The organism is Vibrio nigripulchritudo (genome assembly GCF_027924785.1).
GTDB classification, from domain to species: Bacteria; Pseudomonadota; Gammaproteobacteria; order Enterobacterales; family Vibrionaceae; genus Vibrio; species Vibrio nigripulchritudo.
Window position 1 is genome coordinate 2362218 of sequence record NZ_AP027049.1, and the last position, 230686, is coordinate 2592903.

The 230686-nt window shown below is 45.2% G+C and carries 190 protein-coding genes (2 of these 190 only partly in view); 95 read left to right on the forward strand and 95 right to left on the reverse strand.

Annotated elements, in window-relative coordinates; genetic code table 11:
• Positions 1–25: the start of a mannonate dehydratase gene (uxuA, locus tag QMG91_RS10855; protein ID WP_022550308.1), read on the reverse strand. The gene continues 1163 nt to the left of window position 1, outside the view; 25 of the gene's 1188 nt are visible here — the first part of the coding sequence; its start codon is at positions 23–25; the stop codon falls past the left edge of the window.
• Between the two features lie 340 nt (positions 26–365).
• The gene (locus QMG91_RS10860) at positions 366–788 is read right to left on the reverse strand and encodes a GFA family protein (protein ID WP_022593582.1); all 423 of its coding nucleotides are present in this window, start codon (positions 786–788) and stop codon (positions 366–368) included.
• Between the two features lie 239 nt (positions 789–1027).
• Between QMG91_RS10860 and QMG91_RS10865 the strand changes: the two genes are divergently transcribed.
• Entirely contained in the window at positions 1028–2779 is a 1752-nt protein-coding gene (locus QMG91_RS10865) for a hypothetical protein (protein WP_281826420.1), read from the forward strand.
• 163 nt (positions 2780–2942) lie between these two features.
• On the opposite strand, the gene QMG91_RS10870 is transcribed toward QMG91_RS10865, so the two are convergent.
• From QMG91_RS10870 to QMG91_RS10925, 12 genes are all read right to left on the reverse strand, one after another.
• Positions 2943–3260: a hypothetical protein gene (locus QMG91_RS10870; RefSeq protein ID WP_281826422.1), complete on the reverse strand. Its 318-nt coding sequence runs from the start codon at positions 3258–3260 to the stop codon at positions 2943–2945.
• A gap of 970 nt (positions 3261–4230) precedes the next feature.
• Positions 4231–4566 (reverse strand): hypothetical protein, encoded by a 336-nt coding sequence (locus QMG91_RS10875; RefSeq protein WP_281826423.1) that lies wholly within the window; start codon positions 4564–4566, stop codon positions 4231–4233.
• Between the two features lie 162 nt (positions 4567–4728).
• Complete coding sequence (locus tag QMG91_RS10880) at positions 4729–4962, reverse strand: PnuC protein (protein WP_281826425.1); 234 nt, start codon at positions 4960–4962, stop codon at positions 4729–4731.
• A gap of 45 nt (positions 4963–5007) precedes the next feature.
• Positions 5008–5643 (reverse strand): LysE family translocator, encoded by a 636-nt coding sequence (locus tag QMG91_RS10885; RefSeq protein WP_004400737.1) that lies wholly within the window; start codon positions 5641–5643, stop codon positions 5008–5010.
• A 144-nt stretch (positions 5644–5787) separates the two neighbouring features.
• Positions 5788–6144, reverse strand: a complete 357-nt coding sequence (locus QMG91_RS10890) for a hypothetical protein (protein ID WP_281826428.1) — start codon at positions 6142–6144, stop codon at positions 5788–5790.
• Positions 6145–6460: 316 nt separating this feature from the next.
• On the reverse strand, positions 6461–7000 hold the full coding sequence (locus QMG91_RS10895) for an MOSC domain-containing protein (protein WP_281826430.1): 540 nt from the start codon (positions 6998–7000) through the stop codon (positions 6461–6463).
• 77 nt (positions 7001–7077) lie between these two features.
• Positions 7078–8109 (reverse strand): LacI family DNA-binding transcriptional regulator, encoded by a 1032-nt coding sequence (locus tag QMG91_RS10900; protein ID WP_281826431.1) that lies wholly within the window; start codon positions 8107–8109, stop codon positions 7078–7080.
• 65 nt (positions 8110–8174) lie between these two features.
• Complete coding sequence (locus QMG91_RS10905) at positions 8175–9272, reverse strand: ABC transporter ATP-binding protein (RefSeq protein ID WP_022550299.1); 1098 nt, start codon at positions 9270–9272, stop codon at positions 8175–8177.
• Positions 9273–9275: 3 nt separating this feature from the next.
• The gene (locus QMG91_RS10910; RefSeq protein WP_281826433.1) at positions 9276–10928 is read right to left on the reverse strand and encodes an alpha-glucosidase; all 1653 of its coding nucleotides are present in this window, start codon (positions 10926–10928) and stop codon (positions 9276–9278) included.
• A gap of 2 nt (positions 10929–10930) precedes the next feature.
• Complete coding sequence (locus QMG91_RS10915) at positions 10931–12085, reverse strand: carbohydrate ABC transporter permease (RefSeq protein ID WP_281826435.1); 1155 nt, start codon at positions 12083–12085, stop codon at positions 10931–10933.
• A complete protein-coding gene (locus tag QMG91_RS10920; protein ID WP_022592251.1) occupies positions 12085–13086 on the reverse strand; it encodes a carbohydrate ABC transporter permease in 1002 nt (333 codons plus the stop codon). The genes QMG91_RS10915 and QMG91_RS10920 overlap by 1 nt, the downstream gene beginning before the upstream one ends.
• A gap of 70 nt (positions 13087–13156) precedes the next feature.
• Positions 13157–14512, reverse strand: a complete 1356-nt coding sequence (locus QMG91_RS10925; protein WP_004401459.1) for an ABC transporter substrate-binding protein — start codon at positions 14510–14512, stop codon at positions 13157–13159.
• 373 nt (positions 14513–14885) lie between these two features.
• On the opposite strand from QMG91_RS10925, the gene hutC reads away from it, so the two are divergent.
• The 8 genes from hutC to QMG91_RS10965 all read left to right on the forward strand — a co-directional run bounded on the left by hutC (position 14886) and on the right by QMG91_RS10965 (position 24836).
• Positions 14886–15596 carry a histidine utilization repressor gene (gene hutC, locus QMG91_RS10930; RefSeq protein ID WP_022592253.1) on the forward strand — a complete coding sequence of 237 codons (711 nt, stop codon included), beginning with the start codon at positions 14886–14888 and terminating at the stop codon, positions 15594–15596.
• 156 nt (positions 15597–15752) lie between these two features.
• Positions 15753–16964, forward strand: a complete 1212-nt coding sequence (gene hutI, locus QMG91_RS10935; RefSeq protein ID WP_281826439.1) for an imidazolonepropionase — start codon at positions 15753–15755, stop codon at positions 16962–16964.
• Complete coding sequence (gene hutG, locus QMG91_RS10940; RefSeq protein ID WP_281826441.1) at positions 16939–17979, forward strand: formimidoylglutamase; 1041 nt, start codon at positions 16939–16941, stop codon at positions 17977–17979. Before hutI ends, hutG begins: the two co-directional genes overlap by 26 nt.
• Before the next feature lie 22 nt (positions 17980–18001).
• Entirely contained in the window at positions 18002–19681 is a 1680-nt protein-coding gene (gene hutU, locus QMG91_RS10945; protein ID WP_223096559.1) for a urocanate hydratase, read from the forward strand.
• 14 nt (positions 19682–19695) lie between these two features.
• Complete coding sequence (gene hutH, locus QMG91_RS10950) at positions 19696–21228, forward strand: histidine ammonia-lyase (RefSeq protein ID WP_004402669.1); 1533 nt, start codon at positions 19696–19698, stop codon at positions 21226–21228.
• A gap of 146 nt (positions 21229–21374) precedes the next feature.
• Positions 21375–22100 (forward strand): DUF3581 domain-containing protein, encoded by a 726-nt coding sequence (locus QMG91_RS10955; RefSeq protein ID WP_022613982.1) that lies wholly within the window; start codon positions 21375–21377, stop codon positions 22098–22100.
• A 220-nt stretch (positions 22101–22320) separates the two neighbouring features.
• Positions 22321–23337, forward strand: coding sequence for a GGDEF domain-containing protein (locus QMG91_RS10960; RefSeq protein ID WP_022550289.1), 1017 nt, complete (start codon positions 22321–22323; stop codon positions 23335–23337).
• A gap of 197 nt (positions 23338–23534) precedes the next feature.
• Complete coding sequence (locus QMG91_RS10965) at positions 23535–24836, forward strand: esterase-like activity of phytase family protein (RefSeq protein WP_281826446.1); 1302 nt, start codon at positions 23535–23537, stop codon at positions 24834–24836.
• A 3-nt stretch (positions 24837–24839) separates the two neighbouring features.
• On the opposite strand, the gene QMG91_RS10970 is transcribed toward QMG91_RS10965, so the two are convergent.
• The gene (locus tag QMG91_RS10970) at positions 24840–25388 is read right to left on the reverse strand and encodes a GNAT family N-acetyltransferase (RefSeq protein WP_022593613.1); all 549 of its coding nucleotides are present in this window, start codon (positions 25386–25388) and stop codon (positions 24840–24842) included.
• A gap of 250 nt (positions 25389–25638) precedes the next feature.
• Between QMG91_RS10970 and QMG91_RS10975 the strand changes: the two genes are divergently transcribed.
• Complete coding sequence (locus tag QMG91_RS10975) at positions 25639–25863, forward strand: hypothetical protein (RefSeq protein WP_004398362.1); 225 nt, start codon at positions 25639–25641, stop codon at positions 25861–25863.
• 76 nt (positions 25864–25939) lie between these two features.
• Here the strand turns inward: QMG91_RS10975 and ydiJ are convergent, their stop codons facing one another.
• Positions 25940–28978: a D-2-hydroxyglutarate dehydrogenase YdiJ gene (gene ydiJ / locus QMG91_RS10980; protein WP_281826451.1), complete on the reverse strand. Its 3039-nt coding sequence runs from the start codon at positions 28976–28978 to the stop codon at positions 25940–25942.
• A gap of 220 nt (positions 28979–29198) precedes the next feature.
• On the opposite strand from ydiJ, the gene QMG91_RS10985 reads away from it, so the two are divergent.
• From QMG91_RS10985 to QMG91_RS11075, 19 genes are all read left to right on the forward strand, one after another.
• Positions 29199–29876: a DUF3334 family protein gene (locus QMG91_RS10985; protein WP_022550284.1), complete on the forward strand. Its 678-nt coding sequence runs from the start codon at positions 29199–29201 to the stop codon at positions 29874–29876.
• A 128-nt stretch (positions 29877–30004) separates the two neighbouring features.
• Complete coding sequence (locus QMG91_RS10990; protein WP_004398359.1) at positions 30005–30688, forward strand: DUF2786 domain-containing protein; 684 nt, start codon at positions 30005–30007, stop codon at positions 30686–30688.
• A gap of 126 nt (positions 30689–30814) precedes the next feature.
• Positions 30815–31480 (forward strand): OmpA family protein, encoded by a 666-nt coding sequence (locus QMG91_RS10995; RefSeq protein ID WP_022550283.1) that lies wholly within the window; start codon positions 30815–30817, stop codon positions 31478–31480.
• Positions 31481–31656: 176 nt separating this feature from the next.
• Positions 31657–32694 carry a J domain-containing protein gene (locus QMG91_RS11000; protein WP_022596305.1) on the forward strand — a complete coding sequence of 346 codons (1038 nt, stop codon included), beginning with the start codon at positions 31657–31659 and terminating at the stop codon, positions 32692–32694.
• 258 nt (positions 32695–32952) lie between these two features.
• On the forward strand, positions 32953–33135 hold the full coding sequence (locus QMG91_RS11005) for a hypothetical protein (RefSeq protein ID WP_004398356.1): 183 nt from the start codon (positions 32953–32955) through the stop codon (positions 33133–33135).
• A gap of 237 nt (positions 33136–33372) precedes the next feature.
• A complete protein-coding gene (locus QMG91_RS11010) occupies positions 33373–33798 on the forward strand; it encodes a hypothetical protein (protein ID WP_281826457.1) in 426 nt (141 codons plus the stop codon).
• Between the two features lie 261 nt (positions 33799–34059).
• Positions 34060–35166 carry a phosphoribosylaminoimidazolesuccinocarboxamide synthase gene (locus QMG91_RS11015; protein WP_281826459.1) on the forward strand — a complete coding sequence of 369 codons (1107 nt, stop codon included), beginning with the start codon at positions 34060–34062 and terminating at the stop codon, positions 35164–35166.
• Positions 35167–36389: 1223 nt separating this feature from the next.
• Positions 36390–36764 (forward strand): acyl carrier protein, encoded by a 375-nt coding sequence (locus QMG91_RS11020; protein WP_281826460.1) that lies wholly within the window; start codon positions 36390–36392, stop codon positions 36762–36764.
• A 1-nt stretch (position 36765) separates the two neighbouring features.
• Positions 36766–38004 (forward strand): beta-ketoacyl-[acyl-carrier-protein] synthase family protein, encoded by a 1239-nt coding sequence (locus tag QMG91_RS11025; protein WP_281826462.1) that lies wholly within the window; start codon positions 36766–36768, stop codon positions 38002–38004.
• Between the two features lie 53 nt (positions 38005–38057).
• Positions 38058–39293 (forward strand): beta-ketoacyl synthase N-terminal-like domain-containing protein, encoded by a 1236-nt coding sequence (locus QMG91_RS11030; protein WP_281826464.1) that lies wholly within the window; start codon positions 38058–38060, stop codon positions 39291–39293.
• Positions 39290–40582: a beta-ketoacyl-[acyl-carrier-protein] synthase family protein gene (locus QMG91_RS11035; RefSeq protein ID WP_281826466.1), complete on the forward strand. Its 1293-nt coding sequence runs from the start codon at positions 39290–39292 to the stop codon at positions 40580–40582. The genes QMG91_RS11030 and QMG91_RS11035 overlap by 4 nt, the downstream gene beginning before the upstream one ends.
• Entirely contained in the window at positions 40579–41457 is an 879-nt protein-coding gene (locus QMG91_RS11040) for a hypothetical protein (protein ID WP_281826468.1), read from the forward strand. The genes QMG91_RS11035 and QMG91_RS11040 overlap by 4 nt, the downstream gene beginning before the upstream one ends.
• Positions 41454–42428 (forward strand): polyketide synthase dehydratase domain-containing protein, encoded by a 975-nt coding sequence (locus QMG91_RS11045; RefSeq protein WP_022592270.1) that lies wholly within the window; start codon positions 41454–41456, stop codon positions 42426–42428. The genes QMG91_RS11040 and QMG91_RS11045 overlap by 4 nt, the downstream gene beginning before the upstream one ends.
• Entirely contained in the window at positions 42425–43231 is an 807-nt protein-coding gene (locus tag QMG91_RS11050; RefSeq protein WP_281826471.1) for an alpha/beta fold hydrolase, read from the forward strand. Before QMG91_RS11045 ends, QMG91_RS11050 begins: the two co-directional genes overlap by 4 nt.
• A complete protein-coding gene (locus QMG91_RS11055) occupies positions 43224–43682 on the forward strand; it encodes a hypothetical protein (protein ID WP_281826472.1) in 459 nt (152 codons plus the stop codon). Before QMG91_RS11050 ends, QMG91_RS11055 begins: the two co-directional genes overlap by 8 nt.
• Positions 43683–43691: 9 nt before the next feature.
• Positions 43692–44429, forward strand: a complete 738-nt coding sequence (locus tag QMG91_RS11060) for an SDR family NAD(P)-dependent oxidoreductase (RefSeq protein ID WP_281826474.1) — start codon at positions 43692–43694, stop codon at positions 44427–44429.
• A 36-nt stretch (positions 44430–44465) separates the two neighbouring features.
• Positions 44466–45134, forward strand: a complete 669-nt coding sequence (locus tag QMG91_RS11065) for a 4'-phosphopantetheinyl transferase family protein (protein WP_004401701.1) — start codon at positions 44466–44468, stop codon at positions 45132–45134.
• Between the two features lie 31 nt (positions 45135–45165).
• On the forward strand, positions 45166–45621 hold the full coding sequence (locus QMG91_RS11070) for a GNAT family N-acetyltransferase (protein ID WP_281826477.1): 456 nt from the start codon (positions 45166–45168) through the stop codon (positions 45619–45621).
• A gap of 30 nt (positions 45622–45651) precedes the next feature.
• The gene (locus QMG91_RS11075; protein WP_281826479.1) at positions 45652–46383 is read left to right on the forward strand and encodes an SDR family oxidoreductase; all 732 of its coding nucleotides are present in this window, start codon (positions 45652–45654) and stop codon (positions 46381–46383) included.
• Positions 46384–46439: 56 nt separating this feature from the next.
• Here the strand turns inward: QMG91_RS11075 and QMG91_RS11080 are convergent, their stop codons facing one another.
• Entirely contained in the window at positions 46440–46826 is a 387-nt protein-coding gene (locus tag QMG91_RS11080; protein WP_004403387.1) for a hypothetical protein, read from the reverse strand.
• Between the two features lie 347 nt (positions 46827–47173).
• Positions 47174–49504, reverse strand: a complete 2331-nt coding sequence (locus QMG91_RS11085; RefSeq protein ID WP_281826482.1) for a helicase-related protein — start codon at positions 49502–49504, stop codon at positions 47174–47176.
• Between the two features lie 276 nt (positions 49505–49780).
• Here QMG91_RS11085 and QMG91_RS11090 point away from each other — a divergent pair, with 276 nt between their 5' ends.
• The 3 genes from QMG91_RS11090 (at position 49781) to QMG91_RS11100 (ending at position 52663) form a co-directional block, all read left to right on the forward strand.
• Positions 49781–51469: an NAD-dependent malic enzyme gene (locus tag QMG91_RS11090; protein ID WP_022589510.1), complete on the forward strand. Its 1689-nt coding sequence runs from the start codon at positions 49781–49783 to the stop codon at positions 51467–51469.
• Between the two features lie 122 nt (positions 51470–51591).
• Entirely contained in the window at positions 51592–51915 is a 324-nt protein-coding gene (locus tag QMG91_RS11095) for a DUF3392 domain-containing protein (RefSeq protein ID WP_022589509.1), read from the forward strand.
• A 13-nt stretch (positions 51916–51928) separates the two neighbouring features.
• Positions 51929–52663 carry a SanA/YdcF family protein gene (locus QMG91_RS11100; protein ID WP_022550264.1) on the forward strand — a complete coding sequence of 245 codons (735 nt, stop codon included), beginning with the start codon at positions 51929–51931 and terminating at the stop codon, positions 52661–52663.
• Positions 52664–52702: 39 nt separating this feature from the next.
• On the opposite strand, the gene QMG91_RS11105 is transcribed toward QMG91_RS11100, so the two are convergent.
• On the reverse strand, positions 52703–53998 hold the full coding sequence (locus QMG91_RS11105) for a GGDEF domain-containing protein (RefSeq protein WP_281830463.1): 1296 nt from the start codon (positions 53996–53998) through the stop codon (positions 52703–52705).
• Positions 53999–54351: 353 nt separating this feature from the next.
• Between QMG91_RS11105 and QMG91_RS11110 the strand changes: the two genes are divergently transcribed.
• Complete coding sequence (locus QMG91_RS11110; protein WP_281826487.1) at positions 54352–55176, forward strand: DUF2797 domain-containing protein; 825 nt, start codon at positions 54352–54354, stop codon at positions 55174–55176.
• Between the two features lie 26 nt (positions 55177–55202).
• Here QMG91_RS11110 and QMG91_RS11115 read toward each other — a convergent pair whose 3' ends face one another.
• Positions 55203–56435: a cysteine desulfurase-like protein gene (locus QMG91_RS11115; protein WP_281826489.1), complete on the reverse strand. Its 1233-nt coding sequence runs from the start codon at positions 56433–56435 to the stop codon at positions 55203–55205.
• Complete coding sequence (locus QMG91_RS11120; protein ID WP_004408193.1) at positions 56425–57072, reverse strand: 2OG-Fe dioxygenase family protein; 648 nt, start codon at positions 57070–57072, stop codon at positions 56425–56427. The genes QMG91_RS11115 and QMG91_RS11120 overlap by 11 nt, the downstream gene beginning before the upstream one ends.
• Positions 57073–57436: 364 nt before the next feature.
• On the opposite strand from QMG91_RS11120, the gene QMG91_RS11125 reads away from it, so the two are divergent.
• The 4 genes from QMG91_RS11125 (at position 57437) to cydC (ending at position 63959) form a co-directional block, all read left to right on the forward strand.
• The gene (locus tag QMG91_RS11125) at positions 57437–59152 is read left to right on the forward strand and encodes a hypothetical protein (protein WP_281826492.1); all 1716 of its coding nucleotides are present in this window, start codon (positions 57437–57439) and stop codon (positions 59150–59152) included.
• 215 nt (positions 59153–59367) lie between these two features.
• The gene (gene trxB, locus QMG91_RS11130) at positions 59368–60324 is read left to right on the forward strand and encodes a thioredoxin-disulfide reductase (protein ID WP_004408195.1); all 957 of its coding nucleotides are present in this window, start codon (positions 59368–59370) and stop codon (positions 60322–60324) included.
• A 142-nt stretch (positions 60325–60466) separates the two neighbouring features.
• On the forward strand, positions 60467–62248 hold the full coding sequence (cydD, locus tag QMG91_RS11135) for a heme ABC transporter permease/ATP-binding protein CydD (protein ID WP_281826495.1): 1782 nt from the start codon (positions 60467–60469) through the stop codon (positions 62246–62248).
• Positions 62241–63959, forward strand: a complete 1719-nt coding sequence (gene cydC, locus QMG91_RS11140) for a heme ABC transporter ATP-binding protein/permease CydC (RefSeq protein WP_281826497.1) — start codon at positions 62241–62243, stop codon at positions 63957–63959. Before cydD ends, cydC begins: the two co-directional genes overlap by 8 nt.
• A gap of 51 nt (positions 63960–64010) precedes the next feature.
• On the opposite strand, the gene QMG91_RS11145 is transcribed toward cydC, so the two are convergent.
• The 8 genes from QMG91_RS11145 to QMG91_RS11180 form a co-directional block, all read right to left on the reverse strand.
• Entirely contained in the window at positions 64011–64931 is a 921-nt protein-coding gene (locus tag QMG91_RS11145; protein ID WP_281826499.1) for an ABC transporter substrate-binding protein, read from the reverse strand.
• 92 nt (positions 64932–65023) lie between these two features.
• Entirely contained in the window at positions 65024–65803 is a 780-nt protein-coding gene (locus tag QMG91_RS11150; RefSeq protein ID WP_004408201.1) for an ATP-binding cassette domain-containing protein, read from the reverse strand.
• Positions 65800–66876, reverse strand: a complete 1077-nt coding sequence (locus QMG91_RS11155) for an ABC transporter permease (protein WP_022596352.1) — start codon at positions 66874–66876, stop codon at positions 65800–65802. The genes QMG91_RS11150 and QMG91_RS11155 overlap by 4 nt, the downstream gene beginning before the upstream one ends.
• Before the next feature lie 74 nt (positions 66877–66950).
• Entirely contained in the window at positions 66951–67970 is a 1020-nt protein-coding gene (locus QMG91_RS11160; RefSeq protein WP_281826502.1) for a sugar ABC transporter substrate-binding protein, read from the reverse strand.
• 160 nt (positions 67971–68130) lie between these two features.
• The gene (locus QMG91_RS11165) at positions 68131–70599 is read right to left on the reverse strand and encodes a PAS-domain containing protein (protein ID WP_281826504.1); all 2469 of its coding nucleotides are present in this window, start codon (positions 70597–70599) and stop codon (positions 68131–68133) included.
• A 3-nt stretch (positions 70600–70602) separates the two neighbouring features.
• A complete protein-coding gene (locus QMG91_RS11170) occupies positions 70603–71343 on the reverse strand; it encodes a response regulator (protein WP_281826505.1) in 741 nt (246 codons plus the stop codon).
• 158 nt (positions 71344–71501) lie between these two features.
• Complete coding sequence (gene serC / locus QMG91_RS11175; protein WP_004408208.1) at positions 71502–72584, reverse strand: 3-phosphoserine/phosphohydroxythreonine transaminase; 1083 nt, start codon at positions 72582–72584, stop codon at positions 71502–71504.
• A gap of 146 nt (positions 72585–72730) precedes the next feature.
• Positions 72731–73993, reverse strand: a complete 1263-nt coding sequence (locus tag QMG91_RS11180; protein ID WP_281870028.1) for a DUF945 family protein — start codon at positions 73991–73993, stop codon at positions 72731–72733.
• 205 nt (positions 73994–74198) lie between these two features.
• On the opposite strand from QMG91_RS11180, the gene QMG91_RS11185 reads away from it, so the two are divergent.
• The 3 genes from QMG91_RS11185 (at position 74199) to QMG91_RS11195 (ending at position 77351) form a co-directional block, all read left to right on the forward strand.
• On the forward strand, positions 74199–76142 hold the full coding sequence (locus QMG91_RS11185) for an ATP-binding protein (protein WP_281826510.1): 1944 nt from the start codon (positions 74199–74201) through the stop codon (positions 76140–76142).
• On the forward strand, positions 76139–76636 hold the full coding sequence (locus QMG91_RS11190) for a response regulator (protein ID WP_281826512.1): 498 nt from the start codon (positions 76139–76141) through the stop codon (positions 76634–76636). Before QMG91_RS11185 ends, QMG91_RS11190 begins: the two co-directional genes overlap by 4 nt.
• Before the next feature lie 172 nt (positions 76637–76808).
• A complete protein-coding gene (locus QMG91_RS11195) occupies positions 76809–77351 on the forward strand; it encodes a hypothetical protein (protein ID WP_022599658.1) in 543 nt (180 codons plus the stop codon).
• 129 nt (positions 77352–77480) lie between these two features.
• Here QMG91_RS11195 and QMG91_RS11200 read toward each other — a convergent pair whose 3' ends face one another.
• The 9 genes from QMG91_RS11200 to QMG91_RS11240 all read right to left on the reverse strand — a co-directional run bounded on the left by QMG91_RS11200 (position 77481) and on the right by QMG91_RS11240 (position 92667).
• Complete coding sequence (locus QMG91_RS11200) at positions 77481–80078, reverse strand: hypothetical protein (RefSeq protein ID WP_281826514.1); 2598 nt, start codon at positions 80076–80078, stop codon at positions 77481–77483.
• Between the two features lie 48 nt (positions 80079–80126).
• Positions 80127–84194 (reverse strand): zinc-dependent metalloprotease, encoded by a 4068-nt coding sequence (locus QMG91_RS11205; protein ID WP_281826516.1) that lies wholly within the window; start codon positions 84192–84194, stop codon positions 80127–80129.
• 29 nt (positions 84195–84223) lie between these two features.
• The gene (locus QMG91_RS11210) at positions 84224–85039 is read right to left on the reverse strand and encodes a hypothetical protein (RefSeq protein ID WP_281870029.1); all 816 of its coding nucleotides are present in this window, start codon (positions 85037–85039) and stop codon (positions 84224–84226) included.
• 611 nt (positions 85040–85650) lie between these two features.
• Positions 85651–86508 (reverse strand): ABC transporter ATP-binding protein, encoded by an 858-nt coding sequence (locus QMG91_RS11215; protein ID WP_022594344.1) that lies wholly within the window; start codon positions 86506–86508, stop codon positions 85651–85653.
• A gap of 8 nt (positions 86509–86516) precedes the next feature.
• Positions 86517–87383: an ABC transporter ATP-binding protein gene (locus QMG91_RS11220; RefSeq protein WP_022550243.1), complete on the reverse strand. Its 867-nt coding sequence runs from the start codon at positions 87381–87383 to the stop codon at positions 86517–86519.
• A 23-nt stretch (positions 87384–87406) separates the two neighbouring features.
• Positions 87407–89233, reverse strand: a complete 1827-nt coding sequence (locus QMG91_RS11225; protein ID WP_281826522.1) for an extracellular solute-binding protein — start codon at positions 89231–89233, stop codon at positions 87407–87409.
• Positions 89234–89259: 26 nt separating this feature from the next.
• Positions 89260–90303: an ABC transporter permease gene (locus QMG91_RS11230; protein ID WP_281826524.1), complete on the reverse strand. Its 1044-nt coding sequence runs from the start codon at positions 90301–90303 to the stop codon at positions 89260–89262.
• A gap of 2 nt (positions 90304–90305) precedes the next feature.
• Positions 90306–91331, reverse strand: coding sequence for an ABC transporter permease subunit (locus QMG91_RS11235; protein WP_281826526.1), 1026 nt, complete (start codon positions 91329–91331; stop codon positions 90306–90308).
• 748 nt (positions 91332–92079) lie between these two features.
• Positions 92080–92667, reverse strand: a complete 588-nt coding sequence (locus QMG91_RS11240) for a TfoX/Sxy family DNA transformation protein (RefSeq protein ID WP_004402628.1) — start codon at positions 92665–92667, stop codon at positions 92080–92082.
• Between the two features lie 412 nt (positions 92668–93079).
• On the opposite strand from QMG91_RS11240, the gene QMG91_RS11245 reads away from it, so the two are divergent.
• From QMG91_RS11245 to QMG91_RS11260, 4 genes are all read left to right on the forward strand, one after another.
• A complete protein-coding gene (locus QMG91_RS11245; RefSeq protein WP_004402627.1) occupies positions 93080–94003 on the forward strand; it encodes an HDOD domain-containing protein in 924 nt (307 codons plus the stop codon).
• Between the two features lie 356 nt (positions 94004–94359).
• Positions 94360–94872: a hypothetical protein gene (locus tag QMG91_RS11250; protein ID WP_022594352.1), complete on the forward strand. Its 513-nt coding sequence runs from the start codon at positions 94360–94362 to the stop codon at positions 94870–94872.
• 125 nt (positions 94873–94997) lie between these two features.
• Entirely contained in the window at positions 94998–96653 is a 1656-nt protein-coding gene (panP, locus tag QMG91_RS11255; protein WP_281826529.1) for a pyridoxal-dependent aspartate 1-decarboxylase PanP, read from the forward strand.
• 351 nt (positions 96654–97004) lie between these two features.
• Positions 97005–97859 (forward strand): MurR/RpiR family transcriptional regulator, encoded by an 855-nt coding sequence (locus tag QMG91_RS11260; protein WP_004402620.1) that lies wholly within the window; start codon positions 97005–97007, stop codon positions 97857–97859.
• A 38-nt stretch (positions 97860–97897) separates the two neighbouring features.
• Here the strand turns inward: QMG91_RS11260 and QMG91_RS11265 are convergent, their stop codons facing one another.
• Positions 97898–99154 (reverse strand): iron-containing alcohol dehydrogenase, encoded by a 1257-nt coding sequence (locus tag QMG91_RS11265; RefSeq protein ID WP_281826531.1) that lies wholly within the window; start codon positions 99152–99154, stop codon positions 97898–97900.
• Positions 99155–99797: 643 nt separating this feature from the next.
• On the opposite strand from QMG91_RS11265, the gene QMG91_RS11270 reads away from it, so the two are divergent.
• A complete protein-coding gene (locus tag QMG91_RS11270) occupies positions 99798–100061 on the forward strand; it encodes a GrxA family glutaredoxin (protein WP_004402615.1) in 264 nt (87 codons plus the stop codon).
• 178 nt (positions 100062–100239) lie between these two features.
• Positions 100240–101922, forward strand: a complete 1683-nt coding sequence (locus tag QMG91_RS11275; RefSeq protein ID WP_022594355.1) for an aspartate:alanine antiporter — start codon at positions 100240–100242, stop codon at positions 101920–101922.
• Between the two features lie 68 nt (positions 101923–101990).
• On the opposite strand, the gene fabV is transcribed toward QMG91_RS11275, so the two are convergent.
• The 3 genes from fabV to QMG91_RS11290 form a co-directional block, all read right to left on the reverse strand.
• Positions 101991–103193, reverse strand: a complete 1203-nt coding sequence (gene fabV / locus QMG91_RS11280; RefSeq protein ID WP_022550236.1) for an enoyl-ACP reductase FabV — start codon at positions 103191–103193, stop codon at positions 101991–101993.
• A gap of 151 nt (positions 103194–103344) precedes the next feature.
• Positions 103345–105636: an acyl-CoA dehydrogenase gene (locus QMG91_RS11285; RefSeq protein WP_281826536.1), complete on the reverse strand. Its 2292-nt coding sequence runs from the start codon at positions 105634–105636 to the stop codon at positions 103345–103347.
• A gap of 65 nt (positions 105637–105701) precedes the next feature.
• Entirely contained in the window at positions 105702–106328 is a 627-nt protein-coding gene (locus QMG91_RS11290; RefSeq protein ID WP_004402609.1) for a TetR/AcrR family transcriptional regulator, read from the reverse strand.
• A gap of 514 nt (positions 106329–106842) precedes the next feature.
• Here QMG91_RS11290 and QMG91_RS11295 point away from each other — a divergent pair.
• Positions 106843–107001, forward strand: coding sequence for a hypothetical protein (locus QMG91_RS11295; protein ID WP_004402606.1), 159 nt, complete (start codon positions 106843–106845; stop codon positions 106999–107001).
• Positions 106988–109204 carry a hypothetical protein gene (locus QMG91_RS11300; RefSeq protein ID WP_281826539.1) on the forward strand — a complete coding sequence of 739 codons (2217 nt, stop codon included), beginning with the start codon at positions 106988–106990 and terminating at the stop codon, positions 109202–109204. Before QMG91_RS11295 ends, QMG91_RS11300 begins: the two co-directional genes overlap by 14 nt.
• Before the next feature lie 66 nt (positions 109205–109270).
• Here QMG91_RS11300 and QMG91_RS11305 read toward each other — a convergent pair whose 3' ends face one another.
• The 5 genes from QMG91_RS11305 to QMG91_RS11325 all read right to left on the reverse strand — a co-directional run bounded on the left by QMG91_RS11305 (position 109271) and on the right by QMG91_RS11325 (position 114193).
• Positions 109271–109948, reverse strand: coding sequence for an ABC transporter permease (locus tag QMG91_RS11305; protein ID WP_004402602.1), 678 nt, complete (start codon positions 109946–109948; stop codon positions 109271–109273).
• A 3-nt stretch (positions 109949–109951) separates the two neighbouring features.
• The gene (locus QMG91_RS11310; protein WP_045961605.1) at positions 109952–110692 is read right to left on the reverse strand and encodes an ABC transporter permease; all 741 of its coding nucleotides are present in this window, start codon (positions 110690–110692) and stop codon (positions 109952–109954) included.
• 125 nt (positions 110693–110817) lie between these two features.
• A complete protein-coding gene (locus QMG91_RS11315; protein WP_022550232.1) occupies positions 110818–111585 on the reverse strand; it encodes an ABC transporter substrate-binding protein in 768 nt (255 codons plus the stop codon).
• A 63-nt stretch (positions 111586–111648) separates the two neighbouring features.
• On the reverse strand, positions 111649–112419 hold the full coding sequence (locus QMG91_RS11320; protein WP_022550231.1) for an ABC transporter ATP-binding protein: 771 nt from the start codon (positions 112417–112419) through the stop codon (positions 111649–111651).
• Between the two features lie 259 nt (positions 112420–112678).
• Positions 112679–114193: a hypothetical protein gene (locus QMG91_RS11325; protein ID WP_281826543.1), complete on the reverse strand. Its 1515-nt coding sequence runs from the start codon at positions 114191–114193 to the stop codon at positions 112679–112681.
• Between the two features lie 545 nt (positions 114194–114738).
• Here QMG91_RS11325 and QMG91_RS11330 point away from each other — a divergent pair.
• Together QMG91_RS11330 and pflB are read left to right on the forward strand one after the other, a co-directional pair.
• On the forward strand, positions 114739–116283 hold the full coding sequence (locus QMG91_RS11330) for a DUF3360 family protein (RefSeq protein WP_022550229.1): 1545 nt from the start codon (positions 114739–114741) through the stop codon (positions 116281–116283).
• A 287-nt stretch (positions 116284–116570) separates the two neighbouring features.
• The gene (gene pflB / locus QMG91_RS11335; RefSeq protein ID WP_022550228.1) at positions 116571–118847 is read left to right on the forward strand and encodes a formate C-acetyltransferase; all 2277 of its coding nucleotides are present in this window, start codon (positions 116571–116573) and stop codon (positions 118845–118847) included.
• A gap of 68 nt (positions 118848–118915) precedes the next feature.
• On the opposite strand, the gene QMG91_RS11340 is transcribed toward pflB, so the two are convergent.
• Positions 118916–120796 carry a methyl-accepting chemotaxis protein gene (locus QMG91_RS11340; protein WP_281826546.1) on the reverse strand — a complete coding sequence of 627 codons (1881 nt, stop codon included), beginning with the start codon at positions 120794–120796 and terminating at the stop codon, positions 118916–118918.
• 224 nt (positions 120797–121020) lie between these two features.
• Between QMG91_RS11340 and QMG91_RS11345 the strand changes: the two genes are divergently transcribed.
• The 7 genes from QMG91_RS11345 (at position 121021) to QMG91_RS11375 (ending at position 129408) form a co-directional block, all read left to right on the forward strand.
• Positions 121021–121971 (forward strand): lipid A deacylase LpxR family protein, encoded by a 951-nt coding sequence (locus tag QMG91_RS11345; protein WP_022594363.1) that lies wholly within the window; start codon positions 121021–121023, stop codon positions 121969–121971.
• Positions 121972–122142: 171 nt separating this feature from the next.
• The gene (pflA, locus tag QMG91_RS11350; protein WP_004402578.1) at positions 122143–122883 is read left to right on the forward strand and encodes a pyruvate formate lyase 1-activating protein; all 741 of its coding nucleotides are present in this window, start codon (positions 122143–122145) and stop codon (positions 122881–122883) included.
• A 56-nt stretch (positions 122884–122939) separates the two neighbouring features.
• Entirely contained in the window at positions 122940–123599 is a 660-nt protein-coding gene (locus QMG91_RS11355; protein ID WP_022594364.1) for an energy-coupling factor ABC transporter permease, read from the forward strand.
• 162 nt (positions 123600–123761) lie between these two features.
• A complete protein-coding gene (locus QMG91_RS11360) occupies positions 123762–124262 on the forward strand; it encodes a YfbU family protein (protein WP_004402575.1) in 501 nt (166 codons plus the stop codon).
• 292 nt (positions 124263–124554) lie between these two features.
• The gene (locus tag QMG91_RS11365) at positions 124555–126489 is read left to right on the forward strand and encodes a PrkA family serine protein kinase (RefSeq protein ID WP_281826551.1); all 1935 of its coding nucleotides are present in this window, start codon (positions 124555–124557) and stop codon (positions 126487–126489) included.
• Between the two features lie 91 nt (positions 126490–126580).
• Positions 126581–127852, forward strand: a complete 1272-nt coding sequence (locus QMG91_RS11370) for a YeaH/YhbH family protein (RefSeq protein WP_281826553.1) — start codon at positions 126581–126583, stop codon at positions 127850–127852.
• 11 nt (positions 127853–127863) lie between these two features.
• Positions 127864–129408 (forward strand): SpoVR family protein, encoded by a 1545-nt coding sequence (locus QMG91_RS11375; protein ID WP_281826555.1) that lies wholly within the window; start codon positions 127864–127866, stop codon positions 129406–129408.
• A gap of 127 nt (positions 129409–129535) precedes the next feature.
• On the opposite strand, the gene QMG91_RS11380 is transcribed toward QMG91_RS11375, so the two are convergent.
• On the reverse strand, positions 129536–130945 hold the full coding sequence (locus tag QMG91_RS11380) for a hypothetical protein (RefSeq protein ID WP_281826557.1): 1410 nt from the start codon (positions 130943–130945) through the stop codon (positions 129536–129538).
• A gap of 21 nt (positions 130946–130966) precedes the next feature.
• A complete protein-coding gene (locus QMG91_RS11385) occupies positions 130967–131254 on the reverse strand; it encodes a hypothetical protein (RefSeq protein ID WP_022550221.1) in 288 nt (95 codons plus the stop codon).
• 389 nt (positions 131255–131643) lie between these two features.
• Here QMG91_RS11385 and QMG91_RS11390 point away from each other — a divergent pair, with 389 nt between their 5' ends.
• Together QMG91_RS11390 and QMG91_RS11395 are read left to right on the forward strand one after the other, a co-directional pair.
• Positions 131644–132672, forward strand: a complete 1029-nt coding sequence (locus QMG91_RS11390; protein WP_281826560.1) for a glycosyltransferase family 2 protein — start codon at positions 131644–131646, stop codon at positions 132670–132672.
• Positions 132669–133442 (forward strand): ChbG/HpnK family deacetylase, encoded by a 774-nt coding sequence (locus QMG91_RS11395; protein ID WP_281826562.1) that lies wholly within the window; start codon positions 132669–132671, stop codon positions 133440–133442. The genes QMG91_RS11390 and QMG91_RS11395 overlap by 4 nt, the downstream gene beginning before the upstream one ends.
• A gap of 64 nt (positions 133443–133506) precedes the next feature.
• Here QMG91_RS11395 and kdsB read toward each other — a convergent pair whose 3' ends face one another.
• The 5 genes from kdsB to QMG91_RS11420 are packed head-to-tail and all read right to left on the reverse strand — an operon-like array spanning position 133507 to position 139466.
• A complete protein-coding gene (kdsB, locus tag QMG91_RS11400; RefSeq protein ID WP_022589474.1) occupies positions 133507–134256 on the reverse strand; it encodes a 3-deoxy-manno-octulosonate cytidylyltransferase in 750 nt (249 codons plus the stop codon).
• Entirely contained in the window at positions 134257–134436 is a 180-nt protein-coding gene (locus QMG91_RS11405; RefSeq protein ID WP_004402555.1) for a Trm112 family protein, read from the reverse strand.
• Positions 134417–135424: a tetraacyldisaccharide 4'-kinase gene (lpxK, locus tag QMG91_RS11410; RefSeq protein WP_281826566.1), complete on the reverse strand. Its 1008-nt coding sequence runs from the start codon at positions 135422–135424 to the stop codon at positions 134417–134419. Before lpxK ends, QMG91_RS11405 begins: the two co-directional genes overlap by 20 nt.
• On the reverse strand, positions 135425–137179 hold the full coding sequence (msbA, locus tag QMG91_RS11415; RefSeq protein ID WP_281826568.1) for a lipid A ABC transporter ATP-binding protein/permease MsbA: 1755 nt from the start codon (positions 137177–137179) through the stop codon (positions 135425–135427).
• Positions 137180–137207: 28 nt separating this feature from the next.
• The gene (locus tag QMG91_RS11420) at positions 137208–139466 is read right to left on the reverse strand and encodes a DNA internalization-related competence protein ComEC/Rec2 (RefSeq protein WP_281826570.1); all 2259 of its coding nucleotides are present in this window, start codon (positions 139464–139466) and stop codon (positions 137208–137210) included.
• A 5-nt stretch (positions 139467–139471) separates the two neighbouring features.
• On the opposite strand from QMG91_RS11420, the gene QMG91_RS11425 reads away from it, so the two are divergent.
• Positions 139472–139996, forward strand: coding sequence for a DUF2062 domain-containing protein (locus QMG91_RS11425; protein WP_004400631.1), 525 nt, complete (start codon positions 139472–139474; stop codon positions 139994–139996).
• Between the two features lie 145 nt (positions 139997–140141).
• On the opposite strand, the gene lolE is transcribed toward QMG91_RS11425, so the two are convergent.
• The 3 genes from lolE to lolC are packed head-to-tail and all read right to left on the reverse strand — an operon-like array spanning position 140142 to position 143294.
• Positions 140142–141383 carry a lipoprotein-releasing ABC transporter permease subunit LolE gene (gene lolE / locus QMG91_RS11430; protein WP_281826572.1) on the reverse strand — a complete coding sequence of 414 codons (1242 nt, stop codon included), beginning with the start codon at positions 141381–141383 and terminating at the stop codon, positions 140142–140144.
• A gap of 11 nt (positions 141384–141394) precedes the next feature.
• A complete protein-coding gene (gene lolD, locus QMG91_RS11435; protein WP_281826574.1) occupies positions 141395–142093 on the reverse strand; it encodes a lipoprotein-releasing ABC transporter ATP-binding protein LolD in 699 nt (232 codons plus the stop codon).
• Positions 142086–143294: a lipoprotein-releasing ABC transporter permease subunit LolC gene (gene lolC, locus QMG91_RS11440; RefSeq protein ID WP_281826575.1), complete on the reverse strand. Its 1209-nt coding sequence runs from the start codon at positions 143292–143294 to the stop codon at positions 142086–142088. The genes lolD and lolC overlap by 8 nt, the downstream gene beginning before the upstream one ends.
• Before the next feature lie 178 nt (positions 143295–143472).
• Between lolC and QMG91_RS11445 the strand changes: the two genes are divergently transcribed.
• The 4 genes from QMG91_RS11445 (at position 143473) to QMG91_RS11460 (ending at position 148919) form a co-directional block, all read left to right on the forward strand.
• Complete coding sequence (locus QMG91_RS11445) at positions 143473–144042, forward strand: PilZ domain-containing protein (protein WP_004400627.1); 570 nt, start codon at positions 143473–143475, stop codon at positions 144040–144042.
• A 4-nt stretch (positions 144043–144046) separates the two neighbouring features.
• A complete protein-coding gene (mfd, locus tag QMG91_RS11450) occupies positions 144047–147505 on the forward strand; it encodes a transcription-repair coupling factor (protein ID WP_281826577.1) in 3459 nt (1152 codons plus the stop codon).
• Positions 147506–147585: 80 nt separating this feature from the next.
• Entirely contained in the window at positions 147586–148353 is a 768-nt protein-coding gene (locus QMG91_RS11455; RefSeq protein ID WP_022589466.1) for a peptidoglycan binding protein CsiV, read from the forward strand.
• A gap of 20 nt (positions 148354–148373) precedes the next feature.
• Entirely contained in the window at positions 148374–148919 is a 546-nt protein-coding gene (locus tag QMG91_RS11460) for a GNAT family N-acetyltransferase (protein ID WP_022550209.1), read from the forward strand.
• A 69-nt stretch (positions 148920–148988) separates the two neighbouring features.
• On the opposite strand, the gene QMG91_RS11465 is transcribed toward QMG91_RS11460, so the two are convergent.
• On the reverse strand, positions 148989–150278 hold the full coding sequence (locus QMG91_RS11465; RefSeq protein WP_022550208.1) for an NAD(P)/FAD-dependent oxidoreductase: 1290 nt from the start codon (positions 150276–150278) through the stop codon (positions 148989–148991).
• A 486-nt stretch (positions 150279–150764) separates the two neighbouring features.
• Between QMG91_RS11465 and QMG91_RS11470 the strand changes: the two genes are divergently transcribed.
• Positions 150765–151256 (forward strand): type IV pilin protein, encoded by a 492-nt coding sequence (locus QMG91_RS11470; protein ID WP_281826581.1) that lies wholly within the window; start codon positions 150765–150767, stop codon positions 151254–151256.
• 53 nt (positions 151257–151309) lie between these two features.
• Here the strand turns inward: QMG91_RS11470 and ycfP are convergent, their stop codons facing one another.
• From ycfP to hinT, 6 genes are all read right to left on the reverse strand, one after another.
• Positions 151310–151873 carry an alpha/beta hydrolase YcfP gene (gene ycfP, locus QMG91_RS11475; protein WP_004401638.1) on the reverse strand — a complete coding sequence of 188 codons (564 nt, stop codon included), beginning with the start codon at positions 151871–151873 and terminating at the stop codon, positions 151310–151312.
• A 112-nt stretch (positions 151874–151985) separates the two neighbouring features.
• Positions 151986–152843, reverse strand: a complete 858-nt coding sequence (locus QMG91_RS11480; RefSeq protein ID WP_281830464.1) for a phosphotransferase — start codon at positions 152841–152843, stop codon at positions 151986–151988.
• Between the two features lie 23 nt (positions 152844–152866).
• Positions 152867–153457 carry a penicillin-binding protein activator LpoB gene (gene lpoB, locus QMG91_RS11485; protein WP_004401636.1) on the reverse strand — a complete coding sequence of 197 codons (591 nt, stop codon included), beginning with the start codon at positions 153455–153457 and terminating at the stop codon, positions 152867–152869.
• Between the two features lie 9 nt (positions 153458–153466).
• A complete protein-coding gene (locus QMG91_RS11490) occupies positions 153467–153856 on the reverse strand; it encodes a YcfL family protein (protein ID WP_004401635.1) in 390 nt (129 codons plus the stop codon).
• Positions 153856–155184, reverse strand: a complete 1329-nt coding sequence (locus tag QMG91_RS11495) for a COG3014 family protein (protein ID WP_230690580.1) — start codon at positions 155182–155184, stop codon at positions 153856–153858. The genes QMG91_RS11490 and QMG91_RS11495 overlap by 1 nt, the downstream gene beginning before the upstream one ends.
• Positions 155185–155329: 145 nt before the next feature.
• Positions 155330–155680 (reverse strand): purine nucleoside phosphoramidase, encoded by a 351-nt coding sequence (gene hinT / locus QMG91_RS11500; RefSeq protein ID WP_022550204.1) that lies wholly within the window; start codon positions 155678–155680, stop codon positions 155330–155332.
• A gap of 359 nt (positions 155681–156039) precedes the next feature.
• On the opposite strand from hinT, the gene QMG91_RS11505 reads away from it, so the two are divergent.
• Both QMG91_RS11505 and QMG91_RS11510 read left to right on the forward strand, forming a co-directional pair.
• The gene (locus tag QMG91_RS11505) at positions 156040–158031 is read left to right on the forward strand and encodes a methyl-accepting chemotaxis protein (RefSeq protein ID WP_281826588.1); all 1992 of its coding nucleotides are present in this window, start codon (positions 156040–156042) and stop codon (positions 158029–158031) included.
• A gap of 233 nt (positions 158032–158264) precedes the next feature.
• Complete coding sequence (locus QMG91_RS11510; protein WP_022550202.1) at positions 158265–159428, forward strand: DUF1887 family protein; 1164 nt, start codon at positions 158265–158267, stop codon at positions 159426–159428.
• 75 nt (positions 159429–159503) lie between these two features.
• Here QMG91_RS11510 and udp read toward each other — a convergent pair whose 3' ends face one another.
• From udp to QMG91_RS11545, 7 genes are all read right to left on the reverse strand, one after another.
• A complete protein-coding gene (gene udp / locus QMG91_RS11515) occupies positions 159504–160262 on the reverse strand; it encodes a uridine phosphorylase (protein WP_004399241.1) in 759 nt (252 codons plus the stop codon).
• 396 nt (positions 160263–160658) lie between these two features.
• Positions 160659–162947, reverse strand: a complete 2289-nt coding sequence (locus QMG91_RS11520; RefSeq protein ID WP_281826591.1) for a zinc/cadmium/mercury/lead-transporting ATPase — start codon at positions 162945–162947, stop codon at positions 160659–160661.
• A 178-nt stretch (positions 162948–163125) separates the two neighbouring features.
• Positions 163126–163599, reverse strand: a complete 474-nt coding sequence (locus QMG91_RS11525) for a response regulator (protein ID WP_004399238.1) — start codon at positions 163597–163599, stop codon at positions 163126–163128.
• Complete coding sequence (locus QMG91_RS11530; protein ID WP_409351239.1) at positions 163586–164938, reverse strand: sensor histidine kinase; 1353 nt, start codon at positions 164936–164938, stop codon at positions 163586–163588. The genes QMG91_RS11525 and QMG91_RS11530 overlap by 14 nt, the downstream gene beginning before the upstream one ends.
• A 4-nt stretch (positions 164939–164942) precedes the next feature.
• On the reverse strand, positions 164943–166361 hold the full coding sequence (locus tag QMG91_RS11535; protein WP_281826592.1) for an SLC13 family permease: 1419 nt from the start codon (positions 166359–166361) through the stop codon (positions 164943–164945).
• Between the two features lie 95 nt (positions 166362–166456).
• The gene (locus tag QMG91_RS11540; RefSeq protein ID WP_281826594.1) at positions 166457–167962 is read right to left on the reverse strand and encodes an MATE family efflux transporter; all 1506 of its coding nucleotides are present in this window, start codon (positions 167960–167962) and stop codon (positions 166457–166459) included.
• A gap of 107 nt (positions 167963–168069) precedes the next feature.
• The gene (locus QMG91_RS11545; protein WP_004399234.1) at positions 168070–168489 is read right to left on the reverse strand and encodes a CBS domain-containing protein; all 420 of its coding nucleotides are present in this window, start codon (positions 168487–168489) and stop codon (positions 168070–168072) included.
• A 670-nt stretch (positions 168490–169159) separates the two neighbouring features.
• On the opposite strand from QMG91_RS11545, the gene QMG91_RS11550 reads away from it, so the two are divergent.
• Together QMG91_RS11550 and QMG91_RS11555 are read left to right on the forward strand one after the other, a co-directional pair.
• Positions 169160–171160 (forward strand): GGDEF domain-containing phosphodiesterase, encoded by a 2001-nt coding sequence (locus tag QMG91_RS11550; protein WP_038122887.1) that lies wholly within the window; start codon positions 169160–169162, stop codon positions 171158–171160.
• Between the two features lie 282 nt (positions 171161–171442).
• Complete coding sequence (locus QMG91_RS11555) at positions 171443–172420, forward strand: chemotaxis protein CheV (protein WP_004399232.1); 978 nt, start codon at positions 171443–171445, stop codon at positions 172418–172420.
• 163 nt (positions 172421–172583) lie between these two features.
• Here QMG91_RS11555 and QMG91_RS11560 read toward each other — a convergent pair whose 3' ends face one another.
• From QMG91_RS11560 to QMG91_RS11640, 17 genes are all read right to left on the reverse strand, one after another.
• Positions 172584–174227 (reverse strand): methyl-accepting chemotaxis protein, encoded by a 1644-nt coding sequence (locus QMG91_RS11560; protein WP_281826597.1) that lies wholly within the window; start codon positions 174225–174227, stop codon positions 172584–172586.
• A gap of 304 nt (positions 174228–174531) precedes the next feature.
• On the reverse strand, positions 174532–175842 hold the full coding sequence (locus tag QMG91_RS11565) for a HAMP domain-containing sensor histidine kinase (protein WP_281870030.1): 1311 nt from the start codon (positions 175840–175842) through the stop codon (positions 174532–174534).
• On the reverse strand, positions 175826–176500 hold the full coding sequence (locus QMG91_RS11570) for a response regulator transcription factor (protein WP_281826599.1): 675 nt from the start codon (positions 176498–176500) through the stop codon (positions 175826–175828). The genes QMG91_RS11565 and QMG91_RS11570 overlap by 17 nt, the downstream gene beginning before the upstream one ends.
• A gap of 223 nt (positions 176501–176723) precedes the next feature.
• Entirely contained in the window at positions 176724–176990 is a 267-nt protein-coding gene (locus tag QMG91_RS11575; RefSeq protein WP_022589451.1) for a Rho-binding antiterminator, read from the reverse strand.
• Positions 176991–177382: 392 nt separating this feature from the next.
• Entirely contained in the window at positions 177383–178687 is a 1305-nt protein-coding gene (locus QMG91_RS11580) for an inosine/guanosine kinase (protein ID WP_022550193.1), read from the reverse strand.
• A 183-nt stretch (positions 178688–178870) separates the two neighbouring features.
• Positions 178871–180205 (reverse strand): DUF1501 domain-containing protein, encoded by a 1335-nt coding sequence (locus tag QMG91_RS11585; protein ID WP_281826601.1) that lies wholly within the window; start codon positions 180203–180205, stop codon positions 178871–178873.
• Positions 180202–181737: a DUF1800 domain-containing protein gene (locus QMG91_RS11590; RefSeq protein ID WP_281826603.1), complete on the reverse strand. Its 1536-nt coding sequence runs from the start codon at positions 181735–181737 to the stop codon at positions 180202–180204. Before QMG91_RS11590 ends, QMG91_RS11585 begins: the two co-directional genes overlap by 4 nt.
• Before the next feature lie 136 nt (positions 181738–181873).
• Positions 181874–182848, reverse strand: a complete 975-nt coding sequence (locus QMG91_RS11595) for an ABC transporter permease (RefSeq protein ID WP_004399218.1) — start codon at positions 182846–182848, stop codon at positions 181874–181876.
• A gap of 11 nt (positions 182849–182859) precedes the next feature.
• Positions 182860–183957, reverse strand: coding sequence for an ABC transporter permease (locus QMG91_RS11600; protein ID WP_004399217.1), 1098 nt, complete (start codon positions 183955–183957; stop codon positions 182860–182862).
• The gene (locus QMG91_RS11605) at positions 183954–185498 is read right to left on the reverse strand and encodes an ABC transporter ATP-binding protein (protein WP_004399216.1); all 1545 of its coding nucleotides are present in this window, start codon (positions 185496–185498) and stop codon (positions 183954–183956) included. The genes QMG91_RS11600 and QMG91_RS11605 overlap by 4 nt, the downstream gene beginning before the upstream one ends.
• A gap of 392 nt (positions 185499–185890) precedes the next feature.
• Positions 185891–186889 (reverse strand): BMP family lipoprotein, encoded by a 999-nt coding sequence (locus QMG91_RS11610; protein ID WP_004399215.1) that lies wholly within the window; start codon positions 186887–186889, stop codon positions 185891–185893.
• A 220-nt stretch (positions 186890–187109) separates the two neighbouring features.
• Positions 187110–188306: a hybrid sensor histidine kinase/response regulator gene (locus tag QMG91_RS11615; protein ID WP_004399214.1), complete on the reverse strand. Its 1197-nt coding sequence runs from the start codon at positions 188304–188306 to the stop codon at positions 187110–187112.
• Positions 188293–190971, reverse strand: a complete 2679-nt coding sequence (locus QMG91_RS11620; protein WP_281826608.1) for an ATP-binding protein — start codon at positions 190969–190971, stop codon at positions 188293–188295. The genes QMG91_RS11615 and QMG91_RS11620 overlap by 14 nt, the downstream gene beginning before the upstream one ends.
• Positions 190968–191984 (reverse strand): substrate-binding domain-containing protein, encoded by a 1017-nt coding sequence (locus QMG91_RS11625; RefSeq protein WP_281826609.1) that lies wholly within the window; start codon positions 191982–191984, stop codon positions 190968–190970. Before QMG91_RS11625 ends, QMG91_RS11620 begins: the two co-directional genes overlap by 4 nt.
• A gap of 149 nt (positions 191985–192133) precedes the next feature.
• A complete protein-coding gene (locus tag QMG91_RS11630) occupies positions 192134–193078 on the reverse strand; it encodes a TAXI family TRAP transporter solute-binding subunit (RefSeq protein WP_045961621.1) in 945 nt (314 codons plus the stop codon).
• A gap of 171 nt (positions 193079–193249) precedes the next feature.
• A complete protein-coding gene (locus QMG91_RS11635; protein ID WP_281826611.1) occupies positions 193250–194068 on the reverse strand; it encodes a beta-keto acid cleavage family enzyme in 819 nt (272 codons plus the stop codon).
• Positions 194056–195399: an aspartate aminotransferase family protein gene (locus QMG91_RS11640; protein WP_281826613.1), complete on the reverse strand. Its 1344-nt coding sequence runs from the start codon at positions 195397–195399 to the stop codon at positions 194056–194058. The genes QMG91_RS11635 and QMG91_RS11640 overlap by 13 nt, the downstream gene beginning before the upstream one ends.
• A gap of 139 nt (positions 195400–195538) precedes the next feature.
• Here QMG91_RS11640 and QMG91_RS11645 point away from each other — a divergent pair, with 139 nt between their 5' ends.
• The 8 genes from QMG91_RS11645 to QMG91_RS11680 all read left to right on the forward strand — a co-directional run bounded on the left by QMG91_RS11645 (position 195539) and on the right by QMG91_RS11680 (position 205810).
• Entirely contained in the window at positions 195539–196426 is an 888-nt protein-coding gene (locus QMG91_RS11645; protein WP_022590327.1) for a LysR substrate-binding domain-containing protein, read from the forward strand.
• A gap of 272 nt (positions 196427–196698) precedes the next feature.
• Positions 196699–197958 (forward strand): cytochrome P450, encoded by a 1260-nt coding sequence (locus tag QMG91_RS11650; RefSeq protein ID WP_281826615.1) that lies wholly within the window; start codon positions 196699–196701, stop codon positions 197956–197958.
• A 108-nt stretch (positions 197959–198066) separates the two neighbouring features.
• Positions 198067–198723, forward strand: a complete 657-nt coding sequence (locus QMG91_RS11655; RefSeq protein ID WP_281826617.1) for a hypothetical protein — start codon at positions 198067–198069, stop codon at positions 198721–198723.
• Positions 198724–198738: 15 nt separating this feature from the next.
• Complete coding sequence (locus QMG91_RS11660; protein ID WP_022601361.1) at positions 198739–199428, forward strand: hypothetical protein; 690 nt, start codon at positions 198739–198741, stop codon at positions 199426–199428.
• The gene (locus QMG91_RS11665) at positions 199428–201029 is read left to right on the forward strand and encodes a Dyp-type peroxidase (protein ID WP_281826620.1); all 1602 of its coding nucleotides are present in this window, start codon (positions 199428–199430) and stop codon (positions 201027–201029) included. Before QMG91_RS11660 ends, QMG91_RS11665 begins: the two co-directional genes overlap by 1 nt.
• Positions 201030–201068: 39 nt before the next feature.
• On the forward strand, positions 201069–203372 hold the full coding sequence (locus tag QMG91_RS11670) for a patatin-like phospholipase family protein (protein WP_281826621.1): 2304 nt from the start codon (positions 201069–201071) through the stop codon (positions 203370–203372).
• 18 nt (positions 203373–203390) lie between these two features.
• On the forward strand, positions 203391–204752 hold the full coding sequence (locus QMG91_RS11675) for an OmpP1/FadL family transporter (RefSeq protein WP_281826623.1): 1362 nt from the start codon (positions 203391–203393) through the stop codon (positions 204750–204752).
• Between the two features lie 35 nt (positions 204753–204787).
• Positions 204788–205810 (forward strand): hypothetical protein, encoded by a 1023-nt coding sequence (locus tag QMG91_RS11680; RefSeq protein WP_004399201.1) that lies wholly within the window; start codon positions 204788–204790, stop codon positions 205808–205810.
• Between the two features lie 307 nt (positions 205811–206117).
• On the opposite strand, the gene QMG91_RS11685 is transcribed toward QMG91_RS11680, so the two are convergent.
• The gene (locus QMG91_RS11685; protein ID WP_022550177.1) at positions 206118–206507 is read right to left on the reverse strand and encodes a hypothetical protein; all 390 of its coding nucleotides are present in this window, start codon (positions 206505–206507) and stop codon (positions 206118–206120) included.
• 118 nt (positions 206508–206625) lie between these two features.
• A complete protein-coding gene (locus tag QMG91_RS11690; RefSeq protein ID WP_281826626.1) occupies positions 206626–207771 on the reverse strand; it encodes a glycosyltransferase in 1146 nt (381 codons plus the stop codon).
• Between the two features lie 343 nt (positions 207772–208114).
• Between QMG91_RS11690 and QMG91_RS11695 the strand changes: the two genes are divergently transcribed.
• The 5 genes from QMG91_RS11695 to QMG91_RS11715 all read left to right on the forward strand — a co-directional run bounded on the left by QMG91_RS11695 (position 208115) and on the right by QMG91_RS11715 (position 213705).
• Positions 208115–209557 (forward strand): lipopolysaccharide biosynthesis protein, encoded by a 1443-nt coding sequence (locus tag QMG91_RS11695; RefSeq protein ID WP_281826628.1) that lies wholly within the window; start codon positions 208115–208117, stop codon positions 209555–209557.
• 120 nt (positions 209558–209677) lie between these two features.
• On the forward strand, positions 209678–211564 hold the full coding sequence (locus tag QMG91_RS11700; protein ID WP_281826630.1) for an alkaline phosphatase D family protein: 1887 nt from the start codon (positions 209678–209680) through the stop codon (positions 211562–211564).
• Between the two features lie 401 nt (positions 211565–211965).
• On the forward strand, positions 211966–212568 hold the full coding sequence (locus tag QMG91_RS11705) for a ferritin-like domain-containing protein (RefSeq protein ID WP_004399196.1): 603 nt from the start codon (positions 211966–211968) through the stop codon (positions 212566–212568).
• Between the two features lie 83 nt (positions 212569–212651).
• Positions 212652–213053 carry a c-type cytochrome gene (locus QMG91_RS11710; RefSeq protein ID WP_281826633.1) on the forward strand — a complete coding sequence of 134 codons (402 nt, stop codon included), beginning with the start codon at positions 212652–212654 and terminating at the stop codon, positions 213051–213053.
• Complete coding sequence (locus QMG91_RS11715; protein WP_281826635.1) at positions 213043–213705, forward strand: sigma-70 family RNA polymerase sigma factor; 663 nt, start codon at positions 213043–213045, stop codon at positions 213703–213705. Before QMG91_RS11710 ends, QMG91_RS11715 begins: the two co-directional genes overlap by 11 nt.
• Positions 213706–213711: 6 nt before the next feature.
• On the opposite strand, the gene QMG91_RS11720 is transcribed toward QMG91_RS11715, so the two are convergent.
• Genes QMG91_RS11720 through QMG91_RS11730 form a run of 3 tightly spaced genes read right to left on the reverse strand, consistent with a single transcriptional unit; the run spans position 213712 to position 215625 of the window.
• Positions 213712–214557 (reverse strand): alpha/beta hydrolase, encoded by an 846-nt coding sequence (locus QMG91_RS11720; RefSeq protein WP_281826637.1) that lies wholly within the window; start codon positions 214555–214557, stop codon positions 213712–213714.
• Between the two features lie 53 nt (positions 214558–214610).
• Positions 214611–215078: a GNAT family N-acetyltransferase gene (locus QMG91_RS11725; RefSeq protein WP_022599162.1), complete on the reverse strand. Its 468-nt coding sequence runs from the start codon at positions 215076–215078 to the stop codon at positions 214611–214613.
• Position 215079: 1 nt separating this feature from the next.
• A complete protein-coding gene (locus QMG91_RS11730) occupies positions 215080–215625 on the reverse strand; it encodes a GNAT family N-acetyltransferase (protein WP_022599161.1) in 546 nt (181 codons plus the stop codon).
• A gap of 181 nt (positions 215626–215806) precedes the next feature.
• On the opposite strand from QMG91_RS11730, the gene QMG91_RS11735 reads away from it, so the two are divergent.
• Positions 215807–216586 carry a thioesterase II family protein gene (locus QMG91_RS11735; protein WP_022599160.1) on the forward strand — a complete coding sequence of 260 codons (780 nt, stop codon included), beginning with the start codon at positions 215807–215809 and terminating at the stop codon, positions 216584–216586.
• 19 nt (positions 216587–216605) lie between these two features.
• Here QMG91_RS11735 and QMG91_RS11740 read toward each other — a convergent pair whose 3' ends face one another.
• Positions 216606–217838 (reverse strand): acyltransferase domain-containing protein, encoded by a 1233-nt coding sequence (locus tag QMG91_RS11740; RefSeq protein ID WP_022599159.1) that lies wholly within the window; start codon positions 217836–217838, stop codon positions 216606–216608.
• Between the two features lie 332 nt (positions 217839–218170).
• Here QMG91_RS11740 and QMG91_RS11745 point away from each other — a divergent pair, with 332 nt between their 5' ends.
• From QMG91_RS11745 to QMG91_RS11800, 12 genes are all read left to right on the forward strand, one after another.
• Positions 218171–219091, forward strand: a complete 921-nt coding sequence (locus tag QMG91_RS11745) for a LysR family transcriptional regulator (RefSeq protein ID WP_022599158.1) — start codon at positions 218171–218173, stop codon at positions 219089–219091.
• A gap of 1102 nt (positions 219092–220193) precedes the next feature.
• Positions 220194–221081, forward strand: coding sequence for a ubiquinol oxidase subunit II (gene cyoA / locus QMG91_RS11750; RefSeq protein WP_022599157.1), 888 nt, complete (start codon positions 220194–220196; stop codon positions 221079–221081).
• A gap of 28 nt (positions 221082–221109) precedes the next feature.
• Positions 221110–223152, forward strand: a complete 2043-nt coding sequence (gene cyoB, locus QMG91_RS11755; RefSeq protein WP_049545018.1) for a cytochrome o ubiquinol oxidase subunit I — start codon at positions 221110–221112, stop codon at positions 223150–223152.
• A 16-nt stretch (positions 223153–223168) separates the two neighbouring features.
• Complete coding sequence (gene cyoC, locus QMG91_RS11760) at positions 223169–223816, forward strand: cytochrome o ubiquinol oxidase subunit III (RefSeq protein ID WP_004399185.1); 648 nt, start codon at positions 223169–223171, stop codon at positions 223814–223816.
• Positions 223816–224154, forward strand: a complete 339-nt coding sequence (gene cyoD, locus QMG91_RS11765) for a cytochrome o ubiquinol oxidase subunit IV (RefSeq protein ID WP_004399184.1) — start codon at positions 223816–223818, stop codon at positions 224152–224154. Before cyoC ends, cyoD begins: the two co-directional genes overlap by 1 nt.
• A gap of 12 nt (positions 224155–224166) precedes the next feature.
• Complete coding sequence (gene cyoE, locus QMG91_RS11770; RefSeq protein ID WP_004399183.1) at positions 224167–225081, forward strand: heme o synthase; 915 nt, start codon at positions 224167–224169, stop codon at positions 225079–225081.
• Complete coding sequence (locus QMG91_RS11775; protein WP_281826643.1) at positions 225081–225713, forward strand: SCO family protein; 633 nt, start codon at positions 225081–225083, stop codon at positions 225711–225713. Before cyoE ends, QMG91_RS11775 begins: the two co-directional genes overlap by 1 nt.
• Positions 225710–226216: a copper chaperone PCu(A)C gene (locus QMG91_RS11780; RefSeq protein ID WP_223096408.1), complete on the forward strand. Its 507-nt coding sequence runs from the start codon at positions 225710–225712 to the stop codon at positions 226214–226216. Before QMG91_RS11775 ends, QMG91_RS11780 begins: the two co-directional genes overlap by 4 nt.
• A gap of 22 nt (positions 226217–226238) precedes the next feature.
• On the forward strand, positions 226239–226745 hold the full coding sequence (locus tag QMG91_RS11785; RefSeq protein ID WP_004399180.1) for a hypothetical protein: 507 nt from the start codon (positions 226239–226241) through the stop codon (positions 226743–226745).
• Positions 226746–227809: 1064 nt separating this feature from the next.
• Positions 227810–228601, forward strand: a complete 792-nt coding sequence (locus tag QMG91_RS11790) for a hypothetical protein (protein ID WP_022550159.1) — start codon at positions 227810–227812, stop codon at positions 228599–228601.
• Between the two features lie 201 nt (positions 228602–228802).
• Positions 228803–229864, forward strand: a complete 1062-nt coding sequence (locus tag QMG91_RS11795; protein ID WP_281826648.1) for an ABC transporter substrate-binding protein — start codon at positions 228803–228805, stop codon at positions 229862–229864.
• Positions 229864–230686: the 5' portion of a FecCD family ABC transporter permease gene (locus QMG91_RS11800; protein WP_281826649.1), read on the forward strand. It continues 221 nt past the right edge of the window; the window shows 823 of its 1044 coding nt (coding positions 1–823); the start codon lies at positions 229864–229866; its stop codon lies off the right edge, out of view. Before QMG91_RS11795 ends, QMG91_RS11800 begins: the two co-directional genes overlap by 1 nt.

The following is a 230686-nucleotide window of genomic DNA, read 5'->3' on the forward strand; positions in this document are numbered from 1 at the left end:
CGTACCAACGCCATGCTTGCTCCATAATGCTCTCCGTGTGATTTTTCACTTGATTGGAATAATTAATAACATAACCCGTTATTAATTACTTTGTAAACTATGTGGTGAAGGCTTGCCTACCTCTTAACTTCAAGAAATTTTCAACAATAATGGATCGGACAAGCAGGTTTACACTCGTAACACAATGAAAATTAAAGGGTTGGAAATTGTTCTTAGTGAGGAAAAGGCAGAGAGGAAATCGGTAGAATAGCGGAGCGAATAAGCAGAAGTACCTCTATGTATAAATTGGATGAAGTGAAGCAAACTCTAGTTATGTGTCCGCGAACACACTTCATCCCAAATTACATAAAGTAAAAGAACCGGAATCAATTCCCACCATACTCGGCAAAAACTTCAGGACCAGTCATATCATGAGTTTGGTTGGCGAATTGGTAGTAATGCGGCCTTTCATCAGTAAATACTTGATGGTCAAAAACAAACTTAGACTGGTCGTCTATCAGACCTGCACCTACAATATGCTGTTGATTGTGTTTGATTCGATAGAAAAGATGACTACCACAGCGCTTACAAAACCCTCTTTCTGCCCAATCTGAAGAATCATAAACCTGGATATTGTCTTCTCCTTCGAACTGAATATTTGATCCACAATCTACTGACATTAGTGGACCACCACTCCAGCGCCGGCAAGTATGGCAATGGCATGTCCCAACACTCGGACTGACGGTTTTAGCATGAAATGTCACCGCGCCACAGACACAACTTCCACTCGATTCAAATGTTTCGTTCATCGCCTTATCCTTTATTTAAACTGCCTATTTGGTGTTTCATTATCCTCAATTAAATCAGGGGTTATATCTACGCATCTCACAAACAAAGAAAACGATAAACAAAAAGTTAAATTGGTCACAAAATATAAAATGAATAAAATTGCAAAGGATTACAAAAAGTTAAGTTAACACAAAATTAATACCCGGCTCCCTACTTTACCTGACAGCTCAACTTTCTATTAAAATGTCAGGAAACCATAATGAAAAACGCGTTGTTAGCTTCCGCTGCACTTGGCTTATGTGCCTGCGGAGGAGGATCCGATTCTGGAGGCACTTCGCCTACCGACCCAGTACCCACTCACCCAATTCAACCTGGCAACGCGTTGTCCTGGGCCTATGGCGCCCAAATCGATATTTCAAATGGCGACTCTGTAAGAGCAAGAACCGATAATAAAGTGCACAAGATTACTGTGTTCAAGCCCGAAACAAATGATGTCAATTCAATAACACTCAGAAATGCTCAACATCAATTACTTAAATCTGCACTTTGGACGGTGAAAAACCCAAGTGGCACAACAAATACGTATACAACATTAGACTTTATTGTCCTACCCATAAGCGAAGTTGGCACCTACCATGTCGAATCTTGTGTGTCGCGAAGCAACACCATTACAAAGGCGTATCCATTTTGTGCGAAGCTTGAAATTGAAAGCGTAGAACCTACGGTGATAACCCCACCACCTATCATCAAATCACAAACAAGGACATTTAGCGCTTCAGATTTTGTAAGTGGATCAAACGCGCGGTTCGAACAAGCAAACTTCAGCACATCCAGCTCCAGACTCAGCCAGAATTCAAATCGAGGCTTGGTCACGGTTAACGCATCCCGAACCCAATTCACCTATGAAATGTTCGATGAATACGATTATCTTGCTACGGATTCTTCTGAGAACGTTAAAATTGATGCAAAAGTTGTCAGTGATACTGAAACAAGGCTTGTTAGGTTCGACCTTGTTATTAGTGGTGCAGAGACTCAACCCACGTGCCATGCGGCGAATAGTACTCCTATTCCAGCAACGGCTCTTACAGACGAGACCTACACTTCTATAAATGTGGGAGATTGCATTGCTATTGGCGACCAAAACTTAAGTGAGACTTCTGGTTGGAAGGCATACAGTAAGGATACTAATGCGGTACAGTTAACAGGATTATTCCGTTACGCGGGCGTAGACTTTTCCGATAACGTGAAAGTGCTCTATTTGAGAACAACAGCGACTGGGAAGATCTCTTTTTCTAAGGAGCTTTATGGCGGTGGCAGCGATGGGAACAGGAGTTGGAAGGTTAATGTAACGCCAACCAATGTTGCGTCTCCAAGTGTCGACAATTGGCAAAACAAGCTATCCGCGCAAGTCCAGCAAATTCCAACCATTTCTGCAACTGAACCAGCTCAAGCTACAGAGTGGATATACCACTGGAGAGTGTTTGACGAGACATTCGGCAAATCTCTGATAACCGCTGTTTCGACCAAAACACCTGAGCTCAATCTCGATAAGTTCTTAACCAGTAAGAATGTGAGCGTTGAACTGTATGTAGACAATAGGAATTTTACGAAGTACGTTCCTTTCCCCCCCGGTTCAAAAGGTGAGCTGCAGAAATATGAACTGGACTTAACCGTAAGGGGAGATGAGCCTCAGCCGCCAAAAGCCGTCGTATTGTTCAATGGTAAACGCTATGAAGCTCAAGCGAGACCGCATTCAATTAGGCTCGACAAGTCTATGGAAGCAGTGTTTGACGGCAGCCAGTCCGTGTACAGCACGCAGGATCCATATTTAAGTTTCCACCACATACAAAACTCAAGCGACATTCACAATACCAATCGATTTAATGGCGTGGTTAAAATCTTTGATAACCTAGGAGATGTAAACCGATACTCTTTCTGCATCGCAGGTACTTTCCCTTGGAATAGCACAGAAAATCCGTGCGTGAATTTCATATTTTATTCGGCTAAGTAACAGAAATTAGCACTCAACAGAATCACCGTGGAGCAGAAAGCTTCACGGTGATTTTTGATTTAGTTTCAATAAAATGCGTGGTATCTAGCGTCCCTGAGGAGCAACGTTGGCAGCACTGGTACCGTATTGTGAGAGACACAATATGTGTTATGCATTTTCCTTATTAGTCCGTAACATAAAACCATGAAGGTGCAGGATGATTTTGGTGGCAGCCATTCAATGCAACTCTTAACTTTTTACCTCCCATGACAGCAGCCAAGGCAGCGGAATATTGCCCCTGACTCCCTTTTTTATTAGGGTTTAATCTTAATTGATTTTTTTGAGTACATTCTGAGTTAGATACATGTTCCTTCAAAATAACAAAGCATGTTCCATCTTCAGTGTCACAACCAACTCCAATTGGCGTAACTATTTGTGAAGCACTTACATTAAAACTAAAAGCTAAGCCCGCGGAAAATAATATATATCTTAAGATCTTCAATTTGTACCCCTCTTTCAATTAACAAATGACATGGTTTTCCCCTCCTGAGAATCAATCACACTTGAGTTGATTCGATTAACAGTGAAAGCACCATATCTAAGTATTCTTATTTTGCGGGATCGACTTAGTGAAAAAACACTCTAGTATCCACATCACCATGCCACGGAAAAGTCGCTTCCCATAAACCCCAAACCAACCATAACTTACTGACTATATTAACGAATATTCCACCTAAGCGTATAGAATTAGAAGCGTGCGGTGGCGCGCATTATTGAAAGGAACACATACGATTTAAACAGAACCAACAGGGTTAACCGATATCGCCAAAGAAACATTGTATAGGGGGAGGCTGAAGCAAAAAAAGTCACTATATGTGTTTGTCGCAGGCCATATTTAATGATCGAAATGATAAAAAGAAATCGTTAACTTTGTTGTTCGAGTTAAGTTGGCTGCTAACGCAGCCAAGCCATTGTTAATGTCTATATACAGGCGGAAGGCTCATATTATATTCGTCATCACTTTAGATATTGAACAGTATAAAGTTTACAGAAATGAGTAGCTGAGCCATTCCATTTGTTATGTGCTTCAGGGTGACCATACACACTTACTGATGTATTGGTTTGAAACGCTGCCAGTAAAATACTGAAAGTTGTTTGCTGTCCTGGAGAATCTTTCTTGAGCCAAAAACCTTTACAGATGGAGCCCTTGGTTTTCAACGTAAATATAACATCGCCTCCCCCATATTCTGGGTAAGATTGAAGTGTTTCAACCGTTGAAACTGTTTGTTCCAAGTTTTGAGCAATTTACGGGAAAGCAAAAAATGCAAACCCACATAATATAGCTTTGTAGAGTGTTTTTCTCACATTTACCTCTATATCGATTACGCCAGTTTCAACCGAAAACAGCATACCAAAATATTACGTGTTATCAGTCGGTTTAAAGACTTTTCTAGGTTGAAGTGTTCACCAAATTAATTGATGGTAATGTATTTTAATTTACACTCAGTACCACTACCTTCAACACCTATTCGAGCGGTAGTTCCTGATTTGTAAGCCTCCATAGCCGCTGAAAACTTTAAACTCGCAGGAATTGGGTCTGTGTATCCTCCCAAACTAACCAAGTTGCTAGTGCAATTCCATTGAGAGCCTCCAGGATTTGGATGCTTTGCTCCATGTACAAATACTTTTGCGGTATCATCACCAACGTACACTTTGTTGATCAAAACAGTCCAGTGCACGACACTAGCTGTCGCAGTAGAGGATGCAAATAGCAAAGCTGCCGACAGTAAAACACGGAATTTTTTCATATTAACTCCAAATATTATTAATTGAATCGCAACGCCACACCAAGTGGTGGACGACACTCCCACCTAATGTAACTCTTTGTGCTGTAAACACTTAATCTTGTTAAGCCGAAAATTCTACGCACTGAGAGTCCAACTTCAATACTTTTTATGAACGTGCAATTTTTAGCTTGTAGATGACTGCTCAGCCAAGCCAACTTTCAGCTCTTTTTCAGGTGTAGACCATTTAATGACTGCTCCAAGATTCATTGAGAAAAAGATGATATTTGCAATTATCATTACCACACGACCAAAAAGATAACCTACAACGACCCAACTAGTGTTGCCGCACATCATTAAAATAAAGCCCATCTTGGTCTTATTTTCGATTTGCCAAATAACAAGAAACGTAAGCACCATTGCTACCCAATCGATGTCAATGATCAGCTGTGCATCTTGTTATATTTAGGGCTTTGAACTCAAAAGAACTCCACCACCCATTCCTATGAACAAGCTACCTGAGACTTTTGCGAGCCTACCCTCAAACTTTTTGGCATTCAGCTTTTTTCCTATGCGACAAATAGCCAGTGCGTAGCTCAAGTGGACACCCGACACAATAACGCAAATTGACAAATACATTATGACAAATTGCGTTGCATGAGAGTGACTGGTATCTAAAAACTGGGGTAGGAATGCCGATAGAAAAATCATTGTTTTGGGATTGCTCACTGAAACAAAAAATGCCTCTCTGAAAAGGGATTTAGAGTTACTTTTCGGTCGTTCAAAATCTAGATTGGCTAGTGTAAGGCTATCTTTCTTCACTTGTTTGAAGCTTCTGATTCCAAGGTAAATTAAGTACAAACCACCCACACATTTCATGACAAAAAACCATGCAGGTAATCGAGCAAGGAATTCCCCTACCCCGATAGCAACCAAACCAACAATGAGAAGCTGGCAAAACAAATTACCTAAAACTGTAGTGAATGCAGACCAAATACCATATTGAACGCTATTTTTAACCACTAACAATACATTAGGACCTGGCGATAATGTTACGACTAAATATGCTAGAAAAAACATCATCCAAGTATCTAAACTCATTGAACACTCCTTTGCTTACAAAATATAACGCCCTAATAAAGGGGGAGAACCACGTAATACCGTATCTCCCATATACCACTTTAAACACCTAAATCAACGCGTAGTGAAAATGCTAAGTATTGCAAATCACTCTTGCACCATCTGCTATATACTTTGCTCAAGTTTTTCCTTTGTGTATAACAAAGAACTCCGGAACAAACTCTCTTCACCTTCACTTGCCGTTTGAGTGAGGTAATAGTTGATGATTGGCAAGGTCATCTCCTTGTATTCTGGAAACTCAGATAATTGGTATACTGCCATCGCTTGCTGCGTGTTTACCAATAGGCTTCCTTCAGCAGTTCTGCCCGCAACCCACTCAAATAATTTGTTGTATTGCTCAAATCTCTTATTTTTCGATATTTCTCTTTGGGAATGAAGATACTTGAATACAGTAAAGCTAAAAGCGACAACGCTACCCAAAACTGTCAAATATGGCAGTCCTTCTCTTAAAATTTCCTGCAACGTCAATTTCCTCGGATACGTATAACGAATGAAATGAATTTCTGTTTTGAAACTCTGCCATGCTGAGGTGGTATCGAGTTAGCAAAAATGGCTTTAGTATCTATGACATTAACTTCAACGGGAAAAGTCGTTACACACAAATCTGATACTTACCATGACATGTTGGTCACTACAGCGAATGTACCATATATGCATTCAGGATAATAATCACATTGCTACGCGCATTATTGAGCTAGAACACTCCATAATCTGATTGGTGATGGTCTCTATCACCACTAAATATGTCGTATCACGCGCGTTGGGCTTACGCTTTCTGCTAAACTCTTTTTAAGGGTTGAAATGGTTCGTCTGGTAACTCAACCACTATGCTGTCACCGGCCGACACTCGCCCACCTATTTTAACGATCCCCATTACTCCTGCCTTGCGGATTAATTTTCCTGAGTTGTCTTTGCCTAAAACGGCAGATAATAACCCAGTTTGGTACCCCTCAATTTGCGGGCAAGGGTTTCGTAGACCTGTAATTAGTACTTCCGCACCACTACTGAACCTAACTACTGTATCTTTTGGTAAGCCAAGTAAATCAATACCTGATGTTGTTATGTTCTCACCAAGTGATGCGGGCTCAACTTTGAACCCTTTAGCATCAAGCTCGGCGAATAACTCATTATGAAGAAGATGAACTTGTCTAAGATTTGGCTGAGTTGGATCAACTTTGACTCTGGAGCGATGTTTTACAGTTTTCCCCCTATGAGCATCTCCCTCAATACCTTCCCCCTCAATAAGCAATATGGAACCAACAACTGATTTAGAAAAATTATGCTCAGCACATTTACTGACTGAAACTACTTTTGGCATCCTTTCCTCCCGAGAGTTAGTAGACCTTAAGGGTTTATTTTTTTAAACCAAGATTAAGCTGCGAATACGACTCGAATCTACGCACTGGTTCGGACGCACAATTCACTGTCAATCACACAGCTCTTTAGAGGTTCTTTTCCTAAAATCATATGGGCGGCCAAGCGTCCTTTTTCTCTCTGAGCCTGATGAATGGTGGTTAACCCAGCGGTTTTGGCTTGGGGAATGTCATCAAAACCGGAGATTCTTACATCAGCAGGAACATTCAATCCTGCATCTTGGCAAGCTTGCATCGCCCCTAATGCAATTACATCACTCATACAGAGAATGACGTCTGGTCTGGTGGTTTCAATGGCTTTTTGGGCAGCGGCGTAGCCTTGCTCAAAGTTGTTGTCTGGCACATTCCAGATGAATTCATCCGACAGAAAATGACCTGTTTTGGCTTTGAGCACATTCTGCATGCCCAGCAAGCGGCGATTTGAAACCGACAGATTTGGTGCAAGCAGATCAGACGTTTTTATCTGTTCGACTTCTCGGGATGCGGTCAGGCGCAGCCCAAGAATACAGACTTGTTGGAACGGTTGACTCAGTGTGTGGGTGGCAATAAGCGAAGCGGCACCTTCATCATCGGTATTAATGTGGCAGACACCATCGATATCGACGTCGACGGAAACCATGGGTTTATGCTGGCGTATCAGCCTTGCCAGCATTTCGTCATCTTTTGGGGGACCGTACACAATAAAGCCGTCGGCATACGCATCGAAAGAGCGGCTTTCAGCGAATCCAACACGGCTGGGGAGCAGAAGAATATTGATATTTTCTTCATCAAACACTTCCGATACCCCCGTCAGAAACTGAGTGGCAATCGGGTCACTGAAGTTGTATTGCAGGTGCTCAGCCAGCGACACACCAATAATGCCTGACTTACCAATTTTCAGACTTCTAGCTGCCGCATTGGGACCGTAAAACCCCATTTTTTCGCACTCAGCGAGAATGTGTAAACGAAGTTTTTCGGATAACTGATTGGGGCGGTTGAACGCATTAGAAATGGTCGCCGTGGACACGCCCAAAGCGAGTGAAACGTCTTTTAGTGTCAGTTTTTTAGCGGTCATAATGCGTTCAACGTCCTGTTTTTGCAATCTATCAGCCCCAAAAGTGGGTCGGATAGACTAACAAATTATCTGCGTAATGTTTGTCCTTTTTCTGCGTCAAACAAGTGAATTGAATTCAAATCCAGATAGCCAGTGAAGAAATCTTCATCGGGCGAAAAATCGTCGTCAGCTGGCACTTCCAGTGACAAAGGCTGGTCGCCAATTTCCGCACGGATCAGCATGCTGGCTCCCAGCAATTCGTAATCCACCAGTTTGCATTTCACAGACACGTGATTGTCGTGCCCAACAAATTCAGGTTTAAGATGAATATCGGTTGGTCGAATTCCTAACGTCACTTGGTTACCAGCAGTTACCTGGTCAAACTGCTCGGGTATCTGAATACTGCCGCCATTCAGCGCAAGAGACGCTTTTCCTTCCGAGTCGGAAACCGATGTATCGATCATATTCATGCTGGGATTACCGATAAATCCTGCAACAAACTTGTTCACTGGCCGGTTGAACACCTCTTTTGGTGAGCCGATTTGGGCAATCACTCCCTTCTCCATAATCACGATGCGGTCCGCCAGTGTCATGGCTTCAACCTGATCGTGTGTGACGTAGATGGTGGTGGTTTCCAGCTCGCGATGAAGCCCTTTGATTTCCGCACGCATCTGAGCACGCAGCTTGGCATCGAGATTGGACAACGGTTCGTCAAACAAGAAGAGCTTAGGCGTTCGAACCATCGCCCGCCCCATCGCAACACGCTGGCGCTGACCACCCGATAACGCTTTAGGCTTTCGATCAAGAAGTGGCGTGAGTTCAAGCAAATCCGCCGCCCATTCGACTCGCTGGTCGATCTTATCCTTCGGCATCTTTTTCAGCTTGAGGGAAAACGCGATGTTGTCGTACACCGACATATGGGGATACAACGCATAGCTCTGGAATACCATGGCGAGGTCGCGATCTTTCGGGTCGACGTCGTTGATGCACACATCATCAAGGAATATTTCCCCACTGCTGATGTCTTCCAACCCTGCAACCATGCGCAAAGTTGTCGATTTACCGCACCCCGAAGAGCCCAGCAATACGACGAATTCACCATCCTGAATTTCCAAATCAAACCCTTTTACTACCTGGGTTCCGCTGTAGTCCTTTTTGACATTTTTAAAGGTTACTGATGCCATCTGTCACCCCTCACTGCTTTTCAGGTTTGCGATGAATCCACCCGCAGATGGAAGCGTAAACACACCATCGGACTGGCTGTAAGGCAAACCGATATCTTCTAATGATTCAATAGCCAGCCCATGCTCCCCAAGTTCTGGCAGAGCGATTTCTTCACCAGTCAGGTTCAGCACAATAAGCATTCTCTGATCCTCTAGGTATCGTTCAAAACTGATCAATTCAGGATGCAGCGAGTGCCACTTGAAGTCTCCACCTTTCAGCAGTGGTTTGGTCTTACGCCACGCCACAAACTGCTGCACAAAATTCAGCATTGAGCTTGCCTGTTGCTGTTGATCTTCCGGATTAAGTGGCTTATGCGCCTCTTCTACTGGCAGCCATGTCGACTCGGCTGTGCTAAAGCCGCCTTCTTGGTTCCAAATCATTGGGGTACGACATCCGTCACGACCTTTGAAGTCCGGCCAAAACTCGATTCCAAATGGATCTTGCAAGTCTTCGAAACGCACATTCGCTTCCGGCAACCCAAGCTCCTCCCCCTGATAAATGCATGCGCTGCCTTTTAGGGTAAGCAGGAACACCATGCTGGCTTTCGCCAGCGACTCTCGCTCTAACTTAATGCCATTGCTGTCGGTGCTCCAGCGAGTAGCGCTACGCACCACATCATGGTTGCTTAATGCGAAACATGGCCAGCCCGACCCCAGATTTTCTTCAATTCGCTCCAGCGTTCCCTGAATGTGAGAAGCGCCATGCTCGTCACCAAGCAGTTCGAAGGTGTAAGCCGAGTGGAGTTTATCGCTACCAGACGTATACTCCGCCATCACTTTAAGCCCTTCGGGTGCGCCAATTTCTCCTACAGTGAATCGATCGGGGTACTCATCCAGCACCGCTCGCAGTTTCTGCAAGAATTCAAGGTTTTCTGGCTGAGTCAGTTGGTGGCAGTGATATTGATAGCTGAATGGATTTTTCTTATCTGTACCCACAAACTGCTCTTCCGGTTTTCTCACTGGCGGGTTGTCTCTCAGCTCTTTATCTTGGAAGAACATGTTCACCACATCTAACCGGAAACCATCGACGCCCAAATCCATCCAGAACTTTGCGGTATCCAACGTGGCTTGTTGCACCTCTGGATTGTGGAAGTTCAGGTCTGGCTGCGAGGCTAAAAAGTTATGCTGGTAATACTGCTGACGACGGCTGTCCCATTGCCATGCTGAACCACCAAAAATACTGAGCCAGTTGTTTGGTGGTGTGCCGTCTTCTTTTGCGTCTGCCCAGACATACCAGTCCGCTTTCGGGTTGGTTCTGTCTTGTCGGCTTTCTTCAAACCATGCGTGTTGGTCACTGCTGTGACTGTAAACTTGGTCGACAATCACTTTCAGCCCGAGCTTATGCGCTTCATCCAGCAATGTTTTGAAATCGTCTAGTGTGCCGAACATAGGATCGATTTCGACGTAGTTAGCAATGTCATAGCCAAAATCATCCATAGGTGAAGCAAAGATTGGAGATAGCCAGATCGCATCGACACCCAATTTCGCGATGTAAGGCAGTTTGCTGGTAATGCCGTTTAAGTCGCCAATCCCATCGCCATTGCTGTCCATGTAACTGCGCGGGTAAATTTGATAAATCACTGCCCCACGCCACCATTCCGAATTTGAAATTGCCATTATTATCCTCCTTTAACCGAACCCGACAGCAAGCCGCGAACAAAGTATCGCTGCAACGATAAAAACACGACCAGCGGCACCACTATGGTAATAAACGCGCCACTGGTTAAAATTTCCCAGTTGTCTCCGCGAGACCCTAAAAGCTCACGAAGCTGGGCTGTTAATACAATTTTGTCTCCGCTGTTCCCCAGGTACACCATAGCCACCAGCAGATCGTTCCATACCCATAAGAACTGAAAGATGGCGAAAGACGCCAATGCTGGAAGCGACAGCGGGAGCACCACTTTTGTAAACGTCTGGAAATGATTTGCCCCATCCATTCGGGACGATTCCATGATCTCTTTTGGCAGCCCCGCCATGTAATTTCGCAGCAGATAGATCGCCAGAGGCAGACCAAATCCGGTATGTGCCAGCCACACTCCGGGGTAAGACTTGGTGGCAACGTCGAACAGGTTGCCGAACTCGTTATACAAGCGCAGCACGGGAATCAAAGACATTTGCAAAGGCACCACCAGCAAACCAACGATGATTGCCAACATGATGCTTTTCCCTCTGAAATCCATCCACGCCAGACCATAAGCCGCAAATGCCGCAATCATGATGGGAATAAAGGTCGCCGGAATCGTCACTGTTAAGGAGTTCACAAAGGCTTGCCCTACCCCTTCCGATGCCAGCACTTCCAGATAGTTTTCAAAGGTGAACCGAGGCGGAATGTTGGCAACATGAAAAATGCGTTTACCGCGTTTGTGGGTAAAAGGCTTGTCCGACTCCCATCGGTAGTCACCATTCTCCTGTACCGTCAGTACCGTACCGTTTTTCAGTTCAACAGAATCTCCGGGATTATGGGCGTCGATTTCTTTGGCGCGTTCCCCCCAGCTTTTTACTGTTCTTCCCGACTCTTCCTCAAATAAGTTGCCTTGAATAACAAACTGGTCGCCTTCACGAATTTCGCTGCCTTTTTTGCCCGTGCGAACCACCTCATTACGTTCAGTGGTGATCATGGCTGTCCACCAGCCACTCACCGCCAGTTGATCTTTGTCTCGCACCGAACTGACCAACAGCCCTAGAGTTGGTAAAGTCCAGGTCAGCACAAAAAACAGGATCAGCCCATGTTTGAATAGCATTCCGGCAGAGAGCTTTTTCTTATTTTTTTCCATTATTCTTCCCTTGCCTTTTTAATGTTCCACAACATCACCGGAATTACCGCAATCATCAGGACAACGGCAATCGCACTGCCTTTCCCGAAGTCGCCTCCTCCACGGAACATCCAGTCAAACATCAGGTTCGCCATGACTTCTGTATCCCATTGCCCGTTGGTCATGGTCAGAACAATGTCGAAGACTTTTAGCACCAGAATGGTAATGGTCGTCCACACCACCAAAATGGTCGGAATGATTTGAGGAACAAGAATTTTCAGGAAGATTTGAAAGTCATTCGCCCCATCCAGTTTGGCCGCTTCCAAGACTTCTTCAGAAACCCCACGCATAGCTGCGCCAAGCAGCACCATGGCAAAGCCAGTCTGAATCCAGATAAGAATGACCATCAATAGAAGGTTGTTCCAGAAAGGTAAGGCTATCCAGGCTTGTGGTTCGCCCCCCAGCGCCACCACAATGGCATTTAATAATCCGATTTGGTCACTGTCTGCACCTCGGTAGTCGTAAACAAAGCGCCAGATAACACTCGCCCCAACAAACGAAATCGCCATGGGTAGGAAAATGAGCGTTTTGGCTACTTGCCCCCACCAGATCCGGTCAGCAAGGTAGGCGATCACCAAACCCAACCCAGTGCTCAGTGTGGGTACAAATATCAGCCATAGAATGTTGTTAATAATGGCTTGTGAAAATTCTTCGTCGCCGAATGCCCATGAGTAGTTGCTGAAGCTGACAAATTCGGTCGCGGTTCTGTCATACATAGACAGACGAAATGTCTCGATGACGGGGTACACCAAAAAGATCGTCAGCAATATTAAGGCAGGACCGACAAAGATAAATGGCTGCACTTTCAGCCTGAGCTGATCACGCTTTCTTTTCTCTTCACCCTGCAAGTTCTTACTGGATAACGCTTTCTCTAAACCAAAATACGCAGCGTAGTAAAAGGCGATAGAAACCGTTACCGCGATAAGCATGGCAGACAGAGAATCCAGGAGTTGATCGATCACAATCTCTCTCCATCAAACAAATTGAGATAGGAGGGTGAGCAAAGCCCACCCTTGAATTCATTAAAACTGGTTACTTGTTGTCGTCCCAGCTTTTCTGAATAGACTGAGTGACCTTTTCAGCAGACTCACCACCGACGAAATCGACCATGCCAGTCCAGAAAGAACCAGCTCCGACCGCACCCGGCATCAGGTCAGAACCATCAAAGCGGAATGTAGTGGCATTCAGCAGAATTTCGCCCTGTTTTCTTTGTGCGTCGTTTTCATACGTCGCGACATTTACGCCTTTGTGAGCAGACAAGAATCCACCCTGCGCCATCCACAATTCGTTCGCGAGCGGTGTCAGTAAGTAATCCATAACTGCACGGGTAGCCGGAGAGTCTTTGGTTACCGCGTAAGCCACACCTGCGCCTAACACAGGGTTGCCCAAGTCTTTCGATTCATAAGATGGGAAGTAGAAGAAGTCGGCATCTTCACCAACAACGGTGCCTTTCGGGAAGAACGCAGGGATGAAGCTCGCCTGATGGTGCATAAAGCATTTAGCTGGCACCGTGAATAAACCTTTCGGGCTGTCGCGGAAGTCGGTGGTGCCCACAGATGCCGCGCCACCAGCTACGTATTTGTCGTTCAGTGCAAACACACCGAATTTCTCGATCGCATCAACAATTCGTGGGTCAGTAAACTTAATGCTGTTGTCCACCCAGCCGTCATACACTTCTGGCTTCTGAGTTCTCAGCAGAATGTCTTCCACCCAGTCTGTTGCTGGCCAGCCAGTTGCACCACCAGAACCTAAACCGATGCACCATGGTGTATTGCCGTCTTTTGCCATTTGTTCCGTCAGAGCTAGTAGGTCTTCCATGGAGTGTGGGACTTCGTAGCCTGCATCTTCAAAGTTGTCTGGCGAGTACCAGACCAATGATTTGATGTCTGTTTTGTAGAAGACACCGTAGAATTCTTTCTTACCTGACTTGTTTTTGTAGGTGCCAAGATCAACCCAGGAACTTCCCGCGGCATAGTTCTTTTTCACGTAGTCGGAATACTTGTCACCGAGAGGAACAAGCAGATCTTTAGAAGCGAGGTCGGCAGCTAAGCCAGGCTGAGGAAACGCTGCAATATTGGGTGGGCTACCTGCCTGGGTATCAATAACAATTTGTTGTTCGAATCCATCAGACCCTGAGTACTGAACATCAATGCCTGTGACTTTCTCGAAGTACGCAAAAACATTTCGGATTTTGGTGTCTTCCGGGGCAAGGAAAGGACCAGCAACCGTAACGGTTTGTCCTTTCAGATTCAGATTTTCAAAAGCTTTAAGATCTCCCCATGAGAAATATCCTTCTCCCTCTGGAAAAATCAGATCCTGCGACCATACACTTGTAGACAGAGACGCAGCAACAGCGGCTGTGAGTAACTGAACTTGGTAGCGTTTCATTTAATGTTCCCTCTTAACATGTTTTTTAGTGTTGTGAATGCTAAGAAACCCGGCTCGATACCTAAAAAGGGAAACATTAGAAGGCGAGGTAAAAAGCCACTTTCTCTTAACATTTAATTAACCTTAAACGTTTAAGAATATTTAAAGCGTGATAAAGATCGAATTTTGACCACCAAGATCTGTCTCAATTTCAATACAAAACTTTCCGGTTATCTGCTCCAATCCGCTTATGAATCCGGTTTAGCAGTGCAAACCAAATAGTCTGTTTTGTGACCTGTTCAATGACCGAACTAACGTTTTGTGAAACCAGTGTCTTGATATCGGGTTTCAAATTCCGCATCATTTGTATAGTCAATAAGCATTGGTACCAGTAATGGCAAGCACTCCGCTCTACATACAAATCAAACGTTATATTCTGGATAAAATTGAATCTAACGAATGGCCAGTAGGTCAACGTATCGCCACAGAACTCGAATTGACGGATCAGTTTGAGGTGAGCAGGATGACGGTAAACAAAGCGATTCGGGATTTGGTATCAGAAGGGAAATTAAAGCGAACTCCGAGATTAGGGACTTTCGTCTGTGCTCAGGAAGAAAAAGCAGAATCTCCCCTGCTCGATATTCGAAATATTGCGGACGAAGTGTCTTCCCGCGGAAAGCAATACCATAGCCAGGTGCTGAAGCAAAAATCACTCAAAGCGGACGATGCCATCGCCACCAAGCTTGGTGTCATGTTAGGCAGTGATATTTTCTACAGTGAGATCATACATTTTGAAGACAGCACACCCATCCAACTTGAAGTTCGGTGGGTCAACGCGGCTTATGCGCCAAAATACTTAAAGCAGGACTTTTCAACCATTACGCCCAACCAGTACCTGTCAGATAACTGCCCGTTAAGTGCCATTGAGCACACGGTAGAAGCGATTAACCCTGATGTTCGCATTCGCGATGCCTTAGAGCTAAAGACATACGAACCCTGCTTGCTGCTGAACAGAAGAACCTGGAGTGGCGATAAACTGGTGAGTTCTGCCCAGCTTTACCATCCGGGCTCCAGATATAAGTTAAGCTCTAAAATCGATATTTAGCCGCATAATATTCCACCCTCTTGCGAATACTCAGGCGATAGCGTCTGAGTACCCAATTTTCGACTCAATGATCACACTTTTATAACATCTGTCTTGCCCACTTTTCTGATTTCATCTATTTATTTGTATATACATTTGAACTTCGAAGAAGAAATCATGCTGCGGAAACTGATAAACGCAAAACTGGTGACCATGACAGAAGGCGAAGCTGGCTACAGAGTGTCGCGTCCGAAAAGTGTGCTGATTGAAAACGGGAAGATCGTTGCAATCGCTGATGAAATTGATGTTTCGCTGCCTGATTCTCAGGTTATCGACTATCAGGACAAGCTGGTCACACCGGGCTTAATCGACTGCCACACACATCTGGTTTTTGCTGGTAACCGCGCCAATGAATTCGAAATGCGCTTAACAGGCGTACCTTACGAAGAAATCGCCAGACAAGGTGGCGGCATTCTTTCAACGGTGAACGCCACGCGCCAGTCCAGCATTGAGGAACTGGTTGAGTTGTCTCGCCCTCGCCTTGAAGCGCTGATGAACACCGGTGTAACCAGCATTGAAATCAAATCAGGTTACGGGTTAACACTGGAAGACGAACTCAAGATGCTCCGTGCAGCAAAACGTCTGGCTGAGGAATACCCGATCCATCTTGAGACCACTCTCCTGGCTGCGCACGCAGTACCACCCGAATTTAAAGACCAACCAGATGCCTATATCAATCTGGTTTGTGAAGAAATCATACCCGCAGCTGCGAAAGAAAACCTCGCGGACGCCGTCGATGTGTTTTGTGAATCCATCGGTTTCAGTCTGGAGCAAACTCAGCGTGTATTCGAAGCCGCAAGAACACACGGATTGAAAATCAAAGGGCACACCGAACAGCTGTGTAATCTGGGCGGTAGCAGGCTAGCGGCTGAACACGGTGCGCTGTCGGTTGATCATATCGAATATTTGGATGAAGAAGGTGTAAAAGCGGTTGCTAAAGCAGGCTCGGTGGCGACCTTACTTCCAGGTGCTTTCTATTTCTTGAGGGAAACCCAGCAGCCGCCTATCGAACTGCTTCGTCAGCATAACGTCCCCATGGCGGTTTCGACCGATTTGAATCCGGGCACCTCCCCTTTCGCTAACTTACCTCTAATGATGAACATGGCGTGCACCCTTTTCCGCCTAACGCCTGAAGAAACGCTGCGTGGTGTGACCTGTCATGCTGCAAAAGCGCTCGGTTTAGAAGACCAAAAAGGTCAGATTGAAATCGGGTTTGATGCGGATTTTGCTATCTGGAACATCGCGCACCCCGCAGACCTGAGCTATCAGGTAGGCATTCAACACTTACACGCTCGAATCGTAAATGGAGAGATTCACCATGTCGGATAATCGCTTTCAATGGCAGGGTCGAAATGATGTGGAAGATGCAGAACTTGGGCATCGTGTTCATCACATAATTCAACACGGCACGCCAACCGATGCACAAGCAGGTGACGTGACGATTCTCGGTTTCGCTTGTGATGCTGGTGTTGCGCGTAACAAAGGTCGCGTTGGCGCACAGCAAGCGCCCGACAAAATTCGACAAGCACTGGCGAATATGGCGTGGCACCAAGACACGCGGCTGTTCGATGGCGGTACAGTAACATGTGAAGGCGACGAGCTGGAGCGAAGCCAGAGTGCCCTTGCAGATGTACTCTCTTCAACTCTTAAACACACTCCCGCAATTACTTTAGGCGGAGGACATGAGATCGCCTGGGCGTCTTTTTCTGGTCTGGCTCGCTACTTCAAGCAGCAGGCGTTAAAGAAAAAAGGGGCGTCAGAGAAAGAAATAAAGTCACCGCGTATTGGCATCATCAATTTTGATGCTCACTTCGACTTGCGCGCGTTTGAATCCACCAATCCGGAAGCCAATGCACAACCAAGTTCTGGCACACCATTCAACCAAATTCATCATTACTGCCAGCAGCAGGGTTGGGCGTTCAATTATGCTTGCTTGGGGATCAGTGCCGCCAGCAATACCAAAGCGTTATTTAAGCGCGCTGATGATTTGGGCGTCTGGTATGTCGAAGACACCCAAATGCACGCTGGCACCCTGACAAAGCAGCTCACTCAGCTGCAACGATTTATCGACCAGAACGATGTGATTTACCTGACCATCGATCTGGATGTATTTCCCGCTGCGACGGCACCTGGTGTCAGCGCGCCCGCAGCAAAAGGAGTAAGCCTAGATACCTTCTCGCCTTACTTCGCCTTAATTCTGAATAACTACAACAAACTCAAAATTGCAGACATTGCAGAGTACAACCCGAACTTCGACATCGACGGTCAAACCGCGAGGCTCGCAGCCCGGCTTTGTTGGGATATGGCGAACGCTATGTCTCGATCTGCTTCTTCTGCCCAATAACTGAATTCAAAAGGAGTATCCGATGACGGATCCAAGACTCGATACCACTCGCACTATTCGTGCACCACACGGCACAGAGCTTCGCGCCAAATCCTGGCTGACAGAAGCGCCACTGCGTATGCTGATGAACAATCTGGACCCGGATGTGGCTGAACACCCTCATTCACTGGTTGTGTACGGTGGCATTGGTCGCGCTGCTCGCAACTGGGAATGCTACGATAAAATCGTCGAAGTGCTGGAAAGGCTGGAAGACGATCAAACACTGCTAGTGCAATCGGGCAAACCTGTGGGCGTGTTCCCTACACACAAAAACGCACCTCGTGTTTTGATTGCTAACTCAAACCTTGTTCCTCACTGGGCGAACTGGGAACATTTCAACGAGCTCGATAAAGAGGGCTTGATGATGTACGGGCAGATGACGGCAGGATCTTGGATCTATATCGGCTCTCAAGGCATTGTTCAGGGTACTTACGAAACCTTCGTCGCTGTGGCGAAAAAGCACTTTGATGGAGAAGCAAAAGGTCGTTGGATTCTGACTGGCGGTCTTGGCGGCATGGGCGGTGCTCAGCCTCTCGCAGCAACCATGGCTGGCTTCTCAATGCTTGCCGTAGAGTGTGATGAAACTCGAATCGACTACCGTCTGCGTACCGGTTACGTTGACAAAAAAGCCACCAGCCTGGATGAAGCGCTACAAATTATCCAAGACTCCGACACCCCTGTTTCTGTTGGTTTACTTGGCAACGCAGCCGATGTGTTCCCAGAACTGGTTAAGCGCGGCATCACTCCTGATGTAGTGACAGACCAGACTTCTGCACACGATCCATTGAATGGTTACCTGCCTCAAGGCTGGTCGATGGAGGAAGCAAAAACTCGCCGCACCGAAGACGAAGCTGGCGTTGTCAAAGCGGCAAAAGAATCCATGGCGGTTCAGGTGAAGGCCATGTTAGAGCTGCAAACTCGTGGTGCAGCGACACTGGATTACGGTAACAACATTCGTCAAATGGCGCTGGAAGAAGGGGTTGAGAATGCCTTCGACTTCCCAGGCTTTGTTCCGGCTTATATCCGTCCACTTTTCTGCGAAGGTATCGGTCCTTTCCGTTGGGCAGCACTATCCGGTGACCCGGAAGATATCTACAAAACCGACCAGAAAGTGAAAGAACTGATCCCAGATAACCCACATCTGCATAACTGGCTAGACATGGCTCGCGAGCGTATTCACTTCCAGGGTTTACCAGCACGTATTTGCTGGGTTGGGCTTAAAGACCGTGAGCGTTTGGGTCAAGCTTTCAACGAAATGGTGAAAAATGGCGAACTGAAAGCGCCGGTTGTGATTGGTCGTGACCACTTAGATTCCGGTTCGGTCGCCAGCCCTAACCGTGAAACCGAAGGTATGATTGATGGCTCTGATGCCGTATCCGACTGGCCACTTCTAAATGCTTTATTGAATACTGCGGGTGGCGCGACATGGGTATCTCTGCATCACGGTGGTGGCGTAGGCATGGGCTTCTCCCAACATTCAGGTATGGTCATTTGCTGTGACGGCACCGATGACGCTTCTGAGCGCATTGCACGTGTGCTTCATAATGACCCGGCGACAGGGGTGATGCGTCACGCCGATGCGGGCTACGACATTGCCAAAACCTGTGCAAAAGAGCAGAAATTGGATCTGCCAATGCTAAACGAAGAACTAAGCCGTCTGTAATGAGTGAGGGAAACATGATCAATCTAACGCTGAATCCAGGACATATCAGCCTGCACCACCTACGTCAGGTCAGCCGCGCTCCGGTTAACCTGTCACTTGACCCGGAAGCCATTCCAGACATTGAAGCCAGCACAGAAGTGGTGAATCAGGTTATTGCAGAAGATCGCGTGGTGTATGGTATCAACACCGGATTTGGTCTGCTTGCCAATACTCGTATTGCACCAGAAGATCTGGAAGTGTTACAGAAGAGTATCGTTCTTTCTCACGCCGCCGGTATTGGCGAGTTTATGCACGATGAAACCGTCCGTCTGATGATGGTATTAAAAATCAACAGTCTGGCGCGCGGGTACTCGGGCATTCGCCTTGAAGTGATTGAAGCACTGATTAAGTTAGTCAACTCTCAGGTTTACCCATGTGTGCCGCAGAAAGGTTCAGTGGGTGCCTCAGGCGACTTAGCCCCACTTGCTCACATGAGCACAGTACTGCTGGGTGAAGGTCAGGCACGCCACAACGGTAAGATCATTTCAGGCATCGAAGCACTGAAAATTGCAGGGTTAGAACCCATCACGCTGGCACCGAAAGAAGGTCTGGCATTGCTGAATGGTACTCAGGCATCCACAGCATTTGCTTTAGAAGGGCTGTTTGCAGCAGAAGACCTATTCGCCTCTGCCACCGTTTGTGGTGCCATGTCGGTAGAAGCAGCATTAGGCAGTCGCCGTCCATTCGACCCACGCATTCATCGCGTTCGTGGTCATCGTGGTCAGATGGATGCAGCGGAAGCGTATCGCTTCCTGTTAGATGGTTCCAGTGAGATCGGTGAATCGCACACCGACTGTGAAAAAGTACAAGACCCGTACTCACTGCGTTGTCAGCCACAGGTAATGGGCGCGTGTTTGCAGCAGATTCGAAATGCCGCCGACATTCTGCAAGTGGAAGCTAACTCGGTTTCCGATAACCCACTGGTCTTTGCTGAAGACGGTGACATCATCTCTGGTGGTAACTTCCACGCAGAACCTGTTGCTATGGCTGCGGATAATCTTGCTCTGGCGATTGCGGAAATTGGTAGCTTGTCTGAGCGTCGAATGGCACTGCTTATCGACAGCGCGTTAAGTAAACTTCCTCCGTTTCTGGTGGACAACGGCGGTGTAAACTCCGGCTTTATGATTGCTCAGGTGACTTCCGCGGCCTTGGCGAGTGAAAACAAAACCCTCGCTCACCCAGCTTCCGTGGACAGCTTGCCAACGTCTGCGAATCAGGAAGACCACGTTTCTATGGCAACATTTGCGGGTCGCCGTCTGCGCGACATGGCGGAAAACACACGTGGTATTCTGGCTGTCGAATACCTTTCAGCAGCGCAGGGACTGGACTTCCGAGCACCACTTAAATCGTCACCGCGAGTAGAAGAAGCAAAGCACATTCTTCGTGAAAAAGTCTCGTTTTACGATAAGGACCGCTACTTCGCACCAGACATTGAAGAAGCGAATGCCTTGCTGAAACTTGCCGTCCATAACCATCTGGTACCGGAAAAAACACTTTGTTCTGTTTAACAGCAGATTTTGCAGCAACATAAAGTGCCTTTGCGCACATTAATTAACGCTAACCTCCCTTCGGGGAGGTTATTTTTCACTGGATAGACCATTTACCCATAAATGTCGGATATAATCGCCGCAGTTTTTGTAATTAACCGTGAATTATGTTCCTGACTCCTTACTTTTCAATCGAAGACAACCAATTCCAGTTCACTCGCCAGCAAGCAAGCCACTTTGCTAAGAAAGTTGCGGGCGACTACAACCCAATCCACGATGAAGATAACAAGCGTTTCTGCGTACCTGGCGACCTATTGTTCGCAGTACTTCTTAATCAAGAGGGCGTAAGCCAGAAAATGCGTTTTGACTTCTCTGGAATGGTGTCGGAAGGGATTGCCTTATCAGTAGCGGAAAAAGGTGAAACAGAAAGTGCGCTTGTGGATGCGAATGGCAAAGAATATTTGCACATGCATCACGAAGGTGAAGTATCGAAAGACGCTAAGTTCATTGAACACCTGACCAAGTCTTATGTTCAATTCTCAGGCATGAACTTCCCTCACATCATGGTTCCTCTGATGGAAGACAAACAGATGATGATCAACTGTCAGCGTCCGTTGGTCATGTACGAGAGCATGGAAGTAGAATTTGACCGACTGGATCTTTCAGAACCAAGCGTAGAATTTGCTGGCGCAACATTTGAAATTGAAGGCAAGCGTGGTCAAGTCACATTGAACTTCAGCTTTACTGACAACGGTGAAGTGGTCGGTAAAGGTGTGAAACGCATGGTCGCATCTGGATTGCGTCCATATGAAAAAGAAGCGGTTGACGATCTGGTTGAACGTTTTAATGCTCGAAAAGACGCCTTTATTGAATCCCAAGCTGTAGCAGCATAAGCCTGTAAAAAAAGATTCAAATCCCGGGTTATCGCCCGGGATTTTTGCTTTCTGCCCCCTTCCAATCCCCACTTAATTACAATCAACTCAGTTTCTGTGCACTCCTTTGAAACCATTTGTTACAGAGTTTGATATACTTTTATAAAAATAATATTGCTTGCTGGCATCGAAACCTTGCAATTAAAGGGGTGCGATGCTCCCTACTCCACGGGGAACCTGTATGCTAAGAAAAAGAACGCCAGAGTGGATGGCGTCACATTACGGGCTGCTGGAGCTTAACGAACATCATAAAGTCCTACGCTTTATTACCATTGTATCGTTGCTCGTGTTCGTACCATTTTCGATCAAAAATGTTGTATTGGGGGAATATATTTATGCTGGTCTGCTGATTGCTTTTCAATTGTCACTGCTTCTCGAAGTGTACTGGTTTTACACCCGACGCAGACCTTTGATTACTTACCTCCTACCCGTAATGCTACTCATAGCATGTGCGGTATTCGCGATCCCTGTTCTTGGCATTATCGGTTCGTACTGGGCATTCCCTATCGCGGTTTGCGTGGTATTCGTCGTCCCTACCCGAGTATCTTCAATCTGCAATGGAATCATGATCGTTGGTATCGCGGTGGTTGGGTATTACTACCTTGAGCACGCAACGCTTCTTCGATTAGTGGGTGCCCTAAGCATTACCGCAATTTGTGCGCAATTTATGATGAGCTCGCTGATCAAAACGCAGGATAAGCTGAAAGAACTTTCGATCACCGATGCGATGACAGGTGCACTGAACCGTTCGCAGCTAGAGGCTTATCTCGGTACGAGTCTGGAACTGCACCGCAAAACAGGAATGTCTTCCAGTATCGCTTTGATCGACATTGATAATTTCAAACAGGTTAATGACAGTTTCGGTCACGATGTTGGTGATCAGATGATTCAATCGGTAGTTAAGGTCATCAAAGAACACCTTAGGTCGAGTGATTTCATCTTTCGATTGGGTGGCGACGAGTTTCTGATTCTGTTTCGTAAATCAGGCTTAAAAGACAGTTACATCCTGATGGAGAAGCTGAAACAGAAAATTTCTGAACTTCACCACCACAACGAATTGGAAGCATCCATCAGTGTGGGAATGGCTCCTTCCTGTGTCGACATCAAGGTGAACGAATGGCTAAAACACGCTGACCTTTCACTCTATGACGCCAAAAAACAGGGTAGAAACCGGATCGTCATTCACCGCGACCATTGATTCATTCCTTTGATAAACAACTATGCCCATATATGGGTATAGTCTCTCCAGCTCATTCATCTCTACAGCCCATTCATATTGTGTCCCAGATTTGGGAAGTCACTGAGTGGAAACATAACTATCAATATAGATTCACAGATCTGACAAGCCCTGTCATTACTGTCTGTCGTTGAACCACTCAAACTAACCAGGATGTAATGATGAACAGCAAGTATCTCTGGGCAATGATGCCCCTACTCTCTTTATCTGCATTTGCAGAGACCCAGTTCGAAGCAAAATTAAAAGGTCATGTGATCATTCCGGCACAAAGCTTTATTGCGCCACCCAAGGATGCACCATACTCCTTCAGCCATTCAGGTCGCTTTACAGGAAAGGGCAACCAACGCGTTGAGCAGACGGGTGCCAATAAAAATAAAACCGAAATTGGTACTCCCTTCGCCGGGCAGCCGTTGCAAGGTTTCTCAGGCATTAAGACCTTGGGAAATGACCGATTTTTACTTCTTACCGATAACGGCTTCGGGCGAAAATCTAACTCTGCAGACGCTATGCTGTTTTTTCACATCGCTAAAATCGACTTTGAAAATGATGAGGCATTGATTGAGAAAACCCTATTCCTGAGCGACCCGAATAGAGTCGTTCCATTTCCCATCCAGACAGAACACTCCGAAACACGTTACCTGACAGGAGCAGATCTCGACCCAGAATCCATTCAACCTATCGAAGGCGGTTACATTATTGGCGAGGAGTTTGGTCCCTACATTCTGACAACCGATTCTAATGGTGTGGTGACATCATTTCACGAAACGCGAGTCAACGGTCATCTATATCGATCACCAGATAATCCAATGGCGGATTTCACTTCTGGTAAAGACAAGTTTGATGTTCCTCGCTCTGGCGGGTACGAAGGCATGGCTGCAAGCCCTGATGGCAGATTTGTCTATCCGATGCTTGAGAAGCCAACCATTGGTGACAAATCTGGACTTCGCTACTTAAAAGTTTTTGAATTCGATGTTGCTCAAAAAGCTTTCACAAGCAACGTGTACAAATACCCACTGCATGAAAACGCAGCGGCAATTGGTGATTTCAATTTGATTGATGACAGACGCGCACTGGTCATAGAAAGAGACAACGGGCAAGGCGATGAAGACAAATCGTGTAACGTCTCCGCTAAACCATGCTTTTCTAACCCCGCAAAGTTTAAACGTATCTATCTGGTGGATTTGAAAGCAAAAGACGCCAATGACTTAGCGAAAAAGTTAGGTTACATCGACCTGATGGACATTCAGGATCCTGATAAGCTTGCGAAACTGGGCGCCAGAAAGGATGGTCGATTTACTTTCCCTTTTGTCACTATTGAAGATGTTGACCGCTTTGATGACAACCACATCATTGTCGGAAACGACAATAACTTCCCATTCAGTCAGGGAAGACATCCGGTGAATGCCGATAACAATGAATTTGTTTTGTTAGAAGTAGGTCCATTCCTGAAACAGAAGTAACGGTCAGAGACGATTGATTTCAAGACAGAACTCGTAACAATCAATCATATTGCCGTTGATGCAGGTAAAGTCATTGACTTTGCCTGTCTGTTTAAACTGATTATTGAGCAGCACGCGCTGCGATGCGATGTTTCCAGTTGCCGCGTAAGCTCTGAGCTTAGTTAGCCCCCTGTAGGTGGTTGCATAACGAATCAGCTGTTGCGTCGCCAGAGTTGCCAAGCCTTGTCCGGTTGAACGCTCAGCGATTCGGTAACCTACCCAGGCCTCGCCTTTCTTAAGGTCAATGCCATGCAGGTTAGCTCGCCCTAATATCTCCCCACGTCCATTTTTGATGAGTGTGGGTAGCATGGTCATGCTTTCGTAGTCTCGTAGGCATTCTCGAATATGAAGGTTAACTCCTTTCAAGCAGTAGAAACTCTCTGGTCTGCCATCGATGTAAGACTCAAACCAGTGGCGATTAGCTCGTTCGAATCGAAGTAAATCTTCACAATCGTGGTAACTGAGAACAGGAAATGTGAACAGATTATCTTGCATCGCACCTATCTTTTTCATTGAGCTCAACGAATCCAAATATTGAACTCTATGCAATAAAACCACAAATTAAGAAATGGGATTTTTTCTAGATTGTTGAGACTGATAACAAAATTAAGAAACGATGGTCGGCAAGCGACAACCGATTCTCTTACCGCATTTCATTTTCTGAGCACGTGGTCATCCAAAGCAATATGGACACTTTCAATTAGCTAAATTGTTATGTTATAACATCATAAAATATTTAATCAGTAAAAAGGAAACCTGCTTCATGTCTAAATCCGCAATTCCAAGTACCTATCACGAATGGCGACATTGTATTACCGTTGATTGCGGCATCCCACTAACAACAGAATACGTTGAACAGCGTATCGAGGCACTTCAGTCCGACCGGGATGAGCACACTAAGCAGTTTGTGAAGCTGTATGGCGATCAGTACAGGCAGCAAGTGGTAAACTGGTTCAAAGAAGCACAAGCTGAATTAGCCAATGGATAATCAACTCATCTCCAAACCAAAAAAGCGAAGCTCAATGCTTCGCTTTTTAGATAACCGAACCCGGATGAGAACTTGGCTAAACCAATGTAAGTAGTGCCTGAAGCGGGTGCTTCAGTCTTTCATTAGCAAAACGTTTCACCTGACTTCGACAGGAATACCCGGTTGCCAAACAGTGGGACTTGTCCAGTTCTTCCATTTGAGGCTCCCAACTCAAACCATAAATGTCGCGAGACATTTCCAGTTTATCGACTTCATGACCAAACGTACCTGCCATTCCACAGCACCCGACTGGGATGGTATTCAGAGTTGCTCCAAACTTAGTGAAAATCGCTCCCCACTCTTTTTCTGCATTTGGCATTTTGGTTTTTTCTGTACAGTGTGAGAACAGATACCAGGGTTGATCGTAACGTTTGTCAGACAAGGTGATGTCATCAAGTTGCGGCGTCAGCCACTCGTGAACGGTAAGCACCTCAAAATCACCACGTTTGTCCCCCAGTACTTCTTTGTATTCGTCGCGATAACAAAGCACCAGAGCTGGATCGACCCCGACCAGTGGAATACCGGTATCCGCTACCATCGCCAGAAAATCAGATGTGTTCTTTGCCGAAGCCGCGAATTGCGATAAGAATCCTTTGATATGTTGCGCTTTGCCATTGGGTTTGAAAGGTAACAGGACGGGCTTTTTACCTAAACGCTGTGCCAGAAGTACAAAGTCTTCTACCACTTCTGCATCGTAGTAACTGGTGAAAGGGTCCTGAACAATCAGCACATAGTCTTGCTTCTCTGAATCCGACAAGGCGTTCAGTTTCTTTAGATCAAACTGAGTATCATGATGAGGTTTCAACCTCTGAATCAATGTTGGTACGCTCATGAGCGGCGCATCAACGTACCCTACAGTTTTCGCCGTGAGCGACTGAACCCAATTCTGGTTGAGCGCCAGGTTAACCGTTTTCGGAATCTTAGCCATAAAAGGCAAGAGGGTTTCGATGTTAGCAACCAGATAGTCTTTGGCTGGGCGCTGGTATCTTGAGTAATAGATGTTCAGGAAGCGCGAGCGGAAACTTGGCACGTCGACTTTGATCGGGCACTGGCTGGCGCACGCTTTACAGGCTAAGCATCCATTCATCGCTTCGTACACTTCATGGGAGAAGTCATACTCATGACGTTTATTGATGGTGTTTCTGACACGATCAACCAATGTCTTTATACTGGCGCTCCCTTTAAGGGTCTGCTTCTCCAGATCCAGAATATCGATGCCGTGATCAGTGAGCTGTCTTAGCCATTCACGCACCATGCCCGCTCGTCCTTTAGGCGAATGACGGCGATCAGCGGTCACCTTCATGGAAGGACACATTGGTGAACTGGTGTCGTAGTTAAAGCAGAGACCGTTGCCATTACATTCCATGGCTTGCTTAAAACTGTCTCTTACCTGAACCGGAATTTGACGATCAAAAGTACCGCGTTTAGCGTCTGTCACTTTAACCAGTTCAGCGTCGCTCCCCAAAGGCGTACAGATTTTGCCTGGGTTCATTTTGTTTAATGGATCAAAAGCCGCCTTTACCCGGCGAAGTTCCATGAATAGAGACTCACCGAAAAACTCTGGTCCGTACTCTGAACGAAACCCTTTACCGTGTTCGCCCCACATTAAACCGCCGTACTTGGCCACCAGCTTCACAACTTCATCCGAGATGCGATGCATCAGGGCTTCCTGCTCAGGGTCACAGAGATCCAGCGCAGGACGTACGTGCAGGACACCAGCATCGACATGACCGAACATTCCGTAGTTCAGTTCTTTCTCATCCAGGAGATCACGAAACTCCTGAATGAAGTCCGCCAAGTTCTCGGGAGGTACGCAGGTATCCTCGGCAAATGCCACAGGTTTTGCCTTCCCTTTGGCAGCACCAAGCAGACCAACAGCCTTTTTACGCATGGCGTAAATTCGCCCAATACTCGCGAGGTCGGTACACACCTGATAGCCAATGATGCCACCGTCTTCATTTTCCAGCATCTGATCCAACTTGCTCGTAAGCTGAGCAACCTGATTCTCTACTTTTTCATTGTCTTGCCCGGCAAACTCAACAATGTTAATGCCGAGCATTTCTTTGCCCGGGACATCGGTCAGAAGATCGCTAACCGTATGCCAGACGATGTCTTCTTTCGCAAGGTTGAGGACTTTTGAGTCGATGGTTTCTACTGAAAGCGCATTCGCTTCCACCATAAATGGGGCGTTACGGAGCGCGGAGTCGAACGTGTTGTACTTTACGTTCACCAGAGTTCGCGCTTTAGGGATCAGAGTAAGGTTGAGTTTTGCTTCGGTGATGAATGCCAGAGAACCTTCTGCACCACAAAGTACGCGAGTTAAATCGAAGGTATCATCCTCTTCATTCAGCGCATTTTTCAGATCGTAACCAGTCAGAAATCGGTTAAGTGGCGGAAACTTTTCTACAATCTCGGGGCGTTTCTGACGGCAAACCTGCTCAGTAACGGTCAAAGCCTGCTGTGCGTACGTCCCTTCTTCTGGGCTTTCACCACTTTGATCACTTTCAATTAATGAACCATCTGCAAAAACAGCTTGCAGAGACAACACATGATCCGACGTTTTTCCGTAAACCAGTGACCCCTGACCAGACGCATCAGTGTTAATCATGCCACCCAATGTGGCACGGTTACTGGTTGAGAGCTCTGGAGAGAAGAAGAAGCCATAAGGACGAATAACGTCATTAAGCTTATCTTTTACAATACCCGTCTGTACCCTGACCCACCCTTCTTTTTCGTTAATTTCCAACACTTTGTTCATATGACGAGAAAGGTCAACCACGATGCCTTTTGTCAAAGATTGCCCGTTTGTGCCCGTTCCGGCACCACGTGGGGAAAAAGTAATGGTTGAGTAATCAGGCTGGCTTCCGATTTGCCCGATTAACTGAACGTCTTGGGTAGTTTTGGGATGAACAACAGCCTGAGGTAGCTGCTGGTATACACTGTTGTCAGTGGCGACGGCTAAGCGGCTTGAGTACATGGACTCGATATCACCAGTAAAGCCTGCTTGTTGAAGTTCTTCGAGGTATTGTTTAACTAAAGGATCAACATCCGATTGGTGTTGTAGTCTTGGTAACATTATGCTTCCTGCTCCCTGATGGCTGTTCCGTTCAGCCGGGATAAAAATGGTTTAAACATTGCGATTTATTTTTTGATTTTCGTCACTTTACAACATTTCAGAGCTTGATAAAAACAGAAAGTACGCATGAAATTAAATCGTTTGCTTACATTTTTGAATTTTTCGTCCACACTTCAATACAAGCAAACATTTTCTCCTATCGTTGTTAAGCGAATTCCATATGAAAAAAAATAAGATAGTTACAACAGAAGATATCCTTTTAAAGCTGTGCCAATCGGTTTCTGGTGTGCTGCAGTCGGCAACGGATTCAAAGATTTCATACTCCGCAATGGTGCAAAAGATCAATAAAACTTGCTTAAAGCCAGACTTTGGCTGTTTCGTACTTTTCGATGGCGGGTTTTCGGGGCTAGTCGTTATTAACTTTACTGCGCAGTCTGCGCTAGAACTTTACCAAAACTACATGCGTAACATGGGAATGCCGGAAGATGAACTGGCTATTCTCCATACTTCAGATGAAGTGGGTGACGTACTGGGTGAACTGATGAACCAGTTGGTGGGTGACTTCACCAATAAGATCAGAAAAGAACTGCAAACCAATATCACACAAAACCAGCCGAAGATGCTGGCGATCAACAAGCAGGTCATGCTGTCTGTTGATACTAACCTTGACCGTCCTCAGGCAAGGCGTGTGACTTTCTCTACCGAGAAGAACAACATCTTTTATCTTGAGCTGGCAATGGATAAAACGGAGTTCATCCAGCTTGAAGAATTTGAAGCCGAAGATGACGCTAGCGTTGATGACATTTTCGAGCAGGCAAAGACAAGTGAAAAGAAAGTTGACGATATCCCACCTGCGGATGACGTGGCTGATGACCTATTGGACGAATTGGGCATCTAACTCTTTCTTTCATAAGAAAGCATTGAAAACGCCACGCTTGATAAGAGCGTGGCGTTTTTGCTTTATGCTTCCACTTGCGTTTCTAACACGTTAAAATGGTCGACTTTTCCAATTGAACAGCTGTGGACATGGATAAAAAGAAAGCCCTGAAAAAAATTGCCAAATGTTTAGAGCTAGGCAACTCTGCCAACGTAAACGAGGCCGCCAACGCCATCAAAATGGCGCATCGTTTGATGCTCAAATATGGACTTGATAAAGACGACATCGAATTTATCAAGATGGGGAAAACTCAGTCCAGCCACCTACTACCTTCGAGTGTCTCGTCTAACCTGCTGCGCATTATCCGCGGCATCAACACCAAGTTTGGTGTTGAAGCAGTGTTACTGAACCACAAAGGTCTTAAACGTCTTGAATTCATCGGCGAAGCAGACAGAGCCATCTTTGCTGCTTTTGCGTTTGACATCATCTATCGTGAAATGAACGAACAAACCGGACAATTCAGAAATAGCTTTGCTGGCTCAGGCACAAGCAGTGCTGAAGTCACGCGTCGAGTTTCTTCATTTTTATCAGGCTGGATTGAAGGTGCGTTAGAGAAACTACCAGAAATCACGCCAGACGATGAATCCAACAACAAGATCAACAATTACATCGACAAAGAATTTAAAAACATCGACCGCGAAACTTTTAAACAGCAGTTAAAAGAAGCAATGAAGAACATCACCGCAGATTATGAAGTGGGATTGAAAAAAGGCAGACGGGTTTCAGTGAACCGACCGATTGACGGAGGTCAGGCGCCTAAGCTCCTCAAGTAAAAAATATGCCAACTGATAAGCACCCTTATTAGGGTGCTTTTTTATTGTCATTGGACATTAATAGAATGACGTATTGTATAATTCAAATAATACGGTACGATACCTCTATATAACTTAGAGGTACTTATGAAATACATTCCAACCCTTCTTGCAACTGTGATTATTCTTTCCGGTTGCCAAGCCACTCAGAGACAAAACGCGACCACAGGTCAAAATGAAACTAATTCCGCAACCAAAGGCGTGATTTTAGGTGCTTTAGCCGGTGCAGCCGCTGGGGCAATCACCGGAGACGACAGCAAAGACAGACAGCGTCGCGCTTTATATGGCGCTCTTGGTGGTGCAGCTGTAGGAGGTGGGATTGGTTACTACTTCGACAAACAGGAAGAAGAACTGAGAACATCATTAGTTAACAGTGGCGTTCAAGTAGAACGTTTAGACGACAATCAGCTTCTACTGGTCATGGAAAACGGCATCGGGTTCCATTCTGGATCTTACGCTCTCGACCCTTCTATTCACCAAACGCTAAACAATGTTGCGAAAGTATTCAATCGTTACCCAGACACGAAATTAGTTGTTAATGGACACACGGACAGCTCTGGAAGTGATTCTCGGAATCAGGTACTGTCTGAACAGCGTGCGACGCAAGTTCAGTCTTACCTGATTGGTCAGAACATCCAACCCGGTCGCGTTGACGCAAAAGGTTTCGGAGAGCGTTATCCTGTCTGCGATAATGCGACGACTCAGGGACGAGCCTGCAACCGAAGAGTTGAAATACAAATCCTGCCACTTTAAGGAAAACAGCAAACTGCAATTACGCGTTGAAATTTCAGCACATTCGACGGTACTCAGCTAAGCTTAAATTGTCGTTGTTACTTCCTACAACGGAGAAAGTCAGGTCATTTGGGTATATTGAGTTTAATGTTAGAATCAGCCCCAAAGGGGCTGTTTTTATCTCTATCGAATTGTCTATGAAACGTTTTTTTATTCTTGCTGCCATTATTTACTCTATCGTGCTTACCAAAGCCTTCGCGGTTCCTATTGAAGAGCTCGAAGCGAAAGCTAATAATCAGGATCCGGTTGCCCAGTATTCTCTGGCTCAGGCATTCTTTCAGGGTAATGGTGTGCCCAAAGATCCACAGTCCGCAATTGTCTGGCTAAGAAACTCCGCTGAAAACGGGTATCCTCTTGCGCAGCTAAAACTGGCTAATGCGTATGATTCGGGCTTAGCGATAGAAGAAAACCGCGCGCTTGCTATCTACTGGTATACAAAATCTGCGGTTCAGGGCTTAGCAAGGGCACAGCTTAAACTTGGCGCCATCTATGAAAGAAGTTTTCGCGAAACGAAAAGCGTCGCAGCTCTGGATTCTGCCGAGATCTGGTATCGCGTTGCCATGGAAAACAACAGCCATCAGGCTGAGGCAGCCTATAACAGAGTATTAGAGTCCAAATTCAATTACCGCAAGGCTGCACAATTGGGGCAATTTGAGGAGTTGGACAAGGCTCATGAAGACTCACTCACGACACTAGATAACCCCATCCCCCCACCGCAGCCGGTAGTTAAAGACTTTCAATGGTATCTGAAGACTTATCAGCAAGAGCTGATCTATGGCGGTGCCGGCATTGTGGGTGTTCTACTTCTTCTCATTCTGTTTGTATTGATGCGGAAAGGTCGACAGAAAAACAAAAATGCGGAACTAGAAAGCAAGGTTTCAGAACAGAATCAGCAGTCGAAAAAATTAAGACGAGAGCTCGAAAGAGCTCATAAACAGATCTTAAAGCAGAATGGACTGATTGAAGAAATGAAGTCTGCATCCCAAGATCAGAAGTTCCACATCGCTTGTGCAGTCTTTGGTTTTAACCCCAAACGTTTGCCTAAAAAAGATGTGATCAAGAACCGTTACAAAAAGCTTTGTCGCGTATATCATCCTGACGCCAATGGCAGCGATGAAGAGATGAGAAGGCTAAATACTGCGCTAAAGCTCATTTTGCAACAAAATGTTAATTGAATGTAACTATTGCTTAACATTTTCTGCGTCGGCATGTCATAATTCATTGCTTATATGTACCCAGAGTCTTTGCTCACAGAACACACCGCTCCACCATAGCGCGTGACTTTGATTGGTTTAGGTAGCTGACTGACTCATATTGAAAGCGTAGGAATGGCAAAAGCCCGTTCCGCCTGTTAATTGAGACACACCACCTTTTCGACAAGCTCACCATGCATAGCACGAGTAAAGACCAAGCTGTTTAAAAAGGGGGAAATAGTGTTCGATATTGAAGGCATATGTGATTGGTGTAAAAGACCAAGTCTTCTTACTCGCCATGACTACATTGATGGCAAGTTTCATCACTCTTGTGAAAAGTGCAATGATCTCGCGAGACTGGATGTACGCCAGTTTAACATTGCCGAGCAACAGCTCATTGATAAACGCGAAGAACAACGTTGATTCAAAATCACGTAAAGAAGGCGCCTGTATAGGCGCTTTTTTAATGCCTAAAAAATGCCTACACAGTAAATAGGACGAAAACACTGTATAAGAAAACCAGTATTTATTATCTAATAATATCAGTCACTTAAACAAATTAGCTTATTATTTAATCAAAAAAATTAAAAATTTTGCTTGCTAAACGAGCAAAATATAATTACTGTTAATCCATACAGCATGTATAAGGAAACAGTAATCATGTATAACTTTCAGCTCACTAACCAAGTTCAAAACACATCGTCTGACCGTTTCGCTATCGCTGAATATCAGCGTAATACTGCTAGCAATGATTCGGATTGCTGCGTTGAAATCGCAAAGTTATCTCAAGGTTCTAAATGGGTACTGTTAACAAGCCAATGTCGTAAACCTAAGTCTTCCATGCTTAAACAGCATAAAGTCAACGCAGAGCACCTGCTGCAAATGATGCCTTCAAGAGTCATGTCTGAAAAAGAAGTCGTGCTGAAAGCTATGTTGTCTGGTAACGCAAGTGCAGTTATCGCCAGTAAGAGCATTTCGGCAATTGACCAAAAACACCTTCTTAGTCGTGCTGCCCAACTAAACTGCGCTCTATTCTTTACCAACGACGCATCTGAACTGTTTTCCCACAAAGAATCCATTCACTAAATACTAACTCTTACTACTGCTTCCACTGCCGAGCCCTTCAGCTTTAACCTGAAGGGCTTTGCTTTTAGTGCCAACTCTAGATTCCAACCTTCACAATCTGTACTGAAAATAAACGAGTAATACGCTTGCAAGGCAATCGTTTGCTTTTTATCTGGAAGAGAAAAAAAGTTCTGGTATCATGCGCATCATTCGCACACAGCAAGTTTTTACTCTTTACTTGCGTGCCCTCTTTGACGTTTGAACATAGATAGGAATGTCGTAATGAGCTTAGCTGATCAAGTACTCGCAGTTAATGATGATCTCCCAATCCGCACTAATAAACCCGTCCACAGCGGCAAAGTCCGTTCGGTGTACTGGTTAACTGAAGAAGACAGCAAAAGACTGATTAAAGAAAAAGGGTACGATGTCGCCCCTGATGCCCCACTTGCTATCATGGTCATCAGCGATCGAATCTCGGCATTCGACTGTATCTGGCATGCAGAAGGTGGATTGAAAGGCGTTCCTGGTAAAGGTGCTGCGCTAAACGCTATCTCCAATCACTGGTTTAAACTCTTCAAAGAGAATGGACTGGCTGACAGTCACATTCTTGACATCCCTCACCCATTTGTCTGGATCGTGCAAAAAGCCAAACCCGTTATGATTGAAGCCATTTGCCGCAAATACATTACTGGTTCTATGTGGCGTGCCTACGCAAACGGCGAACGCGAATTTTGTGGTATCGAACTTCCGGAAGGTCTGGAAAAAGATAAGGTGCTTCCAGAGCTACTGATGACACCTTCTACTAAAGGCATATTGAAAGACATACCTGGCGTGCCTGAAGCGGATGACGTCAACATTACTCGCGCAAACATTGAAGACAATTTCGCAGCATTTAACTTCTCTAAAGCCGAAGACATCCCTCACTACGAGAACCTTTTAAAAGAAGGATTCGAAGTCATCAGCAAAGCACTTGCAGATGTTGACCAGATTTTCGTAGACACAAAGTTTGAATTTGGCTACGTCACAGACGCGTCAGGAAAAGAAAAACTCATCTATATGGATGAAGTGGGTACACCCGACTCTTCACGAATCTGGGATGAAGCGGAATACAACAAAGGCAGCATTGTTGAAAACTCCAAAGAAGGGTTCCGTCAGTTTCTTCTGAATCACTTCCCAGACCCAGACATCCTGCTTAACAAAGAGCGTATGGACGAACGTTTTGCGCTTGCACAAGACAACGAACTGCCAGAGCAAGCCTTAATCGATATCTCTAATACTTACATCGGTATTGCTGAAAAGATCACTGGGAAAGAGATAACGCTTAGTGCCAATCCGAAGCAAGAAATCATTGATGTACTGCGCAAGGAATACGACCTCATTGCAGATTAGTGATTCAAAGTAATCAAATAGAAACCAGCCCTGATTCGGCTGGTTTTTTTATGTCTGCGTACTTCTCGCGCTTCCGGTAGAAGATTTAAGTCTCAGAAAAGTGTGACAATGATCCTCCATTTGAAACCTAACATACTGTAAACGGAACTAACATCTCTTTGTAATATCGACTTATTGCATATTTGCATATAACTTACGAATCAACAGCACAGCATTGATTTGTATTTGTAGATGAAGTCTTTCAACAAGAAGTTTCAGCAATGTCCTATCTCCGAATTAACACAACTCTGTTTCCAAGTGACCTCTATACACTTGGCTCAAAGCAAGACATCCGGCTCTATATTGAGGCGTCGAGCTAAAGGTCAATTGAGGCAAAATCCAGATTCGACCTCGAATCGTAAAAGCAGCTTAGACTGGCTCACGGGTGCATTCATCCTTCAGTTTACCTGACGCGTCGACAGATGGTTCAAGGTGTACTCGCTCAAGTAATACGAAAGGTCTTTACCCAAGTCCTACGGTATTGATAGAACACCACAAAACCCTGTAAAAAGCCGCGCATACACCTTTAGGCACTCTGTGTCTGGTTAACCTATTTCGTTCTATGAGTTGGTAAGTCTCAATGGTTATCTATCCAATTGTCTGGGTGTTGCTCATCCAAAAATCGCCATTAAACATAGAGTTACCTCTTTATTTCATTAAGAAAAAAGTAATAATCAAATTGAGAGCTTTATTACTTAAATATGAATGAAACATTAGGTCAATATAAAAACAAACACTTATAACACTTTATTATCAATTGGTTATCAGTGTTTTATAAATAAGAATAAATATTATTTTGTCGATTATTTAACAAACTTTTAAAAGTTTGTGTTCAATCGAATTTGAATCATACCTTCAATTCAATAACGCAGAGTTAGTAGATCATATCGATTTATTAATCATTTCTAATTAAAGCAATTGCTAATTAATTCTTTAGTCAATTTTAATAAATGCAAAATAACAACTAAATCAATAGAAGCCTTTAATATGAGGAGAACTATTAATGACATAATTAACATTTAAATATATCAAAAAAATGCGACGCACTACTAATTCTTCTAGCCAAAACCAAGAGGAAGGACCTGCTTCACCTAAAGAAAATGACAGTAACTTTTTGTTTTACAAGTAATTTTTATTTGTGATAGGGTTTTAAAAGTCGTCAAAAGCAAACTAAAAAGGAAACTATGATGTTATTAAATGAAGTAAGTGAAATCCTTGTCGAAGTATTAGGTGTGGAGCCAGAAGAAATCACAGAAAACGCAAACCTGGTTGATGACTTAGCTGCTGAATCAATTGACTTTGTCGATATCATTTATTCAATAGAACAGAAATATCAACTTAAAATATCAGCAGGAGATATTTTTCCAGCATTTTTGCAAGAAGAAAACTTTTTAAACCAAGACGGTAAGGTTTCTGAAGATTCAATTGAAAGACTTAAAAAGGAATATCCACATTATTCCGATGAAGTTATTCAGGAATTTATAGAGAAACAAACCGCTGATGTATTTTTCAATGTGAGCTCTCTGGTTAATTTCGTATCACACAAACAGGCTGCGTAACATGATTCCTTCAGATGTCGTCATTACTGGAATGGGCTTATTCACATCGCTTGGTACTTGCGTACCAGATGTATGGAATCAAGTTCTACTCAACCGTTCTGGAATTAAAGATATTCCTCGTAGCTCTTGGTTATCTGGTCATGGTGTTCATCTTTTGGCATCGGCTCCGTCTTCATCGGATTTTTCGTCTTTTACCACGAAATGGAATGTCAGTAGAAAGACCGTCCGAAACATGGGCAGAGCCAGCAACATGTTTTGCTATTCAACCTTAAGCGCCCTTGAATACGCGGGTTTTCATTCCCCTTCATCATTGCCGGAACATCGATCCGGCATAATTGTGGGGACTGGCACATCACTGTGTGATGAATACCATTCAACGGCGCTTTCGGAACGAAATCCTACATGGTTTCTTGATACCTATCCCAACATCGTTTTAGGCCAAGCTTCGCTGGTTACCGGAATCACAGGCTTTGGCAGCACCATTGTGAATGCCTGCACAAGCGCAAGTTTGGCTATTGGCCAGGCTTATCGAATGATTCAGTCAGGTGAAGCCGATGTCATGGTCGCAGGAGGCAGTGACAGCCGCCTGTCTCCGTCTTTTCTCTCTGGCTTTAGTCAGCTCAGTATGCACACCAACAGCGATGATGCTGAACGTGCCATGCGCCCCTTCGACAAACTACGCAGTGGCTTTGTGCTCGGGGAAGGTGCTGGCGCACTGGTACTGGAAAGAAAAGAGCACGCAATTCAACGCGGGGCCAAGATATTAGCTCGGGTCGCAGGATTTGCCTCCTCTATGGATGCATTTCGAATGACTGACCCCTGCCCTGTTGGCAAGCTGAAAGCCATGAGACGTGCTTTGTCGGATGCCCAGTTGCAACCGTCACAGATTGATTACGTCAATGCACATGGTACATCAACTCTCGCCAATGACCGGGAGGAAGCTAAAGCAACCGGAGATGTTTTCGGAACATCCCGACCTTTAGTTAACAGCAGCAAATACATGATTGGGCATACCCTGGCTGCAAGCGGCGCAATTGAATCCATTCTTTGTATTCAAAGTCTGCTTACCCAAACTGTCCATGGAAACCCCAATCTGGATCAGCCTGATCCAGCCTGCACCCTCAACTTTGTGGGCAAGGAAGCCGAGAAACACGCGCTTCGCTACTGCATGAATAACTCAAGTGGTATCGGGGGCACGAATACATCACTGATATTTGAACGTGAGCTCGTCGAGCCATAACTCACGGACTCACGCCATCTAAGCACTACCAACGGTTTAATAAGGAAATTTCAATGCCTAAACCTAACGCGGTTATTACCGGATTAGGCGGACTCACTTCGCTCGGAATAACCTCAGAACAACATTTAGCTGGTCATCAGCAAGGGGAATCGGGAATTCGTTTCAACGACGATTTCCCCTACCCGCTGGGAGCAGTGCCTGAATTTAATCCACGTGAATTCATCAAAGACAAAAAGTCCATTCGCATGATGACTTTGCAGGTAAAACTTGGGGTATCCAGCGCCTCCCTTGCATTTGATAACGCAGGGTTGGAGCAGGACTATTTCGAAAAATATCAGGAAACATGCGGAGTAATATACGGCTCTTTTCTGTGTCAGGGCTTCTATAACAGCACCAAACCTTACATGTCATGCCTTAAAGAGGATTTGACCGTCGACTACGACAACCTTGGCAAAGAACATTATCGCCAGTTTCCTCCATTGTGGATATTGCCACGCCTGCCAAATACGGCAGGTGGTCAGGTTTCTATTCAGTATGGATTACGCGGAATGAGTTACAGCGTAGTGAACGGTCCTGCCGGAGGCATGATTGCGGCAGGTGAAGCCATGGAAGCCATTGAAGATAAACGCGCAGATATGATCCTCGCCGGAGCAACAGAATCGGAAGCGATGCTCGACCATGTATTTCGTCTGGAGCAACGTTTGCCTGTCGCTAAATCCCTTGAAGACACTGGTTTGGTGACTGGTGAAGGTGGAATAAGTTACGTCATTGAAAACAGCGACATCGCGCTTCAAGACAATCGCGCCATCTACGCCAATGTCCTCAGCTATCAAAACAATTACCTGCCTAACTTGTTTTCAGATTCGGCGGAGTTATCCATCTCTTCCATTGAAGCCAACATGCGTAAAGCCATCAAAAAAGCTGGATTGACTCCCGAAGACATCGATGCCGTTCAGCTGACACTAGCAGGCATTCCAGATCTGGATGAATGGGAAGCAACCGCAGCACAGCGTGTATTTGGTAACCGCGCCGCCGTTGTGTCTTCCACTGATTACACCGGGTTTTCTTTTGGCGCAGCCGGAGCAAGCTCCCTTTTCTATGCCTGTTTGCAACTCAAGCACCAGTATCTTGCCCCTGTGTTAAATCTCAGTCGAAAACCTCTTCAAGGTGCTTTGAACTACGTTAAAGAACCCAAGCTGAACACACCAATCCAACGTGTTCTTTGCCATCACATTGATTACTTGGGTAATCAAGTCAGTTTGCTTCTCGCTAAGGAGTCAAAAGAATGAATCGAGTTGTAGTGACAGGAATGGGGGCCGTTAGCGCGTTTGGTACGGGAAGTGAGCGCCTTTGGCAATCCTTGCTGGCGGGGAAAAATGGCATTTCGCATATCGAACACTTTCCCATTCGCGGCGAGATTGTGTCGATTGCGGCATCAATGCCTGATTTGTCAGAAGACATTAAAGCGCACCCCAAATTGGCATCGATGACAACAGAAGACCCTTCCATTAAGAAGTTCTTCCTAGCGGTAGATGAAGCCGTAACGCAATCGGGGATTGACTTTGGCAACGCTGAACACAAAGACACGGCATGCATGATTGCCGATCGCCCTTATAGCCCCACACTTCACGTTGACACATACATTAAAGATTACGCGAAAGCCTGCCCAAATGGTGAACACGATTCGGCTAATTGGCTGGCTCATCTGCGTAAAAGTCCAGCCATGGCAAATCGCCCGTTTCTCGATGACGTGGACAGTATCAATCACTTTGTGGCTCGCTTTTATGGTCTGACAGGTCCAAGCCTAAGCATCGGAACGGCTTGCGCATCCGGAAATAATGCCATTGGCGAAGCCTTCGAGAAAATCCGTCGGGGTCGCTTGAATTCCGCCATCGTTGGCGGCGCGTACGATTTCGACATTAACGGCATGATTGGATTTACTCGTATCGGTGCTCTTACCACAAATCCAGATCCTGAAACTGCCTGTCGCCCGTTTGATGCACAGCGAAGCGGGTTTGTGATGGGGAGTGGCTGCGGCGTACTTGTTCTGGAAAGCCTGGAGTCTGCAACCAAACGAGGAGCCACCATACTGGCGGAAGTAACGGGTTACGGTTCATTCACCGACGGATACCGCGCCACAGACCCTGATCCAGAAGGCAGAGCGGCATTCCGAACACTCGCAGGCGCTCTGGAAACGTCAGGTCTTAAACCAGAGCAAATCAGCTATATCAATGCCCACGGTACATCCACCAAGATGAACGACAAAACCGAAACTAACGCAATCAGAAAGGTTTTCGGTAAATACGCAAATCAGGTTCCGGTGTCTTCAACCAAATCAATGATTGGTCACGGCATTATGGCGGCGGGTTCACTTGAGGCTGTGGCCTGTATCAACGCGATTCGTGATAACAAAATTCATGGTACGCGAAATTACCGGACAGCCGATCCAGAGCTGGATCTGGACTACGTGGGTGAAGGCGCGCGCGAGCTGCCAATTGAGCATGTCATGTCGAACAACTTTGGATTTGGTGGGCAGAATGCCACGGTCATCTTCTCTCGCTTCGGGGGTGAAAAATGAGCGTAGGTCTTTTAGACAACAGCGTTGTTTCCAAAGAGTTTAGTGAAACAGAGGCCAGCTTCGTTCTCAACCTAAACCTGATAGAACACCGCTACCTTTACTCTCACACTATCGATGGCAATGTGGTGATTCCAACAGTCTTTCTTTTGGAGTACGCCGTCGTTCTGCTGCAACAAAGCCCTTTGGTTGATCAGCTTGAACTTGATAGCTTTGCCGTTAAAAACATCGATTCGAAGCGCTTTATTCAGATCCAACCTGATATGGACAACCGCTTGTATTTGACGTTTTCAAGAGTGGGAGACGCTTTCAATATCGTCATAGGGTGCGACAAGCTGTCTAAAAGTGGAAAGGTCATCCGCACCAATGTCTCGGCCTTCTCTGCAACACTGGATTTTGAACGTACTGAAGGCACAGAAATCGTGCCTGTTGATGAACTGGAACCATTGCCACTCCCTACCGTCAATAGGTTTCGCAATAAAAGCTTAGCCGTCATGGGGCAGCTGTTTATCACCCCTAACGATGACTATCGCTGGTCGGAAGAGAAAAAGTGCCTGATCAGTTTCTCAGACATGCTTGATACCACCCGATATTACCTTGGTAGCTCGCCAGACGTGAAGCTGACCACACACGTTAACGCGACGATTTCCGGTATCCAGTATCTGGTGTTTTACGCTTTCCTCAGAGATCGCCCAGCCTGGCCATCCGATGTGGAGGAAATCTGCTTTCATGGTCCGCTTACTGGTCGCATTGTGGTCACGCAAATCATGCAAGGGAAAGACGAAAGTCACGTCAATCTCACCCTTCGAAATCAGGAAGACAACAGCCTGATTGCCGAATTCAAAAACTATCAACTACAGGAGCAAAGAGGTCGATGAGTCATTCGTCTCCTTTCTTTATTCATTGGGCAGATTCCATCGAGAAAAGCGACAACACATCGCTGCTCAGCCTGACTATAGATCCAAACAAAATGGTGGCGCTGAAACATCACGTATTTGGTGGTGTCTGCCTGTTCCCATTCGCCTACACGACCGAGCTAATGCTGCAAGCTGCGGTACATTGCTCTGGGCTGGATAACCCCTACCCGCTGTTCTTCAAAGAAGTGGAACAACTGCGCGGCATAGCTGTTCCATTCGGAAAAACCCAGAGTGTAAAAGTTGAATGCACCCGAACCGAAAGCGGTGAGTTTGAAGTTCGACTGATGATGGATTTGACTAACAAAAACGGTAAAGTCATCCGAAAAGACTGCACGGTCGCGACCGCGGTCATTGAGCTTAACAAGTCCTTGCCGGAATCGGATTTTACTACGCAGCCTAAAACGCTTAATCCTATTGAATTACCGCAATCTCTGTATTACCAAAAGATTCACCCTACCCATGGTCCGCTGTTTCAAACCATCACCGGTCACATCTTTCTGGATACAGAATTAGAAGGGATCGCCGGCAAATTCAACCTGAAACTGTTAGATAACTGGCAGTCAATTGATCAGGGGCTGGGCTTCTGGTTATCTCCACTGGCGTTTGATTCCGTCTTGCAACTTTCCGTTCTGAATTGCATTCAGATTGAAAGCACAACCAAACCCGATTTTCACGCCAAGCTACCCGTTAAGCTGGAAAATGCCTACTTCCCCGCTCCGTTTAACCCAGAAACAGAATACACAGCACGTGGCTATGTGAATGACATAGACGACAAAGATCAGCGTTCTCGATTCGTTGTTTCAGACGGCAGTGGTGAGCCTTCCGCTTTGATTTCACAAGTCACACTGCGAAGAGCGCCACACAAGCACTTTGAAGCATGTGACTTACTAAGAGATTTTGCAAAATATCGTAAGGAAGAGGTGGTTTTGTGAAGTACACCACGCCCCAGTTTGAGCTGAATTACACCGAGAAAGGCAATCAGAATGCAGACCGCACCCTAGTCTTCCTGAATGGTGTTTTTCATGGAGAACCGTCTTGGATTAAGCAGAGCCGTTATCCGTTTTTCAAAAAGCAGCACCGTCAGCTGTTCATTGATTATCCGGGTTGTGGAGAGTCAAAGACCTTCCAGCCTTTTACTTATGACGATCTTTGCCATGCCATCGCCGATCTTATCTCTGAGCTGAAGCTGCCAAACGTAACGATAGTCGGGTATTCCTTTGGCGGTATTTTAGCCTTGGAGTTGGCAAAGCGATTCCCTGCTCGTATTCAGCAACTCGTTTTGGTCAATTCCGGGCTGGATATCTCTGCCAGAGGTAAAAAGATGATGGCAAGTGTCCAGCATATGATGGAAACCGATGTTGCGCTGTCGACGATATTCTTGTCTATCTACCCTTGGTTTTTCAGCGATCAATATGTTCAGCAACTCAGTGAGTTTCAGCCTGTTGTGGTGCAACGATATGTCGAATACAACCACTCGAAGGAAGCGGTATTAGGATTTCTAGACACGATAAGTCGCCGAACCTTATCTGACGCCGACAGTCTCAAAGCACCTGCACTGCTGGTCGGAACAGAAGGCGACATCATCTGCCCGCCCGATCAGCAAAAAGCATTAGTGGATTCGCATTCCGGTTTTCAGTGGGAATGCCTGCCAATCCACACGCACGCTGCAAACATCGAATCTCACTCCACAGTGAATCAAATCATTCAAGGCTTTCTGGAGTCCCACTATGACTAATTCATTTGATCTTTATCTCAAACATCCAGACGGGCAGCTTCAAAGCTTTGCTGCTTCAGAAGAAAGCACTCTGGACGAAGAGGCAATCATTGCCATTGCACAGTCTAAAGATCCCATTGTTCTGGCATTTACCGGACACGCGACACCAGCTACCTTGGACAGTCTGTTTGCGTTGATGCAGCAACTCTATCGCCCATTAATGCGAAAACGTGGTTGCCAGTTTTGGGTCTACTGGAACAAAGGAACGGATCCCGTTATTCAAACTGGTGCTCAAACACTGTGTCAGATAGCTGCAATGGAGCTGGCAGGAAAAAAAGCACGCATCAACTTTCTTTACGGAGATACGCCTTTCACCGCTGAAAGTTATCCATCGCTGTCTCGGATACAGGGGATTGAATACCTTACCGCTCAATCTGTCGAGTGGTCACCGCAACCTTTGCAAATGGCATAAGGAGTTGAAATGAAAACCGTTTTAATCACAGGAGCTGGAAAAGGAATCGGTGCAGCCATCGCCGAGCATTTTGCTCAAAAGGACTTTGCGGTGTACCTGAACGTACGAACGCTAACACCAGAAGTGGAAGCCAAAGTGGCAAAGTTACAAGCCAATGGTGCCGTCATCATCCCGCTGGTTTTTGATATCAATAATCCAGAGCAAACAGAAAAGGCACTGGCGAGCATCAACCACCTAGATGTGCTTGTTAATAACGCGGGTATTTTGCGAGACAACCTTATTCCTCAGATATCTCAGGAAGACTGGCAAGCGGTTATCTCGACAAACTTTCACGCAGCTCAGGCAATGTTCCACCAATGCGTACCACTGATGGAAAAGTCCGCTTCGCCTTGTATTATCAACTTGGGCAGCATTTCAGGGGTTCGACCGCGAGCAGGGCAAGGCGCATATGCTGTCGCTAAAGCGATGATCATCGAATGGACTAAACAACTTGGATTGCAGCCACCAGCGAGTTTGCCAAATTTAGTCAGCTACGCGATCTCTCCAGGGCCCGTTGCCACAGAGATGATAAAGCAAGCTCCTTGGTATAAACAGAAAGGTGCGTTTGACCGGATCCCACTCAAAAGATTCGCCGAACCGGAAGAAGTCGCTCAGCTTGCGTTTACACTTGCAACACAGCGCCCTTTCAAAAGTGGTGACAATTTGGTTTTGGATGGCGGATTCATACAAACCACCAAAACGGCATAGTTGTTCAAATTCATGCCGAATTCCAAGACTATCGGAATGGAACAACCGCAACCAGATGAAGCTCATGTCTGGTTGTGGCTTCCTTCTCAGAGCTGGGTGTCTCAGCACTTAGATGACTTATCCGATTCAGAACGAACCCAATATGAGCTCAAACCAGATAAAAGCCGCTGGCAATTTGCATCCAGTAAGCTTTTCCAACGACATGTTCTGTCCTTATACACTGGGCTGTCACCCAAAGCGCACCAAATAAGTAAAAGCACTTATGGAAAACCTTTTCTGGAAGGCTATGACCTTAAATTTAACGCTTCTCACAGCCAGAAAATCATGGTTGTTGGGATTACCTGTCACTCTGAGATTGGTATAGATATCGCAGTCCATAACCATGCATCTCGCTGGAAAAAACGTGCAAATCATATCCTTCATAAAACAGAAGTGGCGAAGGATTCCACTGAGTTCTATAACTTATGGGCTTTAAAGGAATCGTTACTCAAGGCAACGGGAGACGGGTTGGTTCATGGTTGCCATCATTTAGCCCTTCAACCATGTACGGAGGAGAATTCGGTTCTGAAATCATTCCGAAGCTCGCTTGAAGGCTGGCACAGTTATCTTCTTGAGCCACCAACGCGACACGCGAGTCTGGCTTTGTCATCCAGTAAATCATTGACGCGAGTGCGTATTATGTGTTTTGTTACCAACTCAAATTAGATTTAATTTCGCTGTATAAGGATAGTAAAAAGTGGAAATCAAAATCGACCTTCTGGATGGACAAGAGATCGTCGCCCTGCTCAATGAACATTTGGAAGACATGTACGCCACTTCCCCACCAGAAAGCGTTCACGCACTGGATCTGGGCGCATTAAAAAAACCAGACATCACATTTTGGTCAGCATGGGATAAAGGTGTACTGCTCGGCTGCGCTGCACTTAAACAGCTAGATGATACTCATGCCGAAATAAAGTCCATGAGAACCGCACGTACCGCCAGAAATCGAGGTGTCGCGTCAAAACTCTTAAAGCATGTATTGAACGTGGCAAAAGAGAGAAACTATTCAAGGCTCAGTCTGGAAACAGGGTCAATGGAATTTTTCAAACCTGCACGTACTTTGTATGAAAAGCATGGATTTGAGTACTGCCCTCCCTTCGCAGATTACCAGCCAGATCCTAACAGTGAGTTTATGACCAAAAAGCTATAGTTCTGAACGCGTTCAACGTTAGGAGTAAATATGAACAACGTCGTGATTGTGACCGGAGGAAGCAGAGGAATTGGGAAAGCAACATCCCTACTGCTCGCCTCCAGAGGGTATAAAGTGTGTGTGAACTTCAGAACCCGTTCAGAAGAAGCAGAAGAGACCGTCCGGCTAATTGAAGATAAAGGTGGCACAGCCATCGCCTGCCAGGCAGATGTCTCCGTCGAAAGTGATGTGATTCGCCTGTTTGATACCACAGAGCAAGCACTCGGTAAGCTGACGCATTTGGTGAATAATGCGGGTGCGTTGTTTACTCAGTCCCGACTCGTCGATATGGAACTCGAACGATTTAACAAGGTGATGGCTGCCAACGCCACCAGTTGCTTTTTATGTTGTCGGGAAGCCGTTAAGCGCATGACCGATGGCGGGGCAATTGTTAACGTATCTTCTGCCGCTTCAAGGTTAGGCGCACCTTTTGAGTATGTCGATTACGCCGCATCAAAAGGCGCAGTAGATTCAATAACAAAAGGCTTATCTCTGGAAGTAGCGGCTCAGAACATTCGGGTTAATGCAGTGAGACCGGGGTTGATTTACACCGATATTCATACTGATGGTGGCGAACCGGGACGAGTTGACCGGGTGGCACCTTCATTACCTATGCAAAGAGGCGGAACACCGGAAGAAGTAGCAAATGCGATTGCTTGGTTACTCTCAGACGAAGCTTCCTACGTAACAGGCTCTTTCACCGAAATCGCGGGTGGACGCTAGGGTCTAACATCTACCTAAATTATCCAATAAAAAAGCGAGCCATTGGCTCGCTTTTTCTACACCGTTTCCAATTCAATCAGAAACTCATCTTCCTGTAGGTCTGTAATTTTAGCGTGACCTTTTTTTCCGATATTCACTTTCTGATCCGGTTCTAGCTCGTAAGGCATGATCAATGTAATTTTACCGATGCCCTCTGCTCTGGCGAGCTTCACCAATCGAATAAGGTTGGTTTCATCACTGTTCTGTGCAGATAAAGAAGTCAGCGCCTGATCCCAAATCCGGTCCTGAGGCGACTGAAGCTGATTCAGACTGTCTTTCCAGACCACTCCAAAAATGGGCGCAAAAGATTGCATGGCTTCGATAAAAGTCCATTTTCTCCGGCATACCACACCTAAGAATGTGGTGTAGTCAAACACAATATCTGCCGTTTCTTGTTTATCCATGATGCCCCCCGACACTCAGAATACTAAAACATGCAAATTGATTTCACGCTTCATGGGTCGATTTAACCATAGAAGCGGCTTATTACCCAAGTAACCTCAAGAGGCTTGGGTAGACAACAAAAGACGCTTACCAAGCGAAAACTAAGCATCTTTACCAACTGACATAGATCGAGTTGGCTCTAACATCACTATCAACCACAAATCTACATATATCAATATGATATAAAACAATCATCTGTTATAGCTATATTTCCTTAGAAAAGGCTATAAAAAAGTAGGGTTATTTACAACATATGAACATAGTTGAAATGATTGTGATACGGGGGTTCACCAGTTTTGAACCAAAGCTAGCTTTTAATATCCACTATCCGGCTGGCTTTGCGATACTGAACACGCCAGCCCCTCCATCTTGGCAATTCCCAGCGCTTGGGGTCGCCTTTTCGTAAGCCCTGTGCGTATACGACATGAACGAGTTTTCTTGCCGCAAAGTATTCAACTGTCAGCTGCAAATCGCCAATGTTCAACCAGGTTGGATATTCGCTGTCGAAATCTTCTCTTTCCCAATAAGGAATGCCTTCAAATGCTATGTCTTCCTCATCGAGCAATTCCATGTCTTCTAGTGATTCAACACCAAGATCAGACAGTTGTTCAGTTAGCCAGCTTTCCAGGCTTTCAACTTCAAATGGCGACTCTGCTCTTCCTAACGCTTTATAGAGATTCCAGGCATCAATATCCGCCTGCAGTTTGTTGGCGAATCCTTCCCAGATTTTTCCACTCAATATCGCATTCGTCACAGAGGTGATCCCTTGTGGAGCAGACAGCTTTTCGCAAATGGTTCTGCCCGCATATTGGTACTGAGAACGAATAAGAATTTCACCATCTTGCTCTAGGGTTTCGCCTTCTTCCCATTCTCCCAACTCTAGCTTTTCAATTTCTTTCAGCGCGAGCGGCAACATTATGGTCGCTAGGTTGAGTGTCTGTTTCACCCCTCTGCCGGGAATACTGTGTTGATCAAGTACTACTGCGGCTTCTTCTTTATCCGGGAAACGGGAATCGCGACCGACTGTCAGCTCACTGTAACCATTCCCCAACGCCTGACGTCGCTTTTCTCGCCTGACAAAAACAAGCTCTGGATGTAGGCTGGCGACCCCGGAAGTAAACTCGGCTATGTTGAACCGCGAAGCAACATCAAGTTCTGGAAGAGAAAGCGCCTCTCTCATCTGCCTAGCCAAGGCTTGTGCTTCGGAAAGTACTTGCTGATCCACAATTAAAGCATCGCATTGTTCTCCACGAATCAATTTAATTAGCGTTAGAGCATCGCATCCTCTTGGCTCCCATTGATCCAGCTTCTCTCTTTTTTCTTCACCATCTGGCAGTTTGACAAGCCTTGCTGGGGTACACAGGACAGCACTAAGATCGACCATGGCTTCCCTTAACGCCTTGGTTGGCAAACGAGTCAACAAATCGGCATACAAGGCATCAATGGGTAACGGATAGAGTATTTTTCCATGTTCTGTAATGGCGTTGCTTGCATCGATAGCGCCCATTTTCTGTAATCTTTCTGTAGCCTGATGCACGGATTTCTCTGGCAACTCATCCAGAAACTCAAGATTGGAAATGGGATAACCGCAACTGGCACTCGCAAGCATGGCTTCCGTCAGTTCTTCTCGATGAAGTTCTGGTGGGGTGACAATTTCCAGAGGTGCGTGCTCGCCATAAAGACGAATACAGATGCCATCCTGAACACGGCCCGCACGCCCCGCTCGCTGCTTGGTACTCGCTTTAGATATGTTCTTTAAGCTGAGTACGGTTCGACCGTTGCGCTGCATAGTCCGCCTTTCGAGCCCTGAGTCAATAACAGCAGCAATGTTTGGAATGGTCAGTGAGGTTTCAGCAACATTGGTTGCCAGCACCACCTTTTGCTTTGTTTGCTGATTCAGTGCAAGGCTGCGTTGAGCATCGGATACCGAAGCGTGAAGCGGAACGACCAGCACATTCTCTAGTTGAGACAAAGCTTGCTGGCACTGGGTAATTTCCTTTCTGCCTGGCAGAAATACCAGAATGTCTCCTGCAACGTCTTCAAGGCAATGTAGTACTTCATTTTTTACTTTTTGCTCCAGACCTCGAATGTCTGGCAAGTGTCGGCTATCCATTGCCCGATGACCAATCGCCACAGAGTAGACTCTGCCCTCAGCCTTTAACCGCTTTCCGCCGATGTAATCCACCAGCTTCTGCGATTCAAGTGTGGCCGATGTGATGATAAGGCGGTGCTGATCTTCTTTCTTTAAAATGGAAACCAGCAAGTCGGTGTCCCATCGACGTTCATGGAATTCATCGACCATTACGATATCAAAATCGCAAAGTTTGTTTTCTGAATACCACCTCAATGCCACTCCTGGCGTCACAAACACAACTTTGGTGGACTCGTTAAAGTGCGCCTGTAATTTGATGGCATAGCCAATTTTGTCTCCTAATGGACTGCCATCTTCACTCGCCAAAAATTCAGCTAGAGACGTGCAGGCAATACGACGAGGCTCAACCACCAAAACCCTGCCCTTCTCGGCACTCCAAAGAGGCAGACGCGTTGATTTACCAGAACCTGTTTCCGCCTCCACGACGAGATGATGATGAGAAACTAAAGCGTCAAATTCGTTTTTTATGGAATCAATTGGGAGCATCGGAGACATTTTTATGAAGGGCTAATAACTGACGCGAGAGTATATACCCAAATCAAACACGTCAATGGCTTATGCAAATCTACGCTCAGTCGTTTTAAACAAACCATTCACAAACTTGTCACAAAGCTCACTTTCGTCCTTAAAAAGGTCCTGAAGCAGTACAATGTTCAAAGTATGGGGAATTTCTTAGCGTTTTAAAGAAGTTCGGTTTACAACAATGTAACCTAACCGCTATCATTTCAGTCTATGCCCGACACTTGTCTTACCGAGTCATTAATGAATAACGATAAACGCCCTTTATATATCCCGTTAGCGGGACCAGCCCTACTCAGTACACCACTTTTAAACAAAGGCAGTGCCTTTACCGCAGAAGAAAGAAGCTCGTTCAACCTTGAAGGTTTGTTGCCAGAATCAACAGAAACCATTCAGGAACAAGTAGACCGCGCTTACCAGCAGTATAAAAATTTCGAAAGTGATATGGATAAGCACATATACCTGCGCAATATCCAGGACACCAACGAAACCCTATTCTACCGTCTGGTTCAGAACCACATCAGCGAGATGATGCCTATCATCTATACACCAACAGTTGGTGCGGCATGTGAAAACTTCTCAAACATTTACCGCCGTGGTCGCGGGATCTTTATTTCTTACCCAAACAGAGACCGAATTGACGACCTGATTAACAACGCCACCAACCACAATGTTAAAGTCATCGTAGTAACCGATGGCGAGCGAATTCTTGGCTTGGGCGATCAGGGCATCGGAGGCATGGGGATTCCTATCGGTAAGCTGGCTCTTTACACCGCGTGTGGTGGTATCAGCCCGGCTTATACTCTTCCAATCGTTCTGGATGTAGGCACCAACAACCCACAACGCCTTGCAGACCCAATGTACATGGGTTGGCGACACCCTCGTATTACTGGTGCGGAATACAACGCTTTTGTTGAAGAATTCATGCAGGCGGTTCAGCGCCGCTGGCCGGATGCACTTATCCAGTTTGAAGATTTTGCTCAGAAGAACGCAATGCCACTTCTGGAGCGTTATAAAGATCGCGTTTGCTGCTTTAATGATGATATTCAGGGCACCGCTGCGGTCACTGTAGGTTCTTTGATTGCTGCATGTCATGCAGCGGGCAGCAAGCTTTCCGAGCAGCGTATCACTTTCTTAGGTGCAGGTTCTGCGGGTTGCGGTATTGCCGAAGCCATTATTGCACAGATGGTATCCGAAGGGCTTTCAGACGAACAGGCGCGTTCTCAGGTATACATGGTTGACCGATGGGGTCTGTTGCAGGAAGGCATGCAGAACTTACTCGACTTCCAGAAGAAGCTGGTGCAGAAACACGAGAACACCAAAGGATGGGAATCGGATGATGCTGGTTTCTCACTGTTGGAAGTGGTTAAGAATGCTAAGCCAACTGTACTTATTGGTGTGTCTGGTGCGCCGGGGCTGTTTAGCAAAGAAGTGATTCAGGCAATGCACGCCAACTGCGAACGCCCAATTGTCTTCCCTCTTTCTAACCCAACCAGCCGTGTAGAAGCAACACCAAACGACATCATTCGCTGGACAGATGGCGCTGCGCTGGTAGCAACGGGAAGCCCGTTTGACCCAGTTATCCATGATGGTAAAACATTCGAAATTGCTCAGTGTAATAACAGCTACATCTTCCCAGGCATTGGTCTGGGCGTACTGGCCGTTTCTGCTTCACGCGTTACAGACGAAATGCTGATGGAATCCAGCCGTGCGCTTGCAGAATGTTCACCACTTGCTCAGCAAGGCACTGGTGCTCTGTTGCCACCATTGGAAGAAATCCATCGTGTCTCTAAACGCATTGCCTTTGCGGTTGGCAAAAAAGCAATCGAACAAGGTGTGGCACTGGAGATTACAGACGAGACGCTGGAGAAAGCCATTGACCAGCATTTCTGGCAACCAGTTTACCGTCGATACAAGCGAACTGCATTCTAAAGCAGGACTATCTGATCAGTTTGTGCGCGCTTTGCACAAACATTCGGTACAAATGCACGTTTCATTCAGAAAAGCCCTAAATGGGCTTTTCTTTTTAGGATGAAACCGTAAGATTAGTGGTTATGTTAGAGATACTTACACCACTTGGAACCAAGCTCGTTCCCTACCTGCCAGAAATTTCCACAGCCGTTGTTGCCTGTGGTCTGGTGGTATTTGGTTCAGACATCAATCGTACGTTAAGACGTGTTCTCGCCGGGCATCATTTCATCATTAGAACCTTTGCATTCATTCTAATCAATGCCTTTGGTTTCGGTCTGTTCATTGTAAAAGTCTCCCCCATGCTCTCTGACTGGTTGAAGCAGATTGACCGCAGTTGGCTGGTACTGGGTTTGCTCCTGTGGTTTACTTTGGTAGGCATCTGGGCTCAGCGAAATCGGCAGGTTTAATGTTGGAAGTAGTATGCTGAAATTGTCATCTTTTCCCAAAGTCTGGCTTTGGTTAAAAAAAGCATTATTGATTGCTTTCGTGTCTGCATTCACTCTATCGGTTGCGTTGATTCTGGTGGATCGCTGGGTCAGCTGGCAGACTCAGGACAAAATATATTACGAAGCCGAATCCCTTCCTAACCATGATGTAGCCATGGTACTTGGCACCAGCAAATACATCGGGAAAAAACTGAATGACTTTTATACCAACCGCATTTCAACCGCCATTCAGTTGTTTCAGGATAACAAAGTCACCTCCTACCTTCTGAGCGGAGACAATGCACATCGCTCTTATAATGAACCCTGGACAATGAAGCGAGATTTGCTCAAAGCAGGTGTACCGGAAGATGCTATCTATCTGGATTATGCGGGCTTTCGCACATTGGATTCAGTGGTGAGAGCCAAAGAAATTTTTGAAGCGGATGACTTCATCATTATCACTCAGGCTTTCCATTGTGAACGGGCACTCTACATCGCTGATTACCACGATATCAATGCCGTTTGTCTTGCGGTTCCCGGCCCTGAAGGAACATCGGGCTGGTTTGTTCGCCTACGAGAAGTACTGGCAAGAGCCAACGCACTGGTCGATCTTTACATCATTGATAAGCAGCCTAAATTCCTTGGACCTAAGGTGCCTATCGAGAACATTGAAGGTCCACAGAAACCCAGTGAGAGCATATCAGGTGCAACACCTACAGATACAGAATGAGCCAGCATTGCTGGCTCATATTTTAAGTTAACCTATCTGTCAGCGACAATGTACTTCCACCCTGTCTCTGCCTAAATGTTTCGCCTGATAAAGCGCTTCATCTGCTCTTGCCATGGTTTCCGTCATGCGCTCATCTCGCATTTCTGCCACTCCTGCACTGCATGTCAGTTCTTCCCCATGCAGCCAAGTGTGTTCCTTAACACTGACCCGGATACGCTCGGCAATTTCCTGTGCTTGTTCAAGCGAAGTATCACGACAAAACACAATGAACTCTTCCCCACCCCAGCGAACCAAATGGTCACCTGGGCGAATCATAGAGCTTACCACCAGAACGAATTCTTTGAGTATGTCGTCACCAATCTGATGCCCATAGGTATCGTTGATTTTCTTAAAGTGATCGATATCTAAGTAAATCATCGATAGAGCATCTAAACCATCTTCTGCTTGCTTGGCAGCGTCATCCAGCCAGTTTCGAACAGAATGGCGGTTTCTCGCACCGGTAAGTGCATCTACCTGTGCCATTTCTGCAAAGCGACTGTTTTGTTGACGCAAACGGTCGTTCACCGCTTTCAGGTGCAAGTGCCTCGAGTTGGCCTGGCTAATTACGTGACGACTGCGGTTGTGATCAAACACAAAGTAAACCCCACCCAACATCGCCCAGATCAGAACCAATGTCAGCATCAACAATTCGCCGTCAACAAAACGACCTTCAAATTCGATGCTATTTATGACAATGTCACGCGTACCCAATGAAGAACGTGACCCAGTCGCTATCTCAAACAGGACAACGTTACTGAACTCTGGAGCAGCATGAGGGATATCGATATCCAGATCTGCCAGCCACCAGGTCATTACCTGGAAGTTTTTCATCGGGATCACAACCTCACCCTGACCAATGCCGGGCGCATACTCAAGCCCGTTGTACTTTATCGAGTACTCATTGTCAGAGTTAGAATACGCTGAGTTAAAGTTGCGAAGATAAACTCTTAATCTGCCTTCTGGGTCGTCGGTATGGTAATCAATGTTAAGCCTAACTGTATGATAGTTAGATAAATTGATTCCCTTCGAAATATCATCAGAAAGCTGAATTGAAACAGAGCAGTACGGCCATGCGTACTCACTTTGCTTTAAATTACATTGAAGAGACGCGCGAGAGCCTTCAACCGACAGGTTTGTATCTGTTTTCCCGCCAGACTGCCTGTCATCTGCGGGTATAAACTCAAACTGTTGTGGCGAAATAACAAGGCGCTGTGTATCCCCAAATTGGTAATAAAGCGTTATTACCGTCAATGTACCAAACAACAACACCAAGAAAACCTTTTGTATCAAGCTCAATTGATGTTTTCTACTCATGCTATACCTCAATCTACAAACGTAGAAACTAGCAAAATGGAACTAAAATCACACTATCGTACATATGTGTAACATACCATAACCAAGCCATTTCGCACACTATTTGTATGTTCATTCAAGAGAAAATACGTAAAAAAAGATGACGGGCTTTATAAATCAGTCACAAAGAAGAAATGTTTACCAAATAGCTCAACTATGCCGGTGCGTAAAATTTGCTAAAATATCAATTACACTGATTTCCAAGCGATAAAATTGAGCCAGCAAGAGCTCTTTACACCGCTTGACGCAATAAAAACAACGAATACGCCATAAGTGCGTAGAAAACGAGTAATGTCATGTCTATAAAAACTACAGGCACTCTGAGAAAGCTTGCATCCGAGCTCTCAGAAGGTGTCGACTACTTCCTGCCAATTGGTAACGAGCGTGTGGGTCTAAACACCTTTATAGGTCAGCCGATCACCCTGACTCATACGGGCAACATCTTTTGCAGCTCCTGTGGCAAAAAAACCAAGAAAAGCTATTCGCAAGGTCACTGTTTTGTCTGCATGAAGAAACTGGCTAGTTGCGATATGTGCATTATGAAGCCGGAAACTTGTCATTATGAGCAAGGCACGTGCCGAGAGCCTGAATGGGCCGATGAAAACTGCATGGTTGACCACTATGTCTACTTATCTAACACCTCCAGTTTAAAGGTAGGCATCACCCGACACACTCAAATTCCAACTCGTTGGGTTGATCAGGGTGCGACTCAGGGGCTACCCATCTTTAAGGTGAAGAATCGTCATATTTCCGGGTTAATTGAAGTCGCTTTAGCAAAGCATGTGGCAGACAAAACCAACTGGCGAACTCTGCTGAAAGGAGATGGAGAGCCAATGGCATTAGAAGAGTTGGCGAAACAGCTAATGCCTCATGCAGAAGAAGTCATCTCTGAAATCAAAGCAAAATATGGTGAAGACTCAGTGACACCATTAGTTGAAGATATAACGGAGATCCAGTATCCCGTTACCGAGCACCCTACAAAAATTGTATCGCACAACTTTGATAAAAATCCCGAGGTGACAGGGGTGCTTAAAGGTATTAAAGGTCAGTATTTAATTCTGGATACAGGTGTTATTAACGTCAGAAAGTTCACTTCATATGAAGTAACGTTTGAAGGTTAAATGAAAGGAGAGCTAAGCTCTCCTTTTTAGTTGTTGACGAGGGATTCAAGAGCCTCAAACAAATGGTCGATTTCCTGAAAAGTGTTGTAATGCATCAATCCAATTCGCACTACGCCGCCACTTTCTTCCAGTCCCAACTGTCGAATCAGACCTAAAGCGTAAAAGTGCCCGTTCCAGACACAGATATTCTGCTCTCCCAACGCTGAAGCTACGACTTCAGGCGGAATCTCATCAAGACGAATAGCAAAGGTAGGCGTTCTGTCGTTCGAAGCACGGTTAATCCCATAGAGTGTAGCGCCGGATAAACCTGACAGTTTCTTCAGGAAGTACTCGGACAACGCCTGTTCATGGCGAGAATACTGTGAGTAACTTTCCTCCAATCTTTCTCTTAATGATTTCTCTTCCGAGCCCCACTGCGATAGGTATTCCAAGGTTTGGTTGAATCCGGCTATCGCTTCAAAGCTCTGAGTTCCTGTTTCAAACCGACCAGGGCCGAAATTCGTCGCAGGCTCTACTTTGTAAGGAACCAGAGTTTCCACCCACTTTGGCGATACATAGGCGATCCCGAGATGAGGACCGAAAAATTTGTACGCACTGCAAGCTAGGAAATCGCAACCCAGATCCTGAACATCAATCAGATGGTGGGGGGCATAGTGAACAGCGTCAATATACACCAATGCGTCAACCTGTTTAGCCAGTTCAATAACCGACTTCACATCCACAATAGATCCTGTCGTATTCGAGGCGTAAGTCACCGCAACAAGACGCGTTTTATCAGTCAAAAGTTCCTTAAAGTGAGCCATATCCAAGGTACAGTCTTCTTCATTTACCCGAACTTGCTTAACCGTTACGCCTTTATCCTGCGCAGCTTGTTGCCAGCTGGACACATTGGAGTAATGATCCAACGCCGTTACGATGATTTCATCCCCTGCTTGCCATTCTCGACTAATCGCTCGGCTGAGTTGGAAAGTCAGTGACGTCATGTTGGGACCAAAGACAATGTTGTTTCCAGATTCGGCATTCAGAAACTGCGCAGCCCCTTCCCTGCCTTGCTGCATCATCGAGGTGGTGATTTCGCTTGAAAAGAACTTTCCACCCAGATTGGAGTTGAAATGACCTAGATATCGGGTCATCTCATCCAATACAGATTGGGGAACCTGACTCCCTCCGGGACCATCCAGAAAGCTTACCGGTTTGTCATTGTGAAGCTGGCTCAGGGCTGGAAACTGGGCTCTCGCGCTTTCGACATTAAACGTCATGACTCGATTCCGTCGCGGTTAACACAAACACATCCATATGACCTTCGTTGTCTCTAATCACTGAACGAATTGGCTGAGCGTTATGCCAGAGTTTATGGTCATCCAGCATAGCGACCTCACCATTTTGCAGCACCTTTCTAAAAAACGGTGCTTCATGGTTGTCTTGGTACAGCATGATTTCGCCGCCAACAATGTTGTGACGGTCAATACCGACGATCGCAATATGGTCGAAGCCATCCTGATGCACGCCCTCTGGTGCTACCGGCGTCTCTTCGTAAACAGTCGCAATTCTGATCTGATGGATCTCTATCTCCTGTCCCTCTGGTAAGCTGTTGGCATCAACAAATACCTGACACAGCTCAAGCATCGCATCACTCTCTAGGATTCGGTTTTCAATCGGCTCAAACTGACGAATAACGTCACCTTGAAAATGATTAATGTCCTCAGATTGAACGAAGCTATGGCGATTTACTTCCGTTAATCTGTTTTGTTGGAACTGAACCACTGAGTAACGGCGCAATCTATATTTGCCGTCCGCGTGACTTGTGTTAGGGAGAGAATTAAAAGATGGAGATAATTGTGCTATCGCAGCATGGCTGAGCTGCGTTAACTGCAAAGTGCTTTCATGCGAAATCATTTCGGACTCCTGAGAATTACAGACACATATAATTTACATATTCATTACATTTAGATTTACCCACATATCCTGCAAGATCAACTTTTATTAATTATTTATATTGATATAACGTCAATTTCAGCATTTAAAGCCAATAATAAAACAATAATCAGTCTTTAAAGCTGGTTTTTCGATCTCACGAATGTTAAAACCAAAACTCTTCACTACCATAATTTGTAACATCATGATTTAAATAGGTTTAAACGTGAAATAGTGACCCAGTTCTTATCTGTAGGAACTGATTCGACTTTATGCAATCATCTGATTGTTATTTAGATCAATAAGTTCTATTCTCGAACGCTATATTTATAACAGGAGTAGGCTAGTGAATAAGTTAGTCATTGCTGCAGGTATTGTGGCAGTTGGAGCTGGTGGATATTTTTATACTCAGCAGCAGGCATCTCAAAGCGTTTCAATTCTCGATCAAATTCCAGCAGATTCTGCAATCGTAGGTGTTCCGCTGAAACCTGTACAGTTGGACAAGTTTCTTGGTTCTGTAGACACCTTCCCGACCATTGATGAGTTCATGGAACTGTCGCAAACCGATCCTGAGCGCATGACTAACCGCGAAACCTTCTTCTATGCGTTGGCTGAAACTTACATAAAATCGATTGAGAGCGTCGAGGCTTACAAAGCAGCTTTCGGCGCACCTGATATGATCAACAGCTACATCTACATGGTGGGTATTGCACCTGTCATGAAGTTTGATGTCGAAAACGAACAGGCTTTCTGGGCGACGTTCGACAAAGCTGAATCAAGCAGCAATTTCAAGCACACAGCCAAGAAAATCGGCGATGTTTCTTACCGCTCGTACAGTATTGCGGATGAAGATGGTCAGACTAAGCTGGAGCTGGTTGTAGCCGTTCATCAGGGAATGGCAACGCTAACTCTGGACTCAGCAGATTTCGGCGAACTTAGCCCGCTTAAAATTGCTCTAGGTATCGAAGCACCTACGCAATCTATCGCTCAGGCTGAAACCATCAAGCAACTTATTGCTAAACACCCGAACCTAAGTGACGAGTCTGTTGGTTACTTTGACCATCAGCAACTGGTTACTGGCTTCACTACAACGGATGGCAACCTGCTTGCTAAACATGTAGCGAAAATCAGTGAGTTGGTGAAAGCTGACGACCCATCTGCGATTAATCCGTTTGCAGAAATTCAGACTGAACAGTGTAAAACTGAGTTTGCTGGCATTGCGGCGAACTGGCCTCGCACCGTATTTGGAGCGACAGTGAATGATGGTGGTCTGACAATGGACGCTAAGTTTGTTGTCGAGAGCAACAACAAAGTCATTCTGGATGCACTGAAAACTATTCGTGGTTTCATCCCAAGCAGCGCACAAGATAGCGCACTATCATTCGGGTTAGGTATTGATGTAAACAACCTGACTCCTGCGCTGAATGCCATCTGGCAGGATAGCCTTTCCGTACAATACTCATGTGCACCACTGGCAGAAATGCAAACGGGTCTTAGTCAGGCAAACCCTGCAATGGTCGGTATGGCAACAGGTTTTGTTAATGGTCTGAAAGGCATCAGCTTTAACTTGTTCGACTACGGTTTCGGTGAAACTGAATACGGTGAAGAACTGAATAAGCTTGATGCATCAGTCTCTATTTCGGCAGACAACCCAGTCGCGCTTTTCCAAGCTGCGCAAATGATGGAACCGTCACTGGCTCAAGTTCAGATCCCAGCAGATGGCACACCAGTCGAGTTACCACCTCAGTTAGCAGCACAGTTTGCTGACATCGGTACTGTTTACGTTGCCTCTAAAGGTAGCCACCTGACGATTTACACTGGTGAAACAGCAACGAAAGAATCCACCAAACTGTTTGATCAAACGCTTGAAGCGAATGGTCTGTACAGCATCTACTTTGATTATGGCAAGTTGTTTAAGCCATTTGTCGATATGGTAGAGCGCAGCGGTGAACCTGTTCCTGCAGAGCTTGAACCATTCATTCAAGATGATGTAAAAGGCGACGTTAAGATGGACGTAACCGACAAAGGCATCGTTTTCGAAATGAACAATGTCACTTACTAACCGACATTTTTCTGAATAATGAACAAGAAACCACCAAATTTTGGTGGTTTCTTTTTTGGCTCTTATAAAACAACACCGCAGACCAGTCAGAAGCGGGATCTACGTTCTAAACTATAACCATTTAATTGCTTTAACTGCGTTGCATTTCCTTTCTTTCGTCCCCACTATTTTTTACAATCTAGCCAAAATATTATTATTCAAATTTCGGAGTCCAAATGAGCGACGTAAAGCACTGTAGTCTTCTAATTCTCGGTTCTGGTCCTGCGGGTTACACCGCGGCTGTATACGCTGCCCGAGCAAATCTAAATCCGGTTCTTGTTACTGGCATGCAGCAAGGTGGTCAGCTAACCACAACGACTGAAGTAGAGAACTGGCCAGGCGACGCAGAAGGCTTGACTGGACCAGGTTTGATGGAACGAATGAAAGAACATGCTGAACGTTTTGAGACCGAAATTTTGTTCGATCACATCAATGAAGTAGATTTCAGTAACCGTCCTTTCCGCCTGAAAGGTGATTCTGGCGAATACACCTGTGATTCACTCATCATCTCTACTGGCGCATCGGCAAAATACCTTGGTCTTGAATCTGAAGAAGCGTTTAAAGGTCGCGGTGTATCAGCATGTGCTACGTGTGACGGATTCTTCTATCGCAACCAGAAAGTAGCCGTAATCGGTGGTGGTAACACTGCGGTTGAAGAAGCACTTTACCTTTCTAATATTGCTTCTGAAGTACACCTGATTCACCGTCGTGATTCATTCCGCGCAGAAAAAATCCTGGTGAAGCGCCTGATGGATAAAGTCGAGAACGGCAATATTGTTCTTCACACGGATCGTACTCTGGACGAGGTACTCGGTGACGACATGGGTGTAACTGGTGTTCGCATCAAAGATACTCAGTCTGACAACACAGAAGAACTGAACGTAATGGGCGTATTCGTTGCTATCGGTCACCAGCCAAACACTGGCATGTTTGAAGGTCAGCTAGACATGAAAGACGGCTACATTGTCGTAAAATCAGGTCTTGAAGGTAATGCTACACAAACGAGTATTCCTGGCATTTTCGCTGCGGGTGACGTGATGGATAACAACTACCGTCAAGCCATCACTTCTGCTGGTACAGGCTGTATGGCAGCTTTGGATGCAGAAAAATTCCTAGATGGTCTGACAGACTAATGAATCTCTAGTTTTGATGAAAAATCCGGCACAAATGCCGGATTTTTTATTTTTATTTTTCCCACTTCACTCCGTAATCCTGCACAAGCTGATATAATCTCCCCCCACAAAACATAATGATTTGAATTTAAAGTCTTCTTCCATGGACAAACATAAGCAGCGCGCCTTAAATAAATGGCTCAAGCAGCAAAGCAAACTCGCCAAACGCTGGTTAATGATTACCGTCAGTCTGGGCGTCGTTTCCAGCCTGTTTCTTCTTGTTCAAGCCGCTTTACTGGCTTCGATTCTTCACCAATTAATTATTGAGAACGTCGACAAATACGACCTGATACCGCATTTCGCTGGTTTAGCAGGAGCCGTGGTTGGACGCGCCATTTGCAGCTGGGGGCGTGAACTCGCTGGTTACCGCTGCGGAGAGCAAATTCGTGTTTACGTACGCCAGCTGATCCTAGACCGCTTACGCGAGCTAGGTCCTGCGTATGTTAAAGGCAAGCCTGCCGGTACATGGGCAACATTGCTACTAGAGCAGGTAGAGAATCTTCAGGACTTTTTCGCTCGATACCTTCCTCAGGTGTCGCTGTCTGTACTTGTCCCATTTGTTATTCTCGCCGTGGTTTTCCCGACCAACTGGGCAGCAGGTTTAATTTTCCTGATTACTGCGCCGTTAGTGCCTTTATTTATGGCACTGGTTGGCATGAAAGCCGCCGATGCTAACCGCAAAAACTTCAAAGCATTGCAAAGACTTTCGGGGCATTTCTATGACCGTTTGCAGGCAATGACCACAATTCGTCTTTTTGACCGTGCAAAGTCAGAGACTGAAGTTATGCGAGGTGCTTCTGAGGTGCTTCGCTCCAGAACGATGGACGTGTTAAGAGTTGCGTTTCTGTCTTCCGCTGTTCTTGAGTTCTTTACGTCGCTCTCCATCGCCATCACCGCGGTATATTTTGGTTTCGCCTTTATTGGCGAACTGAACTTCGGCTATTACGGCGCGACCATTACCCTTTTCTCTGGTCTTTTCATCTTGATCCTGGCTCCGGAGTTTTATCAGCCTCTTCGCGACTTGGGTACCTTCTATCACGCAAAAGCACAAGCGATGGGCGCGGCTGAAAGCTTAGTAGAGTTTTTGGAAACCGATGTCGACAAAATTACATCAGGCAGTAAGCCTGTTGAGGCGAAAGCACCAATCTCCATAGCGGTGAAAGACCTGAAAGTGTTCAGCCCTGAAGGCAGCCAATTACTTGGTCCTGTTTCTTTCAATCTTGATACTAACCAGACCACAGCCATTGTGGGTCCTAGCGGTGCGGGTAAAACCAGCTTGATTAATGCGATTTTGGGCTTTTTGCCTTATGAAGGTCGCATCGAAATCAATGGGACTGACCTTAAAGAAGTCGATCTGGAAAGTTGGCGTAAAACCATCAGTTGGGTGGGTCAGAACCCGCTACTACTCAATGGTTCCATTCTGGAGAACGTGACATTCGGTCGAGATGTTTCCAACGACGCACTGGCTCACGCGCTAAAAGACAGCTATGCAGATGAATTTGTTGATCAGCACGGTCTAGAATACATGGTCAGTGACCGCTCTGGCGGCTTGTCTGTTGGTCAGGCACAACGCTTGGCTCTCGCACGTGCAATGTTGCAAAACGGTCAGTTCTGGATTCTCGACGAACCGACGGCAAGTCTGGATGCACGAAGTGGAAAACTCGTATTGGCAGGTTTAGAAAGCCGAATTGCCGAGAAAACAACGTTAATGATTACCCACCAGCTTTCTCCTTTGAAAGACGTAGACAACATTCTCGTTATGGAAAATGGGTTGATTGCCGAACAAGGAAACTTTGAACACTTGAAAGTGCAAAACGGGCTCTTTGCCGAGATGCTGAAGTCACACCAAGAATCACAAAATGATAAGGGGAATCTGGATGCGTGATTTACTGCCTTATCTAAAACTTTATAAGAAACACTGGTTTGGACTGTCTCTTGGCATGTTGCTGGCGTTTGCCACACTGTTCGCATCCATAGGTCTTCTGACTCTTTCAGGCTGGTTTATCGCTGCATCTGCTGTTGCAGGTTTAACCATTGCGCGTGAAACCTTCAATTACATGTTACCCGGAGCCTTTGTCCGCGGTTTTGCTATGAGCCGAACGGCAGGTCGCTGGGGAGAGCGTGTGGTCAGCCACAACGCGACATTCAAGTTACTGACTGATTTACGTATTTTCTTTTATGAAAAACTCACCCCTTTGATCCCGGGTAAAGTCGCTAACATTCGTGATGCAGACCTGCTAAATCGTTTGGTTGCCGATATCGACGCTATGGATCACGTCTACCTGAGACTGATCAGCCCGCTGGTTGTGAGTGTACTGGGTATTGCATCCCTCACTCTTTTCCTGTGCTGGTTTGACCCTGTATTGGGGCTGACGTTAGGTGGAATTCTTCTTGCTCTTGTTCTTATTTGGCCTGTGATCTTCTACAAGCTGGGCAAACTGAACGGACAGCAACTGACGCTGAATAAATCTGAACTTCGAATTGCAACGCTGGACTGGCTTCAAGGTCACTCTGAACTGGTGCTGTTTGGTGTGGAATCGCGCTACCGTGACAACATCGACAGCAAACAATCAGCGTTAATGGAAAATCAGGCTAAGCACGCACGCATTACTGGCCTGGCAAGCAGCCTGCTGATGTTAGCCAGTGGTTTAACCTTGGTTCTGATGCTCTGGATAGCAGCCGATGGTGTGGGCGGTCGAGCGCCAGATCCTTTCATCGCGATGATCGCTTTCGCCACCATGGCGAGTTTTGAAATTCTGATGCCTGTTGCGGGTGCATTCCAGTATCTGGGTCAGACGGTAACGTCTGCTCGTCGACTGAACGAAATCATTCACGCGGATCCTGAAGTTCAGTTTGTTACCAATGAAACACCTCAACCTGACAAGTTTGATATCCAGCTTTCTGACGTCACCTTTGGATACGAAGCGGATGCACCTGTTCTGAATAATCTGGATCTGCACGTCGGGCACGGGCAAAAAGTGGCGATTGTCGGTCAGACCGGTTCTGGAAAATCGACCCTTTTGCAGTTGGTAACGCGAATTTGGGATGCGCAGTCTGGTCAGGTTGCCATTGGTGGTCGCGACGTAAAGCAGTGGAGTGAAAGTGCTCTGCGTGCCTCTACTTCCGTCGTCAGCCAACGTGTCGACGTTCTCAACGGCTCACTTCGAGATAATCTCACCATTGCATTACCTGAAGCAGAAGATGCTCAGTTGATTGATGTTCTCGAGCAGGTTGGGTTATCCAAACTGAATGAAGACAAAGGGCTGGATACCTGGTTAGGTGAAGGCGGTCGTCAACTTTCTGGAGGAGAAAAGCGCCGAATCGGTATTGCACGTGCGGTGCTGCGTCAGTCGCCTATTGTATTGATGGATGAGCCGACAGAAGGCTTAGACAAGCAGACCGAACAGCAGATGATGCAGTTGTTTGATAAACATTTCAGCGACAAGACAGTTATCTTCATCACTCACCGCTTGGTTGGGCTGGAGAAAATGGACCTAGTTTGTCTGATGGAACAAGGTCAGTTTATTGAAACGGGCAGCCACGCGGATTTGATTCGCGAACAGGGTCGCTACTATCAACTCTGCCAGACACTTTAGTCAGTAAAACTGTACTGTAAAAGCCAGAGCCAACAAAGCTCTGGCTTTTTTCTACCAGCGCGAAAACTGATGGTAATTGGATACGTCGATGAATTCAGGCTTAATCAATACCAGCTCTCTTTCAACTTTTCCCCCGTTCAGCAACCCCAACCCAATTTGCACTGCTTCCCTACTCATTCGCTTAGGAAATTGCGCTGATGTACCCAACCAGTTGGGGCGCTTTTCCTCCAAAGCCTGAATAGCTGATGGCGCACCATCAACCGAAGCGATCCAGACTTGCTCACCGGACTGAAGCATTGCCTGTTCAGCGCCCAAAGCCGTCGGGTCATTAATCGCGAAAACGCCATCGATGTCCCTGTAAGCCTGAAGCGCGTATGCCATGGCTTCCAAGCCGCCGTTATAGCTGCCCGTTCCATTGATGTCTGCGTCCAGTAAATTGATGTCTGGGTAGTCATTTAGCACCGACTTACACCCCGCCACTCTGTCGAGACTGGCTGACACGGGTGGACCGTTAATGATGATCACCCTGCCCTTTTCATTCAGCTTCTTCACTAATTTCAGGCACGCCATTTCTCCAGCCTGAATGTTGTCGGTAGTAATAGTGACATCGGCACCCGTTGCCCTTACATCGACCGCAATCACTCGGATGCCAGCCCTTCTCGCCTTATTCACAGCCGGAGCGATTCCCTGCTCATCAGATGCTACCAGTAATATCAAATCCACCTTGCGCTCAATAAACAGGTCAATCTGCTGGTTCTGGCGATCTAAGTCGTACGCACTGGAGCGGACAATCACATCGATCTTTTTATCAGGTATCTGGTTGGCTTCCGCCTTAATGCTTTTCACCATAGTGACAAAAAACGGATTGGTCAGATCAGACACGGACACTCCGATTGAATAATCGGAACTCGCGGATGCGCGACCGTTAACCAGGAAAAGCAGTAAGACAAAACACAACACAGATTTGTACATAGAAGAAACCTTTTCCTTATATAGCTGGTTACCTATACAGAGTAATCGCTGTCCGATCTGGCTGCAAATTAGGCAACATTGAGCCCCGTTTATCAAGCGGCAGTACCTGCTGTTCCCGGTTCAACCGCCCCCGTCATGATCGCCACCGCATCCGACATTGTATGAGTCTTTGGTGTAATGATATCGGCTCGCTTACCCAATCGGTGAACGTGAATTCGATCAGCGACTTCAAACACATGGGGCATGTTGTGGCTAATCAATACCACAGGCAAACCTCTGTCCCTCACCTGTCGAATTAGGTCGAGTACTTTTCTTGATTCTTTCACACCCAATGCCGCTGTAGGCTCATCCATGATCACAACTTTACTGCCAAACAAAGCAGAGCGAGCCACTGCCACGCCCTGCCTTTGACCGCCAGATAGCGTTTCTACAGTTTGAGTAATGTTCTGAATGGTCATCAACCCGAGATCGGCAAGTTGCTGCTTTGCACGCTCATTCATGGCTTTTTTATCCAGCATTCGAAAAACCGAACCTAACACCCCTTCTCGGCGGATTTCACGACCGAGAAATAGGTTATCGGAGATATTCAAAGCGGGTGCGACAGCAAGGTTCTGATACACCGTCTCTATCCCCATGTCTCTTGCACTCATGGGAGTTTTGAAAGACACCGTTTTGCCGTCTAGTTTAATTTCTCCTGCATCCGGTATCAGCGCGCCTGAAAGCGCTTTAATCAAACTGGATTTGCCTGCACCGTTATCGCCGATAACAGCCAGAATTTCCCCTTTGTACAAATCAAAGTCTGCGCCATCTAAAGCGGTAACTCGACCGTAACGTTTAACCAGACCTCTTGCCTGCAATACTGGTTCACTCATACCGATACCTTCCTAATCCAGTGGTCGACACCTACAGCAACGATGATTAATAACCCGACGGTAAATTCCTGCCAAAGCACATCTACCCCCAAGAGTGCGAGTCCATTTCTGAATACTCCGACAATTAAAGCGCCAATTAGGGTGCCAAATATGGATCCTCGCCCTCCAAACAAACTTGTTCCACCAATGACAACGGCGGTAATGGAGTCCAGGTTAGCGGTGTAGCCTGCCTGCGGGCTGATGGAGCCAATTCGTCCGATCAATACCCAGGCTCCGATAGCACAGATGAAACCTGCAACGACATAGACCGACAGCAAGATCTTTTGCGTTCGTATGCCTGCTAACCTTGCGGCGTCTGGATCATCACCTGTGGCATAGACATGTCGTCCCCATGCCGTCCAGTTAAGGGCATACCAAATCACAGCAAACAGTAAAATCATCAAAATAGAGCCGTAGGTGATTCTGGCACCAAAGAACTCGATGGTTTCTCCCATCCACTGAAGCAACGGCGCATTTTTGGCGATGGCTTGAGAACGTATCGTCTGGCTATTGGAATACCAGAGATTCAGCGCAAAAAAGATGTTCCACGTACCAAGTGTTGCAATGAACGGGGGCAGTTTGAACCGAGACACCAGCAGACCGTTAATCAAACCTGCGAGCGTCCCGACCAGCATTCCAATGGCAAATGCAATAGAAGGCGGTAGCCCAAAATCCATTGCCATACGTCCCATGACAACAGAGCATAAAACCATAATGGCACCGACCGATAAGTCGATCCCTGCGGTCAGGATAATGAGAGTCTGTGCAATACCCAACACACCAATGATGGTGACCTGCTGGAGAATCAAAGACATGTTAAATGGATGAAGAAATCGCTCTCCGATGAGGAAGCTGAATATTGTGACCGCGAGAATAAGCACCAGAAAAGGCGCGGCAGTCGGCTGATTGTGCAAAAAGCGCTGCACAGACAAACCCACAGATGCCGATTCATTGAACTGGGCAAAACTTTTGTCTGCGTTACGTTCGGCGGCTTTTTCAAAATTGGGCTCGGTCGAAGAAGGGGGTTGGCTCATAGTGTTGTCCTTAACTCTAATCTGAGAGAGCCAAAGGCTCTCTCAGGTATTCACTTGGTTCTTTCCTTAGGCGATTAGCCCCAGCACTTACCAAGACCTTGCGCAGAAGTTGATGATTCAACACCGTTAACTGGCTCATCCGTGATCAGTTCAACCCCTGTGTCAAAGAAGCCTTTACCCGGAGTCGCGCCCGGTTTTACGCCCGATTTGGCATATTCAGCAATCGCTTCCACACCGAGCGAAGCCATTTTCAACGGGAACTGCATGGAAGTGGCACCAATGACTTTATCTTTGATGTTCTCGACACCCGGACAACCACCATCGACGGAAACCAATAGGACGTCTTTTTCTTTACCCACCGCTTTAAGTGCTTCATAAGCCCCTGCTGCCGCAGGTTCATTGATGGTATAAACCACGTTGATACCCGGATCTTTTTGCAGCAGGTTTTCCATCGCACGGCGACCGCCTTCCTCTGACCCCTGAGTAACATCGTTCCCTACGATACGCGGGTCATCTTCATCACGCATTTTGTTGACGTCTTTCACATCGACCCCAAATCCTTTCAGGAAGCCCTGATTACGTGCAACGTCAACCGTGATGCCTGCGGTGCTGAGATCCAGCAAAGCAATTTTGGCATCTTTGGCTTTTGCACCCATTTTTGCTTTTGCCCATTTACCGATCAGCTCGCCTGCTAAGAAGTTATCCGTTGCAAATGTTGCATCCGCGACATTAGCTGGAGAGAAAGGTGTATCAAGCGCAATAACCACAATACCCGCTTTACGTGCTCGCTCAATGGAAGGAGTTAATGCAACCGGATCACTCGCCACAATCAGAATGCCTTTTGCACCTGATGCAATCAGGTTTTCGACTGCCTGAATCTGTGAGTCGTTATCGCCATCGTAGCGCCCGGCAAAAGAACGTAACTCAAGACCAAGCTCATTCGCTTTCGATTCTGCCCCTTCTTTCATTTTTACAAAGAATGGGTTGGTGTTGGTTTTAGTGATAAGTCCGACGATGGTTTTGTCAGCAGACAGAGCGGATGGTGCGCTGAACATGGCAGCAGCCAGTGCTGCAACAGTGAACATCTTTTTCATGATTGATTCCCTTTATCGTTATGCCAAGGTGTTACCTTCCTTGGTCGGCTACCCAAAATTGAATTGGGAGAGACAAGAATCAAATGAAAAAACTAATGAATGATTTCAGAGTAAGGAAATCTCGTTAACAATTGTAATAAACCACTTAACTGATTGTTCTTTAAGTTACTTTTATAAGGGATTGAAGGATTTCAAATTGGAAAGGTTTCGGGATAAATGTCCATTCAGTATCAAACTGGTGATGTTTGATCAGTGCTTCGACAGGTAATCCGGAGGTGAGTATTACAGGAAGATCCGGATGCATTTTCATTAAATGCAGCTTTAAATTGACGCCGTCTTCCGGTGTACCCAAGTTCACATCAGAAACCACCAGGCTACATTCACTCTGTTGCAAAAATTCCAAGGCGGACTGAACTGTTGATACGGTGTAAACTCTCAGATTCAGGGATTGCAATTGTTCATGGATAACCTTCCCAACTTCTTCGTCATCTTCCACTACCAGTACTTGAGAGCCAGAAGATAGATTCACGACTGGTGAAAGCGATTTATCTTCCGGCTCTTGGTTATCTGGGGTAACACCAATCGGTAATATCAGGGAGATTGTCGTTCCCTTTTGCGGGACAGAATCTATTTCAATCTCTCCGCCACTTTGGGTGACAAAACCATAGACCATACTCAGTCCAAGACCACTTCCTTCACCCGTTTGTTTTGTTGTGAAAAATGGCTCCAGCGCACGCCGCTGGGTCTCCGAGCTCATTCCTACACCGGTATCCGACACTTTTAAGCAAACACTATCCTTGGTTGTCTGGGAGGTCGAAAGCGTGAGTGTTCCCCCTTCTGGCATTGCAGCTGCACTGTTCAGAACCAAATTCAGTAAGGCATTTTCCAACTGGGATGGATCTACATGAATGTGCGTGTCTTTGAGTTGTAGAGAGGTTTTTACCTGAATACTTGGTGTGACACAGTACGCAGACAGATCCAGTATGCCCGCCACCAAATCATCCACCGCAACCCACTCCGGATACAACTGTTGCTTGCGACTGAATGCCAGTAAGCGCTGCACGAGGTTAGTGCCTTTCTCAGATACCATTAGCGCGCGAGCCAGATACTTTGCCTGACGCTCATCTACACCTTCAGACATTTCCAGTAGCTGTAGATTACCAATCAATGATGCAAGCAAGTTATTAAAATCATGCGCGACACCACCGGTTAGCTGACCCAACATTTCCATTTTTTGCGATTGGTGCAGTTGTTGCTCTATGGCTTTACGTTCAGACAGATCGCTGTACAAAGTAACAAACCCGCCTTCTGGCATGGGCTGGCTGCGAAACTCAATGATTCGTCCATCATTAAAATAACGCTCAAACACCGCTGATTTGTCTTTACGTTCCCGATTCAGCCTTTGCATCTCCAGGTTTTCCTGCATCAGATTTCGTGTTCGAAAAGGAGTTCTGGCCATTAAATCCTGCAATTCATCAAGCGACATTCCAAAGGAGACTTCCCGCGCTTCAAGCTTAAACAACGTCAAGTAGCGATGGTTCCACGCCACCAGCCTGTCCTGGTCATCAAACACACTCAAGCCATCCTGAATGTTGTTAAATATGGCTTCCAGCAAATTCTTTTGAGCCTGAAGATCTTCCGTCATTCTTACCTTTTCGACCGCTTCAGACTGAAAAGCCCCAAAGGCTCTCGCCAATTCTCCAATTTCGTCATTACGCTGGATATTGGCGACCGCTACGTTGGTGTCACCTTTGGCAAGACTGGACATTTCATCGGTAACTGTTTTCAAATCACGAGTAAGTACAGAGTTAAACCGGTGAAGGTAGATACTGCTTACCAGCAACAAAACAATAATGATCGAGATAAACATGGTCGCCCGGTCAATGGCGCGCTCCGACTGTTTCTGCTGAAAGCGTAAATGTTGCTGCAGTGCGATAACGAATTCGTGTACAGATACCGTCATTTGATCTGACTGGGCGCGAATGGACGAGAGAAGATAAGCATTATTACGACGAATCTCCGCGACCTTTGATTGCTGAAGCCTTAGCTCAGCCAATATTTTTGAGATTTCTCCAAAAGAAAGCACCCGCGCGAAGTCTTCCATCTGCTTGATCAAAACCTCTGGCACTCTCATCGGGTTAGTCGTAAACGATTCTAAGAAAATATTGCCTTGTGAATGCGAGGATAGTGGTTGCAACTCAAATTGTAGAGCCAGTAAATCCTCTCGCGTAAAGAGCTCCTGAGTCACGTTAGACAGCAGCCCCTGTATCGATGCATCCAGCGTTTCTACCCGCTTCAGTAAGGTATTTCGGGCTTCGACGTTGTTTAAATGTCGGGCAACGGCATTAAGCTCGGCAATTTTTTCTTGCAGGCGCTGAGTTTCATTCTGCACATGAAAGGGACGAGCAAAATCTGCGGCATATGGCGCCATAGCGGCGACCTGAGCCACACTCTCTGAAAGGCTGAGCGCAGTATTAATGTCTTCCAGCGTAGCAGACGCGATGTCGTCGATCAGTGCTTGGTTTTGCTGTGTGGTATAGATAAAAACACTCGCCAGCGACAGAGTAAGAAGCAAAGTGCCGACAACGGAAAGCAATAACTTGGTGCGAATACTTTGCAAGTTAACCATGGGCTAGCCAAGCATTACGACTTTGCTATTAAAAACGTAACCCACCCCACGCTCAGTCTGGATGAAATTGGGAAGACGCGGGTTGGTTTCTATTTTCCGACGTAATCTCAGTATCAGAACATCAATAGTTCGATCCTGAGAGTCGGATGCGAAACCCTGTGTTTTATCGAGCAGTTGGTCACGGGACAAGACGCAGTTTGGCGAAGAAACGAAAGCTTGAAGCAGGGAGAACTCACCATAAGTGAGGCTGACTTCTTTCCCTGAGGCATGATGTAATTGACGAGTGGTGATATTGAGTGTCCAGGGTCCAAACTGATACTGGGTATGATCCGATACCACTTCAACAGGCTTAGGCTGGGTCAATTCTGAACGTCGTAGTAGCGCGTTCACGCGGGCAATCAGCTCACGAAGATTAAATGGCTTCATCATATAATCGTCTGCCGCCACTTCCAGCCCAATTATCCGATCCGTTTCGTCCCCCTTACCAGTCAACATCATGATGGGAACAGCACTTTCTTCGCGAATGGATTTGGCAACCTGTAAGCCGTCTTCTTGCTTTAGTCTAAGATCCAGTAAGATTAAATCTGCTGTATCAGCTTCTAGAGCCTGAAAAAGTTGGGCACTGCTTTCAGCCTGCACAACATTGTGTCCCTGTTGTGTCAGGGCATCATCCAGCACATCACGAATATCCTGATCATCATCGACCACTATGATTCTTCTTACACTCTGTTCCCTGAGTTGCAAAATTCGGCTTCCTTAATTAAAGGTTCAGAAGTTATTTAATTAACACTCAATAACAACATTTGGCTAACAAACACTCGAAATTTGTGATTTGTATTAAGTCTAGCCGAATATAAAAAACCCAGCGCAAGGCTGGGTTTCAAAGGAGTTAGGGCGAGAGATTAAGCGTATTCGATTTCGAACTGCTTCATAAATTCTACCAAGGCTTGTACGCCTTCAAGCGGCATTGCGTTGTAAATAGAAGCTCGCATACCACCTACTGCACGGTGTCCTTTTAGAGCTTGAAGGCCTGCCTCTTCCGCCAGTTCTAAGAACTTGCTATCCAATTCTGGTTTCGCCAGTTGGAATGGCACGTTCATGCGAGAACGGTTAGAAGGATGAACCTGATTTCGGTAAAACTCAGAGCCGTCGATATAGTTGTACAACAGCGCCGCTTTTTCTTCGTTCACCTTTTCAATAGCTTCTACACCACCTTGCTCTTTCAACCACTCAAAGACCAAGCCAGACAAATACCAGGCGTAGGTTGGTGGCGTGTTGAACATGGAGTCTTTTTCTGCCAGAACCTTGTAGTTCAGGATGCTTGGCAAGGCTTCCGACGCCAGTTCAAGCAAGTCATCTCTTACAATCACGATGCAGATACCAGCAGGACCGATATTTTTCTGCGCACCTGCGTAGATAACACCGTACTTCGACACATCGATTTTACGAGACAGAATGGTTGAAGACATGTCTGCAACAATCGGTTTGTCGGTAACAGGCAAATCTGTGATTTCTACACCGTCAATAGTTTCATTCGGACAAAAGTGCACATAAGCAGCGTTTTCATCGATTTTCCACTCCGAAGGTGGAATAACTGCAACTTTTCCGTCTACTTCGGTTTTAGCGTTAATCACGCGAGGAGTACAATACTTCTTCGCTTCTTTAACCGCACTTTCCGCCCAGTAACCTGCGTCTACATAATCTGCGGAAGGTTTGTCGCCTATCAGGTTCATAGGCACGGCTGCAAACTGAGCTCGCGCTCCACCATGGCAAAACAGTACTTTGTAGTTGTCTGGAATGGACAGAAGGTCGCGTAAGTCTTGCTCTGCCTTGTCAGCTACTGCAATAAACTCTTTGCTACGGTGGCTGATTTCCATTACCGATGTGCCAATACCGTTCCAGTTAACGTATTCGGCTTGTGCCTTTTCCATGACTGCTTTAGGTAGTCCGGCTGGACCAGCACTGAAATTGTAGATCGGTTCCATGATGAGGGATGCTCCTGCTAGGTAAAACGTTTCCCAAGTAATAACACTTTTTCACATATTGAAAAAGTAAAAATCTACAGTAAACACAAAAAAAGAAGTCTTTTGACTTCTTTTTTTCTTCAGTGAGCTATTTCCTGCAAATATCTCTATCTTTGCCCAGCCATTAACGGCATAAACAATGCAAGAAGAGGAACCTGTTTTCCACTTTCAAAGGTCACCTGGCCACCATTCAGGTTGGCATTCAGGTCGACTCCTTTGTCACCTTCGGTTGCAAACTCCATAATCAGCAGTTCATCAATGTTCTCGCGAACATATGGATATGCTTGCAACAATTCATTGGAGATATGAGCATCCAGCTTGCCTTCTACTACGTTCAGTAGAATGGAAGCATTTTGTGAGACATTTTTCTGCCCTGCTGGAACCACCAGTTTCCATGCAGACTGAAAATCGCCGCCATTGAGGTTAACAGCAAATTTATTCAGCTCTACTTCAAGCCCAGCCTCAACCAGTTGATCAAGCAGTGGCATGCTTTGCTCAACTTTTTCTGGAGTTAACTCTGCACCAGATTGGTAAATGGACAGTAGCTGCTCTAATGCATCACTGCGAATGCCGTTAAATGCAAAGTCCAGCTTCACTTTTTTAGCTACATTCTCACCCGAAGTCGCTTCTTCAATCGTTAGTACTTGCTGGTTATCAAACGTTTCCCCAGTTTCAGCTTTCACAGAGGTAATCATGTAATCCAGTTCACTTAGCTGGAATTCATTCTGGCCACCGGCAGTTTTTAGCGAAATACTCGCCAAATCCATCTTCTGTTCACCAATCCAGATCCCCTGCTCTTTTTGTCCATTGCCTTTTGCGGTGAACCCTGAAACCACAAGTTCATCACCATTGGCAAAGTTAACCGAAGAGAAAGGAATGGATGCTTGGTAGTCTAAAGCGCCAGAAATAGATGCACTGCCAGTGGCAGAATACTCGCCGACGATAAGCTCTGACCCACTTGAGTCAGTAAAGTTGAACTTACGACCCACTAGCTCGAAATCGGTATCACCATTAAGTTTGCTTTGGGTGGCTAATTCGAACTGCACTAACTTCGAATCTTTCACATAGGAATGCGCGTCTATTGATAACAATCCATGGCTGATGTCATGAACCACATCAATAGAGATTGGTAACCCATCTTTCTCAAGATTCTCTGCCAACAGTGGATCTGTGATGGTGTAACGTGTGATTGCCTGAGCATAGAAATAGCTTCGGTCGTACTCAACCACTTCGGCTTTCACGCCTTCACTGTTGAGCTGCTGAATACCATTTTCAACGATAGTTTGTGCAATTTGACCAACAGCCAAAGGCCAACAAGCAGTTAGCGCAATAGCACCACCAATGGCGCCAAGTTTCTTAAGAGAGTGCATGCGATAGGAAATTAACAATTAAAAATGGCAGTCTACCCTAATTTGTTCAGCAATGGGAAAGCCGAACAATGAATTTTTGTTAAGAATAATCTTTGAGTTACGTCAGCGTTTTGTCAGATAACCGCAGCTATCGCCTAGAATACTAACCACATCTCATATCGAACTGCATCTTCTTGGTAGATTTAATTTATCTCAAGGAGGTGCTGTGAAAGATTTTGCGATTTTATTTATCGATGATGACCAAGAAAGTGTTCGTCGCTTTGAATCGGTATTCGCCCCTTTTTACGATCATTTCGATGTTCGTTTCACGTGCTCTATTACAGAAGCGAGCAGCGTGGTTGAAAAGCTTTCTCAGGCTCAATCTGGGCTGGCAATGGTAATAGCAGCGAACAGACCAAACATTCTGGCTTCTGATTATCTCATTCAGATTGGACAAATTCCCGAAACAAAACATGCCCGTAAGGTGCTGCTAAGTGATGGAAATGACCTTGAAGACATTCTTACCGCAGTAAATAAAGGAAGATTGGATCACTGCATAACCGAGTCGTCTGATACGCAGTCCATTACCAAAAGCCTGGTGCAGGAACTGACTGACTTTATTCTGGAATACCCTGAACAGGACTGGCTGAAATACAGTAAAATCCTCGACCAGGGGAGGCTAGTTAGAGCGCACATTGAAAACCGTATCCATCGATTTCAGTCTGGCTTTCTTCATGATTGCCATAACCTCACTGATGAAGCGCTGGCTGAAAAAGTTATCGGCGCCCTAAGTGAGTTTTTCTCTTCCAATGACGAAACACAAGCGATACGAACGTATTCCGCAGATCACCTCCTCACAAGGGAAGGAACACCCAACCACTTTTTGTGGTTTATTACCTCTGGTCAAGTCGCGCTGTACAAGAAGGATGAACTCGGGATTAAGCGGGAGGTGGTTCGACACCAGAAGGGCAACTTAGTCGGCGGCATGTCTTTTGTTACAGGAGAGATGTCTTTTTCCACGGCGATTACTTTGAGCCAGACCCGCGTCATTAAGCTTAGCCGAGCCGAGTTCAATAAAGTGATGCATTCAGACTCCGAACTGCTTCCTCTCTTTACGAACCTTCTCTTGCGTCACTTTAATCGCCGCTTGCAGCGCAGTATTGATACCAAACTTGAACTGCAAAAGTCACTTGAGTCTTTGGAAACCGCGCAAACTCAGTTGATCGAGAAAGAGAAGATGGCGGTGCTTGGTCAGCTCGTTGCAGGTGTCGCGCATGAGCTAAACAACCCTGCCGCCGCTATTTTAAGAGGTGCGGAATCCCTGAGCCTCGCCATTCAGGCAATTGTTGAACCGGATCAGCCATTGGAAGATTCCGATCTTGCTCGGAAGTTGCTTTTGTCTTCATTAAACAATCACCCGGAATCTACCGCCACACAACGGGAACATGCTAAAGCGATAGAGAAACAGATTGGTGATAGAAGGATCGCAAAGAAACTGGTGAAACTAGGGCTACATAAAGATGAGTTAGTGCTAAACAAGCTTATGGCTTCAAACGAATTAGATAAGACACTGCCAAAGCTTGAGCACTATTACACGGTTGGAAATACCCTTCGTTCTTTGAATGTGTGTGCATCACGAATTACTGACATGGTTAAAAGCCTAAAAGGCTACGCCAGAGACGAAGGTGAGTCTATTCAGGACTGCAATATTCTTGAAGGGTTAGAGGATACTCTGACAATGTTTGAAAACCAGCTCAAGCGATACAAGCTCACAAAACACTATGAAGAGTTACCTGTGCTGCGATGCAACCCCAATGCTTTGCAGCAAGTATGGACGAACCTAATCTCTAACGCACTCGATGCTTTACCTGACAAAGGGGAGATCGTCATATCGGCAAAGCAGGAATATTCAGACCAAAGAAACTGGGTGGTGGTTGAGATACAAGACTCGGGGCATGGCATCCCTCACAACATTCTTCCAAAGATTTTTGACTTAAACTTCACAACAAAGAAAGAAGGTAACTTTGGGTTAGGCATCGGGCTGTCTGTTTGCCAACAAGTTGTTAAACAGCATGGAGGTAAGTTGATTGCAGAGTCAAAGCCAAACCAATACACCCGAATACGAGTGATGTTACCCACTCATTCTGAATCCAAGGAGCACACACAATGAATCAGTATCTAATACTCTGTGTAGACGATGAGCGCGAAGTTCTGGACAGTGTCATCCATGATTTAGAAGCGCTGGATGAATTTTTTGAGCTTGAGGCTGCAGAGTCCGTTTCAGAAGCAAAAGAGATCATCGAAGAGAGTGCGAACAACGGCATAAATCTGGCACTGATACTGTGTGACCATATTATGCCAGAGCACTCGGGTATCGATTTCCTCATTGAGCTCAATCATTCAGATGAAACTACCCATGCCCGAAAAGTCCTGTTAACAGGTCAGGCAGGGCTCGAAGACACAATCCAAGCGATAAACCAGGCTAATCTGGACTTTTATATTTCAAAACCCTGGCATGGTGAAGACCTTCTTAACACCATAACTCAGCAGCTCACTCAGTTCATTATTGAAAATGACACTGAACTTTTACCCTGGGTTCGCATTCTAAACGGAGAGAAAATCCTCGAAGCCATCGCGGCAAAACGCACTGAATTTGGTGAATAGTGGGCATTTTCCATCAAATAGAGCAGAAAACGCCCACAGAAATGGAATTTCTTTCAATTTTTTAATGAATCCTCGTTAGGATGCATTATCATAAACCGTAATAATTCAAGGAACTTCATGGTATTGCCATTAAGGCACTACCAGAACCAACTAAAGAAGGTTTGTCTAAATTATGCGTAAGACACTGTTAGCCATTGGTCTGATGGCAGTATCTGCTTCTTCATTTGCTGCGGACAAAGACGAAGTCGCGTCAATGAGCAACTTTAACTACGACTATGCTGAAGCGCGAATCGGTGCCAGCCCAATGACTTTTGGTGGTGGTTTCAGTAAGTCAATTCATCCTAACGCACATATGGTTGCGACGGTTGATTCCAAATTCAAAGGTGATTTCAACCTGTCTGCTGGTTTCGGCTTTCACGCTCCGGTAAATAACTGGGCAGATCTAACAGGTGAAATGCTGTTCCGCGCGGTTGATAACAAAGATCAGGACATCGACACAGGCATGCAGATCAACCTTGGTGTTCGCCAATGGTTGGGTCCACAGCTAGAAGTGGGTGGTAAAGTGGGTTACGTGTCCATTAAGCAAAAAGACGAGTGGACAGGTTCTGTATACGGTCGCTTCCACTCCACCGAACTATTCTCAATTGGTCTGGAGGGTCTACTTAATGACTTCTACGGCGACCAATTTATGATGACAGCAAGATTTAAGTTTTAATCTTTCTTCTTCCTGAATTTAGAAAGCCAGAGATTTTAGTCTCTGGCTTTTTTGTGCTCGTTTTTCGGTGATTGCTGGTTCAATTTGTCTAGATGTATAAAGCCCCAACTTATAGTTGGGGCTTTGAGCTTATAAGCTATTTTTTCTCGGTTTAAATTCCGCTCTTAACTTTTCAAGCCTATGGTAGTTATGACCATCAGAGGTCATCCATTGCATTCTATTAAAGTCCACAAAATCAATATAATCAGGCTTATGCTTAACGTGAATATCGAAAAAATCTCCTAGTATATAGTCAGAACCTAGTTGGGTTAAATCATAACTAATTCTGCATTTCCCATTAAAATCTAAGGCATTCACTGGGGGAATCACATCACCTGTAGATGAATATGCATATGACATACTAAGTTTTGGAGAATTACCACCAATATAGTCGTTTGTGATATCAAGAAGCTCACAGTTTTTTCCATACTCAAGATATAAAGCAGGTTCAGAAGAACTAGTGCCTTCTTCATACACTGCTCTTATAGATACACTGGAAGGGATTTGGAGCGGACTGAGATTTTTTTTCACAGTAAACAATTTCCTTCCTTCATCATATGTCAAATATAAAGGATTGGATTCTGCATCTTTTTGATGCTCTGTGACATCCAGAAATACTAGGTCTTGAAAGATCTTTTCTTCAATAACATGCGAATAATCTTGGGTTGACTCATTTACATCTTCAGTCAGAGGATCATCCGAGACCGGGGTATTAAAATAGCCAACCGATTTAGAACGTACACCATGGATATCAGTAAGTTCAATCTGAATTTGCCCCAAAGCTTCTACTTCTGTATTCACGACTGAAAAGTTCAACAGTGAAGTAGATTGATCACGGGTTACTTCAATTCCATATTCACCTATTGCGTAATTTCCAACCTTTATGTATGCCTCAGCGCTATTGCATCTCGTAAATACATTATTAGGAAGAGCAGTAATCAGTAATTCACCGTTTTCAAACTTTAGCTTACGACAGTACGTCAAATTTGAATCACTGACATCTATAGGGTTGGATTTAAAATAGTATTCTTGACTCTCCAATAAACTTAACTGATCTACATAAGTTTGCTGAATCACATTGATATCGGTAATTTTCTCAAGGCTTGTAGAAACAACAGCTAGAGCACTGCCATCATCGCCCATTACTTCGTGTTGGAATCTGATGCTTATAGGATATTGACCATTTGCATTATCAGATATGTTACCTAACAGGATCCATGCTGATGGGTTATCAAGTAACTCTAACTGTTCCTGACTCAACTCAAAACTAGTGTGTAATTGAGTTAAAAATTCGCTAGGAATGTCTTTTACTTCTATTAATAGGAAGCTTCCCAAGTCGCTAGAAGCCTCTATTTGGTATCTCTTTTCGCCTATAGCTCGCTCTTGCTCCATCACTTGGAACATTCTTTCTGGTTCTATCCCAACTAAAATTAATGATCCAGGAATAAACTGAGCGTCAAGCCTTTCTGACAAACTTTCAATTGCATTAGTCCCAAATTCAGTTAGGACTGGTAGAGCGTACTTTGGCTTTACCGGGACTTCAAAATCTAGATATGCGACTCTACCTTTTCCAGAAGAAACGCTCTCAGTAACTTTTAAAACAAACTTTGTTTCTAGTGGTTCATTAGGGAACCCTTGGATAATCAATTTAGCAGGTTCGTACGCTTGATGTACAACATCACTCTCCCCTAAAACTTCATCAACCGCAGCAATAGTTGTAATGCTTATTCCATTAATTACATCTACAGTATTTCCCGAAGTGTTAACGATTTCAAAAGTTACTTCATCCGAAAACAAATTATCCAACTCAAAAGTTTGCTCAGGAATTACATCACCAACTGTAACTCCTGCCTTTGAGATATTTTCGTATAAGCGACTAAATTCCTCTTGAATTGGAGTAAGTCTTACAACTGTATCAACATTTTCTACATAACCAAACCCGTCACCCAAATCAACATAATCAGCGGTGAAGAACAGCTTTTCATTACCCAACTGCGACGGTGTTAAAGCACTAGCTTCATCAACGAAATATGGTAGTAGCTCTATAAGAAACTGATTGTTACCATTCTTTTCCGCCTCAACAAGAGACTGAGCTACTTTATGCAGCTTTTGAGCGACATCAGCATTTTTACCACTCTTTTCCGCTATAAAATCAAAATGCCTTAGATCTATGTCCTTTCCATTTAGTATGGGAGATAGCTCGTTTAGTACACTTTGTGTAGCTTGCTCGACATATGCTTCTATGCTATCGGTACTACCAGCCTTTAGCTTTAGAGCCTCCTCATAAATTAATTCAGAAAGTGGAGATACTATAGTTGTTCCTTTTAAAGCAAACAATTTAAAGCCAGTCATATCGATATGCGCTGGAAGATCAAGATCTTTTGTTTGACCCGGGACTGATGTTGCTACAATAGGACCTGTAATATCAGAGTTTTTTATCTTAAACTCACCTCTTTCATTGGTATTACCAACGAACTCATCTGAATTAATCGCACCATCATTATTCTTATCAATATATATATTTGCGTTAGCTAAGTAGCCATCAACGACTTTAATATTCGTAAAGCTAGAAGCAGCGCTATTAGGCTTATTATTTTCAGAAGTTTCTGTTTTATCTGACTCGCTAGATTTATTACAAGCAGTCAAAAGTAAGGCAGGTAGAATACTAGCCAGTATTGTACGTTTCATATTTCACTCCATGAATAAGGCTAGGTATTACTACCCAGCCCATTTTAATTAGAACTGAGTAACGTCTTCGTTCTCTTCAATAATATTTAAGCTTCTCAAACCGACAGAATCAATTAGATCTATGAACTCTGATGTAGATGCAGGCTCATTGATTGCAGACTCAATAGCTGCTGTAGTAGCTGAATAAAGAGGGCTCAGTGTTTCCAAACCAGCGTAATAAACTTCTAAGTAAGCAAGGGCTGATGTGTAGCTTTGTTCATTTATTACTTTAGCTATTTGACTAGCACTATTAACTGAAGCATGAGATAGACCACTTTCAATTCGTTGATCAGTTCCGAACATACAACCAACTCGACCTAATACCCAACAATCACGGTCTTCGTTCCAAACCAGATCCTTAGAATTGATTAAAGTCTCACGCGCATCCCAAATAACTTCGTAACTTAAGAAAGTAGAGCCTCGCTTGTCAAACTCTGCATTTACACTAGCAACCCAAGGTAATATTTCTTTACCATATGTAGCCAATTCGCTTACATCCGCTGAACCAATAAGGTAATCTTTAACACTTACATCACTGGTTACAGCATTTGCCGATGATTCTTTTAGCTGACCCAATATGTTGTCGCGAGTCAGTAAATGAGAATCGAGTTCACTCCGGCCGTATTGAGTAGAAATAAACTCTTTCGAGTTTTGCACTTGAGTAATAAGTTCTGAAGCTATCGAGTTATCTTTACCTGCGACATATTCACTACCCAAAATATCGATGTATTTTGGCTCATGAGAAACATAACCGCCAACTTCACGAATACTTGTTTTTTCTAATAGATCGAAAGCTTCCGGCTTAAAGAGATCCGTCCTAGAGCTATCGTTTTTGGATATCGTGTATAGCATCGCTTTAGCAATAGGTGTAGACCCACTTCTATTCGTACCATACCAGTTGTTTAATCTCCAAGATAAGCTATTTGGAGTAGATCGGATAGATGTTCCAGCCCAATTCGGAACATACGCGACAGAATCTATTTCTCGCCCTTGCGAATCAACAAACGCATATGGATCGTGTAGGCTCGAGAAGCTTTTTGCAATAGGTGAAGCTTCTGGCAGCTTAGCATTTTTAGTCCAGTGCTCTACCAAATTGTTGAGCTCTTCTCTTACCCCTGGTAAATCCACTAAAGCAAAATCAACACCTTTTAGACCTGATGGCTCTAATAAGTACCCCATTGCTAATAATTTATCCATCCAAGTACCTAGATGCTCAACTTCATAACCAATATATGAAGCCCACTCAGAACTTGCACGATTATTGAAGGTAACTTTGTTTAAGTAACTTCCATGCTTTGTCTCGCCAATAACAGTATATTGAAGAGCATAGCTAACCCCGTTGGACACAATTTCCCTAGGGTAAGAATCTATCCGCGTTTTCATATCACTATCAAAGCAAGACACTGGCATTTTATTACGCCAATCGTATGAGTCAGATACAAGACCTGCTAGATAATTTGCGTTAACTAAAGACCAAACATGACGTTCCTTTAATGTGCCATTTGGAAGTGCTGGATCGAAATCAACTTCTAGCAAGCATTGCTTTTCAGGCGTTTTTAAAAGATCCAAATAGAAATATGCTTGTTTATAGGCAGCTTTTGTGATGTCACAACGTTCTTCAAGGCTACCAGTGGAAACATCACTACACGCCTGTTCTGGTGTTTTATAGTCACCTCTCCAATATGTTCTGTAATAGTCGTCAACAATCATATTTGAGCGTTGAAAATCGCGATGCAGTGAGAAGTATTTACTTCTTGCGCGATCATTTTCATTGAATTCGACACGATCTTTTCTTGAATTACGTGACTCAAACGTTCTATGGTATCGGGCAATTAAACTGTCTGTGATTTCTTCAAAACTCGACCCTTCATCAAAGACCAAACAACCAGACTCACTCGTTGCTCGACCTCTACCATCTGTACAAAACTTATACTCCTTTAATTCCTTGCCGCTATGAGTTAGATCTGAGTTATAGATAAGCTCTGATAATGCAGAACGTTTACTCAGGTCTTTGCGCTTTTGGTCATCGTATGATGCTAAATCTAGCAGTTCGTACTTCGCTGTACTTTTTGCATAATTCACTTCAGAGCGGGTTAGAATATTCTCATCTATTTCCGGGTGTACCTCCACTTTCCGTTGATAAGCGAATCGAAGAGCTGCTCGGTCATAAAGACCAAATGCAGGGTGCACGTTAATCTCGGAAGGGGTGTAGTCCATAATTGAAGACGTGGCTGAGATGCCTTTCAAATTAAGAGCACTAGCTTGATTCTTCGTGTAGAAATTATGGTGGTCAAACGAACCAGAGAAGTTATGCCTTAAACCAATGTTGTGACCAATCTCGTGTACAAGAGTAGTCAAATATTGGTGCACCGTGAAGGAGTGAGTAACAGCGTCGCGTTGAGCTGGGGATAAATCAGACCACAACTTCAAAGTTCTAAACTGCGCATCCGCTTGAGGGTTCGTAAAAAATCCATCTTCAAAGAAATCAAGTTCAGTTATATCAGTCTTATTTGCCACGATCTTAGAAGAAATAGATGAAAGCTCAGCCGGATACATGTTGTTTTCCATCATATATTGGAGGCGTTTGTTTTCTTTTTCCAGCTCAGCATCTAGATCTACTTGCTCATACTCAGGAAGATCTTCACTAGGCAGAACTTCAACTGGAGCAGGAGATTGTCTTGCCAACGATCTTACTGCTGTAACATCTTCACTCTCTATAGTAGCCAAATGAGAACCAATATAGCTTACATTGGATGTAGCTGCACCAGCACTCATACCTTCACTTTCGTAAGGTTGTGCTAGCTGATTTTTGTTATATAGTCTTGCTAATTCATCCCAACCACTGCTAACTCCCATCTTAGATACACCTGGATACATGATCGTATAAGCACTTACAATCTCTCCAGTTAGTGGGTTAGCTGTACTTGGTCCAAATCCAAGTAGTCCAGCTTGACTTGCTTCGGGTACAATATGAATGACGTTGGTTCGGATATCGCCTACTTTTGCTCCAACAGATTCATTTTGGTTTGTAATAACAAGTTCAGGAACTAATCTACCGTTAGCAGAAAAGCTATCTTTTAGACTGTTATTTATATAATCAAAACCTTTGATTGTAGCGTCTAGCCATACTTTGTTTACAAGGTTTCCATTCGCATCTTTACGGAAAAATTCATCACTTAATTGATACTCGATACGATCTTTTCGAGGATCAAAGCGATTTATAAAGTACCCCTTATGACCGTTTTGGTTTGGGATATAATTACCATCTAGCTTTTCATATGAAGTTTTGAATAGACCAAACTTACTGTGCTCCTCCAAATCATAGTGAACAGCTTGATATCCCGGAGTGGCCAACTTATCCAAACGAACTAACGAGTAAAAAACATCTGCTTTTTCTGGGTTACCAGCTTTAGAAACGATATTGTGTTCATGCTCAATGTTGATTACACCTGCGTTCTTAGGATCGAACTCAAGGTGAGTCAGAGATTTGCTTTGTTTATCACCTAGCCATTTCTCGAAGAAATATTGCTCATCATGCATATCTAAACTAACAAAATCAGGTGTGAAGTGAGTTTTTTGCCACCACCTTACGTTAGGATCAGATATTTTCTCTTCTGTGTTAGTGCAGTCACCATATGAATCTTCCTTACATTGGTAACCTTCATATGTTCCAGTAATAGTGAAGAGACGAGGTTCATTATGTTCTTGTGGGAATCGAGTTGTTTCCCCTTCAAAAGTAATATCACCTTCAACTAGCTCAGCAACAAGACCATCTTTTGTAAACTTAAGTTTTACTAAGCGCTCACCATTAATATAGTCGTAAGCATATGGGGTATTTGATGAAGTTCTAGATAAATCACCCATAGATTGTTGGAATAGCCACAGTCCTTCTACCGGAATCTCATAGCAATCGATACAATTCTCATCACTTACCTTTCGAGGAGTACCCGAAGTAAGACTCGAAAGAGCGTATTCATACACATCTCTGTCTACATATTCATATGCTTGATCATCAGCTCCACAGCCCACTAAAGCTGCTCCCACTGCTGTCACCAAGCTAAGTTTCTTAAAATTCATAAGTAACTACCTGTTGTTGTTTTTATTTCCTAAAAAGAGAACGTTGCTGTCGCAACATAAGTGGCATTCTCACTGTCAAAGAGATCGATATTGCCTAATGTGCCTCGTTCTGCATCGGCGTAAACACCACTTGAAGAAGCACTTAACGAAAGAGATAGGTAATCGGTAACCGTGTAGCTGCCAGATAAGCTTCCCGCATAGTTAAAACTGCTCCGGCGGGTACCTTGATAGCTTATGGAGTTACCACCAAGCAGTGAGGCATTGATTGAGAAGTCTCCAAATGTGTAACCCACACCAGCAGAAATAGAATAGATCCACTCACTCAACGACTTTCCAGCAGCTGTTTTATATGAATGAAAATTCTTTCTTAGCCGAGGGCTGACTGACAGGCTGACATCCGAGACTTTAAAACTGACAGGTAACGCCAGCCTTAAAGCAGTATTCAGGTTCTGTTTTCTAGATGTCTCTGATGTAGGTACCGTAAGCTGACCACTAATACCGAGATTGCCCGTCTCTCCAAATTTACCGATACTCGAATGCGAAAGTCCTACCGCTGTATCCGTGAAAAAGTCACCTGTCTTATCTTCTAGCACCCTATGGGCACCTGTTGTGATAAAGGTCGTCAACTTTCCATTTGTAGCAGAGAACTTTGCATTCCAGTTCAACTCTCGCTTTGAACGATGGTCGTCTGGGTGGTAGATGTTGGTTTGATAACCAAGCGACAAACTACCTCCGTATTTTGTTTCAACGACTTCTTCCTTAGCGACACTTTTCGCAGCGTCGTCCTGTTCTGAGTTAGCTGTTTCTTCAGCCATCGTATTAAACGAGGCTAGAGCTCCAGTCATCAGAACAAGTCCGTGCAACGAGGTTATTTTTGTGTGCTGCATAAACGTTTCCGTTTCGTTCCTGTTAAATTTCCTAAAATTTGAAGTGCAAGAGCCCTACCCTTAATTAACTAAAGGGTACAAAGGGTTATCCGAAAATATTCAGCCCTTAATCTTCAAAATATCAACAACATACTCAGAACGTAAAAGATCGCTTATTACTAAAATTTTAGTAATAAGGGTTAAGTACTTTGTATGTTTAAATAAATATTCAAATAGATTAAATAATTAAAAAAAGTAATTACATCTTAAAAACATAACAACCTGTTACTTATTTTCATTATTTTAAATATTTAAATAGATCTATGATTCGATTTGATTATTTTTCATAAGCTATCCTGTAATTCCTTTTACATGTATCAAACTACTGGTGTAGTTGGTTAGCCTAGCCAAGACTTATATTTATTAGATGTGTAAAATAAGATAAAGCAGATTCCATACGCTTTATTTATTCTTTATATTGAAGGTAATTTCTAGTCTTTAATATCTCTTAATTACTTTCAAATTTCACTCTGTATATTGTTTCTAAGTATTAATATTCGAGTTAGTTCATCTTTTAAATGTAAATATTTTCAACCATCGGTTAAAGAACGCTCGTTTTCTTCTTTTATTTTTTCTTTAGTATTCTTATGTTCTCTATATTTTGGATGAGTAATGGGTATTGCTGATAAAAGTTTCTTTGTGTAGTCCGCTTGAGGGTTATCGTAGATTTCTTTTACTCCACCCATTTCTACAATTTTTCCAAAATACATTACGGCAACTTTATCCGAAATATGGCGAACGACAGAAAGATCATGAGAAATAAAAATCATCGCCAAATTCATCTCTTTCTGAAGACGAAGCAACAAGTTCAAAATCTGAGCCTGAACAGACACATCCAATGCAGAAACAGATTCGTCACATATCAGAAGCTTAGGCTTAAGTGCGATAGCTCTCGCAATGCCAATTCGCTGCCTTTGCCCACCAGAAAACTCGTGAGGGTATCGCTCTGTTGAGTTGGCTGGAAGACCGACTTTTTCAAGCAAGTCCAGTACCCATTGTTTTCTCTCTTTAGGTGTACCGACGCCGTGTATGATATAAGGCTCTTCCAAGATCATTCCGATGGTGTGTCTCTGGTTAAGTGACTCCATTGGGTCTTGAAAGACAATCTGCATGTCTTTCCGAAGCGAGCGCATTTGTCTTGGTGAAAACTGAGTAATGTCTTCTCCTTCAAAGAAAATTCGTCCTTCCGTCGGTTCAAATAACTTGAGTATGGTACGGCCGAGGGTACTCTTTCCGCATCCCGATTCCCCGACTAAGCCGAGTGTTTGCCCCCTCTCGACTGAAAATGAAACGCCATCAACGGCTTTCACTGTGTAGCCTTTTTTAAACACACCTTTGCCAGAAACAAAGTGCTGTTTTAAATCAACAATTTTAAGTACTTCTTCCATTGCTGTGCTTACCCTTTGAACTCTGGAAACGCGGTAATATCGATAGGTTTTATCTCGATAGGCTGCTTGGGCTCGTTATCTAGGTTAGGCATAAGCCCCATCAATCGCTCGGTATATGGATGTTGAGGATTATCAAATAGATCAAAGACATCAGCGAATTCGACCACTTTGCCGCCATACATCACCGCCACGTCATCACAAATCTCCGCAACCACACCTAAATCATGAGTGATGAATATCATCGCCATTCCTGTTTCTTCCTGCAGTTCTCGCATAAGTTCAAGAATGGATGCCTGGACGGTTACGTCCAATGCCGTTGTAGGTTCATCACAAATCAAGATGTCTGGCTTACAAGCCAGTGCCATGGCAATCATGACTCGCTGGCGCATTCCACCAGATAAGTTATGTGGATATTCATTCATCCTCTTCTCTGGCATTGGAATGCGCACTTTTTTCAGCATTTCTAGCGAATAAGCGTTTCGCTCAGATTTTGATAAGTCTGGTCGGTGCAACTCCAACACTTCGTTAAGCTGTCGCCCAACGGTGTGAACAGGGTTTAACGCTGTCATCGGATCCTGAAAGATGATGGAGATATTATCTCCACGCATCTTATACATTTCCTCGGCGGGCAACGTCACCAAATCGGTCCCGCGATACAATATTTCGCCGTTAGTCACCCGACCGTAAGGCTTGGGAAGCAGCCCCATGATCGACATGGAGGTAACACTCTTTCCACAACCCGACTCTCCAACTAAACCAAGTGTACGCCCCGCTTTCACATCGAAGTTAACACCATGAAGAATCTTCACCACACCATCATCGGTGGTGAATTCGGTTTCCAGATTTCTTACGCTTAATATTGTTTCCGCAGACATACGACTTCTCCTGACTGACTCAATTACAGCTTGTAGCGCGTGTCCATAACCGTAACCGGCTCGAACGTCTTTCCACTTTTCACTGCTTTTTTGGTTTCTTTCTTCATTTCAGAATCAATCCAGAAAGTCTGAAGTCCAATTGTTCTAGAAATTGTAAACAAGCTCTTGGTTCGCTTGGTCATTGGCTGAGCTGGGTATTTCATGTAACGCCAGTAGGCTTCTCGAGTGTAAGGAACCATATAGCCAGGAACGATCACGTTTGCATCTACGATAATTTGCTGAATTTTTTGCGACAGGCTCTGTTTCACATCGAGATCGAATTCATTTCGATACTGTTCAATCAAAGCATCAAGCTCCTGAGAGCTGTAGTTTGTATGGTTGTTTGTTTGGGTTTTATTTGCATTCGATGAGTGGAAGTATTCCCAGTATGCAGGCACGTCTTTAGTCCCCATTCCTAACCACGCAATTTGATGCTTCTTCTCTAGCACATACTTGAATGCTGAGGAACCGTCGACAAGATTAAGCTTGAATTCGATACCCGACTTCTTACCTTGTTCTTTGAGATACGCAATTCTTGGCGTGTGAGTATTCCAGCCATAAGTAATAGAAAAGCTTAAACGCTCACCAGCTGAATTGACTCTGATTCCATCTGGTCCAACTTTGTCAAACCCAGCTTTAGCAAAATATTCACCTGCTAGTTCAGAATCAAACTTAGGCGGTACAGGGTTAGATAGGCTGTATTTGCCATGGCCATAACCCATAGAATTGGGCATTCTTGAGTAGTCACCACGAATGAGCTTTTCGATCATTCCATCGAAATCGGCTGCGTGTGTAATCCCTTTACGAACATTTATGTCACCAAGGTGAGACTTGGATGTGTTCATCCATAAACCAAAAGGACCTTGTGGCACTTGGTTGTAACCCCAGAAGCGGTGAATGTAACCCTTTTGATAGGGTTTGGTATCGGTTTTTTCGTGCCAAATACTAGGGAGGATAGTGAAGAACGCGTCTAGAGAACCCTTTTCAAAGTGCTTACGAGCAATATCGTTGTCTCTGATGACCGTCATGCGAATCTTGTCTACATTAAAACGATTTTGGTAGTATCGGTTACTGTAACCCCACCAATCATCACCAACATGCTTGAACGTAACACTCTTGCCTTTTTTGACTTTGTCTAAATAGTAAGCGTTAGTCGTCGGCTCGGGCTTGAAGTTGTATTTTCTGACAAAGTTATCGTCGACTCCATCTCCATTTTCATCTTTAGAAGGCTTATAAAAATGTTCTGGACGAGGTCGTAAGCTACCAAGATCATAAAGAAGATCTTCTTTGTTCTTTTCCACCCCAGAAACTGCAGCAATAGTATGCTCATCTATTTTGATGATGTCGGCTATCTGCTCGGAGTACTGAGTGTTATACCAAGGAGCCACAATATCTTTTGAGCGATAAAACTTAAGCATGAAAACAAAGTCATCAGCAGTCACTTTTTTGCCATCTGACCACTTAGCTTCCGGATTCAGCTTGAAATACACAGTTTTATTGTCATTTCCAAAAGCCCACTCGTTTGCAAGCTGAGGGATGTATTCTAATGTGTCTGGGTGTTTTCCAATCAAGGCAGGCACTTCATCTACAAAAAATGCTCTTAACCCGGAATTGGAGTCTGGTCCCACTACCCTTAAGGTCTGGGGAAAGCTTGGTAAAAAGGTTCGATAAGTTCCACCACGCTCCGCCTCTTCTGAAGCAAAAAGTGGCTCATCCCAATTCGTGATCCAGGTTAAATCTTCTGGTAGCGTCGTCGCTTGTGCTGTAAACCCGACAGCAGAAAGCAGCGTAACCATTACTAATTTTTTCATAAACATTCCCTATTTAATTATTCTAGTTATACGTAACGTGTAAATTTCTTAGGATCGAAGGCTGCACGTATCGCTTCACCGATAAATGTCACCATAACCAATACAAAAACCAACGCAGTTACAACAGACGTAACAATCCACGGCGAATCCAAGTTTGATTTACCTTGCTGGAGCAATTCTCCCCAGCTTGGCGTTGGTGGGCGAAGCCCCAGTCCCAAGTAATCCAGCGCAGTCAGAGCAGCAATATTTCCTGCAATCGTGAAAGGTGCCAGAGTCACTATCATCACCATGGTATTAGGCAGAATGTGCCTGAATATGATTCTGAAGGTACTCGCCCCCAATGCACGCGCCGCCATTACGTACTCGCGAGCAGATTCTTTGTAAGTCATGGTCCGCATATACCAGGTAATACCGATCCATCCGAACAATACGTTTATAGCAACGAAGAGAGTAAAAGTTGGCTGAGTGACTGAAACCAGAATCATGATCACATACAGGAACGGGACCAAAGACCAAACTTCTATCAGTCGTTGAGTGATCAAATCAAATTTGCCACCAAAGAAACCCATAGCACACCCCACAGCAGTCCCTATCGCGTAAGAGAATGCCATGGTGATCAGCGCAAACCCAATTGCTGTACGAAATCCGTATACCAGTCTCGCAAGAATGTCGCGACCGATAACGTCTGTCCCCAGATAATGCTTAGTTTCTGCGTCTGGTGCAGTAGGTGGGAAATCACCGCTAAAGTCCTGCTCATAAGGGTTCCAAGGAACTAACGGCATAACCACAAAGTTATCTGAGTTTGGATCTTCAAAGGTTTGCGCCAGAAGCCTGTAATCCGCTTCCCCTGAATGTGTCTGACCAAAGCGCTCAGCTAAATGCACATCGCTCACGACCGGGAAATACCAATCGCCTTGGTACTTAACGACTAACGCTTTGCTGTTCACAAAGAATTCTGCAAGCAACGACAGTAAGATCAATGCAGACAAAGTCAGAAATGACCAGTACCCGCGTTTAATCTCTTTGAAGCGTTTGATCTTTTTTCTTGTTAATGGAGTTAAGTTCAACATCTTTATTCTCCAAACTTCACACGAGGATCAACCAGTGCCACACAGATATCCGACACAATGTTTCCAATAAGTAATAAGGCGGCATTGATAGCCACAATGCCCATAACCACTGGGTAGTCCCGTTCGATAATTGATTCGTAACCCAATAAACCAATGCCATCGATGTTAAAAATAACTTCGATAAGGAAAGAGCCCGTCATAAAGAATAAGAGAGAATTACCAAAGTGACTTGCTATTGGTATTAAACTGTTTCTAAGCGCGTGCTTTTTAACAGCTTGACGAAATGGCAGACCTTTTGCGATGGCGGTACGGATGTAATCTGAAGAAAGATTTTCCATCAGGTTATTTTTCATCGTCATGGTTAGTGTTGCGAAATCACCGATGAGATAACAAATTAAAGGCAATACCGCATGCCACATGATGTCTTGTGCGCGCTCGAAGAAGGTTTCGTAGTCGTCATAATCATCCCCTACGAATCCCCCCATTGGGAACCACTCTAGGTTGTAACTAAACCAGGTAATGAGAAGCACACCGATAACGTAACCAGGCAATGCGTAACCTAGGAAAATAAGAATGGATGAGGTGGAGTCAAAAACACTGCCGTGTTTAAGCGCTTTAAAATAGCCGAGAGGAATAGAGATAAAGTAGCTAATAAAGAAAGTCATACCGCCGTAAAACAGAGATACGGGCAGCCTTTCTGCAATCATGTCACTGACTGGCTCGTAGTAGCGGGTTGACTCACCAAAGTCTAAAACCGCCAGCTTACTCAACCACTCAATATAAGCTTCAAAGACAGGCTTATCTAAGCCATAAAAAGCGTTGAGCTCCGCCATTTGCTCTTCAGAGAGTGCGGAGTTGTCTCCCGCTACTGGTGAAGATTGTGCAGCATCACCCTGAGGCTGCATGTTGGCAAGCATACGCTCGACTGGACCACCAGGGACAAATCGAGTAATGGCAAATATTAAAATTGTTACTCCCAAAAACGTTGGAATAACAAGCGCTAAACGGCGTAAAAAATAAGATAACACGTACCGACCTTCTCCGAGTCTTATGTCCGCTTCGTCATAAAAGTGTCATCCTTTCAGGTTAAGTTAGGATTCGTACACTTCTAGGGAAGCCTGGTTGAACATCAATGTCCCAGTACCTTTTCGAATTCATCACATGAACTTTTTCGAGTTCAATGGGTCAGACAAAATCGAGACTACCTTATTCCATTATATTTATACGTCTTATGGATGATACTTGGTATCACTTTTGAAATTATGCCAAACGTTTACGCCAAATTCACATCCATATCAGTCCTTAAATCTACAAACTGATGACTATTAAGACTTATTGACCAACTAATAGATAAAATAAAAGTCAATTTTACTGACTAACAAATCAATATCAGTTTTCTTATCTTTATAAAGATCCGTTCACATAAACTGTCATATTACTTCATACCTCTGTCTGAATGTTAATGGACAGTCAATAAAGCCTGAGTAAGCATTCCGTATAGAATAATTCTCCACAAATAAACACTTAAACAGCCTCTGAGTTTAAGGTTCACTAAGTGGTTCACTTATTAATACCCTATTGACATATTAAACATAAATAGGTAAATAGTCAGAAAAGTCTATTTTTCACACAATTTCTGTGTCACGCCTAAACCATCAAAATATTCCGGCTTTGTTATTCTCTTTCGGTTATTAGAAATATCCGTTTTCTTTTTATTTAGTTTTATAGAATTAAAAAAGGCTCGCATATGCGAGCCTTTATCAAACTAACTAAAATTTATACTTCCTGACACAAAGCGAGCAATTCTTCCTTTTGCTGCTCTTGAATCAGTTTCCAATGGCAACCTTTCACAGCACCAGCAAACTTCCAAAGTAAGCGAATATCAACTTCGCCACCGTAAGTCTGCTTCACGCGTCTAAACACATCAACAGGACCTAAACGCATGAAAGTACTGACATCATCAATACCAGACTTCTTAACCATACGTTCCAGAGTCAACTGCATATTTGGAAGATCACGCAGTCTCCTGCTGTCTTTAGACTTTTGAAAAGCCCTTTGCTGCTTTGAAAAGTTGATAGATGCACGGACGATGCTTTCAAGCTCTTCATGCTGTGAATCGAACAAATCAGTAATATCGTAATAATTAACGATAGCTGTTGTTTGCTTCTTCACATGCTTATATTTTTCGCATCCGAGATCTGTCAATTTTTTGTCTAGGTTACCACCGCCACGAATAAAGATTGTTTCATTAGTCAGTAGTGCGTACATCGCTCCTTCATTGAATAAGCCAATTCCACCAAACATTGATCGCTTTTGATAACTGCCAAACTGATCAACAAAATCATAGAACATAGATTCCTTCATGTTCCGTAACCTCCAACTTATGTGTTAACCCCCCGATCAATACACAAGCGCCGATCATGAAATATCGACTTCAGAGACGTAACCAATAATCGGTTACAAAAATATTTCCATACCGGAAAATATACGATGAAGTTTATGACGAATAAGATCTTTATGAAACCGCATACTTAGCCCAATGAAATAAGTTAAGATGTTGCTCACAGTAACCCCTCTGATCCGACCCAAAAAACGTATCAAAATCACAACTTAATGCAACAAGAAGTTAACCAATCAACAAAAATGATGTGAACGCTCTGTAATTTTGGGGTTTATTCACTGAATTACTGGACTTTTTTTCTAATGCGTTTTGTTGCGCGACCTTGCCATAGCACGTTAAACTGACCCTCAGAACAGATTGATCAAAGTACCCAAAATGAACCACTTATCATTTTACTGGTTACCTCATAACAACCAGTTACTTCTACAAGGACTAGAGTCCGAATTTGCTCAACTCGTTGAGCAATCCATAAACACTGGCAAGATCAGTCTTCCGCCTATTCCAGATGCTGTGCTTAAAATTCAGCAACTCTGTACGTCAGATACAACAGGGATTCCGGATATTGCAGAATGTCTGATGGAAGATCCTAGTCTCACTGCAGTGGTGATTCGTGTTGCTAACTCTGTTGTGTTCAACCGCAGAAACATCACCTGCACAGATCTCCAGACCGCAGTTTCGCGCTTAGGGATCCTAAGAGTGCGAGATATCGTGACAGCTCAGGCAATCGAGCAGCTTAAAAACTCGGTTAACCTGAATAAAGAATGCAACCATGTACTGACACACAGTGCGTCAGTTTCCCGACGCTTAGCAGCGACCATGGTGCTGGTCACACGCTCTTTCCTTGCAACTGAATCAGGTGAGAAATACGAATATTTGGAAGAAGAAAAAGCGCTTCTCAGTGGTTTACTTGCGGATATTGGTATTTTCTGTCTGGTCAACGAATACCACATGTATCTCGATAGAGGTAACTACCTGGACTACGACATTGCGCTTCAGATTTTCCAGTCTCGCTGTGCAGTCACCAGTCAGCTAGTGCTAAACAGTTGGGGATTCGATCAAGATTTCTTAGAAGTTGCCACCAACAAACGAACTGAAACTCAGGAAGTTCCTGTTAGTTATTTGGATGTCGCCAGAATCGCAAATCACCTACTGATGTTCAGAGACGACGACGATGCGATAGAAGAGCACGAAGTTGAGTTCGATGTGGATGGCGCCGAAGTGCTTTACGAATTGAGTAACCTATCTGATGCTGATTTCGAAAGCGAAATCAAAAAGATTATGAATTCTACTGGTTTTTAACCCTAAGTACTTTAGCTAGGGAGCTATATACTCCGAGTCGCTTTCTTCAAAGATCCCATACGCCTTTGGTTTTCCTTTTATAAAAAACCAAAGGTGATTGTTTCAATCTTTCCATTTCTCACCTTTTCTTATTTGCTTCCAAATCGAACATAGCAACGTTCAAGCGTATCGATTAGCACCGGGAAACTCCTGTTCTACTGATTTTTTAGGTATCTGTTTCGGGCGCGTAAGTTTTATATCTCAAAGAGTTAGAGCTATGACGTTTACCAAAGTTTAACCAACGATTAATATAGGGTTATTCGGGTATAGAAAGATCAACACAATTCACCCGACATAAATAACCAAAGGAACATGTGATGAAACGTCTTGCTTTAGCCCTAATACTCGCCAGCTCGTCCACTACTGTGTTGGCAGATCAGACTTTATGCCTGGAAAAAAAATACGATTCTTATGTAGATGCTTCACTTAACTGGTATGAAGATCTAGTTGGAATTACTACTCAGCTTAACCCAGAGCTTACCGATGTTGGTCAATGGTTCTTAAAAGGCAGAACCAATCACTTCGAATTAAATCGCGAAGCAGTTCATTACTATTTATCTAACGATCCGAGTAAAGTCGCGACAGAGCAACCCGTTGAGGCCTGGCTAAAGCTGGAACAAAAAGAAATTAAAGTACTGGCATCCAGAAGCGACAAATTAGGGCAGTTAGCGAAAAGAACGTTTGAAGATCGTCAGTCTAAACCTCACAATCAAAACTACGAACTGAGAACGGCATTCGCCGAACTGCTGAGCCATCCTAAAAAAATCGATAGCGCCCTGAACAAATACAACCAGTCTGTTACTAAACTGGAAGAACAGCGTTGCAATTAGCAGATTGCCACACAGCTCAAAAGTTCAACAAACATGCGGTTAACAAACAATAATAACGGGACTTTGCGCCCGTTTTCGTTTAGATTGACCCGCTCGCGAACGTAGAAATATAAGTAAATAAGGTTATGGTATCTGAGAATAAAACAGCAGATGTAAGCTTTGAAAGTTTGCTGAAAATCTTTACTGTGCCAGAAGCGCCAGATTCCACATTAGGTCATATCGAAAACAAACTCTCGCAAAACCTGAACCAGTTTTTGCGTGAACATATTGTTGCTGAAGAAAAACCGCTGGCAGATATTGAACAGCAGTTTTCAAACCCTTATTTGCCCGAGCAACCTCAGTTTGTATCTGAACATACGCAGAACTTGCTCGATAACCTCGTTTCGCAGTCCGTTCATACCTCGGCACCCAGCTTCATCGGTCATATGACTTCAGCCCTGCCCTACTTTTTGATGCCACTATCAAAAATTATGATCGCGCTGAACCAAAACTTGGTGAAGATCGAAACCTCAAAAGCTTTCACCCCATTGGAAAGACAAGTTCTTGGTATGCTTCATGGTCTTATCTACCATGAAAAGCCAGAGTTTTATCAGCAATGGATGCACAGTGCCAATCATTCACTTGGCGCATTCTGCTCTGGTGGCACCATTGCGAATATCACTGCTCTCTGGGTTGCAAGGAACAACACGCTAAAAGCAGATGGCGAATTCAAAGGGGTAGAAAAAGAAGGCTTATTCAAAGCCATGAAGCATTATGGCTACGAGGGGTTAGCTATTTTGGTTTCAGAACGCGGGCACTACTCTTTGAAAAAAGCGGCAGATGTTTTGGGATTAGGTCAGGAATGCCTCGTTTCAGTAAAAACAGACAGCAAAAACAAACTGTGCCCTGACGACCTTGAACAGAAAATTGCTTTGCTTAAAAGCCAGAACATCAAACCATTTGCTATCGTCGGTGTCGCAGGTACTACCGAAACAGGAAACATTGATCCGCTAGAACGTATCGCGGTGATCAGCCAGAAACACGGCTGCCATTTCCATGTGGATGCCGCCTGGGGTGGCGCAACCCTGATGTCGAACAACTATCGCCATTTACTTAAAGGGATTGAGCTGGCAGATTCGGTCACCATTGATGCCCACAAGCAACTATACATACCAATGGGTGCTGGCATGGTTCTGTTTAAAGATCCAAGCGCTATGACCGCCATTGAGCATCACGCACAGTACATCCTCCGTAAAGGATCGAAAGACCTAGGCAGCCATACACTGGAAGGCTCCCGTTCGGGAATGGCAATGCTGGTTTATTCGAGCATGCACATCATAAGTCGCCCAGGTTATGAACTCTTAATTGATCAGAGTATAGAAAAGGCAAAATACTTCGCCTCGTTGATTTCTGAACAAGATGATTTTGAGCTGGTGACGGAACCAGAGCTTTGTCTTCTTACGTATCGCTATGTTCCAGAAGTCGCGAAAAAAGCGTTGGTTAATGCGAATGAAGACGAGAAAGGTGCCCTTCACGAAGCTTTGAACAATTTGACGAAGCAAATTCAAAAGAAACAGAGGGAAACAGGTAAAACCTTTGTATCAAGAACCCGATTGAACCCGGCACAGTGGCAGCACAGAAATACCATTGTTTTCCGCGTAGTTCTGGCTAACCCACTTACTACACATGAAATATTGCAATCGGTATTATGTGAGCAAAGGGAAATTGCTGCCGGTTTTCCTAATCTGATGGCTCAAGTATCTGAGCTTTCTATGGAAATTTTGAATAAGAAGGCAAGCTAAGTTTTATAGCGCAACCCATCTCATATCTTTAGGTGGGTTACAGAAGTGAAATTTTCTTCCTAACATTGAAATTTGATCACACCAAATCGAGCGCAAATTTAGCGAATTGAGCGAAATCTCGATCAATAAGATTTCGGAACTGAAATTAAGTTTGAGGCTTGTCATATTATAGACATTTAATTCTCGTTTTGCGGGTCTTTTAGTCACTCAACGGACCTCGTTCGTTTATACTCGTTTGTATAAAAGCCACTGATCATACGAGATTATTCAGACTCGCTCTTTGCGAATCTCATCTTGTAAAAGATGACCAGATCCGGTCAGTGAAATGTTCTCTATGCCCTTGTGAACGTTATGAATACATTAGAAAAAATACAGAAAAATTTGGAGAACTTCAGTAAATCTGAGCGTAAAGTTGCTGAAGTAATTATGGCTTCTCCTCAAACTGCCATACACTCCAGCATTGCCACGCTTGCTAAGATGGCTGATGTCAGTGAGCCAACGGTTAACCGTTTCTGCCGTAGGTTAGACACCAAAGGATTTCCAGACTTCAAACTCCACTTAGCTCAGAGTTTGGCTAACGGTACACCTTATGTGAACCGTAATGTGGAAGAAGACGACGGTCCAGACGCTTACACACATAAGATTTTCGAATCGACTATGGCGTGTTTAGACGTTGCCAAAAACAGTATTGATGCAATGCAGGTTAACCGAGCGGTCGATTTGCTAACCCAAGCCAAGCGTATCTCGTTTTTTGGCTTGGGTGCTTCGTCTGCCGTTGCCAAAGATGCACAAAACAAGTTCATTCGCTTCAATATACCTATCAGCTGCTTTGAAGATATCGTCATGCAGCGCATGAGCTGTATAAACTGTACCGACAATGATGTGATCGTTCTTATCTCTCACACAGGTCGTACTAAAAGCTTGGTAGAGATTGCCAATCTGGCGCGTGAGAATGGCGCAACGGTTATTGCCGTAACAGCCAAAGATTCACCACTGGATAGAGCATCTTCACTTTCGATTTCTCTGGATGTTCCAGAAGACACCGATGTGTACATGCCAATGGCAAGTCGAGTTGTTCAGATGACAGTTATTGATGTCCTGGCAACAGGGTTTACATTGCGACGTGGAACAGGCTTCAGGGAAAACCTGAAACGAGTCAAAGACGCACTGAAAGACTCGCGATACGACAAAATCGCACAGTATTAAAAAACGGAGCCTTCAGGCTCCGTTTTTATTTTGTTGGTTCATTCTTCTGTTTCCAGATCATCATTAACGGATGTATGCGTTTTCCTGCGTTTCTTTAGGTAATGCTCAGAAAGGTTTGATATTGGGTGCGGAACAGAACCAGTCGCACAAGGACAAACCTGAGCTAAAATATAGATAAGGCGGTCGTAGTTCAGTGGAATAGGATTCCCCTTAATAGCGACAGAGAGCATGGCGTCTTCGGCAACTTGTTCAAATGAAGTGCTGCATACACCAAAGCTTTTCAGTTTTGGTAGCTTCAACTTATCTAACATCGCTTTTACCCAAACAACGCTATCTTCTATATGGGCATCTTCCTGTTTGAGTAGTATTGACGCTATTTTCTGGTAGCGTTCAAGAATGTCTTCCCTACCCAACTGCTTTGCGGCATGGATGTTTTCCGACATCACGTAAGGTGCTAGCTGAGCAGTAATCACGCTATGAGGCGCATCCAGTTTTCCACCAAGTGCAGATGCCAAACCATGTGCCGCTCCAAGTTTGGCATTGGTGATTGCCATTCCGCCTAGCATGGCTGCAAAGGAAAGATCGCCACGAGCCTCATGGTTGTCTTCTAAACACGCAGGAATAATCGCCCCAGAAAGCCGGCGTAAGCCCTCTTCGCAGATCATGTCTGTTAATGGATTGGGATCGCTACTTACGTACGCTTCCATCAAATGCGTAAATGCATCCATAGCTCCACGACCAGACGTGTATGCGTCGGTTCCATAAGTCAGCTCCGGATCGACAATAGCAATATCAGCCAACATGTCTGGGCTTCTTAAACTGACTTTGACCTGATCCTGCCCAGAGCGTAAGACGGCATTTCGCGTCACTTCTGCCCCTGTACTCGCTGTAGTTGGGATAGCAATGAAGGGTAAAGGCTTGGATTTTAGCGGGACATCGCGTCCGACGACTTCAACATAGTCATAGAGATCGCCTTGATTCGGAATAATGGCGGCAAGTGCTTTGGCGGTATCGATAACACTTCCTCCCCCAAAACCTATCACCATATCGGGTTGGAATTTACGACCTTGAGAAGCAATCTCTTCCACCATGGCGATAAACGGCTCACTGGAGATGGCAACCTGCTGAAAACGTATCGCCTGTGCGTTGAGGTATTCAATAACAGGCTGCGCACGGCTGATATCCTCACCTGTCACAAGTAGCGCACTGTAGCCATATTGCGAAATCGTAGACAAAGAAGACGCCAGCGCACCTTCACCGAATACAATTTTTGCGGATGTCATAAACTGGAACATGTTAACTCCTTTCAGCCCAGGTTAAGCTTTAAATCAATGAGTTAAGTTCTAAACAAAACAAATAAGATCGCGTTAATTTACACCGAAACAAAGTCCATTTTGCAGTATGGACACTAGGGTCTGTTGACCTTTCGCGGTTAAATTTTGTTCGAGTTCTATGTGGTTTAATCGCGGCGCAAGGTCTTTCGCTTAGTCATTCTAAGTAAATACCTTGCAACAAAGAGTAAAGCGCATAGAACCGAACCCTTCGGGCAGCATTTGTGGCTCCTTTCTACTGTGTTACCGCTTATTGATGTAGAGCGACTACACCGAATAAGCGCTGCCTTGTATAAAGAACCCACAAATTGCTGCAAAAATCATCTCGAAAGGTCAACAGACCCTAATGTTTTACGTTCAAATGCGTCTTCAGTCTATGTCTCAGAACAAATTCTGTCGCATCACGCCAAGAAGCAGATCGCAAATGTAGGTGCAACTTTACTCTTATAAAAAGACCGCTCCAACTGAGCCAAAATCTCAACGAATTTGACAAGAATTAACCAGACAAAGTTTGATAGGCAAAACCTATTGAAGCAAATGGTTTTTCGAGCTTTATTTCCCACGTTTGATCAGGCATAGTGGCACCATTAGAACAAAGGAGAAGAATATGTTTGTAGTGATTTTTGGTCGTCCTGGTTGCCCTTTCTGTGTGCGTGCGAAAGACCTTGCTGATAAATTGAAAGATGAACGTGACGATTTCAACTATCGCTACGTTGATATTCATGCTGAAGGCATCAGCAAAGCCGATTTGGAAAAGACGGTAGGTAAGCCTGTAGAAACCGTTCCTCAAATTTTTGTCGACCAAGACCACGTTGGTGGTTTCACAGAATTTGAAGCTTACGCGAAGGAAAACCTAGGTCTTTACGACTAATCTCAAGTCGCTGATTTTATTAAAATACAGCCCGCATTTGCGGGCTGTATTTTTTTATCTGAACAACGCGTAAAAATTTAGTCAAAAAAGCTAATAAATCACTTATTACAGCAGTAACTTTCGGTTACACTTCACCTTCCTTTTCTATTCCTTCACAGCGATTCCGAGTTAGAGAGCAGTGAACATCGATATCGTTATCTTACTTGAGCAAAACCCAATTTTGCTCATCTTCGTCGTCCTGGCCATGGGGCTGGGTATCGGCAAAATTCAATTTGGTCGAATGCAGCTAGGCAGTGCCATTGGTGTCCTCATTAGCGCCATATTTATGGGAAATTTGGGTTTCTCATTTAATGCCGATGCGTTAACCATTGGCTTTATGTTATTCATCTTTTGCGTCGGCATCGAAGCCGGACCGAACTTCTTTGGTATTTTCTTCAGAGACGGCAAGCACTATTTTATTCTCAGCCTGACCGTGCTTTCCTCTGCCTTGGGGTTAACCTACTTTATCAGCAGTTATTTGGAACTAGACTTTGGTTTCTCTGCTGGAATGATGGCAGGTTCGCTTACCTCTACCCCGATATTGGTTGGTGCTCAGGATGCTTTAAAAACCGGTCTTGCTTCTGTTCCTGCAGACATCACCATGGATAAGGTGAGAGAGAACTTGTCGGTAGGTTATGCGATTGCTTATTTGGTAGGTTTAACCAGCATGATCCTGCTTGCCAAGCTTTTACCAAAGCTACAAAAGCAAAACCTGCACGACTCAGCAACTCAAATTGCTCAAGAACGTGGGCTAGATACCTCCGCTCAGAGAAAAGTCTATCTGCCTATCATTCGTGCCTATCGCGTTGGTACTGAACTGGTCGACTGGACGGATGGTAAAAACCTCCGTGAGCTGGGTATCTATCGTCAAACAGGCTGTTATATTGAGCGTATTCGTCGAAACGGTATTCTTGCCCACCCAGATGGTGATGCCATTCTTCAGGAAGGTGACGAAATCGCCTTGGTTGGTTACCCCGACAGCCATGCCCGACTCGACCCTAGCTTTAGGAACGGCAAGGAGGTTTTCGACCGTAACCTGCTCGACCTCCGAATTGTTGAAGAAGAAATCGTTGTAAAAAGTGACAGCATCGCAGGCAAAAAGCTTTCTGATTTGAACCTCTCTGAATACGGTTGTTTCCTAAACCGAGTCGTAAGGGCGCAGATTGAAATGCCGATGGATCTTAATATCGTCCTCGCGAAGGGAGACATTCTTCAGGTCAGTGGTGAGAAAAGCCGTGTGATGGGACTTGCAGAACGAATCGGTTTCATCTCGATTCATAGCCAAATGGCCGACTTATTGGCATTCTGTAGCTTTTTCATTCTAGGTATTTTATTTGGCTTGATTACCATGACCTTTGGTCAGGTTACCTTTGGATTGGGTAATGCCGTGGGACTTTTACTTTCTGGAATTACACTTGGATTTTTGAGAGCCAACCACCCGACTTTCGGTTACGTCCCTCAGGGTGCATTGAATATGGTCAAAGACTTGGGATTGATGTTCTTTATGGTGGGTATTGGATTAAGTGCCGGTGACAGCATAGTGTCTTATATGACAAAAGTCGGTCCTCAGATATTAGGGGTAAGTTTACTGGTGAGTATTATTCCGGTAATGATTGCTTACCTGGTTGGTGCTTACGTTCTTAAGATGAACCGAGCGCTTCTGATTGGTGCGATAGTGGGGGCACGAACCTGTGGTCCGGCAATGGACGTGGTTAACGAACAAGCTAAATCAACCATTCCAGCACTGGGTTACGCAGGTACTTACGCTATCGCCAATATCCTGATGACCTTGGCAGGTACATTCTTGATCATCATTACCTAGAAATTGTTATTTAACGCAGTCACAAAAAAGGCGCTCACTGAGCGCCTTTCATATATCAAAGGTAATCGTTAGATGTCTTGAACATCAAACTCTACAGCAGGATTAACATCTGCTTCGTAGTCAACACCTTCACAACCAAAGCCAAACAGCTTCAAGAACTCTTCTTTGTATTCAACGTAGTCAGTCAGCTCTTTCAAGTTTTCGCTGGTAATCTGAGGCCATAGATCACGACAGTGTTGCTGAATGTCATCACGCAGTTCCCAGTCATCCAGACGCAGACGGTTCTTCTCGTCTACTTCAGGTGCTGAACCATCTTCTTTGTATAAACGCTGGCTGAACATACGGAAGATCTGTTCCATACAACCTTCGTGTACACCTTCTTCACGCATTTTCTTGAAGACCATAGCGATGTAAAGAGGCATGACTGGAATCGCAGAACTCGCCTGAGTGACAACCGACTTCAGTACCGCAACATTTGCACTACCGCCAGTCGCTGCAAGCTTGTCGTTAAGTGCAGAAGCCGCACGATCCAGATCCATCTTCGCCTGACCTAGAGCGCCATCCCAATAGATTGGCCAAGTCAGCTCGGTACCGATGTAGCTGTATGCTACTGTCTTACAACCTTCGGCCAGAACACCTGCTTCCGAAAGGGCTTGAATCCACAATTCCCAGTCTTCGCCACCCATCACGGTAACCGTGTCTTTGATTTCCTGCTCTGTCGCTGGTTCAACACTCGCTTCGATGATCACATCTTTGTTAGTGTCTACCGCAGTTGAAGTGTACGTGTCACCGATAGGCTTAAGAGACGAACGGATGAGTTCACCCGTTTCAGGAAGCTTACGCACTGGAGAAGCCAGAGAGTAAACTACCATATCAATCTGACCCAAGTCTTCTTTGATCAAATCGATGGTCTTTTGTTTCGCTTCGTTTGAGAATGCGTCGCCGTTTAAGCTTTTAGAGTACAAACCTTCTTCTTTTGCCAACTTGTCAAAAGCCGCTGAGTTGTACCAACCCGCTGTGCCAGGCTTTTTCTCTGTACCAGCTTTTTCGAAAAACACACCAATGGTTGATGCACCACCACCGAATGCAGCGGCAATACGAGAAGACAAGCCGTAACCGCTTGAAGAACCAACAACTAACACGCGCTTAGGAGCATTTTTGATAGGACCTTGCGCTTTGGTGTATTCGATTTGTTCTTTTACGTTTGCTTCACAGCCAACTGGGTGTGTCGTCGTACAAATGAAGCCACGAATTCTTGGTTTGATGATCATATTCATTTCCCTTAAAAAAACTTTGCTAGGATAAAAGTTTACAAAGCGTTTCGCACCTAATTTCTTGTGAAATGAGAAAGTGGTTGGAGCTGTTTGTACAAAAAAGCGCTGCATTACTGCAGCGCTTTTGAAGTGTATGCTTTGTCAGCGTTTAAGCGACGCTATTCAGCGATACCGAGTTGGTTTTATGAGTTCGGGTTTCAACCATATCGTGGCTGAAATGATCTACTTGAATTGCCTGATAACGCAGCTTGTCTGCACTCAAGATTTCGTCCACTTCAACTTTGTTCAGGATCTTGTGTTCCAATGCTTGCTCAAGCCTTTCTTGAAGCGGTGCTTTCTTATCAATCTTGCCGTCTTTGATGCCCTGAATCACTTTACGTTCATGACCACGCACTTTGTACATTGCCATGAATGCGTTTTCCATCAAGCCAACTGGGTCATCGTTGTCTTTTCCTACGTAACACAGGTGAGTCAGACGATCACGATGCGCCCCAGGGGTCATCAAACTATTGGCGATAGAAACCGCGTTATCATCGGTCGACTTGTTAAAATGATTACCCAACGGGAAGACGAGGAAGTTCAGGAACTTACCTGCCACCTTAGATGGGAAGTTCGCATACGCTTCCTGCAACGACTTCGCGGCGTTATGCAGACAATGATTCATGGCGTAGTGCACATAGTCGAGATCCGATTGCTGCCTGCCATCATCTTCATACTTTTTGAGTACTGCAGAGCCCATAAACAAGTAGCTAAGGCCGTCGCCTAAGCGCGCCGAAATCATTTCTTTACGCTTCAATTCACCACCGAGAGTCAGCATTGCGACATCTGAGCTTATTGCTAAAGCACGGCTCAAACGCGTCATGTGTTGGTAGTAAACTTTGGTCTCGCCGCTCATAGATGCAGAAACAAACTTTGACCCCGTAAGCGCCGCGCCAAATGCACCAAATGCATTCTTGGTGGCGTGCCCAATGTGCTTAAACAACAGCTCATCAAACTCTTTCGCGCCTTCTTTACTGTCTGGGTTGGCTGCCGCTTCCATTTCTTTCAAGACATATGGATGACAGCGAGTCGCTCCCTGACCAAAAATCATCAAGTTTCGTGTCAGGATATTCGCCCCTTCCACTGTAATCGCGACAGGGATTCCTGAGTAATGGTGCGCCAGGTAATTCATTGGTCCTGTCTGAATCGCACGCCCAGCATGAATGTCCATAGAATCGTTCAAAACCGTTCGTGCGATTTCCGTCATATGGTACTTAGCGATAGCGGTAACAATTCCCGGCTTCTCTTTCATATCCAAAGAGGTGGTTGTGAGTGTTCGGGTCGCTTCGAGCAGGTAAGTCAGACCACCGATGCGCCCCATTGCCTCTGCCACACCTTCAAATTTACCAATCGACATGCCAAATTGCTTACGCACATAGGCATACGCCCCAGTTGTACGTGAAGTGAGGTGTCCAATTGATGTACCTAAAGCGGGCAGTGAAATACCGCGCCCCGCAGACAAACATTCCACCAGCATGCGCCAGCCTTTACCCGCGTAATCTGCTCCACCGATTAGCCATTCCATAGGAATAAACACGTCGTTACCACGCGTAGGACCATTCATAAACGCTAACCCGAGTGGGTCGTGTCTTTCTCCCAGTTCCACCCCTTTGTGGTCGGCTGGAATCAAAGCACAAGTAATGCCTAAATCAGGATTGTCACCTAATAAACCGTCTGGATCTTTTAGCTTGAATGCCAGACCAAGTACGGTCGCAACAGGAGCTAACGTGATGTAGCGCTTGTTCCAGCTTAGACGAATACCCAGAACTTCTTCGCCCTCGTATTCCCCCATGCATACAACACCCTGATCAGGAATGCCTCCAGCATCAGAACCCGCTTCTGGACCGGTTAATGCGAAACAAGGAATATCACGACCATCAGCCAGACGCGGCAACCAGTAGTCTTTTTGTTCCTGTGTTCCATAGTGTGATAACAACTCACCAGGACCAAGAGAGTTTGGAACCATCACGCAAACCGCAGCACTGATACTCTTAGTAGCGATTTTGGTAACAATGGTTGAGTTTGCCAGCGCAGAAAATTCACGTCCGCCGTACTCTTTGGAAATGATGAGTGAGAAGAAGCGTTCTTTTTTCAGGTAATCCCATACTTCTTCTGGTAAATCGCGATCGTGCCTTACGATCTGGTCATCATTGAGCATACCCAGCAAGGTTTCGAGTTCGTTATCGACAAAGCTTTGCTCCTCGTCCGTCAGCTCTGGTTTCGGGTATTGATGAAGCATATGCCAGTTCGGAGAACCGCTGAACAGTTCACCATCCCACCATACGCTGCCGGCTTCCATTGCTTCGCGCTCTGTATCAGAGAGTGGTGGCAATACCTTCTTAAAGAATTTGAAGGCTGGGTCACTTACCCATTTCCTTCTTAGGTTTTGTAGAGAGCTCATGTTTCAGTCCTTTTGTTTCTTTATATAACTGATCTTTATTTTTGTTATGGTTGGTCATTGACCGATTATTTTGCTGCGACACCAGCCGCTAAATAGGGAATCAGTTGATCGATGATGGCTTCTGAGTCCACCTGTTTATCAAAGTCATTAAAGGCAATTTCTGCCAAAGCCTGGCTCGATGCCATTGTGAATACACAGGTTCCTAACGTGAAGTGTAGTCGCCAGAATAGAGTTTCAGGTGTCAGTGCTGGGTTCGCTTTACTCACAGATCCCGTGAATTGCCCCAGAACTTCTTCGTATCGAGTGGTGATAAACCAGCGAAGGTGACCTTGTACATCGGTATAACCTCTGCCAATCAAAGACATAAAACGGCTCGCCCCGTTCGGACGTAAAGAGTTAAGCGATAGCAAAGGTTGTTTCAGTGAGAGGAATACCTCTTCCATGGAGAACTCTGATTTTTTGTTCAGTTCAGTCAGCGCTTCACCAAGTGCTGGCATAAAGGCTTCCAGATAGCGATTGAGAACTGCGCGTACCAAAGTCTTTTTGTCTCCAAAGTGATAATTCACAGAAGCCAGGTTGACGTTTGCTTTACTTGTTATGGTTCTTAGAGAAGTATCGTTAAAACCATGCTCTGCAAAGAGCGCCTCAGCCACATCCAAAATTTTGTCTTTCGTTTTATTCTTCGCACTCATTTTAATCACTCGTATTAAACGCTTGTTTGAAAATATACCGCCACACAGTTTATTTAACAAGGTGATAACATCACAATTCCATAACCTTGTGGCTAAGCGCTTTATGAATAAGAAAAAAAATTTGAAAAAATTTTGAACTAACCGAATTTGGTCCGGTCATAAAATATGTAGCAAGCAGGGCATTCCGAGTCTGCGATCGTATTGGACTGATTTAGTTACTGCAACTTGTTACAAACGCTGCTTTTTTCTTATTAACTCCTATTTGTATCCGCCCAAACCCAAGTGGTTTGGGCTTTTTTTATCTCATCTATAACCAACATGAGGCATAAGCTCATTGTTTATTTAAAAGCTCATTAATGTATAAATATTAACTACCAAAAATCGAGCCAATCTCTCAACCCCACCCCTAATATTCTGTTTAAAAACAAATTTAAATAACATTATTTTTAATGATGATTTCCTAAATAAGCGTTCTATATTTTTATTGTATGGCTTACCAAAGGGAGACATTACAATGAAAAAAGCCCTCTACAGCAGCTTAGCTGCTTTGATCATGGTATTAGGCGTCAGTGGCTGTGACAGCAGTAGTTCAGCCGCTCAGTCCCAGGCAACACCAACGTCTCAGTTGGTTCTTCCAGAGCAGTTGGAGGTTGTGACCAATGAAAATAACTAAATCTTTGCTCGCATCGAGCATTTTTATTGCAACTTCAAGTTTCGCTGCCTTTAATGACACTGGAACCGATTATTCAAACGCCACTCAACGTTCTCATGTCTGGATAGAAGCACTGGAACCCATTGAGCTGGTTAACAGCATTTTGTGTTTTACCGCTCAATTCAAAGCAACAGACTTTGCAAACCAGGGACCTTATCTGGTACTCGCAGATGAAGCGGCGTGTTTCGATAATGAAGATGACGGTTCAACCGGTCAGTCTTCAGGGGCTGCCAATACCCCTTCCTATTTAAAAGCGGTTGCTAACGTGACACGTGAATCAGACAGTGATCCTTTAGTTATTAGCGTCTGGATTCCAGAAATGTCTGGCGGAGATAGCGATCAGGCCATTAAGTTCAAAGCGGAGGTCACATCGGGTGCCAGCGAGAGTAACCCTTTTGGTGCATTCACATTCAACTTCGAAATGTTTGACCAGTTAGAGGGCACACAGAATGGCGCTGGCGAAATTGTCGCTTCCGATTCCGTCGCTAACTCCATTGGTTTTACGCTCTACGAAACCAGTAATCGAGGCGCTGATACGTATGTCCAAAGTGCCAGTGTCGTGATGAGTGCTGATCGAGCTTCTGGTAACGCCATCACTTCTGCTGACAGAGGCAGCAATTCCGGAAACGCCTACGCATTAGCATTCGACGCAAACAATGTACTTATCCAGTCCGCAAATGATGTTGCCAGCCTACCTTTCAAAACTGGCAGTAATTCAGGTCAGTGTCTTGATAGAACTCAGTTCACAGATTCTGTTCATCGATACGACCTTTACAACGCATCCACTGGAGCCGCGGTTTCTTTGAATAGTGGTTTCTCTTTCCGTTACGATAGCGACAGCGATAACCAAGTCGATGCTTACGGACATGTAGGCTATTGGGGGGTCTGGACGGAAGGTGATTCCAGCCTGGCAAACGGTACCACTTTGGTTAGAGAAGATCAGGGTTCTACCGAGAATTACACGCTGGTTACCGCCCCAGGTCGACTGATAAAGAATGAAGTGAAAACACTCGCACTCAGCAATGTAAGAGGTGTATCGTTCTCCTATTGGGATTCCAACGTGTACAGCTCGGGTTACAATCAGTGGGTAGTGAAATACCTGACCGTTAATGACGACTCAGTGGGAACCGACGGCTTTTACATTACAGCAGGTCTGAACTGGGGAGACAGCGGTCAGCAGATTACTGATGTAACCGACCAGCTCATTTCGCTTAATGCTGGTGAGTCTTTGTATATGTGGTCTGAACAACTCGGTGGGGAAGTGAAGTATCTTTATGGTTCTTCCAGCCTGACCTACTATGAACAGACCTTCTTAAATGGCAGCGAGACTGGCACTGGCGAGCTACTGGAAAATGGTTCTGTAACCTTGAAGTGCTTCGACCGATGCCCTATTGGTACATTTGATCTCACCGATCTCGCTAACTTTGAAGGAAGCGGAAGCCCATTTTCGACTAGGGCGGCTAACGTGGCGTCAGCCATAGACTTTTCCTTCTCCAACTCAGGAAGCAATGCCCTGACTCTGGTCAGAGACAGCAATAGCGAACCTGTTAGATACAATTCCTCCATAACCAAGCAGCAACTGAACAGCTCACCTCACAGCTGGGGAGTTCGTTCTGGTCCTATGGTCACTAGTACGGTAGCGTCAAGCATGACAAACGTTTGGGATATTTACGACCCAAGTGTCGTGACTACTTACTACGTTTGGGAGACGGGAATCAGCAGTTGGAATCAGTTATCTGCCGTTCGTAATAGCCAGAACAACATTGTGACCTTTGATAAACCGATACAGTTCAGTTATTCGCACAGTAACGCGAATGACCGCTCTGGTAATGCAGGAAACTACGATGGTCAAACCTTCCTGCTCAATTACGGAGGAAATGGGGATCTGTGGGGTATTCCTTATGAGAAACAGGGTAATCAATACAGACCTAAATTCTCTATAGCAGATGGCACCTTAATGGGGTCCAGCAACCAATACGTGATTAAAGCAAAAGAGATAGAACAGCAGATGCAAAACGCAACAGGACAATGCACTGCACTCACTCTTCAGGATCCAGCAGTCGCTGTGCCAACATCGATTACAGGCAATGCCAATATCGGTGTCATGCCAACGGTCACGGGTGAGCCTTCTGTCATTGCAGGGGAAATCGTCTCTAATAATTAGGGTCTTATATCGATACAAAAAAGCTCAATGGTTTTCGCCATTGAGCTTTTCTTTTTTTGAAGGTATTTAAGAGAGCGGTCTTAAGTACGCCAGGAATTTCTTCTCTGCAACTTTGAAACATCCCAGAATGATAAAAGTCAGCGCCATATAGAATAGACCTGCAGTGAGGAAGGACTCAAAAGGCGCGTAGTATCGAGAGTTCACTAACCTTGCCGCACCAGTTAAATCAATAATGGTCACGATACCAGCCACTGCCGATCCGTGAAGCATAAAGATCACTTCATTACTGTATGCTGGGAGTGCCCTTCTTAATGCACTAGGTAAAATGATTCGACGGTACGTCTTCCAGGTACTCATGCCGTATGCTTTTGCCGCTTCCACTTCACCTTTAGGCAACCCATTAATCGCACCTCGGATGATTTCGGCAGTATACGCTGACGTATTCAACACAAAAGCCACCAGAGCACAGAACCACGCGTGTTCCCATAGGGTATCTTTCACCGGGAAAAACTGGTCCATACCATAATAGATAAGGTACAACTGCACCAGTAATGGTGTGCCTCGGAAGAAATAAATGAATGCCCACGAAGGCATACTGATCAGATAATTCGCGCTATTTCTTGCCACTCCTAATGGAATCGCAACCATCAAACCGATAACAAGCGCTAATCCAACTAACCAGACTGTGGTCCACAACCCTTCAAGATAAACAGGAAAGCTTTCTACAATTAAAGAAAAGTCCATGGTTTACCTCGCGTGAATACTGAATTTGCGCTCAACAAGCTTGAGTAAACCCGTTGATACACTGGTAAAGAAAAGAAAGATAACGGCAACCGTCATATAAAAAGTAAACGGCATTTTTGTCGAACCAGCGGCCAGTGAACTCACACGTACCATATCCTCAAGACCGATAATTGACACCAGTGCAGTGGTTTTTAGCAACACCAACCAGTTATTGCCAAAACCCGGTAATGCATGTCGAATCATTTGTGGAAGAAGAATACGACGGAAAGTTAAGAAACTACTCATCCCATATGCCTTCGCCGCTTCTAACTCTCCCTTATCCACGGCCATAATGGCGCCACGGAAAGTTTCAGCCATATAAGCGCCAAAGATAAAGCCTATCGTCAGTACCCCAGCAATGAACGGGCTGACATCAACATAATCTGGAAGGTAAGAAACCCACTCATGGTCTGGATTACTTGAGGTCATCCATTCATTTAGCCACTCATTCATTGAGTAGAGACTGTTGTTCAGTAGTATTTGTCCGCCGAAGAAAATCAGCATCATCAGCACGAGATCAGGTATACCTCGAATAACCGTGGTATAAAGCGTCGCGATTGCACGTGCCCAGCGGTAGGGAGCTAACTTCGCCAGTGCCCCTAACATTCCAAGGAACATGGCAAGAATAAGAGACAGAACCGCCACTTCAATGGTAAGTAGCGCTCCCTTAAGAATTGAGACTTCGTATCCTTGAAGATCCAGCATATTTACATCCAGTAATACTACGAGCTGCAGAAGGCGAAAATTGCTCAGGGCATTAAAGTTGCAGAGGCACACATTGCCTCTGCATTTATTATTGTTGCCTTCTGTTTAAGAAGAAAAGTCAGCGATTACTCGCCGTAAACATCGTACTTAAAGTACTTAGCTGCAATTTCCTGATAGATGCCCTTCTCACGCAGAGCAAGAATTGCCGCATCCAGCTTTTTGGTCAGATCTTTGTCTTGTTTACGAACGGCAATACCGAAACCGTCACCAAACCATTTAGGGTCTGTCAAAGATGGACCAACAAACTCATAAGCGTCGCCGCCATCTTTGTTAAGCACACCCTCTTCAAGTGCAGATGCATCACCTAACACAGAAGCGATTCGACCGTTTGCTAAGTCCAGGTAAGCTTCGTCAAACGAACCGTAACGCACAATTTCCACTTTCTTGTAGTTATCGGTTAGATATTTGTCATGCGTGGTTGCACGTTGTACACCAATCTTCACACCATCCAGGCTGCTAAAGTCAATGTCTGCACCTTTCTTAGCAATGAATTTGTTAGGAATAAGTGCGTACTTGCCTGTGAAATCGACTTTCTTCTTACGCTCTTCAGTAATCGACATTGCTGCGATAATAGCGTCGTATTTGCGCGCCAGAAGTGATGGGATAATGCCATCCCAGTCTTGTGGGACGATCTTACATTTCACTGCCATCTCTTTACAAAGCGCATTCGCCATGTCGACATCAAAACCTTTAAGCGAACCATCGGCTTCCGTCCAGCTAAATGGAGGGTATGCACCTTCAATCCCAAAGCGTACTGTTTTCCAATCCTTCGCCTGAACAGTACCTGCAACAGCTGTCGCTGCCAAAGTCGCAGCAAGTAACCATTTTTTCATATCCATACTCCTGTGAATGGTTTAAATGTTGTGTTTGTTTTAATTAGTCTTATCAGACTGGTTTTAATAAATAGAAGAGATAAACTGCTGAAGTCTTTCCGACTCAGGGTTTGTAAACAGTTTAGATGGATCTCCCTGTTCTTCCACCAAACCCTGATGCAAAAACATAACGTGGTTAGAAACATCCCGGGCAAATGCCATCTCATGAGTGACCACCAGCATGGTTCTTCCCTCTTCGGCGAGATCACGCATAACACCAAGCACTTCACCAACTAATTCTGGATCAAGCGCCGATGTAGGTTCATCGAAAAGCATAACTTCGGGATCAACCGCCAGTGCTCTAGCTATAGCGGCGCGTTGTTGCTGACCGCCAGACAGGTGCCCTGGGTAATAATCTTTGCGCTCGAAGAGACCGACTTTCTTTAGCAGTTCTTCTGCCTTGTCTCTGGCTTCTGCTTTAGGTACACCCAATACGTGAACTGGCGCTTCCATAACATTTTCTAAAACGGTCAAATGAGACCAAAGATTAAACCCCTGAAAAACCATTGCCAGACGAGAACGGATTCGTTGAACTTGTTTTTCGTTAGCGGGTAAAGATTCACCACGACGGTTAGTTTTCATCTGAATCAATTCACCATTGACCCAAATTTCACCAGCGGTTGGGGTTTCTAAAAGATTGATACATCTGAGAAAGGTACTCTTACCGGAACCGGAAGAGCCGATAATGGAAATGACATCCCCTTTGTGAGCTTCAAGCGAAATGCCTTTTAAAACTTCGTTCTGACCGAACGTTTTGTGCAGTTCTTTTATATCCAGCGCGATTACATCCTTCATGCGCTTAACTCCCTGTGTAATTCCGACTGCAAGGTACTCCGACCTCTAAGTGTGTTACAAGCTAGCATTCAAGAAACCTTCTTGCAACATATTATTAACTTTAAAGTTTTTATTATTCAGACAATATATCTGAATAAGTATGCATCCACCAGAGTTTATTTTCAGCTTTTCTGGATATTGATGTAAAAAGAGCCTCAATGATGAGGCTCTTAAAGGTTAATTTTTGTGAACTTGAAAAACCATCAGTTCACAATCTTCATCAGTTAACGCTATTTGATAGCGTGACACTTGTTTTGCCCATTAATGAAATATAGCGCGTCTTTTCAGATGAAGGCTGTATTACCGGACCATTTACGTCGAAGTTGTTGCTCGCCGTGCCTGATGCCAGATTTTGGACATCAATAAAGTTGGACATAAAGTGCTGAGTCATTGCTGAACTTGTCTCACTTAATGATCCCAACCCAATTTCTATTCTGTTGGAAGAAGATGGAGCTAGCGCTGAATACTTGCTCTCCATCAGTACCTGAGTACTACGGGGCATTGAGATAATCGTTTGGTAATAGTTGCTTCCATCCGACGTATTGGAACGGACATGAACACGCTGGATATTGTAATTTGAAGCGGTATACCCTTGGCTTTCTACACAGTGTGTACCACTGCAGTTTGCTGTCGTAACCGATGCGGCAAAATTAGTCAGAATCGGCGGAGTGATAGTCTTCGCGGTTGAATTAACAGGATACATTCCTTTATACGCCCAAGACCCATTCGTTGTTGTGCCGTTGATTTTCATCGCCCATGCACTGAAAGGACCGTTTCCATCAACAAATGAAAAGTTTGAGCTTGACTGATAGATTGGCTGCCACTGATAAAGATGCCCATTGTGAGACACTTCTACCTCGTTTCCACTGGATAAGGTTAAGTCCGTAAAGCTTAAACCTGGCTGGACTAAATTGGTGTCGGAAAGCGTAACCGTTTTGCTATCGGGGTGAGTGTTCTGATTATGTGCAAAGTCACCGCCAACAAACGCGTAGTTCCGTAAATCTAGCGCCTGAGAACTGGTGTAGGTTTCATACTGTGTGAGTAGGATTTTTTCTGTCGCCGGAATTGGCGCGATAACAGGAATTTTGTTTGGAAAATTTGCCACTGCTCCCGAAGTGCCTTTATCGATATAACTTGATTGCACATATTTCGTGGCAGGTGCATTTACTGTTACGCCAGCATTAGCATCAGGGGTGACGCTTGCCGGTAGCCCCTCACCAGTATAATAACAAGAGTAAGCGCCAGGCTTGCGTAAGTTGAAGACCATATTGTTCACAAATGGTTTTTCAACAGAATAAGAATACAGAGCTCTTCCTGAACCAATTAAGCCGTCCACTTCTTCTACAGTGACATATCCATTTGTTGGGATGTCATCATAGTTAATGCTTACCGTACCGTAAGCGTTGGGGGAGAGTTCTTTTACCAGTTTACCAACCGAGTTATGTATTGAAATCACCACATTTTGTGTCGCACGGTACGCATAGATGCGCTTTGAACTATCATTCGTGTCTACGGCGTAAACAGCACAATCGGCATTTACTGAACTAGGCACTTCTGAACGCAGGTTAACAAGCTGCCAGTTATAGATTGTTGGCGCTGGCGGCGGAGTCGGCGTCGGTGCAGGTGGTGTGGGTGGTTTACTGTTACTGCCTGTGCTGCTCTTACTTTCTGAACCGCACCCAGACAACATAACGGCTGTAGCCAAAGCAACAACACTGAATTTGAATTTTGTCATCTTTTCCCCTCATGAGCGGCAAGCCGTTGCCACCACTCTTTCATTTCTCTGTCTGAAAAATGAAAAAGCAAAAACCAAGCCAGAAAAGAGCGTCATCGTAAATTAGCGTAAAAACAGTGCGTTGCGCTGTTAGATAGCCTCAAACAGGCAAACCAGTTGCTGCTCATTTTCTCATCCCTTGCATCACGTTAATGATAAAGATCATATTTTTATTTCTCTGGCTGATAGATGCTTCGCATAACTTGTATTTTTTCGAAAATAACCGTAACCAATTTACATAATTTGATGCAGGTACACGCATTATTAGCATCATGTTGTAGTTTTATTTCAACAATAGCCTTTAAGTGATCAAGATCAATCATGCTAAATAGGCCCGTTGATACACTCGGAACGAATACAAAAAACAACAATTTAATCAACAAAAGAGTTTCATATTGTGCAACACTAGCCCATATAGCTCGTGCCACAGTTTAGCGAATGCAACCACTTATTTGCGGTTGTTTCAATGTTTAAAGAATTACTAACTTTAAGAAAACGAGGAATCTATGTCCGACGCCGTCAAAACAGACAACTCAGACGCTATGGATGAGAAAAGCTATAGCGAGCTGCACAGACCAGCTTCAGAGTTCAAGAGTCGTTCAGATTATCTAGACCATGAACTTCAAATAATGAAGCCTCGCCGCTATGGTCTGAACCTTCCCGGTCGCGACTTCCGCTTTGAATTGGAAGATTTAGTTCCAGCACTTGCTGGCACAATCGGTATCATTGCCATGTATTCAGCGGTAATGATGTCGTGGGCAGATGGTCTGTCCGCCGCTTGGGAACACGTCAATCTAGGTAAAGAATTTGCCATTGAAGTTGCTCGTGTTGAAATGCTAATCCCTGCTCTACTTTTCTGTGTACTCGCATCCGGTTTCATTAACCCTCGTGCAAACCTCGCAGGTAACCACGGACCAATGATCCCGCTCATCGGCACCATTGCTTTAGCCGGTGCTCACCCTCTTGCGCTTGCCATTCTTCTTGGGGTATTTGGTCTTCTTTTAAGTTACTTCAAGGGCGGATCTAAACTCGTTAACTTAACTTCCCAAGGCACCGCTGGTGGTCTCCTGATATTCCTCGGCTTTACCGGAACCATGAGCCAGATCGGTTCAATTCAAAGTTGGGCAACGGGTCTTGAATCTGCGGAAGTGGCTGCAGGCAGCATGGGCTATGTTGGGTTGGTTGTACTCGCAATTACCATCGTTATTTATGCGTTTCTAGCTAAAATCAACATGCGCTGGCTGGCGATTCCAGTGTGTGCGGCAGTTGGTCTTGTCGTTGCGTTAGCATTGGGCGCAAGCTTTGACCTGAAATTTGAAACTGAAATGGGCTTGCCTAACCTAAACCCTGTGTACTGGTGGGGCAGCACGGAAACAGGCTGGCAACTTGGCTTGCCAACACTTCAGCATTTCATTGCATCACTGCCATTTGCGATTCTGGCGGTAGCAATGTGGTCTCCTGACTTCCTTGGTCACCGTATTTTCCAAGAGCTTAACTACCCTAAACGTACTGAAAAAGTACTTATGGATGTCGATGACACAATGACCATGTGTTCAATTCGTCAAATGGTTGGTACAGCAGTCGGTGGCGGTAACATCACTTCTTCTTGGGGTACGTACATGATCCCAGCCGCTATCGCCAAGCGCCCTATTCCTGGTGGTGCAATCCTGCTTGGCTTAATTGTTATGGCTGTTGCGATTCTTGGTTTCCCAATGGATGTCGCTGTTTGGCCTCCTGTCATGCGTGTTGCTCTTCTGGTTGGTGTATTCCTTCCATTGCTTGAAGCGGGTATGCAGATGGTGAAAGACACGAAAGATTCACAAGCAGCTGGTATCTGTATCTTTGGTAGTGCCGTGGTTAACCCTGTTCTGGCATGGGCTATCACAATGCTTCTGGATAACAACGGCCTAATTGGTGACAAAGAGCGCGCGAAGAAGCTTTCTTTCGTCGACAAAGTTGTGATCCCAGGTGGTGTACTGGTTATCTGTCTGATTGCTATGCTAGCGGTAGGTATGCTTGAAAGCCAATATGGCATCAAAGCCTGGCTTTAAATTCAAATAAATTTGTGGGTGGCAACAATTGCCACCCAAATTTTATCGACTTTTTTTAGGATTTATTGATTTAGTTTAAGGTTTGCAACTTTTTTTTAGACTATCTTGGAACTGAAGAAAAGAGACAGAATCTTAAAACTAGTGACAATATGTATGGCTTTAAGACGAAAAAAGCGAAGCTATTCATATTGTTATTCATAAAGAGTGTACTGCCCTCCCCGTAGGAGGTAGCTGGCTCAACGGCTAAAAACAGTACGTGTTTTTTCTACTAAAAAGGTAGGTATGTCATGGCAGAGCAATTTGCTAAAGCTTGGGAAGGTTTTGCACAAGGCGATTGGCAAAACGAAGTTAACGTTCGTGATTTCATTCAAAAGAACTACACGCCGTATGAAGGTGACGAATCTTTCCTAGTTTCTGAAGGTACAGAAGCAACGAATACGCTTTGGGCTAAGGTAATGGAAGGTATCAAACAGGAAAACGCCACTCACGCACCTGTTGATTTCGATACTTCAGTTATCTCTACCATCACTTCTCATGATGCTGGCTACATCAACAAAGACCTAGAAACTATTGTTGGTCTTCAGACTGAAGCGCCTCTTAAGCGTGCAATCATGCCTAACGGCGGTGTTCGTATGATCGAAGGATCATGCAAAGCGTACGGTCGCACACTAGATCCACAAGTTTCTAAAATCTACTCAGAGTACAGAAAAACACACAACCAAGGTGTTTTCGATGTTTACTCTCCAGATATTCTAAAATGTCGTAAGTCTGGTGTTCTGACTGGTCTTCCTGATGCATACGGTCGTGGTCGTATCATTGGTGACTACCGTCGTGTCGCTCTATACGGCGTAGACTTCCTAATGAAGGATAAGGTCGCTCAGTTCCACTCTACTCAAGAAAAACTTGAAGGTGGTGACGATCTACAAATGACCATGCAATTGCGTGAAGAGCTTCAAGAGCAGCACCGTGCACTAGGTCAATTGAAAGAAATGGCAGCGTCTTACGGCTTCGACATTTCTGGTCCTGCAACAACAGCTCAAGAAGCAATCCAGTGGACTTACTTCGGTTACCTGGCTGCGGTTAAATCTCAAAACGGCGCGGCTATGTCTCTGGGTCGTACTTCGACTTTCCTAGACGTGTACGTTGAGCGTGATATTGCAGCGGGCATCATCACAGAAGAACAAGCTCAGGAAATGATCGACCACTTCGTAATGAAGCTGCGTATGGTTCGCTTCCTACGTACTCCTGAGTACGATGAGCTATTCTCTGGCGACCCAATCTGGGCAACAGAATCTATGGGTGGTATGGGTGTTGACGGTCGTACTCTTGTTACACGTACAAACTTCCGTTTCCTAAACACGCTATACACTATGGGTCCTTCTCCAGAGCCAAACATCACTGTACTTTGGTCTGAGCAGCTACCTGATGGCTTCAAGAAGTTCTGTGCGAAAGTATCTATCGATACTTCTTCTATCCAGTACGAGAACGATGACCTAATGCGTCCAGACTTCGACAACGATGACTACGCTATCGCTTGTTGTGTATCTCCAATGGTTATCGGTAAGCACATGCAGTTCTTCGGCGCTCGTGCAAACTTAGCTAAGACTCTACTTTACGTTATCAACGGCGGTGTAGATGAGAAGCTTAAGATGCAAGTTGGTCCTAAGACTGAACCAATGCTTGATGAAGTTCTGGACTTCGACAAAGTTTGGGCTGGTCTGGACAACTTCATGGACTGGCTGGCGAAGCAATATGTGACTGCGCTAAATGCTATCCACTACTCTCACGACAAGTACAGCTACGAAGCAGCTCTAATGGCACTTCATGACCGTGACGTTCGCCGTACAATGGCGTGTGGTATCGCTGGTCTTTCTGTTGCTGCTGACTCATTGTCTGCAATCAAGTACGGTCAAGTTAAGCCAATCCGTGACGAAGACGGCATTGCTATCGACTTCGACATCTCTGGCGACTACCCTAAATTTGGTAACAACGACGCACGTGTTGATGACATGGCTTGTGAACTTGTTTCTATCTTCATGGGTAAAATCCGTAAGCTTAAGACTTACCGTGATGCAGTTCCTACTCAGTCTATCCTTACTATCACTTCAAACGTGGTATACGGTAAGAAGACTGGTACAACACCAGATGGTCGTAAAGCAGGTGCACCATTTGCACCGGGTGCAAACCCAATGCACGGTCGTGATGAGAAAGGTGCAGTAGCATCTCTAACATCTGTCGGTAAACTGCCATTTGCTGATGCGAAAGACGGTATCTCTTACACATTCTCTATCGTGCCAAACGCACTGGGTAAAGAAGAGAACTCACAGCGCGCTAACCTGGCGGGTCTGATGGATGGTTACTTCCACCACGAGCAAGGTATCGAGGGTGGTCAGCACCTGAACGTGAACGTACTTAACCGCGAAACTCTAGAAGACGCAGTTAAGCACCCAGAGAACTACCCACAGCTGACAATCCGTGTATCTGGTTACGCTGTACGTTTTAACTCTCTGACTGTAGAGCAGCAAAAAGACGTAATCGCACGTACATTTACTGAGTCTCTATAAGATTCTTAGTAACCAATGACAAAGCCCCGCGAATGCGGGGCTTTTTGTTTTTCTGCAATTATATATGGCTACACTGAAAACTGGTTGCACTCCTGCATCAAAATGCCAGAACGTTCATCTACCCGACCACTGGTATGGCGCAATTGAGTGTTGTTGTCCTCAATAGTACTCATTGAACCGGAAATCTGCGACATGCTGTCTGCCATAGACTGGCTTGTAGCAGCCAGCTCCCGAATTGCCTGGAAAATACCTTCCGTCTGTTCACTTGCTTCACTAACCTGCTCGGTGATCAAACGTAATGCTTCCATGGCTTCGTGCCCTTTTTCACGTCCTTTTCGCATAGAAACTTCTGACTGCCCGATATACTGAATCACCTCGGCGCTCTCTTTTTTCATTGTCTCGATGGTTCCGGAAATTTCTGCCACCGCATCTACGGTTCTTACGGCCAGGCTTCGAACTTCATCGGCAACCACAGCAAAACCACGCCCTTGCTCCCCTGCTCTGGCAGCTTCAATCGCGGCATTCAACGCCAATAAGTTAGTTTGTTCTGCAATACCATTGATGATTTCCATAACAGAATCGACTTTTGATGACGCGTCTTCCAGTAACTTGATATGGCTTGCCGCGTTGCCAAGAATTTCCCCAATATCCTCTATTGAATCAATGGCGCCAGTGATCACCATTGCGCCTTTTTGTGCAGATTTACTGGATTCTTCGCTCACCTTAACCACAAGTTCCAGACTACCTGAAACATCCTGGGTCGTCGCATTCACTTCTTCGGTTGCCGAAGCAAGCACTTGCGTCTGTACAACAACGTCGTGCTGACTTGCAACCAAATCATCTAGACCGGAATTCAATTCCGTTGCATTAGACGAGAGTGCTGTACTGCTTTGTTGCACTCCTTTGACCAACTCACCAAGATGCTGACAAGCCAGATTGATGTTAATAGCCAGACGGTTAAATTCATCATTTTTGTTTGAAGAGACAGGCATTCTCTTTGAAAGATCACCTGAAGAAATTCGCTCCAGCATTTCTGTTACTTTCTTTAGAGAGCGAGAAATAGAGAGGTTTTGAGAAACAAAAATGAACAGCGTAAACAAGGCTAGAATCAGGCAGGCAATCAGCGTTGAAAATTGAACGGTTGAGGAAGTTTGCTGTGCCGCTTCACCAAACTGGGCGCTGATGATATTCATCTCTTTTGCTAGGTTAGAGACCGTTTTCTGAACATCTTGTTGACGTATGAATAAATTTTCTTCAACTGTTTTCAGTTCGACCGACAACTCACTCACCCGAGCAGAATGCTCCTTAAACAATTCGACTTCCTTCTCATAGAGGTCGAGCATGGCATACGAGTTAGACATATTGATAAACATCGCTAACGCACGGTTAAAAAACTTCAAATTCTCCTCGTTAGGTTGAAGTAAGTACGTTTGCTGCGTTTTGACCATATTTTGAAAGTCTGAATTGATGCTCACCATGCCTGTTTCTGCAATTTTTGCTTCAATGGTGTTGGCGAGTTGTTTAAGTTGTCCCAACTTGCCATCATCAACGTTAAATCCCATCTCTTCACGAATGGACAACCACGGAGACATGGCTGCTTTGTAAGCGGACACCGATTCCACAAACTCCACGGCTCCCTGATTTAGCCCAACGTCTGAAAGAATGTATTTCTTTGCTTCCGCTTTTTCAGAAATAGTGCTTAGCAAAGCTTTAATTTCAGGCACTTGGTCAACTGTTAAGTTATTTAGCCTAGCCGCCAGTTCCAGAAGTCCAATCTGAGTTTCGCTAATTTGAGAGACTCCTTCTTGAATGTCACTTTGTTTTTTATATTGTCCAGTAACCGCTCCAATTTTGACTGAAATAAACAAAGACAACCCGACGAAACCTGCCATCAAAGCCGCCAGATATATCCATACCTTTTGCTTTTGTGAGAGCGCAAAGCTTTTCATCACTCCCTCCTTTTCGGATAAAAAAACTTAGAACACAACAAAAGCCAAGCACTTTGGTTGTATTTACATTTTTCTAACATTTGACAATTGACATTTCCATCAATTAATTTTTAACACTTCCTTTTACGTGAGGATGTTCAAAACTGTTACTGGCTGAATTGCATAAAAAATGAAATCAGTTCACATTGCTATTATGAGCTCGATAGCTAAGGAATAGAATTGCTATGAAAACTGCGTCACTTCTCTTTGTTTCCTTGGCACTTGCGCCTCTTTTTTCTCACGCCAAAACGCTTTGGTCTCTGACCATGGATAACGACTCCATGGTAACCAGCGACAGGGATTACAGCAGCGGCATTACCCTCGGATTTTCCACTGAATTAGAAAGCGAACCCAGCTATCTAAGTTGGTTTGGTAAAAGTAGCGACCGTCTCTACTTTGGTATCGATTTCGGGCAAAAGCTCTGGACACCTGACGATATTGAATCCACCACCCAAAAACCAAATGAACGCCCTTATGCCGGTTTGAGCTACCTGGACTCACATCTGGCATCAGGAGACAGCAATACCTACCAAAATATTCATGTTCTCATGGGAGTGATGGGACGTAATGCTCAGGCAGACAGTACCCAAACTTTTGTCCATGACATTATCGGCTCCCCTAAACCGCGAGGATGGGAACATCAGATCGAAGAATCTTTTGTTTACCAATTGGGCTATTCACATCAAAAACTTCTTAGCCGCAGCTCAGGGCTTATTGGAGAAACAGAAATATCCTGGACGAATCGCCTGGAACTGGGAAACTTCCGCTCGGAATTAGGCAGTGGCGTGCTCTTTCGCTGGGGTGATGCGCTGGGCAATTCCTTTGGCTCCATTGCAATAAAATACGACAACCCCGCTCACCGGCTGAGGCTGGATGATGGACGTTCTGGGTGGTTTTTGTTTTCTGGATTAGAAGCAAGGTACCGACACAATGACATTACGATTACAGGTCAAAGACCAGATGAGAAATATCCTGTTTCTGTAACTCACTTTCAGTCTACAGCGATTTTAGGGGGATTAGCTCATTATAAAGACGTTGGTGCATCGCTGACTTTTTCGCTCAAGAGTCCCGATTTCAAAGAAGATCAGTTTGATTTCCACGGTACTGGCTCGCTTTCGCTTTTCTGGCTATTTTGATGTTTTATAAACAGTTATTACTCAGTTCATTTCAAATAAGAATCATTCACTAAGTCAAAATGGAAATTCGAAATTATTTCCTCTCTTGGTGAAAAATAACCTCAGTTTTTCCTAGGGTAAGCGTGCATTTTGTAATAAAATGACAATAAACAAATCCTAAGAGATGAGCTCATGTCTACTACTGGTCGTATTCATTCATTCGAATCTTGTGGCACTGTGGATGGTCCTGGAATCCGCTTCATCGTTTTCCTTCAGGGATGCCTGATGCGATGTAAGTATTGTCACAACCGGGACACATGGGATACCCATGACGGCAAGGAAGTTAGCGTCGAAGAAATCATCAATGAGGCAAAGTCCTACAAACACTTTATGCGTGCTTCTGGTGGTGGTGTTACCTGCTCTGGCGGTGAAGCCATGTTGCAACCAGAGTTTGTTCGAGATTTCTTCAGAGCAGCCAAAGAAGAAGGCATGCACACCTGCCTCGATACCAATGGCTATATAAGAAAACACACCGATGTGGTTGATGAGGTTCTGGAAGCCTCTGATCTGGTGATGCTGGATCTCAAACACATGAAGGATGAAATCCATCAGGATTTTATTGGTGTCTCCAATCGAAGAACACTGGATTTTGCTCGCTATCTACACAAGATTGGGCAAACCACCTGGATCCGTTATGTTGTTGTTCCCGGCTACACAGATGATGAAGAAGCAGCACATATGCTCGGTGACTTCATCAAGGATATGGACAATATTGAAAAGGTTGAGTTACTTCCCTACCACAAACTAGGCGCTCATAAGTGGGAAGCGTTGGGTCATGACTACCCGTTAGAAGGTGTAGAACCTCCTTCGAAAGAAGTCATGGACTCCATCAAAGGTATTCTTGAGCAATATACCGATAATGTGAAATACTAGTTAGACACTAAGCCAGCATTCTCCATGCTGGCTTTTTCTTTGTTGGGAAGGACAGGATGTCGGTTTTTCAATTTCTTTGTTTTTTAGCGTTAGTCTTCACATGTTATCGGTGCTGGCATGACGTGAAAGGCGTGTTCATCCCCAAGTTCGTACAGGAACGCAGTTTCCAGAACCTCACCATTATTTGTTGCGCAATTCTGTTTTTCCTTTGGCAAACTAAAGCCGGAGTGAAAAGCGGATTAGATATTCATTTCCTTGGCTTAACGGCTTTCACCATGATGTTTGGCTGGCGAATTGCGTGCGTTTTGCTAATCCCTATTTTTGCTTTGATAGCCATTTGGGATGGCTGGTTAATCGCCGACTTTTCTGTGCAGGTTTTAATATCAGGTCTAATCCCAGTGTTGGTCAGCTATGGCATTTTTTCTCTTAGCTATCATTACCTTCCTAAAAATGTATTTGTTTTTATTTTTGTCGCTGGCTTCTTCAATGCCATGTTTACGGGCAGTGTTCACTTATTGGTCAGAGGCACTTATTACCTTTGGCAAGGCACTTACGATCTCACTACCGTAGTGGATAATTTCTTTGTTCTCATTCCATTGATGGCTTTTCCCGAAGGGCTGTTAAATGGCATGACACTGGCCATTCTTTGCGTTTACAAACCCGAGTGGTTACGAGTTTTTTCTGACCGTCACTACCTCTATTCCAATAAGTCTTAAAAACTATTCCGGCAAGTCCTGAAAACTATTCATAGAAGCACGAAAAAATCGTTCAAACTCTCAACAAACCTTATTAAACATGTGTTGAGATCATGTTTCTGGTCGGATACTTACTGTTACTCTGGTTCGCAGATTAAGTAATAAATTTTGAGAGACCATGCTATGGAAATGACTAACGCTCAACGCCTGATCCTGTCGAACCAGTATTACCTGATGTCACAAATGGACCCTGACAATTCAGCGAAGTATCAGCGTTTACAAACCATCGTGGAACGCGGTTATGAATTGCAAATGCAGGAACTGAACAAAGAGTACGGCTGCCTGGACGAAACTCAGTGCCGTGAAGTTCTGGAAATCATGGAAATGTATCACGCGATGCAGGAGTCCAATAAGATGCTTGCCGACTTAGATCGAGAGCAAGTGGACCAGCGCCGTTTGAACTTCCTTGGATTTGACATTGCATCCGAAGCGCAACTGGTGAATTACGTTCGCTTTTTGGTTGATTCCGAAGGCTTGTACACCCAGTTTGATAAGGCTGACCACCACTTCAATGCTCAAATGCCGATGCTAGAAAAATATCGGCGAATGTTGAAGACTTGGAAAGCATGTCCAAGACAGTATCACTTGTCTGCTGCTGAATTTGCACAAATCTTTAATGCTTAGCGCATAAAATTAATGTAAGTCTTTCACATTATTTGAAAATATTTTTAAAGCACCACGTTCATGTGGTGCTTTTCTTTTGCCACGTTAGGCAGGACAACGCTTCACAGCGTTTGAAACACATAAATCCCACCAATACAAACCCTTACCGAGCTCATATTTTTTTAGTAAAAAATCGAAATAAATATCGAATTAATAAGCAGAATTCAAAATCTGGGTCTAACCTTAATCAGTGAAGGACGTGACATTTTCGCTGTTAATTAGTCGATTTGACAGGTTTAGAGGGGTATTCGCTATGAGCATTTTTGACCACTACCAGGCTCGCTATGAAGCAGCCAAGGATGAAGAACTATCACTGCAGGACTTTTTATCGTTATGTCGTGACGACAAAAGCGCTTATGCCAACGCTGCTGAGCGCCTCTTGTTAGCGATCGGAGAACCTGAGGTTATCGACACCGCACTCGACCCGAGACTGAGTCGTATTTTCTCCAATAGAGTGATTTCCCGATACAAAACATTCGAAGACTTTTATGGCATGGAAGACGCCATTGAGCAAATCGTGTCTTACCTAAAACACGCCGCTCAGGGTCTGGAAGAACGCAAACAGATTTTATACCTTCTGGGTCCGGTAGGTGGCGGTAAGTCATCGTTGGCCGAGAAACTGAAAGCGCTGATGGAAAAAATGCCAATCTATGTGCTTTCTGCAAACGGGGAGCGCAGCCCTGTTAACGATCACCCGTTCTGTTTATTTGACGTGAACGAAGACGGTGATTTGCTGCAAAGCGAATACGGCATCGAGAAGCGCTACCTACGCTCCATCATGTCACCTTGGGCGGCAAAACGCCTGACGGAATTCGGCGGCGACATTTCAAAATTCAAGGTGGTGAAAGTCAGACCATCCATTCTGGCGCAAACTGCGATCGCTAAAACCGAGCCAGGCGACGAAAACAACCAAGACATCTCTTCCCTTGTTGGTAAAGTGGACATCCGCCAACTTGAGCATTTCTCTCAGGACGATCCAGATGCATACAGTTACTCCGGTGCATTGTGTCGAGCTAACCAAGGTCTGATGGAATTCGTGGAGATGTTCAAAGCACCAATCAAGGTGTTGCACCCGCTACTAACGGCAACTCAAGAAGGCAACTACAACGGTACCGAAGGTCTGTCTGCTTTACCATTTGACGGCATGATTCTGGCACACTCGAATGAGTCTGAGTGGCAAACCTTCAGAAATAACAAGAACAATGAAGCGTTCTTAGACCGTGTGTACATTGTTAAAGTCCCTTACTGCTTGCGCGTGTCGGAAGAAGTCAAAATCTACCAGAAACTGCTTGACCACAGTGAGCTGTCCAAAGCTCCGTGTTCACCCAGCACCTTGGACATTCTGTCGCAGTTCAGTATCTTGTCTCGCCTGAAAGATCCTGAAAACTCCTCCATATTCTCTAAGATGCGCGTTTACGACGGTGAAACGCTCAAAGATACCGATCCAAAAGCGAAAAGCTACCAAGAGTACCGCGATTTTGCAGGCGTCGATGAAGGCATGTCAGGTCTCTCAACCCGCTTTGCGTTCAAGATTCTCTCTCGTGTGTTTAACTTCGATCAGTCTGAAGTGGCAGCAAACCCAGTTCATCTGTTCTATGTGATTGAGCAACAGGTAGAGCGCGAGCAGTTCCCACAAGATACTGCCGAGCGCTACCTTGAATTCTTGAAGGGCTACTTAGTACCTAAATACGTCGAGTTTATCGGTAAAGAGATCCAGACCGCTTACCTCGAATCCTACTCTGAGTACGGTCAGAACATTTTCGACCGCTACGTGACCTACGCTGATTTCTGGATTCAGGATCAGGAATATCGCGACCCAGAAACAGGGCAACTGTTTGACCGCGCGGCTCTGAACAACGAACTGGAAAAAATCGAGAAAACAGCTGGTATCAGTAATCCGAAAGACTTCCGAAACGAGATTGTGAACTTTGTATTGCGCGCTCGTGCCAACAACAAAGGTCAGAACCCAGTTTGGACCAGCTACGAAAAACTCAGAACCGTTATCGAGAAGAAAATGTTCTCGAACACAGAAGAGTTACTTCCTGTTATTTCCTTTAATGCGAAAACCTCAACCGACGATCAGAAAAAACACGACGACTTTGTCGCTCGTATGATGGAGAAAGGCTACACCAAGAAACAAGTCAGACTGCTGTCAGAGTGGTACCTACGAGTTCGTAAGTCCTCTTAATACTAAGTGTCTGAAAAATGGGGACTGGCATGCATTGCCAGTCACTCATGGCACACAGTTCGACACTTTGACGTTTCAGAGGGATTAACGTATGGCGCAATTTATCGACAGAAGGCTCAATGGCAAGAACAAAAGCACGGTCAACAGACAGCGCTTTTTGCGTCGCCATAAAGAGCAAATAAAGGAATCGGTAGCCGATGCCGTGAATCGCCGTTCAATCACCAATACCGAAACTGGTGAGGACATCTCGATTCCGCACAAAGACATCAAAGAGCCTATTTTTCATCAGGGACAAGGAGGAGTGAGAGAGCGTGTTCACCCAGGCAATGACCAGTTCATTACCGGTGACAAAATTGAACGTCCAAAAGGTGGCGGTCAAGGCGGAGGCTCTGGTGAAGGTGACGCAAGTGCAGACGGCGAAGGTCAGGACGATTTTGTGTTCCAGATCTCCAAAGATGAATATCTCGACATTCTGTTTGAAGATTTAGAACTACCCAACCTGCAAAAAAATCAAATCAACAAAATTACGGAATGGAAAACCCACAGAGCTGGTTTCCAGACAGCCGGTATTCCTGCCAACATCAGTGTTGTGCGCTCTCTCCAGCAATCGCTGGCTCGCAGAACGGCAATGACGGCAGGCAAGAAGCGTTTGCTTAATGAGTTGGAAGAAGAGCTTGAGCGTATAGAAAACAACGAACCTGCTCAGCCTTTGGAAGAAAAGCGTCTTCAACAGGAAATTGAAGGACTTCGTCAAAAAATCAGCAGTGTTCCGTTTATCGATACGTTCGATCTTCGCTTTAAAAATTATGAAAAGCGCCCTATCCCATCCAGCCAGGCAGTCATGTTTTGCTTAATGGATGTGTCCGGCTCTATGGATCAGGCGACCAAAGACATCGCAAAACGTTTTTATGTCCTGCTTTATCTGTTCCTGACTCGCACCTACGAGAATGTGGAAGTGGTCTTCATCCGCCATCACACTCAGGCAAAAGAAGTGGACGAGCACGAGTTTTTCTACTCGCAGGAAACGGGTGGCACCATTGTGTCCAGTGCACTGAAGCTAATGGATGAGATAGTGAAAGACAGGTATCCGACCAACGAGTGGAACATTTACGCCGCGCAGGCATCGGATGGCGATAACTGGGCAGATGACTCCCCACGATGTAAGGAACTGTTGGTCAACAACATATTGCCCGACTGCCAGTACTACTCCTATATAGAAATTACAAGAAGAACCCACCAAACCTTGTGGCATGAATATCAGAAACTGGAAGAAGCTTTCGACAACTTTGCCATGAAAAATATTCGTACTGTGGATGATATTTTCCCAGTATTCAGGGAACTGTTTCAGAAAGAAACAGCTTAGGGAGGCGCGCTATGGCTACTAAAACAGCTAAGAAAAAAGCTACCAACAGCAAGTGCTTGCCAGATGGTCCGGACTGGACGTTTGAACTTCTGGAGCGCTATCACACTGAAATTAAACGTGTTGCTGAACACTATCGACTGGACACTTACCCTAACCAAATCGAAGTGATCACAGCAGAGCAAATGATGGATGCTTATTCAAGTATCGGCATGCCCATCAACTATCATCACTGGTCATTCGGTAAAAAGTTCATACAAACCGAACAAAACTACAAGCACGGTCAGATGGGCTTGGCGTATGAAATAGTGATCAACTCAGACCCCTGTATTGCTTACCTTATGGAAGAAAACACGGTAACCATGCAAGCACTGGTTATGGCTCATGCCTGCTACGGTCACAACTCTTTCTTCAAAGGTAATTACCTTTTCCAAACCTGGACAGACGCAAGCTCAATCGTCGACTACCTGCTCTTCGCAAGAAACTACATTACCGAGTGCGAGGAAAAGCACGGTGTAGAAGAGGTCGAACAGCTTCTCGACTCTTGTCACGCACTAATGAACTTTGGTGTAGATCGATACAAACGCCCGGAGAAAATCTCCATTGTCGAAGAAAAGGCGAGGCAAGAAGCTCGCGAAGCGTATTTACAGTCTCAGGTAAATGAGCTTTGGAAAACCGTTCCAAAAAGTGAAGAAAAAGAAGCGTCTCAGAAGATTCGTTTTCCGAGTGAGCCTCAGGAAAACATCCTTTACTTCATTGAAAAACATGCGCCTTTATTAGAGCCTTGGCAGCGCGAAATCGTACGGATAGTAAGAAAGGTCAGCCAGTATTTCTACCCTCAGAAACAAACTCAGGTTATGAATGAAGGCTGGGCTACCTTCTGGCACTACACCATCTTGAATCACATGTACGATGAAGGCTTAGTGTCTGAGAAGTTTATGCTGGAATTTCTTCACAGCCACACAAATGTCGTCGCGCAGCCTCCATACAACAGCCCGTACTTTAGTGGCATCAACCCCTATGCCTTGGGCTTTGCAATGTTCCAGGACATTCGCAGAATGTGTGAAGATCCAACCGATGAAGACAAAGAGTGGTTCCCGGATATTGCTGGTGGCGACTGGTTAGAAACAGCGCACTTTGCCATGGAGAACTTTAAAGACGAAAGCTTTATTAGCCAGTATTTGTCTCCCAAAGTCATGCGTGACTTTAAGTTGTTTGCCATCAATGACGATGATCGTAAAAACCACATCGAAGTCAGTGCAATACATGATGAAGTTGGCTATCGCCAAATCCGGGAAAAACTGGCAGCACAATACAACCTAAGTAACCTAGAACCGAATATTCAGGTCTGGAATGTGGACGTGCGCGGCGATCGCTCACTGGTTCTTCAATATGTTCCACACGATCGAATTCCATTGGGCAAGAGCTACCCGGAAGTTCTCAAACATCTTTACCGCCTATGGGGTTTTGATGTGATTCTTGAGCAAAGAAACGAATCTGGTCGAAAAGAAATTCTAGGTACATGCCCAGAAAGAGAAGAGTACAACTCTGAGATTTAAACCTTAAATCGTCCTCCTATTTGCCCACGAAGTCTGTGGGCTTTTTTGTGCCAGAAGAAGAAAAGCCAGCTTAACAAAGCTGGCTTCAAAAAAGTGTAAACCTATTTTAAGACTAAGCAATCAGAACTTATTTAACGCCATTCCAAATAGTGACATCAACAGATCTTTCGTTGTGACTGATGCTACTTGGAGTAAGAGCTATAATGTTCTTTAGCGCTTCCAATTCATCTGCATCAGTAGCAGTGTATTGAAAATCTGTCTTACCATCAGTAATGGTAAACTGATTTGGTGATATTGCTCCTTTCACCGCAAGGCTTACCGAATTCACATCAACTCCTTGTTCTTCCATGTCTTCTTTAATGCCAAACTGCCCTACCAAGTTCAAAAATTTCAGGCTGTCCGAAGTTGCCAAATGAGGTGCTGAAAGTTGAGAATCGTAGCGTCCAACAACCAGCTCCTTTTCAAGGTCAAACTTATCTACCACCACTCTCAGAGTAGAGTTACCAGCGCTTGAGAAGTTTAATGTAGCATCAACCAGATATGCATCACTTAAGGATTCATCAATAAAGCCCGGAATCAGGTTTCCAGCTGAGTCTTCAGTAGCGGTTGCAGCGACAAATGCGTTGTCAATAACCCCATCGCGACTTCCTCTTCCTGCATAATCCGATTCATAGCGAGATTCCACTTTAAACTTCTCGTTTGCACCATTACACTCCTGACAGGAAATATTGCTGGAGTAGTAATATGCATTCTTAGTTAGCGCAGTCGGCACGGTTGCACGGTAGCGCCTGAAAACTCCTTCACTTGGCGTATCATCCGATGAAGACTGGTAAAAAGTGAAGGATTCGAACCTTTCTTCAAAGCCCACTTCTTCTTCGATGTCATTTTCAAGAATGTAGACTAACTCACCACCCGTGTTCCCAACATTGTCAGAGTATGCAATCAACTCAAATGGAATACTCTGGAAATCTGTCTTTGTCGCACCTTTGCGTAACTTCGAAGCCCAATCTGATGTTGGAGCACAGTTATCATTTTCATCTGGCATGTAGATGGTAGATACCAATACATTTGTAATACCATTTTGGGTGCCAAACTGGTTTTTTACATCATCAATGCCAGGCCAGTTTGTAGCATCAACATCATCGGCGCTACAGAATGTCATTTTCTGAGACTCGATACCTTTAGTGTTTCCATTACTTTTCAAGTAATCAATGACCATACCGACTTCATTTGAGGCATCAGCCAGTTCCTGACGTTGCTCATCTGTGTATTTCGGGTCTTTGTAGGCTTTTTCTAGCTGAGATTTAAGTTCACCCGGGCTCGCAGAATGTTTATCTACATTTAGAACATCCATGTAAAGCGCAGCTGAAGAGAAGAAAGATGCTTTTAGTTTCGCTGTAAGCATCTCATCAATGCTTTCTTCCATTGCGGTGCTAACCTGATAAGCGCCAACATATAAGTCTGTGCCATTTGCATGAGCAGCGTTCACACCGCATGCTGCAAGTGCAGCGACCAGTAAATTCTTTTTCATTGTCATATCGATATTCCTTATACGTTGTTATTTTTTGGATTTCTTAACAGAACTGAATTTACTTGGAACAGAAATAGATAGACTTGTTTTTCCAACAGGCAAATTCATTACTGATTCAATAGCGTCTGTACTTAAAGCCTTACCATTTGACTTCAATTTGCTTAACTGCTGAGAAAGTCCTTGATTTTTTGGCGCTATGGAACTGGAAGGTTTTGCCGGTGTTGTTTTACCAGCACTGTTTTCTTTAGAGCTAAAACAACCAGCTAAAAGAAATACAGAAAGTATTGGTACAATCGTAACTAGACTTCGTTTCATGCTCTCTCCTCGTACACACTAAACAATGAGCTTAATAAGAAAATAAAAAGCAAGGTGAACTGGAATAAACCATTAGTAACATCAAGCTTTAAACTCAATCTAATCGATTGCTTACTGCGAAGACATCTATGCTACTAAACAGATCAGCACTTACATTCAGAGCGGTCGAATTTAAAGGGGTGAAGGCATGTAGGAAATATCTGAACGGCACATTCCTGATGTTAAGCACTACCCTGAATGAGCTTTAAGTTAAAATCAGAAGATTTAGAGGATAGACGTGCATTGGAAGCAAATCTAAATATCACAGGTCCTTTATTTAATACTAAGGTCAAACCTGTATATAATGTCGCGTTATTGTCCTTCATGGTTTAAGTGAAGGTGAAGTCTACATGGGTGATAAAAATATGAGCGCTCCAAACGCCCCTCTTACTGAGAGCAAAAACCTTCGTGATCTGCCAAATATGATCACTTGTTTGTTGCCTGCCTATAACGAAGCTGAGAATCTTCCACAGGTAATTCCAGAAACCTACAACTACCTCAAACAGTTTTGTAATGAGGTGGAGATTCTTATTGTTGATGATGGCAGCCAAGATAACACTGTAGCCGTAGCTCAAGAGCTCTCTCAAAGCTACCCCATTTCTATCGTGAAGTTTTCTAGAAACTTCGGTAAAGAAATTGCGCTAAGTGCAGGTTTAGACAATGCTCGCGGCGATGTGGTCATCATTATGGATTCGGACGGTCAGCACCCTCTCCCAGTCATTGGTGATTTCATCAAGCATTGGCGCGACGGCTACGATATGGTTTACGGGGTTCGTGCTAACCGAGACGACGAATCCTTTGCCAAACGAGCCTTCACGAAAGTGTATTACGGGCTGCTAAAACGCATTTCCGATGTAGAAATTCACCCTGACGCCGGAGACTTCAGACTACTTGGTCGCAACGTTGTAGATGCACTGATTTCGCTTCCTGAACGTACGCGGATGATGAAAGGTCTTTACGCGTGGGTTGGATTTAAAAGCAAAGCGGTTTCATTTGAAGTTGTAGAACGTTTGAGTGGTGCCAGTACATTTAGATTTCGCGACCTGACTTCTCTGGCGATAACCGGACTCACCTCGTTCAGCAGCATCCCACTCAAAATATGGATGGTCGTAGGAGCTATTATTTCAGCCATGTCTTTTGGCTACGGTATGTTAGTTCTGCTTCGTACCCTCTTTTTTGGTACTGATGTTCCAGGTTGGCCATCACTGATTGTTTCCATCTTTTTCCTAGGAGGTATTCAGTTGCTTTCCATCGGAATCATGGGAGATTATCTTGCTCGTGTGTTTTCTGAAGTAAAAAGGCGTCCGTTGTACATCATTGAAGAGTACCAGAAGAGCGAAGACAAACGCGAATCAGGCAGTGAAGACGAGAGAGCATGAAGCAAGTAATTGTCTGTGCAGATGACTATGGCATGTCGGAAGAAGTCGACGCTGCCATTCTTGAGTTGATTGAAAACTCATGTATTTCCGCCACCAGTTGCATGACATTGATGCCTGACTGGTCGCAATCTGCTACACAGCTAAAACCTTTAGAAGGACAAGCCGCTTATGGTCTTCATTTTGACTTAGGCGAATTTGCCAGCCTTGGCAAATTAATGTTTGGAGCTGTTACTCGGACACTTAACGCGGAACAGCTTACCAGTACGCTAAAAAAACAGCTGGATCGATTCGAGGATGAAATGAATCGCCGTCCAGACTATCTGGATGGTCATCAGCACGTTCACGCTTTTCCTGTTGTTCGTGACGTCGTTGCCAAAGAACTAAGCCAGAGATACGACCAGGACATGCCTTGGGTCCGAAATCCTTGTGTCCCTCTAAGCGGTCACGACTCAGCATTGAAAGCAGTGGTGATTAAAGGAATGAATGCTGGATTTAAAAGTACGATTCAATCCGAAACTAAAGCGGCATTAAACTCGGATTTTGCGGGCTTGTATTCCATCAGTGAGAAAGCCGATTTTGCTGGCATGATGGAGGGCTGGCTAGACAAGATATCCGATAATGGGCTTATTATGTGTCACCCTGCGACCCAAGGAGCGACAGTGGAGCATGGGCTGGCAAGAGTCAATGAGTACGACTACCTAATGAGTGAGCGATATCAGGAATATCTCCAAGCCAACCAGATTTCATTAGCTAAATCACCTAGGCAATAAGGGTGATCAGTTTCTACAAAAAAGAGCAGCGAATTCGCTGCTCTTTTGCTATCAGTTGCGCTTTCTATTGAGCCAGAAGCTTTCTGACTACTTCTAAATCTTCCGGAGTATCAACGCCTGCTGCCGGGGTTTCTTTTGCCACCGCCACATGAATCTTCTCACCATACCAAAGCACTCTGAGTTGCTCTAGGCATTCGATTCTTTCAAGGGCACTTGGCTCCCATTCCACATAGGTTTTGATAAAGCCTGCGCGGTAAGCGTAAATGCCGATGTGACGCTGCAATGGCTGTCGAATGCTTGGCGATTCTTTAGAGAAGTCGTCTCTGTCCCATGGAATAGAGGCTCGGCTGAAGTAAAGTGCATAACCGTTTTGATCGGTAACAACTTTAACCGCATTAGGGTTGAATACCTCACTTTCGTCTTCGATCTCTACAGAAAGCGTTGCCATTGGCGCATCACTCATTTTCAGGTTTTCTGCCACTTGAGTGATGATAGATGGCGGAATTAAAGGCTCGTCACCCTGAACATTCACGACCACATGATCGGCAGGTATCTGCATTTTTTCAACCACTTCTGCCAGTCTTTCCGTCCCTGATTCATGCTTGTCTGAAGTCATGCAAACCTGCGCACCAAAGCGTTCAGCCGCACTTTTCACCCGTTCATCATCAGTGGCGATAATAACCTGATCAGCTCCAGCCTGAATGGCTTGCTGATACACCCATTCAATCATAGGTTTCCCGGCAATATCTGCCAGTGGTTTACCCGGAAGTCTGGTCGACTGATAGCGAGCTGGAATGACGACAGTAAATGCCATTTATTTTCCCTCGTCCATGGAAATACTACGAGCTTCTGATGCTAAAAGAACGGGAATACCATCTTTAATTGGGTACGCGAGGCGAGCAACCTTGCTAATAAGCTCTTGTCTGTCTTTATCGTAGGTCAATTTGCCTTTACAAACCGGGCACGCAACGATCTCAAGCAGTCGATGATCCATAATCTTTCATTACCTCTTTGATTCTCTGTAATATTCTTTCTGCATTTTGGTCTGCAAGCTCTGCAGACACAGGCAAATACCACCAATTGTCCTTCGCAAATGACAGACATTTCACCGCATCCTTTTCAGTCATAATAATAGGAGTGCTTGGCATTTCAATCTCAGTGATCTGCCCTTCTGTCATTTTTTGGTGGTCAGCAAAACCGTGTTCAGCTTTTAGCGACACGCCTAAACGTTTGAGTGTGTTGAAAAAACGAGGGGGATGACCGATTCCAGCCATTGCCACCACGCTCTCTAAATCCAAGACATTGAGGGTTTCACCAGTAACCAGGTTCTTGGCGAGAGCAGGCTCTAATGTCATGGCGATTTCCTGTGATTTGGGTTCGCCACCATTGGTTACGATGAAATCGACACTTTCCAATCTTGATACCGGTTCGCGCAGCGGTCCCATCGGAATCAGCTTTTCGTTGCCCATTCTTCTCTTACCATCGACCACTGCGATTTCAATATCACGCTCTAAAGCGTAGTGCTGCAACCCATCGTCGGTCACAACAACATCGACACCTTGCTCAACCAGAGCTTTTACCGCGTTGCTACGAACCGGGTCTACGGCAACAGGCGCATGAGTCCGTCTGTGAATCAACAAAGGCTCATCACCACAATGTTCAGGGTTGGAGTTTTCTGAAACTAGATAAGGGTATTTAGGCGCTTTGGCTCCATAACCACGAGAAACAACCCCTGGGTTTAGCCCCATTTGTTGTAGCTGTTCAACCAGCCAAACCACCATCGGCGTTTTTCCGTTTCCGCCCGCTGTAATATTTCCAACCACCACAACCGGAACCGGAGCGCGATATCTCGGTTTCGCGCCAGCCTCAAAATCTCGTTTTCTGCTTTCACTGATCTTCTGGTACAAACAGGATAGCGGCCAAAGAATCGGCCACAACACAACACCCAACCAGTGATTCTCGAACCAGATTTTTTCTACCATTTAATGCGACTCATCAAACTGAATAGAATAGAGCTGAGCATAAGATCCACCCAGTTCAATTAATGATTCATGGCTACCGCGTTCGATCACTTCACCGCTATCAACCACCAGAATTTCATCTGCATTTTCAATCGTAGACAGCCTGTGAGCGATCACCAGAACCGTTTTGTCCTTTTGAAGTTCATCCAGCGCAGACTGAATCGCTCTTTCCGATTCGGTATCCAGCGCAGATGTCGCTTCATCCAATATCAACACAGGCGCGTTACGTAGTAAAGCACGTGCGATGGCAAGGCGTTGGCGCTGTCCGCCAGACAAGTTCACACCGTTTTCACCTATTACTGTGTCGTAGCCATTATCGAGCTTCTCGATAAAATCATGAGCATAAGCCAGTTTTGCGGCTTCAACGATCTGCTCTCGGGAGTATTGCTCTTCTGCGGCGTACGCAATGTTGTTGGCGACGGTATCGTTGAACAGATGGACATGCTGAGAAACCAAGCCAAAGTGCTGGCGAAGGTTCTCTAGTTCAAAATCTCTTACATCAACGCCATCAAGGGAAATCGTACCTTCATCGAGTTCGTAAAAGCGAGTAAACAGGCTAGCGATGGTACTTTTGCCCGAACCAGAGCGACCAACCAATGCAACCGTTTTTCCCTGTGGAATTGAAAAACTCACATTTTTGAGGGCTGGTGTTTCTTTTGTCGGGTAGGTAAAGGTGACATTGCTTACTTCGATATCGCCTTTGACTGCGTCTTTCTTTACCTTGCCTAAATCCGTTTCTGTCGGCATATCTAGCAGACTAAACAAGGTTTGAGACGCCGCCATACCACGTTGGAAATCGGACATCACCGCGGTTAAACCACGAAGCGGTCGAAGCATGCTTAACAGAGAAGAGAAAACCACAGTAAAAGCACCTGCCGTCAGCTCAGCGCGAATTGAATCCATGGAAGCCAAGAAGAGAACGGTCACGAGAGCGGATGATCCAATCATCTGAACCACTGGGCTTGATATCTGCTGCACCACGACCATCTTCATGTTTTGCTGACGCATAGCATTGCTGACGTGATTAAAGCGCTGCTCTTCAACTTCCTGGCCACCACAACTGAGCACTACTTTGTGACCATTGAGCATTTGCTCGGAAGACGTGGTCAGGTTACCCATCTCTGTTTGCATGTTTTTGGAGATTTTTCTCAGCCTGCGAGAAACAGTACTGATGGCAACAGCAACAACAGGTCCCACCACCAGAACCACAAGAGAAAGCTGCCAGCTTGTGTAAATCATAAGACCAATAAAGCCCAGTAAGCTTGCGGTTTCACGGACAATATTCACCAAAGCCTGGCTGGTTGCACCAGCGACTTGTTCTGTATCGTAAGTAATTCGGGAAAGCAGGCGCCCTGTCGACTCTTTATCGAAGAATGAAACGGGCATCTTCATAAAGTGATTAAAAATTTCCCGACGTAGCTTCATCACAACGTGGTTGGATACCCAACTCATAAAATAAGCAGACAGAAACCCGCTACCACCACGCACCAGCATCAAGACAAGGATGATGATTGGCATTGTTTTCAGAAAGTCAGAATCTGCGCTGCCAAAGCCTTCGTCTAGCAAAGGTTTAAGCAGAGAAATCATATAAGTGTCACTTAGGGCGTTAACAACCAGTGCTATCGCCGCTATGACTAGGCCAATTTTGTAGTTTGAAATGTAAGGCCAAAGGCGCTTAAACGTCTGAAAGGTCGATTGATCGGATTCTTGCGACATAAGAAAATTGTTTTTCAAAAGATTCCGCTCATTCTACTCCTTTCCTTACGATCTGCCTATACCAGCGAGCGGATTGTTCTTGCCTAACTGATTGTACATACCAGTGGTTTTCATCAAACAGGATAGATATTTGCCCTTGCTCTCCCGTATCCAACCACTTTGCTCCAACCTCGTTATAAGCGTTCAGGACCGTAAGCGCAGGAAGATTCCAGCGATTTCCTTTGGCAAGAGAAGCAATAGCGAGGTCTGGGCTGACGTATTGGACAAACTTCGATTTGGATGAAGTAGAGGAACCATGATGAGGAACAATTATGACGTCCGACTTAAGCTTTGCCCCTTCATTCGCCAGCAAATATTCACTAATGGCATCAATGTCTCCGGTCAAAAGAACAGAATGGCTTCCATCACTCACTCTGATTACACAGGAATGGGGATTGTATGCCCGATTCACTATTTCGGGTGGCCAAAGTGCTTCAAATTTCAAACCCTGCCAGTTCCAGTTCTCCCCTATAATGCATGGTTGATAGTTAGGCAGGCTTTGGCTTGAACGCGACCATACGGGATGCAGGTGAGTTTCAACGAACTTCCTGCCACCAGCATGATCAGAGTCCAGATGACTGAGAATCAGCCCATCCAGTTTGGATATTCCACGATTAACAAGAATCGGATACACCACACTTTGCGCATAACTGCCGCCTTGCCAACCGACACCCGTGTCATAGAGTACAGCTTTGTTGTTTTTCTCAATCAAAATCGCTAGACCATGCCCCACATCCAATACGTCTAATTGCCAATTGGGCTCTGGTTTGCTGGGGAATAACCAGAGTAATGCGACAGGCAATAACAACATAGGATTTAAGCTTCTGAGTAGATAACTTATGAATGCTAGAACCAGACCAACAACGATTATCGCCGCATACATTGGGGAAACACTTATCCAACCCGCCGAGCCTATATCCAAAACCCAAAGAATAGGAGCGAGAGATTTATCAGCTAACCCCCAAAATAGAGAAGCAAAATGCTCGCTTATTGGCGTAAAAGCAAGCGCAATAGAAATTAAAGGCAGTGTGACAAAACCAACCAGAGGCACAAATACCAAGTTGTAGAGTGGCGACAAATAACTGAATCCGGAAAAGAACAGCATAGATATGGGAATGAGCGTCACCAACAACCAAATCTGCATTCCGATAAGCAGCCGCAGTTTTTGAACCCAAGAGTAAGCTCGGCGTTTCTGTAGCCCCAGAAACAAAAAGATCACGACCACAGCAGCAAAGGATAACCAGAAACTGGCGGTCAGCACCGAAAATGGATCTAGCGCGAGTATCACACTGCACACTATGAGCAGAATCTTCCAGCGTCCAAAATGCACGCCTAATGCTTGTATCAGAGAAACGCTCAGACAAGCCAAAAGCGCTCGTTGAGTTGGAAGTGAAAAGCCAGCGAGTGCCGCATATCCCACAGCAAGAAGCAGCGCCATACAGATAGGGCTCCAGGCTTTCGAACGTCCTGGAATAAAGATGGAGATGCAACGACCGACAACCCAGCCGAAACCGAAGACCAAACCAATATGAAGCCCTGAAATAGCCATCAAATGAAGCAAGCCGCTGCGTTGCAAATTGACCCAATCTGAAGCCTTCAGAAAACTACGTTCACCAAAACTTAATGCAATAAGAAACCGCTGTGATTCCAGTCCAGAGGTGTACATTAAGCTGTGGTCAAACAGATGCTGCCGCAAACTTGATATTTTTCGGTGCATGACAACCGCATTGATAACAGCCTTACCGTGCCAGCCTTCACTAACAAACTGTTTTTCCTGATCAAACCCCGCCTCATTGAGACGACCATAGACAGGTTTAATAACAACTTCGAGGGTCAGCTCATCATTAATTTCCGGTCGATTTTCTGTCTGAGACCACACAATTCGCACTTTAGGCTGAAGAAAATAGGGAATTTCCCGGTCGTTAATTTGATGGACGACAAAAGTCGCTACATAACCATGGCTAATTTGTTTAAAAAGGCTGTCAATTCGGCCAGTTATGGTACTATTCTGACCCTCAGAAAAAAGCACACGTTGCTGTGATTGATAGAGGGTGGAATGGACAACCACAATTATCAATCCTAGCAATACGCCTTTGAGGCAAGCAGTACCTGACCTGTTCCAGATAAGCAAGCATAGGATAATTGCGGGAACAAGCCAGAAAGCACCCGGCATGGTCGTCCAAAGTGCAGACGAAGCCACTGCTGCCGTGAATGAAATTAATGTCCAGTTAGAAAAGTGAGTCTTCATATCCTATGCCAAAAAAAATGATCCGACGCTTCTTACCCGATCACGATTTAATCAAGCGTCAAAAAGCACTTAAAATATTTGGCAACGTCCTTTATAACCCTAACTTATGGTGTCTCAACCGACGCTCTGCTGCTGGCGCATTTGCCGTTGGCTTATTCATGGCTTTTGTTCCTCTTCCCAGCCAGATGATCATGGCTGCGGGTTTAGCCATTGCGTGTGGGGTCAATCTTCCTCTTTCTGTTGCTCTGGTTTGGGTGAGCAACCCTATTACCATGCCCGTGTTGTTCTACTTTGCATATAAGGTCGGGGCACTGGTAATGTCTACGCCACCTCAGAAATTCCACTTCGAGCTGTCCTGGGACTTTATAGTGGAGCAGATGTCGACCATTGGTCCCCCGTTTCTGCTAGGCTGTGCCATCTGTGGCGTGGCAAGTGCCATGCTCGGTTATTTCGGCATTCGCGGTTTATGGCGCTATTCCGTGGTCAGAAGCTGGCAAAAACGTGGGCTTCGCCTTCGTTTGAGAAGATAAGAGAATTCAAATGGAATGAAAATGAGCGAACCGATAGCTTACGAGTGATATGGAATCACAATGTAACTGAGCTGTTTCTCATATTGATCAAAAAGACCCCAATCATGGGGTCTTTTACGTTTAAAGCAGTTTATTAGAAAAGAAGTTACTTACCACTTAATACACTTGCTGGGTGGATCTTGCTGGCTCGTGATGCTGGGTACAAAGTCGCGAGTAAGCTCAAGAATACGGCTGTACCGGACACAATGACAACGTCTTGCCAAATAATTTCGGATGGCAAGAAATCAATAAAGTAAATGTCGCCAGACAAGAATTGATGACCTACAAGCGATTCCAGACCTTTTATCAGAGTCGTCAGATTACTCGCTACAAACAACCCAAGCATGCTTCCTGCCAAACTTCCGGTGACACCAGAAAAGACGCCTTGCCATATGAACGTACGGCGAATCAGACCGTCGCTCGCTCCCATGGTTTTTAGAATAGCGATTTCCGACAACCTGTCTTTTACCGCCATCATCAAAGTCGACACAATGTTAAAGCAGGCCACACCTATTACCAGCACCATAACAAGGTACATAATGGTGCGAACCAACTGAATATCTCGATACAGAAATCCGAATTTATGCTGCCAGCTTCTTAGGAATACAGACACGGACAACGTATCCCCTACCTCTCGGACAATGGACTGAGCTTCAAACACGTTTGTGGTCTTGATGGAAACACCCGTGACACTTTCACCTATGTTGGCGTAGGTTTGAGCATCAGCTAGTGGCAAAAGCACCAAACCATGATCAATTTGACCGCCAAGGCTAAGGAAGCCAACCACATTCAATCGGACTCTTTTGGGCGCACGTACTTTCAGCGAATTGTTTGCCTGAGGAATAAGCAGAGTAATGCTCTCTCCTACTTTCGCGCCCAAGTGGTCGGCAATGCCTTTTCCGAGGATGACCTGGTTATTCCCAGGTTGAAACTCTTCCCAAGCATCCTGGTCGATAAATTCGACCAGATTAGACACGCGTTTTTCAAGCTCAGTATCAACGCCTCGAATTTCAACCGCTTTCAGAATGGCGCCTTTTTCAGCCAGCCCCGTCAATTTCACGTATGGTGCTGCAGCAATCACTTTGTCGCTTTTCTCAGCGTCGGTTACTACTCGCTCCCAATTTTTGATTGGTCCTCTTGCACCTTCAAATTCACCATGGGCAATGACTGAAAGCACACGATTTTCTAGTTCTCGCTCAAAGCCATTCATCGCTGAAAGCCCAATCAAGACTACAGCCACGCCGACCGCAATGCCTATGGTTGAAGAGAGAGAAATAAAGGACACCAGCTTGTTTCGTTTTTTTGCGCGGCTGAATCGGCTACCTAATAGTAAGGAAAGTGAAAACATGATTCTCTGCCCTATCTCCCTGAACGCACTTCATGTTCATCCACCAACAGACCATCTTGCATATGGAGTTTGCGATCCATCTTATCTGCCAGTTCGTTGTCGTGAGTCACCACCAAAAATGCCGTACCAGACTCCTTATTCAGCTCTCGCATCAAGTCGTAAATCGCCAAAGCAGAGGTGTGGTCCAGATTCCCCGTAGGCTCATCAGCTAACACTAGGGAAGGCTCATTCACCAACGCGCGCGCAATCGCCACTCTCTGTCTTTCACCGCCAGACAACTCCGCTGGTCGGTGTTCAAGCCGATGCTCTAACCCAACCTTGGCAAGTAATGTTTTTGCAGCACTCTTGGCTTTTGCAGGGCTTTGACCACCAATCATCAACGGCATTGCAACGTTTTCTAATGCGGTAAAGTCCGCCAGTAGGTGATGAAACTGATAAACAAACCCTATTTCCTGATTTCGCAGCTTGGCTTGCTGACTGCTATTCAGTGCCGCCAATTCCTTTGACTGAAAGGAAACCTTCCCCTGCGTCGGCTCATCGAGAGCACCCAATACATGCAAGAGCGTGCTCTTTCCTGAGCCGGAAGAACCAACAATGGAAACCAGTTCTCCTGCCTTCAGGGAAAAACTCACACCTTTTAACACTTCGGTTTCAAAATTGCCTTCGCGATAGGTTTTACAAACAGAATCACAAAGTAATAAATCACTCATATCGAAGCGCCTCAGCTGGTTTTACGGACGAAGCCCGGTAGGATGGATAAAGCGTTGCTAAGATACTTAAAGCAACCGCCAGAGAAATAATGATGAATACTTGCGTAGGGTCAATAAGCACAGGCAACTTCCCTCCTACTGCAAACAAGTTCAGGTTGAAAAGTTGCAGCAGGCTGTTGATGTTGGAAGCCAGCAACACGCCCACCAGACCACCCACAATCGAGCCAATCACTCCGCTACTTGCTCCCTGAACCACAAATACCGTCATAACCTGAGAATTGGTTAGCCCCTGAGTTTTCAAGATAGCGACTTCAGCCTGTTTCTCCATGACCACCATTATCAGCGCCGAAATAATATTAAACGCGGCGACGCCAACGATAAGCCCAAGCATAAGACCCATCATGTTTTTTTCCATTTTGACTGCCTGAAACAACTCACCTCGCTGTTCGCGCCAGTCGCTCCATTTCCAGTTTTCAGGAAGCGACTTTGTTGCCATTTCTGACACAACAAACGGGTCATCAAACGTCAAACGCCAGCCGGATACCGTCCCTTTCGGGTATCTAAGTAACCTTGAAGCATCTTGTATATTGGTCACCATTAGCTGTGAATCGATATCAGAACCAGTGTTAAACACACCTGCAACGGTAAAGTTACGCTGGCTTGGTATGCGACCTAATGGCGTGAATCGACTCGCGCCAGTTACCATAATCCGTACTTTGTCACCCACTCGCGCTTTAAGCTGTCTGGCGAGTGTATGACCCAGAACGACCCTGTACTTTCCTGCCTCCAAAGCTTGAAGGCTCCCACCCAGCAGATGTTTACCCACTGGATCATTTAGCGTAGGGTCGATGCCCAGTAGTATTCCGGCGTTTAATCGGACCGGGCTTTGAATAACCGCTTCAGACCGAACTATCGGGGTTGGCTTTGTGGAAGTAGGGTATTGAGAGAGAAACTCGGGGGGCTCAGCGCTAAGTTGGGTTTTACCCGAATCTTCACTGACGACTGCATTAGGCAACACCCCAAGGATGCGTCCTTTGAGTTGTCCTTCAAATCCGTTCATGACAGAAGTTACGGTTATCATAGCCATCACACCAATGGTGATGCCCGCCGTAGACATGAACGAGACAAACCGGCTAAAACGATCTCCTGACCTTCCGCGTAAATAGCGCAATCCGATATAAACCGATATGGGATGGAACATATAGAAAGAACCTTGATAAATCACTGGTCGGTAATGTAACGAGAAAGCCACTGATTTAGTAGTCTTTACTTAAGGCTGGGCTCTTAAAATGACGAAAAAAATACATATAACGGCAGATTTCTTGATTCATGCGCTTACATGACGATAATCAATAGAATAGAAAGAAGGGAATTGCAGTATGAGCCAACAAGAGTATTTTACCGTTCAACATGGACTGACCGTTAATATCGAGCCGCTTGAATCCGATTTTGAGCTGCCGGATAACGAGCAGTTTGTTACTGAAATCCCTGCCCCATTTTTAGTTGCTACCGAATTCAGTTCTCTGGATAGCGTGACTGAAAAAGCGATTGGGGAATTAAGAAGCAGCGACCTTTCGCACGTGGTCCAGTTGCTGGAAACCCAAAACAGCAAGTTGAACCTTTTGCTTACGTATATGCTCTCTCAGCAGAATGATCCGGCTTTTAGCAACACTACGTCTTCCTTTGGTGCCAGCCAGTTTACTTACACGGCGAAAAGCGCCCTTGCTATTGGTCAAACCGTTCGTACAAAAATCTTTCTCGAATTTCCAGCCGCAGCCATTTACTGTTACGGCAAAGTTTCTGAGTGTGAAGGGGATGACCAATCCTATAAAATCACGATATCATTTACTCTATTGCGCGAAGAAGATCAGGATTTGCTGATCAAAGCCGCGCTTCACCAACAACAAAAATTACTAAGACAACGTTCATTGGAACGCGATCGTAAATAACGTTATGCCTAATTCACATCTTCTTTCTCTGGCGCTGCCTGGCGGCGCGGGAGATAAAAAGCACGTCGGTAATCTAAAAGGCTCGGCTTTATCTGTTGCCATTGCTCAGTTGTCTGAGCAACACAGTGGGCACACACTCCTTGTTGTCCCCGATCCTCAGCTTGCGCTCAAGCTTACGGCTGAAGTCGAACAGTTTACCCAACAACCCGTTCATATGTTCCCAGATTGGGAAACTCTGCCTTACGATAACTTTTCTCCTCATCAGGACATCATATCTGATCGAATTTCGACACTGTATCAGCTGCCAACTCAAAGTAGCGGCATTACTGTGATACCGGTGAGCACCTTGCTCCAGCGTCAGTCACCACGTGACTTTTTGATGCAGCATACACTGATGGTTAAAAACGGAGACCGCTATTCACTGGAAGCACTTCGTCTGCAACTGGAGAAGTCGGGCTATCGACACGTTGATCAAGTGTTCGGACCGGGTGAATACGCCAGTCGGGGTTCCATCATTGATTTGTACCCGATGGGCAGCAGCGATCCTTATCGTATCGATTTCTTTGATGATGAAATTGACAGCATCCGCACTTTCGACCCTGAAAATCAGCGTTCCATCGACGACATTCCGGAAATTCGTCTGCTTCCTGCTCACGAGTTTCCAACAACAGATCAGGCGATTGAAGACTTCCGCGGACGTTGGAGACAAAAGTTCGAAGCAAGACGCGAACCCGAATCCATCTATATGCAGATCAGCAAAGGAACCTGGCCGGCAGGTATTGAATACTGGCAGCCTCTTTTCTTCGAGCACACAGAAACCTTGTTCGACTATCTGCCTGATAACACGTTGCTCATCTCTGTTGGCAATTTAGAAAATGCCATCGACACTTTCCTTGGCGACGTTGATTACCGATTCGACCAACGCAAGGTTGATCCACTGCGCCCGCTACTTGAGCCTGAACTTCTGTGGCTCAAGAAGGACGAACTCTTTTCACACTTCAAATCGCTCCCACAAAGCCTGTTAAGCGCAGAAGAAGTTGCTAATAAAGGCGGAAGAAGTAACGAAAAGATTGATGCTCTGCCAGATTTGCATGTTCAGCATCAGAACAAAGAGCCAATGGCAGCATTGAGGCAGTTTGTAGAGCAGTTCAGCGGGAAAATCGTATTCTCCGTTGAATCACAAGGTCGCCGAGAAGCGTTATTAGAGTTACTCCAGCGAATCAAACTCAAACCTGTAGAGTGCACGAGTTTGAATGATGCTCTCGCTGCCGATACAAAGATCAATCTGATTCTTGGCGCGGCGGAGCATGGTTTTATTTACGAACCATCCCAAATAGCACTGATCTGTGAGAGCGACTTGCTCGGCGATCGGGTGATTCAAAGACGTAAAAAAGATCGAAAAGCCGTTAATTCGGATACGGTGATTCGTCATCTGGCCGAGCTAAAACCCGGTCAGCCAGTCGTTCACCTTGATCATGGTATTGGGCGATACACTGGTCTTCAAACATTAGAAGCAGGTGGAATGCCCACCGAATACGTGACCTTGGAATATCAGGATGGTGCCAAACTTTATGTGCCCGTTTCTTCACTGAACCTTATCAGTCGCTATTCCGGAGGCGCAGAAGACAGCGCACCACTGCACAAACTCGGTGGTGAAGCTTGGGCAAAAGCAAGACGCAGAGCCGCAGAAAAAGTCCGTGACGTCGCAGCCGAGCTGCTCGATGTTTACGCCAAACGCGAACTCAAACCTGGTTTTAAATTCAAACTGGACCGAGAAGAGTACGCGACATTTAAATCTACCTTTCCTTTTGAAGAAACCGATGATCAAGCCACGGCGATCAACGCGGTGCTTTCAGACATGTGTCAGCCAAAAGCAATGGACCGACTGGTTTGTGGTGATGTGGGCTTTGGTAAAACAGAAGTGGCAATGCGTGCCGCGTTTGTTGCCACTGACAACAGCAAACAGGTCGCAGTTCTGGTTCCCACCACCCTACTGGCCCAGCAGCACTTTGAAAACTTTCGAGATCGCTTTGCCAACTTACCGATTCGGGTTGAGGTTCTTTCTCGATTTAAATCGGCAAAAGAACAGAAGCAAATTCTGGCGGATGTGGAAGAAGGCAAAGTCGACATCATCATCGGAACGCACAAACTGCTTCAGAATGACATCAAATTCAAAGATCTTGGTCTGCTCATCGTAGACGAGGAACACCGATTTGGCGTTCGTCAGAAAGAAAAAGTGAAAGCCATGCGTGCGGATGTGGATATCCTCACTCTTACCGCCACCCCGATTCCTCGAACCCTGAATATGGCAATGAGTGGAATGCGTGATTTGTCGATCATTGCGACTCCTCCAGCAAGGCGTTTAGCCATCAAAACCTTTGTTCGTCAGAGCGAAGACAGCGTCACCCGTGAAGCGGTGCTCCGTGAAATCATGCGTGGTGGACAGGTTTACTTCCTACATAATCAGGTTGAAACCATTGAAAAAGTGGCAGCGGATCTGGAAAAACTGATCCCGGAAGCCCGTGTAACAGTGGCACATGGTCAAATGCGCGAGCGAGAGCTTGAGCGCATCATGAACGACTTCTACCATCAACGTTTCAACCTGCTGGTGTGTACCACGATTATCGAAACAGGCATTGATGTCCCGACCGCCAATACCATCATTATGGACAGAGCCGACAACCTTGGTCTGGCTCAGTTACATCAGTTACGTGGGCGTGTGGGTCGTTCTCATCATCAGGCATACGCTTACCTGTTAACACCTCACCCGAAAGCGATGACTAAAGACGCCATCAAACGTTTAGATGCGATTGCATCACTGGAAGATCTGGGGGCTGGCTTCACGCTGGCAACTCACGATCTGGAAATTCGTGGTGCAGGTGAATTACTAGGTGATGAGCAAAGTGGTCAGATTCAGTCTGTTGGCTTTACGCTCTACATGGAAATGCTAGAACAAGCAGTTGAAGCGTTGAAAGAAGGGAAAGAGCCGTCTCTCGATGAACTGCTTCGTGACCAGACCGAAGTTGAGCTTAGATTGCCTGCTCTGCTCCCTGACGACTATATTCCAGACATCAATACGCGTCTTTCTATGTACAAGCGCATTGCCAGCGTCAGCAATGAAAACGAACTGGCAGAAATGAAAGTGGAACTTATTGATCGCTTTGGAACCTTACCTGATGCCGCTAAGAATTTACTAGCGGTCAGCGAGGTCAAACAAAAAGCCGGGACCATGCATATCAAGAAAATCGAGGCACATGCTAAAGGAGGATTTATAGAATTTTATCCTACCGCTGACATAAACCCTGCGTTTCTTGTTAAATTGCTGCAATCGGCGCCGCAAAAATATGGCATGGAAGGTCCAACCAAGTTGAAGTTTGCGCTACCATTAACCGATCGTCGGGAAAGAGTGCGTTTTATTAACGACTTACTTCAACAGTTTGCAGAGAATCGCCTGCCAAGTTAATCAGGAATTTGGTACGCTTACCGGACGCGTGTTTTAAGCAAAAGAGCGGTGAGTCGCCGCTCTTTCTATACGGAGCAACAATGAAAAAACTGATCCCCTTACTGCTATGCCTGTTTTCATTTGAATCACTGGCAGCCCGACAGTTTGATATAGAAGTCATTTTCTTCAAGCGAGCAGTGGATCCTGAAACCATTAACGAATCCTGGCCAAATCAAAACCCAGAAATTAATCTGGAACGTACGTTCTCTTTCCAGGACTCTGAGGGTATGAGACTAAAAGGAGCTGCATTACTACCACGCTCTAGCTACCAGTTGAATGCCCAGTACAACGCATTAAAAAAACACGCTGCGTTTACACCGCTTATGCATGTTGCATGGAGACAAGGTGACCGTGGTAGCCACAGTGCCCCAGTGTTTCGAATTAATGCTGGTAAAGACTACTCGAAGCAGTTTGATGAAACAGGCAGAGCACGCGCTGAAAATCAGCTAGTGGCGGATTTAGGTGACGGTATCACTGAAGAAACCACCTACAAGCCAAATTACGAACTGGAAGGCAAACTTCAGGTTTATGTGCAGCACTACCTCTTTGCCGATGTAAAACTGGATTTGAAAAAGCCGAGTGTCAGAGACATTACCTTTGAAGAGAAGTCTTTAGACTTGGCGGATACGGAAGGTGACGACACTATTCAGGTTGGTAATCTTGAGTCCGTTTCTCCAACACTTCAGGTGGAAGAATTCCTTAAGTCTTACCGTATGGATCAGAAACGTCGTATGCGAAGCAGTGAAACTCATTACCTTGATCACCCACTAATGGGAATGATCATTCAAGTTCGTCGAGTTCAAAGTTAAATCTGAGCAATATCACCTATATGCATTTTGCTCCAGATTTCTGCATCATCACCAAACGGCTCGAACTTCGACTGATTAAAAATGAAGAAGTCGGGTCGTTCACTCAAGCAATTAAAAACTCCCCTTCTCTGCATCAATGGCTCGATTGGTGTGACAGCGAATTTTCAACCGAAGACGGTTATGATTTTCTGATCGCCAACCGCCTAAACTGGCTAAAAGGGCTTGCGTATGGCTTTGGCATCTTTAGTCGGGAAACCAATGAATTTCTTGGAATGGTCGCTCTCACAGAACGTTATTTGTCATTCAATATGGGCAGTTTGGGGTATTGGATATCGGATGCTCACCAAAAGAAAGGCTACGGTACAGAAGCGTTAGACGCGCTCATCGAATGCTGTTTCAGCAAAATAAAACTTACGCGGTTGGAAATTGTCTGTGACCCAGAAAATTTTGCCAGTCATAAGATTGCTGAAAAATGCGGTGCCGTGTGTGAAGGGTTGGCTCGTAACCGATTCATTCACCACGGAAAGCCAAAAGATGGTATTGTCTATTCCGTAATACCTGAATAGACACCTGATTAGAATCCAGATAAACGAAAGGGCTCATATGAGCCCTTTTCTTTGTTTGGATGTTTCTTCTTAGTGCAGTTTCAGGTTTGGACGCAACACTCGGTTAATACGCCCTACCAGCATCATCAAACCCGTTTTGATCACACCGTGAAGCGCCATCTGGTGCATACGATACAGTGAAATGTACACAACACGAGCGATGCGACCTTCAACCATCATTGAACCTTTGGTCAGGTTACCCATCAGGCTACCTACTGTGGAGAAACGGCTTAGCGAAACCAAAGAACCGTGATCCTTGTAGATGTATGGCTTTAGATCGCGACCATTGATTTTTGCCACAATGTTAGAGAATGCCTGACTCGCCATCTGGTGTGCAGCTTGAGCACGAGGCGGAACAAACTTACCGTCTGCCTGAGTACATTGTGCTAGGTCGCCAATGACAAAGATGTCATCGTCGCGCGTCGTTTGCAGCGTATCTTTAACAACAAGCTGATTGATGCGGTTAGTTTCCAGCCCAGCGATGTCTTTAATAAAGTCCGGAGCTTTGATGCCTGCTGCCCAAACCATGATTTGCGCTTTGATTCGCTCGCCATCTTTGGTTGTCAAACCGTCTTCATCGGCTTGCGTCACCATAGTCGCAGTACGAACGTTTACACCTAGCTTTGTCAGCTCTTGATGCGCTGCTGCAGAAATACGAGGAGGAAGTGCAGGAAGAATTCGTTCACCCGCTTCAATCAGGTTAACGTTCAGTTTGCTTGAGTCTAGATCGCCGAAACCGTAGGTGCGCAATTCTTTCACTGCGTTGTGAAGCTCAGCAGAAAGCTCAACACCCGTTGCACCAGCACCGACAATAGCAATGTCTACAGAGCCCTGACCGCTTTTTGCGTGCAGCTTCAGGAATTCGTTGTTCATTTCAGTACGGAAGCGGTGTGCCTGTTCAGGGCTATCAAGGAAGATACAGTTGTCGCGAACACCTGGTGTATTGAAGTCGTTGGACGTTGAGCCGATCGCCATCACCAGAATGTCGTATTCCAGTTCACGCTCTGGCATCAAAAGCTCATCTTGCTCATCACGCAGTTCACTCAGGTAAATGACTTTGCGCTCACGGTCAATGTCTTTGAGGCTGCCCATTTGAAAATCAAAGTGGTGGTTTTTTGCATGAGCACGATAGCTTAGAGCATCCACACCCTCATCGAGAGAGCCGGTTGCCACTTCATGCAGAAGAGGTTTCCATAAATGGCTGGCTTTACGGTCAACTAAGGTTACGTTTGCACGTCCTTTTCGACCTAAAGTTCGTCCTAGCTTGGTCGCAAGTTCAAGTCCGCCTGCGCCACCGCCAACAACAATAATACGCGTCACAACGACACTCCTATGTAATATGAAAAATATTTGCTCTCGCTTTTATGCAAAGCCAAAGCATTGAATTCTTATGTGCTTTTTAAAAGCCTCATATCAACGAAGTGAAGGGGACCCTTTTTATACAATCACGGATAGGATCAAAGTGTGCTCTAGCACATAATACTTGGGCAAGTTATCTTCTTGCTCTCAAATTTTTTTGATATTTATCAAAAATATCTTCAAAAAGCATTTATAAAGACCCATATCATCTTGGCAACTTAAGTTTGTAAGAAATCACTGGTTTCCCGACTAACTGACGAGATTTTGCACCATTCGAACCCATCAATTTCTTTCTGCGGTATTTCACGTCCTTACCATTCAATTCTGTTTTATGTATGGTTGATTTCGTTTAACGGTTACCAAGCTTTCATATTGAGTGACTCTTCTTCAATGCCTACCATTTTACGTCTTACTAACTTAATGCTCGATTAAAGAACAGACCAAGAAATGAAGAAAACACAGAGCGGTTTTACCCTTTTAGAAATGATTGTTGTAATTGCCATTTTAGGGGTGCTCGCTTCGTTCGCGACCCCAAGATATGTGGACGTGGTAGACAAATCTAAGACCAGTATTATTGAGAGTGCTGGTAGTGCGGTAAGAAGTGCAAACACCTTTGCAAGAGGGGTGGCGCTAACTGAAAGTCTTCACAATCTGCCTGAAAGTTCGATCACCATAGAGGGAAAAGAAGTAAAGCTGACCCACGGCAACCTCATTACTTCTTCAGACAACTTAATCAACGCGATTGATACAGGGATAACCATGACAGATTATGTGCCGCGAGGTGATCTCAATGGTCAAAAAGGTGTGCTGTTCCATTTTGGCGGAAAGGATGACAATGTCGACAGTATTCGAGCTAAAGGTTGCTTTCTGGATGTGAGAAACAACAAGCTGGGTCTGATTGAATACGCTTCTGAAAGCTGCAAGGGTGATAACACATAAAAATATGTGACCCCAAAAAAATGCCACTTTCAAAAAGTGGCATTAGGGTCTGTTTATGATTGCAAGTCGTGAGCTGGCGGTATCTCTTTAAACACTTTCATTGCTTGCAGGTGTTGAGAAATCTTCTTGAACTTGTGAGTCTGTGTCTCATCCCAGATGATGCGATAGTATGGGGAAAGCTCATCAGCAGACAGTTGATTGTCGCGAATTTCGTCTTCTCTCGACAGCACAACTAAACAATTATCACGATTCTTATCTCTGAACTTCTCAACGCATTTTGTGGCAATGTCTTCGTACTCTTCAGGTCGGTCAATTCGACCTTGCATATTCTCTTCTGGGTGGAGATTAGGGTTAAAAATGACTTGCTTAATGCCACACAGAAACCCGATACGTTCAGACCAATAACCACCAAGCCCTACCCCACAGATTATCGGGTTAGGATCGTTTGAAAACTCCATGGTTTTATGGACTTCTTTGAGCAGATGTTGCATGTCGTGTTTGGGATGCAATGTGCTGTAGTTAATAAATCGCACATCATCATCGATAAACTGAAGCTGAAGCACTTTTTCATGATTTCCTGGGCTGGTGGAATCAAAACCGTGCAAATAAATGATCATGGGACCTCCCGCGGTACCAATGCTTTTGTTATTACTTCAATCTACCACGAAGACTAGGGTTTTAAAGAGGTGAGGTTTCAGGAATGTTGGGGAAAGTGATCGCACTAGCATTTTAAGAGCGTATTTTCATAAGCTGATCTTGCAGTTCCTCTGCTCTTTCCTTGTAAAGGCTTGTTCCCCAGAGCTGATGACCCAGAAGATACCAAAGCAAACCTAAGAGACGAATTTTTGGCAACCAGCCTTTCACCCCCTCTTGCCATTCTTCCATTGCATCAAACCCAATTCCTCGGAACTGACAATACATGGCGACCGCAACTTCCGGGTTCAAACCAGATACCTCGATGGTCATTGCCAGATCCATTCTTGGGTCGCCAATCGCAGAGTATTCCCAGTCAATCACACCCAACCCTTGGTCTGTACGGATCAAGTTATAAGCACCTAAATCAAAGTGACAAAGTGTTCTATCCGTCTCTGCCAGATAAAGTGGCTCACGGTGCTTTTTGTATAACTTTTCGAGAGACTCGGTTTTGAATTCCGGCTTAATCTGCATCCAATAATGGTCTACTTTCTCAGAAAAAAGTAGCTTCTGGATAGGCTTGTCGTTGATTTTAACTTTGTGGACTGACGCAAGAATGTGGAGCAATTCATCTTGTGAGATCTGATCCTGAACAGGTTCTCCCTCAATCCACTTAACCAGTAGTCCACTCTCATTAAGAAGGACAGGACCGGGTGAAAATGAGTAGTTATTCAGTGCATTCAGAAGATGGAATTCATTCGCACGTGAAATGCCAAAGGAAAGTGTGCTTTTAGATACTGGTCGCCAAACGTAATGGCATTCATCCTGTGAGATTTTCCAGCAACGGTTACTGAGACCGCCTGACAGAAGTTCCATCTGCTCAGGCGGTGAATCGAAATAATCGCTAAGTGAATTCAAGGAATTATCAAGCTGAAGCGCTTCTTGCCATCCCATTTTTGCCACTTAGCGCTACTCCTTTACAGACCTAAGAAACTCTTAGATTTTTGCTTACGAATTTCAGTTTCGTCAGCCCATTCGATCAGACCGGTTTCCAGATCCATCAGACGCATAGTCATTTTGTAGTATACGTCCTGATCGCTGCCTGCGTTTTTAACGATGCTCGCAAGGTTACCATAGAGCATGTATTGAGCACCCACCATTTTACCGAACTGGATAGCGCTGCTCTGATTAACAAGCTCATCGTTGTTTTGGAAATTCAGTTGGTCGCGAACAGCTTCAACGCGGTCCATATCAACAAAACGGAACTTGCCTGAATTCAGCATTTTCGTGCTGATGGAATCTGTGATGGATTCCGTATCAATGTGCTCACTGGTTTTGTTCTTGATGCTCTCAACAAACACAATCGGACGGCTGTCACGAGTGATTGCAGCAACAGACCCAGACATCAACATACTGTCTACCATCTGACCCGCAATGGTTTGCAAGTCGGTAGAACCAAAATCGATGGTGGTTGTTTCTACAGCCTGAGCGTCACCGTAAGACACCTGATTAGAACAACCACCCAGAATTGCGGCTAAACCAAGTAAGGCGATAGCACTTTTTTTCATAATGTTTCCTTAGTTATTAGCTTGGCGAATTTGAACACGGTATTGAGTCGCATTAGGGTTCACAGACACTTCGGATACCGAAATGGTCTCGAAACCACGAATGATGACCTTACGCCAAGGACCCGGTTTACTGTTTACTTCTAAGCCCTTGTCATCGTACCAATAGAAACGGTACTGAACATGCTGATCGCTTTTGTATTTACTAGCCAGGCTAACAATACCTCGAGCATGCCCATTGACTAGGTCAGTATCGATATTTTCGATATCCAAACGACCACCTAAAATGTTGTCGTTCATGATAACTCGTTGAGATTGTCCATCAATGCTAAGCCCCGCAGTGGGTGTCTGAGCACAGCCGAAAACGGCGGCGGACAATAGTACAATCCATAACTTTTTCATTAGATAGCCCCTAATTGTTTATGCCATACTGACGATCCAGTCCCTTGTCGAGAAACCCACACCAACGTGGTTTGTCCGGCTTTAACATTGAAAGTATAGTTTTGACCGTTAACAACAAGGGTATGTTCCCCTGGGTTCACCTGCTTACTGCTGCTAAATACTTCTGCAGGCAACGTTTGCCAGCTACGAGTGTCAGCTTGTTCAGTTAAGGCATTCCAGATACTGAATAGTGCGTTTCCTACGTCGTCACCTTTTGTCGCCTCTCTTCGAAGCTGATCTTTGGCAACCACTCTTAATGCCTGTCGGATAATAATACCCGGCATGCGTTCACTTAAATTGTTTTGCGCCATCAGATTCACATCTACCAATTCGGAACGGTTCAACGCCGTACCGTTTAACATCAAAGATGGCGATGGATAGGTTTCTGTATTCGGGTAATAAGGTAACGCAATACTGTAAATTGATGTCAGATTTTCTTTAGAGTTGTAGACAGGCAAGGAATAGTTAAATGAATCCATTGCCTTCACAACTCTTTGCTCATCCAGAACAATGACGCGACCTTTGCTTTTCGATGGCTTCTTGTACTTCCCATAACGCGCTTCAAAGGTTTTCAGATCCTGACGCATTCCAAGCTTATGACCAACACGCAATACCGCATCAATCACTTCCTTATTGTCAGGCATGACTGCCAGAGCTCGTTTGTAGTCAATGTAGGCGCTATTGAGGTCGCTGTCGGTCTCGTAAAGAAGTGCTGAAAGATAAAGTAGGTATCCATTCTGAACGGCTTTAAGTTTGTCACCAGCGTCTGGGTAATTCGCCATGATTGCCGCAATGTTTGGTGACACCCCTTCTCGCTCGGCGGAAACTTGCGCCGACTCCAGCTCAGACTGCCGACGCTTCTTTGCCTGCTCCTGAACTTGGTTTGCACGACGCATTTCAACCAATGCACCAGACAGATCATTTTTTTGCAGATAGTTCAGACCAAGGTATAAGTGTAGGAAGCCCAGCTCGTAGTCGGCGGGTTCATAGGTCGTCATGTTGTCGTTAGTCGCGAGCGCGCCAACGGTGTTCGCAGTTTCGCTGAGAGAGATGGTTGCTCTGTCATTCAGCACTTTGACTGCGTTGTCGCTCACCTTAAGGTAAGACATGCTTTGAGCGTAGTCCTGATTCAGCAGAGAAACGCGCCCTTTTTCCATGTTGTCCAGAATCGGACCTGCAATCTCCGTGTTGAGCTTTTCCTGAGCCTCGGCGTAGTTACCGTTACGGACAGCAAAATACGCCTCTTGTGTCTGAGCACTGTAGTGACTGAATAGATTGCCTGCAGACATAGTGGCACATGCACTTAATAACGCGCTTGTACCAGCTATAAAGAAACTGCGGACGGGTAATGATTTTCGAGCAAAAAACACTCTTGCCTCTAACGTTTAATTATTCTTTTTCTGATGATTTCCGATTCTACCAAACTGATATTAATCAGCTGATAAGCATAGGACCAAGCGGCTGACCACCAACCAGATGCATGTGAATGTGGTAAACCTCTTGTCCACCGTGTGCATTACAGTTCACGATCAAACGGTATCCGTCTTCTGCAATGCCCTCTTCTTCTGCAATTTTGCGAGCCGCTGTAAACATTCGTCCCATCATGGCTTCATCTTCAGCTTCAACATGGTTAGCAGTCGGGATCAGTTTATTTGGAATAATAAGGATATGCTTGGGAGCTCGAGGGTTGATGTCGCGAAAGGCTGTAACTAGCTCGTCCTGAAATACGATATCTGCTGGAATTTCTCGATTGATAATCTTTGTGAAAATGGTTTCTTCAGCCATGGTCTTGAGCTCCTGAGTGATTGACCGTAAAAATGAGCCTGTGCTCATTGATATATCGCGAATATCTTTTTGATATAGAACCAATAGTATGGCTGAACCCGTTTAAGAAGACAATAAAAAACACTGTACATAACCATATCAATATACAAGATAACGTAATAATAAAACTGTTAACTAGATACCTTTTGTGACCGTACTACGTCAGGAAAGTTTAAAGCTGGTCAAAGTAAAACTTTGAGACACGCCGTAAAATAAGGGCTTTGATTTAATTTATTTTTTGGCTCAGCCGTTACTTTGTATTGGAACGACCATCACAAGGTCCGGCACTTTTGAGCTTTTTTGATCTGGGAGAGAAACGTATGAAGGGATCAGTCATACGGCGCATGTATGCGGGCTTTGCGCTCATCGTAGTGCTATTCATTGCAACCATCACCATCATGATGGGAGGAATGGAAAAAATACACACCAACTTCGAGACGGTAACCAACACGTCTTTACCTTTAGTGTCCATGTCTAACCAAACCAGCGTTCGGCTGCTCTCTGCTGACAAAGCGTTTAAAGACTTTTTAACCACACAAAACCAAGAGCGCATGGAGAGCTCCAAAACAGCGTTTATTGAAGCTCAAAACAGTTTTCAGGATGCTTTGAATGCGTTAGAGAATGCGAGCCGCAATATTCCTGAAATTGCACCAAAAATTGAAGACTTACGTCAGATGGAAGCACAGTATTTTTCCGAAGCTCTGGAGGCAATGGACAACTACGCTGCCATGTTTTCTGCTCAGGAGGACGTACAAAAATCTTCTCGCAACTTCCAAAGGTTGCACACAGAGCTCAGTGTTCGCATGAAAGAGTACGTCGACAAGCAAGATAAAATTGCCGTCAAAGTGATGGCTGGCAGCTATTTCGACAAGTTAAAAGACTCTCAAACCGTCACTTCCGACGCGTTAGCAAGCAGCGACACCGAGTTTGTAAAAGCCGCAGTCAACAAAAATAAAAAGGCGGTAACGCACCTCAACTATGCCTACCGAGGACTGGTCAACCAGCTTCCAGCGTTAAAGGAAGTGTTCGATGAATCCGTTAAGCAGTTTACTCGCGACGTTGGTAAAGCCGGTGGCGTATTGGATCAACACTATACGTATCTGGTTGCCCGTCAAAAGCTGTACGACAATATCGCCAGCCTTGCAGTCAAGGTAGATGAGTCCATGTCTATATTGGGCTCCTTTAATGACACCGCTTCTGCTCAGCTCAATGTCTCACTTGAAGAAGCAGGGGTGGTTTATGAAGAAGGATACGTCAAAGCCATTGGGATTGGGATTGTGGTCTGCGCCATTGCATTGGGTATTGGTTATCATGTTGCTCACAGTGTAAGGGAGCCCTTGACGCGTATTCTTGCCACGCTTGAAGCTCTAACAGCCGGAGATATGACGAAAAGAATTGATATCCGCTATAACAATGAATTTAGCCGTGTCAGCCGCCATATCAACACCCTAGCCGACAGCCTGCATGACATATTGCAGGAGTTGAACGATGCAGCAGACGAACTCACCGAAGTTGCGAATACCAACCGTAAAACTTCAGTCGGCGCACAAGAACAGTTGAACGCTCAGCGTGAACAAACCGCAGGTGTCGCTACCGCTATGACCGAAATGGAGCACTCGGTGACCGAGGTTGCTCAAAGTGCACAAAGCTCATCTGATATGGTTCATCAGGTAGAAACGGCTTCAGAGTCTGGCAGAAAAGTCATGAATGCCAACATTTCTACCATCAATCAACTGGAAAGCCGCTTGAACGAATCGGTTGACGCTGTTTCTCAGCTTCAGAAAATGAGCAGTGAAATTGGCTCCATTCTGGACGTGATTCGCAATATTGCGGAGCAGACCAACCTTCTGGCACTGAATGCTGCTATCGAGGCTGCGCGAGCTGGTGAGCAAGGGCGTGGTTTTGCGGTGGTTGCCGATGAAGTTCGTGTACTTGCCCAAAAGACAACGCACTCCACCAGCGAAATTGAAAGCATGATCAGCAACCTGCAAACCAGTTCGCACGCTGCAAGCCAAGTCATTAAGAGCTGCATGACCGACATGGAACAATCTGTGGCACAGGCGTCTGACGCGAATAGCGCGATGGAAGAGATTCAGGCACTTATTCTGGAAATCAGCCATATGAGTAATCACATTTCTCAGGCAGCGGCTGAGCAGCAGTCAACCACCACCAGTATCGCAAGAAGCCTGAACGACATTAATAGCATTGCTAATCAAAGCTATGAAGCCATGTCTGAAATCGCTTCCGTCAGCCAGGATCTCAGTCGACTGTCATCTCAACAGGGCGACATTGTTCATCGATTCAAACTGTAATTCCCATCCTAATAGAAGCTCGCAAACGCGAGCTTCTTACTTTCTGTTACACCCGCTCACCACTTGTTTAATTTTTAAAGCAAAAAAATACCGTACAAGTGCAACTCATTGCTCTTGTTATTTAAAACGAGCATCCCCATAACTTAATTGCTTGCTGACTTTTATACCCATGAAATCTAATACTTGGGTTTACCCTCTCATTCTCCAGCAGGCCACTTTATTGAGGACATGAAATGGCCGTACATGTAGGTATTATTGACCAAGACCCGGTGCGCTTGGTGACACCGCTTTTGGACAACCGAACGATCAGCACCCATATCGTTTTCATTGGTGACAAACATCAGGAGCCAATGTATCAACGACTGTACTCTGTATTACAACTGCGTGGCATTACGTCGGAGTTCTACGAAATTCCCAGCGTCGTGAACACATCAAAAATCAAAGAGTCCATTCAAATCCTCGCCGAAGACCTCAAAACCAGAAATGTTGATGTCAAACTCAACGCCAGTTGTGGCTTGAGACACCGATTACTTTCTGTCTACGAGGTTTTCCGTACTTATCACTGGCCAATTTTTGTTGTTGAGCCATTTAGTGACAAGCTTTGCTGGCTATACCCTGATGGTCGTGAAGACGCTCAGGTTGAAGACCATATTAAGATTGAAGATTACCTGACCATATTTGGCGCGCGCAGTGAATTCACTGAGCAGGAACTGCCCGAACAACTGGATCAAAAACTTTACCAACTTGGCGAGCGCTGGGCGGGAAATGCTCTGGAATTAGGTCCAGGTCTAGCGACATTAAACTACCTGGCAACCACGTGTCGTAAAGAACAGAAACTGGATGTCGCTCTGACTGAAAAACAGCAAAGCTACAAAGAGCTGGATATGTTGATTTCGGATCTGGTTGAAACAGAGCTCGCGACCTATGAGAAAGGAATTCTGACGTTTGCCAACGAAGACGCAAGACGCTTCTCTAATGGTGAATGGCTTGAAAACTTAGTGCATAGCACCGTAAAACAAATTCAAGACGAACTCCCAACCATTCAGGACCGTTCTCTGAATGTTCAGGTTTATCGCCAATTGGGTGAAAAAGAAGTACGTAATGAACTGGACGTAGCGACCGTCGTCAATAACAAACTGCATATCATTGAGTGTAAAACCAAGGGTATGAGAGACGATGGCGACGATACGTTATACAAACTGGAATCGTTACGCGACCTCCTAGGAGGGCTTCAGGCGCGCGCTATGCTTGTTAGTTTCCGTCCTCTTCGTCACAACGACATCACTCGCGCAGAGGATCTAGGTCTGGCACTGATCGGTCCCGAAGAGTTGAAAGATCTGAAAGCCAACTTAACCGCTTGGTTTAAAGACGCTGGCGGTCACGAAGAGCTCGATTAATTTTGAGTGAGATTTAAGCATGAAAAAGGGCATCATCTGATGCCCTTTTCTCTATCTAAACTTTATATCAAAGCCTTACAGCATTTTACGTGCAGCTTCGACCACCACTTTAATGGAGCGAGCTTCCGTTTCTTTCAGCGTGGCATGATCAGGAATTTCTTTTTGTGTACGGTTAATGATAACCCCAGCAACACATCCTGCTTTCAGACCCGAACTTGCACACATAGTCAGGAGTGTGGCAGATTCCATTTCAAAGTTCAGCACACCCATGTCTTGCCACTCTTTCATTGAGCCCTGGAAGCGTCTTACAACACGACCTGAAAACGTATCGTAGCGTTCCTGACCTGGGTAGAAGGTATCACTTGATGCAGTAATACCAGTGTGAACCGTAGCGCCTTCTTCCAGAACCGCGTCTTTCATTGCGGTTGCGATATCAAAGTCGGCAACAGCTGGGAATTCCATAGGAGCAAAGTGTAGGCTCGCACCATCCAGACGAACAGAACCGGTAGTCACAATCATGTCGCCCACATTTACGTGAGGTTGGATAGCACCAGTAGTACCTACTCGCAAGAATGTTGTTACGCCAAGTTGAGCCAGCTCTTCCACCGCGATTGAGGTAGATGGACCACCGATACCAGTGGAACAAACGACAACCGGTTTACCATCCAGCTCAGCTTTGTAAAGCGTGTATTCTCGGTGGCTTGCCAAAAACTCTGGGTTATCCATTTCTTCAGCAATCTTCTGTACACGTGCCGGGTCTCCGGGAATGATTGCTAAAGTAGCACCAGCAAGATCTTCTTGGGTAACACCTAAGTGAAAAACAGCTTGAGACATAAAGGACTCCTTGGTTGTCGATTTGTTCTCTTTCACCCCAGTAAATTATATAAGGCTTTTACACCTTCATTTATATTTTCACCTTTTTCAGAAAAAAGGATAACAAGCCGAGGTCAGTTGAGCTCAGCTTGCAGAAAAAAGTGTTGGGGTATTTGATTGATTAATGGGTACCCGTTTACTCTATCGAACAAACCCCAAACAATTAGTGATCAGATTCACGATATCGTTTAAGTGTTAACATTGATTTTCAAAGGAAATCGATTTGCATCACACAAAAGTGCAACTTTGTGGCTAATTTACCATCAACGCTTCAGAAGTATTGCCCTTCACTTCAGCAAAATAAGAAAAGCCTTGCTACTTAGCAAGGCTTAAAATTCGAAAAGCTAATGTCAGTCATCAGTCCTTAGGTGTAAACCTTAGCAGGCGAAGCGCATTTAATGTTACCAGCGCAGTAGCACCGCTATCGGCTAGAACCGCCACCCATAGCCCGGTAATACCAAACAGACTTGTAAACAAAAAGACGCCTTTTAACCCCAATGCTAACGCAACGTTTTGCTGGATATTTCTCAGCGTTGCTTTGGAAAGCTCTATCATTGCAGGCAACTCTTCTAACCGGCTGTGGGTTAGAGCAGCATCGGCAGTTTCGAGTGCGACGTCTGTCCCACCACCCATTGCAATACCTACCGAAGCGGCTTTCATCGCTGGAGCATCATTGATGCCATCTCCCACCATTGCTACATGCTTATGCTGGGCAAGTTCATTGACGTAACTTACCTTATCTGCGGGTAACAAGCTGGCTTTGAAATCCATGGCGACTTTGCTCGCCATTTCTTTCGCTGCAAGTGAGTTGTCTCCTGTAAGCATAACGGAATCAATTCCGAGCTTTTTAAGCTTTTCTATTGCTGGAGCGGCATCGTCTCTCAGCGTATCCTGCCAGGCAATCAGGCCTTCCAATGCACCGGAAACAGACACTAGCACCACCGTTTTACCGCGCGATTCCAGCGATTCGATTTCAGTCTTCAGGTCAGACGAGACCTGACCCTGAAACTTAGAAGGTGAAATCAAGATAACGGGCTTGCCGTCTACCTCACCAGAAATACCACTTCCGATCTGTGCCTGTTTGTTTTTCGCCTCAGGCAGTACCAAACCGGAGGATTCTGCCTTCTGAACCAGAGACTTTGCCAGTGGATGAGACGAGCCTACTTCTATAGCAGCAGCCAATGTCAGCAATGTATTTGTATCCAACTCATTGACTGGTTTAACGTCTGTGACCTGCGGCTTACCCAACGTCAGAGTACCGGTTTTATCAAACGCTACTGCTTCAATTTTTCCTAGCTGCTCTAAAGCAGCTCCGCCTTTGATCAACGCACCACGTTTTGCCGCAGTCGCTAACCCAGACGTGATCGCCGCGGGTGTGGATATCACCAAAGCACACGGACAAGCAATCAGTAAAAGTGCCAGACCACGATATACCCAAGTCTCCCAAGGTTGTTCAAAAAATAATGGCGGGGTAATGATCACCAGCAGAGATACCACCATCATTAATGGCGTGTACCAGCGACTGAACTTGTCTAAGAATCGCTCCAAAGGAGCTTTGCGAGATTCCGCCTCTTCAATCAGATGAAGAATTCGATCGATGGCATTCTCACCTTGCTCAGAAGTAATGGACAGTCGCACAACTTTATCGACCACCACCGATCCAGCCATTACCTGATCACCAATATCTCGCCCGACAGGAACCGACTCCCCAGTGAGTGCGCTTTCATCAAAACTTGCATTGGTATCAACAAGCTTACCGTCTGCCGGTAATCTGTCCCCTGGAGCGACTTCAATTATGTCACCAACACTGAGTTCAGACGCAGCGACTTCAACCCGAATACCGTTTTCAATGCGAATGGTATTTTCAGGCACCAAAGCCATTAAAGACTGAACACCGCTTCGAGCCCTTGATGCCGCGTACGCTTCCAGCCTCTCTCCTAATAGAAACAGTAAAAGAACCATTGCGGCTTCAATGGTTTCACCCAGATAAAGCGCGCCAAGCGCTGCCACACTCATCAGAGTTTCAATAGCAAACGGAGTGCCGCTTTTCGCCAGCTGAATGGCTTTTTTGGCAACAGGATACAAGCCTGCAATGCACACAAAGGTGAACATCCAAGCACCAACTTGAGGAGACACTTGATTGATAATGGCGGAAATTGCCATCGCAGCGGAAAGCGAAATGATGTTCAGATTCGCTTTCAAAAATGTCAGCATTCGGTTTTCAGTGGTCTTGGATTCGACCTGTTTTTTTGGTTGTTCAAACTGAAACCCGGCTTTTCGTACCGCTTGTTCGATGAGAGGTAAGGTGGCCGCCTCTTGGTATTGCACAACCAGTTTTTCGGTGGCAAACAACACCTTGGTATGGGAAACATCCTTGATTGAAGAAACGGCATTTTCAACTTTTCGCGCGCAGGACGGACAGTCCATACCCAGAATTTTCCAACTGCCAGACAGCGTGTCACCGCCTGGCGACCGCTCACCCTCGTCTTCTATCGAAGCTGTTTCGCCTCCTCCCGAGCAGGAATCACTGTTACAACAATGACCCGATTCTGTATTGCTTTCGAGAGGGGCTATGGGTGTGCAGCTACTAATAGAAAGGGTTGGTCCAGTGTGTTTGCTTTTGCAACTTTCGTGTTTGATGCACATAGTCTTTATCCTTATAAGTATCGGAATGAAAGCTGGGAACCTGAGTTTTTTTGTGCCGATTCAAGTCCTGTGCATTTCACTCTCATATGAATCACAGATAATATTTGATTTTGACTATACACCTTGGAGTCGAGTCTAAGGTCAAGCAAATTTTAGAGAAAACCCTTTTTTGTGAAAATTACCTCAAACGACTGAATACAATTTGTTGATCAAGCTGAAGCTGATACGATTCGTATTCCAGACCTGCGTCAAAAATGTATTCAGTCACTAAGCGCCTTGCGCATTCAACCAGTTCTTTCCCAACCCATGGTTTTTCGAAGTAACTTTCAATACGTGCCTGATTGATGGCAGAAATCGTATCCTGATGTGTCGCCTGCCCTGTCAGAAGCACTTTCTTGGTATGAGTAAAACGACGGTCCTGAGAAATCTCGGTTAAGAGCTCAACGCCTGACTGCCCCGGCATAACATGATCCGAAATAACCAGTGCAATATGCTCACCTTGTGCATCCAAATCTTCGATAAGTTCCAGTGCTTCTTCTGCCGACTCGCAGTCCTCAATAGTCAGCCATTCTTCTAAAGGTGCGAGATCTTGCAGCACCGCACTCAATACTTCCCGCTGGTCATCCACACACACGATGTTAATTTTTTCCATAACCAACCTCCTTTGGGTTTGTCGATTTAGGTAACTTGATCCGAAAGACCGTTTTTTCGTCGTCGCTCTTCACGACAACACTTCCCTGATAGCGGCTAACCATTCTTTTCACGATGGATAACCCCAACCCAAGACCGAACGAAAGCCCACCCTTCTTGGTAGTAAAATTGGGTTGAAATATTTGCCTGCGAACGCTTTCTTTTATTTCTGGGCCATTATTGGCAATCGTCACTTTGATGTGGTTGTCGCTCTCTCGGGTTAGGATCTCAATACCGGGATTAGGCGTAGACGACAGAGCATCGCAGGCATTTTTGATGATGTTTGCCCATACCTGAACCAAGTCACTTTCACTGCCTTTTATCTTACTGGTACTTGCGGGGCTGAATCTTACATCGACTCGTCGGATATCGCTTTGCAACAAAGCTAGTGACTTATGAATGGTGTCGTTAACGTCTACCCATTCTTCGGCTTCGGTATCAGAGCGTCCCAACTGCTTCACCGATTTAACGATGCTAACGGAGTGCCTTGCTGCCACTCGCATGTCGTGTAAGTCTCGTCCTACGCTCCAGTATTTCACTGCGTCTTCAGGCGATTTAAGCCAGTCGTCTGATAATTCGGAGGGCGAAACGGCTCTCGCTAATGCTTTCGCCAGTTGCTTTTCAATTCCAAACTCACTGCTGATTTGTTTCGCTCGAGCACGAACTTCCTGAGAGCTGGCAGTCTGTCCTTTCAGAAGACCAGCATCAACAAACTGACTGGCTCCGGGGTGTAATTCTTCAAGCAACGCTAGAATGACTTCCTGCATACGTTCAGTTTTGCTACTGAGTACCCCAACTGCATTGTTCAGTTCATGCGCAATGCCTGCCGCTAGTTGCCCAAGAGTAGTCATCTGTTCTGCGGTGTGGAGCTGAGTCAGCACTTTTTCTTTCTCAATTGCTTCTTGCATGGCGCGCTTCTGACGCCGTGAAAGCTCGTTGAGAATTACAGGGGTAAACTGTTGAGTCAGTGAGCCCAACCGTTCTTCATCCACGGGAGGTGTTTCGTTATCTATCCAGGCAAGTACGCTTGGTGACTTGCTTACAACGCTGGAAGACGCCACAAAATCTCCAGAAAAGAAACTGTGGACTCCAATAAATGCCCCCTCAGACGCACTGAATACTTTGGCTACCGATGAAGAGTTTTCTGCTTTTACAAACCCTTCTAGCTCGCCCGAAACCACATAAAAAAGACGCCGGTTTTCTTCACCTTCCGTCAGGAGTGCTTCTTCAGCATCCAGTTCCAAGTGGCACATTGGGTTGGAAAAATAATGCTCAATCACCTTGGCTACACTGGTATTCATGTCGCTACCCTATAAAACTAGACAGGTTAAGAACCCAAACCAACACAAAGCTCAGAACTACCCCAACCAAACCGAGAATAACCCCGACTTTTGCCATCTGGTTCGTGGCGACATTTCCGGTGGCGTGGGCAAGCGCATTAGGAGGCGTACTAATAGGAAGCGACATCCCCAAAGAAGCTGCGAATGTCACAACCAGAATCAGCGTCACTTCTCCACCCAGAGGTGACAGCGTTGCCATAGACGTCCCCAACGCAGCCATGATTGGCATAAGTAAGTTGGCTGTAGCGGTGTGAGACATGAAATTAGCCATCAGCAGGCATAAGAAAGCTGCACCAAGCAACACAATATAAGGAGAGAATGAATCGAAAGGTATGCTGTGCACCACCAGACTTGCCAAGCCGGTTTTATCCAGCGCCAAGCCAAGGGCAATACCCCCCGATACTAACCACAATACGTCCCAGGAAATCTTTTTGAGATCTTCCTTGTTTATGATTCCGGTTAACGAAAATACCGCCACCGGAATTAACGCCACGGTATAAGAATTCATACCGTGGGCAGAGCCCATCAACCAAAGCAAAATGGTGAGTGCGAAGACAATGTAAACAGTGATGGCTTTGGGTGTTTTAAGGAACTTGCCTTTGATTTTGAGATTGATGTGCTGTTCGTCAGCGGGATAAAGCCTTCCTATCAGAACCCAAGCAAGCGCCATCATAACAATCACAAATGGCACACCAAAGGTCATCCATTCACCAAAGGAGATCATATTCTCACCCGAAAGGTATTTTAGTGCTATGGCGTTTGGTGGCGTTCCAATAGGAGTGCCAATTCCACCTATGTTAGCGGCAACTGGTATAGATAGTGCGAAGGCGATTCTTCCCGGATCGTTCAAACCAAACACGGCAATCACTGGCGCGAGTATCGAAAGCATCATTGCTGTAGTCGCGGTATTGGACATAAACATGGAGAAAACGCCGGTAATCAGCATTAAACCCAGCATCACATTTTTTGGATTGGAGCCAAATGGCTTGAGAAGCACTCTGGCCAGGTTGACATCAAGCCGGTATTTGGTGGCGGCCATCGCCAGAAAAAAACCGCCCAGAAACAACATGATGATGGGGCTGGCAAAGGTTGCCATGATGTCACTATATTTTAGAAGCTCCCCGAAATGCGGCTGCCCGACATCAAGCCGGAAGAAGATCAGACCTTTATCTGACAGCAGCAGTAACTCCAACACGATAATGACAACAGATGTGGCATAGATGGGAATTGGCTCCAATACCCAGCACAAAGCGGCAAGCAAAAAGATAGCAACCACCCGCTGTTGCAGTATGGTCATTCCCTCAAAAGGAAAAGCCGAGAGTGGCATGATGAGAACGATCAAAGGGACAATGATGGGGATGAGAAACTTGCTATATTGGCGCATATGACAACCGTGCTTCCTTATACTGCGAACGCACACATTATGTGCGATATAAGGAAGACGGTTTATGGCGTCAGATCAATGAATATGCAAACAGACTAAGTCTCTGAGAGTGGACGATCCCCCTGAGCCCGTGCCCTGGCCATTTCACACACGTGCTTTTGAGCTGTGACTTCTTCCATCATTACCGGATCACAGTTGCAAAACGGTGCCATATTCACGGTTGTCGTCGCGGGATCGATTTCATTTGGCACGATCTCGGGTTCAGACTGCTCGGTTTCCATCATGGAATGCACATGGCGCTGCAGAACACCGATACCAATAATACCGAATACTACTGCCCCCACCGCCTGTCCGTACAGCACACCTAATGCACCAAACCATTCTGCTCCCAGATAGACGAATGGCAGAGTACCGATAGTGGCTTTACCTAAATTCAATGCGGTTGAATAGACTGGCTTGCCCAGATTATTGAATGAAGTGTTCGCGACAAAAAGTGCGCCATTAAACACAAAGCTTAAGGATACAAAGGTACAGAATGCCGCAACCATGATTTGCGCATCGCCCGTCAAACTGAACCCGGAAATGATGTATCCCTGAACGAGATACAACAACACCGAGACCGCCAGACAATAAATAGTGACAAAGATAAGCGAGTTTTTAAGCGTATCTTTTACCCGATCAATTCTTTCGGCACCGTAGTTCTGACCGATGATAGGACCAACCGCACCGGAAAGCGCAAAGATCACGGCAAACGCAACGGGAATAACCCGCCCAATTACAGCAAAACCCGCAACGAAATCTTCGCCAAATTGAGCAATATTTGCCGTAACAATAGCGTTACCAATTGGGGTTGCTGTATTGGTAATAACCGCCGGGAAAGCGATGGTCAGAATGGTACGTAAATCTTCCAGCACTTCTCTTGGTACCGGTACTTTTACCAGCTTGTGGACTTTGAGAAGCGGCATAAATGAAACGTATAGAACAGTGAATCTAGCTACCACAGATGCTGCGGCCGCGCCTTCTACATTCCAGCCAAAACCAAAAATGAAAATCGGGTCCAGAATGGCATTCACAATACCACCAGACAACGTCGCCCACATGCTACGCTTGGCATCTCCCGATGCTCTCAATCCAGCACCACTTGCCATGGCTAATGCCAGAAAAGGGCTGCTGGGCAGTATGATTTCGAGGTAGGCTTTTGCACGTTCCAGTGCCATCCCTTTCGCACCTACCGCACTCAAAAGTTCATCAAGGTAGGCATACATAAACAGGGTGACACACAAAGTGATAACGAATGAGATGACCAAGGTGTTACTGGCAAGACGAATCGCTTTGTCGTGCTGTTTGGCACCCAAGGCTTTTGAAACCAGCGCACCCATTGCGATAGAAGAACCAATAGATACCGAAGTGGAAAAGAACAGTAGTGTTCCGGCAAATCCAACGGCCGCCGCCAGTTCGACTTGCCCCAACATACTGATGAATAACATGTCCAGTAAGTCGACCGCAAACAGTGCCAGCAAGCCGACAGAACCTGCGCCTGACATCGTCAGGATGTGCTTCATAGTCGAACCAGTGACAAATTTGGCTTCTTCTGTTGCCATATGAGAACCTTTGTTTTTAATTTTTGTTTATAGACAGTAACAAAAAAGGCGCTATGTGCGCCTTAATAAATTCATCAGAAACCAAATTGTCACAAACTCGCGAATGCTTAAACCGGATGTTGAAAACAGTCCTTAAGGTTAATCCCAATCGCCCTGAGCACTTCAGTTCGGGTCACAATCCCCAATAATTTCCCGTCTGAGTTCACGACTGGATACACTTTCGGCTTACCCACTTTCATCATGTCTGCCAGCTCAATAACGGACATTTCAGGAGAAACGGTTAACACATCTGTGCTCATGCAGTCGGCGACAATGTGCGTGTCTTGGCAGTAGTAGCTGACTTTTACCAGTTTATCGAGCAAATCCTGCTCCGATAAAAATCCTATCACCTGCTTTCGTTCGTCTAAAACCGGACCACCCATGTGCTTAGAGCTCATAACCTTATCCAGCGCAGCAGTCAGAGACATATCTTTAGTGAAGGTAACTGCATGGTGCACCATGTAATCTTTTACTTTTAATGATTCCATCTTTGCTCCTTAAATTGCCCTTTTGGCGCAGCCAACCAAACGAACAATGTTGCTCTTAGTTTTAATCCGATTCGTATACCCCAGACTTCATTAAGCAGAAATCAACGCATATTTGTGTGGGTATAAAGTAAGTGTTGCCTAATTTCTTGTTTTTACTAAATCGAATTGAACAATTTTATTAATAGGTGAGCCCTATCTCACTATTAATACCTTCTGCAACCCAGAGCTGAACCCTCTTATTAAACATTTACTTAAAAAAAACCGAGTTAACTTATTAAATTCTATTACACTTTTTAGGAGGGCTTTTGTAGGCGATAAACGATTGGAGAGAACTTGAGCTTTATTCCAATTTTTCACTTAAAACTCACGATTAGAACTGAATCGCCGAAATAATGATTTAAAGGACAATTATAAAGCTAAAAACATGGAAGCCGCCAAATAGATAGCAATATGCACGCAGATGCGCCAACTCTATGTTTTCACAAAATAAATAGAAAAACGACATCCGATGTATCACTATTGACTCTTACATCAAAAAAGAACTTCAATTGTTACTTTTCGGTTAGTTTTAGTCGTATAACAGGCTAGGATATTGAAAAATATATGTAACTAGGGTCAACGCACAATAACCTGAAGTTATGTAAGGAAATATCTCACGGACATGGGGTCTATGCGAAAAGAATTCGTCTCAATTGCCAGCAAGGTCGCGACTCAGGTTAGGCAACCACTTTTATGGTTGACACTGATGGCGTTGTTGCTGCTTTCTGTTGCCAGCTATTACCTTTCTCTTAGCGAGATGAAGAAAAATGCCTCTTCCCGAATTCACTCCGTCGAGCGTTCTACTGCGTCTGCCATCTATAATTTCGACTTCGAACAGCTCTCCGCCATTACCGCTACTTTTGACAATGACAGCCTTTTCGAGCATTTCTCCATTTGGTCAGAAGGCGAAATGCTGGCGCAAACCCGAGAGCTGGATGTTTCGCGAAAGGATCTGATTTGGAACGAATGGGAGCACCGTTTCCCCCTCACCTACATCAATAATTACGGCGAAGAGATGGTGGTGGGACATATAGAAGCCTATGTGAACCCGGAGTACCTGCTCAGTTTTTTCGCACTCTCTATATCGATTTTTCTAGCCTCTATTTTGTTTATTGCGCTGTGCATACTGATCATCGTAAGGCGTTCATTTCACAAAACTGTGGCACACCGCTTAACGCACCTCTCCTCTCAGTTCAATTTGCAGCGCGAACATAACGAATACGAACATCTGACCAAAATTGAGGATTACCCGCAAAAAGAACGAGATGAAATTTCTGATCTGGTTGACGCTTACAACCTGTCATCTTTGCATGCGGCAAGGTACATCGAGGCCATCAACAAGAACAATGAACTGCTTGCGACATTGGCGCAAAAAGACCCGCTAACGGGAAATCTCAATCGACAAGCTTTCTTAGAAAACATGAGCCAGACACTTGAACAGCCAGACGTGCACGGAACGCTAGTCAGGGTCAATATTCTCGATTTCTCGTCCATCAATCTGAAATACGGCCAACACCATGGCGACGATATTTTAAAGAAAACCAGCCAGGCCTTGGTTCAATGCAATCCATCCAATGCTTCTGTGTGCCGCTTAGGAGGCGATGATTTTTTTCTCTTTTTGCCAGCATCAGAACCGTCAGACAGCGAGACTATTTATCGCAATATCAAAGAGAGCATGAGTGCGCACGATCTCAATATCAACCTAGGTATCGCCCGCCACCCAACCAACGCCTCGGAAGCTGAACTTCTTATTCACTGTGCAGAAATAGCCCTGCTGGAAGCCACAGAGCTCAAACTGGATTACTGTGATTACCACGAACAATACGAGAGCGCGTTAAAACATAAGATCTATCTGGATTCCTTTATCGAAGAGCTGATTGCCACTCACAAATTCCATATGCATTATCAGCCACAAATGCATCTGGCGACGTTCGATATTTTCGGGGTGGAATCCTTGCTGCGACTGGATGAAAACGACCAGTCTTCCCCGTGGGAAGTCATCACTCGGGCTGAGAAAACCGGCACCATGCATGATTTAACGCTGGCCATCATTGAGAAGGTATTCAAAGATTGGCAGCATCACATCCATTCCTGCCCGAATAGCTTTACGCTCTCTATTAACATATCGCCTTTGTCTCTCAGCAAAGAGCGTTTTTGCCAGCAGGTTTTAAACTTGGCTACGCGCTATAACTTCCCGCTAAATAAACTGGTATTAGAACTGACCGAGCTTGCTAAGGTGCAACAACAAAAGGAAGTGAACGACAACCTACTGCAATTGAGAGCAAGTGGCGTTCGTTTCTCACTGGATGATTTCGGAACCGGATTTTCTTCGCTGGAATACCTGCTTAGCTACGGCTTTGATGAAATAAAAATCGACCGTAAGTTCGTGATGGATTTGGATTCACGGGAAGAATCGGTACAGATAATCAAAGTGATCAACTTCCTTTGTCAGACATTAGGAATGCAGGCAATAGCCGAAGGCATTGAAACACCAGAAGAAGAGCTGACATTGAAACGTCTTGGCGTGACTATTGGACAGGGATTCCGTTATTCTCGAGGGCTGCCTATTAACCAGTTAATGGACTACATTTCGCAGCGCAAACACGCTGAGTTAAAACGAACGTTGAACTAAATTCGCACCTCTGCCATCTGGTAAAAATATTTATCGTTGTCGGGTATAAAGTCCGCACTGTTTTTGCCGATAAATTACGAGTGCCAGGGATATGATTTAGCCTTTGCATCATGTTGCGCTTGTCTTCAGCGAACATTGACTATACTGTCATTACAACGCTAAACAAGCCCAGCTTTAGACTCAAGAATTTCGTTGTGACACTGCACCTTGAGGTTCCTTGGGTATATACTAAAATAAATATCAATTAACTGCCTGACAGTACTAACTTGAAATGTGGTATCTATGAGTAACAACCTTAACAGTACGGTTTTAACCGAAAGCGGTACAAATGAGCTGGAAATTATAGAATTTCATCTGCAGAAACTACTCCCGGACGGTACGACTAAAACCTGCTATTACGGTATTAACGTTGCGAAAGTACGTGAAGTAATTCAGGTTCCTGAAACGACAGATTACCCAAATGCACAGCCACATATGGTGGGTGTATTTTCCTCTCGCGAAAAGCTGACTCCCCTTGTTGATTTAGCAGGCTGGTTGGGTGTTCCTACCAAACAAGACATCGACAGAAAGTTCGTTATCGTTACCGATTTCAACCGCATGACTAATGGCTTCCTGATAGACAGCATCAGCCGTATCCATCGTATTTCCTGGGAAGATGTAGAATCGCCTAGCCAGTTCTTGGAAGCAGGTGAAAACGACTGTGTGGTTGCGGTAGTTCGCCAAGATGGCAACCTGATCATGATCCTGGATTTCGAGAAAATCATTGCTGATATCAACCCAGAGCTCAGCATGGAGAAATACGACGTTACCATCGATAAGAGCGTTGATCTTAACCAACGTATGGTTACAAAACGTCAGGCAAGAACCGTAATGGTTGTAGACGACTCAGCCTTCATTCGTAGCTTGATTGAGAACACGCTACGCTCCGCTGGTTACAACATCATCACCTGTAAAGATGGTGGCGAAGCTCTGGAGAAGCTCACCGAATTTGAAGGTCTATCGAAATCAGAAAACCTACCTATCTCTGAGTTTGTTGATGCTGTGGTAACAGACGTAGAAATGCCTAGAATGGATGGCATGCACTTGCTGAAGCGTTTACGTGACAGTGAAACCTTCGCGCAGATGCCAATTGTTATGTTCTCGTCTCTGATGAGTGACGATAACCGCCAGAAAGCACTGGACTTGGGTGCCAATGACACCATCACTAAACCGGAAATCGGTCGTATGATTACAATGATGGACCAGTACATTTTCGTGTAGTGAAATTCTAGGTATTAGAAAGGTCGCTCTATAGCGACCTTTTTTGATCTCATGACTTTTTTGATCACATGATAAATAACGTTTATCCCGAGTTTGGCTTAAATAAACAAAACCCCGAAACGAGCTCGGGGTTTTATTGAGTCTGACCTTCAAAGTCGTGTCACTACACGCGGAAACGACCCACTAAGTTGTCCAGACGCTCACACTGAACCGCCAGATTTTGTGAAGACTCATTGGCTTCTTCAACAACATGAACCATTTGCTGACTGTTGTCTGCAATGCGCTGAATGTTGCTGTTCACATCTTCACTTACTGTGGTCTGCTCAAACGCCGCAGTCGCAATCTGAGAGTTCATTTCATTAATGATGCCTATCGAACGACTGATTTCATTCAGAGAGTCAGATGCCGTATTTGCCTGCTCAATGGTGCGTTCACCACCCTGCTGGCTGGACTCCATTGCGGTCACCGCTTCTTTCGCACCAGCCTGAAGCTTTTCAATCATGATCTGAATTTCACCGGTGCTGTCCTGAGTCTTACTTGCCAAGGCACGCACTTCATCTGCTACCACCGCAAAGCCACGACCTTGCTCACCTGCTCGTGCCGCTTCAATCGCCGCATTAAGAGCAAGTAAGTTGGTTTGCTCTGCGATGCCACGAATAACATCCAGAATCGAAGCAATGTTTGAAACGTCAGAATCCAGTGTATGAATAACGGAGCCTGCATGTTCAAGCTCATTAGCCAGCCCCTGAATTGAAGTGACGGTCGCGCGAAGCACGTTCGCGGCTTGTTGAACTTCATCGTTGCCAGATTCACTGGCAGATGCCGCTTCCTGAGCATTCTGACTGACGCTCTCACTGGTGGCTCGCATTTCATTGATAGCAGCCGCTACCATTTCACTTTCTTGCTGCTGAGACGTAACGCCAGAGACCACATTTTCGGTCAGCTGGTTAAACTGATTCATCTCATTGCGAACCTGGTGAGTAGCATCCACAACTTCACCAATGGTCTTTTGCAGTGAAGACACAAAGGTATTGAAGTTTCGTCCCAGTTCGCCCACTTCATCAGTGGATTCAATATCGACACGTTTGGTCAAATCGCCCTGACCAGATGCGATTTCTGCCATGTTTTCGTTCAGGCGACGAATCGGACCAATGATCCAGCCGGACAGTAACCAAGTCATAGTAGCACCCAGTAATACTGCAAGACCACTGCCCAGCTCCAGAGCCAGTTCAGAGGTATGTGCCGCATCACTCGCCTGTGTACGCAAGTCGCCCTGTACTTTCTCAATATCTGAGCGTACAGATTTCAGTGCTTTACGCATGACGGAAAAGTCATTCATCATCGCGCTTTGGTTCTGATCAAACAGAGCTTTTGCGCGGTCTGGGTCTGCAAACATGGTTTCGTATTTGCCAATCCAGCTTTCTGTGGCTCTGATAAGCTTATCAACGGTTGGCTTGGAACTTGCTGGCAGTACATCGGCATCAAGTAGCTCGTAAAGGCTCTTTAAACGAGGGAGCGCTTTGTAAGCGTTGTCTTCAAATTCAAACTTCTGCTTTTTGATTTCTTCCTGATCACCGTTTGCCAGCATTAGCCCTTGCGCGGCCGAAATTACCTGATACAAATCGCGATACGCATCCTCAATTTTCTCAAGAACAGGTTGAATCGTATGGTTGAGCTTTTGGTTCGCTTGGTTTTGGGCACCAAAAAGAACGACGTTATAAATAGTGATTGAAGAGAACAAAACGATCATAACTCCAACCGGAAGTGCCATTTTCATTCTCAGAGAGAGGTTAGATAACCAATTCATACTTTACCTACAATAGAGCAATTACTCTAAAACATTGATATTACATACCCGCACAGGCATCGCTGTGAGCGGAGATAACAAAATTTTAATTCATAGAACTGTGTGTTTTCGTTATCTGAATCAAAGCAACATGCGGGCTAAAAATTCCCTTGAGTTACTTTTGACTCGTATAGCCTTTCCCCTAAATTTTCACCGCCAGCAAGCAGCTAATCGTTTGCGCAGCATTAAAATAAGGCTATATATAACAGTGGCTTATAATAAGCTTCGCTTCTTTCCGTATGGGTGCACTAAATACCATTTATTTCTAAATTAAACAATATTTTTTATGAGGAGAATTGCCGTTAACTGAAAAATATTCGTGACGAAGACCCGGCTGATTATCTTTGAAAATCAACTTAGCCTGATGCTGTTTCACCACAGCTTCAACTAACGCTAACCCAATTCCGTTACCCGTCTCACTCCGGCTTTTGTCTGCCCTGAACAGCGGTTGACACACTTTGTTTTTATCGGTGTCTGAAATGCCGATGCCGTTGTCACTGACCACGACACCGCACTGATCCGTCACCACTTCGATACAGCCTGATTCGGGTGTGTACTTCACCGCATTTTCAACCAGGTTAAACAATGCCCGGAACATCAGTGAGCGGTCACCTTGTATTTGGCAAGGTTCGTCTTCTCTTAAGGTCAGAGTTTGGTTTTTTTGCTCTGCCAGTGGCATTAAAAAATCCACCACATCTCGAGTAACCTGCCCCAGGTTGACTACCTCTTTTTTGATTGCCACCTGCCCACTATTTAGCCGTGCAATTTCAAGCATGCTATTGAAAAGAGAAAGGATAAGATCCAGTTCATCCTGACACGACATAAGCTCTTGGGCGTGACTTTCATCCAAATTTTCTGAAAGGGTTAGCTCCTCAAGTCTCAATTTTAAGCGAGCCATCGGCGTTCGCATATCGTGTGCCATACCAATTGAGAGAGATTTGAGAGTCTCTTCATTCTTTTCCATCTGCTCAATCATAAAATTGAGATGTATTGCCAAAATATCGAATTCATCATCATTGGCTGATACAGGCAATTTCACCTTTTTTTCACCACACAGGAAGCGATTCATGGCGTGATTGACCCGATGGAGCTTACGCAGTACGACAATGGCAAACCCTGCCACGCCGATAAACATGAAGGTGACAGGAATAAGAACACCGGACAGGATCATGGGTACGACTTTGGAGCGGTAGGATTTCAGCAGCTCAGGTTTGATTCCGATTTCCAGAGTTCGTCCGTCAAAAAGAATAAGCTGATTATCTCCGACGCTATTGCGCATTACCGGATAGGACTGGGGAATGGATACTCGAATGATGTTATAGGTGAAGGGGCTGTCGGATTCTCGCTTTCGGGTAACGAGTCGCTCTATCTCGTTGCCACCACGTAGATTAGCATCGCCAAACTCCTGGAGTTCATCCTGAAGTTGCTGGTTAAGTTGATCGCGGTGAAAGCGTTCTGAATGAAGAAAAACCTGATGAACAAACAGGGAGTACAAAATCCCTATCGCCAGCACCAACAACAGAAGTATTTTGAATACAGAGGAACGGGTAAGGTCGTGATTAACAGCGAAGGACATAACCGGCCCCACGAACCGTATGCAGCAGGTTAGTTCCCCCTACCTCATCGAGCTTTTTCCTTAAGTTGGCAATGTGAACATCAATCACATTGGTTCGGGGATCAAAATGATAGTTCCATATCGCCTCAAACAAGCGCATTCTGGAGATCACCTGCTCGTCATGCTCAAGGAAGTACTGCAAAAGCTGAAACTCTTTGGGCTGTAAGTGAAGTTCGGTCCCTTCGTAGCTGACCTTGTGTGCTTTCAAATCCAGTTTTAAGCCTGCGTACTCCAGACTACTGACTATCTGAGTTGTTGGTTTGTGGCGACGGACTATGATGTCTGTTCTTGCGATTAACTCGGCAAGGGCAAAAGGCTTGGTGAGGTAATCGTCACTCCCCGCCTGTAAGCCACTTACCCGATCTTCCACGCTATCCATTGCGCTTAAAATCAGCACAGGAACCTGTACTTCGGCGGCTCTTAAAGCGGCAAGTACTTTCATTCCATCCAGACCCGGTAACATTCTGTCTAAAATGATCATCTGATAGTCGCAGCTTACCGCCATCATCAAACCATCCTGACCGTCGGCGGCTTCATCAACGATGTAGCCATGCTCTTTCAGCCCTTTAGAAACAAATTCTCTTGTGGTGGCATCGTCCTCAATCACCAGAATTTTCATACAGTTACCCTTCAAGTACTCAACAAAGTGAATACTATCAAAGGGGTAACGATAAAACTTTGTATAAGGACAAAAATGCGGGGTTAATTGGTCATCTTAAATAGCCAAGGCGATGCAATATCTTGGAAGGGCGTACTTCTCACGGCAAAGACAATCTTAACTAATTGAATTTATTTGAATAAGTAGATCAAGGAGAGGTTAGCCAACTGCGATGAAGATAGGATTAATTATTGTTAATGTGGATTGTCGTGAAGTGCGGGTTGGGCGTTTTCGCAGTCATGGTTCGGATTTGGTCCATCTGAATGAAAGATTCGTCTTCGTCCAGATGGCTTAAAACAAGATACTCAATGCGGTCGGCGCCTATTTTTGTACTTGTAGCAACGCCTTCTTCTGTTTCTCCATTTAACATTTCCAAAGTCACTTTGAATTTGAACACACAAGCCAGTTCAATAAAGTCGTACTTGTCACAGCTGATCATAAGTTCTTCCATTTAACAACGTCCTTTTAATCATGGCATAGATTCCGCTGTTAGGGAGAAAATAAATCCGGTTTAAGCGCACAAAAAAGCCGCCTTTTCAGGCGGCTATCAAATCTGTCATACGACCATATATACCCAAGTGACCTCAAGATGCAGGATTCAGAGCCTCATATTCTGTTTCAGTTCAAGGAAACGAACGCAGCGGAATGACCCGTCCTTTCCAAGTTCTTTGACGATGAAATGAGACAGAATATGGGCTCCCAAGGGCGAGTTTAACTGGCTTTCATACTGCGTTACCGATTCTTGATTTAGAACCACTAGATCTTCAAATCGGTGTCTTGTCTGAAAAGCCAGTTAATTCTCGCTGAACTTAGCATCTTGAGGTTACTTGGGTATAAGATAAATTATCTTTCCCAGTACGCTTCTTCCAAGCTGTCTTCACGCTCTGGTAATCCTCGGGAAAGACGAGGTGAATGCTGAACCAACACTTCATAGCTGGCGCGGTTTGAATACTTGCACACTTGTGAGAACGAGGAATACGTCAGATAAGGATACTGGTGCTTGCTTGAATTAGGCACGTTCTCCTTGTGGTAACGGTTTGCGGCCATATCGTGCAGTAGCGCAGACAATGCCGCGTCTCCGGCACCATTGGTGTTCTTAATTTTCTCTGGACCACCCATGTAAGGAGCGATGTGAGAATAAACTTTGACTGGGTTATCAGTATTGGCTTTACGTACCGGGCGGCTGAATTCGTAACGGTTAAACTCCGCAATTGCACCAGGAAGAAGTGGCAATGAGGTTTCACGCTTTGCAGTATCTTCAGCAAATCCTGCCATGTAAAGACCAACGGGACCTGCGGTACACAGAACCAAATCCACCCACTCCAGAGTCTTGTCCGAAGCCAAAAGCGGGTCACTTTCCCCCGTCAGTGCTTCAGCTTCATCTTCATTCATGGCAACAACGCTAACATGATCCGCCAAGAATTCCTGCCAGAAAGTAGGATCATCCTGAATCACATATTTAGTGCCCAGGGTCAGAACGACTGGCACATCGTATTTCTTCGCATACTGGATAGCCTGCATTGTCGCTTCCGGCATTGGATCACCCGGTTTACAACGAACCAGATAAGCGGTAAGAACTAGCGCAGAAGCTTTCTGGAAAATGTTCTCGGGTATGCTTTCCGGTTTCAGTTGGTTCATGTGACCTTCACTGATTGCGAAAGTACGTTCGCCATCTTCACTAATAAGTGCAAAACAGCGACCGATAGCGCCGTCTACACCCTGCAGGTAGTTTAGGTCCATTCGGCTAGAAGTATTGCAAAGATAGCGGTAGCCGTAGCTGCCAATTTTGATGTCCTGACTCATCACCCCAAGAAGGATCGATTTATCGTCAGCTAAAACAGAATAGTTGTGCAGAGTGTTACCGATAGTACCACCGGCAAATTCATTGGTGACCAGCCCCTGATCTTTCAGTTCGTTATAGAGGTTTTCAGCCGTTTCATCATCGATAACCAGAGAGTGTCCCTTACTCAGTGCAAATTTCTCAATGAATTCATCGCTCACTTTCGCTTCAATATCCACCAGAGTCTGGTCGATACCAACGATGTGAGTACGAGCCATTTTCTTGCTTTCCTGTGCTTGAGTAACGAGTGGATCACGCGCGTGCACAGGGAAATAATGTTTGGATTTTCTTTGACCGGGAAACTTCATAGTAAATAAAACTTTTTAAGGGACAAGTCGGGAGCGCGATTGTAGCTCGCCTGTATATACGCGGCAATAAGCCCCCAAAAGGCAAACGTTTGCTTGTAGATATATAGCATAAACCCCTGTTTGTACTTCGTTTACATCGTTTGATTTAGTGGCTTTGACGGTTACAGACGCACAATTTGCGCATCAGGATTTAAAGAATTGTAGTTCATGTTGAGCAAAATTTTTGAGATTGGGAAAGACATAATCCAGCCCAGTTCCAGTAACGCCCATCCACTTAGCCAGAGTTGCTCCTACCTGATCGTTCGATAAAGTTGGGATGATACGTCCAACCCCTAGATCATCTGCACCTTTTAGGGAGATGTCCGGATATACTCCAATAGCATTCTCTGTTTGTACACTGCCACCCACTATTAGCTGATGACTTCCCCACCCGTGATCAGAACCTTTTCCATTTGCCGCTATTCTTCGCCCGAAATCAGACATAGTAAATGTCGTCACCTTCGAATCGAGTCCCAGTTTTTCTAACTCAGCATAAAACTGCGCAATACCCTGACTCAGCTCTCTAAGCAGTGCTGGATGCCTTTCTAGCTGGTCATCATGAGTATCGAAACCGTTCAGACGAACAAATATCGTCTGCCTTGAGTGGCTAAAATTTGGTGCGAGCCTTATCAACTTCAGAGCTGAGTTAAGTTGGGGACCCAACGTTCCTATGCTGAGCAGTGATTCTGAATCAGCAATTGGGGCAAGTTGATCAGATAGATACTCGCTTTTTTCCAGAGCCTGTCCTTTTACATCTGAAAGGTACTGATGAAAGGGACTTTCTGGTGACTTGTCATTCATGGCAATGAAGCTTTGCCGAGTACGTCTGTTTTTATCCAGCATTCTCAGCTTGGTGATTTTGCCGATCTTGATGACGTTTTGCTGAACTTGCTGTGCCCGAAGCCAGTACGTTTCTCTGCCCAAGCTGAAAGAAGGTTCTATCTTCCCGCCCAATTCAAGAACATCCAGCATACGACCTGCCCAGCCATAGGCATTACTTAGCCCGACAGCACCTTTCATCCATTCCCCCGCCTGTGAATTATGAGAAAACAGCTGCGGGGGCAGTGACTGGCCATTGTTGATACTTTGCTTGCTCAGAGGCTCTCGTAGAATCCCGGAATTAAGCACAACGTTACCTTTGCCCTGCTGGATAAGATTTTGAAGTTCAGGCATTGCTGGGTGTAATCCTAAACTGACGGCTTCTCCTTCTCTATCTTTCACCTTTAAATCAATCGGCAAAATTTCATTGCGTTCTAAAGCAAGATCGGAACGTGCCTTCTGGTATTGAGCATAATGTTTCTCGTCGGTTGGAATAACAGTGTTAAAACCATCGTTTCCACCGGCAAGATAGATGCAAACCAATGCTTTAAAGTCTTTGTTGTCGTCTCCATGTGCTCCCATTACCAAGGGAGAATTCAATAGCACAGGGAAAGATAAAGCGGATGCAGAGTGTAAAAACTGACGGCGGTTAATCTTCATTTCAAACCTCCCTGAACAAAATATTCATCACTGGTGATAGTCAGATAAAGCAACTCCTGAAGCAGACGCTTTTGCTTACGCGTGCCTTTCACATTCCCATATTTTGCAGAATGAATGACCAGAATATTTTTCATTTCCTTAGACATGGTTCCACCAAGTAACACGAAATCGAGCGCTGAAACCAGTGACTTCGGCTGGCTGGTCAGATCCAGCCAACCCTGCATGTTTGCGGTAGGAGCATTTTTGTTGGATTGCACAAGGTAAGACAACATGATGTTGACCATTTCGGTGTAACTGTTCCAGTTCATCAAAGCCAGTTCCGGCGCGACCAGATTATGCTGTGCCAAATCCCCTGTTGGCTGATAATCGGGAGAATAGAAATTGAATACCGAAGGCGAACGAAGCGGTCCTTGCTGCGTAACACGGTATACCCGTCGAACATCCACTTCCTGTTTGTTCTGGGGTGGGAATGCCCGGTATAACTGAGTCATGGCAAGTAAAGGCTCTTTAACTTTAATGGACTGTTCGCTATAGGCTTCCGGGTCCATAAGAATGGCTTTAAACACCGCCGACAAATCTCCTCGAATGCCCATGCCATTGTTAACAAATACGTTGGCTACGCGCTCAATGTACTGTGGTGAAGGGTTTGAAGACGTCAGTCTTTGAATCAACAAGCGGGATATATGGGGCGGAAGATTTGGGTGATGAAAGAGAATGTCCAGCGCCTGTTCGAGATCTTGTTTTGGGGTTTGCCAGGCTTTAAACGCATACCCCATAAACCGCTTAGTCTCGTAATCATGATGATTGCCATTGTTTTTCATAGGCTTAACTAGCGATTTTTCACTGCGGGTCCAGCCTGTCAGAATTCTCGCCAGCTCTTCAACATCATTCTGGCTATAAGCTGGGATCGGCTCTCCGGCATTTCTTTTCACGCTGCCATCAGGGTTAAGCTGATATAAACCGAGCGTAAAAAGCTGCATCACTTCTCTGGCGTAGTTTTCATCCGGAAAGCGCCCTTTTTCAGGGTTGGCTTTTTTACTTCCCATCATGGAAAGATATTTACCCATTGCGGGGTGTAATGTCACCTCTTGCAGTAAATCCCGGAAATTGCCGAAAGCGTGTTTTATCAGAACATCGTAATAGCTTGCGAGTGAGTCAGGATAACGCCCCAATCCCCCAAACCGAGAAACAACAAAAATCTGACTGAGAGCGAATGCGCTACGTTGACGCAATTGGTCTGGCGATTCGGTGACAACCTGCCACCATACGTACTCACGCCTCGCCTGTTTTTCAAAAGCTGTCGAGTTAGAAAACCGTGGGTAATGATAGGTGGGAGTCTGACTAATCTGCAGATCAATCCATTCTGACCGCCCCAGTTTTTTCAGTTCATTGAAATCACTCTGAGTGGGACCAAATGTTGCTGAAAGCAAGACCTGAAAATGGGTTTTGTCGTCATCACTGGCTTGTGCCGAATGGATGAGTGCACTTGCCAAAACAACAAGTAGCAGGGGCAGATTTCGTATTGTCCTCATACTTCGCCTCGGTCATTTCCCTTGAATTAGTTATAGGACAAATAACCGAAGAGCCGAGTACTTTTACTAAGATTTACATGTAAAAAAACCAGCAGGCGCGAACCTGCTGGCTTTTGAAAAGATTGATTTACTGTGATTAGCGCTCTTTAGTGTATGGCTTAGCAATCGCTTTAGGTGCGATAGCCTTGCCAATAAAGCCAGCAAGAAGAACCACGGTAAGTACGTATGGCAGAGCAGAGAACACCTGAGTTGGAAGAACACCAACTAACGGCACCTCGACACCTTGCATACGTGTTTCAAGGGCAGACAGGAATCCAAACAGCAGACAGGCAAAGAATGCCGCTTTCGGATGCCATTTACCGAAGATCACGGCTGCCAGTGCGATATAGCCCTGACCAGCGGTCATCTCTTTACCAAACCCTGCATTCTGAGCAGTAGAAAGGTACGCACCTGCAAGTCCACATAGGACACCGGTTACCATAACTGCACGAAAACGCAGAGAGTACACAGAGATACCTGCTGTATCTACAGCGTTCGGTTCTTCACCTACCGCACGGACACGAAGCCCAAATCGAGTTCTGAACAACACCCACCAAGTCGCAAACACAGCAACAAACGCAAGATAAACCAGAATGTTGTGGCCTGAAATCAGCTCTGAGTAAATAGGTCCAAGAACAGGAATGTTTTCCCCCAACCACTCTGCTCCTGGCAGGTCAATCGGCAGGAAACGCTGCTCATTTAACAAAGTCGGTGTCTGACCACCGCGTGAGAACCACGCATGCCCAAGCGTAATCGTCATACCGGAGGCAAAGAAGTTAATCGCCAGCCCTGAAATGATCTGGTCACCTTTCTGAACGATTGAAGCGTAGCCATGCACCAAAGACAGCAAAACGGATGCAGCAATACCTGCTAGCAAGCCTAACCAAGGAGAACCAACGGCATAGGCGGTTGCCGCTGCAACAAAGGCAGAAAACAGCATTTTGCCTTCAAGACCGATGTCGGCAATACCAGAACGTTCCGAGAATATCCCTGCCATCGCAGCAAAAATAAGTGGAATAGCCAAACGAATGGTTGAGTCGAAAGTGGACAATAGCCAGTTAAATATTTCCATCGTCGCACCTCCTATGCTTTCGCTTGACGAGTGAAGAGTTTTTCAACAGGTTCGCGAATTAACCTGTCCATCGCACCAGTGAAGAAGATCACCAAACCCTGAATAACCATGATCAGCTCTGGGTTGAGGCTCGGCATCTCAAACTGGAGTTCTGTTCCCCCCTGATACAGGGCGCCAAACAGAATCGCAGCGATAATGATTCCTACCGGGTGGTTGCGCCCCATCAAGGCAACGGCAATACCAATAAAGCCAAATCCACCAGTGAAGTTCAGAATCAGACGGTTGTGCGCACCAAACACTTCATTCACTGCCATCATGCCTGCCAGCGCGCCAGAAATGGTCATGGCAATAATGATGATCTTCTTGGCATTAATACCTGCGTATTCCGCAGCCGAAGCATTCTGCCCCACAACTCGAATGGCATATCCCAGACGAGAACGGAAAAGCAGCAACCAAACCAGCCAAGCCATTACCAGAGCAATAAGCAAAGACGGGTTAAGAAGAGAGAATGGCAGTTCAAACCCGTGAGCGGCTCCCCATTCGTGCAGTTTAGGGAATACGGCTTCTGGGTTGAAGTAGCGGGAATCCGTTGAGTTACCACCGTATTTGGCAATGTGTTCCACCAAAGCGTAACCCATGACAGAAAACGCAATAAAGTTGAACATGATCGTAGTTACAACAATGTGAGAACCGCGTTTTGCCTGCAGATAACCTGGTACCGCGCCCCATAGCGCACCGAATGCAGCAGCAACAATAATAGCCAGTGGCGCCATTAACCAAACCGACAAGATGCCGTCTAGTAGCAGCATCAAAATACCGATACCCAAACCAGCGATATACGCCTGACCTTCACCACCGATGTTGAACAGCCCGGCATGAAACGCAACTGCAACCGCCAAGCCAGTGAAGATAAAGTTCGTTGAGTAATACAAGGTATTGCTCAAACCACCGTATTCAAGGTTGGTTGCCCCCTGAATCATTACAGAGAAAGCCGCTACCGGGCTTTCACCGACCAGTAAAACCACAAGGCTTGATACCACTAACGCCAAAACAAGTTGGAGAAACGGGACTAAAGCCACATTTACCCATGCGGGTACGGTTTTGTTCATTGTACTTCTCCTTCTGCACTGGCATTGGCCATCAGCAGACCAAGTCCTTTCTCATCCGTTTCACTTGCTTTTACTTCACCGGAAATCTCGCCGTCTACCATCACGATAATGCGATCAGACAGAGACATAATTTCGTCCAGTTCAGTTGAAACGAGAAGTACCGCAGCGCCGTTGTCACGAGCTGCAATGATGTTTTTATGGATAAACTCAATCGCCCCGATGTCTACCCCACGGGTAGGCTGCCCAACCAGAATGACATCTGGGTGCTTCAGCATTTCGCGAGCAATGATCAGCTTCTGCTGGTTACCACCAGAGAAGTTAGCGCTTTTAAGATTCGGATCGACGGGTCTGACATCATACTGCTCCATCATGTCGCGCGTGGCACCATCAATGGCAGACAAATCAAGAAGCTTCGCTCCATATTCATCGTTATGATGGAAGCCCAAAATCGCGTTTTCTGAAGCAGGCATCGTTTTCACTAAGCCTTGTTTAATTCGGTCTTCAGGGATATGACCAATGCTCAGTTCACGCATCAGAGCGGCATCACGGGATGTCGACGCACTGAAGGTTTTAGAACCTTGAGAAGTGGTCACCTTAGTTTCACCTTCCTGCGGTACTAACGTACCAGCCAGAACGTGCAACAACTCGGACTGACCATTACCAGATACCCCAGCAACACCCAGTATTTCACCGGCTTTCACTTCAAAGTTCAGATTTTTGAGTCGTTTGACGCCTCGATCATCGAAGTAACTGACATTGTTCACTTCAATGCGTGTTTCCTGCGGCGCTGCTTCTGATTTGTCGACGTTAAGAAGCACTTTTCGACCAACCATCAGCTCTGCCAACTCTTGAGGGTTGGTTTCCGATGTTTGACGATGCGCGACCATTTCACCTGCTCGCATTACAGAAACACTGTCGGTTACTGACATGATTTCTTTCAGCTTATGGGTGATAAGGATAATGGTCACGCCCTGCTCTTTCAGGGTTTTCAGGATGTCGAATAACTGCTCCGTTTCTTGCGGAGTCAGTACCCCTGTGGGTTCATCCAAGATCAAGATTCTTGCCCCTCGATACAGGGCTTTCAGAATCTCTACACGCTGCTGTAAACCTACAGGTAAATCAGACACCAAAGCATGGTTGTCTACATCCAGACCATACTTGGTTTCAATTTCATGCAATGCTCTTTCAGCATCTTTTGTACTGTGAGAAATCAGGCTGTGACTTTCCGCCCCAAGCATAATATTTTCAAGCACGGTAAAGGTTTCCACTAACATAAAGTGCTGGTGGACCATACCGATACCCAAATCGATAGCATCTTGAGAGTTTTTGATGGCAACTTGCTTTCCATCCACGTGAATGGAACCGGAATCTGCTTCGTAAAAGCCATACAAGATCGACATTAGAGTCGACTTGCCTGCACCATTTTCCCCCACGATGCCGTGAATGGTGCCCGGCTGGACAGCAAAATTAATATCTTTGTTTGCCCAAACCGCGCCAAAGCGCTTATTAACGAGTTTTAACTCAATGGCAGGACTGCTCATTCTCTCTCCCTGAGTGACTGAATGAATCGGAAACTAACGTTGGCTCGTGACTCGATAAGCCAGATTCTGTTATCTACGGTTGTATAAACCCCAGCAATGACAAATTCGTGGATTTACCGGGCTAATACGCAATTCATTGAAACGGCTTGACGAAAATCTCTTATTTTGAATGCAGCCATTTAACGCGAATTAGCTTAGTCATCGGTATCTGTCAGACTACTGCTGAAATATAGTCAATGAACCTGATTTTGGGTAATACAGGTTATTGCTTGCTTCTAAGATCTGTCGTCCTAATCAATTCGATAGATCTCAGCTTTTATGCCCAATCTATTGGGTCTGAAAATAAAAAACCGGACACAGTTTAGCCATGTCCGGCATTACTACTTACGTAATTAGTATGTACAAGCGCTGTTTGAGAAGTAGTCGTGAACCACTACTTTACCCGCGATAATGTCATCACGGATTTTCTCGATCTTGTTTGCCATGTCTGGCGTGATAAGGGTTGCGTTGTGCTCATCAAGTGCCCAAGCAACACCTTCTTCTTTAAGACCTAGAGACTGAACGCCAGAAGTGAAAGTACCAGCTTTCGCATCCATGAATGCATCTTTCACCGCTACGTCTACACGCTTAACCATAGAAGTCAGCATTACGCCTGGGTGTAGGTAGTTCTGGTTTGAATCAACACCGATTGCGTATTTCTTTTCATCAACTGCTGCCTGGTATACACCGACACCAGTACCACCAGCTGCTGCGTATACAACGTCAACACCCTGGTCGAACTGAGACTTAGCCAGCTCTGCACCTTTTGTTGGGTTGTTCCATGCCGCAGGCGTAGAACCTGTCATGTTCTGAACAACTTTAGTGCTTTTATCGATGTACTTCGCGCCTTGCTCGTAACCACAAGCAAATTTACGAATCAGAGGAATGTCCATGCCGCCAACGAAGCCAACAGCATTTGAATCACTCTTCAGCGCCGCTAGTGCACCAACTAGGAAGGAACCTTCATGTTCTTTAAATACAACACTACGAACGTTAGGAAGATCTACAACTGAATCAATGATAACGAAGTTAGTTCTTGGGAACTGCTTCGCTACTTTTTCAACGATTGGCGCTTGCTGGAAACCAACAGCAACGATTGGGTCAAAGCCGCGCTGAGCCATGCGAAGCATCGCTTGCTCACGTTGAGCTTCGTTAGTGATTTCAAACTCACCGTACTCAATCCCCGTGTCCTTCTTAAATGCTTCCGCACCGTTGTAAGCCGCTTGGTTGAAAGATTTATCGAATTTACCACCCATATCAAAGATAACTGATGGTTTAAAATCATCTGCTTGTGCTGCAAAAGCTGCCAACCCAAGCGCTACACCTACCGCGACTGACTTAAAGGTCATCATCCAATTTCTCCATGTCATTTGGTATCAAAGTAGTAAAAGTTAGCACCTATCCCTCACGAGCAGTGTAATTATCGCTCGTTTTTTTACAGATTCTTGACATGATTCACGACTGTGATGAAGAACATATTCAATTCGAACAATAGTTAATCGTTTGCATCTTTAAATTGAGCACAATTCTTGTATACAAAGTGAACTTTTTGTTTAAATTTCGTATGCGAAGTTAAGAAATTTCACAAGGAAAACAGAAGTTAAACCGAGCTCCGTCCGGTGAGTTTATCAGTTCAATTCGACCTTTGAGATATTGAGTAACTAAAATATAGGCGACGTGTAATCCGAGCCCGACAAATCCCTGACCACGTTCAGTTGTGATAAAAGGCTCAAAAAGCGTGTGTTCAACTTCTGCAGAAACGCCTTTCCCGTCATCCGAGTATTCCACCTCTAATTCGCCATTTTGATGCCTTACTTTTAACCATACCTGCCCTGAATTACTGCCAGAAAACCCGTGATGGTACGTATTCAAAACAAGCTTTTGCAAAACGTCATGAACAATCCAGGTATTGAGCTTCACGGTGAGCGTCGGATCGCACTCGATATTGAACTTAGTTTCGATACTCTGTGTGGTGGAAACCGATTCAATCCCTTCCGAGAGAAAGCGACCAACATTCACAGGCTGAACCTTGGTTTCAGCACCTGCTGCATCCAGCTCTCGGAAAGAATCTATTAAACGGGTCTGTTTAGACGTGTTGTTGAGACCTATGGTGGTGAAATCGCGGATCGACTCTAGGGTAGAAATCATGTTGTTTTTTGAGAGCGCCCCACTCTCAATGCTATTTTCTAATGTTGCGACCGTGTCACGAATCGCAGAAAACGTACTGATGCAATTACCTATTGGCGTATTCATTTCATGAGCGACGCCAGATACAAGTTTCGCGAGCGACGCCATCTTCTCAGATTCCACCAGCATATTTTGAGTGTTGCGAAGCTGGTCCAGAGCATCTGACTTTTCCTGAACCAGACGTTCCAGCTCGCGCTTGGACTGACTGATGCTCAAGTGGTTTTGCACCCGAGCAATCAACTCTTTCTTCTGGAAAGGCTTGCTGATGTAATCCACAGCGCCGGAAGAAAATGCCTTTTCTTTCGCATCCTGATCCGTCAGTGCAGTGAGGAAAATGATAGGAATATCCACATACTCTGGGTTTCCGTTCAGAATTTGGCAAACCTCAAAGCCATTCATTTCCGGCATATTTACATCCAGAAGAATAAGAGAGGGCTTAATTCTTTCTACGCGACTCAATGCGGTTTTACCGTTGTTTGCCGTCGCGATTTTGTATCCTAGCTCACGAAGAAATCCGGACGCGACCCCGAGGTTAGAAGGGCTGTCATCCACGATAAGAATAGAGATTTCATGGTTGCTCATTGACGTAATCATCCACCATGTCGATTATTTTCTGATCGTCGAATTCATGTGCAAACTTGACGACACGCTCGGTAAATTCTGGAAAATCGGTTGAAAGGGGGTGCATCAGCTCTTGAATATCATCGATGTAGCCGTCAACCGCTAATGCACGGATTTTAGTTAGGATTTCCCCACCTGGTACTCGAATTTCCCCTTCTACTTCAGCAGGTTGTGACTGTAATGCAACTGCACTATTAGCAACTCCATTAACTCTAGTATAGGCAAGGAATTTCTTAAGCTCCTCCGTCAGGCTATCTTTATCTACGGGTTTTGTTATGTAGCCCTCACAGTGCTGGATATAAGTGTCCAGTGAATCCGACAAAGCCGATGCAGTCACAGCAATGATAGGAATATCTTTGAAGCGGGGATCATTCTTGAGCTTTTCAGATGCTTCACGCCCATCCATGTTGGGCATTTTAATGTCCATCAGAATGAGGTCGGGAACAAACCTTTCTACCCGCTCCAGTACCTGTAACCCATCGTCTGCGTAATCGAGAGAAAACGGAGAATCCGACAGGAATTGTGCCAGAATTTCCTGGTTGTAATCGACATCATCGGCAATCAGGATTTTCGCTGGTTCAAACGCCACTTTCTGGTTCGGGCTGTGTTCACCTGAATCCTGTTCAACTTCCTGAGCACTCTTAACAATAGGAAGCGTAACGCTAAAGGTGGTTCCAACTCCAAACTCACTCTTCACGCTGATTTGACCGCCCATCAGTTCAATAATCTGTCTGCTGATGGCAAGTCCAAGCCCTGTGCCTCCAAAGCGGCTTTCAGTGGCTTCCGCCTGCTCGAAGGAGCCGAAGATCTTACCTATCTGATCTTCTCTAATACCGATACCTGTATCTTCTACATCAAATTCGAGTCGGAAATCGTTATCCACAGATATGGCGCGGGACGTCACCTTAACGTACCCCTGCTCAGTGAATTTTACGGCATTACCGATAAGGTTAATGAATACCTGACGCAAGCGGTTTTCGTCTAGCAACAGGCTTTCTGGCATCCCTTTTTCTATTTCATAAATCAGTGCGAGGTTACTGCTGGTTGCCTTATGTTCAAACATGTCGTGCAGTTCTTCGAACATTTTGGGAACCGACGTCGCCGCCATGTGGAATTCCAGTTTGCCCGCTTCTACTTTCGATAGATCCAGCACGTCATTGATCAGATGAAGTAGCGCCTTACCGGACGTTCTGATTTTATTGATAAAGTTGAGTTTTTTCGGATTGGTCTCTTCTGAATAGAGAATTTCAGAAAACCCGAGAATCGCATTCATGGGCGTGCGAATTTCGTGGGACATGTTCGCCAGAAACTCCGACTTCGCCTGATTGGCTTTCTCTGCCCCTTCTTTGGCTTTTTCCATTTCACCCACGGCATGCCGAAGCTCTTCTGTGCGCTGCATAACGCGATCTTCCAGCTCTTCATTCAGTTTACGAACTTTCCGCTCTGCCACATCCCGTTCCTGAATTTTCAGGTTCAGTTCGGTAATGTTGTCTTTGATTGCGCTTTGCATGAAGTAGAAGTTTCGCGCCAGCTCGCCAAACTCATCACGGCGGCTAATGTTGATTTTATGATTGATGTTGCCGTTCGCAATGGCGCTGAAATCTTTGATGAGCTGCGAAATGGGTTCAATGAAAGAGCGCGCCATCAGAATGGCAATGGCTACGGCGAGTAATACCAGAACCAGACCAGATAAAATGAGCAGTACTGCAACCCGCTTAGTAGCGTCTTCAATCACCTGCTGAGAAATCGATGTCACCAGATAGCCAAGAATGACACCTTTATCCCGAATGGTGGATGCCAGCCCAGTGTGTATCTGACCATCCACGTCCTGAAGTTCCATTAACTTCTTTGGCGTTCCGACTGGCACCTCGTCAGTGAGCACCCGGAACAGCTTAGAGCCATCAATTCGCTGGCGGTCTTCATCGTATAGCGTTATCTCTACACCGAGGTCGACTTCCTGAATCGCCAAATCGAAATCCCAGCTTCTCTGAAGAACCAGAATTCCACCGTTGTCGAGTTCAAAGCTGTAACTGATACCGATACTGCCGTCAGATAAGGTGGCGAGTTCTGTTCCCGCTGAACCGACAAACTTTTTCGGAAAGTTGAGGACTGGCGTGATCTCTTTCTTGCGCAAAAAGTTTCTTGCATCCCAGCTTATCAGGGTACTTTCATTAAGAATGATGCCGTCTAGCTCGGCATTGTATTGGGCATAAAGATAATTTACGCCTTCATCAAATACGGGGGCTTTGGAATTTGGGTCTGCTGGCAAGTAAATGGCATAACTGGTGATGTCATAAAGACGGGCAAACTCCAGTAGATACTCCCGAACGTCTGGATAAAAGGTCAAGACTCCTAAAAAGTCTTCAGCCGTGAATACACTTCCTCTTTCCACTCCCATTAAAAACTGAGTGGAACCGCTGTTGCGAAATGCTTCATATTGGCGGTGTATATGAGGAAAGTCGTCCAGTATGCGACGCTGAAGTGAACTAGTGGCATTGTGAAGACGCGCCTCATTCTGCCGGTTAATCTCGCTACGCATCAGGACATTGGACGCGACAATAGACAAGACTATCGTCAGCGCCACGAGCAATGGAGTGAATACAAAGAGTTTGGTCTTAAACGTCATTTAGCCTTCCAGCTACTTACCAGATTCTTGCGTAAAAAATGAGTCACGTTTTCTTGGTTTACGACAACTGCGCCGATGTTGACCACTTCGGGTAATAGCGTAATCCCTATGGTTGCAATATCACTGGCGACCGGAATATCGTTCTCCACCCGGCTGTGATAATCCTCCAGTAAAGAAACGGAGAGATAACTCATCATTGCTGTTTTCGCGACAATGGTGGAGTCGATGACCCCACTTTCGATAAATTCAAGCACGGTATCTTCACGGTCATGAACGACAATCGCCAACTCTTTGTCCATCAAACCTAACTGCCCGATAGCATTTCCGATTCCTACACCAGAACTGGAGTTCAGACCAATCAGCCCCGTAATTTCGGGGTTGTCCCGCAGCAATTGCATGGTGACCTGACTTGCCTGATCCGTGTTGGTTTTGTCATCTACCTCGGCGACAATTTCCCACTCGCTTCCTTTCAGCCCATCCATAACACCCTGACGTTTCAATGCTGTGTTACTGGCTTGGTTTAATACCAGCCCGAGCTTGCCTTTGCTACCACCAATGCGAAGCAGCTCTTTGGCGGTAAGCAGACCGGCCTGATAATTGTCTAAACCGATGTAGGTATTCGCATTGTGATCATCAGGCGCAGCTTCTATCGCAATGACCTTTATCCCTTTCTTACGCGCCTCTACAATGAGCGGTACCACTTTGTCGACCCACAAGGGCACGATGATGCCATCTGGGTTTGCTGCAATGGCGGTTTCCATCGCTTTATATTGGGCATCCCAATCCGGACCTTGTGGTCCTAGAGTGGCAATATTGACGTCGAGTTTCTGGCTGGCGTACTTGAAACCAAGTTTGATATCACGCACGTAAGGATGAGCTAAAAACGCACCTACGAAGTAGTACGTTCTCTTTTCGGTTTTCTCGGCTATTGCACTGGGTACCAGACACAAAACCAGCAAAACCGGGGCTACAAAAAGGCGCACAATGACTCGCCTCAAGGTTGAAGTAAGCATAGGAAGTTCCATCTCAATCACACTTTTTATTGAGTATAGACAGTCCTTTTAACTTTTGTGGAACAGGTCAATAGATTGAATCAATGAGCTATTAAAGAAAAAGCCCACCTTGTTCAGGTGGGCTTTGAAATTGATATTACGAATCGAGGTTATTTAATAATACCCGCTTCTTTGTAGTATTTTTCTGCACCCGCATGAAGTGGTGCGGAAAGACCGTCTTTCGCCATTTCTTCTTTCTTCAGGTTGTTGAAAGCTGGGTGAAGACGCTTAAATGTGTCAAAGTTTTCAAACACTGATTTTACGATTTCGTACACCACTTTGTCTTTCACAGCAGTCGAGCTTACGAACGTTGCACCCACACCAAACGTAGTCACATCCTGGTCGTTACCGCGGTACATGCCACCTGGGATAGTTGCTACACGGTAGAAGCTGTTGTCTTGAATCAGCTTGTCTACAGCCGCGCCACTTACTTCTACAATCACACTGTCACAAGAAGTTGTCGCTTCTTTAATTGCACCACTTGGGTGACCAACGGTGTAAATCATCGCATCAATTTTGTTGTCACACAGTGCTTTAGACTGCTCAGACGCTTTCAGCTCCGAAGCCAGTTTAAAGTCTTTCATTGTCCAGCCAAGTTCGCCCATCAGCACTTCCATGGTTCCGCGCTGACCAGAGCCCGGGTTACCAATGTTGACACGCTTGCCTTTCAGGTCTTCAAACTTTTTGATACCACTGTCTGCACGAGCAACCACGGTAAACGGTTCTGGGTGAACAGAGAACACAGCACGAAGATCTTTAAATGGTCCTTTGTCTTCAAATTTGCTTGAACCGTTGTATGCATGGTATTGCCAGTCTGACTGAGCGATACCTAAATCCAGTTCACCAGCACGAATTGTGTTGATGTTGTACACCGAACCACCCGTACTCTCTACAGAACAGCGGATGCCATGATCTTTACGCCCTTTGTTTACCAGACGGCAAATAGCACCTCCAGTTGGGTAATAAACACCAGTAACACCACCCGTACCGATAGTTACGAAGTCGTCTGCAGCGTTAGCAGATGCCGCCATACCTAATGCGCCACTCAGCCCCATCACAACACAAGCCGTTTTAAAGAACGTCATATCCCTTTCCTTCTGTTGATTTGCATGCAACACACATGCGTCTTGTCTCTGGAAACATAGTTCCGTTTACGTCAGTTTTACAACTTTAACAAATACCACACTCTATATGAGGATGCGAAATTTTCATCTTAAAACATGAAGTTATTCGCTACTTCTCAATTTTGACTCAAACTGTTCAGAAGGTATCACGCTAAGGTTAAGCGCCTTTGCCTGACGAACAAGTTGAGTTACCTGATATTCGTTCCCCGGAGACATTTCTCCATTTGGTAAAAAATGGTTATTTTCAAATCCGACCCTAGCGTCCCCACCCAATAACATAGCAGACAAAAGGCATTGCTGTTCCATTGGACCAAACGCACAAGCCCCCCAACGAATACCTGAACTCATCAGTTCAGGAGTCAGGAGCGGGAGTAAATCTTTAGGGTGGGATTGTAAGCCTTTCGAATATCGCCCCAACACCAATAGCAAATGTTGATTGGTTGCAGGGATAACGCCGCTTTCAAGAAGCCGGAAATAACGGGCAAGATCATTCGGGTCATAGACAATCCACTGAACCAGAATGTTCTGACCATTCACAAGGCGGAAAAAGTCTCTGGCGGTTGGTTCGGCTTTGCTATCAGGAATAAGCTCTTTGACTGCGCAGGAAACCGCAGGAGGACGAACTTTTTCAATCAGCATCATCTGTTCATAGGGAGTGTATTGCCCTACAGCTTCTGTTGTCAGTTGAATCAGAATATCTTTGCCGGCTTCTGCTAACAGCTCTTCCAGCAAAGCAGCATTTTCCCGAATACCCAAGGTATATTGCCCATCAGAGGTTCTGGCGTGAACGTGCGCCATTGCAGCTCCGGCAGCCTGACAAGCTTTAACATCCTGAACAATTTCATCAATAGAAACGGGTAATGCTAAGTGGTCTTTCTTCTGTTTTCTGGCACCATTCGGAGCAACAATTATGGCTGGCATACCAGTTCCTCAGCAAAGAGGGCTTCTAACGTTGCCTCCAACCTATCTACCAGCTCAAATACCTGCTCATCCGACATGATAAAGTGAGGCGCGAGTAATACATGGTGCCCATTTTGTCCGTCTATGGTTCCTTTCATTGGGTAACACATCAACCCTTTTTCCATCGCTGTTGCTTTGACTTTTTTCTCTAGCTGGCTAGACGGCGAAAAAGGAGTCTTTGTGGCTTTTTCTTCCACCAGTTCAAGACCGATAAACAGCCCGCGCCCGCGGATATCTCCAACGTTAGGGTGATGGTCAAATCGGGTCCTCAACTCTTTGAACAGCTTTTCACTCAATGAATTTACCCGCTTGAGGTAATGACCATCAACGATCTCTGTAACGGTTGCCAATGCAGAGGCACAAGCCATGGGGTGCGCGTTAAAGGTGTGACCGTGCTGAAAGTACCCCGTCCCCAGTGCAATTGTCTGATATATTTTCGAACTCACTACAGTCGCACCAATCGGCTGGTAACCTCCCCCTAACCCTTTAGCAATCGTCACCATATCCGGCACAATGCCCTCTTGTTCGAATGCGTAAAAACTGCCTGTTCTTCCAACGCCACACATCACTTCATCTAAAATCAGCAGCACATCGTATTTGTCGCAGATTTCCCGAATTCGTTTGAAATAACCTTCAACCGGAGCAAGCGAACCTGCGGTGGCTCCCACGACGGTTTCAGCCACAAAAGCCATCACGTTATCAGCACCAACGCCCAACAGAGTCTGTTCCAGCTCGTTGGCAACTCGCTGACCATACTCAAATTCGGTTTCGTCCGTTTTTTTATCTCGATAAGGATAACAAGGCGAGATGTGATGAGTAGCTTTAAGTAAAGGTCTGAAAGGAGCACGTCTCCATTCGTTTCCACCAACCGACAATGCCCCCAGTGTGTTGCCGTGATAGCTTTGCCTGCGGGCAATAAACTGGGACTTGCTCTCTTTTCCTTGCTCAAGGAAATATTGGCGAGCCAGCTTAAGAGCAGACTCTACCGCCTCCGAACCTCCACTAACCAGATACACATGATTAAGAGGTTCAGGGCTCAGTTGGACCAGCTTCTCGGCGAGTTTTTCCGCCACTTCAGTGGTGAAAAAACCGCTGTGAACAAAAGGCAACGAGTCAAGCTGCTGAGAAATTGCCTGCTTAATGACTGGGTTGTTATGACCTAAATTAGACACCGCTGCACCTCCACAGGCGTCGAAGTAACGTTTACCTGCCTGATCGAACAGATAAACGCCTTCGCCTCGCTGCGCGACAGGCGGCTGGTGGTGACAGTGGCGATGGATAAGCTGAGTCATAACACTCGTCCTCTTGGGCGGTTAATATGTAACCAAGATATCGCTTTGTATTTTATCAACAAGCGAATTATTCTCAGAGGTATGAGCATATGGAATACCCTCCCGATATGGATTTGGGTAAAGAAAAGAGAGATCGTCAATGGAACTGACTAAGCACTTACCCTCAAGTCGATCGCTACAAGCCTTTATTGTTGCGGCGCGCTGCCTGAGCTTTTCTGAAGCTGCAAAGCAGCTTCACATCACTCAGGGAGCAATCAGTAAACAAATCCAATCTTTAGAATCTCAACTCGGACAGGCACTTTTCATCCGTAATGGAAACGGGTTACAGCTTACCGAAGCTGGTAATTTGTACCTGACTAAAGTAGTCCCTGGTCTCGAAGCCATTCAGGCTGCCAGTGCCGAAATTCAGCAGTCTCAGTCAGACACCAGTACCCTGCATTTGAATATCTCTCCCTCTGTCGCCAACCTTTGGCTTTTGCCGGAGATTCATGATTTTCTGACCGAAAACCCAACTATTCGGCTATCTGTAAATACTGGAGATGGTCGCTTGCCTAAGGGAGGAAACGATGCAGACATGTCAATCCGATGCTTACCGATTGCCAAGCATTATGAGCATTCGGAATGGCTATTTAGAGAAAAGCTCATACTGGTCGCTCACCCTTCGCTGAAAAATCTAAGATCAGTAGAGGAAGTTTTTCGTCAGCCGCTTTTACCTCAATCGACCCGTCCACAACTTTGGGAACTGATGTTCAGGCAATATCAAATTGAATTCACCCCGAATTACTACCCCGTCGCGTACGAGCACTTTTACATGTCGATTCCCCTGCTACAAAGAGGCTGTGGAGTCGCATTACTGCCTGAATTTATAGTGAAAAAAGAATTGGAGGCTGGAAGGTTGGTAAATCCGCTTGGACTGAATTTTGAGAGCCCGTATGGCTACTATCTGATATGCCCAAGCTACAAACTCAGCGAGCAAAATGTTTCAGCATTTGTTCGGTGGATTCATTCACTCATAGCTCACATCTGAGTGAAATAAAAATCATCCAGCGAATTTTTATGCCTGAATGTTCATTTTTTATGTAAAGATCAACATTGCGTACCATTTAGTTTCATATCAATTACAGTCATTGTTTCCAATGATCCAAGTATGTAAATAATTTCTCTTTACCGCATTACACGCCGATATAGTTAATTTAAGACTCACCGTAAATGAGTGGGTTGATTATAAAAACCAGTGTAAATCGGATGAAGCGAAGACTCTCACCGTTTACACGGCAACTACGTCTATTGGCAGAGATTATGAGCATAACAACACGGCTTAAAGAGTGGGCATCGAATAATGTCCCCTTGGTATTTTCCATCCTCAGATTCATTCAACCGAATGTCATTTATAAAAACAATGCGGTGATAACCCGCTTCAAAGACGTTCAGGAAGCCCTTTCACGGCCAAACGAGCTGGGCGTTACTTATGCCGAAAAAATGCGAATTATTACCGATGGAAAAAACTTCTTCCTCGGTATGGATGATATTCCTGATTACACCCGAGACGTATCCAACATGCGGCTCGTGGCAAGAAGAGACGATTTAGAGAAAATCGTTAACCCGATGGCCGAGAAAATGGCTCGCGTCATTATGGAAAAAAGTTCTGGGCGCATTGAACTGGTTTCGAAGCTCACCAGTGTTGTACCGAGTCAGTTCACAGCAGAATACCTTGGCGTATCTGGCTTAGAGCCTAAGACCCTGTTTGACTGGACCTGTAACCTTTTTCAATACCTCTTCTATCCGGATTGCCCTAAAGAAGTTGAGGACGCCGCCATTCGCGATGCCGCGGAGCTTAGGGCTCACATCGATGAACTGATCAAACAGCGAAAACAACAACCTGAAAAAGACGATGTTCTTGGCAGGTGCCTGAAGCTTCAGGAATCCGGTACGCCCGGGATGACGGACATCGATATCCGAAATAACCTGATTGGTATTATCATCGGGCTTGTGCCAACCACATCAAAATGCGTCATACAGGTATTGGACTATCTGTTAGACAGACCCGAGCTGTACAAACAGGCACAACGCGCAGCACATCTGGACGATATGCATACGTTGCAACAGTTTGTGCTTGAAACACTCAGATTTACTCCGTTCGGAGCGGGGCTGCTCAGAACCGCTAACTGTGATTACACCATTGCCAAAGGGACTTGGCGCGCTAAAAAAATCAAAAAAGGAAGTCAGGTATTCGTCGCTACTCAGTCTGCCATGATGGATGGTCGTGATGTGAGTTCACCCAAATCCTTTAAGCTCGACAGACCAAGGCATATTTACATGCATTTTGGCTATGGAATGCACACCTGCTTCGGTCAGTACATCAACCTGATTCAGATACCTAACATTCTTAAAGCCATATTGAAGTGTGAACACGTTCAGCGAGCGGCAGGCAAGGAAGGTCAGGTGACTTATCGCCAGCCCTATCCCATTAGCCTCACGGTTACCCATGAGATTATGACCCGTCCCGCTGTTAAGACGAAACAAGAAAGCAAGGAAGCAGAACCATCAAAGGTCGCATAATGATACTCAGCTCTCGTTCTGCATATCGAAACAGGCAACGCAGCAGTGCCAAACTGAACGATTAAGCTACCTTCTATCTGGATAAAAAACACATTACAGGAACAAAGCATGTCAAATATTGCAGGAAAGGCGTATGCGATGAATGTGGTCACGCCAATTAAGTGGTACTGGCGCTGGCTCAACAAATTCATATTCTGGGCAGTCAACTCAAATGCCATGAGCTTGGTTGGCGCTTCTCTGAACGGTCTCCTCACCCTTTCTCTGATCCATTACGCGCGTTGGGCAATCGTAAAACCCAGTGAATTCCCACGCCTGTCGGAAGATCAGCCCAAAGAGACCATCAAGTACAGCTACATGTTTTTCTTCAGTAACTTTAATGGAAGCTGGGCACAATATGTGGACTCATTCCACAGCTCCATACCTTCAGGGCTGAATCTGTTCTGGTACAAGAATGTGAAATACCCGGGTTCTGTTCCTCTGCAACCTTTTCATGACTACATCACCTACAACCAGGTCTGGACCAATCACTACTACAGCGCTTACCCAATGGCGGCTTCTAATGATGTGAAGTCCGGTCAGCAGGTTCGTGATTCTCTGTCTGATTTCATTAAAAGCACACCTGCCAATGAAACTGCTGATGACTTTAAGAAGCGATATGAAGCACTCACGCTCGATCTGCAAGATCACATTGGCATGATGGCACCAGCCCCGATTGTCAGCCTGTCGGCAGACGCGGTAGAAAAACGTCTGGCACAAGCCAGCTGACAGGAGGAAAGTTTAATGGCAAATAAAAGCGGCAATGCCTACGGCCTGACGGTGTTAAGCCCGATCATTAACGGCTGCAAAAACGATACATCTTACGGAGCGCTATTAAGAGATCATCTGAACTCTCTCCCTTTGAATCGGTTTAGCCCGATGGCAAAAGTACCCAATACATATCTCGCCCGATTCTATGTTCTAGCAGACGTGTTTTATCAGGGTTACCCGGCTCGTGAAGAACATTTGCAATCCCAGTATCTGGTATTCAGTACTAACTTCTATGGCGATTTGGATTCCTATCTACATGATATGTGGCGCTGTGCAGAAGCGGATGTAAAAGCTATCTGGCAACATTGCGTTGCGTTTGATCAGGTCGATAGCGCTGAAAAATTTGTCGAATACATTAAGAAATGTCAGATAGACAACCAGCTTTTCTTTAATGGTTCAAACGATCTGTCTCTTAAAGCTCAGCTAAAAAGCCTCTATCTCAAGCAGGAGTTTTCGCGCTTTGTCTACGCCAATCAAGGCAGGAGCGCGGAAGAGCTGCAACAAGCATTTCATCAGTTTGTTCGTGCTATCGACATCGACAATCTCTCATCCCCTAGCTGGAGTGCAGGCGCAAGCAGTCTGGAAGAAGTCGCAGACACCGTGCACATCTATACCCAGCCAAGTACAAGCAACGAAACGACACCATCACTGGAGATCGAATAATGTCTCAAGACTCAACACCTACAAAGCTCGATCTGCATGATATTCAGGGAAACATCGTCAAAGGCTATGGTCGATACGGCTATCCATATGCGCGTTACCTTTTCCTCACCGTACGTAAAGAATCTGACGCCAGGCGATTTCTGAGGCAACTGACTGATCGCATTACATCATCTGTGCCATGGGGTCACATCGCGCCCAATCATGAGCCAGTTAAAAAGCCGTTGGCGACGACCAATATCGGTTTCACGTTCGCAGGTTTAAAAGCATTGGGTGTGCCACAGAAGTCACTTCAGACATTTCCTCAGGCTTTCGCCATGGGCATGCCAGCGAGAAAAGACATTTTGGGTGATGACTTAACCAGCAGTCCAGAGCACTGGGATCCTGTATGGGAAGATCCGCAAAAAGTACATATCTGGATGTCCATCAACGGTCAGACGCCAGAAGACGTGGAAATCCGTTACAAAGAATTGCTGCGGCTAATTGAAATTTGTGACGCTGGCGTCGCCCTGCTAACAGGGCATCGGGCTGACGACGGTCAGTTACTCCCTTATCAGGACGCTGCGGCATTGATTGAAAATGGCGATCCTACGCCAAAAGAACACTTTGGCTATGTCGATGGCATTAGCGATCCTTTCTTCAAAGGAACTGGCGCACCGCCAGAAAGAGTGCTGGGTGCAGGAAAACCAACGGGTGAAGACCCCGCAACAATGGAAGGCTGGGAGCCACTAGAAACAGGAGAGTTCATTCTTGGTCACCGAGATGAAGCTTTCGAATACCCCAAAGCTCCGATGCCCCCCATGCTGGGCAAAAATGGCACCTTTATGGTGTACAGAAAACTCCATCAGAACGTAGCTTCCTTTCATCAATACTGCGAAGAAGTCGGTAAAGATTTTGAAGGCGGTAAAGAAGCTTTGTCTGCCAAATTTGTGGGTCGATGGAAAAACGGAGCGCCGGTTACTTCTTTCCCTACAGAGAAACAAGCCGAGGAATTCGGGCGCGCTTATGAGGAAGCAAAGCAAAACCGGAAAGATAACCCGACACCAGAGAATATTCAGAAATACAACGACTTGAAGCGACAGTTAACGGCTTACAACTACGAGGATGATCTTAAAGGTTCTGGCTGCCCGATGGGCGCGCACGTTCGTAGGGCAAATCCAAGAGGCTCACTGGAATTCGGAGTGAAAGGTGCATTCAATACACCGGGAGCATTGGTCAACCGTAGGCGTATGCTGCGCAGAGGGCTTCCATACGGCAAGCAAGAAACCACTGCTACCGATTCTGGTAATCACGGCATCATCTTTATGGCACTTAATGCAGACATCGAGCGTCAGTTTGAGTTTGTACAGCAACAGTGGATGAACTACGGCAACGACTTCAAACTTTCCAACGAGAAAGACCCGATTATCGGCAATATGTCTGACAAACCCGGTGTCTCGACCGACGGAACCATGTCGATACAGGGCGACAAAAATACCGGGAAGAAACCTTTCTTCTGCTCTCATATCCCTCGGTTTGTAGAGACTCGAGGTGGTGACTATTTCTTTATTCCAAGCCTTACAGCACTTCGAATGATTGCTGATGGCATTGTCGATCCAACTTAAGCGCTGTTGAAAATGTGCAAATGATGACAAGGACGTCAGATGGCTGACCAGAGAACAAAGCATAACCATTACCTTCACCAGGTTGTACTACCGGAAGAATTGAAACACGTCTTGCAGCGCAAGGTAATAAACAGAGATGGTCGGGCAACCGAGCGTTCCCCCCGTTCGCTGCCCGATTTTGAGCAGACGCTGACTCCTTGCGAGCAGCGCTCTGCTCCTCTGAACCACGTGTTGAATAATCTGAAAGCACCAGAGCAGGAAGCAAGGTGGCAAGAAGACTCTAACGTTCTTCACCCTGGCTTGGTTGGTTTGTGTTTTTCTGGTGGTGGGATTCGCTCTGCGACATTTAACCTAGGAGTAATTCAAGGGTTAAAGAAAAGTGGCTTACTCAATTGTGTCGACTATTTATCTACCGTATCTGGTGGTGGCTACATGGGTGCAGCATTAGCCAGCACCATGTCGGGCGCTTCGTCTGACTCTCAGAACGCCGACAAAAAAGAGGAAGCGGTCAGCCAGCTGTTTACTCATCAACAAGGCGATGTCGAACCCAGTGAATTTCGCCATCTTCGAAATAACTCCAACTATATGGCACCCAACGGCGGACTGGATACGATTCGCGTACCCGCGATATTTTTGCGCGGGATTGTTCTGAACGCTCTGGTCGTTATGCCCTATCTGTTGATGTTTGCCATGTTAACCGCGATGTTAGTCGCTTCTCCGCTTGGGATTTACAGCAGCTACTCTGCCTGGCTTGGTCAATTGGGAGTAGGAACACTTTACCCAATAACCAAAACACTGATATTTGCTCTGGTTATCAACTATATCGTGTCCTCAATCACCACCCGATTCAGTGAAGCTTTGCCAGCTGAAAACCAGTCATGGCGTTGGAGAAACACCATTACTTATGCCATTGCTATCAATGTCGCCGCTGTTTTTGGCTCAGCCGTGATTGAAACTCAGCCACTGGCGCTCAGCGCCTATCAGAGTGTAGTGACCTGGAGTGTATCGCTTCAGCAGATGGGGTTAAGTGGTGTTGTTATTGCTGCTCTGTGCAGCCTTGTCCTTGCCAAAATTGTCTCTAACCTTAGCAAGGTCAGCAACCAACTCGTTGTAGGAATCATTGGTCTCTCGGCTGTATTCGCATGCTGGCTGGTCGTGTTAGATGTTGGCAGTGATTTGCTCTCTGGTCACACTAGCTATCAAGGTGTGATGGTATTGTGTGCGGTGTTACTGTTACTCAACCATTTCACTGGAAGCGCCAACTTCACAGCAGTCAACCGCTTTTACCGAGACCGTTTAAGCAAAGCATACATCTTCAGAAAAAGTGGACCTTCCCCCCACGCGCCGGTCGAACAGACAGACAATATCAAGTTATCGGAACTCGACAGCGATTTCACACCTTTTTCCATCATTAACTGCACGGTCAATACTGAACAAACCAATGATGCCTACAGGAAGGATCGCCACGGAGATAACTTTGTCTTCACCAAGTGCCACAGCGGCAGCAATCAGACAGGTTATTGTAAAACTGAAGATTTAGAAGCCACTCAGCCAAGCATAAATCTGGGGACAGCAACCGCAATATCTGGAGCCGCTGTTGCGCCAAACATGGGAAGAAACACGGTCAAAGCACTGACGTTCCTTCTGGCTATGCTCAATATTCGCTACGACTTCTGGGTTAAACACCCAAGTAAAGTCCGTCAGGCAGCATCCCAGAACCCGCTTCCCTTCTGGAAAAAGCTTTTGCAGACCAATCGGGTCGGACCCAGTTACTTCCTTCGCGAACTGGTAGGAAAGGTTGATACCAATCACCCATATATCAATCTGTCCGATGGTGGGCATTTTGAAAACCTCGGGCTCTATGAGCTGGTAAGACGCGAGTGCAGACTGATCATTGTTTCAGATGCGGAAACCGACCCCAGTTTTTCATTTTCCGGTCTTATGGACGCCATTCGTATGGTGCAAACCGACTTTGGAATAAAAATTTCCATGTCTGGGTTAGACAAAATTCGAGCTAAAGAAACCGCCTACGCCGTAGGGGAGATCGACTATCAAAACGGTCGCAAGGGTCAGATCCTCTATATCAAGTCCACCATGATTCAGTTTAAGGATGATGAATCGGCTCACTACCGAGGCTACTTCGACCATTATCGTTACATCGCTAATTACCAATCGAAAAACCCAGAATTTCCTAACCAGTCTTCCGGCGATCAATTCTTTGATGAAGCTCAGTTTGAAGCCTACCGGGCACTTGGTTATGAAGTTGCCAGTCAGGTGTTATTTACGTCTGAGTCATCAATTCAAGTACAACAAGATTCGTTCTCTGGAAGGCGAAGCGCATAAACTTATGGATAAGTAAAAGTGAATAATAAAACTTCAAACAACGTCACATTAAAAGCTCTGGCTTTAACCACTTTGATTTCGCCTGCTTTACTGCTTGCGCCCGTCAAAGTTCACGCCAATGGCTATCACTTTTTGCACCAAAGTGCAGAAGGCTTAGGCAGCGCCTATTCGACCAATGGAACCGCGGCAAACGATATCAGTGCCATGTTCTCTAACCCTTCTTCTATCGCCCGGTTCGACGGCACGCGCTTTTCTATTGGTGGGGTATTGGATATGCCGACGTCCAAGTTAAAAAATCCCGTCGCGACCGCGCCATACAGCAGTGGAACCGTTAGCGTAACGGGTTACCCTGCCGAACCAGAGCAACCTATCGACACTGCATACGGCAGTGCCTTGTATTTCACCCATGAATACCAACCAGGATTGGTGTTGGGAATCAGTGTGGGTGCACCTTACGCATATGTATCGGATTATCCAGACACCGCAGTGTCACGTTACACCGCAACGAAAACCGCCCTGTTCGCGTACAACGTCAGCCCGACTGTTGCCTGGCAACTGAATGACCAATGGTCTGTCGGGGCTTCCATCAACATGCAATATTACACAGTTGAACTGGGCACTATGGTTGCGACTTCTGTCACCTCTCCCAGTATCAGCACCGATGTAACCAGTACCATAACGGGTAAAGATCTCGCGTTTGGGTTCTCTTTGGGTACTGAATATCAGATGACCGAAGATACACGCTTCGGTTTATCTTACCGCTCCAAGATCTCTCATTCATTTGATGGTGACGTCGAGCTATCAGGAAGCGATACGAACTACGCCGCACTGGTATCAGCCGCATCGGCTCTGGGCGTCACTATTACCGGCAGAACTGGTAGTGCTCAATTTGATATCGCTACACCCTCAATGCTTCAAATCGGTGTTTTGCATAAGCTGAACGACAAGTTTGAACTGTATGGCAACGCCAACCGATTTGGCTGGAGCGCCTTTACCGATACAACGGTGACCTATGGTAATGGGCTTGCAGATACCGTTGTCGATAATAACTGGCACGACAGTTGGTTTGTCGCTGTTGGCATGGGCTACCAGTACAGTCAGGACATCAAACTGAGAACGGGTTTTGCCTACGACTGGAACCCCACACCAGCGGATGCAGTAAGCCCTCGTGCACCTAACAATGATCGCTGGAATGTTGGCTTAGGCATGAGCTACCAATACAGCGAACAAGTGAAACTGGACTTCGGATACCAGTTCATCAAATTTACGCCTGTCACCATCGACCTAGAAGGTGGAAACAACATTCCACGTGGGACTTTGTCGGCAGATCTAGATCTATACGCTCATATATTTATGGCGCAGTTTAACTATGCGTTCTGATTGTAGAACGCCCTAACTGCCAGGAGGAGTCTGCTATGGACATGCCGCACACAGATGAATTGGATACACAGCAAAGAAAAGCGAATCATCCGGAACCACACATTGTCGACAGCGAGTTCCTTAACCAGTTGGAGAACGAGTGTGAAGTACTCGCACATTATGCGTTTTCTAAAGGGCTGACCGTTCCTGGCAAGCTGATGCGGTTACTCAACTCTGATTTGTCTGAGGAAACAGACATGAGAGCTCAGCAGATTACCGACATCTACAATCAACTCGCGGAACTGGTTGCACCAGCCAAACCGCAAACCATTTTATTGATGTACGAGGAAAATAAAGAAGCCTCTCCTTTTCTGTTTCTTGGTAGTGTCCCGCTGATTCGAAGAATGATGGCAGTTGCACTGATTTCACTGTTTTCTTTGATTGGACTTAGCCTGTCGGGTTCGATCAATAATGAAAACATGGTCAGCAGCATGTTTGATTTAGAAGGCACCGATCTGCTTTATGTTCAGGCAATGTTACTTGCATCCGCGGCTATCGGTGCTTCCTTTGCAGGTTTGTTCAAAGCCAATAGCTACGTTACTCAGGGCATCTATGACCCAAAACACGAAAGCTCTTATTGGGTAAGGTTCGTTGTCGGCTTGATATCGGGTATTACTCTGACGCAATTGATTCCGATTAACTTGGATTCCGTAGCGCAATCCAACGATCTGATTGCAGATTCCGAAGCGAACCATGCTGCAATTCGCATTACCACGGCACTGCTTGGGGGGTTCTCGGCAAACTTAGTTTACAACCTGCTGGATAGAATCGTCGAAACTCTAAAATCCTTTATTACTCCTAAGAAGGTACAAAATCCGGCGGTGCTCAGGCAGCAACTGGAAAACCAGTACCGAAAAGAGAAGCTTCAGTTTGTGACTCAACTGTCTCAGGAGTTGTTGCTCATCAAGCAGGAACTCGCCAGCGACGAAAACATGTGCAAAGAAAAAATGCAGGACAGGCTAACCCAATACCTGGAGATTCTAGTAAACGGAGAGAAAAGTTCTGCACCTAAAAAGTAGTTTTCTCTCAAAGAGTTATACGCAAAGCTAAATTAACTCGGCAAAGTGTTCAAAAAAAAGACAGGATTTTCTGCTTTTGGCATTTACATCTTGAAATAGAATGATGTATTGTGAAGGAAGATGAAAATCTAAAATTTAGAGCACCTTTGCTTGCGAAACTAACCGACAACAAGTCGGTCTCTGACATCGTCAGATAACTAAAAATAGAAATATCTAAAAAAAACCAAGATACATCTAAGTCAAATCCCCAGCATCAAACTGGGGATTTTTTTGTTTAGAGACATAAACTTATAGCTTATTCCCTATTTTACTCTGTGACTTTAGGCTGACTTGAGTAAGTCGCGCTACCATCTTTTCTTAGTTCAATGAAAGCTTCGCTTTCACCATTGTCACAAGCGTAGCGAGCGCTATCTTCCGTTTCGGTCATAAGATCGCAGTGTTCCTGAACAGATCCGGTGTCCTGTGGATCGTATTCAAACGTTGCCATCACGACATTAGTATCCATGTCGTGTTTTTCTTCAATATTCACTGCAGATTTTGGTAGATAAGGGGGTAACCAACCTTGCTCAAAAATACCGGAAGAAGCCATCTCCTGATAATTTTCAAATTTTGCTGAAGCACTGTCCCCGAAAATGCCTGCCCAGACAGGAGCAGACATTAGCAGTGCCAAAGACACCATTACGTTGCGAGTTTTCATGATGATTATCCTTTAGTAATTTTTCCAAATTTCCCGTACAGCAAGGATGTTTTATAAAATGAAAGTGCAACCTTTGTCATAATAAAGTCATAGGCAAGTAAACGTTTTTTGAGCGATTTTAAGCGGTATTTTCTATCCAGGTCGACAGTTGTTTTGCCTGTTTTAGTGCATTGAAGTGAGTAACCACTCGTTCTCTGGCGCTGTGCCCCATTCGCACTCTTTCCTCAATCGAAAGTTGAGCAAACGCCACCAATTTTTCGGTTAGCTCAGCAGCACTTTTCTCATTCACCAAGTATCCCGTCTCTGGAGAAACGATTTCTTTGCACCCCATGATGTTGGATGTAATCACAGGCGTACCAACTGCCATCGCCTCTTTCAAAACCAGCGGACCGGTATCGACACAACCGGTATCGGAAAAACAAAATGGAGCAACCAGACAGTCGTATTGCGACAGGTTATCTTTCACCCAGGAATGTGGTTGAGAACCCAGAAAGTTTACATGGTCGGTTAGCCCTAAAGACTCCGACTGCGCTTCTAACTGAGCTTTCATATTTCCGTCGCCCACTATATCGAGCTGAATATTGTAGCGTTCAACCACTGGAACCAGGGCTTCAAGTAAGTATTGAACGCCTTTTGAGACCACCAGCCTTCCCAGAAAAACCAATCTGAGTGTATCCGATGGCATTTTTTCCTGCAGGACAAAGCGTTCTGTTTTTACGCCACAATGCAGAAGCTTGATATTGCCTTTCGCCAAATCAGCGAAGTCTCGCATCATGTCTTTACAAACCGCGACAACGAAGTCGCTTGCCTGTATTTTCTTGTCGATATCGAATGCCGATTCATACACGTCATGTCCATGCCCGACAAACGAACAGCTGATACCCAGGATTTTGGCTGCAACAATGGCATGTGCCGCAGTATGCTGGCAGAAATGCGCGTGAACATGATCAACGTTCGCTTCTGCAAGCTGTAGCGCCAACTTCAAGCCATAATAGAAAAGTGATTTCTTAGGCATGCCTTCCTGTTCATTTACAAAGCCCATCGCCGCCATAATCCCCGTTAGCCTTATTCTGCGGTACATGGATTTGGAAGCATCCTCTCCAACTTTGAACACCTCGTAGCTAAACGCTTTGTCACTTGGAACTTTCTCAAAGGCAAAGACACATACTTCATGTCCGCACGCTTGAATGGAATCCACCTCGGTTTGAATAAAGGTTTCACTGAGCACTGGGTATTTCGGAGTGATGAAGGCTACTTTTTTCATAGTCGTTCTCTTAATGTCGATTTGTGCCTAGGTCTTGTTGATTTAGCTTGTTGGTTTAGCTCGTTGACCTCGCTTGTTAACTTGTTACTAGGCAAAATCCGAACCAACTCAAAATAGCCTTATTTTTCTGACACCTACGATATGACCATTGTGCTCTTGTCGTCGCGACCAGATGAATTTCTCATTCTGACAAGCAATCTGAATTCCGATGCGTCAAATGATTCAGCTGGCGCTTTAGTTTGCTTTTCGATCTGATTTAAATGCATAAAATCAATAGGTTACGAAATGGCATATTTTCTGCTCTGTACATTCAGTAACGAACCGACAAAAAGGTAACCTGTTTATGAGAGCATTGACTCAATCTGCCTATTACGCTGTTGGCATCATTATGATGAAAGGGGTATCGCTGATGATGATCCCTTACCTGACCCGTAAACTGTCGCTGAGTGAATACGGCTCTTTGGAAGCCTTATTACTGCTGGCAGACATAGGTACGATAGTGTTTAGCTTTGGGTTGGTTAATGCCATGTATCGCTATGTGGGCACCGCAAAGGGAGAAGAAAAACGTACCCTAATTTCAAATTGCTTCTCACTCAGTGCCATTTTTTGCGTCTTAGGCGCTTTGCTGTTAATCGCAACCATCCCGCTCTTCGTTACTCTGCTTCCTGTAGCGGTATCCGAATATCAGATCTTACTTTTAGCCGTACCAACCTTGTTGGATGGTCTCATTACCATTCCACTGACTTTGATGAGAATGAATGAACTGGCTAAGCGATTTTGCGTATTGAACGTAGGTAAAGCTCTCGGTCAGGCATTTTTAACGTTTGTTTTGTTGGAATTGGGATACGGCATAGATGCGGTCCTGATATCTGGTGCAGTATCGAGTAGCTTGCTCTTACTTTGCCTATTTGGGTATCAGTGGCAACAAATGGGGCGTTTTGGTTATCTTAAGCATTCAAAAATGCTGCTCCAATTCAGTTTGCCTACACTCGCTGGCTTCTTATCTATGTACATGATTACAGGTTTAGACCGATGGCTGCTCGCCAGCTATGTGGGTGTAGAAGAACTGGCGGTGTACGCGATTGCCGTAAAGTTTGCGTTGATCTTAGGTTTAGTGTTGCAACCATACTCGCTCTGGTGGTTCCCCAATCGAATCTCCTTGTTACAACAACCAGATGGCAAACAGATTTGCGCCGACAAAGCCATGCTTGGCACTAATTTGGGAATATTCTTTGGTTTGGGAATGATCCTGACCGTACCGGGTTTTATTGCTTTTGCTCTTCCCGAGAGCTATCAGCTATCCAGTACCATTGTGGTCGTCCTGCTCGCGATAAACGTGATTAAAAACGCGGGCGATTATCTGAACCTGGGTTGCTACAGCGGAGACTCCAGCCAAGCACAGATGTGGATTCAGGGGATATGCGCTGTTGTCGCCACTGCGGGGTATTTCATCTTTGTACCTATTTATGGATTGTGGGGAGTGGTTGCCGTACTCGGTAGCGCATACACAATGCGACTGTTACTGCTCTATTCTGTAAGCCAGTCAATGGAATACCTTCCGTACAATCATTCCAAATGGATATTAAGCACTATGCTTTCTGTTGTTGCTTGGGGAGTGTATCAATGGCTAGTTAAGCTCTTACCCGCAGTACCTGAAATAGTAATGGGAACAGGAGTTGGTCTGGCGATATCTGTTGCCTTCATTTATCTAAAGATTCTGCCTGTACCTGAGGCGCTGCTGTGCAAATTGAGCTTGAAGAAGCCATCTTCAAAATCAGTCGCGTAAGCACCACTCATAAACGTGAGTTCTCTCAGCGCTTTTTACATTTGTATACAGAAGCGGATACGAGGTTTAAGGTAATATAATCAAATAACCTTAAGATGCTTGCGTTCCTATAGAGAGTTTATGAATCAGCAAAAAGCGCTTCCTTTCTTAATATCTGGTCCCATTTTACGTAAAGCCACTGCGAGTGAGCTGGTCTTTTGGCTGGTTACCAGTGAGCCCGTAACCGGCACATTTGAGTTGTTTTTGGATAAAGCCGACATGCCTTGGCTAAGCCATGACATGGCCGATGTCTCGACCGTTAAGGCTGGAAAGAATGCTTACGTCACTTTGGTGCATCTGGAAAATGACTTTCCCGTCGACCAAACACTTTCCTATGACTTCGACACCCAATATGGAAGCCTCGCTGCTCAGTACCCTCATCTAACTTATGATCAAGAACAGCGAATTGAGTTTAAGATTTCTACATCCGCTGAATACATCCTTCATGGTTCCTGTCGCAATCCTCATCACAATGGCAAAGATGCATTGGTCGCGGCTGACAATAAAGTGCTTTCGCAAAAGGTGACAGAGCGACCAGACATGCTTTTGATGTCGGGTGATCAAATTTACGCCGATCACGTTGCCGGACCAATGCTGAATGCTATTTTACAGGTTATAGATTTGCTCGGTCTGCCAGAAGAAACCTTTGAGAGTGCTCCCTTTGGTACGGCTTCTGAACTCTACTCCCACCCTCAATGCTTTTATGGTCGGGAGTCGCTGCTTCCCACTTATATCGAAGAACGCAGTTGGTTGTGGTCGTTTTTGCCACAGTCCGAATCTCCGATATTCAGTTCTCGCGACTGCGGAAACCATCTGATCAGCTTTTCAGAATTTTTTGCCATGTACCTTTTGGTGTGGTCACCAACGCTATGGGAGCATCTTGGGTACACACAGGCACCGGATTCATTAAGCGACAGTAACAAGCAACGCTGGGCTAAAGAGGCAGAACAAATCGGTTTGTTTGTAGCTGGCTTATCTAACATCCAGAGGCTACTGGCACACATTCCGACCTATATGATTTTTGACGACCATGACATCACCGACGACTGGAACCTCACCGTAGGGTGGGAGCAAGCAATGTATGGTCACCCGTTCTCGGAACGAATCATTGGCAACGGGCTTATCAGTTACTGGCTCTGTCAGGGCTGGGGAAATGACCCTCATCAGTTCAATTCCGAATTTATGGCGCTGGCAAACGCTTATTTTGATTCGCCAGAATCAGAATCTCAGGATGCGTTTATACGATACCTGTACCAGTTCGAGAGGTGGCATTACACCATTCCAACCTCCCCTAAAGTCGTGGTATTAGACACCCGCACCCGACGCTGGCGTTCAGAATCGAAGATGAATAAACCTTCTGGCTTGATGGACTGGGAAGCCTTGATGGAGTTTCAACATGAGCTGATGCATCAGGATAAGGTAGTCGTTGTGTCTGCTGCACCAATGTTTGGGGTGAAATTTATTGAAGCGCTACAAAAGGCCATGACCATGCTGGGTCAGCCGCTGGTGATCGACGCCGAGAACTGGATGGCACACCCGGGAAGTGCCAATACACTCCTGAGCATATTTACGCACACCAAAACACCGACTAATTTTGTCATCCTGTCTGGGGATGTTCACTACTCGTTCGCCTACGACATTAAACTCAGGTTTAGAAAATGCAGCCCTAATATTCATCAGATCACGTGCAGTGGTATTAAGGCTCAGTTCCCAGAGCCTCTGTTGGGCTTTTGTGACCACGCGGACAGGTTACTCTATTCCCCTCGCTCTCCACTGAATTTCTTCACCAAACGTAAGCGGCTGAAAATCCAAAAGCGCGACCCAAGCATAGAAGGCATGCGCAGGTTGGTAAACTCCACCGCTATCGGTGAAGTAAGACTGGATTCAACAGGAAAACCCCAGCGAGTGTCCATTCTAAAAGGGGACGGGGATGAAGTGGACTTCACACCAACAAAGCAAAGTTCTTAGAGCTTATACCCAAGTAACCTCAAGATGCTAGGTTCAGCGACCTATTCATCTAGAAGAAAGGAACTGGCTTTCAGACAAGACACCGATTTGAAGATCTAGTGGTTCTAAATCAAGAATCGGTAACGCAGTATGAAAGTCAGTTAAACTCGCCCTTGGGAGCCCATATTCTGCTCCATTTCATCGTCAAAGAACTTGGAAAGGACTCGTCATTCCACTGCGTTCCTGATTTTGAAATTAGAGAGGCTTGAACTGAAACAGAATATGAGGCTCTGAATCCGGCATCTTGAGGTCACTTGGGTATATATTGACCTTTTGCGATTAAATTTTGTTCCCTTTCTGCCGCGAACTCATCTTTACCTTTAACACCCAGAAAATTGGCTGGGTGATAAAGGAGAAAAAGAATGAGTACCAAAGAAGCAATCAATGTCTATCACAAGGATATGTTTAATCGCCGAGGTTTTCTTAAAGGCTTTGGCGCAGCAACACTTTCTGCCACAGCACTAACCATGATGAGCGGTTGTTACACTGCTCGGGCAAACCATCATGGTGGTTATGCCTCCGATTCTACCGCTCAAAACGATATCGCCATTCTGAACACAGCTATCTCCGCGGAGCAGGAAGCCGTTGCGGCCTATCAGTTAGGAGCGGAAAGCCAGCTACTAAGCCCAGAATTACTTAAAGTTGCCGTACAGTTTCAGGGACATCACAAAGAGCACATCGAACTGCTCGCATCGGTTGTCACCCAGCTTGGTGGCACACCCAATACGCCCGAAGAACAGTATCAGTTTCCCGTCGAACAACTCAAACGCCCTTCAGACGTTTTAATGTTTGCTGCCCAGTTAGAGCGCGGAGCAGTCAGTGCCTATGCTGGTGCCATTCCATTATTCGATAACAGGGATTACTCCAAAGCAGCCGCCAGTATTCTGGCCGACGAAGCCATGCACTGGGCTATCCTCAGAAATGCACTCGGACTGGATCCAGTTCCAGGCGCATTCTTTTCTTAATAGCGTTTACTTTGCGCATCAGAGCAACGAAATCGGCTGAGTATACCTCTCAGCCCGTTTCACCAACGTTATCAGGAGAAGTTATGCGTTGCATTTTGTTATTACTGGTTTTAGCCCCATTTGCTCAGGCTAAAGCTCTTGAGCAGGGCGAAGTTCTTGAATTAGGTAAAGAGGTGTATCAAACCTGTCTTGGATGCCACTCCCCCACCTTTCATCGCACGGGTCCGAAGCACTGCTTTTTATTTGGCAAGGAGATTGGCAGTCAAAAAAACTACCGTTACAGCCAGGCAATGCTTGATTCTGAAAGCGTCTGGAACGCAGAAACTCTGGATCGTTTTTTAGAAAACCCAAGAAAAACCATTCCGGGGACTAAAATGACAGTAGCGGGTATCAAAGATAGCGGGCAGAGGGAGGCAGTGATCATTTACCTGAAATCCCTCAATCACGAATCAGAAGAATGTACAGGATTAGATAATGACGAATAACGATTTAACCTCTTATTCTGATATCGACCTTGTCGAGCGAGTATTAGAAAAAGACAGCCAAGCCGCAGAGGTATTGGTTCGTCGATATAATCAGTTGCTGTTTCGCATTGCCCGAGGGTTCACTCAAAGTAACGACGACGCAATGGATATTGTTCAGGAAGCCCACCTGCGTGCGCTTCAAAGTCTGTCCTCTTTTCGGGGACCAACAGGCTATTCCAGCTGGTTAACCGTGATCACTCGAAACGTTGCTCTGAACCGGCTACGTACCGATCAACGTTTAGAGTTTTTTGGTGATGACGAACCCGTTTCAAGCTGTCCCACTTTTTCTGTATCGGAGCCAGTGATGAACCAAAACATACTCCAGTTGTTAGAAAAAGAGATAGACCAGTTACCCGTCATGTATCGAACCGTATTTGTGATGCGTAGCGTACAGGGAATGACATCTCTGGAAACAGCAGACTCGCTCGGACTGGATGTAAATGTCATCAAAACTCGCTATCGACGTGCCAGACTTCAGCTTCAGTCTCAGTTGATTGCTCATATGGAACGAGAGTCGATGTCGCTCTACGAGTTTGCTGGCGAACGTTGTAATACAGTGACCCGAAACGTGTTGTCTGAGTGGCAGAAGTGTAGACCCAAAACTCTCAACTGATAAACACTATCGACTGGAAATCAATTGCTGGATAAACGTATCGACCTGGTCAGTGTAAGTGGACTTTGCTCCCAGAGACACATTCAGTTTTCGGTGGGACAGGTTCACAGACAACAGCTTTCCCTGCCCACCGAACTCACGGAGCTTCTCAATAAAATCTTGAGACTGGGAACACGAATCCAGCTTTCTGCTCGTAGAGCATACGGCTAAAAATGGAGGGATGGCGGTTCGGAGCTGACTAATTGGTGACGCCTGCTCCCAATAAATGGGATTATCGCCAAAGGCATTTCTATAAAACCAGCTTACATCATCCCCTTTCATTATCTTAGTCACGTCATAAGCCATAGTGTCTAGGGAGACTGTTCCAAGCCACGGCTCGATTTCCATTGATTCCGCAACGGCAGGTGTAGAAGAAACTAGCGACACCAAATGGGCACCGGCAGAGTGTCCCATTAGAATAAACTGGCTGGCATCCGCTCCCCACTCACCAGCTTGTTGCTGGGAAAAGCGCAGAGCTTTTCGAACATCCTGAGCCTGTTCTACTGGTCGAATATCAGGCAGCATCCGGTAGTTGATTGATACCACTACCATTCCCTGAGATACCCATTTCTCTATCTTATTTTTAACCTGTGATCCCGTGCCTTTGTCCCCAATTCGCCAGGCCCCACCATGGACAAAAAAGATCACCGGTGCACTGCGCGCAAACTTTGGAAAGTACACATCCAACTTCTGCTTTCGATGCTCTCCATAAGGAATATCTAAAAACTTATGGTGATCAACGGCAAAAGCGGGCTTTACCGCAAAAGCAATAAGAGAGACAAAGAAACTGATAACGAATTTAGATCTATTCATTTGTTACTTCCGAACCCGACCTAATCTAAGTATAGATAATGGCGTATCCTCAATCAGAGCGACATCACCATAATATGCTGTGGTCCGGCAGCGCCACCATGATAGAGCTCTTGGGTATCTTGAAAACCAGCAAGATCGTAGCAACGATATGCGCCGGGATTCTTGCAGTTCACGGTTAGATAGATGGAATGATGGTTCGGGTATTGATCATTGAGAAAAGGTTTTAGGCTCGCAACGGCTTGCTTCCCGTATCCATTTCCCTGATATCGACTATCAATGAAAAACGCTCGAAGCCCCAAAGAACCAGATTGGGCAAACTCGTAGCTTGCAGGGTAACTGGTATCTATTAGGAAAAAGCCAACAATTCTGTCACCTGAAAGCATCACATTCGGATGCACCTTGTCATCTACATTGACCAAAATTTCTTCCATGGTCCCTACAAACTTAAGTTGCGACTCTTCGACACGTAAATCGGAAACCTGCTCCAGATGCTTAGGTTCCATCGGTTGTAAGCTCAACATATTAACTGTCCTTTTTCACATTCCATTCTGATTTCAATATTGCGTAGATAACGGTGTCCCACCAACGTTCTTTAAAAAACCGATGTTCAACAAACTGAGCTTCTTTTCTCATTCCAAACTGGCGGCACATCGCAATTGCTGCTTTGTTCGCACCGATGGTTTCGGCATAGAGTCGATGCACATTCAATGTTTCAAAGCCAAAGGCAGCTATCGCTTCGACGGCTTCCTGAGCGTATCCAGCTCCTTGAAACTCACGAGCTACGCCACATCCCATCGATGCCTGATGATCGGTTTCTATCCGAATGCCGCAAGTACCGATAACCTGACTGGTATCTTTGAGCACAATGGCTAATTGATATTTGGAGCGAGGGATTTCTGATGCTTGCTCAACGAACAAGTTAACCAGAAACTCTGCTTTCTCGACAGAACAATCCTCTTCATCGTAAAAGCGCTGATACTTCTCATCTTGTGTTAAGCGAACATATGAGGATACGTCCTCAGGTATAAAGTCCCTTAAAATCAGCCGTTCTGTAACGATTTCAAACACTTTGAACTCCTTTTCTCTTTGCGCGGGAATATAATCAATCCGGTATTAATTAACTACTAATTTGTTTGTGTCAGCATGACCAAGCCGTTGATGACAGACATTGTAGTGAAATGAAACAAAGGTTTTAATTCTTATACAACATAGCTATCCTCTTCGTTCTCTTGTTTTGAAAGGAATGAAAATGCAAGGTAACACCTCTTTAAATCGTTGGTTTGCCATCCCAAACCCTAAACCCGACGCCGCTTTACGAATTTTCTGCCTTCCATATGCGGGAGGGAATGTCAGTTCTTTCCTTCCTTATGCATCTATAGAAGGGCTAGATGTAGAGCTTTGCGCAGTTCAATTGCCGGGTAAAGGCAGTCGATTAAGAGAAGCGCCGTACGAAAATATGAGTGCCTTGGTCAACGATCTTGCAACAGCTCTAATTCCACTGATGGATAAACCTTTCATTATTTGGGGACACAGCCTAGGTTCAAGAATCGGGTACGAACTGATTAAGCTACTAAAAAGTAAAGGGATGAGACTGCCCGTTCATTTCATTTTGGCCGCTTCACGTGCGCCGCATGAGTTTAACTCTGAGCGACCTATGCACGGATTGTCTGATGAAGAGTTTAAAGGAAGGTTGAAAGAGATGGGCGGGACACCTGATGAAGTCATCGAACATGATGAACTAATGGCTTTACTTCTTCCTGGCTTAAGGTCCGATTTTAAACTTGCCGAAACACACAAGGTCTCAGAAATCATTCCACTCAATATTCCAGCAACATTATTTGGTGGCACCAAAGATACCACCATTCCATCGCATACACTGCCAAGATGGGAAAACCACTTAACAGCGGGATTTGAGTTGGTGATGATTGAAGGGGATCACTTTTTTATCGACAAGCAATTTGACTCAGTGAGTAAAAAGCTTGTCGATATCGTTCAGCCAATTACAGAACAGCTACTTGCTGACGCTTAAACCTTTTCGGGGTTAAGGACTAAGCAGGTACGCGTTCCCAGCGGATATTGACGCCATATTGATTGAGTGTTTTGACTGAAGCGAGCACACACTGGCAGGCGAAGTTTTGCGGTAATGCGATGTCTTCAGCAAGCAACTCGGGAAGGAGCGGAAAGGCACATAAATCATCGTTGCCTTGCTGCTCAACCAACTTGGACATGCTTTCCCCAAGCCCAATTTCGACCAGCATACAATTCCCGAGCTCTTCAGATACGCACCTTAACCCTTCTTCCAGTTGCACGGTTTGCCGAATTTGATTTGCCCAGTAACCCGTGCTCTCTACCTCACTCTGTTGAGCCCACCTGCCTGTTACGGTGGACACGAAAGGGGTCTTAATTGGGTGGCTTGGGAGACCTTCTATATAAGACGCCAGGGTTTTGCACGCCTCCGACATCAAGTCTGAATGGAAAGCGTACCTTTGCGATACGTACTGACCCCTTATCGCTTCCTTTGCATGCTGTTCAAGCCAATGAGTTAAGGGGTCTGAACCGCCAGACACAACACATTCGTTTGGCGCATTAACGTAAGCAAGCGAGAGCTTTTGTTCCATTTCCGTATGCTCTTCATTCCACTCGTCCAGCCACTCGTTTACCTGCTCCTTGCTTTCTGGCACAGCAAACATCGCCCCGGATTGCGCACTTTCCATCAAGCGCTGGCGAGAACAGACCATCGACAACGCATCATCAATGTCCAGTAAACCGCTGATACAGGCGGCTACGCATTCCCCGAGGCTTTCACCAATCAGGGCATCGGGTTTGATTCCCCAGTGAATCAAAGTCGAAGCCAACGCGTACTCAAAAACAAATAGTTGAACCTGACTAACAGGTCTCCCCTCTTCGGTTTGGCACTCTCCAAAAAATCGCTCCGTCTCTCCGGCAAGATGTCCATCAATCTGAGTTAAATGCCATAAGCATTCCTCTACCCTTTCATGAAAGAAATCAAAGTTTTCATACAATGGTTTTGCGCAGCGATGAGGTTCAGATTCGTAACCACTGAACATGAAAACGACACTTGGTTTGCCATTGCTTATTGTGGCTCCATCTTGGGAATCTTCTTGATCTGTTTGAAGATAATTTGTGCCCTGTCCTCCCTGTGCTGACTCTGGTTTTAGACGCTGTGAAACCTCTGTATTTGTGTTGCCAAACTGTGCTGAAAAATGACTTGCTTCCTGGTTGCTCACCCCTGAAGCATGGGTCTTATCTAAATGGAACATTGTTTTCGCTCCTTGAATGGAACTTCAGGTCTGAAGGCGCTGAAAATCGGAGGGTTATCCTCAAAATACAGAACACCTGAAAGCGCACCCGAAAAATTCAGACCGTAATCCCAGATTTTTTATAGTGAATTGATTGATCGAGCAAATTGACGTCGAATCTACGAATATCATGCTCATTTGTAAAAATTTGAAAGATTTTCATGCATTAAGCTGGTCTTCTAGCTTCTATACACTTTTCTACCTGAGAATCTTGTCGATACTCAGATATCTTCAATTATTTATAAATTCACAATTATCACTAGGTGGTATAAAAGACATGGAGTGTTGCAATTTTGAATGCAAGTAACTTCGCCCATTTAAAGCGCATGGCAATGTTTGCTGCTATTGTCGAAGCTGGCAGCTTTTCTGCCGCGGCCAGAAGACTCAAAACTGACCGTTCAAAGCTGAGCAAACAGCTGTCCGAACTGGAAATTCAACTGGGCTCTCGACTCATTCACCGTTCTACCCGGAAACTGTCTGTCACCCTCGAAGGACAAAAGGTTTATAACGAGGTCAAGCAGTTACCCTACCTGTTAGCACATGTGGAATCTTTGATTGCACCAAAAGAAGTGTCTGGTCGCGTTTCTCTGACCATGACATACGACATCGCCATCAATCAGGTGCTACCCATCCTTGAAACGTTCAGAGAAGAATACCCAGATGTTGAGCTCGACTTAATCATGAATGACCACAAGTCAGACATTGTCGCTGAAAACATCGATCTTGCCTTACGTGTCGGCTCCCCTCAGGACAGTTCACTTATTGCCCGACAAATGTTCGAGCAAAGTGCTCACATATTTGCCAGCCCCGATTATATTGAAAAACACGGAATGCCATTATGTGCCGACGATCTCGAATCCCACTATTGGATCCTTCTTGAGCAGCAATCGGCGAGCAACAATCTGCAAAAACTCTTCTATGAGGGAAAACCCGTCACCGTCGCACCTAAGCATTATCACTGTTGTAATTCTCCATTGGTGATGCAGACACTCACTAAAATGGGCGTCGGAATAGGTCTGCTTATACCCTGCACCATTCAAAAGGAAATCGAAGCTGGAGAACTGGTTCAAGTGGCGTGTGGTGTTCGTAGTGAACCCAAAATATTCAACCTTGTTTACCCGTCCAGAAAACAAATGCCCGCCAGAATCAGACATTTAATTGATTTTTTAATGGGGGCAGACATCTTTTCAGGAATGAACTATACGAGCTGCTGACTCAATATAAATTTTAAGGTCTACCATATGTTAAATTATCGAGCTTAATATCTATAAAAAACCCAGGGGTATTTTGCTCGATCTTTTAACATTTGAATGCAAATTAAGCATCTTTATGAAATGTTGATAATATTAAACTGGTCAATAAACAACCCAAAAGGTTTATTAGCAACCCTTTAACCACATATTTTAAGTGGTTTATTTCATCTCTTAAATTGACAGAAATATCAAGTTACAGTTCTTTCGACATTAGGCTCCAGACAATATGAAAAAGCCAACCCACATATCCATATAAATAAAAAGGCTTTATTGGAACTATAATTATCTGGCTCATTAAATTACACGTAAGGAGCAGATTTAATATAGCAACGCTTTGGCAGAGTGCTGTTTAGTAGATTCACGGCTTATTTGATTAATTGTTTGATACACACAAGCAGCGAGATCGTTTTTCAGCACAATGAAGAACTTCTTACGCTCCCGAAACCCTCTGAATTACTAGTCAATACGCTGACCATGCTGATATGGTTTTATATAAAACGATAACCAGTATGTCATTAACTACTTCATCAGTTTTTCCTGGTTAAAGCGTATGCAAGTTGAATGAAATCGATTTGAACACAGATCTCAAAATTTACCACAACAAGAGAAAGGTTATATCAGAAATAATATGAGCATTAATACTAAGACCAGAAAAATGGCACACTAATATTATGGGAATGGTATTTTTCTTTATTTATTTCGCTCTGTAAAACAGATTGTTGCTAGGAAAACCACGCATTACCTCATTTTTTGAAAAAATGAAATTAATATTTTTGTAATTTATACATAGATTGAAATTTACAGTTCTGAACAAGTAAAAGCTTGCTAATTTAACAATTTGGTACTTTAATTCACCCTTTAGTATCTAAGTTCTAATATCACTGCATTTTGTAAGAGATTTGTTTCAAATGATAATGAATTGTTAACGAAAACTTAGGTTTTTGTTTGACGTCATTTCACGTGCAAATTTTTTCTAATTTCGCATCTGATCCGCGTATTTGGGTGCTTCGTATTTTAAGTATTGTCTTTGAATTTATTCTGGCGTGAGCTCCAGGGAGGACAAATGAAAATAAAATGTAACATAAAAGTTGCATTAATATTAACTTCAGTCGTGGGGCTGATTTTATTAGGCGTACTATTCTTCGGCAGTAACATGGTGTTATTCGATCCTAAGGGACCAATCGGTCAAGCTCAGGAATCGCTGATTATCACTTCCGTTTTGCTTATGGCAATCATCATCGTTCCGGTGTTGTTCCTATGTGTGTACTTCCCATACAAGTATCGTGCATCTAACAAAGATGCTGAATACAAACCTAACTGGGAACACTCAACAAAAATCGAAGTGATAGTTTGGACTGTACCATGTTTAATCATTCTGGCTTTGGGTTGGGTTACTTATGAAACCTCCCACTCTCTTGATCCACGCCGTGAGATTGAATCTGATAAAAAGCCCCTGACTATCCAAGTCGTTTCAATGAACTGGAAGTGGTTGTTCATTTACCCTGAACAGCAAATCGCAACGGTAAACGAACTGGCTTTCCCAGTTGATCGTCCTGTCGAATTCCTTGTTACCTCTGACACCACTATGAACTCGTTCTTCATTCCTCAATTGGGTAGTCAAATCTACGCAATGGCAGGCATGGAAAACCGTCTTCACCTGATGGCATCAGAAGAAGGTGTCTACCGCGGTCTGTCTGCAAACTACAGTGGGTTTGGCTTCTCTAACATGCACTTTAAAGCGCACGTAGTCGACGACTCAGAATTCAACGACTGGTTGAGCAAAGTTAAGACGTCTGAGCAAGCACTTAACGACGCCAGCTACCAAGTATTGATAGATAACGAGAAAGAACAAATCCGTACACCGCACCCGGTGACGTATTACTCGACCGTAGACCCTTTGAGATTCAAAGACATTATTGAGAAACATTCAGGAGTCCAAAATGGCCTATAAAGGCGACGTACATGCCGAACCTGATTTAATATTCGGGAAACTTAACTGGGATGTCATCCCTTATTATGACCCAGTAATTTTGCCCGTAATGGTTGCAGCTATTTTGGGTGGATTAGCACTGTGTGGCTTAATCACCTACCAGAAAAAATGGACATACCTGTGGAATGAGTGGTTTACCTCTGTCGACCACAAAAAGATAGGTATCATGTATATCATCGTGGCTTTAGTCATGATGTTCCGTGGCTTCTCGGACGCCGTTTTGATGCGTTCTCAGCAAGCCCTAGACACTATCGATGCAGGCTACTTGCCTCCTGAGCACTACGACCAGATCTTTACCGCCCACGGCGTAATCATGATCTTCTTCGTAGCAATGCCATTCATCGTTGGTCTGATGAACGTTATCGTTCCTTTGCAGATCGGTGCTCGAGACGTTGCTTTCCCATTCCTGAACTCTTTGAGCTTCTGGCTATTTGTTGTAGGCGCTATCTTGATTAACCTGTCTCTGTTCGTTGGTGAGTTCGCGGCAACAGGTTGGTTGGCATACCCACCACTTTCTGGGATGGAGTACAGCCCTTGGGTAGGGGTCGATTATTGGCTCTGGTCTCTCCAGATATCAGGTATTGGTACGCTTCTGACGGGTGTTAACTTTGTCGTAACTATTCTGCGTATGCGTGCGCCTGGCATGAAGCTAATGCAAATGCCTGTGTTCACATGGACATCTTTGTGTGCGAACGCCCTGATTGTTGTTGCTTTCCCAATCCTGACGGTAACACTGACCTTACTGACTCTTGACCGTTACATCGGTACTCATTTCTTCACGAACGACATGGGCGGCAACGTCATGATGTACGTGAACCTGATTTGGGCATGGGGTCACCCAGAAGTTTACATCCTGATTCTGCCTGCTTTCGGTATCTTCTCTGAAGTGTGTGCAACCTTCTCACGTAAACGTCTGTTTGGTTACACTTCACTAGTATGGGCAACCGCAGTAATCATGCTGATGTCGTTCATCGTATGGCTACACCACTTCTTTACCATGGGTGCCGGCGCAAGTGTTAACGCCTTCTTCGGTATAGCCACCATGATCATATCCATACCCACCGGGGTTAAGATATTTAACTGGCTGTTTACCATGTACAAAGGTCGTGTTGAGTTCACAGCAAGTATGTGGTGGACCTGTGCATTCCTAGTGACATTTACTATTGGCGGTATGACAGGTGTAATGCTGGCAGTTCCAGCAGCAAACTTCGTACTGCACAACAGCTTGTTCGTAATCGCTCACTTCCATAACGTAATCATTGGTGGTGCATTGTTCGGTTACTTCGCTGGCTTTACTTACTGGTTCCCGAAAGCAACTGGCTTCAAGCTCAACGAGAAGTGGGGCAAGATCTCATGTGTGCTTTGGACTGTAGGTTTCTTCGTTGCCTTCATGCCTGTATACGTACTTGGCTTCAACGGCATGACTCGCCGTCTTGCGACTATCGACAACCCAGAGTGGGCTCCATTGCTTTGGATCGCAGCTTGTGGCGTAGGTATCATCGCTCTTGGTGTTGCTGCTCAGGTATGGCAGATCTTCATCAGTATCCGTGACCGTAAGGACAACATGGACACAACAGGTGACCCGTGGAATGCGCGTACTCTTGAGTGGGCTACTTCTTCACCACCAGCGTTCTACAACTTCGCTACACTACCTAAGATCCACGATCGTGATGAGCACCAATACCGCAAAGAACACGGTATGGCTTACCAGAAACCTGATCGCTACAAGCGCATTCACATGCCTCGTAACACTTGGGCTGGCGTTGTTATCAGTGCATTCTCACTAGTATTTGGCTTTGCGTTTGTATGGCACATCTGGTGGATGGTAATTGCTAGCTTCCTGGGTATGGTTGTGTCTTGGATTGCCTACAGCTTCCAGCGCAATAAAGACTACTTCGTTGAAGTATCTGAAGTTGAGGCTATTGAAGGACCTCATCTAGCTCGAGTGTATCAGGATCACCCTGAATTCAACTCAGCGAATAATAAAGATGCTGATAACAATGACGTTAAATCTGGTTCCCCAGCGGTTTAAGGAGTGAGGAAATAAAATGACTGCACATGATAAATCAGTGCTGGATACCAATAGTTCGTTTGAGCATCACGGCTCGGATGGTGGTCATGATGATCATGACCACCACGACTACGCTGGCGATACTATCTTCGGTTTCTGGGTCTACATCCTAAGCGACTGTTTATTATTCGGTACTTTGTTTGCGGTATTTGCGGTGTTCTCTACCAGCTTTGCCGGCATCATTGAACCAACTGAACTGTTTAACCTGTGGTTCGTTGCAGGTGGTACTGCGCTTCTACTACTCAGTAGTTTCACTTTCGGTATGGGTATGCTGAAAGCGAAAGAGCGTGATGAAAAAGGCATGTGGTTCTGGTTATGGACCACCTTTGCCCTTGGTCTTGGCTTCTTGATTATGGAAATCTACGAGTTCCATCACTTCAGCGAAGCAGGTGCCACTTTCGACAGCAGCGCCTACTGGTCTTCATTCTATGCACTTGTTGCTACTCACGGTCTGCACGTATTTGCAGGTCTGATTTGGATGATCATTCTTTACTTCCACTTCAAACGTGATGGCTTCACAGAAGACAACCATGCACGTCTGTCTTGCCTGAGCTTGTTCTGGCACTTCCTGGACGTTATCTGGATCTGTGTGTTTAGTGTTGTTTACCTAATGGGAGTTATGTAATGGGACAATCTGCAGAACATGGTCACGGCGGCCAAGCTCATGGCAGCGTTAAAGAATACGTACTGGGTCTGATTTACTCTATCGTATTGACCGTTATCCCATTCGCTATGGTGATGATGGACGTAGGTTCTCCGCAGTTGAAAATTGGCGTAATCCTGATCTGTGCTGTTGCTCAGGTTTTGGTTCAGCTTGTTTTCTTCCTGCACATGAACACGTCTTCCGAGCAAATGTGGAACACCACCTCCGCTGTTTTTGTGGTGTTAATAGTCGCCATCGTATTGATTGGTTCGCTCTGGATCATGGAGCACCTGAACCACAACATGCTGATGGGTCACTAATCGGAATACATAATGATTTCGAATTATTTACAACTGACTAAACCTGGCATCATCCGCGGCAACCTAGTTGCCGCGGCTGGCGGATTCTTTCTGGCCTCTCAGGGCCAGATTGACTGGCAGCTTTTCCTTGCCGTGTGTTTAGGTACTACGTTCATAGTGGCATCTGGCTGCGTATTCAATAACTTCATCGATAAAGACATCGATGCAAAAATGAAGCGCACATGCCAACGTGAACTGGTACAAAAAGTCGTTCCCGTTTCGAACGCGCTTATTTGGGCGACGATTCTGGGTGTAGCAGGCTTTGTTACTCTATTTTTCTACACCTCTATTGTCGCCTTCTGGTTTGGTGTGCTTGGTTTTGTGGTCTATGTTGGTTTCTACAGCCTTTACTACAAGCGTCACTCCGTACATGGCACTTTGATTGGTGGTTTGTCTGGTGCATGCCCACCTGTTATCGGTTACTGTGCAGTCACTAATCAGTTTGATGTAGGTGCAGCCATTGTTTTCCTAACTTTCTGCATCTGGCAAATTCCGCACTCATACGCTATAGCGATTTATCGCTTCGAAGACTACAAAGCGGCATCTATCCCTGTTTTGCCTATCAAAGAAGGGATCGATAAAGCTCGTACGCATATTATGGCGTACATAGTTGCGTTTGCGATTGCTTCTCTAGCCCTAACCTATCTGGGTTACGCGGGAAGCTGGTACGCACTTGGAATGGGTTTGGTTAGCATGTACTGGTTGTATCTTGCGAAAGTAAGCTTCCAGAAGATGCCGACAGAACAATGGGGTAAGCAGCTTATGCTCTTCTCTATCGTCTGTATTATGGTTTTCTGCGTTCTAATCTCTATCGATTTTTCACCATCAGAAATCCATGAAACTCATCAAGCTTCTTTGAATGCTCTCCAACTTAAGGAGTTTATCTAATGTCTCGAAACCCAGTGAAGTTAGTTTTAGCATTGGGTGTCCTTGCTCTGGCAGGTCTTCTTGCACTTTACGTGGACAACTCAACGATTCCAATCGGTGAGAAGCCTCGCCAGTTCAAAGACTTAGGTGGTAAATTTCAACTTGATAGCGCAACTGGTGCGATCAATTCCGAAGAATTCAAAAACAATGTTGTTGTGATGTATTTCGGCTTCTTAAACTGCGCGGAAGTATGCCCTTCTTCAATGGGTGTGATGTCTGCGTCGTTCAAGTATTTATCGGAAGATGTGTACAACAAGACGCAAGGTTTCTTCGTAAGTGTTGACCCTAAACGAGACGATTTAGATTCTCTTCATGAATTTGCTCAGCACTTTGATAAGCGAATTCTTGGTCTGACAGGCACAGAAGAAGAAATTAAAACCATGACAAACCAATATGGTGTGTATTTCGATTTGGTTGACATGGAATCTTCAGAGCTCGCCTACACAGTAGACCATGCCTCGCGTTTCTACGTCATTGACCCAAGCGGTCAGTTGATTGATTCGATGAGTCACAGCACAACGCCAATTGAGCTTTCGGCTCGAATTGAGCGTGCATGGGAAGAGTACAATTCGAAAAAAGGTGACGCTTCATGAAACTAGCCAAAATAGGGCTAGTTTGTTTTGTCGCGTTTCTACTGGCTTTTTCAGTCGCTTACTACGAAAAAACCAAAAAGCCGTTCTATCAGCCTGATCCTCGCCCTTCAAGCAAAGTTCAAAAGCTCTCCGGCGAGGTCTACGTTGATTACGCACGAATGAAAGCCACCATTCCCGGTATTAAGGTGACATCAGGTTACTTTACGCTAACAAACAAAAGCTCTGAAACCATCAGATTTACAGGCGTTGAGACCAACGCAGCCAAACATACGGAATTTCACCGAATGTTTCTGCGTGACAGCAGAATGGCGATGCGCAAAATTGATGTTCTTGAAGTCGGTGCTAACGAATCTTTGGAGCTGAAGCCTGGTGGCTATCACTTGATGCTATTAGGTATTAAACAGCGATTTGTTGAAGGCGATACCGTCGAAGTCACGTTGATACAGGATACTGGCGAGCGTTATACTCTCAACTTCCCAGTCATGACCATTAAGGCAAAATAAGCCTTATTCTACGGAGCGTTACATGAAACCCGCTTTGATTTTACTTTCCGGTTTAGTGGTATTTTCCCCTACAGTTTTGGCAGAAGACGAAGCGCCCGTAAAAACATCGATGGACAGTATTGCTGAAAAGCAAACCATCCCCTGCTCTCAGGAACTTCGTCAACTGGCAAGAGCCAGCCTTAAGAAGAACCCCCATCGAATGCTGTCTTATAACAGCGAGCCCGATGATGTTCACTTATACAACGCATTAGCCGTCACAAATTATCGCGACCGCGATAGTCATGTCACTTTTCACGGTGTGAAAAATACAAGTGGTACCTGCGATACTTCGGTTACCGAAAGTTATGTTTTACAAACTTCATGTGCTGATGCTCGACACGAAGCGTTCAGTAAATGGGATTTCCAAGGCAAGTTAACCGACAGAACCTTTGTACTCACCAGTAAACGTATTGCTGGCAAACAGGCGTTTCTGACGGAGCAGTTTTCGACACTTTGTCTGGTGACTACCCGCCAGGTGGTTCGCAACTGATTTGAAACATCATGAACCTGAATCAAAACCATTGGTTCGGGTTCTTCTTTCTTTTCCCCCTCTATTCACCTCCTGTCTCCCATAAAAACAAGGTCACTTCTCGCAAAGCGTTGTGAGATATCATCTACTTATCGTCGTTACCTGTTGGTATTTTCAACCTCGCCAACCAAACAGCTATCACTAACACATCTCAATGTAACCATTTGTTTTTATTAAACTATCGAGGTAAATGGATTCGAAAGTTCAAATCTGAAGACACGCAAAACTGCACCAGTTTCAAACAAATGTAAATTTTTCACTCTCCAGCTCTCCCTTCCACTTCACACTGAATAAAAGGTAAGTAATTGTATTTGTTAATTAATAAGTTAAGAATTTGGACATCTTAGTTAAACGGGTCAATGTCCTACATATTTTGAAGCATTATCTGTCTTGTCGCTTCAATTCATTGAGCCGATAATGCCCTACATGGGAACATTCCCCAGTTGATGCAAGTGGAATTCAATCTACTGAACGTTCACCGGTATCTGTTGTTCCTTAATCAATCTGGGCTTATCGCCCTTTTAAAGCCAGACGCATGTCTGGCTTTTATTTTGACTTGCACACAACTCCCACTAAACAAATCAAGACATTTGTTTAAACCAAATACATAGAACACCGATAGAACTAAGAATTAAATGATTATTAATTAATGAGTTAACTCATTATAGAGTGAAAAACAACGCCATTTAATAACCCTTCTTGAATTCATAAAATCGCTGACATTTTATTCAAAATGGCGGACAATTCGCGACGTTAAATTTGATGATGATAAAGCACGATCTACCAGCATGTATGTTTCCATGTTGCCTGCGCATGTTATCGGTCAGTTAATAGAGATGATTTGAATGAACTCGAATATGGCTATGTATTTAGTCTCGGGTTTCCGCTACACTTCTCCGCTTTGCCATAGAACCTCAAAGGAAAGTGAATAGGTATTGTGTTGGATTCTGCTTGGCAGCTCAGCAACCAGGTTAAATAAATCAAACACCTTGGCGACACTTTAATCGCTTCAACAGAAGAAATGTATGACTAACAGCCCTTATTACCCACCACTCTCTTCGCTGCTTTTCCTGCTGTTTTGTCTGCTCTATGCACAAGGTTTTTACTCACTGGTAGAAAGCTCGGTTTGGGTAGGGTTCTTTCTCACTATTATATTGCCTGCTCTGTTGTGGCCTTTGGTTAAGCCTGTCGATAACGCACGCGAACTAAAACGAATCTTCTTCTTAGAAACAAGCTTTAACTTGCTTTGTTTCATGCTGCTGACTGAGCTCATCAGCCTTGAGAGCTTTGATAAAGGCATGATGGCTTTCATCATTGCGCATACCATTGGCTTTTTGTACGTGCAATGGAAAAAGCAAGCGCATGCCTCTTTCTTTCTATCGGCTTACCTCGCTATTTCTATTTACGTTTGGCTGGCGGGCAGCAAACAAACTTACTTAGACGACAGTGGTTCCATCATCTTATTTGGCACCAGTGTTCCATGGCAACTGATCGTGCTCTACTGCGCGTGGGTGCTTCAAATGCTGTTAGTGGAATATAAGTGGGTTCTTCCTAAGCTGACTCTGCTCATCACACAAACTGCGTCTATCGCCATTGCGATATTTGCTGACGATTTTTTTCATGCACGAATCGTAACCTCAAGCCATCTGATGTTTCTGAGCTTGTGTTTCCACATGAAAGACAGAGACTGGGGCGGCTCCAACTTTATGGTTGCCCCTAATTTAACCCGGCATATCATTACGCCTAATGCGCAGTACGGGATCACTGCCACTCTTGTCGTCATTTCTGGCGTTACTTCATTTAGCTTATTTTTCTGACAATTCTAAAGTCTGTAGGTCTTGCGCCTCAATCTATTTGGCTTCTGACAGCAAGTTCAGAAGCCAGCTTTACCATTTCTCTGTCTGAAAGCTCCTCCGTTGTCTCAATAAAAAAGATGAGCTCAACTCATTACTGATATTATTGATAATAATTATCATTTCTGATAGCGTAACGCGCAGTTATCACAACGGAATAAAATAATGACAAATTATAAAGTACTAGCTATTTCAGCTATTTTGCTTGCTTCAGGCACTGCCAATGCGGAAGTTACGTTTAAAGACAGCCGTGGCAAAGAGATTACCCTTAAAAACCACCCTGAGCGCGTGGTCGCCATCGCCAGCTCTGCGCCTATTATTTACAGTGCCGTGACTTTAAAGCCGGAAACCATTGTCAACATTACGGAAAAATCTCAAAAGAGCATCAACAACGGTCTCTATGCAGAATTTTTCCCTCATTTTAAAACCGTTCAAGCTAACGCCGCGAAGGACAAGTTTGTTCCTAACGTAGAGGCGATACTCAAGAACAACCCTGACATCATTTTCCAGTGGGAATACGATCCCAAACTCAGCGAACCACTAGAGCGTGTTGGTCTGACTGTCGCTACATGGGGATGCTGCAGCAATGAAGACAGAGAGAATACGGTCATCATGTCTGGCGAAATTTCGGGGCAATCTGAACGAGCTGAAATGATCGTAAACATTGCACGCGATGCCAATAACCAGCTAAAGGGTACGCTAAGCTCTGTCGCGAAAAGTGCTTATCCTAAGATGCTCGAAGTAGACAAGCTTGGTCAGGACATCCGCATTGTTGCCAATAACTCAACTGACCACAGTATTGCCGGTATCAATAACGTTGGTCAGGACGACAAAGCCGAATGGTGGAAAACCATCAACCTGGAACAGATGTACATCTGGAACCCTTCGGTGATCGTTATCCCTGCCTGGGCAGAAGAACTTACACCTAACGATTTTTACAGCAATGAATTGTTAGCAGACATCGATGCGGTGAAGAAAAAGCAAGTGTACAAAGTGCCTCTGTTTAACCGCTCTCCAGACGCGTCTGAAGCCTATCTGACCATGCAGTGGCTTGCTCAGATCGCGCACACAGATCAGTTCGAAAAAGCTCAGTTCTCATCAAAGGTTAAAGACGCCTACAAAACCATCTACGGCGTGGATATTACTGACAAGCAATACACGCAGATCATGCAGATGGATCAAAACGGTGTCAGCACTGGATACACTGAGAAGTTTGGCTTGAAATAATGACGGTTCACACCAATTATCGGGTGACCAAAGACAAAGCGATCTACGCACTACTGATCGCTTTGTTCTTTCTGACCCTCTATTCCGCCACTCTCGGGCGCTACGAAATAAGTCTTTCAAAAGTGATGTTCATTCTGCTGGATAATCTGGTTGCTTCAATCGATGTTGACTGGTCCCCTATTGAACAACGCATCGTCGAACTGATTCGCATGCCGAGAATTCTGGCTGCCATCCTGATTGGCGTTGGTCTGGCTGTTTCTGGCGTTGCCGCACAAGGCCTGTTCCGAAACCCACTCGTTGACTCCAGCATAATTGGGGTGACGTCAGGTGCGGCATTTGGCGGGACACTCGCTATCCTGTTATTTGAAAACACACTCATCACACTGCTTCTGGCATTCGTGTTCGGTATGTTAAGCGTTTTTGCGGTCATGCTTCTTGCCAGAGTCAATGGCAGAACTTCAGTGCTTTCGCTGGTTCTGGTTGGCGTGATCATATCGACTTTCTTTGGCGCAGCCATCTCCATCATCAAATTGCTGGCAGACCCGTTTTCAAAACTGCCCTCCATTACCTACTGGCTAATGGGTAGCATAGCCTCTGTCGGTTACGACTCGCTTGCCTTACTTGCTATTACCGTGATCCCAGCGTCCATCATGATTTATCTACTTCGTTACCAGATGAACATCATCTCAATGGGTGAAGAGAGAGCCAAAGCTCTGGGCTCGCCGTTCAACAAAATACGGTGGATCATTTTGGTTGCGATGGCGGTGATCTCATCCGGTGTGGTTGCCACCGCTGGCGCTATCGGTTGGGTCGGATTGATCA

What these genes read in the sequence shown, in the direction of transcription:
- QMG91_RS11010 (WP_281826457.1), top strand. Translation starts at nt 33,373, where the DNA reads ATGTATAACTTTCAGCTCACTAACCAAGTTCAAAACACATCGTCTGAC.
- lolC (WP_281826575.1), bottom strand. Translation starts at nt 143,294, where the DNA reads ATGTTCCATCCCATATCGGTTTATATCGGATTGCGCTATTTACGCGGA.
- QMG91_RS11590 (WP_281826603.1), bottom strand. Translation starts at nt 181,737, where the DNA reads ATGAGGACAATACGAAATCTGCCCCTGCTACTTGTTGTTTTGGCAAGT.
- lolE (WP_281826572.1), bottom strand. Translation starts at nt 141,383, where the DNA reads ATGTTTTCACTTTCCTTACTATTAGGTAGCCGATTCAGCCGCGCAAAA.
- QMG91_RS11150 (WP_004408201.1), bottom strand. Translation starts at nt 65,803, where the DNA reads ATGAGTGAACCAGTATTGCAGGCAAGAGGTCTGGTTAAACGTTACGGT.
- QMG91_RS11635 (WP_281826611.1), bottom strand. Translation starts at nt 194,068, where the DNA reads ATGCCAGCCATAATTGTTGCTCCGAATGGTGCCAGAAAACAGAAGAAA.
- QMG91_RS11085 (WP_281826482.1), bottom strand. Translation starts at nt 49,504, where the DNA reads ATGCTCCCAATTGATTCCATAAAAAACGAATTTGACGCTTTAGTTTCT.
- QMG91_RS11725 (WP_022599162.1), bottom strand. Translation starts at nt 215,078, where the DNA reads ATGTTGAGCTTACAACCGATGGAACCTAAGCATCTGGAGCAGGTTTCC.
- QMG91_RS11365 (WP_281826551.1), top strand. Translation starts at nt 124,555, where the DNA reads ATGAGCATTTTTGACCACTACCAGGCTCGCTATGAAGCAGCCAAGGAT.
- QMG91_RS11305 (WP_004402602.1), bottom strand. Translation starts at nt 109,948, where the DNA reads ATGGACTTTTCTTTAATTGTAGAAAGCTTTCCTGTTTATCTTGAAGGG.
- QMG91_RS11060 (WP_281826474.1), top strand. Translation starts at nt 43,692, where the DNA reads ATGAAAACCGTTTTAATCACAGGAGCTGGAAAAGGAATCGGTGCAGCC.
- QMG91_RS11460 (WP_022550209.1), top strand. Translation starts at nt 148,374, where the DNA reads ATGCATTTTGCTCCAGATTTCTGCATCATCACCAAACGGCTCGAACTT.
- cyoA (WP_022599157.1), top strand. Translation starts at nt 220,194, where the DNA reads ATGAAAATAAAATGTAACATAAAAGTTGCATTAATATTAACTTCAGTC.
- QMG91_RS10910 (WP_281826433.1), bottom strand. Translation starts at nt 10,928, where the DNA reads ATGGCAATTTCAAATTCGGAATGGTGGCGTGGGGCAGTGATTTATCAA.
- QMG91_RS11380 (WP_281826557.1), bottom strand. Translation starts at nt 130,945, where the DNA reads ATGACAATGAAAAAGAATTTACTGGTCGCTGCACTTGCAGCATGCGGT.
- QMG91_RS11395 (WP_281826562.1), top strand. Translation starts at nt 132,669, where the DNA reads ATGAAGCAAGTAATTGTCTGTGCAGATGACTATGGCATGTCGGAAGAA.
- QMG91_RS11095 (WP_022589509.1), top strand. Translation starts at nt 51,592, where the DNA reads ATGTTAGAGATACTTACACCACTTGGAACCAAGCTCGTTCCCTACCTG.
- ydiJ (WP_281826451.1), bottom strand. Translation starts at nt 28,978, where the DNA reads ATGTTACCAAGACTACAACACCAATCGGATGTTGATCCTTTAGTTAAA.
- QMG91_RS11425 (WP_004400631.1), top strand. Translation starts at nt 139,472, where the DNA reads ATGCCAAAAAAAATGATCCGACGCTTCTTACCCGATCACGATTTAATC.
- QMG91_RS10860 (WP_022593582.1), bottom strand. Translation starts at nt 788, where the DNA reads ATGAACGAAACATTTGAATCGAGTGGAAGTTGTGTCTGTGGCGCGGTG.
- hutC (WP_022592253.1), top strand. Translation starts at nt 14,886, where the DNA reads ATGGCAAGCACTCCGCTCTACATACAAATCAAACGTTATATTCTGGAT.
- QMG91_RS11605 (WP_004399216.1), bottom strand. Translation starts at nt 185,498, where the DNA reads ATGAGCAGTCCTGCCATTGAGTTAAAACTCGTTAATAAGCGCTTTGGC.
- QMG91_RS10925 (WP_004401459.1), bottom strand. Translation starts at nt 14,512, where the DNA reads ATGAAACGCTACCAAGTTCAGTTACTCACAGCCGCTGTTGCTGCGTCT.
- QMG91_RS11030 (WP_281826464.1), top strand. Translation starts at nt 38,058, where the DNA reads ATGCCTAAACCTAACGCGGTTATTACCGGATTAGGCGGACTCACTTCG.
- QMG91_RS10880 (WP_281826425.1), bottom strand. Translation starts at nt 4,962, where the DNA reads ATGGTGCTTACGTTTCTTGTTATTTGGCAAATCGAAAATAAGACCAAG.
- pflA (WP_004402578.1), top strand. Translation starts at nt 122,143, where the DNA reads ATGTCTACTACTGGTCGTATTCATTCATTCGAATCTTGTGGCACTGTG.
- QMG91_RS11645 (WP_022590327.1), top strand. Translation starts at nt 195,539, where the DNA reads ATGGAACTGACTAAGCACTTACCCTCAAGTCGATCGCTACAAGCCTTT.
- QMG91_RS11520 (WP_281826591.1), bottom strand. Translation starts at nt 162,947, where the DNA reads ATGTGCATCAAACACGAAAGTTGCAAAAGCAAACACACTGGACCAACC.
- QMG91_RS11370 (WP_281826553.1), top strand. Translation starts at nt 126,581, where the DNA reads ATGGCGCAATTTATCGACAGAAGGCTCAATGGCAAGAACAAAAGCACG.
- QMG91_RS11340 (WP_281826546.1), bottom strand. Translation starts at nt 120,796, where the DNA reads ATGAAAAGCTTTGCGCTCTCACAAAAGCAAAAGGTATGGATATATCTG.
- QMG91_RS11445 (WP_004400627.1), top strand. Translation starts at nt 143,473, where the DNA reads ATGAGCCAACAAGAGTATTTTACCGTTCAACATGGACTGACCGTTAAT.
- QMG91_RS11525 (WP_004399238.1), bottom strand. Translation starts at nt 163,599, where the DNA reads ATGGAAAAAATTAACATCGTGTGTGTGGATGACCAGCGGGAAGTATTG.
- QMG91_RS11780 (WP_223096408.1), top strand. Translation starts at nt 225,710, where the DNA reads ATGAAACTAGCCAAAATAGGGCTAGTTTGTTTTGTCGCGTTTCTACTG.
- QMG91_RS11080 (WP_004403387.1), bottom strand. Translation starts at nt 46,826, where the DNA reads ATGGATAAACAAGAAACGGCAGATATTGTGTTTGACTACACCACATTC.
- QMG91_RS11530 (WP_409351239.1), bottom strand. Translation starts at nt 164,938, where the DNA reads ATGAATACCAGTGTAGCCAAGGTGATTGAGCATTATTTTTCCAACCCA.
- cyoC (WP_004399185.1), top strand. Translation starts at nt 223,169, where the DNA reads ATGACTGCACATGATAAATCAGTGCTGGATACCAATAGTTCGTTTGAG.
- QMG91_RS11680 (WP_004399201.1), top strand. Translation starts at nt 204,788, where the DNA reads ATGGACATGCCGCACACAGATGAATTGGATACACAGCAAAGAAAAGCG.
- QMG91_RS11180 (WP_281870028.1), bottom strand. Translation starts at nt 73,993, where the DNA reads ATGCACTCTCTTAAGAAACTTGGCGCCATTGGTGGTGCTATTGCGCTA.
- QMG91_RS11495 (WP_230690580.1), bottom strand. Translation starts at nt 155,184, where the DNA reads ATGTCTGCAGGCAATCTATTCAGTCACTACAGTGCTCAGACACAAGAG.
- QMG91_RS11700 (WP_281826630.1), top strand. Translation starts at nt 209,678, where the DNA reads ATGAATCAGCAAAAAGCGCTTCCTTTCTTAATATCTGGTCCCATTTTA.
- cydC (WP_281826497.1), top strand. Translation starts at nt 62,241, where the DNA reads ATGCGTGATTTACTGCCTTATCTAAAACTTTATAAGAAACACTGGTTT.
- QMG91_RS11285 (WP_281826536.1), bottom strand. Translation starts at nt 105,636, where the DNA reads ATGAGCTCTCTACAAAACCTAAGAAGGAAATGGGTAAGTGACCCAGCC.
- panP (WP_281826529.1), top strand. Translation starts at nt 94,998, where the DNA reads ATGGTATCTGAGAATAAAACAGCAGATGTAAGCTTTGAAAGTTTGCTG.
- QMG91_RS11540 (WP_281826594.1), bottom strand. Translation starts at nt 167,962, where the DNA reads ATGGCAACAGAAGAAGCCAAATTTGTCACTGGTTCGACTATGAAGCAC.
- QMG91_RS11740 (WP_022599159.1), bottom strand. Translation starts at nt 217,838, where the DNA reads ATGTTCCATTTAGATAAGACCCATGCTTCAGGGGTGAGCAACCAGGAA.
- QMG91_RS11035 (WP_281826466.1), top strand. Translation starts at nt 39,290, where the DNA reads ATGAATCGAGTTGTAGTGACAGGAATGGGGGCCGTTAGCGCGTTTGGT.
- QMG91_RS11270 (WP_004402615.1), top strand. Translation starts at nt 99,798, where the DNA reads ATGTTTGTAGTGATTTTTGGTCGTCCTGGTTGCCCTTTCTGTGTGCGT.
- hutH (WP_004402669.1), top strand. Translation starts at nt 19,696, where the DNA reads ATGATCAATCTAACGCTGAATCCAGGACATATCAGCCTGCACCACCTA.
- hutU (WP_223096559.1), top strand. Translation starts at nt 18,002, where the DNA reads ATGACGGATCCAAGACTCGATACCACTCGCACTATTCGTGCACCACAC.
- QMG91_RS11695 (WP_281826628.1), top strand. Translation starts at nt 208,115, where the DNA reads ATGAGAGCATTGACTCAATCTGCCTATTACGCTGTTGGCATCATTATG.
- QMG91_RS11160 (WP_281826502.1), bottom strand. Translation starts at nt 67,970, where the DNA reads ATGAAAAAGATGTTCACTGTTGCAGCACTGGCTGCTGCCATGTTCAGC.
- QMG91_RS11595 (WP_004399218.1), bottom strand. Translation starts at nt 182,848, where the DNA reads ATGGAAATATTTAACTGGCTATTGTCCACTTTCGACTCAACCATTCGT.
- QMG91_RS11000 (WP_022596305.1), top strand. Translation starts at nt 31,657, where the DNA reads ATGAAACGTTTTTTTATTCTTGCTGCCATTATTTACTCTATCGTGCTT.
- QMG91_RS11660 (WP_022601361.1), top strand. Translation starts at nt 198,739, where the DNA reads ATGGCAAATAAAAGCGGCAATGCCTACGGCCTGACGGTGTTAAGCCCG.
- QMG91_RS10875 (WP_281826423.1), bottom strand. Translation starts at nt 4,566, where the DNA reads ATGAAAAAATTCCGTGTTTTACTGTCGGCAGCTTTGCTATTTGCATCC.
- QMG91_RS10915 (WP_281826435.1), bottom strand. Translation starts at nt 12,085, where the DNA reads ATGGAAAAAAATAAGAAAAAGCTCTCTGCCGGAATGCTATTCAAACAT.
- QMG91_RS11585 (WP_281826601.1), bottom strand. Translation starts at nt 180,205, where the DNA reads ATGAAGATTAACCGCCGTCAGTTTTTACACTCTGCATCCGCTTTATCT.
- QMG91_RS11020 (WP_281826460.1), top strand. Translation starts at nt 36,390, where the DNA reads ATGATGTTATTAAATGAAGTAAGTGAAATCCTTGTCGAAGTATTAGGT.
- QMG91_RS11405 (WP_004402555.1), bottom strand. Translation starts at nt 134,436, where the DNA reads ATGGATCATCGACTGCTTGAGATCGTTGCGTGCCCGGTTTGTAAAGGC.
- QMG91_RS10960 (WP_022550289.1), top strand. Translation starts at nt 22,321, where the DNA reads ATGCTAAGAAAAAGAACGCCAGAGTGGATGGCGTCACATTACGGGCTG.
- QMG91_RS11155 (WP_022596352.1), bottom strand. Translation starts at nt 66,876, where the DNA reads ATGAGCCAACCCCCTTCTTCGACCGAGCCCAATTTTGAAAAAGCCGCC.
- QMG91_RS11325 (WP_281826543.1), bottom strand. Translation starts at nt 114,193, where the DNA reads ATGACAAAATTCAAATTCAGTGTTGTTGCTTTGGCTACAGCCGTTATG.
- QMG91_RS11575 (WP_022589451.1), bottom strand. Translation starts at nt 176,990, where the DNA reads ATGGAAGAACTTATGATCAGCTGTGACAAGTACGACTTTATTGAACTG.
- QMG91_RS11545 (WP_004399234.1), bottom strand. Translation starts at nt 168,489, where the DNA reads ATGGAATCATTAAAAGTAAAAGATTACATGGTGCACCATGCAGTTACC.
- QMG91_RS11205 (WP_281826516.1), bottom strand. Translation starts at nt 84,194, where the DNA reads ATGAATTTTAAGAAACTTAGCTTGGTGACAGCAGTGGGAGCAGCTTTA.
- QMG91_RS11040 (WP_281826468.1), top strand. Translation starts at nt 40,579, where the DNA reads ATGAGCGTAGGTCTTTTAGACAACAGCGTTGTTTCCAAAGAGTTTAGT.
- udp (WP_004399241.1), bottom strand. Translation starts at nt 160,262, where the DNA reads ATGTCTCAAGCTGTTTTTCACTTAGGTGTTACCCAAGAAGATCTTGCT.
- QMG91_RS11250 (WP_022594352.1), top strand. Translation starts at nt 94,360, where the DNA reads ATGAAACGTCTTGCTTTAGCCCTAATACTCGCCAGCTCGTCCACTACT.
- QMG91_RS11600 (WP_004399217.1), bottom strand. Translation starts at nt 183,957, where the DNA reads ATGAACAAAACCGTACCCGCATGGGTAAATGTGGCTTTAGTCCCGTTT.
- QMG91_RS10900 (WP_281826431.1), bottom strand. Translation starts at nt 8,109, where the DNA reads ATGACCGCTAAAAAACTGACACTAAAAGACGTTTCACTCGCTTTGGGC.
- cyoE (WP_004399183.1), top strand. Translation starts at nt 224,167, where the DNA reads ATGATTTCGAATTATTTACAACTGACTAAACCTGGCATCATCCGCGGC.
- fabV (WP_022550236.1), bottom strand. Translation starts at nt 103,193, where the DNA reads ATGATCATCAAACCAAGAATTCGTGGCTTCATTTGTACGACGACACAC.
- QMG91_RS11100 (WP_022550264.1), top strand. Translation starts at nt 51,929, where the DNA reads ATGCTGAAATTGTCATCTTTTCCCAAAGTCTGGCTTTGGTTAAAAAAA.
- QMG91_RS11145 (WP_281826499.1), bottom strand. Translation starts at nt 64,931, where the DNA reads ATGTACAAATCTGTGTTGTGTTTTGTCTTACTGCTTTTCCTGGTTAAC.
- QMG91_RS11620 (WP_281826608.1), bottom strand. Translation starts at nt 190,971, where the DNA reads ATGACGTTTAAGACCAAACTCTTTGTATTCACTCCATTGCTCGTGGCG.
- QMG91_RS11455 (WP_022589466.1), top strand. Translation starts at nt 147,586, where the DNA reads ATGAAAAAACTGATCCCCTTACTGCTATGCCTGTTTTCATTTGAATCA.
- QMG91_RS11375 (WP_281826555.1), top strand. Translation starts at nt 127,864, where the DNA reads ATGGCTACTAAAACAGCTAAGAAAAAAGCTACCAACAGCAAGTGCTTG.
- QMG91_RS11265 (WP_281826531.1), bottom strand. Translation starts at nt 99,154, where the DNA reads ATGTTCCAGTTTATGACATCCGCAAAAATTGTATTCGGTGAAGGTGCG.
- QMG91_RS11015 (WP_281826459.1), top strand. Translation starts at nt 34,060, where the DNA reads ATGAGCTTAGCTGATCAAGTACTCGCAGTTAATGATGATCTCCCAATC.
- QMG91_RS11200 (WP_281826514.1), bottom strand. Translation starts at nt 80,078, where the DNA reads ATGAAACGTACAATACTGGCTAGTATTCTACCTGCCTTACTTTTGACT.
- QMG91_RS11090 (WP_022589510.1), top strand. Translation starts at nt 49,781, where the DNA reads ATGAATAACGATAAACGCCCTTTATATATCCCGTTAGCGGGACCAGCC.
- QMG91_RS11230 (WP_281826524.1), bottom strand. Translation starts at nt 90,303, where the DNA reads ATGTTGAACTTAACTCCATTAACAAGAAAAAAGATCAAACGCTTCAAA.
- QMG91_RS11685 (WP_022550177.1), bottom strand. Translation starts at nt 206,507, where the DNA reads ATGAAAACTCGCAACGTAATGGTGTCTTTGGCACTGCTAATGTCTGCT.
- QMG91_RS11665 (WP_281826620.1), top strand. Translation starts at nt 199,428, where the DNA reads ATGTCTCAAGACTCAACACCTACAAAGCTCGATCTGCATGATATTCAG.
- QMG91_RS11640 (WP_281826613.1), bottom strand. Translation starts at nt 195,399, where the DNA reads ATGACTCAGCTTATCCATCGCCACTGTCACCACCAGCCGCCTGTCGCG.
- lpxK (WP_281826566.1), bottom strand. Translation starts at nt 135,424, where the DNA reads ATGGTAGAAAAAATCTGGTTCGAGAATCACTGGTTGGGTGTTGTGTTG.
- QMG91_RS11210 (WP_281870029.1), bottom strand. Translation starts at nt 85,039, where the DNA reads ATGACTGGAGCTCTAGCCTCGTTTAATACGATGGCTGAAGAAACAGCT.
- trxB (WP_004408195.1), top strand. Translation starts at nt 59,368, where the DNA reads ATGAGCGACGTAAAGCACTGTAGTCTTCTAATTCTCGGTTCTGGTCCT.
- QMG91_RS11655 (WP_281826617.1), top strand. Translation starts at nt 198,067, where the DNA reads ATGTCAAATATTGCAGGAAAGGCGTATGCGATGAATGTGGTCACGCCA.
- cydD (WP_281826495.1), top strand. Translation starts at nt 60,467, where the DNA reads ATGGACAAACATAAGCAGCGCGCCTTAAATAAATGGCTCAAGCAGCAA.
- QMG91_RS11055 (WP_281826472.1), top strand. Translation starts at nt 43,224, where the DNA reads ATGACTAATTCATTTGATCTTTATCTCAAACATCCAGACGGGCAGCTT.
- QMG91_RS11345 (WP_022594363.1), top strand. Translation starts at nt 121,021, where the DNA reads ATGAAAACTGCGTCACTTCTCTTTGTTTCCTTGGCACTTGCGCCTCTT.
- QMG91_RS11715 (WP_281826635.1), top strand. Translation starts at nt 213,043, where the DNA reads ATGACGAATAACGATTTAACCTCTTATTCTGATATCGACCTTGTCGAG.
- QMG91_RS11795 (WP_281826648.1), top strand. Translation starts at nt 228,803, where the DNA reads ATGACAAATTATAAAGTACTAGCTATTTCAGCTATTTTGCTTGCTTCA.
- QMG91_RS11220 (WP_022550243.1), bottom strand. Translation starts at nt 87,383, where the DNA reads ATGTCTGCGGAAACAATATTAAGCGTAAGAAATCTGGAAACCGAATTC.
- QMG91_RS11355 (WP_022594364.1), top strand. Translation starts at nt 122,940, where the DNA reads ATGTCGGTTTTTCAATTTCTTTGTTTTTTAGCGTTAGTCTTCACATGT.
- QMG91_RS11735 (WP_022599160.1), top strand. Translation starts at nt 215,807, where the DNA reads ATGCAAGGTAACACCTCTTTAAATCGTTGGTTTGCCATCCCAAACCCT.
- QMG91_RS11535 (WP_281826592.1), bottom strand. Translation starts at nt 166,361, where the DNA reads ATGCGCCAATATAGCAAGTTTCTCATCCCCATCATTGTCCCTTTGATC.
- QMG91_RS10895 (WP_281826430.1), bottom strand. Translation starts at nt 7,000, where the DNA reads ATGCCAAAAGTAGTTTCAGTCAGTAAATGTGCTGAGCATAATTTTTCT.
- QMG91_RS10995 (WP_022550283.1), top strand. Translation starts at nt 30,815, where the DNA reads ATGAAATACATTCCAACCCTTCTTGCAACTGTGATTATTCTTTCCGGT.
- QMG91_RS10975 (WP_004398362.1), top strand. Translation starts at nt 25,639, where the DNA reads ATGTCTAAATCCGCAATTCCAAGTACCTATCACGAATGGCGACATTGT.
- QMG91_RS11630 (WP_045961621.1), bottom strand. Translation starts at nt 193,078, where the DNA reads ATGGGGCTGAGTGGCGCATTAGGTATGGCGGCATCTGCTAACGCTGCA.
- hutI (WP_281826439.1), top strand. Translation starts at nt 15,753, where the DNA reads ATGCTGCGGAAACTGATAAACGCAAAACTGGTGACCATGACAGAAGGC.
- QMG91_RS11650 (WP_281826615.1), top strand. Translation starts at nt 196,699, where the DNA reads ATGAGCATAACAACACGGCTTAAAGAGTGGGCATCGAATAATGTCCCC.
- QMG91_RS11775 (WP_281826643.1), top strand. Translation starts at nt 225,081, where the DNA reads ATGTCTCGAAACCCAGTGAAGTTAGTTTTAGCATTGGGTGTCCTTGCT.
- QMG91_RS11310 (WP_045961605.1), bottom strand. Translation starts at nt 110,692, where the DNA reads ATGCTGGATCTTCAAGGATACGAAGTCTCAATTCTTAAGGGAGCGCTA.
- ycfP (WP_004401638.1), bottom strand. Translation starts at nt 151,873, where the DNA reads ATGATCATTTATTTGCACGGTTTTGATTCCACCAGCCCAGGAAATCAT.
- QMG91_RS11570 (WP_281826599.1), bottom strand. Translation starts at nt 176,500, where the DNA reads ATGAAAATTCTGGTGATTGAGGACGATGCCACCACAAGAGAATTTGTT.
- QMG91_RS11330 (WP_022550229.1), top strand. Translation starts at nt 114,739, where the DNA reads ATGTCCGACGCCGTCAAAACAGACAACTCAGACGCTATGGATGAGAAA.
- QMG91_RS11490 (WP_004401635.1), bottom strand. Translation starts at nt 153,856, where the DNA reads ATGAAAAAGTTATGGATTGTACTATTGTCCGCCGCCGTTTTCGGCTGT.
- QMG91_RS11560 (WP_281826597.1), bottom strand. Translation starts at nt 174,227, where the DNA reads ATGAATTGGTTATCTAACCTCTCTCTGAGAATGAAAATGGCACTTCCG.
- pflB (WP_022550228.1), top strand. Translation starts at nt 116,571, where the DNA reads ATGGCAGAGCAATTTGCTAAAGCTTGGGAAGGTTTTGCACAAGGCGAT.
- QMG91_RS11720 (WP_281826637.1), bottom strand. Translation starts at nt 214,557, where the DNA reads ATGAATAGATCTAAATTCGTTATCAGTTTCTTTGTCTCTCTTATTGCT.
- hutG (WP_281826441.1), top strand. Translation starts at nt 16,939, where the DNA reads ATGGAGAGATTCACCATGTCGGATAATCGCTTTCAATGGCAGGGTCGA.
- QMG91_RS11550 (WP_038122887.1), top strand. Translation starts at nt 169,160, where the DNA reads ATGCGAAAAGAATTCGTCTCAATTGCCAGCAAGGTCGCGACTCAGGTT.
- QMG91_RS11565 (WP_281870030.1), bottom strand. Translation starts at nt 175,842, where the DNA reads ATGTCCTTCGCTGTTAATCACGACCTTACCCGTTCCTCTGTATTCAAA.
- QMG91_RS11120 (WP_004408193.1), bottom strand. Translation starts at nt 57,072, where the DNA reads ATGATTTCGCATGAAAGCACTTTGCAGTTAACGCAGCTCAGCCATGCT.
- QMG91_RS11025 (WP_281826462.1), top strand. Translation starts at nt 36,766, where the DNA reads ATGATTCCTTCAGATGTCGTCATTACTGGAATGGGCTTATTCACATCG.
- hinT (WP_022550204.1), bottom strand. Translation starts at nt 155,680, where the DNA reads ATGGCTGAAGAAACCATTTTCACAAAGATTATCAATCGAGAAATTCCA.
- QMG91_RS10955 (WP_022613982.1), top strand. Translation starts at nt 21,375, where the DNA reads ATGTTCCTGACTCCTTACTTTTCAATCGAAGACAACCAATTCCAGTTC.
- QMG91_RS11505 (WP_281826588.1), top strand. Translation starts at nt 156,040, where the DNA reads ATGAAGGGATCAGTCATACGGCGCATGTATGCGGGCTTTGCGCTCATC.
- QMG91_RS11190 (WP_281826512.1), top strand. Translation starts at nt 76,139, where the DNA reads ATGAATCAGTATCTAATACTCTGTGTAGACGATGAGCGCGAAGTTCTG.
- QMG91_RS11580 (WP_022550193.1), bottom strand. Translation starts at nt 178,687, where the DNA reads ATGAAGTTTCCCGGTCAAAGAAAATCCAAACATTATTTCCCTGTGCAC.
- cyoD (WP_004399184.1), top strand. Translation starts at nt 223,816, where the DNA reads ATGGGACAATCTGCAGAACATGGTCACGGCGGCCAAGCTCATGGCAGC.
- QMG91_RS11045 (WP_022592270.1), top strand. Translation starts at nt 41,454, where the DNA reads ATGAGTCATTCGTCTCCTTTCTTTATTCATTGGGCAGATTCCATCGAG.
- QMG91_RS10965 (WP_281826446.1), top strand. Translation starts at nt 23,535, where the DNA reads ATGATGAACAGCAAGTATCTCTGGGCAATGATGCCCCTACTCTCTTTA.
- QMG91_RS11790 (WP_022550159.1), top strand. Translation starts at nt 227,810, where the DNA reads ATGACTAACAGCCCTTATTACCCACCACTCTCTTCGCTGCTTTTCCTG.
- QMG91_RS11195 (WP_022599658.1), top strand. Translation starts at nt 76,809, where the DNA reads ATGCGTAAGACACTGTTAGCCATTGGTCTGATGGCAGTATCTGCTTCT.
- QMG91_RS11165 (WP_281826504.1), bottom strand. Translation starts at nt 70,599, where the DNA reads ATGGTTAACTTGCAAAGTATTCGCACCAAGTTATTGCTTTCCGTTGTC.
- QMG91_RS11555 (WP_004399232.1), top strand. Translation starts at nt 171,443, where the DNA reads ATGAGTAACAACCTTAACAGTACGGTTTTAACCGAAAGCGGTACAAAT.
- QMG91_RS11785 (WP_004399180.1), top strand. Translation starts at nt 226,239, where the DNA reads ATGAAACCCGCTTTGATTTTACTTTCCGGTTTAGTGGTATTTTCCCCT.
- QMG91_RS11115 (WP_281826489.1), bottom strand. Translation starts at nt 56,435, where the DNA reads ATGACGTTTAATGTCGAAAGCGCGAGAGCCCAGTTTCCAGCCCTGAGC.
- QMG91_RS11615 (WP_004399214.1), bottom strand. Translation starts at nt 188,306, where the DNA reads ATGAGCAACCATGAAATCTCTATTCTTATCGTGGATGACAGCCCTTCT.
- QMG91_RS11705 (WP_004399196.1), top strand. Translation starts at nt 211,966, where the DNA reads ATGAGTACCAAAGAAGCAATCAATGTCTATCACAAGGATATGTTTAAT.
- QMG91_RS11290 (WP_004402609.1), bottom strand. Translation starts at nt 106,328, where the DNA reads ATGAGTGCGAAGAATAAAACGAAAGACAAAATTTTGGATGTGGCTGAG.
- QMG91_RS11420 (WP_281826570.1), bottom strand. Translation starts at nt 139,466, where the DNA reads ATGAAGACTCACTTTTCTAACTGGACATTAATTTCATTCACGGCAGCA.
- QMG91_RS11075 (WP_281826479.1), top strand. Translation starts at nt 45,652, where the DNA reads ATGAACAACGTCGTGATTGTGACCGGAGGAAGCAGAGGAATTGGGAAA.
- serC (WP_004408208.1), bottom strand. Translation starts at nt 72,584, where the DNA reads ATGGAACCGATCTACAATTTCAGTGCTGGTCCAGCCGGACTACCTAAA.
- QMG91_RS11300 (WP_281826539.1), top strand. Translation starts at nt 106,988, where the DNA reads ATGAAAATAACTAAATCTTTGCTCGCATCGAGCATTTTTATTGCAACT.
- QMG91_RS11360 (WP_004402575.1), top strand. Translation starts at nt 123,762, where the DNA reads ATGGAAATGACTAACGCTCAACGCCTGATCCTGTCGAACCAGTATTAC.
- msbA (WP_281826568.1), bottom strand. Translation starts at nt 137,179, where the DNA reads ATGTCGCAAGAATCCGATCAATCGACCTTTCAGACGTTTAAGCGCCTT.
- QMG91_RS10885 (WP_004400737.1), bottom strand. Translation starts at nt 5,643, where the DNA reads ATGAGTTTAGATACTTGGATGATGTTTTTTCTAGCATATTTAGTCGTA.
- QMG91_RS10970 (WP_022593613.1), bottom strand. Translation starts at nt 25,388, where the DNA reads ATGAAAAAGATAGGTGCGATGCAAGATAATCTGTTCACATTTCCTGTT.
- QMG91_RS11245 (WP_004402627.1), top strand. Translation starts at nt 93,080, where the DNA reads ATGAACCACTTATCATTTTACTGGTTACCTCATAACAACCAGTTACTT.
- QMG91_RS10905 (WP_022550299.1), bottom strand. Translation starts at nt 9,272, where the DNA reads ATGGCATCAGTAACCTTTAAAAATGTCAAAAAGGACTACAGCGGAACC.
- lolD (WP_281826574.1), bottom strand. Translation starts at nt 142,093, where the DNA reads ATGAGTGATTTATTACTTTGTGATTCTGTTTGTAAAACCTATCGCGAA.
- QMG91_RS11480 (WP_281830464.1), bottom strand. Translation starts at nt 152,843, where the DNA reads ATGGGATGGCAAGAAGCGCTTCAGCTTGATAATTCCTTGAATTCACTT.
- QMG91_RS10985 (WP_022550284.1), top strand. Translation starts at nt 29,199, where the DNA reads ATGAAAAAAAATAAGATAGTTACAACAGAAGATATCCTTTTAAAGCTG.
- QMG91_RS11295 (WP_004402606.1), top strand. Translation starts at nt 106,843, where the DNA reads ATGAAAAAAGCCCTCTACAGCAGCTTAGCTGCTTTGATCATGGTATTA.
- QMG91_RS11690 (WP_281826626.1), bottom strand. Translation starts at nt 207,771, where the DNA reads ATGAAAAAAGTAGCCTTCATCACTCCGAAATACCCAGTGCTCAGTGAA.
- QMG91_RS11610 (WP_004399215.1), bottom strand. Translation starts at nt 186,889, where the DNA reads ATGATGACCTTTAAGTCAGTCGCGGTAGGTGTAGCGCTTGGGTTGGCA.
- QMG91_RS11470 (WP_281826581.1), top strand. Translation starts at nt 150,765, where the DNA reads ATGAAGAAAACACAGAGCGGTTTTACCCTTTTAGAAATGATTGTTGTA.
- QMG91_RS11110 (WP_281826487.1), top strand. Translation starts at nt 54,352, where the DNA reads ATGTCTATAAAAACTACAGGCACTCTGAGAAAGCTTGCATCCGAGCTC.
- mfd (WP_281826577.1), top strand. Translation starts at nt 144,047, where the DNA reads ATGCCTAATTCACATCTTCTTTCTCTGGCGCTGCCTGGCGGCGCGGGA.
- QMG91_RS11225 (WP_281826522.1), bottom strand. Translation starts at nt 89,233, where the DNA reads ATGAAAAAATTAGTAATGGTTACGCTGCTTTCTGCTGTCGGGTTTACA.
- QMG91_RS10990 (WP_004398359.1), top strand. Translation starts at nt 30,005, where the DNA reads ATGGATAAAAAGAAAGCCCTGAAAAAAATTGCCAAATGTTTAGAGCTA.
- QMG91_RS11670 (WP_281826621.1), top strand. Translation starts at nt 201,069, where the DNA reads ATGGCTGACCAGAGAACAAAGCATAACCATTACCTTCACCAGGTTGTA.
- lpoB (WP_004401636.1), bottom strand. Translation starts at nt 153,457, where the DNA reads ATGAAAAAAAGTGCTATCGCCTTACTTGGTTTAGCCGCAATTCTGGGT.
- QMG91_RS11320 (WP_022550231.1), bottom strand. Translation starts at nt 112,419, where the DNA reads ATGAAGGATGTAATCGCGCTGGATATAAAAGAACTGCACAAAACGTTC.
- QMG91_RS11065 (WP_004401701.1), top strand. Translation starts at nt 44,466, where the DNA reads ATGGAACAACCGCAACCAGATGAAGCTCATGTCTGGTTGTGGCTTCCT.
- QMG91_RS11510 (WP_022550202.1), top strand. Translation starts at nt 158,265, where the DNA reads ATGGCCGTACATGTAGGTATTATTGACCAAGACCCGGTGCGCTTGGTG.
- QMG91_RS11390 (WP_281826560.1), top strand. Translation starts at nt 131,644, where the DNA reads ATGGGTGATAAAAATATGAGCGCTCCAAACGCCCCTCTTACTGAGAGC.
- QMG91_RS11260 (WP_004402620.1), top strand. Translation starts at nt 97,005, where the DNA reads ATGAATACATTAGAAAAAATACAGAAAAATTTGGAGAACTTCAGTAAA.
- kdsB (WP_022589474.1), bottom strand. Translation starts at nt 134,256, where the DNA reads ATGGCATTTACTGTCGTCATTCCAGCTCGCTATCAGTCGACCAGACTT.
- QMG91_RS11240 (WP_004402628.1), bottom strand. Translation starts at nt 92,667, where the DNA reads ATGAAGGAATCTATGTTCTATGATTTTGTTGATCAGTTTGGCAGTTAT.
- QMG91_RS10865 (WP_281826420.1), top strand. Translation starts at nt 1,028, where the DNA reads ATGAAAAACGCGTTGTTAGCTTCCGCTGCACTTGGCTTATGTGCCTGC.
- QMG91_RS11385 (WP_022550221.1), bottom strand. Translation starts at nt 131,254, where the DNA reads ATGAAACGAAGTCTAGTTACGATTGTACCAATACTTTCTGTATTTCTT.
- QMG91_RS11710 (WP_281826633.1), top strand. Translation starts at nt 212,652, where the DNA reads ATGCGTTGCATTTTGTTATTACTGGTTTTAGCCCCATTTGCTCAGGCT.
- QMG91_RS11315 (WP_022550232.1), bottom strand. Translation starts at nt 111,585, where the DNA reads ATGAAAAAATGGTTACTTGCTGCGACTTTGGCAGCGACAGCTGTTGCA.
- QMG91_RS11215 (WP_022594344.1), bottom strand. Translation starts at nt 86,508, where the DNA reads ATGGAAGAAGTACTTAAAATTGTTGATTTAAAACAGCACTTTGTTTCT.
- QMG91_RS11625 (WP_281826609.1), bottom strand. Translation starts at nt 191,984, where the DNA reads ATGCTTACTTCAACCTTGAGGCGAGTCATTGTGCGCCTTTTTGTAGCC.